This is a genomic window from Gordonia sp. GONU (assembly GCF_024733855.1).
GTDB classification, from domain to species: domain Bacteria; phylum Actinomycetota; class Actinomycetes; order Mycobacteriales; family Mycobacteriaceae; genus Gordonia; species Gordonia amicalis.
This window is the reverse complement of sequence record NZ_JANRHB010000006.1, coordinates 57,672-230,337: the sequence shown is the minus strand read 5'-3', so window position 1 is coordinate 230,337 and position 172,666 is coordinate 57,672. Positions and strand designations below refer to the sequence as shown.

The window sequence follows — 172,666 nt, the reverse complement described above, 5'->3', positions numbered from 1 at the left end:
CGTCGCTGCGGCGCCGGTCCTCTCCGGCGTCGCAGCGACCCCAAACCTCTCACGCATCTCCAGGAGGATCGATGAGCGAAACCGTCATCGACCAGGTGGCCCTCGAGTTCCGCGAGGTGATGGCCCGGGTCTGCACGCCCGTAGCGGTCATCACCGCGTTCGACGACCAGCGACCGCACGGCACCACGATCAGCGCATTCACGTCGTTGTCGATGGGACCGCCGATGGTCCTGGTGTCCCTCGATCGCGGCTCCGACCTCCTCGCGATCATCCGTCGCACCGGTCGATTCGGCGTCAACGTGCTGGCCCACGATCAGGCCGACGTCGCGATGCGGTTCGCCCGCAAGGGCGCCGACAAGTTCGACGGGATCGTCTGGTCGGAGTCGTCTGCACTCCCCCGCCTCGACGGCACCTCCGGCTGGCTGGCCTGCACGACCGAATCCCTGGTGGACGGCGGCGATCATGTTGTCGCACTGGGCAACATCGCCGCGACCGGGGTCGCCCCCGTAGCACCTCTCACCTACCACGACCGGGTGTTCGGCACCCACCGAGCATTCGAGGTCGCCTCGTGAACATGATCCCCAGCACCCCGACCCCCATCGCGACCGAGGCGTCCACCCAGGCGGTCGCCCGTGCCGTAGCCGCGGTCGCCGCCGGCGGTTTCGTGGTCGTGGTCGACGACGACGACCGGGAGAACGAAGGTGACCTGATCTGTTCGGCGGCTTCCGTCACCGACGAACAGATGGCGTTCCTGATCCGGCACACCACCGGCATCATCTGTGCGCCCATGACCGCGGACCGCGCCCGCCGGCTCGAGCTGCCGCAGATGGTCGAGGACAACCGGGACGCGCACGGCACCGCCTTCACCGTCACCGTCGACCACCGGGATGCCGGCACCGGGGTCTCGGCACACGACCGCGCGCTCACGGTCCGGGCGCTCGCCTCCGACGACACCCCGGCCGGCGATCTGCGCCGCCCCGGGCACGTCTTCCCGCTGCAGGCGCGCGACGGCGGGGTCCTCACCCGCGCCGGACACACCGAGGCCGCGGTCGACCTGGTGACCATGGCCGGCGCCGGCGAGGTCGGGGTCATCGGCGAGATCATCGCCGACGACGGGACGATGCGACGCGGCGACGACCTGCTCGAGTTCGCCGAACGTCACGGACTGCCCGTGCTGCGCATCGCCGACCTCGTGGCCCACCGGACCGCCGCCGGGTCCTTCGTCCACCAGATGGCCACCGCGGCGATGCCGACCCTCTTCGGCGACTTCCGTGCGGTCGCCTACCGCTCGGACATCGACGGCACCGAACATCTCGCTCTCGTCATGGGCGACGTGGCCGCGGCCGGCGCCACCGCCGAGGGCGCGCTGGTCCGCGTGCACAGCGAATGCCTGACCGGCGACATCGTCGGCTCGTTGCGCTGCGACTGCGGTGCACAACTCGAACAGGCTCTGTCGGCCATCGCGGAAGAGGGCTGCGGAGCAGTCGTCTACCTGCGCGGACACGAGGGCCGCGGCATCGGGTTGGGCCACAAGATCCGCGCTTATGCACTCCAGGAACAGGGGCTCGACACCGTCGACGCCAACACCGCTCTCGGACTCCCGGTGGACTCGCGCACCTACGGCACCGGTGCCGCGATCCTGAAGGACCTGGGCATCCGCCGCGTCCGCCTGATCACCAACAACCCGGCCAAGTACGGCGGACTCGGTGGCCACGACCTCGAGATCATCGGCCGCGTCGGTCTCCCGACCGTCTCGACCCCGCACAACGTCCGCTATCTGCGCACCAAGAAGGAGCGGATGGGCCACGTCCTGCACGCCGACGCGGCGACCGGGGAGGCCCTGACCGGGACCGCCGGCGCGTGACCCTCCTCACGCGACATTGCTACCGTGGGGTTCATCATGCGCAATCGGTGAGGAGGTCGTGCGAATGACGGCCATCGTGGACGGCGGCGAGGCCGGGACGGCACGTGCCACCGGACGCGAACGCGACGTCATCGCCGCCTTCGCCGAGATCACCACCGAAGCGATCACCGACACGAAGCTGGAAGATCTCCTCAGCCTGGTCGGCCAGAAGCTCGGCGCACTTCTCGGCGTCACCCGGTGCTCGGTGTACCTGCGGCACGCCAACGGCAGCTACCGCGGCGCCGCGGGCTTCTGCCAGGAGGCCGGCGACATCACCGAGGCCGTGAAGAGGCAGGTCTCCGGTTTCGACGGCGACCTCTTCAGCCAGGAGGTCATCAACACGCGCGCACCCGTCGTCATCGCCGACGCGCTCAACGACCCGCGTCCCCACCGCCGAACGATGACGCACTGGGACGTCCGCGCGATGCTCGGCGTCCCGCTCACCTTCGATGATGCGGTGATCGGCCTGATCTTCGTCGACAGCCGCGGACGCGAACACGAGTTCACGCCCGCGGACATCGAGGTGGCCGAACTGTTCGCCCGCCTGTCTGCCCTGTTCATCAGCCAGGCGATGCTCAACACCCGCCTGCGCGGTCAGGCCGCCGAGATCGCCCGGAACAACGCCACGCTGGCCTACCTCGCCGACGTCCATCACGGGCTGACCAGCGCGGTGCTCGAGGGTGCCAACATCCACCGTGTCGTCGAGCTCCTGTCGGAGCTGTCAGCCAAGCCTGTGGTCCTCTACAACAACTCGTTCGACGTGCTCGCCTGGGCCGCGCCGGACGCGCTGAAGCTCACCGCTCCACCCGTGATGAGCGAGAAGGTGCGGACCACCGCCTCGGTGCGTCAGGCGCTCGCCGAACTGTCGGTGAGCACGCCGTCGGCCATCGTGCCCGCGCAGCTGGCCGTCGGCCTCGGTCGTCGGCATCTCATGTGCCGCATGGTGATCGAGGGCAAGCAGACCGGCTTCCTCGGCATCGTCGAGGTGGGCCGCAGCCTGGAGGCCCTCGACGCCAACATCGCCGAACGCGGCGCCACCGTCCTGGCGCTCCAGATGCTCTCCGAGCGTCGGCAGGTCGAGACCGAGGGTCAGGCGCGCGACGATTACCTCTCCGATCTACTGCGCAACAGCCGCGACAAGGAGCACCTGGTCCGACGAGGCCCGCAGTTCGGCATCGACCTGACCAATCCCCATGTCCTCGTTCGCTTCACCGTCGACGACGCGACCGACAGGCTGACGGCGTCGGCGATTCAGTCCCTGGTCACGCGCACCTTCGCCTCGGTCATGTCCATCTCCCCGCCACCGGCCGTCCGGCTGCCCGGGGCGGTCATCGTGATGGTCCGCCTGGAATCCGACGACCCCGACGAAGTCGGGCACGTCCGCGACCACGTATCGACGATCCGCGATCGACTCTCCGGTGACCTCTCGCTCGGGGCGACCCTGATCTCCGGGATCTGTCGCACCCCGGTCGACTATCCGCACGCCCATCGCGACCTGCGCGAGATGGGCTCGGTGGCAAAGTCTTTCGGTTGGGACGAGCGGGTGATGACGCTCGACGAGCTCGGCTTGTTCCGGGTGATCGTGTCCAGCGGCCACGTCAAGGAGGCCCTACACTTCGCGCACTCCTTCGTCGCGCCGGTACGACAGCACGACGACGGCACCCTCCTCGCCACCTGGCGGGCCTTCGTGGCCGCCGACGGCAAGGTGCAGGCGACCGCGTCGGCGCTGGACGTCCACGAGAACACCATCCGGTACCGCCTCGGGCGAATCAAGGAGATCGCACGGCGCGATCCGACCTCGCTGGACTGCCTACTGTCGGCGAAGATGGCCTTCCAGGTCCTCGATCTCGCAGGTCAGTGACCTACGACGACACCTGTTGGAGTTTCCTCCAACAGATCGGCACGACGACGGTTCTCCGCGAGGCGGACACGCCATAGGTTCGTTTCATGGCCCGCAGCAAGATCCCCGACCACCCCGCCCCCGCCGATTCGATTCCGGTGGACACCGCTGCGCTCGCGGTGTGGATGGACGAGCAGGGCCTGCCCGGCGGGGACACCATCAACCTCCGACCGCTGCACGGCGGTACCCAGAACATCATGGTGATCGTCAGCCGCGGCGGACGTGAGTACGTCCTGCGGCGCGGGCCCCGGCACCTGCGCCCGCAGTCGAACGCCGCGATCGCCCGCGAGATGACCCTGCTGTCGGCCCTGAGCTCGACGGAGGTCGCGCACCCGCGCTTCGTCGCCGGCACCACCGATCCCGACGTCCTCGGCGCGACCTTCTTCCTGATGGAACCGGTGCACGGGTTCAACGCCGCCGATGCGCTGTCGGCCCCGTACGCCGCGACAGCCGAAGGACGCGAGGCCATGGGTTACGCCCTCGTCGACGCACTCGCCGGACTGGCGGCGGTCGACCACTCCGTCGTCGGCCTCGACGACTTCGGCAAACCGGACGGCTTCCTCGAACGACAGGTACCGCGATGGCTGGCCGAGCACGAACGGTACGCCGGCACACCGGGATACCCCGGCGGAACATTCCCCGATCTGGATCGCATCGCCGGTTGGCTCGAGGACAACCGTCCCGGCCACTTCCGGCCCGGACTGTTGCACGGCGACTACCACGTGGCGAACGTCCTCTACGATCACCGCGCTCCCCGGGTCGCGGCCATCGTCGACTGGGAGATGGCAACCGTCGGCGATCCGCTGCTCGATCTCGGTGTGCTGCTGGCGATCTGGCCCGACGACCCGCGGCAGTCCGATCTCTACGAGAGCGCACTCGGACGCGCCGGCAACCTGCCGAGCCGGTCCGCTATCGTCGCCCGCTACGCGGAGCGTTCCGACCGGGATCTCGACGCACTGGACTGGTACACGGTTCTCGCGAGCTTCAAACTCGGCATCATCCTCGAAGGCACCTACGCCCGGTCATGTGACGGCAAGGCGCCCCGCGACGTCGGTGAACGACTGCACCGCTACGCCGACGGCCTGTTCGTCCGCGCACGCGGGATCATCGCCGGCGCCTGACCGCCGCGCCTCGCCGGTGCTTCCCCATCCACCCGTACTCGTCAAGGATCCCCCACAGAAACGGAGCACACCACCATGGCCTGGGATTTCTCCACGGAACCCGAATTCCAGAAGAAGCTCGACTGGATGAAGGACTTCGTCCGCACCGAGGTGTTCCCGCTCGAGACCCTCGATCTCGACTGGGATCAACTGCGCAAGGCGATCGCCCCGCTACAGGAAGAGGTCAAGGCGAACGACCTGTGGGCCGCACACCTCGACCCGGAACTCGGCGGACAGGGATACGGCCAGGTGAAGCTGGGCCTGATGCAGGAGATCCTGGGTTCCACACCTTTCGGACCGCTCGTGTTCGGCTGCCAGGCACCGGATTCCGGCAATTGCGAGATTCTCGCCGCAGTCGGCACCGAGGAGCAGAAGAAGCGGTGGCTCGAGCCGCTGCTCGCCGGCGAGTACTATTCCTCGTTCGCGCTGACCGAACCCGACAACGCCGGCGCCGATCCGACCAACCTCACCACCACCGCGGTCCGCGACGGGGACGAGTGGGTTCTCAACGGCCACAAGTGGTTCATCAGCAATGCAGCCACCGCCGACTTCATGATCGTCGTCGCCGTCACCGATCCCGACGCCGAACGCCACCGTCGCACATCGCAGTTCATCATCCCGATCGACGCACCGGGTCTCGACGTGGTCCGCGACATCGGTTCGGTCGAGAATCCCCGGCCGCGCCCGCACACCTACGGTTCGCACTGCGAGGTGGTGCTGCGTGACGTCCGGGTCGACGACACGGCACTCCTCGGCAATCGGGGCGACGGCTTCCTCATCGCCCAGAAACGACTGGGCCCCGGCCGGATTCACCATTGCATGCGCTGGATCGGTCAGGCGAGTCGCGCATTCGACATGATGTGCGAACGCGCCACCTACCGGTATGCCCACGGATCGGTCCTCGCCGACAAGCAGACGGTCCGCAACTTCATCGCCGACTCCGCGGCCGAGATCCAGGCCCTCCGTCTGATGACGCTGCATGCCGCATGGCGCATCGACGAGGAGGGCACGGCCGCCGCCCGCAAGGACATCGCGCTCATCAAGTTCTTCGGCGCCAAGATCTTGCACGACGTCATCGACCGCGCGCTCCAGGTCCACGGCTCACTCGGCTACAGCGCGGACCTGCCGCTGGAGTCCATGTACCGCGCGGCACGCGCCGCCCGGCTCTACGACGGTCCCGACGAGGTGCACCGCGACAGCGTCGCCCGCCAGTACCTCAAGGGATATACCCGACCGGCCGACGACCGGCCGACCGAGCACATCCCCACCCGGCGTGAGGCCGCCCGGCACCGCTTCGCCGAGTTGCTCGCCGAACAACCCTGACCCGATCCACGTCACCTCACACCCCAACCAGAAAGCGAACACATATGTCTCTCAACGGAAAAACAGCAATCGTCACCGGCGCGGCACAGGGCATCGGTCAGGCCACCGCCATCCGGCTCGCCGCGGACGGCGCCCATGTGGTCGCCGCCGACATCCAGGACTGCGAGGTCACCCTCAAGGAGATCGCCGAGACCGGCGGCTCCGCGGAGGCGATTCGCCTCGATGTCCGCGTCGCCGACGACTGGTCGGCGGCGGTGGAGCAGGTGACCGCCTCCCGCGGCTCGATCGACTGCCTGGCCAATGTGGCCGGTGTGGTCAACATGATCAGCGAGGACACCGTCGTCGGTCTCACCGAGGAAGCATGGGACCTCGTCGTCGGCACCGACCTCAAGGGTGTGTGGCTGGGTATGCGGGCGGTCATCCCGGGCATGATCGAGAACGGTGGTGGCCGCATCGTCAACATCTCGTCGATGGCCGCGCTTCGGGGTCTGCCCAACCTGGCGTCGTACTCGGCGGCCAAGGGCGGCGTCGTGGGTCTGACCAAGCAGGCGGCCTACGAGTACGGACCGCAGAACATCCTCGTCAACGCCATCGCACCGGGCACCATCGACACCCCGATCCTGGCCGACATCACCGAGGAGATGCGGCAGGCGAATGCCAACGCCCACATCGTCCGCAGGCTCGGCCGTCCCTCGGAGATCGCCTCGATGGTCGCCTACCTCATGCGTGAGGGCGACTTCCTGACTGGCGAGATCTACCCGGTCGACGGCGGCTGGGCCGCCAAGGGCAACTTCTGAGAGGAGATCTCAGCCGCGCAGCTCGATGCCATGAGCGGTCACGGCGTCGAGCAGCGCCGTCGGGCGATCGGCCGGCGGCACATCGTGCACGAGCGCGAAGGAACACCCCAGCGCACGGGCACCGCCGTCGGCCTTCTCGCTGTCCCCGACCATGAGCACGTCGCCGGCCGGCACGCCGATCGGGTCGAGGGCGGCGCGGAAGAGGCGCGGTTCGGGTTTGATCGCGCCGACCTCATAGGAGAGCGCGTAGGCGTCCACGAGGTGGTCGATGCCGTGCAGGGCAAGGACTTTGCGCAGGTCGAAGGCGATGTTGCTGACGATGCCGATCGGCACCCCGGTGTCCGCGAGACGCGTCAGCACCTCGACGGTGTCGGCGAACGGCACCCACGATTCCGGGTCGAGGACCCGGTCGTAGAGCGAGTTGGCGTGACCGGCGTTGCTCATCCCGACCGTGCGCAGCAGGGCGAGGTATCCGACCCGGTGCAGCTCCGGATCGAGATCCCTTCGCTCCCAAGCGGTCCGATCATCACCCTCGATACCCTCGGGCAGTCCGACCGGCGCGACCATGCGGCGGATGATGTCCGCCTGCCGCTCCGGGACGAACGCCTCGCCCGAATCGTCGAGGAGATCGACGAACCAGTCGTCGCGCGCCTCGAAGCGGAACAGGGTGCCGGAGAAGTCGAACAGGACCGCCCGCGGAGTGCTGGCCCTGTCCACGAGATCGGGGGTCATGCGCCGGCGGCGGCGACGACATCGGCGAGGCCACGGGCGACCGCGCCCGCCTGCTCCGCGGTGCCGGCTTCCACCATCACCCGGACGAGCTGTTCGGTTCCGGAGGGACGCAACAGAACTCGTCCCGATTCGCCCAGTTCGGCCTCGGCGTCGACGACGGCCTGCTTGACCGACTGCGACTCGGCGACTGCGTGTTTGTCGGCGACGCGGACGTTGATGAGCTCCTGCGGCAGCACCGTCACGATGCCGGCCAGGTCTGCCAGCCGCGACGAGGTGGCCGCCATGCGGGCCATGATCATCAGGCCGGTGAGGATGCCGTCACCGGTGGTTCCCGATCCCGGGACCACGATGTGGCCGGACTGCTCACCGCCGAGGGAGTACCCGCCGCGACGCAGCTCCTCCACCACGTAGCGGTCGCCGACGGCCGTGGTACGAACCGTGATTCCCGCCTCGCGCATCGCGATGTGCAGACCGAGGTTGCTCATGACGGTGGCGACGAGGACGTTCTCGTGCAGACGGTTCTTGTCGGCGAGCGATGTCGCCAGGATCGCCATGATGGCGTCGCCGTCGACGATCTGACCGGTGGAATCCACTGCGAGGCAACGATCGGCGTCGCCGTCGTGGGCGAGACCGAGATCGGCGCCGTGCTCGAGGACGGCGGCCTGCAGCTTGTCCATGTGGGTGGAACCGCAGTCGGCGTTGATGTTCAGGCCGTCGGGATCGGCGTGGATCGTGATGACCTTGGCACCGGCGTCGGCATAGGCCAGCGGCGCGAGTTGCGACGCGGCGCCGTGTGCGCAGTCGACCACGACCGTCAGACCGTCCAGACGCTCGTCGACGGCCTGGGCCAGGTGCCGCCGGTAGCGGTCTCCCGCGTCCGGTGCGTCGAGAACACGACCGACCGCCGCACCGATGGGCCGGACGAAGTCGTCGTCCATCGCCGCTTCGATCCGGTCCTCGACCTCGTCGTCGAGCTTGTGCCCGCCGGCGGAGAAGAACTTGATCCCGTTGTCGGGCATGGGGTTGTGCGACGCGGAGATCATCACGCCGAAGTCGGCGTGGTAGTCCGCGGTCAGGAACGCGACCGCCGGGGTGGGCACGATGCCGACGCGGATGGCGTCGACGCCGGTCGCGGCGAGTCCCGCGCACACGGCGGCTTCCAGCATCTCGCCGGAGGCTCGTGGGTCGCGACCGACCACCGCACGCGGGCGGCGCGAGTGATCGTCGGACAGGTCTTCGAAAACGACCGCGGCGGCCGAGGCCAGGCGCAACGCGAGCTCGGGAGTGAGCTCGGCGTTGGCCAGGCCTCGGACGCCGTCGGTACCGAAAAGGCGTGCCAAGATCAGCGCTTGGAGTACTGCGACGCCTTGCGGGCCTTCTTGAGGCCGTACTTCTTGCGCTCGACCGCACGCGGGTCACGGGTGAGGAAGCCGGCCTTCTTCAGGGCGGGGCGATCATCCGGGGTGACCTCGATGAGGGCACGAGCGATGGCGAGACGCAGCGCACCGGCCTGGCCCGAGGGGCCGCCACCGACGAGCTTGGCGTAGATGTCGAACGACTCGGTGCGCTCGACGGTGACCAGCGGAGCCTTGATGAGCTGCTGGTGCACCTTGTTGGGGAAGTACTCCTCCAGCGAACGGCCGTTGAGCTTGAACTCACCGGTGCCCGGCAGCAGGCGAACGCGGACGATGGCTTCCTTGCGGCGGCCGACGGTCTGGATCGGACGGTCGATCACGACCGGCTCGCGAACCTCTTCGACAGCGGCAGCGGTGTCGTAATCGTCGGCAGCGGCCTCGACGGCCTCCACGGCCTCAACGACCTCGACAGCTTCTTCGACGGCCTCGACGGCCTCGTTGATGTTCTCGTTGGTCACTGGGCCACCTGCTTGATCTCGAAGGGGACGGGGCGCTGAGCCGCGTGCGGATGGTTCGGGCCTGCGTAGACCTTCAGCTTCGAGGCCATCGCCCGGCCGAGCTTGTTCGAGGGCAGCATGCCCTTGATGGCCTTCTCGATGACGCGCTCGGGGAAGGTCTCGAGCAGCTCGGCGGTGGTGCGGGACTTCAGGCCACCGGGATGCCCCGAGTGGGTGTAGTTCAGCTTGCGGTCGGCCTTGTTGCTGGTCAGCGCGACCTTCTCCGCGTTGATGATGACGACGAAGTCGCCACCGTCCATGTGCGGGGCGTAGGTCGGCTTGTGCTTGCCGCGGAGCAGGTTCGCGCTCTGCACGGCCAGCCGGCCGAGCACCACGTCGGTGGCGTCGATGACGTGCCACGTACGCGTGATGTCACCGGCCTTCGGGGTGTAGGTAGGCACAGTTGGTCCTCAACTCTTGTCTTGTGGGTGCTGGTCGGATGTACGGCGGAGGTTGTTCCCGGCGACCAGTGGGGACCCGGGCCTCTTCTGCCTGTGCACACGCGTGTGCGACAGGCGCCGAGCACCAGCGATCCAGGTTACGCGACCGTGCAGGTCAGGGTCAAAACGCCGAGCCGACCCGTCACGCTCGTCACCTACTGTCCCACCCGTACCGATCTGACGGCCTGCGCGCATTCGCGGTCCACAGATTCGGCGGCCGTCCCGGCCTGACACCCGATCGACACCTGCAGACCGTCGTCGACGATGACATACCAGCGGATGGTGCTGCCCGACGCCGGAGCCTCCCGGTAGCTGATGACGTCGCGTCCGGCGTAGCGGGTGTCCGCGGAGAACTCGGTGACGACGTCGTCGCCCCGCTGGTCGATGCGATTACGCAGACTCGTGGCGACGGACTGCCGGGTCGACCCGTCGCGCAGCTCGGTCAGGACCGCGATGATCCGCCGGCCGTCGTCGGAGGAGACGAACACGGCGCGGGTCGTTGTCGGGTCGTCGGTGGTGTCGCTCGGGGTGTCCTGCCCGGACTCCCGCCAGTTCCCGGGAACCGACAGCGTGGCGCGCCCTACCGCGACCTCGGCAGCAGCGGGCGCGGGGTCGTCCCGCTGCCACCACCCGACCCCGACGGCAACGGCGACGACCACCACCGCCGCGGCCGCAGCACCGGCCAGCACACGACGGCTGCGTCGCCTCGACGCGTCCGGCGCCGGCATCGCGGGCCCGTCGGCCACCGGCACGGCGTCGTCGGCGACGCCACCGGTCCGGCGGCCCAGACGGACGAGAAGGTCGCGGTCCACCGGCACGACACGGCCCGCGATCGCGTGCGCGGCGACCAACTCTGTCGCCGCCGCCACCTCCCGCGGATCGTCACCGTCGACGAAGACGGCTTCGACCGCGTCGTCGATGATCGCGAGCCCCTCGGCCTCCTGGTCCCCCGGCTCGATCACGCCACTGCGCTCGATGTCCCAGCCCTCGGGGTGTCGCCGCACGATCTGCACATCCCAGGCAGCCGGGCGTGGACGGGCGGGATCGTGGGGCGGTTCCGGGATGTGCGTGGTCTCCACGACGGCACAGCGCCGCACGGTGATGTCGGCGTGGCTGCGCGCGATGAGGACCGCACGCGGGAGAAGCGTCAGTGGCGCCTGGCCCGCCCTCCGCCCTCCGGCATCGGCCAGCGACGACGCGCGCCGGTGTCCCCAGGTACTCGGATGCCCGACGATCAGCGGACGGTCCGGATCCGAGGCGTGGACACCCATCTCGTCGAACACCTGCTGCCACGCCTGCCGCAGGTGCCGGCGCCGGCCGTCGAGCACGACCGTCATCTCGTCGACGGCGAGGAGCAGCGGGCGCAGATCGCGGTCAGGGCACCTGTGCCCGGTGACCGGATCCCAGATCCGTGGTTGCCCGAACGCGAGGTCGACGACCGTCGGATGGCGTCGGCTCACCCCGCTCCTGCCCGTACCCGTCTCGTCCAAGGCAGATCCGTCGCTAGTCGTCGGCCGGTAGGTGGGCGACCTGGATCATCTCCTGTGGACGCACGCGCGAGACGAGCTCACCGCGTCCGGGCACCAGCCGCTGCATGCGGCTGCGTCCGGTGATGAAACCTTCGTCGCGGTCGCCGCTCATCAGCAGGATGTCGGACGACAGGTCCTTCAGCCGCGCGATCACGGGATCGAACATCGCCCGGCCGAGGCCGCCGGATCGACGCGCCAGCACGATGTGGAAACCGATGTCCCGGGCGTGCGATGCGTACTCGATGACCGGCAGCAACGGATTACCCGACGACGTTGCCACCATGTCGTAGTCGTCCACCACGAGGTACACCTCCGGCTTGCCGACCAACCACGAACGCTCCCGCAGCTGCTGAACGGTGACGTCGTTCGGGGGCATGCAGTCCTTGAGATACGCCGCCAGCTGGTTCATCAGTGTCATGGCATTGTCGTGCGAACTGGCGTATCCGGCGAGGTGATCGCCGTCGACCACGCCGAGCATCGTGCGGCGGTAGTCGATGAACGCGATCTTCACCTGCTCCGGGGTGCCGCCGGCGACGAGGCCGCGAACGATCGCGCGCAGCACGTTCGTCTTTCCGTGCTCGACGTCGGCGAACACCATGAAGTGGGGCTGCGCGTCGAAGTCGAGCACCACCGGGGCCAGCTCCAGTTCGCCGACGCCGATCGCGACCTGGTTCAGCGACAACGTGACCCCGGCCGCGGCCAGCCCGTTCTGAACGGCCGACATCGCGATCTCGGTGCTCAGCTTGCGGACCGGCAGCGCCGAACGGCCCGGGTACGCGGCGGCGAGTTTCTCCGCCGAGGCCGCCACACCGGCGGGCAGCGACTCGGCGCTGCTGACCGGGTCGAGGCGCGGCAGGGCGATGAGCATGTGGAGCTCCTCCGCGGTGAGACCACGACCGGGACGGTTCTGCGGGACGCCCGCAGCGGCGCGGCGACTCATCTCGGAGTCCGACGGGTCGCCGAGGCGCAGTTCGATGCGCGTACCCAGGAGGTCTCGGACCGCCGGGCGGATCTCGGCCCACCGCGAGGCGCTGACGATCACGTGCACGCCGAAGGACAGCCCCTGAGAAACGATCGTGGTGATCTGCTCCTCGAGCGACTCGAGTTCGGAACGCAGCACGCTGATGCCGTCGAGCACGAGGAAGACGTCGCCGAACAGGTCGGCGGCCAACGGATCGTCGGGCGCGAGGGTCCCGGAGGCGAACCAGGCCGCACGGCGGGCCCGGTAATCACGCATCGACTCGACGCCGAGACGGCCGAACAACAGCTCCCGTGCCCGGACGACCGCCCCGACCTCGGCGACGGTGCGGCGGACGGCATCCATGTCGCCGCGGGACGCCACCGAACCCACATGTGGGAGACCGGCGAGGCCGGCGAGACTGCCGCCGCCGAAGTCCAGGCAGTAGAACTGCACCTGTTCCGGCGTGTGCGTGGCCGCCGCGGCCATGATGATCGTGCGCAGCGTCGTCGACTTACCCGACTGCGGGCCACCGACCACGGCCACGTTGCCGGCCGCGCCCGCCAGGTCGATGACGAGCGGGTCGCGTCGCTGGTCGTAGGGGCGGTCGACCAGACCGATGGGCAACACGAGGTTGCCGGGGACCGTCGGCTCGGTCCAGTCGCGTGCTCCGACCAGGTGTTCCACGGTCGGCGAATCGTCGAGCGGGTCCAGCCAGACCCGGTGAGCCGGCGGGCCGGAGCCCTCCATGCGACCGATGATGGTCTGCATCAGCGTCGGCACCGACACCGAGGTCGGCTCGAAGTCGGCGGGCGCGGCGTCGAGGGCCGGCGGCTCCTCGTCGAGCAGGCTCGCCGCCTGATCGAGCAGTGACCGCGGGGAACCCTCGTCCAGCGGGACCGGCAGCGCGGTGAAGACCTTGAGGTTCCCGAGTCGCGGTATCCCCGACGTCATGGTGTCCGAGGTGTCTGAGGCCACGGCCGGCGAATAGTAGGGACCCGAGACGTACGAGGTGTTGAACCGGACCGGGTCGTCCGAGTCGCATTTCAGGTAGGCCGAACCGGGCACGCTCGGTAGGTGATAGGCGTCGGGAACACCGAGTACCGACCGGGATTCGTTGGCGGAGAATGTTTTCAGGCCAATTCGATACGACAGGTGGGAGTCGAGCCCACGGAGCTTGCCCTCCTCGAGACGTTGCGAGGCCAGCAGCAGGTGGATGTGCAACGAGCGGCCCAGACGACCGATCGCGACGAAGAGTTCGGCGAAATCCGGTTTCTGCGAGAGCAGTTCGGAGAACTCGTCGACGACGATGAAGAGGGCAGGCAGCGGTTCGAGGCGCACACCCGAGGCGCGGGCACGTTCGTAATCGGCGACGTTGGCGTAGTTGCCCGCCGCACGCAGGACCTCCTGGCGGCGATTCATCTCGCCCGACAACGCGTCCTTCATGCGGTCGACCATCGACAGTTCCTGCTCGAGGTTGGTGATGATCGCCGCGACATGCGGTGCGGACTCCAGCCCGAGGAAGGTCGCGCCGCCTTTGAAGTCGACGAGGACCAAGTTCAACTCGGTCGGCGAATGCGTGGCCAGCATGGCGAGGACGAGGGTCCGCAGGAACTCCGACTTGCCGGAACCCGTCGCACCGATACAGAGGCCATGGGGTCCCATGCCACCGTGGGCGCTCTCCTTGATGTCGAGTTCGACCGGCGCGCCGCTCGGGGTGTATCCGATCGGCACCCGCAGACGTTCACGACCGGTGCGTCCGCGCCAGGCCGTGGCCGGGTCGAAACGGGCGGCGTCGTCGATGCCGAGGAGGGCGGGCAGGCCCGGATCGGTCGAGGTGGCCTCGGATTCCAGGTTCGCCAGGGTGGCCGCCGTCGCCAGCCGGTACCGGGCCATGCGGCGTGCGATCGCCTCCGCCTCGGCGATCGTCAGCGAGTCCATGTCCGCGAATTCCTCGACACCCGCGACGCTACGGGCCGAGACCTTCCCCCCGCGCACCACGAGCTGCAGGCCGCGCCGGGCCGCGAGACCGTCCGGCGGTGCCGTCAGGTCGAGGACGGTGACGCCCTCCATGCCCGCGGAGCTGAGGATGCGCTCGTCGCCGGCGACGTAACCGTCGTCGATGACGACCACCAGATGGGCGCGGTTCCCGTTCGGCGGCGCCGACCGGCTGAACCGACCACGCTCCAGCAGGTCGGCGGCCAGCGCGTTCTCGAGATCGGCGAGCGTCGGATAGATCATCCGCATCGGCCCGATACCGTCGCGCAGCGTCGGATGTCCTACGTGCGGAAGCCATTTCGCCCAGTCCCAGGCTTCACCGGCGGGGTCGCCGGTGACTATGCCGATGTGGAGGTGGTCGGGGCCGTGGAAGGCGCAGAGTTCGACGATCATCGAGCGGACCAGTTCCCGGGTCTCCTGGCGGGCACCCTCGATGTTGATCGCCGGGAAGCCACGGAGCGAGATCGACCGGGGCAGGCTGTACACCGCGGAATGGGTCCGCACGAAGCGACGCAGGGCCACCATCGACACCGGCTCGATGTCCTCGAGCGGGCCGGTCTCCGGCGGCATCAGCCGGGTCGCGAGGCGTTGGACGCCGACTCCCACACGCACATGGGCGAAGTCGTTGTCGGCGGGGCGTCGCTCCCACATCCGCCGGCTGCCGACGACGTCGAGCAGCGCGTGCGGATCGGGATGACTCCAGGCACGGGCGGCGCGCTGGTTCTCCACGGTGTCGAAGACCTGGGCGCGCAACTGGCCGAGGTAGCGGAAGTAGTCCTTGCGCTCCTCGTTGAGTTCCGCGGCGCGCTTGCCGCCGCCGCGCCCACCGGCGGCGAACATGCCGAACATCGACATGAGCATCATCAGCGGGAACATCATGAACAGCGGATTGGTCAGGATGTTGCGGCCACCGGTGACCATCATCAGCGCGATCATGCCGACGACGGCGACGATCATCACCACCGGTAGCAGCTTCATGAGCAGGTTGCCGGGCACCACGCGCGGGACGTCCGGCGGCGCCTGGATGTTGACCTCGCCGCCCGGCATTCGAGGCGGCGTGATGCGTGGCCGACGCACGAATCCCTCAGTGGTCGTGACCACTCGATCCCCCCTGACACCTCGAGCTGTGTATCCCCGGGCGGGCGAACCCGCTGAAGTTGGCTATGTTAGCTGCTGAAACCTGGGGGAGGATTGACCTGTATGTCACCTGTGGACGGATTCGCGCCGGGACACCCGACGACCGCCGCGGACGGCAGTGGCGGTGACCGTCGACGCGCGGACACCGCAATCGAGCCGCAGCTCGTACGTGTTTCGGTGCTGGGCGGCAACACCCAGCTCGACGTCGGGCTGCCCGCGGGCATCCCGATCGCCGGACTCATCGGTGACCTCGTCGCACAGATCGAGTCGCGCAACCCCAACCGCCACGACCCGGACGACCCCGACTCGGATTCCCGCGGCCGCGGCCGCCCGCACGACCGGCAGAACCGCTGGACCCTGGCCCTGGTCGGCCAGGAACCGCTGGCCCTGCACCGCTCGCTGTCGGAGTCGGGAATCCGCGACGGCGACCTGCTCCTGCTGACCTCCACCCGGACCGGTGAGTCGCCGATCCTGTTCGACGACGTGGTCGATGCCGTTGCGCGACTGAACGAATCCCAGTTCATGAGTTGGACCGCGACCTCGGCGAGGTGTGTGGGTCATGCACTGGCCGTGGTCGCGGCGGTCGCCGCCGCGGCGGGGCTCGCCGCGAGTCGACTCGACAGCGGCGCACTGTGGCTCGCGGGAGGATCCGGGCTGGCGGTGATCGGACTGATCACCGCGGCCACGATCGTCGCGCGCTACTACCGGGATCAGCTCAGCTCGACGATCCTCTCGGTCTGCGCGGCGCCGATGGCATTCGTGACGGGCATGATCCTCACCCCCGGTTCCTTCGGCGCCGCACATCTGACACTCGGATTCGCGCTGACCCTGGTCACGGCGGTCATCACCTACCGGATGACCGCGGTCGGTGCGACCGCCCACAGTGCGCTGACCAGCGCCGCACTCGTCGGCGCCCTGGGATGTGGTGCCCGAATGCTCATCGACGCAGACGTCGCGGAGGTCGCGGCCGTCGTCGCGGCGGTGGGTCTGCTGCTGATCGGGCTCTCCCCACGACTGACGATCCTGCTCGCCAAACTGCCGTTGCCGCCGGTCCCCACCGCGGGCGCGGCCATCGACGTCAAGGACATCGAACCGCAGCCGTCGATCGAGGGCATCGGCGCGATCGGGGCCACGGCACTGCCGAAGGCCGATGCGCTGGAACGTCGCTCGTACATCGCCAACGCGTACCTGACCGGCATCATCGGCGGCCTCACCGGCATCGTCGCGATCTCGGCGGTGCTCACCGCCGCTCCCCTCGCCGGCTTCGACTGGAAGAACGCGGCCTACGCCGCGATCATCGGCGTGGTCCTGTGCCTGCGCGGACGCTCCCACAGCGACCTCTTCCAGGCGGCGATCCTCATCATCGGCGGCTCGCTCGTCGTGCTCACCCTGCTGGTCGGTCTGGCGTTCGGGGACGGCCGGTGGCCGATCGTGTCCTTCGCATTGGGCAGCGTCGTCCTGATCGCCGCACTCGTCTTCGGAGTCGTTGCGCCTCATCAGGATTTCTCCCCGGTGATGCGCCGGTGGGCGGAGATCGGCGAGTACATCCTCGTCGCGCTCATCGTCCCGCTGCTGCTGTGGCTGCTCGACCTGTACCGGATCGTCCGGGAGATCTGATGTCCCGGGCACGCACCCGGATCGCGGCGCCTCTCGCACTGGCGCTGACCGCGACCCTGCTCGGGTTGACCTCCTCCCCCGCCGCCGCAGTCACCCCGCCGCGTGTCGACGCATCGGCACTGATCCGTTCGGCACCCGTCGCACCGCCGGAACCGACCGAGCAGAGCCATCTGTGCAATACTGCGACCCTCACCCGCAACACCGCGAATCCGACTGCCGCCCAATCGATGATGAATCTCGAGGAGGCCTGGCGTTTCAGCCGTGGCGCCGGACAGCGGGTGGCGGTCATCGACACCGGCGTGACACCGCACCCGCGACTCGGGCGCGTCACCGCGGGCGGCGACTACGTCTCGAACGGCACCGGACTCGAGGACTGCGACGCCCACGGCACCCTGGTCGCGGGCATCATCGCCGCCCGGCCGAGCACCTCAGACGCCTTCGCCGGGGTCGCGCCCGCAGCTTCGATCATCGGCATCCGCCAGTCCAGCAGCGCCTTCAAGGCCAAGAACGATCGCCGCGACGACGACCCCGCACCGGCGGTCGGGTCGGGCTACGGTTCGGTCCGGACACTCGCCCACGCCATCGTCCGCGCCGTCGATCTGCGCGCCACCGTCATCAACATCTCCGAGGTCGCGTGCGCGTCGGCGGCCGACAAGGTCGACGACCGCGCACTCGGGGCGGCGATCCGGTACGCCTACGACCGCGATGTCGTGGTCGTGGCGGCGGCCGGCAACATCACCCGGGACGGCGCCTGCCAGAGCCAGAATCCGACGCCTCCCGCCGGCGACCCGGAGGACTGGAGTGCGGTGACGACGATCGCGAGTCCCGCGTGGTACTCGCCGTACGTCCTCACCGTCGGCTCGATCGACGCCGCGACCGGCACACCGAGCGATTTCAGCCTCCACGGCCCGTGGGTGGGTGTGGCGGCACCGGGCACCGACATCGTGAGTCTCGACAGCGCGAAGGGTTCGGACCGCCTGGTGTCGGCGCAACGCAGCGAGAACGGGCCGCTGCCGCTGATCGGGACGAGCTTCGCCGCACCCTACGTCGCCGGTACCGCAGCTTTGGTCCGGGCACGGTTCCCCGACCTGAGCGCACGGGAAGTCATGGATCGGATCGTGGCGACCGCCCACGCCCCGGGAACCGGACACGACCAGCGGATCGGTCACGGGGTCGTCGACCCGGTCTCCGCCCTGACCGCGGAACTACCCGTCGATCAGCGGGCCGGGCCGCAGTCGGCCCCGATCGCCGCACCGGTGCCCCCGACGCCGCCGGACCACACCGCACGCAACGTCGCCATCGCGGGGGCGGGTGTCAGCGCCGCGCTCATCGCTACCGTGCTCACGATCGCGCTGCCCCACCGTCGGGTGCGCAAGCTCGACCCCGACGAGTGCTGATCAGAGCGATCCTGATCAGCTGGTGGTACGCGCGGGCCGCAACTCGCGCGGCAGCGCGAAGGTCAGTGTCTCGTTGGCGGTGTTGACGGTGTCCACCGTGTCGTAGCCGCGTTCGGCGAGAAAGTCGAGCACGCCGCGGACGAGGACCTCGGGCACCGACGCACCGGAGGTGACGCCCACCGTGCTCACACCTTCGAGCCAGACGTCGTCGATCTCGCGCGCGTAGTCGACCAGGTGGCCGGCCCTGGCGCCGGCCTGCAGGGCCACCTCGACCAGGCGAACCGAGTTCGACGAGTTCTTGGAACCGACGACGATGACGAGATCGCAGTCGGGGGCCATCGCCTTGACGGCGACCTGCCGGTTCTGGGTGGCGTAACAGATGTCGTCGCTGGGCGGATCGTTGAGCAGCGGGAACTTCTCGCGCAGGCGCCTCACCGTCTCCATGGTCTCGTCGACCGACAGCGTGGTCTGCGACAGCCAGACCAGCTTCGACTCGTCGCGCACGGTCACCGAGTCCACACTGTCCGGGCCGTCCACCAGCTGGATGTGCTCGGGCGCCTCACCGGCCGTCCCCTCGACCTCCTCGTGGCCCTCGTGGCCGATCAGGAGGATGTCGTAGTCGTCGCGGGCGAACCGCTTGGCCTCCTGGTGCACCTTCGTCACCAGCGGACAGGTCGCGTCGATGGTCTTCAGGTTGCGTTCCGCGGCGGTCGCATGGACCTGCGGTGAGACACCGTGTGCGGAGAACACGACGATCGCCCCCTCCGGCACCTCGTCGGTCTCGCCCACGAAGATCGCCCCGCGATCCGCCAGGGTCTCGACCACGTGGCGGTTGTGCACGATCTCCTTGCGCACATAGACGGGAGCGCCGTGCTTGTCGAGAGCACGCTCGACCGTCTCCACCGCGCGGTCGACACCCGCGCAGTAGCCGCGAGGTTCGGCGAGCAGGACACGCTTCGTGACAGACATGCTTCCAGGGTACGGGTTACAGACGGGTGCCCGTGATGGCAGAGTGTTGGCATGCATCGCGCACCCTACCCGGCCCGTATCGCCGCAGGTCTGATCGTCACCGCCCTCGAGGAGACGCGCAAGCTTCCCGCGCTGTTTGTCACCCTCCCGATGACAGCGGTCAGCCAGACCCTGCAGGCAGGTATGCGGGCCCAGCAGAACATCGCCGAACTCGCCATCAAGGGCGACGTCGTCCTGGAGATGATCTTCGACAAGCCCAGCGAGCAGCCCGAGTGGGCCCGCTTCGACGAGGACGACGTCGAGACCCCGGCCCCCGACGCCGACGCCGACGCCCACGCCGGCGACGTACCGATCGAGACGCCCGCGAAGCCCGCCAGGCCTTCCACGAAGGCCACCACCATCGACGACGAGATCGAGGCCGCCGCCGACGGCAACGACCCGGGCGACCAGCCCGCCGATGCCACGGATGCCACCGCCACACCGCCGCGTGCCGATGCCGGCCGTTTCGCGCTGTACAGCTCCGCGCCCGAAGACGTCCTGGACGCCGCGGAGACGCCGGCGACCCCTGCCCCGGCGTCGAAGAACGGCTCGACACCCGAGATCGTCGAACTCATCGACTACGACACCCTGACCCTGGCACAGTTGCGGGCACGTCTACGGGCGGTCGGCACCGACGACCTCACCAGCCTCGTCGACTACGAGAAGTCGAACCGCGGTCGCGCACCGTTCGTGACGATGCTCGAGAACCGGATCGCCTCGCAGAACAAGCGCTCCACCGAGGCGTGAGCGGGACCTCGCCGAATTCGGCCGAGAATCCGTGGCCGGTACGGACGGTCAACACGAAGATCGCCGACTGGATACACCGATTGGGCCAGATCTGGGTGGAGGGTCAGGTCACCCAGATCAGCCGGCGCCCCGGTACCCGCACGGCCTTCCTCACCCTGCGGGACCCGGCCGCCGACATCTCCATCTCGGTGACGTGCAGCCCGGATCTGTTGATGCGCACCGAGGTTCCGCTGACGGACGGCAGCCACGTGGTCGTCCTCGGCCGCCCGAGTTATTACACGGGCCGCGGCACGGTGTCGTTGCGGATCAGCGACATCCGTCCGGTCGGGGTCGGCGAACTGCTGCTTCGGATCGAACGCCTCCGTCAGCTGCTGGCCGCCGAGGGGTTGTTCGACAACCGGCTCAAACGTCCGCTGCCGTTCCTGCCCCGCGCCATCGGGCTGATCAGCGGGCGGGCCAGTGCCGCCCAGCACGACGTGGTCAGCGTCGCCACCAGCCGGTGGTCGGCCGTGCGCCTGGACATCCGTGAGGCACCCGTGCAGGGCCCGACGGCGGTGGCACGGATCCTGACCCACCTCGCCGACCTCGACGCCCACCCCGACGTCGAGGTGATCATCATCGCCCGCGGCGGCGGCAGCGTCGAGGATCTGCTGCCGTTCTCCGACGAGGCGCTGTTGCGGGCGGTCTCGCGGTGTCGGACGCCGGTGGTCAGCGCGATCGGGCACGAGCCCGACAATCCGCTGCTCGACCTCGTCGCCGACCTGCGTGCGGCCACCCCGACCGACGCCGCCAAGCGAGTGGTGCCCGACGTCGAGGCCGAACTCGCCGGGATCGACGACCTGCGCCGGCGTAGCGCTCAGGCGTTGCGCAACTGGGTGCGCCGCGAGACCGGGGTGATCGACGGACTGCGGCGACGTCCGGTCCTCGCCCGGCCGGGCGTGATCGTCGACCAGGAGTCCGCGAACGTGGCCGAGCTGGTGCGTGCCCTGCGGCGCGACGTCCTACGCCACGTCGACACCGAGGACCGGCGCCACGAGCACCTCGCGGCCCGGCTCTCGACCCTGGGCCCGGCCCAGACCCTCGCGCGTGGCTACGCGGTCGTGCAACGAACCGACACCGATGTGACCCACGTCGTCAGCACTCTCGACGATCTGCCGGCGGGCGCCGAACTACGCATCCGCGTCGCCGACGGCGCGGCGAGGGCCACCGTCACCGCCACCGAGGCACCCACATCCACGTCCACGGACGACGAAGGAGATTCGTGAGCACCGACGAGGAGTACACACCGGTCACCGAACTCGGATACGAGGAGGCGCGCGACGAACTCGCCGACATCGTCAGCACACTCGAGCACGGTGGCCTCGATCTCGACACCTCACTGGCCCTGTGGGAACGGGGCGAGGCGCTCGCGACTCGCTGCGAAGAACATCTCCGCGGCGCGCGTGAACGCATCGAAACCGTGATCGCACACAAGAATTCGGCCGACGAGGACGACGAGTAACGTCAGTCGAAGTCGACGAGAACCCGCTGGTCGACCGCGGACACCCGCGACCGCTCGGCGGCTCGAACCGGACCATCGGTGAGCACCAGCGGTTCCCGGCGGCCTGCCGGCGGGTCGACTCGCACGCACGGCACGCTGATGACCTGACCGCCGGTCGCAGCAACGGCCGCGCCGGCCCCGTACACGGGAACCACGATCACCAGCAGGGCGACGAGCACCGCGACGAGGACAAGTCGTCCCCACATGATGTTCAGCCAGGCGTCGGCCTGTGCGGACAACGACGTCGCCGGTGTCCACCTGTACCTGTGCCAGAATTCCCCGGACATGAGCGCCTCCTGGAGCAGACGCTATGAACGGAGGCACTCGTCATCGCGAGTAGTCGGCTACTCGAATCGTCTCCACTCAGGCATCGAGCGGTTGCTGCGTCGCCACCGACGACGCGATCGTCTCGATGTCGGAGTCCGGTCCCCGAGAGAGCACGCCGATCCGGACATCGCCGAAGTTGGCGATCCAGAACTTCTTGCCTTCGGAGGTCTCGTAGGTCACCCACTGCCGGCCACCTGCTTCGCGGGTACCGGTGCCGGTGGTGTCCGCGTACTCGCCACCGCTCCCGCCGAGGTACGGCACCAGCAGGTCCTCCGAGGCGTCGGTCTGACTCAGCTGCACATAGGCCTTGCTCGCACTGAGCCAGCCGACGGTGCTGACCCGATGTCCCTCGATCGCATCCGACGAGCCGGAGTTGGGCTTCCATCCTTCGGGTGTGGGCGGCCGGCGGATCGGGAACGGCATCTGCCGGGCGTCGGCGTCCAGTGCGGTGACCACATCGAACGCGGGCACCTTGCTGTCTGCGGGGTCCTGATTCAAGCCCACCGAGCAATTCCCCGACGCGATCGCCACCAATGCACACAGCGCGATCAGCGGCACCAACGACCAGAACATGTCCTTGCCGTTGATGAGAATGCGCGGTTTGTCTGCCATGTCGCCGAGTATCCCACCACCAGGGTCAGTCACCGAACGGCCGGTGTGACATGCAAGGATGGTCCCTGAGATCACCGCCACACCCACGGATCCCAGGGGCTGCGACCCACTGAGATCGGGGCCACACATGAGGAGCCGAAGCCCATGACAGCCAGCAACCACCAGGCACCCGATCGCAACCTCGCGATGGAATTGGTCCGTGTGACGGAGTCGGCTGCACTCGCGGCCGGCCGCTGGGTGGGTCGCGGTGACAAGAACGGCGGCGACGGCGCGGCGGTGGACGCGATGCGCCAGCTCCTCTCGACGGTCTCCATGCGCGGCGTCGTCGTGATCGGCGAGGGCGAGAAGGACGAGGCGCCGATGCTGTACAACGGCGAAGAGGTCGGCAACGGCGAGGGCCCCGACTGCGATGTCGCGGTCGATCCCATCGACGGCACCACCCTGATGGCCGAGGGCCGCCCCAACTCGATCTCGGTGATCGCGGTCAGCGAACGCGGCACCATGTACGACCCGTCGGCCGTGTTCTACATGGACAAGATCGCCGTGGGTCCGGACGCCAAGGGCGCAATCAACATCAACGAGTCGGTCGAGTGGAACATCAACTCGGTCGCCAAGGCCAAGGGCATCGACGTCGCCGACCTCACCGTCATCGTCCTCGACCGGCCCCGCCACGCCGATCTCATCGGCGAGATCCGCCAGGCCGGCGCCAAGATCCGCCTCATCTCCGACGGTGACGTCGCCGGCGCCGTAGCGGCCGCCGACGACTACTCGACCGTCGACATGCTGATGGGCGTCGGTGGCACCCCCGAGGGCATCATCACGGCCGTCGCGATGAAGTGCATGGGCGGCGAGATCCAGGGCAAGCTGTGGCCCCGCAACGACGAGGAGCGCCAGAAGGCCATCGACGCGGGTCACGACCTCGACCGGGTCCTCACCAACGACACCCTGGTGAGCGGCGAGAACAGCTTCTTCTGCGCGACCGGTGTCACCAACGGCGACATGCTGCGCGGCGTCACCTACCGTCCCAACGGCGCGACCACTCGTTCGCTGGTCATGCGATCGAAGTCGGGTACCGTCCGTCGCATCGAGGCCGTCCACAAGCCGGCCAAGCTGCGCGAGTACGCCCGCATCAGTCTCTGACGCTCGGCGTCGACCTCTGACACACCGAGCAAACGGCCCCGCGTCGGGGAGTTGCGACCGTGATCCACCTCACGAGTCCGGTCACCTCTGACGTGGGGCCGCTCTGCTGGGGCGATACGATCCGGTGCGTGAGTAAACCAGCCTCAGCCCCCGAGTTTCTCTACTCTGATCTGCTCCCCATCGGCGCCGACGAGACCCCCTACCGACTCATCACCACCGAGGGTGTCTCGACGTTCGAAGCCGGCGGACAGACGTTCCTCAAGGTGGAGCCGGAGGCGATCCGCAAGCTCACCGCCGAGGCCATGCACGACATCAGCCACTACCTGCGCCCGGCCCACCTCGCGCAGCTCCGCAAGATCATCGACGACCCCGAGGCATCGGGCAACGACCGCTTCGTGGCCCTCGACCTGCTGAAGAACGTCAACATCTCCGCCGGTGGCGTCCTGCCGATGTGCCAGGACACCGGCACCGCGATCGTGATGGGCAAGAAGAGCGAGGGCGTGCTGACCGGCACCGACGACGCCGAGGCGATCTCGAAGGGCGTCTACGACGCCTACACCCAACTCAATTTGCGCTACTCGCAGCTCGCACCGCTGACCACGTACGACGAGAAGAACACCGGGACCAACCTCCCGGCCCAGGTGGAGATCTACGCCACCGAGCAGGGCCCCAAGGGCCCGGAGTACAAGTTCCTGTTCATGGCCAAGGGTGGCGGGTCGGCCAACAAGTCCTTCCTGTTCCAGGAGACCAAGGCCATCCTCAACCCGAAGTCCATCCTCAAGTTCCTCGACGAGAAGATCCGCTCGCTCGGCACCGCGGCCTGCCCGCCGTACCACCTCGCCGTCGTGATCGGTGGCACCTCAGCCGAATTCGCACTCAAGACCGCGAAATACGCCTCGGCACACTACCTCGACAACCTGCCGACGCAGGGTTCGATGTCGGCGCACGGTTTCCGCGACCTCGAGCTCGAGGACGAGGTCTTCAAGCTGACCCAGTCCTTCGGCATCGGCGCCCAGTTCGGCGGCAAGTACTTCTGCCACGACGTCCGCGTCGTGCGTCTACCCCGCCACGGCGCGTCGTGCCCGGTGGCCATCGCGGTGTCGTGTTCGGCCGACCGTCAGGCGCTCGGCAAGATCACCGCCGACGGCGTCTTCCTCGAGCAGCTCGAGACCGACCCGGCCAAGTACATGCCGGCAGCCGGTGTGGCCGAGGACATCTCGGGTGGCGAGGTGGTCGAGGTCGATCTCAACCGCCCGATGTCGGAGATCCTGGCCCAGCTCTCGCAGTATCCGGTGAAGACGCGCCTGTCCCTCACCGGACCGCTGGTCGTGGCCCGCGACATCGCCCACGCGAAGATCAAGGAACGCCTCGACGCCGGTGAGCCGATGCCCGAGTACCTGCGCGATCACCCGGTCTACTACGCCGGCCCGGCCAAGACCCCGGAGGGCATGGCGTCCGGTTCGTTCGGCCCCACGACCGCGGGCCGCATGGACTCCTACGTCGAGCAGTTCCAGGCCGCGGGCGGCTCGATGGTCATGCTCGCCAAGGGCAACCGATCCAAGCAGGTCACCGAGGCGTGCAACTCGCACGGCGGCTTCTACCTGGGCTCGATCGGCGGCCCGGCGGCCCGTCTGGCGCTCGACTGCATCAAGAGCCAGGAGATTATCGAGTACCCCGAACTGGGTATGGAAGCGGTGTGGAAGATCGAGGTCGAGAATTTCCCGGCCTTCATCGTTGTTGACGACAAGGGCAACGACTTTTTCACCGACCCGAGTGGGGCCGTCAACGTCCCGCTGAGCGGCATAAGGATTCGATCGAAGGAGTAGAACACCTATGACCGAGGCACAGGGCAAGAACGAGGCACCGGGCAAGCAGGAATACCGCACCGAGCACGACACGATGGGCGAGGTGCAGGTGCCCGTCGATGCTCTGTGGCGCGCCCAGACCCAGCGCGCGGTGGAGAACTTCCCCATCAGCCATCGCCCGCTGGAACGGACGCAGATCCGCGCCATGGGCCTGCTGAAGGCGGCCTGCGCCACGGTCAACAAGGATCTGGGACTCCTCGATGCGGAGCGGGCCGACGCGATCATCGCGGCGGCCACCGAGATCGCCGACGGCAACCACGACGACCAGTTCCCGATCGACGTCTTCCAGACCGGGTCGGGCACGAGTTCGAACATGAACACCAACGAGGTCATCGCATCGATCGCGAAGGCCAACGGGGTGGACGTGCATCCCAACGACCACGTCAACATGTCGCAGTCGTCGAATGACACGTTCCCCACCGCCACGCATGTCGCGGCGACCGAGGCCGTCGTCACCGACCTCGTCCCGGCCCTCGAGCATCTCCGGAAGGCCCTGTCCGACAAGGCAACCGAGTGGCGTGACGTGGTCAAGAGCGGCCGCACACACCTGATGGACGCAGTGCCGGTGACCCTCGGCCAGGAGTTCGCCGGGTATGCACGGCAGGTGGAGGCCGGCATCGAGCGCGTCACCGCGACCCTGCCGCGTGTCGGCGAGCTGCCCATCGGCGGCACCGCGGTGGGCACCGGACTCAACGCGCCGGCCGGCTTCGGCACCAAGGTGGTCGCCGAACTCGTCCGCCGCACCGGTGTCGAGGAACTCTCGTTGGCCAAGGACAACTTCGAGGCGCAGGCCGCCCGGGACGGGCTCGTCGAACTGTCCGGCCAGCTGAAGACGATCGCGGTGTCGCTCACAAAGATCGCCAACGACGTCCGGTGGATGGGTTCGGGACCGCTGACCGGCCTGGGCGAGATCCTGCTCCCAGACCTCCAGCCGGGCAGTTCGATCATGCCGGGCAAGGTCAATCCCGTTCTGCCCGAGGCGGTCACGCAGGTGGCGGCACAGGTCGTCGGCAACGACGCGGCGGTCACCTGGGGCGGCGGCAACGGCGCCTTCGAACTCAACGTCTACATCCCGATGATGGCCCGCAACGTCCTCGAATCACTCAAGCTGCTGGCCAACGTGTCCCGACTGTTCGCCGACCGCTGCATCTCGGGATTGCGGGCCAACGTCGACCGTCTCCGCACCCTGGCCGAGAGCTCCCCGTCGATCGTCACACCGCTCAACAGCGCGATCGGCTACGAGGAGGCCGCCGCGGTCGCCAAACAGGCTCTCAAGGAGGGCAAGACGATTCGCCAGACCGTGATCGATCGGGGTCTCGTGGGCGACAAGCTCAGCGAGGAGGAACTCGACGCGCGCCTCGACGTTCTCAAGATGGCCAACCTCGACCGGGAACGCTGAGTACGGCCGTGCCATGATGAACCTGAAGCCCTTCCCCACGGACTGGCAGATCGCACTCGTCCTCGTCGCCCACCCCGACGACCCGGAGTACGGGATGGCGGCAGCGGTCGCGCGATGGACCGGTGAGGGCAGGCGGGTGGTCTACGCGCTCGCCTCCAGCGGCGAACGCGGCATCGAGGGAATGTCACCGGCCGAGTGCGGACCGTTGCGCGAAGCCGAACAGCGCGCCTCCGCGTCGATCGTCGGCGTCGACGAGGTGGAGTTCTGGGGCTTCCCCGACAGTGACATCCGTAACACCCCTGAACTCCGGGCGAAGATCACCGAGACCATCGAACGTATTGCGCCGCAGGTGATCCTGTCAGTGTACGGAGGTCCCGAATGGGCCCCCGGCCAGCCGAATCAACGCGATCACATGGAGTTCGCCTCGGCGGTGCTCGACTCCTACGACGCCCTGGTCGCGGCTGGATACAACGAGGTGCCCGCGTGGTTGTTCGAGAACGGTCCGGCGGCGACGCATGCGGTCGACGTCGACGAGCAGTTCGAGGTCGCCGTCCGGTCGCTCGCCGCGCACGACCGCTACCTGTCGGTCCTCGACCCGGACACCTCGGTCCTCGATCAGGCGCGCGCCCAGATCGACCGGGCGACGGCACCGCAGGACGGTGCCGACGGTGTGCGCACGGCGGGCTTCGAGCTCAAACGACCCATCAACATGTGACCTTCGGCCTCTCGCGAAACGTTCGCCGCCAGGAGAAAGTGTGAGGGTCAGTCTCTCGAACCCCCGAGAGTCTCCTCCAAGTACGTAGGAGGTGACCGGTCATCACTCTCACCGGTGTTCTCGTCGCATTCCTCGCAGCGTTCGCCGTCTGCGCTCTCGTCGGGCTCTCCATCTGGCTCGTCGTTCTCTTCGGCCTCCTGTCGGGAGTGCAGGCCGTGGCATGGGTGACCGAGCGGACGTCGGCCTGGCGATTGCCGGCCGACCACGACACCGGTCAGTGGGCCGGCCCCACCACCTGACCCGACGCGACGTGAACCTACGCGACGACGCGAACTAGAGCGGAACGGTCCACCGCACGGACAACCCGTGGCCCGCCTCGGGGGTCGTCAGGGAGAAGGTCCCGCCCAGTTCCTCGGCCCGGCGCCGCATGTTGGTCAGCCCACTCGCGGTGACGTCCCCGTCCAGTCCGACGCCGTCATCGGTGACCTCCACGACCAGATCGTCGGCGACCGAGATCGCGACCGTCAGCGTCGTGGCGTGTGCGTACCGGACCGCATTGCTCAACGCCTCGCGGACCACCGCGATCACCTGGTCGGCGAGTCGCGGCTCGACGATCGACAGCGGTCCCGCCATCCGCACATGGGTCTGTATCGGCAGATCGTCGACCTGCTGATCGATCGTCTCCTGCACTCGTTGCCGGAGACGTGTGGTCTCGGACTCTTCCGCCTGCAGATCGAAGATCGTCGAGCGTACGTCCTGCACGATGTCCTGCAGGTTGTTGATGGATCGCGTCAGCCGGGCCCGGATCTCGGGTGACTGGGTGCGCTGCAGCGTCGCCTGTAGCGTCAGCCCCTCGGCAAAGATCCGCTGGATCACGTGATCGTGCAGGTCGCGCGCAATTCGTTCGCGATCCTCCAGCACCCGCATCTGCTGGGTCTGGTTCGCCGCGCTGGCCAGCTGGAGTGCCAGGGCCGCCTGATCGGCGAAGTCCGCGCTCAGGCTCAGCAGGTCCTCTGCGAACGCGTCGCGTCCCTTGGACCGCAGGGCGATCAGCACTCCACGGGTCGACTCCACCGTGCGCAGCGGGGCGACCATGACCGGACCGTGCCGTATCGAGGAGTGCCCGGAGATGTCGTACTCGAGTTGGTCACGCAGAACCGGCTGGCGTCGCCGGAAAGCGTCGCCGGAGGTCGAGCCCCTGGTGGGCACGATCCGCCCGCGGAAGACCTCGGCGTCGATCCCCTCGGCGACCGTGACGACGAGTTCTTCCACCGATTCGGGCGGCATCTCGTGGTCGTGGGGTTCGGCGATGCAGACCAGGTCGGCGTCGGCCAGTGTGAGCACCTTGCGGGCAATCGCCTCGAGGACCTCCTGGTTGTCGGCACCCGTCAGCAGCTCTGCGATGATGTCCCGATTCGCCTCGATCCAGGCGAGCTGTGTCTGCGCCTGCTCGTAGAGCCGGGCGTTCTCGATCGCGATGCCCGCCGCCGCCGCCAGTGCCTGGATGACGAGTTCGTCGTCCTCGGTGAACAGTGCACCGTTCTTCTTCTCGGTCAGGAACAGGTTGCCGAAGATCTCGTCACGTACCCGGATCGGGGCGCCCAGGAAGGTGGTCATCTGCGGGTGATTCGGCGGGAAACCGACCGACGAGGGATGCTCGGAGAGGTCGTCGAGCCGCAACACCCGCGGGTCGTCGATGAGCAGGCCCAACACGCCGCGTCCCGTCGGCACGTCTCCGATCTCGGTGCGGACCTCCTCGCTGATGCCCTGGGCGAGGAAGGCCGAGAGGTCGTATCCGCTGCCGAGAACGCCGAGCGCGCCGTACTCGGCGTCGACCAAGCGGATTCCGGCGGCGACGATCGACTCGAGAGTGGTCTCCAGATCGAGTTCGGAACTCACCGACAGCATGGCTTCGAGCAGACCGTCGATGCGGTCTCGGACATCGGCGATCTGCGTGATCCGGTCGCTGACCTCACCGAGGAGCTCACGCAATCGCTTCTGCGACAGCGCATTCTGTAGTTCGATAGACCTCGCGCCACGTTCCGGGAATTCGCGGACCATATTCTGGATGATATACCCTGCGGTCCGTCGAGTATTCGGTTGAACAATTCTCGACAAATGACTTCGAACCCCTCGATCAGTAAGTCCCGCACCACAATTGGATATTCCGTGAACCGTTGCATCAGTGGTGAAACGGACATTCCGGATATGCGCGAATCTGCCGGTCCGGGCAATCCGGGTGAAACACGTCTTGGGTCGTCCTACAATCCGTCTCAGCGGCACCCGCGCAGGAGGGAGGTGTGGCCGATGATCTCGGTTTTCCTCGTCGATGACCACGAGATCGTCCGACGGGGTCTCGTCGAACTCCTGGACCACGATGACGGTGTCCGGGTGGTCGGCGAGGCGGCGACCTGCGCGCAGGCACTGGCCCGCGTCCCCACCGTCAAACCCGATGTGGCCGTCCTCGACGTCCGCCTGCCGGACGGCAACGGGATCGAACTGTGTCGCGAGCTGCTCAGCCGCGTCGACGGCCTGCGCTGCCTCATCCTGACCTCGATGACCGACGACGAGGCCATGATGGACGCGATCCTCGCCGGCGCCAGCGGGTACGTCATCAAGGACATCACCGGCATGGAGCTGGCACGTGCCATCACCGATGTCGGCGCCGGCCGTTCGCTGCTCGACAACCGCGCCGCCGCGGCCCTCATGGACCGGTTGCGCACCCAGCGCGAGAAAGAGAAGAAGCCCGGCGACGCATTGAGCGAGCAGGAGAGCACTCTGCTCGCCCTCCTCGGCGAGGGGCTGACCAATCGGCAGATCGCCGCGCGGATGCACCTTGCGGAGAAGACCGTGAAGAACTACGTTTCCCGGCTGCTCGGCAAACTCGGCATGGAACGCCGTACGCAGGCAGCGGTGTACGCGGCGAAAGTGGCGCAGCGCGGCAACGGCCGCTGAGCTCCACGCTCTCTACCCCGCCGCCTCGAGCGCAAACGTGTCATTGGTCCCCATTCTGGGGACTCTTTACCCGATGACTCGCCCCTCGCCGAGGTCTGTACTGAGGAACGGAAGCCAATGCCGGGACACCCCGGCGCTCGGTGCGTGACCTCCAGAGGGGACAGCCGTGTGACCGCGTCCAGATTCACCGACGGGCCCGTTGTCGTCGGCATCGACGGTTCCGCCACCGCACGCGCGGCGGCACGCTGGGCCGCACGCGACGCCGCTCTCCACCGGTCCGAGATCGGGATGATCGCCTCGGCGAACCTCTCGGCCGACGAGCCGCACGTCCTCGATCCGCTTCGGGACCGGTGCGAACATGCGCTGGCGGAGGCCCGCCGGGTCGTCGAGGATTCGACCGACACCCCCGACCCGTTGAAGATCACGACCCAGGTGGTCGACTCCCCGCCGATCGCCGCCCTGCTCGACGCCTCGGATCGGGCGCGGTTGGTCGTCGTGGGCAACCGCGGGCACATGGCCGGACATCGGGTGGTTCTCGGGTCGGTGACCACCGCCCTCGCCGAGTACTGCAGATGCCCGTTGACGGTCGTCCGCGACACCCCAGCGCATTGGTCTCAGGCGAACGTCGTGGTCGGCACCGACGGTTCCCCGGGCGGACGCCGCGCGGTCAGCGCCGCATTCGCCGCAGCTGCCCTGCGCAGCGTGCCGGTCACAGTCGTCCACGCCTGGTGCGACGCCGACGTCGCCGACATGTCCGTGCCGTGCACGGTGTCCGACTGGCCGACCCATCGGAGCCGAGCCGACGCCTGGCTCGATGATGAACTGGCCGAGGAACGCCGACGATATCCCCAGGTCACCATCCGCTGCGCGGTAACCCGGGACCGTCCCGCACGCGCACTTCTCGACCACGCCCAAGCAGCCCAACTGCTCGTCGTGGGCGCCTGCGGCCGCGGCGGATTCGCCGGCATGAGACTCGGCTCGACGAGCCTGTCGGTCCTGCGATCCGCGCGGTGCCCGGTGATGGTCGTACCCCACGACCGCTGAGCCGCGGAACGGGGATGGCGGATCAGGCAACCATGTGCCATTCGGCCCTATGAGACCCACATCACCTCCGGTGACACTGAAGTGGTCGTTCGTCCAAGTCGCGAGTCCGCCGACGACGCGACGACAGGGCCCGAATCGAACCCAGCCACAGAGGTCCCGTCATGACAGTCATCTCCCCGTTGGCCGCCGAAACCGAGGGTTCGGCCGACCGGTACTGCGACAGCTGCGGACGCAGCTTCGTCACACGATCGCCGTTATCCCAGACCGACCGGGACGACTGGGCCAGGGTCAACGGCTGGCACATCGGGGCCGACGAGACCTTCTGCCCTGCCTGCCGGCAGGCACGCCTCGAGATCAGCGATCCGTGAGATCCGGCGGCGGTGTCTTCAGCCGCCGAGCCCTGCGCCGAGACCCAAGAGGGACGGCACCGCGCCGACCAGTTGCGACAGCAGGCCGGTCAGCTCATCGGAGGCAGGAAGGTCGGGAGTCGACGGCGTGGCACCCGGAGTTGTTTGAGGGGTTGCTCCGGGCGCCTCGCCGGTCGGCGCGCCCTGGTTCACGCCGATCGTGATCTTCGGGTTCTTCGCCGGGTCGAGCCAGACGAGGACCTTCTTCATCAGCTCGCGTTCGATGGCGACGCAGCCCATCGTCGGTTCGTTGTTGGTCACGTGCAAGAACATCGCCGACGCCTTGCCGGGCGTGCGCTGCGGGTTGTGCGCGATGTTGACGGCGTAGTCGTAGACCGGACCCGAGTTGTACAGGTTCTCGCTGTCACCACCGGGGCTCTGCGCCTGACGCACGTGGGTGTTGTAGGTCGGTGACTTGGGATCGGAATCCCACCAGTCCTGCTGATCGACCTTGATGTAGGGCATTTTGGTACCCGGGTTCTGCTGACGACCGAACGCCTGGTCGAGCGGGAACGTGCCCTGCGGCGTGCGGTGCACGTTGTCCTGCGGTTCGCCCATGCCCAGGGAACCGAGGAAGGCCTTGCCCGGCCCGAGAACCGGCTTCCAGCTGCCGTCGGCGCCCTTTTCGAAGGCCGTGAGGGTGGCAGTCGTGTCCGACGCCTTGGGCGCGGTCACCACGATCATCTGGCCGGTCGCCCCGCCGGCACGCTCGACGCCGCCGGGCGCATCTGCGGAACCGCTGTCGCCGGACAGCTGGTCGAGCACGTCGTCGAGCACCGGAATGCCCAGTCCCGTCGCCGCTCCCGGTCCCGTCGGACTCCCCGGAGTGGTCGGGGCGGTCGGCTCCGGCTCGGCGAAGGCCTGACCCGCGCCACCGGCACACGCGGCGAGCACCGCTATCACCAATAGTCCCAGAAGTCTCATTCGCCTCATCAGTAACTTCAGCACCACACCAGTGTGACAGTGCGCAAGATCTCGTGAGTCACGTGATGGTCACGGTGCAATGAGGATCAGATCAAGCATCCCGACCTCCGACCTCATTCCGGCCGCCGAGACGACCGTCGATTCTCGATGGAAAATCAACGATGATCCATTGCTCGCCGCGCAGGACAATGCGTCGGAAGACCAATTGTTCAACCACGTCCCGGGTAATTCACCGCGCTTTCCTTTGCAGGAACGAAACAAAATCGTTAGCGTCGGAAATGACGAAAGTCGATCAGCGACATCGTCGATCGGAACACCACCGACAAAGGAGAAACAATGGGTTCCCTCGAGAACATCGAAGTTGTGACAGCCCTCATCGATCTGCTCAAGGCGCTCAGCGGCGTCGACGGCGGCGCAGCCTGATCGCGCCCGAGAGACCGGTCCGTCACTGAGCTTCGCAGCGTGACAACGCCGCGAACACAGCGGTGGACCAGACGGAAGGCCGCGCCGATTCCCTCCCCTCAGCGAATCGTCGCGGCCTTCCTTCTTTTCACGCTCCCGGCGCGGACACACCCCGCCCGCTCGCTACGCTCCCGGCGCGGACACACCCCGCCCGCTCGCTACGCTCCCGGCGCGGACGGCCCGAACTCCTCCAGCATCTCCGTCACCAGCGCTGCGATCGGCGACCGTTCGCTACGAGTGAGGGTGATGTGCGCGAAGAGCGGATGCCCTTTCAGCTTCTCGATGACCGCGGCCACGCCGTCATGCCGGCCCACTCGAAGATTGTCGCGTTGCGCGACGTCGTGGGTGAGCACCACGCGCGATCCCGATCCCAGTCGCGACAGCACCGTCAGCAGGACGTTGCGTTCCAGCGACTGTGCCTCGTCGACGATGACGAACGAATCGTGCAGTGACCGACCACGGATATGCGTCAGCGGCAGCACCTCCAGCATCCCGCGGCTCAGCACCTCCTCGATGACCTCCGGTGAGGCGAGCCCCTCGAGGGTGTCGAACACCGCCTGTGCCCACGGACCCATCTTCTCGGCCTCACCACCCGGGAGGTAGCCGAGTTGCTGGCCGCCGACCGCGTACAGCGGCCGAAACACGACCACCTTGCGCTGGGTCCGGCGTTCCAGGACCGCCTCGAGACCGGCGCACAGTGCGAGCGCCGACTTGCCGGTCCCCGCCTTTCCGCCGAGCGAGACGATGCCGACGCTGTCGTCGAGGAGCAGGTCGAGGGCGACGCGCTGTTCCGCGGAACGCCCGTGCAGGCCGAACGCCTCCCGGTCTCCCCGCACCAGCTGCACGCGCTTGTCCGGATTGACGCGACCGAGGGCACTCGACGACGGACTGAGAAGGCGGATGCCGGTGTGGCAGGGCAGCTCCCTGGCCTCGTCGAGGTCGATGACGCCGTCGGCGAACAGCGCGTCGATCGTCGAGGTCTCGACGTCGAGTTCGGTCATCCCCGACCACCCGGAGACCACCACGTCCTGTGCGTGGTACTCGTCCGCGGCCAGACCGACCGCGCCGGCCTTCACCCGCAGCGGGATGTCCTTGGACACGAGGGTCACATCCTTGCCCTCGGCACGTAGGTTCAGCGCACAGGCCAGAATCCGGGAATCATTGCTGTCGGTGCGGAAACCGGCCGGCAGGACGGCCGGATCGGTGTGGTTGAGCTCCACCTGGAGGGTGCCGCCCTCGTCGCCGATCTCGATCGGCAGATCGAGCCGGCCGTGTGCCAGCCGCAGGTCGTCGAGCATGCGCAACGCCTCACGTGCGAACCAGCCGAGCTCGTGGTGGTGACGTTTGCCCTCGAGTTCGCTGATGACCACCAGTGGCAACACCACTGAGTGCTCCGCGAAGCGCATGACCGCCCAGGGGTCGGACAGCAGCACGGAAGTGTCGAGGACGTAGGTGCGTGTGGTCACGTGGGGCTCCTACGTTCATGCGGCGCCCGCACAAACCAGTTCTCGCAGTTGACCGGCCGGTCGAAGTCCGTTGCCCTCGGCGTCAGCCGAGGTGGACGAGGACCGGGGCCGGCCCCCTCGCGTTGCTGCTGCAATCCACGAATCGAACCTCCCGGACGAACCGCTTCCCCGCGGTCCGTACTCGACAACGTACGCGTTGGATTCATGAGCGGCGCGCCCGAATCAGGTGTGTCGGCGTGAATTTCGCGTTAACCGCAGTATCGTCTTCTCCAGGGACGCAAACGGCGCCACCAGGACATTCGTCGTCCTGATGGCGCCGTGCGCGCGTTCTGGGAGCGTTGGGCCGCGTCTAGCCGCGAGCGCGCGAGAGGATGCGCTGGCGCGCCGCCTCGGCCTCTTCGCCCAGCCCCTCCACGGAGTCGAGCTTGACCGCGTCGGCGAGGGTGGCGGCGATGTCCCGCCAGGTGTCGGAGTTCTCGTAGTCGGCGATCAGTGCGCGCTCGGCCTCGAAATCATCGATGTCGTGACCGATGGCCTCGGCCCGGCCCAGCGCCAGCGCGGAGTCGATCGCGATGACGGTGGCGTCCTGATCGGCGACGATGCCGGCGTTGAGGAACGCACCGAAGGTGTTGGCCTGCTGCTGGTCGTCGGCCGAGATCTTGGCGAGGATCTGCACCAGGACGTCGTCGGCGGCGACCGCCGACATCCGCTTGATGAAGCTGACGCACTGGTTCTCGTGCACGGCCATCAATGCGAGCACATCCAGCGGGCCGAGCGGGTCGACCTGCTCCGGGGTCTGCCGGTAGCCCTTGGTGACGTGGACGAGTCGCCGGTCCTCGGCGTCCACCGGGTCGATCGCGCGGCGCACGACGAGGTAGTCGCGCAGCACGATGGAGTGCCTGTTGTCCTCCGCGGTCCACACGCCGATCAGCTGACGCCACTCGGAGAAGGCCGGGAAGTGCTTCGCCAGCACGCGGTGGTACGACGGCAGGTTGTCCTTGGTGAGGAGGAGCGCCAGCAGCCCGGCACGTGCCTCGTCGGACAGCGTGGCCTGCGACGGGTCGAAGTCGTCTCCACCGAGAAACGCGAAGTTGCGTCCGTCGTCCCACGGCACCCAGTCGTGCGGGTTCCACGGGCTGGCGGCCGACTGGTGGTCTTCCGCGATCTCGGGAAGAGCCTTCTCGAGCGCGATGATCAGGTCGTCTTCAGTGAGTGCGTTCATCGCTGCAAGGATACGGAGCCCGCTCGACGGTGGGCAATCCAGGTCAGATCCGAGCCGAGTCAGATCCGACTCATCAGCCCCCACTCCTCGAGTCCCTCGTAGAGCGGGAAGTCGAGGGCGAGCTTCGAGACACGGCCGCGCAGCGTCGAGACGTCGGCCGACGAACCGGCGGCGAGCGCCGTGGCGATGATGTCGGCGACCTCGACGAACTGCTCGTCGCCGAAGCCACGGGTGGCCAGCGCGGGCGTTCCGATGCGAAGACCCGAGGTGACCATCGGCGGGCGCGGGTCGAACGGCACCGCATTGCGGTTGACGGTGATGCCGACCTGGTGGAGCAGATCCTCGGCCTGCTGTCCGTCGAGGTCGCTGTTGCGCAGGTCGACGAGCACGAGATGGACATCGGTACCGCCGGTCAGGACCGACACGCCTGCCTTGGCGACGTCTTCACCGGTGAGGCGGTCGGCGAGGAGCTTCGCACCGGAGAGGGTGCGACGCTGGCGGTCGGCGAATTCCTCGGTGCCGGCGATCTTCAGTGCGACGGCCTTGCCGGCGATCGCATGCATGAGCGGTCCACCCTGCTGGCCGGGGAACACCGCCGAGTTGAGCTTCTTGGCCCATTCCTGCTTGGCCAGGATGATGCCGGAGCGGGGGCCGCCGAGTGTCTTGTGCACGGTCGAGCTGACGACGTCGGCGTGCGGGACCGGCGACGGGTGCAGACCGGCGGCGACGAGTCCGGCGAAGTGCGCCATGTCGACCCAGAGGTGGGCGCCGACCTCGTCGGCGATCGAGCGGAACGCCTCGAAGTCGAGGATGCGCGGGTAGGCGGACCAGCCGGCAACGATGACCTTCGGCTTGACGTCGAGGGCGATCTTGCGCACCTCGTCCATGTCGATGCGGAAGTCCTCCTTGCTCACGCCGTAGAAGGCGTTCTCGTAGAGCTTGCCGGAGAAGTTGAGTCGCATACCGTGCGTGAGGTGACCGCCGTGGGCGAGGTCGAGACCGAGCATGGTCTCCCCCGGCTCCATCAGGGCCTGCAGCACGGCCGCGTTGGCCTGCGCACCCGAGTGGGGCTGGACGTTGGCGAAGTCGGCGCCGAACAGTTCCTTGGCGCGGTTGCGGGCGATGTCCTCGACCACGTCGACGTACTCACAGCCGCCGTAGTAGCGGCGTCCCGGGTAACCCTCGGCGTACTTGTTGGTGAGCACGCTGCCCTGCGCCTGCAGCACCGCGCGCGGCACGAAGTTCTCCGAGGCGATCATCTCGAGAGTGTCCCGCTGACGGCTGAGTTCGCCGTTCATCGCGGCGGCGACGTCGGGGTCGAGCTCCGCCAGGGACATCGAGTTCACGGATGACGAGTTCGCGGTCATGTCGTCAAGTCTAGGGAGCCCCCCTACTCATCCCCTAACCCGGCACCAGCTCACGCCGCAGGCTCGCCGGGATGAGAGGTTCGTCGAGCAACCGCCCGAAGGCCGCGGCGCGGTCGTCGGCGGCGTCGAGCCAGCTGTCGAGCAGCTGGTAACCCTCGACGTAGGTGCTGATGTATGTACGCCACAGCGGTGAGGTGAGGAACCGCAGCATCTGGCGGGCCCGCTCGGGCGGCGCGAGCAGCCACGTCTGCAGGAAGTCGGCCACCGAGTCGGCGCCGGCGTGCTGGTCGTGGAGCATCAGGGCCGCATCCTGTCGGACGGTCAGCAGCCCGGAGGTGGCGCGTCCGATGCGCATCGCCCGGTCGGCGTCGAAGCGCAGACCGAGGTCGGCGTAGATCTCCTGTGCCCAGGCCCCCCAGTCCTTGCCCATGATGGCCGTCAGGGCGTGGTCGGCGAGCCCCTCGGCCATGAGGCACTGCGGGGTGTTGACGAGGAAGATCGACTGCTCGTGCTGGCCGGCGCCGACGAGCAACTGTTCCTTGCGACAGTGCTCGGTGTGGTGGCCGGGGTAGGCCTCGTGAGCGATCAGGTGCGGAAGCGACGACATGTGCTGCGTGAGGTCGACGTTGATCGCGACCCGGGACCGGTAGTCGCCGAGGTAGTAGTTGAACCCCGACCACGGTTTGTCGGTGACGACCTCGAAGTCGACGATCTCGTTGTCCGGCAACGGGTATTGCGCGCGTACACGTTCCCGGAGGGCACCACTGAACGCCCGGACGCATTCGTCGACCTTCTCGGCGGGGATCTCGTCGGCACGACGATGCGCGGCGTAGGCGTCGCGCAGCTCGGTACCGGTGGCGTCACCGATGCCGAGCGCCTCGGCCAGTTCCGTGTGGGCCTGCCGGTAACGGTCGGCGTCGGCGAGGGCGATGTCGACGTCGAAATAGGCGCTGACCTCATCGACGAACGAGACGTCGTCGCCGGCGAACTTACGTGCCGAACATTCGAGCGCGCGCAGGTGGGCACCGATGAATTCCGCCCGGTCCGCGGGGAGATCACCGGGGAGGTCGGCGCGCAGGGCTCGCGCCTGTGCGGCCAGCTGCGCCGGGTCGGGTGCGGGTCCGTTGGCGATCTCGGCGCGCACCGCCGGGTCGCCGGTGAACGCGTCGACGAAGCCTTCTTCGAGCCGATCGAACGCCAGCCCCAGCCGCAGGTAGTCGGTGACGAGGTCGGGGTTCGCGTGGTCGGCCGGCATACCGGCACGTTACCGCGAGCAGACTCACCGCGTGGACCCACCGCGTCGCAGCCAGGGGTGGGCCCTAAGCTGTTACGCATGACGACCCGGGCAGCCGCGCGTACCACGACCCCGGAGCAGCGCTGATGGCCCGCAATGCCAGTGATCGGGACCCCAGCCTGTACCTGGAACTCGACCGCCGGCAGTGGCGCGAACTGCGTGAGTCGATGCCCCTCGTACTGAACGAGTCCGAGCTCGCCGAGCTCGTGGGTCTCGGTGAGCAGATAGACCTCGACGAGGTCGCCGACGTCTACCTTCCCCTGTCACGTCTGATCCACCTGCAAGTCGCTGCGCGCCAACGACTGTTCGCGGCCACCTCGACCTTTCTCGGCGAACGCCAGGTCAACCGACAGGTCCCGTTCGTCATCGGCATCGCGGGCAGTGTCGCCGTCGGCAAGTCGACGACCGCGCGCGTGCTCGCGGCCCTGCTCGCCCGGTGGGAGTCACATCCGAAGGTCGACCTCATCACCACCGACGGCTTCCTGCTCCCGACGGCGGAGATGCAGCGTCGGGGCATCTTGCACCGCAAGGGTTTTCCCGAATCTTACGACCGGCGCGCGCTGCTCAGGTTCGTGACCGAGGTGAAGTCGGGTGCTCGCGAGGTCGCCGCGCCGGTGTACTCCCACCTCGCCTACGACATCGTGCCGAACGTCTATCACTATGTGCGGCAGCCCGACATCCTCATCCTCGAGGGGCTCAACGTCCTGCAGACCGGCCCGACCCTGATGGTGTCGGATCTCTTCGACTTCTCCATCTACGTCGACGCCAGGATCGAGGACATCGAGGAGTGGTACATCTCCCGGTTCCTGCAGATGCGGACCACCTCCTTCGCCAACCCGGACTCCCACTTCCACGCCTACGCCTCGCTCACCGACAAGCAGGCGACGGCCGCGGCCCGGGACCTGTGGACCTCCATCAACCGGCCGAACCTGATCGAGAACATCCTGCCCACCCGGCCACGGGCCTCGCTGGTCCTCCGCAAGGACGTCGACCACTCCATCAACCGAGTGCGCCTGCGGAAGCTGTGAGCATCAGGTCCACCAGCTCGGCGCTGTTGCGGCCGGTGGACGCCCGGTCCGCTTCGCTGTTGGACAGGTGCAGGGCACCGATACCCATCGCGAAGATCCAGGTGGCCCGGATCGATGCGGTCTTCCGGTCCAGGCCTCCCATACTTTTTCGTATGTTACGTTTCGGCCCGTGGACTCCCCGACAGCCGGAACGGTCACGATCACCGACGAATTCATCGCCGCACTGGCCGAGCGCGCCGGTCGCGCAGAGGACCTACGGCAACTGCCCGCCGAGACGATCCGGGACGCGACCGACTCCGGCCTGTTGGATCTGTTGATCCCCAACCGGTTCGGCGGACTCGAAGCACCCTTCCCCGAGATCCTCGACCACGTCCGACGCCTGGCACACGGATGCACGTCGAGTGCCTGGACGCTGGGTTTCTACACGCTGCACGGCTGGATCACCGCACTGTTCGGCGAGGAGGCACAGAAGGAGGCGTTCGCCGATCGCCCGTACCTCGCACCGGCACCGCTGGCGCCGACCGGCACCGCGGAGCCCCGGGGTGCCGGTTTCTCGGTATCCGGACGCTGGTCGTGGGCCACCGGGATCATGGCGGCCAACTGGGTGATGGTGGGCGCCATCGTCACCGGCGACCGACCGGACGCGATCCTCGCGCTGTTGCCGATCAGCGACGCACGAGTCGACGACGTCTGGCACACCGACGGCATGCGGGCGACCGGTTCGAACGACGTGGTGATCGAGAACGCCTTCGTACCCGCCCATCGCACCGTCCGGGTCCGGGATCTGTACGCAGGCAAGACACCTGGCGCATCGCTGCACGACAACTACTCGTATCGCTGGCCGATGGTGCCTGCCCTCGCGCTGCTGGCCGCGATGCCCGCGCTGGGTACGGCCGAACGGGTCGCCGACCTGTACGCGGCACGACTCTCCGAACGGGTCCTCGCATACCAGATGGTCAAGCAGAAGGACAAGCCTGCGTCCCGAATTCGGCTGGGAGACGCGCGAATCCGACTACACGCCCTCCGTGGTCTGCTCGCGGAGACCACCACGACCATCGACGGAATGCTGGCTGCCGGAGAGACCATCGACATCCGCACGCGTGCGCAGGCACGCCTCGCCGCAGCCCGGATCGTGCACGAGTCGAGAGCGGTGATCGGCACCCTGCTCGAGGCTTCGGGTGCCAGTGTGCACTTTCTCGACCACCCGATGCAGCGTGCACGCCGAGACGTCGACGTCCTGGCCGGTCACGTCGTCTTCGATTACGACGAGATCCGGGAGATCGCGGCATCTCTCGAGATCGGCATGGAGATCTCCCCGTTCGCCATGGTTTAGCGTCAGCCGACGGTCACCGACGCACGCCGCTCGTCGAGCCCGGCCGGGTAGCCGCCGGCGATCGCGATCCGGTTCCAGGTGTTGATCATCGCGATCGCGGCCACGAGCTGACCGGTCTCGACGGCTCCGAAATGCACTCGCACGTCGTCGAATACGTCGTCGGTGACCGCACGGTCGCCGAGCAGTGTCAGCTGTTCGGCGAGCGCGAGGACCGCGCGTTCGCGTGCGTCGAAGACCGGCCCGGCCTCACGCCATGCCGGAAGCATCAGCAACTTGTGCGGGTCGATCTGCGCGGCCAGCGCGTCCCCCGCGTGCATGTGCAAGCAGTAGGCGCAGCCGTTCAGCTGCGACACCCGCATCGAGATCAGCTCGCCGATCTCGGCGTCGACACCCGCCGACGACGCGCGCTGCAGGGCGACCAGCGCCTTGTAGACGGCGGGATTGTCCCGCGGAATCCACATGCGTGTCGACGGGCGCGTGCGAACACTCATCGCGCACTGCCCGCGGAAGCGTCGGCGCGGCGGGCCAGCCATTGCTCGAGTGTGGTCGGGGTGACCACGTCGGGGTTCGCCGGCACCAGTCCCCCGCCGCGGATCGCCGGCCCACCGACGGGCGCCCCGAGAACCCAGCGTGGCGATCCCCGCCTTGCCGCAACGGCTTTCGCCACCTCGACGAGACTCATCTCGGCGGGCCCGGCCACCTCGATCTTGCGGACCCCGCCCCCATTCGCGGGGACAGGCGCCGCGGTTGCCGTGTCCACGACCACCTTCGCCACATCCCCCGCGGCCGCGGGACGGCACCACATCTTCGGTACGACCGCGACGGGGCCGAAAGCCATTCTCCCCATCATCTGTTCGGCGAGTTCGAACCACTGCACCGAGGCCAGGATGGTCAGCGACGCCGGGTCGACGACATCGCGGTAGGCGGCCTCCTGGGCCGCTTTGCCTTGGTAGTAACCGAATTTCGCGTTCACCGCCGGATCGTCGGCGTTGACGATGGAGACGACGACAACGTGCCCGACCGCGGCTGCGGTGGCGGCCCTGCCGATGTTGTGCGCCGTCGTCCGGAAGAAGTCGACGGCCTTCTTCGCACTCAGCGTCTCGAGGCTGAGGCAATCGACCACCGTGTCGGCCCCGGACAGCGCCTGAGCCAGGCCATCACCGGTGTAGGCATCGACCCCGGTCCCCCGGTTCGCCCGTATCACCTCGTTGCCGCGCTCGGCGAGGATGTCCGCAACCCGGCTACCCAGTTCTCCGCTCGCTCCGACCACCACGATCTTCATCTCGCCCTCCTCGCCGACATCGTCGGCCTCTGTGTGTCTGTTCACCTGTTCACCTGTTCAGGACTTACGCTAGTTCGGGATTAGCACAAGAAAGTGGTCCAATCCGATGGAAGAAACCGGAGTCAATCCGAGCGTCGCCCCTCCCGATCCCTGGGCGGAGGTCGCCGCGCGGCTCGGCGCCGACCTGTTTCTCGACCTGCAGCCGGACCCCGAGGCGAGTGCCCGCGGCCGGGGTGCGACGCTGCGTCGAACACTCACGGAGGCGTTGCGCTCGGCCATTCTCGACGGACGCCTGCCCGCCGGCACCGCACTGCCGCCCTATCGTTCACTTGCTGCCGACCTCGGACTGGCCCGCGGTACGGTGTCGACCGTGTACCAGGAGTTGATCGCCGAGGGCTGGTTGACCGCTCGCCAGGGCTCGTCCACGCGGGTGGCCGACGGCGCGGCACACCCCGACACCGCCATGAACCCCACCGACACCCAGATCGTCGGCGAGGAACCCGCGACGCCCACCACTTTCCGATTGCCGCACGATTTCTCGCTCGGTCAACCGTGCGCGAGCATGTTCCCGCGGACCGACTGGATCCGCGCCACCCGTCGGGTACTCACCGATGTCGGCGACGAGGCCTTCGCTCCGTCACACCCGCAGGGCCGACCGGAACTCCGCCGCGCCCTGAGCGGATACCTGAGCCGCACCCGCGGTGTTCGTACGAGCGCCGACCGGATCGTGCTCGGCACCGCGGTACAGTCCGCACTGGAGTTGCTGTCGCGCAACGTGTTCGGAGACGAACTCGCGGTCGAGAGCCACGGCCTGCCCTTCCACTGGCAGGCGGTCGAGCGCGGCGGCACCCGGGTGATCCCGATCCCCGTCGACGACGAGGGCATGGTGATCGACGAACTCGAGCGCAGCGACGCCTCGGCGGTCCTGCTGTCCCCGAGCCATCAGTTCCCGACCGGGGTCGCCCTGTCCCCGGCACGACGCATGCAGGTCATCGAGTGGGCGCGTCGCACCGGTGCGATCATCGTCGAGGACGACTACGACGGCGAATTCCGTTATGACCGTGACCCCGTCGGCGCACTGCAGGCGCTCGGTCCGGATGTCGTCATCCATGCGGGGTCGATGAGCAAGAGCCTCTCCCCTGCCGTCCGCGCCGGCTGGCTCGCCCTGCCACCGAGGCTGGTGGACATCGTGCTGGGCGCCAAAGGACTACGTGAACCGGATGCGAGCATCGTCGATCAGCTGATCCTCGCGGACCTGATCGACTCCGGCGCCTACGACCGACACATCCGCCGGAGCCGGCAGTTCTATCGACAGCGCCGCGACGCACTCGTCGACGCGGTCAGCGCGAGCGGATTCGATGTACCCGGGATCGCGGCCGGACTGCACGCGGTCGTCCCCGTCGGCCACGCGGACGAGCACACCCTGGTCCACCAGGCATTCGAACGCGGGATCGGGGTCGTCGGGCTGTCGTTGTTCCGCCATCCCGACGCCGACCCGCTGCCCAACGGCGGCCTGGTCGTCGGATTCGGAACTCCCGCGGCGTCGACCTTCACGACCGACCTTCAGGCGCTGCGCGACCTACTTGCCGTATCGCCTGCTGCGCGCCGAGTAGTCCCGTAGCGCACGGAGGAAATCGACGCGGCGGAACTCGGGCCAGTATGCGTCGGTGAACCAGATCTCCGAATATGCGCTCTGCCACAACAGGAATCCCGACAGTCGCTGTTCTCCGGAGGTCCGGATCACCAGGTCGGGATCGGGCTGTCCCTTGGTGTAGAGGTTCGCGTCGATCGCCTCGACGGTGACCGCCTCGATCATCTCCTCCGGCGTCGCCCCGGCGGCACGCTGTTCGTCGAGCAGCGCTCGCACCGCGTCGACGATCTCCTGCCGGCCGCCGTACCCGACGGCGACGTTCACGTTCATGCCGTTCCGTTCGGAGGTGCGCTCGGCTGCGGCCCGCAGCCGCCGGCCGACGGCGTCCGGCAGGGCGTCGAGCGTGCCGACGATGCGGATGCACCAGTCCCCGTCCGGCGAGGAGATCTCGTCGACGATGTCGGGCACGATCTCCAGCAGTGCGTCGAGTTCGTCCGACGACCGGTTCAGGTTCTCGGTGGAGAGCAGATAGATGGTGACGGCCTCGATGCCCAGACCCGCACACCAGCCGAGCATGTCGGCGATCCGCTGGGCACCCACCCGATGTCCGTGGCTGACGTCCTCGAATCCGGCCTCGCGCGCCCAGCGCCGGTTGCCGTCGCAGATGATCGCGACATGCCGCGGTAGGCGTTGGGTGTCGAGGAGTTGGATGAGTCGACGTTCGTAGATGGTGAGAACTGGTCGGCGCACCCGATCCGGCAGCAGCTTCATCCTTCGCGGCCTCGTGTCACGTGGGACACCTTACGCGTCGGGGTGCGAGCAGGATGACCCCGCCGACGTCCGCAGCCATCCCTACAGACGAGTAACTTACGGTACCGTAGGTTTTGTGAACACACTGCCGAGCCCGCCCCTGGACGTGAACGATCGCCCCCGTCTTCGCGGCGTGATCCACCACTACTCCGCGTATGTGGCAGCGGTCGCCGGCCTCGCGCTGGTCATCGGGGCCGCGATCCTCGACGGTGCCGTCGCCGCGCTGACCTGCGCGGTGTACGCCGTCACCGTGGTCGGGCTGTTCACCGTCAGTGCCACCTACCACCGAATCCCGTGGAAGACGGCGCGGGCGCGCATCCGGATGAAGCGCGCCGATCACGCGATGATCTTTCTGTTCATCGCCGGCACTTACACACCGTTCTGCGCCCTCGGGCTACCGTCCCCGGCCAGCTGGTGGGTGCTCGGCATCGTGTGGGCGGGCGCGCTCGGCGGATCACTGCTGAAGATCCTGTGGCCGGGCGCTCCCCGCTGGCTGGGCGTCACGCTCTACATCCTGCTCGGCTGGGTCATCGTCGTGGTCGCTCCCGCACTCGTCGCCCAGACCGGCTACCTCGTCATGATCCTGCTGGCGCTCGGCGGAGTGCTCTACAGTCTCGGCGGCGTGCTGTATGCCGCCCGCTGGCCCGACCCGTGGCCGCGCACGTTCGGCCACCACGAGGTGTTCCATCTGTGCACCGCGATCGCGGCACTGCTGCACTACACCGCCGCCTGGCTGGTCGTCACGTCCTAGCATTCCCGGCCGGCTCAGCAGGTCACATGTGCATGTTCATCGGCGGCATCATCCCCATGCCGTGCATCCACATCATCAGGTGGTGACACATATGCATCATCTGATCGACCATCCTCCTCACCTCCCCCCGGGTTTCCACGACGACCGGACGGCCGGTTCAGGAAGAGGGCCGCACGGTCGGTGCGCAGATGGCTTCGACAAACGACCCGACCGCGTTCTCCGGTAGGTGACGTGCGATATCGGCTTCGCTGATCATGCCCACCAGACGATGTTCCTCGAGTACGGGGACACGTCGGATCTGGTGTTCCTCCATCATGTGCATCACCTGCTCGACCTCCGCGCCGGCATCGACATGGTAGGTAGTGCCCTGTGCCAGATCGCTCGCCGTCATCGGCGTTACACCGTCAGTTGCCCTCGCCACCCTCGGCGGGGCTCCTCTTGATCTCGATCCGCTTCTCGGGAGACGGCGCTTCGCTCACCGGCATCGTCACGGTGAGGATGCCGTCGGTATAGGTCGCGTCGATGTCGTCCTCCTTCGCACCTTCGGGCAGCGGCACGGAGCGATAGAAACTCCCGTAGTGGAACTCCGTCCGGGTGCCTTCTTCGCTGCGCTCCTCGCGTTCTGCCTTGATCGTCAACCGCCCGTCACGGACGCTGATGTCGAAGTTCTTGTCCGGGTCCATACCGGGCAGTTCGGCACGCAGGGTGTACTTGCCCTCATCGAGGTGTTCCTCGACGCGGATCAGACGTCCTGCCCCGGAGCCCCATGGAGGCATGGACTCGAATCGGGACATCAGATCGGACCAATCCGGCAGCGCCGGCCACGAGGGGTTGGGACGGCGGGCTGATCGAATACTCATGACTACCTCCGGAAACAGGGCAATTCGAGATGACTGACCTCTTGATTGCATGCCGAATCAGTACGTTGCGGTAGGGCCAACCGTCATCCATCGAAGGACTGCTGACTCAGTCCCACCCTCGCCTTCTTCACCTCGCCTTCTCTTCACGCGAACATCACGTTGCCGCCGCCTCTCGGTGGCGTCCACGTCAGGTGATCCTGGTCGGCTGAGGCCATGCCGGGAACCCCGGCCGGTACACCGCCGGCCACACTCCACTGCGACCCCGACCTCACCCTTCGGGCAGGCACCCCCCGACGCCGGTTCCTCTCCTGGGCCGGACTCGTGACGGGACTGGCCTTCACCCCGGGACTGCTGGGCGGAGCTCCTCCTGCTGCGACCTCCCCGGCGCATTCAGCCGGCGTGTTCTCCCTCGGAGTCGCCTCCGGCGATCCCCTGCCGGACGGCGTCGTGCTGTGGACGAGGCTGGTGCGCAATCCGTTCGCCCGACTGGGCGGGATGGGTTCACGTCCGGTGCGCGTCGAGTGGGAGATCGCCGCGGACGAGTCGATGACACGAGTCGTCCGACGCGGGGCCGCCCACGCCACCGCGGAGTGGAGTCACAGCATCCACATCGACGTGCGTGGCCTCGCCCCCGCGGCCGATTACTTCTACCGTTTTCGTGCCCTCGGCGAGATCTCCCCGGTCGGGCGGACCCGCACCGCCCCGGCTCCCCACGCCCGCGTCAGCGCCTTGTCCATCGCGGTGGCGTCCTGCCAGAACTGGGCGGACGGTTACTACCATGCCTTCGCCGACATGGCCGCGCACGCACCGGATCTGGTGCTGCACCTGGGTGACTACATCTACGAGAAGCCGATCCCGGGTGACGCCCGCCGCGGTGCGGCGCGACCGGTGTCGGCGGCACGCGAGGCCGTCGGTCTCGACGACTATCGGGAACGGTACGCCCTCTACAAGACCGACCCCGACCTGCAGCAGGCTCATGCGGCGTCGCCGTTCGTGATCTCCTTCGACGATCATGAGGTCGACAACAACTGGGCCGCAACGATTCCCGAGGACAAGACAGCCCTCTCGGAATTCGCCGTCCGCCGCGCCGGAGCGCTGCGGGCGTGGTGGGAGAACACCCCGGTGCGGACCACCGCACGACCTGACGGCACCTTCATCCGCGCGCACCGGCGCCTCACCTTCGGCGACCTCGCGGAGATCAACCTCCTCGACACCCGCAGCCACCGCAGCGATCAGGTGAACGGGGACAACGACTGCCCGCAGAACGCCCGAACCGCGGACCCGACGCGGACGATCCTCGGTCCGCGGCAGGAACGCTGGCTCCTCGACGGCCTGGCGTCGAGTCGCGTTCGATGGGATGTCCTCGCCCAGCAGGTCCCGATGGCCGACCTGGCCCGCGGCGAATCCCGGGCGGTCAGCATGGACGGGTGGAGCGGCTACGAGTCATCGCGACGTCGCATCCTCGACGGGGCGGCACACCGCGGCGTACGAAACCTGGTGTCCCTTGCCGGCGACATCCACCGGAGCGTCGTCGCCGACCTACGGACCGACTATGCCGACGCCTCCCCCACCCGCGGAGTCGAACTCGCCACGACGTCGATCACGTCCGGCGGCGACGGCGAGGACAGCGACGGCAGCGACCGCCAGTTGAAGGCCGCCTCGCCGCATGTGCGGTTCGGCAACTCCCAGCGCGGCTACCTGCTCAACCGCATACAGCACGACCGTTGGGAGGCCGAGTTCCGCGTGGCACCGTCGGTGCGATCACCACGCGGCCCGCTGCGGCGCCGCGCCGTCGTCACCATTCCCGACGCGACCGCCGAGGTCGACGTCGTCTGACCGTCAGGCGCGCGCGAGTACGTCGAGAACCGTGGCGCTGGCCTCCCAACCCATGCACTTGTCGGTGACCGACTTGCCGTACACCAGCGGGGTCGCGTCCGTCGACTGGGCGCCGGGCTCGAGGAAGCTCTCCAGCATCACGCCGCTGATGTTCGACGCCTCACCGGCCTCCCGGGCCGCACGCAGGGTCGCCGCGATCTCGGTGGCGACCTCCGCCTGGCGGATGTGGTCCTTACCGGAGTTGGCGTGCGAGCAGTCGATCATCACCCGTGCCGGGAGGCCCGCCTTCTCGAGGGCCTCCGCGGCCGACGCGATCGACTCGGCGTCGAAATTGGGTCCGCGGGTACCGCCCCGAAGGATGATGTGGCAGTCCTCGTTGCCGGCGGTCTCGACGACCGCGCCGTTGCCGAAGTCGTCGACTCCGAAGAAGACATGTTCGGCCGCAGCGGCGTTCACCCCGTCGATGGCGACCTGGACGTTGCCGTCGGTGCCGTTCTTGAAGCCGATCGGCATCGACAGGCCCGAGGCGAGCTGGCGGTGCACCTGGGATTCGGTGGTGCGTGCGCCGATCGCACCCCAGGCGACGGCGTCGGCGATGTACTGCGGGCTCGTCGGCTCGAGGAACTCACAGCCGACGGGCAGTCCGAGGTCGATGATGTCGAGCAGCAGTGATCGAGCGGTCCGCAAGCCACGTTCCACGTCGAAGGTGTTGTCCATGCCGGGGTCGTTGATGAGACCCTTCCAGCCGACCGTGGTGCGCGGCTTCTCGAAGTAGACCCGCATGACGATCTTCAGACGATCGGAGTAGGCCTCGGCCAGCGGTGCCAGACGACGGGCGTAGTCGATCGCGGCGATCGGATCATGGACCGAGCACGGTCCGACGATGACGAGCAGGCGCTCGTCGCGGCCGGCGAGGATGTCGGCGATCTCGTCGCGGTCCCGCGCAACCGCGAGCGCACGCCGTGCGGTCAGCGGCAGCTCGCTGCGGACGGTGTCCGGCGACGGGATCGGACGGAAGGACTTGATCCGACGATCGGAGGTCGATTCGGTTTGCTCGGCCGTACGCGTCGAGAGATCCGGGAGTGTGGTCACGATGTGTGCCTTTCGAGGTCATGCCCTGTCGGTGGTCAATCCGGGGCACGCCTTCTCAGTGGTGGAGCCCCGCTCAAAACGACAAGAGCAGCGACCGTATGGTCGCTGCTCGGGCTCCGGGTGTTACGTGCGCGCGCTTGGTCAGCGCTTCATCGTGGCCCCACCCGGAGCCTCGATAAAGCGCCAATAGGCGCGCACGGTGCTGATCACGGCGACAACACTAGCACAGGGCCCTCCTACGGATGGCCATGGGTGTCAGGGGTGGCCACGGTCGATCAGTTCACTGAGCACGATGATCGATTCAGACCTGTCCACCGGACCGGCAGCCCGGATGCGCTCGAGCGCCTGCTCGAGGTGGCGCACATCGCGGGCGCGAACCCGAAGGATGGCGTCGGCCTGACCCGAGATGGTCGCCGCGCTGACGACCTCGGGGATCGGTTCCCACGACGCCTTGAGCTCCTCGGGTGAGATGTTGCCGCGGCAATACACCTGCACATAGGCCTCCGTGGTCCATCGCATGGCGTGTGGATCGACGATCGCGGTGAACCCCCGGATCACCCCGTCGTCGAGGAGACGGTCGACGCGCCGCTTGACCGCGGGCGCCGAGAGTCCGACCTCGTCGCCGATCTGGGCATAGGTCGCCCGCGCGTCGCGGGTGAGGCAGGCAAGCACCTTCTCATCGAGATCGTCGAGGTGTCGCAACAGAGGTCCCCTTTCCGGGAATTCGCGGCGATTTGTTGCGCCCATACGCAATTCACGGCGATTGTTTGCACCGGAGTCCGACGATACCCTCGATTCATGACGCTGATGCCCCACGACGTGAAACCTCCCGACCACGATGTGGAACCGCATGTGGCACACAACTACTCGCCGATCCCGGTGACCGCGGCCACCGCCGAAGGCGCCTGGATCACCGATGTCCACGGCAAGCGTCACCTCGACTGCCTCGGCGCCTATTCGGCGGTCAACTTCGGACACCGGCATCCGCGGATCGTCGCGGCAGCACTCGAGCAGATCGACCGGGTCACCCTCACCAGCCGCGCGTTCCGCTCGGACCGGCTCGAACCGTTCTGCGCCGCACTTGCCGAGTTGTGCGGCAAGGAGATGGTGCTGCCCATGAACACCGGCGCCGAAGCCGTCGAATCGGCGATCAAGGTCGCCCGCAAATGGGGATACGACGTCAAGGGCGTGCCCGACGGCCGCGCCACGATCATCGTCGCCGGCGGCAACTTCCACGGCCGCACCACGACGATCATCTCCTTCAGCGACGACCCCGACGCGCGCAACGGATTCGGTCCGTACACACCGGGTTTCGTACGCGTCCCCTACGGCGACGTGGAGTCACTCGCCGCTGCGATCGACGAGACGACCGTCGGTGTCCTGGTCGAGCCCATCCAGGGTGAGGCCGGGATCATCGTGCCGCCCGACGACTATCTGCCGCGAGTACGCGCACTCTGCACCGCCGCCGACGTGCTGTTGATCGCCGACGAGATCCAGTCGGGCCTCGGCCGCACGGGGCGGACCTTCGCCCTCGAACACTGGGGCGTCGAACCCGACGTCTATCTGCTGGGCAAGGCGCTGGGCGGCGGGATCGTGCCGGTGAGCGCGGTCGTCGCGAACACCGACATCCTCGGGGTCCTGCACCCCGGACAGCACGGCTCGACGTTCGGCGGGAACCCACTCGCCGCGGCGATCGGTCACACCGTCGTCGACATGCTCGCCGAAGGCACCTGGCAGCGACGCGCCACCGACCTCGGCAACCACATGCACACGCGCCTCGGTGAATTCATCGGCCACGGTGTCGTCGCGACCCGCGGTCTCGGACTCTGGGCGGGAATCGATCTCGATCCAGCACTCGGCACCGGCAAGGACTTCTGCCTACGCCTCGCCGAGGGCGGCGTCCTGGCCAAGGACACCCACGGTTCGACGCTGCGCCTCGCCCCTCCGCTCGTCATCACGGTGCCGGAGATCGATTGGGCGGTCGACCGATTCGCGGAAGTGCTGCACGGCTGAAGTGCTGAACGGATGCCGTGCTGACCGGATGAGGGCGGACGGGTCAGCGTGACGCGAGCCTGCGGTCGCGGTTGAGCCACCACGTCGACGTGGACAGCACCGTGGCGAACGCACACCAGGCCGGGTAGGCAGCGAGGGCAGCCCCGGCCGGCGCATTCACGGCACCGGTGCGTCGGGCGAGGTAAGCGCTGCTGACCGTGAGGACTGCTGCGGCCACCGACGCAGTGCCCAGCGCCCCCTTACCGAAGTAGATCCAGCTCCACGCCCCATTGAGCGCGAGGTTGGCGCCGAGCGCGGCGAGGCACGCCTGTTTCGTGTCGTTCTTCGCGTCGCCCGTCGTTGCGCCTGCGGCGGATTCGTCCAAGCCGTCGATCGCGACCGCCGAGGTGACCGCGATGTCGGTGTAGAGGGCGGTCCAGGCCACCGGGAACACCCAGGCGGGCGGGACGAAGGAAGGTTTCTTCAGCCGCGGATACCAGGTCTCGACCGCCGGCCTGGTCACGATGCTGCCGATGGCACCGGCCGCGGCGGTGGCGAGTGAGGTCCCGGTCAGGGTGGAGATGCGCATGGCCACGAGTACCCGTCACGCGGTATCCGACACCTGCTTCACCTGAACTGCGCGGCGAGTGATTCCTCGTCCGTGACCGGAAGCCCGCACACCGTTCCCCGGCACACGTAGGCTGCGTCGCGTCCGCCGACCGGTCCGCGGGCGACCAGCAGCGGATGTGAATCCACTTCACCGGCGACGACGACCGCGCCGCCGGGGACATGCGCCCAGGACGCTCTGGTCAGCGACTGATCCGACGTCGGACCCTGCGCGACGGCGATCTGCAGCGGGCCGGCGACCCGCGCCGACATCACCGACATCCAGTGCCCGGCCGATCGCGGAAGCTTGGCGACGATCACCGAGGCACGGGACAGACTGTGTTCCAACAGTTCTGCATAGCCGACCGCCCTCTCCGGGTCGGCGAGCATCGACGCGGTCAGCAGCGCCTCGGCCATCAGCGACGCACCCGACGGAGTGGCGCCGTCGATCGGATCGCGAGGACGGGCGATGAGCCCTTCGCCCGTGGCGTCGAACCAGGCGCCGGGCGCCTCCGGGTCGGCGAAGAGTTCGATCGCGGTGTCGAGCAACCCCAATCCTGCTCCGAGCCAACGGGTCTCGCCGGTGACCTGGAACAGTGTCAGGAGAGCCGTACTCAAGGCCGCATGGTCGTCGAGTCCGCCGTCGGCCCCCACGGCACCGCCGAGCGACGAACGCTGAAGCCGACCACCGACCAGATGGCCGCGCAGCAACTCATCGGCGCAGCGGACCGCGTCGTCGACGAAGCCGGTCTCGCCCAGCCCGGCGCCCGCCTCGGCGAGCGCGGTGATCGTCATCGCGTTCCACGCGGTGACGACCTTGTCGTCGCGGGTGGGCTGGACACGTCTCGCCCGGGCGTCGAACAGCGCGGCGCGCACGGCGTCGAGGCGGTCGCGGTCCTCCGGATCCGCCGGGAGCTGCAGCGTCGAACGCCCGTGTTCGAAAGTGCCCTGATCGGTCACGACGAACAGCTCGGCGGCCCAACGTCCCGCCTCCGGCCCGAGCACCTCGACGAATTCGTCCGGAGTCCACACATACGTGGAGCCCTCCACCCCGCCGGCATCGGCGTCGAGCGACGAGGCGAACCCGCCCGGCACCCGGAGATCCCGTCGGAGGAACGTCACCGTTTCCTCGACGACGCGGTGCGCGAGCGGATCTCCGGTCCGCCGCGCGAGATGCGCGTAGGCACGTAAGAGCTGTGCGTTGTCGTAGAGCATCTTCTCGAAATGGGGCACGACCCAGCCGGCGTCGACCGAGTAGCGGGCGAAGCCCCCGCCGAGTTGGTCGTAGATGCCGCCGCGACCCATCGCGTGCATGGTCCGGGCGGCGGCATCGAGCGCGGCGGCGTCGCCGGTGCGTTCGGTGTGCCGGATCAGCGCTTCGAGAAGAGCCGAGGGCGGGAACTTGGGTGCGCCGCCGAAACCGCCGCGCTCACGGTCTTCCTCGTCCAGCACCGTGCGGACACCGTGTGCCAGCAGCCGGTCGTCGACCGGAACGGTTCCCGCGGGTAGCGGTGAGGTGTTCACCACAATGTGTTCGCGCACCTTCGCGGCGGTGTCGTCGAGGTCGGCGCGTCGCTGGGTCCACGCCTCGGTGACCGCGGTCAACACCTGCCGGAACGACGGCATCTGCCCGCGCGGACGGGGTGGGTAGTAGGTGCCGGTGTAGAACGGGTCGCCATCGGGGGTCAGGAAGCAGGTCATGGGCCAGCCCCCCTGCCCGGTCATCGCGACGGTGGCAGCCATGTAGATGGCGTCGATGTCGGGACGTTCCTCCCGGTCGACCTTGATGCAGACGAAGTCACGGTTCATCTGGGCCGCGGTGGTCTCGTCCTCGAAGGACTCGTGTGCCATCACATGACACCAGTGGCAGGCCGCGTAGCCGACCGACAACAGGACCGGCACATCGCGGTCGCGTGCCCGGCTCAGCGCGGCGTCGGACCACTCCTGCCAGTGCACGGGATTGTCGGCGTGCTGCCGGAGATATGGGCTCGTCGCCGAGCCCAGCATGTTCGACGACCCGTCAGGTGTCCGCCGGTCGTCGCTCATCGGTCCCGGCCGTGCTCGTCGCGTCCTGGTCGCCGGGTGCGGCGTCGTCGGGTGCTGCGCCATCGGTTACGGCGCCATCGGTTACGGCGCCGTCGGGTGCAGCGTCGACGTGCGCCGAGGCAGCGGCGATCGGACCGGAGGGATCGGTGCCCTCGTCGAACGCCTGATCCGCTTCGGGGTGCTCGGTGTCGAAGGACTCGGGCAGCTTCTTGAGCTGACGGCCCATCGACCAGATCAGGAACGCGGTGCCGACCAGCAACACCAGGATGACCAGCAGTCCCAGAGGGGACGACTTGCCGAATTCCGGTCCCTGCGGCTCCTCCGCCGCGACGACCATCACGGTGTTCACGAAGTCCACGTTGTTCACGATGTCGATGTTCATCACGCCTCGATTCCGGCGAACAGATCGGTTTCGGGCAGGGCCGTCTTCACGCGCGTCTTGGCCAGCTCGAACTCTTCGGTCGGCCACAGTCGCTGCTGCCACTCCAGCGGTACGGCGAAGAACATGCCGTTGGGGTCGATCTGCGTCGCATGGGCCCGCAGCGCGTCGTCACGCTGGGGGAAGTACTTGGCGCATTCCACCTGGGTGGTCACCCGGCCCATCAGGTCACCGCGGCTGGGATCCCACTTGCTGAGCCACTCGGCGAACGGACTCTCCTGGCCGTGACGCGCGAACTCGTCGGAGAAAAGGACCATGCGATCGCGGATGAACCCGTGGGTGTAGTAGATCTTCGACACCGTCCACGGTTCACCGGTTCCGGGGAACGCGTCGGGTTCCCCGGCCTGGTCGTAGGCCGCCAGCGACACCTCGTGGCAGCGGATGTGATCGGGGTGCGGATATCCACCGTGCTCGTCGTAGGTGATCATCACGTGCGGACGGAACTCCCGGACCACGCGGACGAGTGCCTCCGTGGCCTCCTCCAGCGGGACGGTCGCGAACGAGCCCTCCGGCAGCGGCGGCAGCGGGTCACCCTCGGGCAGCCCCGAGTCGACGAAACCCAGCCAGGTCTGCTTCACACCGAGCGCCTCGGCGGCCTTGGCCATCTCCTCGCGGCGGACCTCGGACATCCGCTCTTTGATGCCGGGACGGTCCATCGCCGGATTCAGGATGTCGCCCCGCTCGCCACCGGTCAGGGTGACGACGAGCACCTCATTGCCCTCGGCCGCATATTTGGCGGACGTGGCCGCACCCTTGCTCGACTCATCGTCGGGGTGCGCGTGGACCGCCATCAGACGGAACACACCCGGCTGCGGGTCGTCGGCGTGGGTTTCGGTCACAGTTCCTCACCTTCGGATCGCTACTCGTCCCATGGTAGGTATTGACGCGTGAACAGTTCGGATGGGGGCGCCGCAGAGCGCCCTCGCAGCGGCCCGCGCGCGACCTACCCGGAGCATTCCGCGACCGCTCAGACCCGTCGGCGCTGGTTCGTCGCGCTGTCGATACTCGTCGTGGTGGCCGGCGTCACGCTGGCGGCGATCGGGTACAGCAAGTTCGGCACCGCCGACGTGTCCGGCGAGGCCACCGGCTACGAGATCCTCGACAGCAACACCGTCGCCGTGCAGTTCACCGTCGACCGCTCCGACCCGAGCAAGCCCGCCGCCTGTGTGGTGCGTGGACGATCGAAGGACGGCAGCGAGACCGGGCGCCGCGAGATCCTGATCCCGGCCGACCCCGCCGAGCGGATCGGTGTCCGCACCGAGGTCACCACCTCCAAACCCCCGGTGATCGGTGAGGTCTTCGGTTGCACCGTCAACGTGCCCGCCTACCTGCATCCCGAGTCGTGAGCACCCGGCAGACCAGACCAGGCGAGACACCCGCACCCCGCGCGGCGTTCGCCGCCATCGGTAGCCGCTACTTCCCGCTGCTCGTCGGGCTGTTCGTCGGCGTGATGCTGATCAGCAACGTCACCGGCACGAAGGGTGTCGTGCTGTTCGACGACTGGCTCGACGTCGACCTCGGCCCCATCCACATGCAGGGCCTCGTCACCGACGGCGCGTTCTTCCTGTTCCCGCTCGCCTACGTCCTGGGCGACGTGATCAGTGAGGTGTACGGGTTCCGCGCGATGCGCCGCACGATCCTGGCCGGTTTTGCCGTCCTCATTCTCGCGTCGTTGTGTTTCTGGCTGACGATTCAGCTGCCCGCCGCCGATTTCTACGAAGGCCAGGAGGCTTTCGAAACCGTCGCCGGCGTCGTTCCACAATTCCTACTTGCCGGACTTGCCGGATATGTGGTGGGCGAGTTCCTGAATTCATTCGTGTTGGTCAAAATGAAAGAGCGCGCCGGTGAGCGACATTTGTGGGCGCGCCTTTTGGGATCGACCGTCGTCGGCGAATTCGCGGACACCCTCGTCTTCTGCTCGATCGCCGCATCTGCACTGGGTATCTCCACGTGGGGGGACTTCGTCAACTACACCGTTGTCGGGTTTGTCTGGAAGACAATGGTCGAGATCGTCATCATGCCGGTGACGTATTTCGTTGTCGGATGGCTGAAACGAGCCGAGCCCACCTATCAGGAAGCACTCGACGCAGCAACCGCCCGCACAACGGATGTGCCATAGGTCTCGTCGGCTGGTAAGATGGTCGGATACACGGCTCCGCGAGGGGTCGTGTTGCTGCATTTTTAGCGTCCAAATGTCGCGCGGTGAAAAAAGTCGCAACGCGGCGCGGGCAACACGAAGGAGTGACCGATGACCGACACCCAGGTGACCTGGTTGACCCAAGAGTCGCACGATCGCCTCAAGAGCGAGCTCGACTCATTGATCGCCAATCGTCCGGTCATTGCTGCCGAGATCAATGAGCGACGCGAAGAGGGCGACCTCAAGGAGAACGGTGGCTACCACGCTGCCCGCGAGGAGCAGGGCCAGCAGGAGGCGCGTATCCGCCAGCTCCAGGAGCTGCTGAACAACGCCAAGGTCGGCGAGGCACCGACCCAGTCCGGCGTCGCCCTGCCCGGCTCCGTCGTGACCGTCTACTACGACGGCGACGAGAAGGACTCCGAGACCTTCCTGATCGCGACCCGCGAAGAGGCCGCGTCGGGCGGCAAGCTCGAAACCTACTCCCCCAGCTCGCCCCTGGGCTCCGCACTGATCGACGCCAAGGTCGGCGAGACGCGTGAGTACTCCGTGCCCAGCGGCGCGACCATCAAGGTGACCCTCGTCAGCGCGGAGCCGTACCACAGCTGATCCCAGCCGTCTGACCACGAGCCGAGCCCGGGACGACATCGTCCCGGGCTCGCTTCGTCTGATCAACCTCGTTTCGACATGCAGACTTCGGTCGACGTCTGCCGGTCGGGACTGAGGTTCGCCTGTCCGCAGGTGCGGTCAGCCGAGGTTAACCTTCACACCGCCGGAGAACACCGAATCGTGGAGCTCGATGCTGGCCGGTTTGGCGTCAACGGGCATGTCGTAGACGACCTTGACCTCGACTGTGTTACCCGGATTGATGTTGTCCCAGACGGGAATGTCGCTGCCGCCGAGGTAGATCTGCGCGGTGGTATCGGGCTCGAAGCTGCGGCCCTCGGTGTCGAAGAGCTTCTGATTGGTGGGCGAGAAGTCCTTCGGCTCCTTGCTGGTGTTGTGCACCGTCATGGTGACGACCACGAACTGTCCCTGCGCCTCCGCCGTGAGGAACTCATTTTCGCCGACCGACGACAGGCCCGACTCGACGTTGGTGACGACGAACTCGAACTTGCCGTCGCGCACCGGCGTGTTCAGGCCGGCGGCCTGATCGTCGGCCTTCTTGTTGCCCTTGTCGTTTCCAGCATCGCCGTTACCCGAACCCGCCTGCTCGGCCGAGTTCGAGTTGTCCGACGAAGCGGTGTTGTCGGTCCCCTCGTCCCCACCGCCGGATACGGCGGCGATGATGACAATGAGCACGACCAGGATGCCGACGATCCACGGCCACTTCTTCTTCTTCGGCGGCTGGATCGGCGCCTGGTACGCCGGCGGTGCACCGTACGGACCGGGAGCTCCGTACTGGGGCTGCCCATAGGGCTGTCCCGGATAGGGGGCCTGTCCGGGCTGGGACTGTCCCGGATAGGCCTGTCCGGCCTGGGGATTCTGGGGGTCGGTCATTTCGTTCCTCTTTCACATGCGGACCGGGAAGCGGCCCGCTCAAATGTCATTCTGCACAACAGGTCTGACAGTTCCGCGGCGTCGTATGCTCGGAGGAATCGTGGGCGAATGCGCGACGATCACACTCAATTCCGAGACATATCGGTAACACCGTCAGAGACAGAACAGATGTGTTCCGCTAGCTGTGGTCAGCTCCGTAAACCGCCTGCTGATTGGTGAATCCCTCGAATTCCAACTGTTCGATCAGTCCCTGCCTGGAGAACGGGGAATACTCGCGGTACTGACGGGCAGACTTTGCTGCCTGTACATACCAATTCACCTCACCGTCGACCTCGCGCTGATCGACGGCGGCGGACGAGTCCGAGTATGAGAAGCCCTCGAACTCGAGCTGGCCGATCAGCCCAGACTTCGAAAAACTGCTGTACGCAAGGTACTCCCTCGCCATGGCGACCGCGTCTGACTTCTCCGACACGAGCTTGATCACGGGAGCCTGCACGCTCGGCGATGCCTGCGGGGAGACGCTCGTGCCGAAGCCGGCCATGACCCCGATCATCATCACGAACGCCGCCAGGACGCCTGCCGCCCACGGCCATCTCTTCTTCTGGGGGTTGCTCATCGTTTTTCCTTCTCTGCTCACGGTTCTGGGAAGCGGAACCGTGTCTGATAGCAAGGTGTCACGGGGGTACGACAAAAACGTTGGCGCACAGTGTCATCCGATCAGATGGTTCCAGTCTGACCGGCAATCACGTCGACTTCGGTCCGACGTGCAGACTTCGACCGACGTCTGCACGTCGAACTGAGGTCCACCGGTCACGCAGCCGCGAGCGCATCCAGCCACGGGCGGAGCAGACCGACCAACTCGCCGCGCTCGAGCGTCGCCCACGTCCAGCGGACCACCATGATCCCCTGCGCGCGGAGGGCGTCCTCGCGGCGCTTCTCTCGGATCAGCGCATCACGTGGCGTGTCCCCCGGACGCAGCAACCGGCCGTACTTATGCAGGCCGTCGAACTCACCGACGAGCTTTGCCTCCCAATCGAAGTCGGCACGCGCAGGCCCTTCGCTCGTCTGGAACGTGTGCTGCAGGCGCGGCATCGGCAGCCCGGCCACGATCATCTGAGCCCGACTCCATGATTCGCCGACGCTCTCCGACGCGGCGTCGGCAAGCGACAGGGCGCGCCGTGCCGTGCCCACTCCACGCCATCGTCCACGAGATTCGAGGATCGTCGTCATCGTGGCGAGGTCGGCTTTCCGAGCGAGGGCACCGTCGAAAACGACCAGAGCTTGTGCGAAGTCCCCATTCATGGCGACATCGACCGCGGTGCGCTCGAGGGTTGTCACCTGAACACCGTCGACGGAGGCGACGTGGTCCGGGGACAGCGGACCGGCATGGACGATGCGATGGCCGCGCACGAAACCACCGCGCTCGCGTGTCTTGGTTAGATGAACGACCTCACGCTCGGGATGCAGCAGCGACAGTCCATGGACGGCCGCCGCCGAGTCATGACTCAGCGTCGATGTGTCCCGATCACGAGCAGAGGTGGCAACGGCGATCGACTTGAGTCGGTAGAGATCGGCCTCATTCGTGTTGGATTCGGGATCGGAGTCCGCCATGGCGCAGACACCCGGAGCAAGCCTGACGAGTTCGCCCCGGCGCACCGCCGCCGCGACGACGTCGTCGGAGATGCCCAGCCGGAGGGTCGCCTCGCGTCGGATGAGTCCGTAGGGGTCGGTCGGGAAGACAGTCATATCTCTTGGACGCAGCGCGCCGGCGATTGGTTCACTTTCGTGGCCGGATCTCTCCGGCACTCTGACCGGCGAACCTCAACTCGACTGGCAGACTTCGATCGAAGTCTGGGAATCGGGTTGAGGTTCGCCTGTCCCATCGCGGAAGCGCCTGTGGGACCGAGACGTCGATGCTTCAATGGGCGCATGGCACCCCATTCGCTGGAGACCTTCGACCTCGACTTCTTCGACGACGCACCCGTGCGCCACGTGATCGACGTCCGACTGCCCGTCACGCCGCAGCGCGCATGGGCTGAGTTCACTCGCCAGAACACCCTCGACTGGTGTCGGGCGATCAAGTCGATCGAATTCACCTCTCCGCCGCCCTACGGCGCAGGCGCCACCCGCAAGGCCGTCCTGGGTCCGGGGTACGTGACGCTCCAGGAAGACTTCTTCCACTGGACCGAGGACGCCGAAGCAGGCCGGTACCACAACGCATTTCGGGTCAAGAGCGCCAACGTCCCGGGCATCCGCCGCTTCGGTGAGGCCACTCAGATCGACCCCGCCGACGTCGGTTGTCGCCTGCGGTGGACCTTCGCACTCGAGTTGCCGACCAAGTCCAAGGCCGTCACCGCGTTCTCCGGGCCGGCGTCGTCGACCGTGTACAAGACGATCGAAGCGGACACGCTGAAGTACTTCGCGCATCTCCCGTCGGCGGCGTAGTCGCGGATTCACGCAGCGAAAACGGTCCGGGTCTGCTCGTTCAGCACTTCCAGGTGCAGGGCTACCGACTCGTCGATCCCGACCTCGTCGATGAGTGCTGCCACCAAGCGGACAGGAACCGAATCCACCTGTAGCTCCACGCCTAGCGGCGCCAAGAGCAGGAGATTGGCCTCTGCCTCGACCACCAAGGGACGACGCTGCGTCGCGGCATGGTCGCGGCGCAGTCCCCGGTCCCTGGTCAGTAAGTGGATGACCATCCCATCGAACCTCTCGTCTGGTAGCTCTTCGAAGACCACGTTCGCGGAATGCCAATAGAGCCCGTCGATCGACATGTCGTGCGCCCGTCCGGCAATGGTTTCGTCGATGCGATGGCGTCCGGCCGACTCCTCGAAGAGCACAAAGCCGGCGTCGTCGCGCTCGACCAAGTCGAGAATGTCCCAGAGGTCGGCGGCATCATAGGAATCGCCGGCTCCCGTCAGCACCGGCATCGCCGACCTCTCCACCCACGTCAGGGGCACGTACGGCAATGTCCGCGTGGCATACTCCGCCGCATCCCTCGTCATCTTCAGTCGCGGCATCCCGTTTACCAACAGCGACCGACGCGCATGGTGCTCTTGGCAGACAGGCCCGTCGAGGGACTCGAGTTCTTCGAGCAGCGTCTCGCACGTACGCCTGAGCCACCGCCAGCTCTCATACAGATCCGCCCGAATCCGCTCCGCGTGCTCAGGTCCCCATGCCGACTCGGATGAGTGTGAACGTCTTCCCATGCACGGCAAGGTAAGTGCGCACGAAGCCCGACGACGAGGAGCTTGCACAGGCATACGGCCCATCCACAACCTCGCCGAGCTATCCCCGCAGGAAACCGGCCTCGCTCAACGCGCGTCGGACGTCGTGCTGGTGATCAGGCCCACGCGTTTCGACGCTGACGGTCACCTGCACCTCGCCGAGGTAGAGGTCGTCGGCGACGCGTGAGTGCACGATGTCGATGACGCTCGCACCCTGGTCGCGGAGCAGTTCGAGCAGCGCGAGAAGTCCGCCCGGGCGGTCGGAGACGGTGGCGGTGAAGGTGAGAAATCGCCCGGCGGCGGTGAGGCCGTGAGTGGTCACGTGGCGCAGCAGCAACGGGTCGATGTTGCCGCCGGACAACACGACACACACTTTTCCCGACAGGTCGAGCGTGCCGCCCACCGCGGCGGCCACACCTGCCGCGCCCGCGGGTTCGACGACCATCTTCGCCCGTTCGAGCATCAGCAGGAGCGCCGTACTGAGTTCTTCCTCGCTGACGGTCACGACCTCGTCGACGTACTCTGTGACGTGCTCGAACGGGACGTCGCCCGGCCGGGCCACGGCGATGCCGTCGGCCATGGTGTTCATCGACGCCGCGGGCACCGGACGCGTCGCCGCGAGCGACGTCGGCCATGCCGCGGCCTGGGCCGCCTGCACGCCGATGACTCGGACGTCTGGCCTCGACGCCCGTACCGCGGCCGCGACTCCGGCGAGCAGACCGCCGCCGCCGAGGGGGACGACGATGGTCGTGACATCGGGCATCTGCTCGAGGATCTCGGTCCCGACCGTGGCCTGACCGGCGACGATGTCGAGGTGATCGAACGGATGGATCAGCACCGCACCGGTCCGGTCCGCGTACCGCTGGGCCTCGACGAGTGCGTCGTCCACCGTCTCACCGGCCAGAACCACCTCGGCGCCATAGGCTTTCGTCGCCGCGATCTTCGGCAACGACGCGCCGGTCGGCATGTACACCCGTGCGGTGGTGCCCAGCTCGGTTGCCGACCAGGCGACCCCTTGCGCATGGTTGCCCGCACTCGCTGCGACGACGCCGCGTGCCCGCTCGTCGGCGGACAACCGGGAGATCCGCAGATAGGCACCCCGCGGCTTGAACGAGCCTGTTCGCTGCAGGTTCTCGCACTTCAGCCAGACGTCGGCCCCGCTTCGCTCGGACAGCACGCGGGACGCGATCACCGGCGTCCGCCGGATCACGCCGGACAACTCGGCGGTCGCCTTCTCGATGTCTGCAGATGTGAGCAGCATTGGGCCGGTATCAACCGCTGGCTGTCAGCGCAGCGCGTTCTCCAGGTCGCCCAGGATGTCGTCGATGTCCTCGATGCCCACCGACAGACGAACCAGGTTGGCCGGGACCTCCAGCAACGAGCCGGCGGTCGACGCATGGGTCATCGCGCCGGGGTGTTCGATCAGCGACTCGATGCCGCCCAGCGACTCGGCGAGGGTGAAGACCTCGGTGCGGGCGCACAACTGCTTGGCCTCTTCGATGCCGCCCTTGACCAGCACCGACACCATGCCGCCGTAGCGCTTCATCTGCTTGGCGGCGACCGCATGTCCCGGGTGGTTCTCGAGTCCCGGGTACAGGACGGCGTCGATCTTGTCGTGCGAGCTCAGGAACTCGACGACCTTCTCGGCGTTGTCGCAGTGGCGATCCATGCGGACGGCGAGCGTCTTGGTGCCGCGCATCGTGAGGTAGCCGTCGAACGGTCCGGGAACCGCACCGGCCCCGTTCTGCAGGAAGGCGAACGCCTCGTCGAGCTCTTCGCTGTCGGTGACCAGCGCACCACCGACGACATCGGAATGACCACCGAGGTACTTGGTGGTCGAGTGCAGGACGACATCGGCGCCGAGGGTCAGCGGCTGCTGCAGGTACGGGGAGGCGAAGGTGTTGTCCACCACGAGCTTCGCGCCGGCCTCGTGCGCGATGGCGGCGAGGGTTTCGATGTCGCCGACGTTGAGCAACGGGTTGGTGGGTGTCTCGGTCCAGACGAGCTTGGTCTCGGGACGGATCGCGTCGCGCACCGCGGCGACGTCGGACACCGGTGCCACCGAATAGGTGATGCCCCACTGGGTGAACACCTTGTCGATGAGTCGGAAGGTGCCGCCGTAGGCGTCGTTCGGGATCACCAGGTGGTCGCCGGGACGCAGCGTCGAACGCAGCAGGCAGTCGGTGGCGGCCATACCGGACGCGAAAGCGCGACCGTAGGTTCCGTGTTCGAGTGCGGCGAGATTGGCTTCCAGCGCCCGTCGCGTCGGGTTGCCGGTGCGGGCGTACTCGAATCCGTCGCGCAGTCCGCCGACGCCGTCCTGGGCGAAGGTCGAGCTGGCGTAGATCGGCACGTTCACCGCGCCGGTCTGGGGATCCGGATCGTATCCGGCGTGAATGGCGCGGGTCGAGAAACCTTGCCAGCGAACCGAATCCGCGGCGCTGCGTCGTTCACTCACAGTGGTGTGCTCCTATCCGACGATCGGGTGGCTCGAGACGAACGCGAGCAGGTCGTGGCGTGTGATGACGCCGATGGGCTTGCCGTCCTCGACGACCATCAGCGCATCGCTGTCGCCGAGTGCCTTGGTGGCAGCGCTGATCGGCTCACCGGAACCGATGAGCGGGAACGGATCTCCCATGTGCGCCGAGACCGGGTCGGCCAGGCTGGCGCGTCCCTCGAAGACGGCGCTGAGCAGGTCTCGCTCGGTGACCGCACCCGCGACCTCGCCGGCCATGACCGGCGGTTCGGCGCCGACGACCGGCATCTGGGACACCCCGTACTCGCGGAGGATCTCGATGGCGTCGCGCAACGTCTCCTGCGGGTGGGTGTGGACCAGGTCGGGCAGGGCGCCGGTCTTGCCGCGCAGCACGTCGCCGACCAGCGACTCCTTGGCGTTGGCGTCCAGCGGGGTGCGGAGGAAGCCGTAGCTGCTCATCCATTCGTCGTTGAAGATCTTGGCCATGTAGCCGCGTCCGCCGTCCGGCAGGAGTACGACGACGAGGGCGTCGGGCCCCTCGCGCTCGGCGACCTGCAGGGCGGCGACGACGGCCATACCGCAGGAACCGCCGACGAGGAGCCCTTCCTCGCGGGCGAGGCGGCGGGTCATGTCGAAGGAATCCGCGTCGGAGACCGCGATGATCTCGTCGGGGATCTCCGGGTCGTAGGCGGCCGGCCAGAAGTCCTCACCGACGCCTTCGACGAGGTACGGGCGTCCGGTCCCGCCGGAGTACACCGACCCTTCGGGGTCGACGCCGATGACCTTCACCGCACCGTTGGAGACCTCCTTGAGGTAGCGCCCGGTGCCGGTGATGGTGCCGCCGGTGCCGACGCCCGCCACGAAGTGCGTGACCTTCCCGTCGGTGTCGGCCCAGATCTCCGGGCCGGTGGTCTCGTAGTGACTCTGCGGGCCGGCCGGGTTGGCGTACTGGTTCGGCTTCCACCCGCCCTCGATCTCGCGGACCAGACGATCGGACACGCTGTAGTAGCTGTCGGGGTGCTCCGGCGGCACGGCGGTCGGGCACACGACGACCTCGGCACCGTAGGCACGCAGCACGTTGCGCTTGTCCTCGCCGACCTTGTCCGGGCAGACGAACACACACTTGTATCCGCGCTGCTGCGCGACGAGTGCGAGACCGACTCCGGTGTTGCCGGATGTCGGCTCGATGATGGTGCCGCCGGGCTTGAGTTCACCGGAGGCCTCGGCGGCGTCGATCATCCGGACCGCGATGCGGTCCTTGCTGCTCCCGCCGGGATTGAGGTACTCCACCTTGGCCGCGACCAGCCCGGATCCGGGCGAGGTCACGGAATTCAGCTTGACCAGAGGGGTGTTGCCCACCAGGTCCACAACGTGATTGGCGATGCGCATGAGTCCATGGTCCCAGAACCGTCGTGGTCCCCGACACTCGGCCACCGACACCCGGCCGTCGACCTCTAGACTGGCGGCCGTGTCCGGTTGGAGTCGCAAGGTCGGTGCCGACAGTTGGGCCTGGGGCCGGGTCTGCCGTGACGTGGGCGCCACGGCGGCAGCCACTGCGGCTGGAGCAAGTGCCGGATGGGCGGTCTGGAACTACCTCAACGGCCAGGCCGCGACGGCCCGCACCGTGATCCCGCACCGCACCGACAACGCCCCCGACGGCGACGGCGTCTATCACCCGGACGGCCGGGTGACGCGGTACACCCGCGACACCGAAGTCGACCTGTTCCTGACCGTCTTCGGCGACTCCACCGCGGCCGGACTCGGTGTCGACACGGCCGACGAGACGCCCGGTGTGCAGGTGGCACGACGAGTCGCGGCCGAGACCGGCAAGACCGTCCGCTACGCCAACAAGGCCATCGTCGGCGCGACGTCGAAGGGGTTGGCCGCCCAGATCGACGCGATGTTCATCGCCCACGAACGGCCGGATGTCGCGATCATCCTGATCGGCGCGAACGACGTGACGTCCCGCAACGGCATCCGCGCGTCGGCCCGCCGACTCGGCGACGCCGTGCGACTGCTCGTCGGCGGCGGCGCGAAGGTCGTCGTCGGCACCTGCCCCGACTTCGGCGTCATCACCGCCATCCCGCAGCCGCTGCGAACAGTGTTGCGGCAGTGGGGCCTTCGTTTGGCTGCGGCCCAACGCGCGGCGGTCCGTGCCGCGGGTGGGCGGTCGGTTCCGCTCGCCGACCTGATGGCCAAGGAGTTCCGGGCCCAGCTCGATTTCATGCTGTCCCCGGATCAGTACCACCCGTCGGCGGCGGGATACGCGCTGGCCGCCGACATCCTGATGCCACCGGTCCTCGACGCCATCGGCGAGTGGGGTTCGGCACCGTTACCCGAACCTCCCGAGGAATCCCCGGCGGTGGAGGAGTCGCGCGTGGCCACCGGACTCCGACGCCTGCTCAAGCAGGTGTGATCTACCACCCCATCAAACCAAGCATCTGCTTGGTTGGGGTAGCGTGGGCGCATGGCTGAAGCAGTGATCGTTTCCACCGCCCGCTCCCCGATCGGCCGCGCCGCCAAGGGATCCCTCAAAGACGTCCGTCCCGACGACCTGTCCCGCCAGATGGTGGAGGCGGCCCTCGCGAAGGTGCCCGAACTCGACCCGGCCGACATCGAGGACATCCACTGGGGCATCGGCCAGCCGGGCGGTCAGGGCGGCAACAACATCGCCCGCGTGATCGCCGTCGAACTCGGTTACGACCACATCCCCGGCGTCACGGTCAACCGCTACTGCTCGTCGTCGCTGCAGACCACACGTATGGCACTGCACGCCATCAAGGCCGGCGAGGCCGACGTCATCATCTCCGGCGGCGTCGAGAGCGTGTCGAGCTTTGGGATCTCCGGCGGTGCCGACGGCGCCCCGAACTCCAAGAACCCGATCTTCGACGACGCGATGGCGCGCACCGAACTCGCCGCCGCGGGCGACGCCGGGATCTGGCACGACCCCCGCCAGGACGGACTCATCCCCGACGTCTACATCGCGATGGGCCAGACCGCCGAGAACGTCGCGAGCTTCACCGGCATCTCGCGTGAGGACCAGGACCGCTGGGGCGTCCTCAGTCAGAACCGCGCGGAAGCGGCCATCAAGTCCGGCTTCTTCGCCCGCGAGATCGAACCGGTCACCCTGGCCGACGGCACCCAGGTCACCACCGACGACGGCCCGCGCGCGGGTACGACGTACGAGAAGATCTCGCAGCTCAAGCCGGTCTTCCGGCCCGACGGCACCATCACCGCCGGCAACGCCTGCCCGCTCAACGACGGTGCCGCCGCGCTGGTCATCATGAGCGACACCAAGGCGAAGGAACTCGGCCTGACGCCGCTGGCGCGCGTCGTCGCCACTGCCGCCACCGGACTGTCGCCCGAGATCATGGGCCTCGGTCCGATCGAGGCGATCCGCAAGGTGCTCAAGATCTCCGGGATGTCGCTGTCCGACATCGACCTCGTGGAGATCAACGAGGCCTTCGCCGTACAGGTGCTCGGCTCGGCGAACGAACTCGGCATCGACCACGACAAGCTGAACGTCTCGGGCGGCGCGATCGCTCTCGGCCACCCGTTCGGTATGACCGGTGCGCGGATCACGACCACCCTGCTCAACAACCTCCGCACCCATGACAAGACCTTCGGTATCGAGTCGATGTGCGTGGGTGGCGGTCAGGGTATGGCCATGGTTCTCGAGCGCCTCAGCTGACCCGCGCGTAGCGCCTCAACTGACCCGCGCGTAGCGCCTCAACTGACCCGCGCGTAGCGCCTCAACTGACCGAGGTCTCCTCTCGCTCTTCGACGCCCCTCGCCGCGTTCGGTCCCAGAACCGCGACGCTGCGAGGGGTTGTTCGTCGGTAGACGGCCCACGCGATCACGGCCCCACCGACGATGTAGATCTCGGCGGGGATGGCCCACACGTTGTTCGTCGCCGTGTTGTCGTGGATGTAGTACTGGGAGATGTGCCCGGCGAGGTCGCCGCCGTAGCTGATCGCCAGCGCCCACACCGCGGCGTCGAGCCATCCGCCGCGGTTGCGGATCCGGAACGTCAGCAGGCAGATCAACCCCACGGCGATGTCGTTCCACCCGAGCTCCCACTGGAACATCGACGGGATGAAGTCCGGTCCGATGTCCTTGGCGATCTCCGGGGCATTCGGTCCGACGTGCCCGAAGCCGCCGAAGACGCCGAACACTCCGCCGGGTACGAGAATCCAGAGCAGCACGAGTTCTGCACTGCGGCCGATGGTGCGTCGACGCGCCGACCTGTCCGCCAGGATGTGCACTATCGCGCCGACGATCATCAACGCGAGCTGAATCAGGAAAAACACCATCCTCGATGGTCGACACAGCTCTTGTCCGCGGATGCCCACTTGACACCTATTTCCTCCGCACAGACGACAACGAACCCCACACCGGCGCGGGTGTGGGGTTCGTTGTGAATCGGATGCGGGACCGCCGCGTCGGAACTAGTCCGAGTTGAAGTAGCTCAGCAGGCGCAGGATCTCGACGTACAGCCAGACCAGGGTGACGGTCAGGCCGAGGGCGACGCCCCATGCTGCGCGGTCGGGTGCGCCGGCGCGGATGAGACGGTCCGCCGAGTCGAAGTCGAGCAGGAAGCTGAACGCCGCCAGCGCGATGCAGCCCAGCGAGAAGATGATCGCGATCGGGCCGCCGTCGCGCAGGACACCGGCCTCGCCGGTGAACAGGCCGATCACCAGGTTGCCGACCATCAGCACGAGCACACCGATCATGCCGGCGAACAGCATGCGGGTGAAGCGCGGGGTGACGCGGATGGCGCCGATCTTGTACACGAACAGCATGCCGAAGAACACGCCGAACGTACCGAGAACCGCCTGTCCGATCAGGGCTCCGGCGGAGATGTCGCCGCCGACGACCAGGTTCGCGAAGGCGAAGGAGATCGAACCGACGAACAGTCCCTCGAATGCCGCGTAGGCGAGCACGATGGCCGGGTTGTCCTGCTTACGGCCGAAGCTCGCGATCAGGACGAGGACGAGACCGCCGATCGCACCGACCATCATCAGCGGCAGCGCGAGGCTGACCTGAGCGGACTCGGTGGCCCGGCTGCTGATGCCGAAGTAGGTCGCGATTGCGACGACGGTCAGGACGCCCAGGGTGATCGCGGTCTTGGTGACCACGTCGTCGATGGTGAGCTGCCGGGTGGCGGGCGGCGCCTGGGTGTAAGGGTCAGCTGCCTGACCGTATTTGTTCATCGCGACGCCGGTGCCGGCCGTGCCGGCCCCGAACCCCGCGTATCCGGATTGATTGTCGCGGACCACGCCGCGCATCACCGGATTGCTGCTCTCTCGCACGAAGCGCTCCTTAATCGGTACGGATCTATACCGTCTCAACGTCAAGCCATTCCTGTGAGTTCCCTGACGGGACGACAAGAGTGACCGTGTCGAATCCGACTTTACCGGCCCTTGACCATCTTGTCGTTCATCACTGTCTCTCGTGCTGCCGAGTCCGGAGGGTCGCCAGCCATGTCCGCGCGGTCTCGGGGTCCCCACAGTCGGTGTGAGCGGACATCACCGCACGTCCGAGGCACACTGCCTTGAGCGTGGCCTCGGCGCGCCGGAAGTCGTCCCCCCAGCCCAGTCCGGGTTTGGACAGCATCAGCGATGCGATGCCGTGCGCGGCGGCCCACAGTTCGAGGACCACGTCGTTCACGTCGTCGCGGCCGAACAACCCCTCGTCGGCGAGTTCGGTGACCGTGTCCACGAACCGGGTGTAGGCGCTGGCGACCAGCACCTGGTCGACCTTGGACGGATGCGCGGCGTCGGCTGGTTTCCCGAAGGCCACGCGGTAGAGCACCGGGGTCGCGACGGCGAACCGCACGTAGGCGAGGCCGAGCTGCAAGGCCCGCTCCAGCGGATCGTCTATGCCGTCGGCCGCGGAGGCCAGCTGATCGTCGAGGCGCTCGAAGTAGCGGGCGCACACGGCGTCGAGCAGGGCGTCTTTGTCGGCGAAGTGCAGGTAGATCGACGGTGGCGTGACGCCGACGCGAGTGGCGACCGCCCGGATCGACATGGCGGTGTCGTCACCATGCTCGACCAGCAGCTCGCCCGCGGCCTCGATGATCTCCTCGGCGAGGATCTCACCTGCTCCGCGAGGTGATCTCGCCCGTCTGCGTGTCGTCACTGTTCTCCTGCGCTCGGTTCTTCTCCTGTATCCGGTGTGGTTGTGGCGGGTCGTCCTCGGACACTTCCTCGGACAGACCGAAGCGGTCGTGGAGCTTCCTCAGCGGCGCCGGCGCCCACCAGTTGGCGCGTCCGGCGAGGCGCATGAACGCGGGCACCAGGAACATCCTGACCAGGGTCGCATCCATCAGCACCGCCAAGGCCAGCCCCACCCCAAACATACGCATGAATGACACTTCCGAGGCCGCGATCGCGGCGAACACGATGCTCATCAGCAGGGCCGCCGCGGTGATCACCCGACCGGTGCGCGCAAGGCCCAGTGCCACGGCATGATCGCTGGCCCCGCGGGTGCGATCGGACTTCAGCCATTCCTCGCGCACGCGTCCGAGCAGGAAGACCTCGTAATCCATCGAGAGACCGAACGCCACACAGAACAGCAGCACCGGCATGGTCGCGTTCAGCGTCCCGGTGGCCGTGGTGCCGAGGCCGCCGAGGTGCCCCTCCTGGAAGAACCACACCATCGCGCCGAAGGTCGCCGACAGCGACAGGATGTTCAGGACCAGCGCTTTCAGCGGGAGGACAACGCTGCCGGTGAAGAGGAACAGCAGGACGAACGTGGCGATCGCGATGAGCGCGAGCACCCAGGGCAGGTGGGCGTAGATCGAGCCGACGGTGTCATCGGTGGTCGCCGCAAGCCCGGTGACGAGGATCTCGGTACCGTTCGGCGCGGGGACCGCGCGCAGGTCGTCGAGTTGCCCGATGCCGGCATCGCTGGTCGGGTCCCGGTCGGTCGACACGTTGAGGATGTGGACGTCGCCGCGACTGTCGTCGGGACTGCCGGGCGCGACCGCCTGACCCTCGACGAAGGTCCCGGCCGACGAGCCCGCCGAATTGACGTCGTCGACCTGCGACAGCGCCGATGTGTACGCGGCGAGTGACTGCTGCCCCACCGGCCCCTGTACGACGATGGTGACCGCCGAGGAGAGGTCGACCTCGTAGTCGTCGCGGATCTCCTGCTGGATGGCGTGCGAACTCGCGGACTCCGGCAGCACGCGGTCGTCGGGGAAGCCCATCTTGAGTGACAGGAACGGTGCGCCGAGGACCAACAGGAAGATGGTGACGACGGCTGCGACGGGGAGCGCATGGCGTAGGACCCACTGGACGAGGCGGTACCACCAGGTGTCCTCCGGTTCGCGAGGCTGCGACGGCTGCAGACGCAGCAGACGGCGCGCGGGTTTGCGGGCGTCGAGCGCATCGATCCGGTCGCCGAGGAGCATCAGCACGGCCGGGGTCACGATGAGCGCGGAGAGGGCCGCGACGGCCACGACGCCCAGCCCGGCGAAGGCGAACGAGCGCAGGAAGTATTGCGGGAACAGCACCAACGCACTCAGGGAGAGCGCAACCGTCACCGCCGAGAACGCCACGATGCGGCCCGCGGTGGCCAGGGTCCGGACGATCGCGTCGGGGCGGTCGCGTCCCCGCTCGACCTCCTCGCGGTAGCGCGTGAGCAGCAGCAACGTGTAATCGATCGCGAGCGCCAGACCCATTGCGGTGGTGAGGTTCAGCGCGAACACCGAGACGTCGGTGATCGAACCGATCACCCGCAGCAGCGCGAAGGTCAAGATGATCGAGACGATGCCGATGCCGACGGGAATCGCCGCGGCGATGAGCCCACCGAAGACGAAGATCAGCACGATGAAGGTGATGGGAATGGCGATCGCCTCGGCCATCAACAGGTCCGACGCGGTCTGTTCGTTGACCTGGGAGTACACGAGCGCCTGGCCGCCGACGCGGATCGAGATCCCGTCGCGCTCGCCGGTGAACGCCTCCTCGATCTCCGCCGCCCGGGCGGGAGCCAGATCCTCGCCGCCCTCGAGCGAGACGATGATCAGCGCCGACGTCCGGTCGCGGCTGACCAGCGCCGAGTCGAGCGCCGGGTCGGCCCAGACGGACAGGATCTGGTCCTGCACGTTCTCGTTCGCGTCGAGTTCACGGATGACGTTGTCCGCCACGCTTTTCGCGGTCGGATCACGCGAGATGTCGACACCGGCCGGACCGTCGAGCTTGAGGACGACCTGGATGCCCCCGCGATTGAACGTCTCGTCGAGTACCTTGTCGGCCTTTGCGGAGCCCGCGTTCGGATCGCTGTAACCGCCGGCCAGCAGATGCTCGGCGGCGGTCGCGCCGTACGCACCACACACCACGATGAGGATGAAGGCGCCGAGCAGCACCCTCTTCGGCATCGAGATGATCAGCCGTGTCAATCGAACCACCGTGCGCCCCCTCGCCTCGGTCGACTTTACGGCGTTAAGTTATCAGCAGTAACTTACCGGGTCAATGGATCAACCTGCGTGGATCACCGAGTGCGGGTCGTGAGCAGCCGCACGATTCATACCGACTCCACGACGCACCGTTCGGAGCTCCCGTTCGATGACCACCGATTCCGAACCGAGCAGTCCCGTGGCACGGATGATCTCCCGCAACCGGATCGCCGGACGCGCGACGTCCACCAGATGGTGAAGCGGTGAACGTCGCAAACCCATGCGGCGGGCCACCGGACGCTCCACCCACCGGGTGGAAATCGCGGAGAAAGACGACCGGAGAATGGGACCCGTGACCACGTCGAGCGCGGACACCAGCACCGCGGGCACCGGGATCGGCGCCGCGCCCTGCACGACGCCGGGGAGGTCATAGCCCTCGTGGAGCAACGCCTTGATGAGCACCTTCGACGAATCGTCCGGTTCGAGTTCGAACTCGGCGGCAACCCGGAACAGATCGGCCGCCTCGGCGTGACTGACCGGGAGCAGGTCGTCGTCGACGCCGACGACCCAGCCGATCCACCGCCACAGGTGTGATCGCCTCGCGTTCGGCGCTGCTGTAGTGGATGCCGAAGTCACGCGCGACCACCAGCGGCAGAGCCAGGAACCCGCACGAGATCGTCATCATCGAGTAGGTCTGGTTGATCGGCACTCCCCACGCATCTTCATCCCAGCCCGCGGCGTCCTCCCCGTCGACGCGATGGGGGTGGCGAAGGGTGTCCCGGATGTACGCGTGGAGGAGCCGAATGCGCAGTGTCGCAACCCAACCGGGATTTCCCGGCAACATCGCTCCGGGCGTGGTGGCCTCCGCGACCCAGCGCGCCGTGGACTGCACCCGATCGCGCGTCCCCAGCCCCGGGCGGCCCGTGGCGACCAAGGGCCGCACGAAACCCTGCGCCTTGTACCCGTAGATCAGCGACTGATAGAGCGTCGACGATTGCAGGGTGCCGAATCGCCACCACGCACGCGCCCCCGACGCCGCGATTGCCGCGTCGAACCACGTGGGCGGGGTGCTCGTCGCCCTGAGCAGTCGGCGCATCGACGCCGGCATCTCGATCCGGTCGGGATCATCAGGCGCGGCCGGATCCGCGTGGGACTCCAGGAGATCGACCAATGTCGAGAACGACATCCCGCGTTCGCGGGCCTCGACGACCACCGCGTCGGCGAGCGGGTCACCCTGGGAGAGGCCGACTTCCAGCCGTTCGACGAGTTCGGGATGCCGCGTCCGGACAGCCTCCCAGTTCCGAGCGCCGGTCACCGCTGTCGCGTCCATGTCTCCGATGATCACCCGCTGCGGTGGGCGGGTCAAGGAAGAGGCAGGTCAAGGAACCTGACTATGCTCACCGGGAAGCCCCCATAGCCCAATTGGCAGAGGCAGCCGACTTAAAATCGGCACAGTGTCGGTTCGAGTCCGACTGGGGGCACTCGTTTCACAGGCGTCGACGACGATTCGGCGGACTCAGCGTGAGGTGCGCAGGTTCTCCGGCAGCGCCCTGGCGATCAGGCGGGCCATGGCCTGATTTCCTTTGAGGTGCTGGTGAAATCCGAGGTAGACACTGGTCGGCACGAAGCCCTCGAACCACTTGTCACGCGAGCACGCATCATGTCCCACGACCTGGTTCTGGATGTCGACGAAGATGGCGCCGTGACGCTCGGACACCTTCTCCAGGATCGTGTTGTACCTGCCGATGAAACTGTTCCGGATGAACGATATGTCGGCGTCGCTCGCCGGGTTGGCCGGATAGCACCCGCGGTCGCCGAAGTACCCACCCTGACCGACCACTGCGATGGCAGCGTCGGGTGCCCGCCCACGGACAGCCTCGAGCGACGAGTTGATCGCGGCCTCGAGCGCCCGCAGCCCGTGGTTGACCCCGTTCACATAGAAGGGATTGGTGCGGCAGCGCGAGTCCATACCCTCGATCGGCGCGATGCACCAGCGCGAGAGGTTGCCCCAGTCGGCATCGTTGGCACCGATCGAGATCGTGATCAGGTCCGCGTCGGGACGCACCGCCTGGATCTGCGGCGGATGGACTCCATCCAAGCGCAGCTGCGGCACCGAGGTGATGTTCTCCCCTTTTGCGCCCGCACAGGCAACTGTGCGAAATGACGTCGCACCGATGGTCTTCGCGAGCAGGTTCGGGTAGGCAGTCTCCGAACGCGAGCACCCCTGGACCTGGGTGAGCGTGGTCGGGCTGGCCGCTCGCGAATCACCCAGGGCGATGTAGGTGAGTGTCTTGCGCGCCGCGTTCGGCGGCGCGGCAAGCGCCGGAGCGGCACCGAGCCCCACGACGACGGACACGGCAATCACAGCAGTCACGACACGGGTCACGAAGGTGCGTGCGGAGGACGGCCCGCGAGAGGATCGCATGGACCGCATTCAACCAGGAGGTCCCGCTCCCGGCTCGATGTCATCCGTTCCGACGACTCGACGACCGATACACGAATCGACCCACTTGCGCATACGCCATCCGCTCGCTCAACCGCGAACTCAGCCTGCGCGCACCGTTGAACACATGCGCATCCTTCCCGACCACCGCGCGGACCCGACCGTCGAGCGCCGCGTCGATGATCCGACGCGCGGCCTTCTCCGGAGCCATCGCGAAACCCTTCGCGACGGCCTCGGGGGTGCCGAGGGCCTGAGAGGTCTTGCGCACGAGATCGGTCCAGATGGTGCCCGGGATGACAGTGGTCACGGTGACCTTCGACTTCTTCCCCCGAAGATCCTGCGCGAGGCCGTACGCGAAGAGCGCGACCGCGGCCTTGCTGGCCCCGTAGAACGCGGCGCCCGGGAACGGCGCGAGCCCGGACAGACTCGACGTGATGAGGATCAGTCCACCTTCGGGGCGCTGTTCGAGGTCGGGCAGGAAGGCCCGGGTGAGCCACACGGTGCCGAAGTAGTTGACGCGCATGAGCAGATCGACGCGGTCGTCGCCGACTTCCGCGATCGGCTGTGTGTCCTGAGCGATCCCCGCGATGTTGAACAACCCGTCGACCTGACCGACTTCGGCGCGCACGATCCCCGGAAACCGTTGCACCGCTTCGCGATCGCCGATATCGAGCACATGGGAACGGAAGCGGGACAAGTCCACCGCGAGCCGCCCGGTCTCAGCGAGACCGACCTCGTTGATGTCCGCGCCGACCACCGTCGCACCTCGAGAGACGAGATCGAGTGCGACACAACGCCCGATACCGTTGCCCGCGCCTGTCACCACGAAGATCTTGCCGCCGACGTCCACGCACCCTCCTCGACCGAACCGCTGCGGGCACCCTAGCAAGCGCTAGGTCGGCCCGCCCCGTTCGGGACTCTTCGGCCGAATTGGTTCGTGTCGGCACCGTGGTGATGTACTCGTGGCATGTCCACCCAGGTCCTGGCCGCCGATTCCTCTGTCGCGCTCCTCACCCTCGGCATCTCGCTGTATTCGATCGCGATCCTGGTGTGCCTCGGCATCGCGATCAACGCGGCCCGTTTCGGGCGCCGACGCCTGGCGATCACCATGGGGTGGGTGGTCGGCGTACTGACGGTCGCCGGCGTGATCGTGGCGATCCTCAGCAGCGTGCACGGAGGTTAGCGCGCCGTGTGAGCCCCGCCACTCCGGACCCACCACTGAGACAACTCTTGCATTATGCACCCGCCTGCAAGTTTGTAGGTTCTTGCAACTACCGTAGAGGAGTGCACCCCTCCGGACTCCGCGAGGCCAAGAAGGCCGCCACGCGCAAGGCGCTCGCGCGCGCCGTGCTCCGCCTGTCGATCCGCGACGGCATCGAACACGTGACCATCGACGCGGTGGCCGCCGAGGCGAACGTCTCGGTCCGCACCTTCCACAACTACTTCGGCGGCAAAGAAGACGCGCTTCTCCACTTCGTCGACTCCCTGCTGGATTCGGTCATCGAACGGATCGAGGCCCGACCGGCCGGCGAGAGCTTCTGGTGTTCGGTCCGGACCGCGCTCATCGAGACCGCCACCTCACTCGACGTCGGCGAGCCGGCCGAGATCGTCGCGCTGCTGCGACTTCTCGACACTGACCCGGCACTCACCGCCCGAACGCGCGACATCGACCTCGATCAGACGTTCGAGGCCCGACTTGCCCAGCTCTACGATCGCCGCGGCCAGCGGGCCGACGCGATGTACCCACACCTGGTCGTCCACACGGCGATCACCACCGCGCGGGTGGCCCTCGAGTACTTCGTGGCACGCAGCGAGCGCGCCGCACATGCGTCCGGCGGATCCATGCCACCCGTCCTGTCCACCGTGCTCGAGTCCGCCTTCGACCAGATGTCGGCCGGTCTGGGGCGTCCCGTCCCGCTTCTGAACGACCTGGCCGACGCATCCCACAAGGAGCCCTGACGTGGCAACACATATGTACCGACTCGGACGCTGGACGTACGAGAACCGTCTCAAGACGATCGCGATCTGGGTTCTCGTCCTCATCGGACTCGGTGTCGGCGCATCGCTGCTGGCCAAACCCGCGTCGGAATCGTTCTCCATCCCGGGCATCCCCTCGGAGAAGGCGCAGGACCTCATGGTCGAGCGCTTCCCCGGCGAGCCGTCTTTCGGCACCGACGTCAGCGTCACCTACGTGGTTCGGGCGCCCCAGGGTTCGACGCTGACCGAACCGCGGTACCAGCGGGCCATCGACGACATGGTCGTCGACCTCAAGAAGGTCGAGGCGGTCGAGAGCCCCGACTCGATCGTCAATCCGTTCGTCTCGTACGGCACCGAACAGTCCCCGGGCCGACTCAGAGAACTGTCCCAGACCTTCCAGGAGCGGACCTTCGGCAAGAGTGCCGCCGACGCGGCGGCCGATGCGCAGGCGACCTCGCCCATCAACTCCTCGTCCACCGTCGCGCAATTCGGTACGTCCTTCGCCGTGGAGGCGTCGTCGGACATCACCGAGACGACCCGCGCGCAGATGGACGCCGTCGCCGAGGACGGACGAGCCGCGGGACTGACCGTCGAGATGAAGGGCACGGCCACCCAGCAGTTCGAGCTCGGCATCACCTCGGAGCTGATCGGCATCGGCTTCGGCGCGCTGATCCTGATCCTCACGTTCGCCTCCCTGGTCGCCTGGGGTATGCCGATCATCACCGCGATCGTCGGCGTCGCGATCGGCATGCTCGGCATCCAGCTGGGCACCCATTTCTTCGACCTCAGCAAGGAGACCCCGATCCTCGCGACGATGATCGGGCTGGCCGTCGGTATCGACTACGCGCTGTTCATCGTGTCCCGATACCGGCACGAGATCCATCGGTCGGCGAACCGCGCCGATGCGGCCGGCCGGGCTGTCGGCACCGCCGGATCGGCGGTCGTGTTCGCGGGCAGCACTGTCGTGATCGCATTGGCGGCGCTGGGGATCGTCAACATCCCGTTCCTCACCGCGATGGGTGTCGCAGCCGCGGCCACGGTGATCGTCGCGGTTCTGGTCGCCCTGACCTTGCTACCGGCCATTCTCGGCCTGTTCGGCGGCAGGACCTTCGGTGGGCGCCTCCCCCGGCTCAACGCACCCGACGTGGAACCGCACGAGACCGAACGCGTGCACAACGGTCAGCGCTGGGTCCAGCGGATCGTCGCCCATCCGCGTGCCGTCACCGCCGTGATCGTCGGCGTCCTCGTCGTACTCGCGGTCCCGATGACAGGTCTCAAGCTGGCACTGCCCAACGACGGGACGTCCGAGCCGTCGACGACGCAGCGGCAGGCGTACGACATGGTCGCCGAAGGCTACGGTCCGGGATTCAACGGGCCGCTCGTCGTCGTCGCCGACGGGCGCGGTATCGAGGACACCGGAGATCGCCTCCGCACCTTCGACACCCTCGTCGACGACTTCGCCCAGATCGAGGGTGTGGCAATCGCGCAGATCGGCGCGGGCGGGCTCAACGAGGCCCGCGACACCGCGAAGATCACCATCATTCCGTCGACCGCTCCGTCCGACGAGGCCACCCCGAAACTGGTCCAGACGCTGCGGGACATGGAACCGCGGGTCGCCGCGACCACCGGCATCTCCTATGGGGTGACCGGACAGACCGCGATCGAACTCGACATCTCCGAGCGGTTGTCCGACTCGCTGATCCCCTACCTGCTGGTGGTGGTCGGGCTGGCGTTCATCCTGCTGATCATCGTGTTCCGGTCGATCCTGGTGCCGCTCACCGCCGCGCTGGGCTTCCTGCTCAGTGTCGCGGCGACCTTCGGTGTCACCGTCGCACTGTTCACCGACGGCGCCCTGGGGATCGTCGGCAATCCGCAACCGGTGGTGTCGTTCCTGCCGATCATGTTGGTGGGCATCGTTTTCGGTCTCGCCATGGACTACCAGGTGTTCCTCGTGACGCGAATGCGGGAGGCCTACGTGCACGGCGCCGACGCCACGACCGCCGTCGTCGAGGGCTACCGGCACTCCGCACGTGTCGTGGCGGCGGCTGCGGCGATCATGATCTCGGTGTTCGCGGCGTTCATGTTGCAGGACATGGCCTTCATCAAGGTGATGGGCTTCGCGCTGGCCGCGGCCGTCTTCTTCGACGCCTTCGTCGTCCGCATGACGCTGATGCCTGCGGTGCTGACGGTGCTCGGCGACAAGGCGTGGTGGCTGCCGCGCTGGCTCGACCGCATCTTGCCCAACGTCGACATCGAGGGCGAGAACCTCAGGCTCGACGACTCCGGCCCCGCGACCCGCACCTCCCCCGAGGCCGAGGTCCGCGCCGGCCGGTGACCGCGACGGTCTCGTTCAGTCGACCTCGAACTCGCCCAGTTTCGACCACTCGTCGCCGCCGACGGTGGTGTTGATGATGTCCGGGGTCCGCTGCAGGTACTTGGGCAGCTCCTGCTGGGCCTGCTTGAAATGCGGAGAGGTCACGTGCGCCTCGGCCGCGTCGTCGTCGAATGCCTCGACCAGCACGTAGGTGTTCGGGTCGTCGAGCGAACGCGACCAGTCGAACCATTTGTTGCCCGGTTCGGCACGGGTCGCCTCGGTGAACTCACGTGACAGCTCGGGCCATTCGTCCGCGTACTCGGGCTTGATCGGCCATTTCACGACGATGAGGATCATGCCTCGACCCTAGTCCCCCGGCGGCGGCACGAGCGTCGCAAAATGCGACTGGGACCACTGTCCCAAAATGTCTCGGCGAGCGACCGCTTGCGGCTGGTGAGATTCACGAGACCTCGACCGCGTCAGGGCATAGAGTGTGAAACCACAACAAATGTCTTCACATCTTTGCTGCAACGGAGGCGACATGCCGGACATCACCAAGTTCTACATCGACGGCCAGTGGGTGGACCCCGTCGAACTCAACCTCATCGACGTGATCAACCCGGCCACCGAGAAGGCGGCGGGTCAGGTGGCCATCGGGACTGCCGCCGACGTCGACGCCGCGGTGGACGCCGCGCGCCGCGCCTTCGAGACCTGGGGCCAGACCACCGTCGAGGAGCGCCTCGAGGTCATCAACCGGATCATCGCCGAATACCAGAACCGCATGGGCGATCTGGCTGCCGCGGTCACCGAGGAGATGGGTTCGCCGGTCGGCCTCACCAACGCCGCCCAGGTGCCGATCGGCCTCGGCCACCTGATGACCGCCGCCGCGCAGCTGCCCGGTTTCTCGTTCAGCGAGGACCGCGGCGGGCACCGCATCGTCAAGGAGCCGATCGGCGTCTGCGGCTTCATCACGCCGTGGAACTGGCCGCTCAACCAGGTCATGTGCAAGGTCGCCCCGGCTCTGGCCACCGGCTGCACCATGGTTCTCAAGCCCTCCGAGGTGGCACCGTTCAGCGCCGCCATCGTGGCCGAGATCTTCGACGCCGCAGGCGTTCCCGCCGGCGTGTTCAACCTCGTCAACGGTGACGGACCCGGCGTCGGCGCGGCATTGGCCGCCCACCCCGACATCGACATGATCTCGTTCACCGGCTCCACCCGCGCCGGCATCGAGGTCGCCAAGACCGCCGCGCCGTCGGTCAAGCGCGTCGCCCAGGAACTCGGCGGCAAGAGCCCGAACATCATCCTCGACGACGAGGACTTCGCGAAGAACGTCGCAGGCGGCATCGCGGCGATGATGATGAACTCCGGCCAGTCGTGCAACGCGCCCAGCCGCATGCTCGTGCCGTCCTCGCGTCTCGACGAGGTCGCCGAGATCGCGAAGTCGGTCGAGCCGAACATCACCGTCGGCGATCCGACGACCGAGGTCCAGCTCGGCCCGGTGGTCTCCGAGGCGCAGTTCGAGAAGATCCAGGGCCTCATCGAACGCGCGATCGCCGACGGCGCCACCCCGGTCATCGGTGGTGCGGGTCGTCCGGAAGGTCTCGAGACCGGCTACTACGTCAAGCCGACGGTGTTCACCAACGTCACCAATGACATGGAGATCGCCCGCACCGAGGTGTTCGGTCCGGTGCTCGTCGTCATCGGCTACGACTCGATCGACGAGGCGATCAAGATCGGCAACGACACCGAGTACGGCCTCGCCGGTTATGTGTCCGGCAAGGACCTCGACGAGGTCCGCCGCATCGGTTCGCGCATCCGCGCGGGTTCGATCGGACTCAACGGTGCCACCGTCGACCCGGTCGCGCCGTTCGGTGGTTACAAGAAGAGCGGCAACGGTCGCGAATGGGGCGACTACGCCTTCGACGAGTTCCTCGAGGTCAAGTCGCTGCTCGGCTATGGCTCCTGACGCCGCACCGGGTCTGACACCCCTCTGACCGGCGGGCGCGTCCACTGCGGATGCGCCCGCCGGTTTCTCGCGCGTTCACCCCGGCCCCCTCCGCCGGCTGAGCCGGTACCGAGCGAAGCGAGGCACCGCGTCGAAGCCCCCACCTCAGGCAGACGACACCCGCTCGATCGGGTCGGTGGCACGGAAGTCGTCGCGCTCGACGACCCACGACACCGCGGTTCCGGCGACGAGCCCCCAGAACGCCGACCCGATGTTCAGGACGGTCAGATCCGACACCGTGACCAGGAAGGTCACCAGCGCTCCCGTCGTGAATCGGGAGCTGAACGCTCCGCGGAACGCTCCCTGGAGGGCCCCGAGCAACGCCAGCCCGCCCACCGTCGCGATGAACGCCGAGGGCATCGCCTGCATGAGCATGACGAACACGGGCGCGAACACCCCGATCACGATCGCGAGAAGTCCGAAGGTCAGTGCGGCGATGTACTGCCGGTCCCGGCGGCCGCCCGACACCAGCAGCGCGTTGGTGGGGCCGGTCAGGCAGGACGAGATGGCGCCGACCGATGCCGCGAGTGCCGACCACACGCCACTGGCGAGGGCGATCACGTTGACCGGCGGATGGTGTCCGGCCTCGCGCAGCACCGCGACACCCTGGCCGTTCTGGACGACGATCACGGTGATGGCCAGCGGCACAACCAGTTCCATCGCGGCACGAACGGTGAATTCCGGGGTGGTGAACACGGGCACGGCCACGATCGTCGACGCCGCGGCGTCGACGTGGAAGGACCCGGTCGCGACGACCGCGATCGCACCCACCACGAACGCCCCGATGATCGGTGGCACCCGCCGGCTCACCGTCCGGTGGCAGTGCAGTGCGAAGAAGGCGACGACGATCGGTACCGCGACCCGCGGGTCGGCGCCGACCGCCCCGACGATGTCCAGACCGAATTGCAGGAACACACCCGCGACCATGCCCATCACGATGGGCATCGGTATCAACGACATCGCTTGTCGCACAAGACCTGTCATACCGACGAGGATGATGAGCAGACCGGTCAGGAGAAATGCACCGACCACCTCGGCCCAGGTCAGGTGTTGTACCGCCGCGCCGACCAGCACGGTGCCGGGGATCGTCCATGCGAATCCGAGCGGCATCCGGTAGATCCAGCTCGCGACCACCGTCAGGATTCCGTTGAGCACGAAGACACCGAAGATCCACGATGTCAGCTGCGCGGTCGTGAGGTCGCCTGCCGCGCCCGCTGCCAGGATCACCGCCACCGGACCGGACGCGGCGAAGATCAGCCCGATCAGTCCGTTCGCGAGGTAGGCCCCGCCCGCGTCGCGCAGTATCGACGACGGACCCGGCCGGGTACCGGGCGGCCGCTCGAAGCTGGGTGCGTACATGTGGGCGAGGGTAGTTGCGCATTCGGCAAGAACAAGGACACAGTTTCCGGGGATTGATCGCAGGTGTTTATCGACGATCACCCTGCGGCGTAGGCGTCCTGGGTACGATTCACGTTCATGCTGATCCCCACCCATCCCGACTCCACGACCGTCCTCGATGTCGAGGTGACCGGGTCCGGCGAACCGCTCCTGCTCATCGCGGGAATGTCAGCGCATCGGGAGATGTGGACCGATGAACTCCTCGACGCACTCACCCGGCACTTCGAGGTCGCCGTCTACGACCACCGCGGCATCGGCGAGAGCAGTCGGGCCGAGGGCGCGTTCACCATCGCCGATCTCGCCGCCGACGCGCGTGGCGTCCTCGACGGACTCGGCTGGGACACCGCGCACGTCCTGGGCACGTCGATGGGCGGCATGATCGCCCAGGAGCTGGTCCTCGCCCATCCCGATCGCGTACGCAGCCTCGTCCTCGGCTGCACCACCGCGGGCGGACCGGGGGCCATCGGCACGTCCGGTGCCCTGCGTCTCGTCGAGGCCATCGCTTCCCGGGATGCCGCGCGGGTCGCCCGAACCGCCTTCGAGGTCAACCTCTCCCCGGAGTTCTGCTCCGGGGACGGCGCATTCGATCGCTTCACCCGGTCCTCGACGCTACGCAAGGTGCCATCGGCGGTGGTCGCCTATCAGGCCACGGCCTGTGGCGGCCACGACACCCGCGACCGATTGGACACCATCAGCGTGCCGACCACCGTCATCCACGGTGACGTCGACGAGGTCATCGGGGTCGCCGAGGGCGAACGGCTCGCCGCCGGGATCCCCGGCGCCACCCTGGAACGCTGGCCCGGCGTCGGGCACATGTTCTGGTGGGAACGTCCGGAGCAGACCGCCGAGATCACGATCCGCACCGCGAAGTCGGCGCGCGCGTAACGCCCGTCGGGTCGTCGAACGACATTCTTGACATCGGCACCGACCGCGATCTTCGGGTGGCCGCGTACGTCAGGAGTTCTATGTCGCATTCATCCAAGATCCGTCGTCTCTCGTCTGGGCAACGCATCCTGACCGGCATCTCGGTCGTCGCGATCCTCACCCTCGGCCTGTTCGGGGCGAGCACGTTGCTCAACTCGTCGAACACGGCCAGCGCCCTGCGCGGCCATCCGGAGGTGTTGCGCCCGGGCTGCACCTGGGACAAGTCCGGATACTTCGTGCAGAACTGCAAGGTCTGGTCGGAATCCCAGCAGCGCGACGTGATCGTGCAGATCCGCGCGTCGAGCGGCAGCGACAGCGGCGTCTACCTGCTCGACGGCATGCGGGCCAGCGAGACTCGCTCTGCCTGGACCACCGACGTCCAGGCGGCCCGCGTCTACGACGCCAAGGCCGACACCACGCTGGTCATGCCGGTGGGCGGCGCGTCGTCGTTCTACACCGACTGGGACGGCGGTGCGGGCGACAAGAACACCGTCATCAAGCAGGAGACCTTCCTGACGTCCGAACTGCCTGCGTACCTCGAGAAGGAGTTCGGGGTGGCGCGCAACAACAACGCGATCGTCGGTCTCTCGATGTCGGGCGGTCCCGCGGTCACGCTCGCCGAACGGCACCCGGAGCAGTTCAAGGTGGTCCAGGCGATGTCGGGTTACTACCAGACCGACAATCCGATCGGCGCCCTCGGCGTCTTCGCGACGCAGAGCCTGGTGTCGAACTACGTCAGCGGCGTGGTCAACATGTGGGGCGCGCCGGGCGGAGACCGCTGGACCGACAACGACCCGTCGAAGAACGTCGGCAAGCTCGCCGAGAACGGCCAGGTCCTGATCATCTCGTCGGGCAACGGGTTCCTCACCCCGTCCGAGATGGCGAAGCTCGCGCCCCAGGATCAGATCTCGGCGATCGCACTCGAGATCCTGTCCGCGGTGTCAACCGTCCTGATGCAGCTGCAGGCCAAGCAGTCCGGTGCATCGGTGATCTCGCTGCCCAACTACGGCGGTCACACCTGGGAGAACTGGGGCCGCGCCCTCGGCGACGGCAAGGGGCACGTACTCGAGGCACTGCGCAACAATCCGCCGGTCACGGAGAAGACGACGGTCGTCTCGGCGTCGGGCAGCCCCGACCCCGAGGGCCCCGCGAAGGTCACCATGGCGGCGAAGAATGCCGCCACGGCCTCCCCCGCACTCGACGCCTCGGTCCTGGCCGCGCTGCAGTCGACGGACGCGTCCAGCGCATCCTCGGGGACTCCGGCGGCGTCCGAATCAGCGGCCTCGTCCGAGGCCTCGGGATCGGCTGCCCCGTCGACCGGTGACGTGTCGGCGTCGGTGCCCGCAGCACCCGAGTCGGCAGCGGCCGAATCTGCCGCGCCCGCAGAGGAATCGGCCCCAGAGGAATCGGCCGCGGCAAGCACGACGAAGCCCACGATCCCGCAGCTCGCGCCGACGGGACCGGCCCGGTCGGACGGGTCTGTCCCCTCGACGACCACGACCACCACGCCAGGGCGGTGACCCGACTTCGCTCGCAGCCGTTAGCGTTACGGCGTGAACTCTGACTTGGCCGACCTGGTCGGCACCGACACGATCGCCGTGGTGGTCGCCTCTGGGGCGATCCTGGTCTGGGGCCTGGCGCTCGGAGTGTAGAAGTACCACGGGATCCGCACGTCGCCCGAGCACAGCGCGCATGTGTACGTCGACATCGCTCACCGTGCGGCACTGATGTACTCGTTCGCGACCCTCGTCCTCGCCGCGCTGGTCGAGCTGAGTGCGTTCGCGCCGGTCGTCAACGTGCTGGCCGCGGCGGTCCCGATCGTGTTCTTCGTCGCCGCGATCGCGTCGTACTGCATCCACGGCGCACTCCGCGACACCACCAATCAGTTCGAGAAGCCGATGCCGGGGACGTACCTGTTCATGGTCGCGCTGATCGTCGGCGAGATCGGCGGAGTGCTGGTCCTGCTCGCCGGGGTCGTCGTGCGGCTGGCCTGATCGGCCGGCACGCCGTCACCAGTCGGCGGGTGTGTGCACCCGCAGCCAGGTCACGACCTCGTCGAGGACCACGTCCTGCTCGGGCTCGTTGAAGATCTCGTGGAACAGGTCGTCGTAGATGACGAGTGTCTTGTCCTCCGAACCGGCGAGCCGCTCGACGAGCTCGCTGCCCTTCGGGTCGGTGAGGGCGTCGGCGCCGCCGTGCATCACGAGCAGCGGCAGCTGCAGCAACGGCAGACGCTGCGGGAACGACTGCATGGTGGAGATCATCGCCCCACCGAGACCGGCCGGGATCTTGCCACGCGTCACGAGCGGATCGGCGTCGTAGGCCGCCACCACGGACGGATCGCGGGAGATGCTCGTCGAACTCAACGCGGTGGTCGGCAGCCCGGGCGCGATCTTTCCGATCACCGGCGCGATCTTGACGACCAGCGGAGACAGGTCGTCCCCGGGGAGCACGGCAGCCCCCGACAGGATCAGGCCGTCGAGCTTCTCCTGATGGTCGAGCGCGTAGTCGAGGGCGATGCAACCACCCATGCTGTGTCCGATCAGGAAGGTCGGGAAGGCCTCGTCGGCGACGTGGGCGATGACGGTGTCGAGATCGCCGGTGAATTCGCTGAACCGACGCAGCCGCATCCGCTTGCCGCCAGAGCGTCCGTGTCCGACATGGTCGGGGATCGCCACGAGAAATCCCGCGTCGACGAGGCGCTGCGCCAGATGTCCGTACCGTCGGCCGTGTTCGGCGAGTCCGTGCGCGATGACCACGACACCGCGCTTATCACCTTCGGGGCGGTGGACATCGTAGACGATGTCCTGGCCGTGTGGACCGCGAAAACTGTGTTCTTCCGGTGTCATTGCCTGTTCTCTCGTCCGTGGAGCCGTTGGAGCCGTTGTCTCGTCAGTGCAGGCCCAGCCGTGCCACGACCGACCTTCCTGCCGATTCGAGCATGCCGAGCGGACGTAGTGCGGCCTCCCCGATCCCGACCATCGCCTCGACGCGTGCGACGACCCGTTCGAGCCGGGCGACGACGTCGGACATCCGGTCGACAGTCGCGTCCACCTGATCGAGTGTTCCCGACATCCGCGCGAGCGTCGCGTCGAGTTTCTCGATCGTCGCGTCCAGATTGCTCATCGTCGGGCCGAGTCCCTCCAGGGTCTCACCCATGTCGGCGAGGATTCCCTCGAGCTGCTCCACCGTCATATCGGCATTGAGCGCTGCCTGCGCCAGCTTCTTGATGCGCTGCCGCTCGGGTGGCTTCGAAGACGCGGTGTCGACCATGGGCTGGATTATCACCCACCACGCGCACGGCGGGAGACCGAACGAGCGAGGAATAGCCCGCCACCCCGCGCGGTTGACCCACACAGAGTCACTCAAATTTGAGTGACTTGTCGACCGAAGGAGCACACCATGCCTGCCGTCTCCGCCGACACCTTGTCGTTGACGCGCCTGTCCTCGCCCGGGTTCGACGCCATCGAGCGTCCCGTCCGATCCGTCACCCGCGGACCGCGCGGCTACGAAGGAGAAGGGTTTCCGGTGGTGCGCGCCTTCGCGGGCGTCTCCCCCGCCGAACTCGATCCGTTCATCCACATGGACCAGATGGGTGAGGTCGACTACGAGCCCGGCGAACCGCGCGGCACCTCCTGGCATCCGCACCGCGGCTTCGAGACGGTCACCTACATCATCGACGGCCGCTTCGCGCACCAGGACTCCGCGGGCGGTGGCGGCCTCATCGAGGACGGTGCGACGCAGTGGATGACGGCGGGCTCCGGCATCCTGCACATCGAGACGCCGCCGGCCGAGTTGGTGGAGTCCGGCGGACTGTTCCACGGCATCCAGCTGTGGGTCAACCTCCCGGCCGAGAACAAGTTCCTCCCGCCGAACTACCAGAACCTCGAGGGCGGCCAGGTGGGCCTGGTGACCTCGCCCGACGCCGGGTCGCTGATCCGGATCATCGCCGGTGATATCGAGGGACACCGCGGACCGGGCTCCACACACACCCCGATCACGATGGCCCACGCCACGGTGCAACCCGGTGCGGCGGTGTCGATCCCGTGGAATCCCGAGTTCAACGCGCTGGTGTACGTGTTGTCCGGCCGCGGACGCGTCGGCGCGGAGGGACGTCCGATCGAGCAGGGCTCCCTCGCGGTTCTCGGCAAGGGTGATCGCATCACCGTGGCCGCCGACGGTGCGCAGGACAGCAACCGCCCTGCCCTGGAGGTTCTTCTTCTCGGGGGCCGACCTATCCGCGAACCCGTCGCGCAGTACGGTCCGTTCGTGATGAACACCCGTCAGCAGCTCATCGAGGCCATGGAGGACTATCAGGCCGGTCGGCTCGGCGTCGTCCCGCCGGATGCACTGATGCCGCACACCGTTCGCTGATCCATGGCCACCGATTCCGATGACCTGCAGGGCGCGTGGCGCGTCTTCATCGAGACCGCCGCGCGCCTGCAGACCATGCTCGACGACGATCTGCGAGCCGGCACCGGGATGAGCCTCGCCGACTACAGCGTGCTGCTCATCCTCCACGAGAGCGAGGGCGGCAGATTGCGTATGCGAGATCTGGCACACCGCATGGTGTTCTCCACGTCGCGACTCTCGTATCAGGTCGATGCGATGGTGAAACGTGGCTGGCTGCAGCGGGAACGCGCCACCGAGGACAGGCGCGGCAGCTACGCGGTACTCACCGAGGAGGGACGCTCCGCGTTCCGGAGTGCCGCCCGCGACCACCACCAATGCGTCGATGCACTGTTCTTCTCGGCGCTCCGGCCGTCGGACGGACGCGAGCTGCGAGCGGTGATGGAACGACTCGCCGCCCACCTCGACACCATTCATCCGAGAACCCAGGAGACCTGATGTCATTCACCATCATCCGGGCCGACGAACGTCATCACTAGCGCAACGAATGGCTCGAGTCCTGGCAGTCGTTTCCGGCGACGGGCAACTTCGATCTGGCGGCGAACGCCCACGGAGTCCTGCTGGTGCACAACGACGATCGGGTCGACGCGGGCGAAGGACTCGACCGGCATCAGCACCGTGACGCCGAGATCGTCACCTGGGTCCTCGACGGCGCACTACGCCACCGTGATTCCGCCGGAAACGACGGCATCCTGAAACCCGGGATCGTGCAACGCATGACTGCGGCCGCGGGATCTCCCACAGCGAGAGCAACGCCACCGGCCGTCTGGACGGCACCGATCTGCGCGTGGTCCAGATGTGGGTTGCTCCGGAGGAGACCGGCCTCGAGCCCGGCTACGCCGAGGCCGACGTCACCGCCGCGTTGGCGACCGGCGACCTCGTGGTCGTCGTCTCCGGGCTGTCCCGCCACGCGACCACGACACCGGTGACCATCAACAACTCCACCGCCGCCCTGCATGTGGCGCAGATGCCCGCCGGCCGGACCGTGACTCTTCCCGCCTCCCCCTACGGCCACCTCTACGTGGCGCGAGGGGAGGTGGAACTGGCCGTCGACGACCGACTCCTCGAAGGCGATGCGGTGCGCACGAGAAAGCCGGCGAGATCTTCCTGCACAGCTCCGGCGGAGCCGAGATCCTGTTCTGGGAGATGCACGCCGGCGTCGCCTGAGGCTCAGCCGAGTTGCGGGATCACCTTCGACGCAACGAGTTCGAGGTGATCGAGATCGTCGAGGTCCAGGGTCTGGAGATACATCCGGGTGATCCCGAGCTCGCGATAGCTCTCGATCTTCGCGACGACCTCGTCGGGCGTCCCCGCGGCGCCGTTCTCGCGCAGTTCCTCCGGCTCCCGGCCGATCGCCTCGGCACGGCGCCGGAATTCGGCTTCGTCACTGCCACAACACAAGACGAGCGCACCCGAATAGGTCATGGTCTCGGGACGACGCCCCGCCGCGGCGCAGGCCGCGCGCACGTTGCCGATCAGCTCACGTGCGACGTCCACGGGCTGGAACACCACGTTGAACTCGTCGGCGAATCGTGCCGCCAGTGCCGGCGTGCGCTTCTTTCCGCTGCCGCCGACGATGATCGGCGGACGGGGGCGCTGCACCGGCTTCGGCAGCGCCGGTGAGTTGCTGAGCTGGAAATGCTCACCGCGGTAGTCGAATCGGCTTCCCTCGGGCGTACCCCACAGACCGGTGATGATCTCGAAGCTCTCCTCGAGCCGGTCGAACCGTTCCTTCAGCGACGGGAACGGGATGCCGTACGCCTCGTGCTCGGGCTCATACCAGCCCGCACCGAGACCCAGTTCGATTCGACCGCCGCTCATCTGGTCGACGTTGGCCACCGCTATCGCGAACGGGCCCGGCAGGCGGAAGGTGGCCGACGAGACCAGTGTGCCCAGTCGAATCCGCGACGTCTCCCGCGCCAGCCCGGCCAGCGTGATCCACGCATCCGAGGGTCCGGGCAGTCCGTCGCCGCCCATGCCGCTGAAATGGTCGGAGCGGAAGAAGGCGTCGAATCCGAGTTCCTCGGTCGCCTTCGCGACTGCGAGCAGCTGATCGTAGGTCGCGCCTTTGCTGGGGTTCGGTGAAGATTCGCAATTGCACGGTTTCAACTTACGCGCAGTGGGCATTCACCAGGTGCGGCGCAAGTTCCCCGCGGCCCATCCGGCACCGCGGTGAATCCGAATCGCTTGAGCTCGACACCCAACCCAGTACTCGGCCGAGTACTCGACAAAGGAGTCCTAAATGAAGACAGTTGCGCGTACAGCCCTCGGTTTCGTCGTCGCTGCCGCCGGGGCGACCGCGGTATCGCTCGCCGCCTCGCCGTCGGCCGGTGCAGCCCCCGCGGTGTGTCCCGCTCTGCCTGGTCAGACCTCCTCCATGGCCTCGTGCAGCGCCGAGTCCGGCCCCACCGGTCTGGCACTGGCCATCACCGACAACGGCGGCAAGGCCACCTCCGAGGCGAACAACTTCGCCGGCCCCGCGGCGATCGCGCTCGGGCCCGGTGCCACTGTCACCATGACCGGCGACCGCGCCGGACTGGCCATCGGTATCGCAGGACCCGGCGCCGAGGTGGTCGTCGACGGCAAGAACGGCCCCACCTGCAAGGGCGGCCCTGCATTCGCCGGTGACTTCCAGACCTTCAAGGGCTGCAGGTCCTAACTCTCGGACAGCCGAGAGAACGGTTTCGTGCCTTCGGGTGCGGAGGGCGACCGGCCTGGAGTCCCAGGGTCGGCCTGCCTCCACCGTCTCCCCGGGCATGACGCCGCCGGTCAGACGAACAACCCGCGGAGATAAGCCGCCTGCCCGATGTGCTGGGCATCGTCGTCGACCACGCTGACCAGGCGGACACCGAGCGTCACCGGCGGGTCCCAGTTGGTGTCGACGATCCGATCCAGATCCGAATCCGTCAGCGACGCAATGTAGTCGACGCTGACCGCGTGCGTGGCGTCGTAGTAACCGCGGAGCAATTCCGCATCGTCGACGACAACCCGCGCCACGTCCTCGGCCGAATGGCCGTACCCGCTGTCGGCCGGCGAGAACGGCAGGTCGAATCGATCGACCCAACCGCCGCTCACCCATACCTCGTCGGTGTCGGCGACGTCGGCGATGTGCGAATCCTGAACGCGCGTCAGGTGCCACACCAGCCAGGCGATCGTGTTCGCTCCCGACGCCGGTGCCCGATTAAGGATGTCCGGCTCGATATCGCTGAGCAGCGCATGAACATTCCCGGCGACCCGTCCGAGACCGTCGATTAACACATCTGTGGCGCGCATGCGGCAAGTTTAGTTCGCCGTGCGCGCAAGGATGGCGAGTCCGCCGATCCGTCAGCATCATTCCTCCGGTGTCTGAACAGAACCAGCCTGCCGTGACCCCCGCCGACGGCTCGCGCTCCACCCGTAAGATCCGCTTCAACGCCTTCGACATGAATTGCGTTGCGCACCAGTCCCCCGGCCTGTGGCGCCATCCGAGCGACCGGTCGTGGAACTACAACACCATCGACTACTGGGTCGACCTCGCCCGGCTCCTGGAGACCGGCGGCTTCGACGGCCTGTTCATCGCCGATGTCCTCGGTACCTACGACGTCCTGTCCGGCACCGACGAGGCGGCGATCCGCCAGGGCGCCCAGATCCCGGTCAACGACCCGCTGCTGCTGGTTTCCGCGATGGCACACGCAACCCAGCACCTCGGGTTCGGCGTCACCACCGGCACCGGTTTCGAACACCCTTATCCGTTCGCACGTCGTCTGTCGACGCTCGACCACCTCACCCGCGGTCGTACCTGACCGTGCTCTACAAGCTGTGGGAGGGCTCCTGGGAACGGGACGCGGTACGCCGCGACCGCGAGGCGCGGCATCTTCGCCGATCCGGCCAAGGTCCACCACATCGGACACCACGGTGAGCACTACACCGTTCCCGGCATCCACCTCTCCGAGCCGTCGCCACAGGGTTCGCCGGTCATCTACCAGGCGGGCGCCTCACCACGCGGTCGCCGTTTCGCCGCGGAGAACGCCGAAGCCGTCTTCGTCGCCGCACCCACCAAGGCGATCCTGGGCGACGTCGTGAGCAAGATCCGCGAGGAACTCGTCCTGGCCGGACGAGATCCCTACGACGCCAGAATCTACACGCTCACGCCGCCGACGCGGTAGGTCGAACCGCGATGGCTCTCGGGCAAGATCTTCGGGGTCGGTTCGCCGAACCCCACCACCGTGCTCGACGCCGCATCGGCACGGTCTTCCAGCCGGCCAGTCTGCTCTCGCGGCGGACCGCAGCGCAGAACGTCGCCCTTCCGCTCGAGTACCTGGGCGCGACAAAGGCTTCCACCACGTCGCGGGTCGCCGACCTGCTCGACCTGGTCGGCCTGTCCGACAAGGCGAATCTGTACCCCCATCAGCTCTCCGGCGGGCAGCCGTCGGTGCTGCTGTCGGACGAGGCCACCTCCGGACTCGACCCGGCCACCGACACCTTCCCGGAACTCCTGACCGAGGTCCGGAACGAACTCGGTCTGGCAGTCGTGTTCATCACCCACGAGATGGACACCATCGTGCGCGTCGCCGACACCGTCGGCCGACTCGACCACGGACGCATCGTCGAGCACGGACGCCTCGAGAAGTTGGTACTCGATCCCGATTCGGTTCTCGGACGCGCACTTCGACCCCGCGGCATGAGCACGATCAACCTGGCCGGCATCACCGTTCCGCTCGACGAGATCCCCGATCTGCTGCTCCCGGCGTTCGTCGACACCGTCCTGATGGTCAGCATCGTGATGGTCGTCGTCCTCGTCGTCGGCGTCCCGCTCGGCGCACTGGTCCACAACCTCGCTCCCGGTGGCCTTTTCGAGAACCGGGCGCTGCACACACCGTTGTCCTGGATCATCAGCATCGGGCGGTCGTTGCCGTTCCTGGTGTTGATGACGGCGATCATCCCGTTCACCCGCCTCGTCACCGGCACCAACATCGGCATCGCCGCGGCGGTGGTCCCGATGTCCATCGCCGGTATCGCCTTCTTCACCCGCATCGTGGAGAACTCGCTGCGGTCGGTCCCGGCGTCGACGATCGACGTGGCCCGCGCATCGGGCGGCTCCAACGCCCAGATCATCTGGAAGGCACAGGTTCCCGAGGCCCTGCCGAGCATCGTGGGTGGTCTGACCATCAACACCATCGCGATGATCGAATACTCGACCATTGCCGGCACGATCGGCGCCGGCGGCCTCGGCTACGTGGCGGTGACCTACGGCTACCAGCGCTTCGACCAGGGCGTCATGGTCGCCACGATCATCGTGCTGGTGATCACCGTGGCGTTGATCCAGCTGGCCGGCGACGCACTCGCGCGCAGCCTCAACCCGGTGACCTCCAAGCGCGTCAACCACTGACCGACGCGCCTTCACGCCAGAGCCCCTCGTCTCACTTTCACCACTCTTGAAAGGTTCACGCATGTCCCAGGACACCGGTTCCGCCACTGACGTGTCGGACAAGTCGCCCGAAACTCCGCCGCCCGCAGGCAATTCCGACATCGAGATCTCCACGCGTCGCCGCTGGCCGCTGATCGCCGGCGTCCTCGTCGTCGTCGCTGTTCTGGCCGGCGTCCTCGGCTGGCGGTTCCTCGGCTCGGATTCGACCTCCCCCAACGAGACCCCGGGTGCGACGCTCACCGTCGTCACCGCCGAGGGCAACGCCGCCGAGCAGGCGCTCGTCGAGTACATCGGCAACGAGGTCGCGCCCCGATACGGGATCAAGGTCGCCTTCAAGGGGCTCGCCGACTCGACCACGCTCAACCGCGCAGTCAGCGACGGTGCCTGTGGCTGCTGGAGCGCGCCGGCCTGATCACCCTCAAACCGGGCATCGACAAGTGGACGGCGACCCAGAAGGACATCACCACCAACCCGCGCAACCTGCAGTTCGTGCTGCTCGACTTCGCCGCTCAGTCCCGGTCGCTGGCCGATCTCGACGCGACCGTCGGCTACACCGAGTACTACCCGGCCGCGAACATCCCGATCGAGAAGCAGATCTACGCTCCCCCGGCCCCCGACGAGTTCGCCGGACAGCTCACCATCGGCACCGAGTGGGAGAACACCGACAACATCAAGAACCTCGTAGCCGCGTTCAAGGATCCCGCGGTGCAGGAATTCCTGCGCACCGATCCGCAGGTGAAGAACATTCTCCTGCCCTTGTAGGCCACCATTCCGTGACGCGTGTTCACACCGGGCGCCCGGGTCGCACACCACGACCCGGGCGCTTACGCATAGGCTCACCGGCGTGGAGCGCACACATCACGGTCATTCACATTCGCTGACCGACATCTCCCACATGCTGTCCCCGTTCGCGCGGTGGCTGGTCATCGGGACCCTGGCGGTCACCGCGGTGGCTGTGACGATCGGAATGATCGTTCTCTGGCCGTCGGATTCCGAGCATCCGGTGCCCACGCAGTTCCGGGCGGCCGACGGCGGCTCGATCCAGACGGTCGACGGCGAGGTCGTCGACCAGTTCCGCGCGAACTGTCTCAACCCGGCGGCGGGGTCGGTGCTCGAGACCGCCGACATCCCCGTCAACCCGGTCGCCGGCGGGCCCTGCATCCTGAACGCGGTCCGCATCGACTCGGGTGAGGCCGCCGGCCGGTACACGGTGTTGGAGATCCCCACGAAGGGTGCACAGTCGGGGACCGAACCGGGACCCGAGGGCACGCCGACCCCGGGCGCGAGCGACGAGCCGCAGGCCGGTCAGCCGACGCTCCACGTCGGCGATGCGATCCGGCTCTCGACGGTGCCCGGACCGGAAGGCAATCGGTACACCTTCTTCGACTTCCAGCGCGGCACGGCCACGATCGTCTGGGCGATCCTCTTCATCGCGGCAATCGTGCTGGTCGCGGCGTGGCGCGGATTCCGCTCGATCCTCGGCCTCGCCTTCGCCTTCGTCGTCCTCGGCGGGTTCACCCTGCCGGCCATCCTCGATGGATCATCCCCGGTCGCGGTGGCGGTGGTGTCGTCGGCGGCGATCCTGTTCGTGGTGCTCTACCTCGCACACGGCGTCAGCCTCCGTACGAGTTCGGCCCTGCTCGGCACGTTGACCTCACTGCTGATGGCCGGCCTGTTGAGCTGGCTGGCGATCGAGACGATGAACCTGACCGGTTTGTCCGGCGACCAGACCACCAATCTGCAGGTCTATCAGGGCAACATCTCGGTCAGCGGTCTACTGCTGGCCGGATTCATCATCGGCACGCTCGGCGTCCTCAACGACGTGACGATCACCCAGGCGTCCGCGGCCTTCGAACTGGCCGCCGCGGGCGAACCGACCCGGCTCGCGACCTTCAAGGCCGCGATGCGCGTGGGACGCGACCACATCGCGAGCACCGTCTACACCCTGGTCTTCGCCTACGCCGGCAGCGCCCTGCCGCTGATGCTGCTCTTCTCGGTCGCCCAGCAACCCCTCGGAGGTCTGCTCACCACTGACGTGGTGGCCGTCGAACTCGCGCGGTCCTTCGTCGGCGGTATCGCGATCGCCTTGTCGGTTCCGCTGACCACCGCGATCGCCGCGGCCCTCTGCCGACCGGCGGGCATGCCGTCACCCGCGGCGAGCTGAGGGGAGTTCAGCACCGTCCCTTGGGCAGTTCGACCAGGTTCTTGCCGAGCCAGTTGCCCAGTCGCGTGAGCATCTTGGTGCCGTCGGTGAACGACCCGCTGCGTGGGATCGCCGCCATCGAGACCGCGACCTGGCCGTCGACTGTGCTGATGATGCCGAGCTGACGCACGAGATGACCACCGGTTCTGGACGTGGCCGGACCCCAGCCGCCCTTGACGGCGGTCACCGCCCCCTTGTTCCGGCCGACCCTGGCGATGCCCCACTGCTGGTTCGGGGCGACGTCGCTCATCAGCCGGATGATGTGTTCGCTGCCGGGCAGGCAGGGCAGATGCGCGCCGAACAGGGCCTGGTCGCGCAGAGCCCAGGAGGTGTATCCCGGATACGACGCCGGGGTGTCGATCTCCGAGGAGACGTGCGTCCGGGTGTCGTGTCCTTCGCGCAGCACGGCGGTCACCGCGTCGACGGAGGCGCGCCCGCCGCCGAGTGCTCCCCACAGTTCGCCCGCGGCGTCGTTGTCGGAGAAGGTGATCGCCTTGTCCTCCATCCTTGCGACGGCGGGACCGCGCTCGCGTTGGGCGGCCAGCGAAACCGGAACCTTCATCGTCGACCACGCCCGGCCCGCCTTGAGCGATCCCAGCGAGATGACCTGGTCGCTGCCGACCGGCACGATGGCGACACCCAGCTGGCCGGGCAGTGACTTCTTCATCGACTTCTGGAGTGCGGCATAGCTCTTCGCCAGCTTCTTGTCGACCGGTTCCGGTGGCGTGAACCAGGACGCGAACGGCTCGGGCAGCGGCGGCAGCGCCGGGAGCGGAACCGCGTTCGCGCTTCCGGCACCGACGACGAGGGACATCATCACAGCACCGACGACCAGCGCACACCGAGTCACAACTTTCACAGTATTCTCCTGAGTCACTTTAGACACACGAGAGTAGTGCCGCGGCCGGCCGGGTGACCAGCTCGTATACCCAATCGGGACCTTGCTGCGACCGGCATCACGCCGACGGCGACGGCGGAATTCGGTCTCAGGCGGCACACCGGCCGCGTGGCAGCCGGGTCATGTTGGTGTCGAGCCAGGCGGCCACCGCGTTCAGCGCCGCGATCCCGCCGGTCATCGACCCGCCGACCGCACTCATCGCCACCGCGGTGCGCTGACCGTCACGAAAGGTGAACAGGCCGATCTGACGCACGAGATACCCCGCTGACATGCCGGGACCCCAGCCGCCTTTCACGGCCGTCGCGCGAGGCGCGGACATCACCTCGACGCCCCACTGCTGATTCCCGGCGACCTCACCCATCAGCGAGAGCACCGACCGCGCCCCCTCGAGACACGGGAGATGGGCGGTGAATGTCGCAGCGTCGGGCAATGCCCAGATCGTCTGACCGAAGATCGTGTACCCCGGCCGACGCTGTGTGGCCGGGACGACGGTGGTGGTGTCACCTCCGTCGCGCAGCACCGCGGTGACCGCGTCGGCGGCGCTCTGTCCGCCGCCCAGCGACGACCACAATGCCTCGGCGGAACCGTTGTCGGAGTTGATGATCGCCGCACCAGCGGCCGGGCTGGGTCCGTTCTGGCGTTCGGCGGCGACCGCGAGCGGCACCTTGATCGTCGACCATGCGACCTGCGGTGTGGTGTCCCCCAGGGTCAGTGCGGGGACCGCATCGCCGCCGACCGGCGCGATCGCGATGCCGACGGTCAGCCCGGTCGACGACGCGACCTTGCGGAAGCTCGCGGCCAGCGCGCCGTACGAGGCGGGGACCGGTGGCGCCGGGCTCCCCGCCCCGTGCTGGCCCGGTGTGGGCTGGACCGGGGTCGAGGGTGTCGACGTCACAGTCACGGTGACCGGTGTGATCGGGGCGGGGTCGGCGGACGTCGTACAACCGGCGGTGACCGCCACGACGAATCCGAGCGCGACCGCCACGGACCTGATCGTCTGCGTGGTCCTCATCAGTAGATGTGCACCACCGCGTCGTTCCCGCCGCGGCATGCCACGATCGCCCCCTCCGGGACGCAGCTCATCGCATACGACTGCCCCGTGACGGGACTCGCCGCGGTCACCACGCGTGGGGAACGGTCTTGTCCCACACTGAAGTACGCGTCTCGAACCGCGAAGGCGAACGGGCAGCTCGTCACCGATGTCCCCACGCCGACGGTCGCGTCGCACGGCGCGGACCCCGGCGGTGGCGCCGCGGGAGCGCGCGGCCCCTGGGGTGCGTTCTCGACGGTCGGCGGCGGCGCGACGGTCTCGGTGATCGTCGGGGTGGTCGGGTCGGCGACCTGTTCCGAACTGTCGCCCCCTGAACCCGCGAGGAGGACGCCCACGACGACGGCGATGCCCACGAGGACAACCGCGATCAGCCCGAGGAGGATCGGGATCGCCGCCGAGCGCCGTTGCCGGGGCTGTCCATAGGCCGGCGGATAACCGGGTGGCGGTCCGTATGCGCTCGGGTACTGCTGAGCTGACGAGAACTGCTGCGGCTCAACATGATACGCGGGTGCGGACATCTGCTGTGACGCGCCGAAGGTCTGTGGCCCGGAGAGCTGTCGGGTGCCGGATCCGCCCCACTCAGGGTGTGACTCGGGATACGACTGGGGTGCCGATACCTGCTGCGGACCGGACATCTGTGGTCCCGCAGCGGTCTCGGGGCCGGTCGTCTGGCGGATCTGGGTCGGCTCGTACGCCGGTTCGACCGGGGCGATGACGGTGTGGGGCGCCTTGATGATGCTTGTCGCCGAGTCTGCTGCGGGTCCGGCGTCCGGGTCGCCGGACAACGCCGCGCGGGCAGCGCGAGCCAGCTCCCGCGCCGATTCGTAGCGTTCGGACGGTTCGGCGGCGAGACCTGTCCGGAGGACAGCATCCATCGCCTCCGGGACGTCGGCGTTGACCGAGCTCGGCGCCGGCGGGGGCGACAGGACCGCTGCCTTGATAGCGGCGCTCACGGTCTTCGCGGGATGTGGCACCTGGCCGGTGAGGCACTCGAACAGCACGCACGCGAGGCTGTAGATGTCGCTCGCCGGACCCGGCGACGCCGCGTCGAACAGCTCGGGCGCCATGTACGCGATCGAACCGACGGCGGTACCCGTCTGCGTGAGGTGCGTGTCGTCGGCGCCGTGGGCGATACCGAAATCGACGAGGTAGGCGAAGTCGTTGGCATCGACGAGGACGTTCTCCGGCTTGATGTCCCGGTGCATCAACCCCTCGGTGTGGGCGGCATCGAGTGCCGCGGCCACCTGCTCGACGATCGAGACCGCCCGTGCCGGCTCGAGCCGCGTCTCGCGGCTGAGCAGGGCCCGCAGGTCTTCGCCGGCGACGAGGCGCATGTCGATGAAGAGCACGCCCTCGATCTCGCCCCAGTCGTGGATCGGGATGACGTGTGGCTCACCCAGTCGCGCCGCGGCGTGCGACTCCCGGCGGAATCGCTCCTGGTACATGGTGTCGTCCGCGAGACCTGGGTTGAGCAGTTTCAGCGCGACGGTACGGTCCTTGGCGGTGTCGTATGCCCGGTAGACCTCTCCCATGCCGCCCCGCCCCAACAGTGCGTCGAGACGATAGGGCCCGAACTGCGTGCCGACCCGGCTTCCTGACATACCGAGCAGCATAAGCCGACCGACTGACACTTCTCTGTCGCCCGGACGATCGCATTCGGACGCCGACGGCGACCGATGACTACCCTGTGCACCATGCCCTCGCTGACCAAAGGCCAGAACGGCCCGCTGTCGACCTCCCAGATCGTCGTCTCCGTCGAACTCGCGACCGCCGCCGACGTGTCGGCACTGCTGGTGACCGACCGCGGCGTCGTGCGCAGCGACAACGACTTCGTCTTCTACAACCAGCCCACCGGTCCGGGTGTTTCGCTGCAGCAGGCGCCCAACGGTCCGGCGCGACTGCACATCTCGACCAACGAGATCCCCGCGGACATCGACGCCGTCCGTGCCGTCATCACCCTCGACGACACGAGCTCCACGTTCGGCCGGTTCGCGCCGCCGATCGCGCGGGTGACCGACGGCGGCGGACGCGAACTCTACGACTTCACCGTCACCGGCCTCACGACGGAATCCGTCGTCATCGCCCTCGAGGTCTACCGGCGCAACCTCGACTGGAAGGTGCGCGCCGTCGGGCAGGGATATGCCGGCGGGTTCGCCGATCTCGTCCGTGACCACGGTGTCAGCGTCGACGAGGAGCCGACTCCCGCACCCGTGCAGACCACGCCGACCTATTCGCCGCCCGCCGCTCCCCCACCTGCTTCGACTCCCCCGCCTGCTCCCACGCCGCCACCCGCTCCACCTCGGGCACCGGAGATCAGCCTGAGCAAGGATCGTCCGGTCAGCCTCACCAAGGGCCAGAAGGTCACGCTGCGCAAGGAGGGTGGCGTCAAGCTCACCAACATCCGCATGGGCCTCGGCTGGGACCCGGTACGCGGAGGATTCGGCCGCGGCGGGTCGATCGACCTCGACGCGTCGGTGCTGATGTTCTCCGGCGGCCAGTGCGTCGAGACCGTGTACTACGGCCACCTCAACAGCAAGGACCGTTCGGTCCTGCACTCGGGCGACAACCTGACCGGCGAGGGCGAGGGCGACGACGAGGTCATCCGCGTTGCGCTGCAGTCGGTTCCGGCCCGCATCGACGCACTGATGTTCATCGTCACGTCCTACCGCGGCCACACCTTCGAGAAGATCGAGAACGCCTACTGCCGTCTCGTCGACGAGACGACGTCAGCCGAACTCGCCCGCTACACCCTCAAGGGCGGCATGCCGTTCACCGCCGTCGCGATGGCGGTCATCGGCCGCGACGGCGATGAATGGAAGCTACGGGCGATCGGCGAGGGATTCGACGCCAAGACCCCGAAGAAGGCGCTCTCACACGTGGGCAAATACCTGTAGAAGAGCAGAATCGCGTTGCGCTTGATCCCGGGAGCCGGGATCAAACGCAACGCGATTCTGCTACAGGCGAATTCAGATCACGCCGTGCAGCGGCGGATCCTCCCCACGGAGCAGCCAGCGCCCGATGTGCTGGTACTTCCACCGGACCGGGTCGTGCAGAGTGTGCGTCCGGGCGTCACGCCAGTAGCGATCGAGCCCGGTCCCGGCCGCGGCACTGCGGGTTCCGCTCACCTCGAAGAGCGCCGACGCGACCGGCGCCGCGACCCGGTCGGCCACGGCCTTGGCACGCGCCACCGCGATCGACGCCTCGGCGACGAGTTCACGCGGCGCGCCTGCCGAGCCGTCGACGGCCTCGTCGACCCTGCGACCCGCGGCGACGAGCATCGCCTCGGCAGTTGCGACGTCGACCTCGAGTTCACCGAAACGCTGGACCACCAGCGGATCGTCGACCGCCCGGTCGACACCCGCCTCGAACCACGGACGGGCCTTGGTCCGCACGAACTCGACCGCCGCGGTCAGCGCACCCCGAGCGATGCCCACATCGATCGCGACGTGGAGCAACTGCGCGTACGCGCCGTACGCGGTGGGTGCCGACGTCGCCGACGCGCGCGCCACGAGGTCGGCCGCGGTCACTCCGACACCCGAGAATCGGACGGTTCCCGAACCGGTGGTCCGCTGCCCCACGGCATCCCAGTCGTCGATGATCTCCACACCGGGCGCATTCGCGGGGATGAAGGCCACATATTCACCTGGTGCGAGGTCGCCGGCCGCCACATCGAGCTTCGCCAGGACGGCGAGCGTGTGCGCGAACAGCGAACCCGTGCAGTAGAACTTCTCACCCTCGAGGACGAACCGCCCACCGTCGCCGTCGATCGGGGTCAGACGGGTCGAGATGTCCGCGATGGTCTTGCCGCCGCGCTCCGACTGCGCGTTGGCCACCCGGCCACCGGCCAGGACATCGGTGAAGATGCGCTCGGCCAACGCATCTCCCGCGGAGAGGCGCACCAGGTTGAGGTAGACGAAATGACTGTGCGGGATCTGCGCAATGCTGGGATCGGCGGCGGCAAGTATCGAGACGACCTCGGCCAGCACACTCGGCGACACGTCGAGCCCACCGAACCGTGCGGGCACCGTCAACGCGAGAAGACCCGACGCCGACAGGCGATCGATCTCGGCGAACGGCAGGCGGCGGTCGCGATCGCGCTCGCCTGCACCGGCCGCGAACGTCGCAGCGAGTTCCCTTGCGACGGAGAGAGCTTTGGCCGTCGATTGGATCCGGCTCGCCGATTCGGGTCGGGCCTGACTTACAGCCGTCACAGAACTGCTGCGGGGGTCAGCGATGCCTCGAGTTCGCGCAGGAGCGGGAGCACCTTCTCGCCGAAGTACTCGATCTCCTCCTGGAAATGCAGGAAGCCGCCGAGAATGAGGTCGACGCCGAGACGCTTGTAGGCGACGATGCGCTCGGCGATCTGCTCCGGGGTACCGATCAGCTGCGTCTTGAAGCCGTCGTTGTACTGGACGAGGTCCTCGAACTTCGAGTCCGCCCACATGCCCTTCTTGTCACCGGTCGAGTTGCCGGCCTGCTGTACGGCATCCCGGAAACCTTCCACCGCAGGACGATTCGCCTTCTCGACGATCTCGCGCAGGGTGTCGCGGGCTTCCTTCTCGGTGTCGCGGGCGATGATGAAGCCGTTGAGGCCGAACTTCACCGAACGGTTGTGGGCCTGCGCGACGGCGCGCAGGTCGTCGAGCTGCTCGGTGACGCCGTCGAAGTCCTTGCCGTTGGAGAAGTACCAGTCCGCGAAGCGGCCGCCGTTGCTGCGGGCCGCGGTGGAGTTGCCGCCCTGGAAGAGCTCCGGGTTCGGACGCTCGGGGGTGTTGAGCGGCTTCGGCTTCAGCGTGAAGTCGTGGATTCGGTAGAAGTCGCCGCGGTAGTCGACGTTGTCCTCGGTCCAGATCTTGCGGATGACCTCGAGGAACTCGCCGCTGCGGCGATAGCGCTCGTCGTGTTCGAGCCACGGCTCACCGAGGTGGGTGAACTCGTCCTTGAACCAGCCGCTGACCACGTTGATCGCGAAACGGCCCTTGGACAGGTGGTCGGCGGTGGCGCCGAGCTTGGCGAGGACCGCCGGATGCCACAGGCCCGGATGCACGGCGGCGATCACCTTCAGCCGCTGCGTCGCGAGCAGCAGGGCGAGGCTGAAACTGGTCGACTCGTGCTGGTATTCGGCGCCGTAGCTCGCCTCGTAACGGACCTGCGAGAGGGCGTACTCGAAGCCGTTGTTCTCCGCGGTCCGGGCGAGCTTGATGTTGTAGTCGTAGTCCCAGCTCGTGCGCTGTTCGATGGTGCTGGTGACCAGACCGCCACTGACGTTCGGCACCCAATAGGCGAACTTGATCTGGTCCGCGATGGATTCGGTGGACATGGTGTTACCTCCGCAGGTGGATTCTCAGGTGGAACGTGGATCGATCAGGACGATGCGGCCTGCAGGCGCGGCAGGAACGCGGTACGGACCTCTTCGCTCGGACGGGCGTCGGCCGCGTCGAGCAGACCGCGTCGAGCCAGCGCGGGTCGGACGCCTTCACCGAAGTGGTAGGCCTCCTCGAGGTGCGGGTATCCGGACAGGATGAAGTGGTCGAGTCCGAGGGACGCGTACTCGCCGATCAGCTCCGCGACCTCGTCGTAGGAACCGACGAGCGCGGTGCCGGCACCGCCGCGCACCAGGCCGACGCCGGACCAGACGCCCGGGTGGATCTCCAGCGAACGCGGGTCGGTCGAACCCTCGAAAGCTGCTCCGCGACCATGCAGTTCGGACATACGACGCTGACCTTCCGACTCCGACTGCGCGAGGTTCCGCTGAGCGGCGGCGACCTGAGCGGGATCGAGATTGTCGAGAAGGCGTTCCGCCTCGGCCCAGGCCTGCTCGGAGGTCTCCCGGGCGATGACGTGGAAGCGGATGCCGTGATCGAGCGTCCGGCCCTGCGCAGCGGCGAGTCCGTTGATCCAAGCGATCTTCTCGGAGACGGCTTCCGGCCGCTCGCCCCAGGTCAGGTAGGTGTCGGCATATCTGGCTGCCACGTCACCCGCGGCCGGCGACGAGCCGCCGAAGAAGACCGGCGGGGTCGGGGTCGGGCGACGGCCGAGCAGCGCGTTCTCGACACGCAGGTGCTTGCCGACGAAGTCGACGGGCTCCTCGTCGGTCCACAGGCGGCGGATGATCTCCAGGTACTCCGCGCAGCGCTCATAGCGCGCGTTCTTGGCCAGGAAATCGCCGAAGGCGCGCTGCTCACTGGACTCGCCACCGGTGACGACGTTGATCAGGAGACGGCCTTCGGAATGCCACTGGAAGGTCGCCGACATCTGGGCGGCGAGCAGCGGGGAGATGAGTCCGGGACGGAAGGCGATCAGGAACTTCAGGCTCTCCGTCGCGTCGATGAGTGCCGCAGTGGTCAGCCACGCGTCCTCACACCACAGTCCCGCCGGGGTCAGTACCGCTTCGAAGCCGTTGATTTCGGCCGCGGCCGCGAGCTGCTTGAGGTATCGAAGGTCGGCCGGCCGGTCCCCGTTCATCTGGCTGCCGTGCCCGCCCGCGATCAGGTTGCGGGAGTCACCGTAGGTGGGCAGGAACCAGTGGAAATGCAGAGACACCGCGGAGGCACCTTTCGTCGTGGAGCAGAAGGGGTGGAGCGGCAGGTGCGATCGGCAGCGCGGACCGAGGGACCCGCACCGCGAAACACATGTCGGCGACAAGTGTCGAACACCGGCGAGACACCAGGCCACAGTTGAAATCTCTGTGACGCCAAGTGGACAACGGTCCGCAGTGTTCGGTAACGACTGCGTTCACGCAGGTCACGGGCAGGACGACGGTCGCATGCGCGTCACCGGGCCGGTCACGCCCTACTCAGAGGGACGCCCTACTCAGACGGACGCCACTGCCCCATGCCGAGAAACACCATCACCAACTGGCGTTCGGTGCGCTCGACGATCTCCTTCTCGACGCCGCGACCGCGGTACTCGCCGTCGAGCAGGTCGGCGACCGCGGTCAGCATGATCGTGACGATGAGTTCGGCGGCGATCTCGAGGTCTTCGGGTTGCCAGGGCGCGAGGTCCGGAATCCGGGCGAGGTCGATGGTCAGCTCTTTGGAGAAGAGCCGGAGCTCGGTGTCGATGGCGCGGCGGATCTCCGCGATACCGCCGTGCTGCTCGCGAATGAGGAATCGGAACTGCGACTCGTTCTCGCGAACGTGACGCAACAGGATGTCGAGGGAGTTCTTCGCGGTCGGCATCGCCTCGCGAGCCGCGAGATCGCGCCGACCCTCTCGGAGTGCGCGACGCAGAACCCGCATCGAATCCTCGACGACGGTGACCCCGAGGTCCTCCATCGAGGCGAAGTGCCGGTAGAAGGCCGTGGGCACGATCCCCGCACCGCGGGCGACCTCGCGCAGGCTGATGCTGCCGAAGCTGCGCTCACCGACCAGGGACCTCGTCGTGTCGAGGAGCGCCTGGCGCGTCTGGTTCTTCTTGTCCGCACGCGTCTGCGCATCGCGCTGGCTCGAACTCCGCGTGCGTGTCACAGAGTCGAGTGTATTCGCCGGCGCGCGCCGCCCGGACCGCGACCTCCCATCGACAGTGACGGCCGTCACAGGGATTTCCGCTTGACGCTCCCGGGCGGCCACGTGTCACACTCGTTTGTGTACACATGTACACCGAATCATGCGAACGGAGCCCTTTCATGAGCATTCGCACACCCCATACCCCGACCCGGGGCACCGCCGCCGGCAGCCCCGGCCGCTGGAACCGCCTGGTCGGATCGATCGTCGAGGCGGCACTGTCCCCGCATCCGGTCGACCGCTATCTCGAACTGCTCGACCCCATGCTCACCTGGCGCGACCTGCGCGGCGAGATCGTGCGGGCCGAGCACCCGACGCCCCGCACGGTGCGTCTCACCATCCGTCCGACCCGCCAATGGCAAGGACACCGTGCCGGACAGTTCGTGCAGCTCAGCGTCGTCATCGACGGCGTTCGGCACACCAGGTGCTTCTCTCCGGCGAATGCCGCCACCGGTCCCGACGGCGACATCGAACTCACCATCACCGCCAACGACGACGGCCTCGTCTCCAAGCATCTGGGCGCACACGCCCGGCCGGGTGACGTCGTCGGACTGTCCCAGGCCGACGGCGACTTCGTACTACCGGAGACCGACCCCACCTCGGCCGTCTTCATCAGCGGCGGCAGCGGCGTTACACCTGTGCTCTCAATGTTGAGGACGCTGGTGGCCCGAGGGTACGCCGGACCGATCACTTTCGTGCATTACGCTCGCACCGCCTCGGAGGTCGCGTACCGCGACGAACTCGTCGCGCTGGCGTCCGCACATCCCAACATCGACCTACGGGTACACCACACCCGTGACGATCGCGACGGTCACTTCACCGCCGCTCACCTCGACGACGTCCCCGGTCTGGCCGACGCCGACGTCTTCGTCTGCGGACCGCGGGCCCTGATGGATGCCGTCGCCGAGGTACATGCCGCGCTCGGCATCTCGCAGCCACTGCACAGCGAGGCGTTCACTCTGACCCCGACGACAGTCGTCGACCCGGATTCGGTCGAGGGCGAACTCACGTTCTCCCGGTCGGGCACCACGGCGACCAACGACGGTCGCCCGATCCTCGACCAGGCCGAGGCCGCCGGGCTCACCCCGGAGTCCGGTTGCCGCATGGGGATCTGCTTCTCGTGCACCGCCGTCAAGAAATCGGGGTGCACCCGCAACGTGCTGACCGGCGAGACCGACACCGAGTCCGACACACAGATCCAACTGTGCATCAACGCCCCGGTCGGCTCCGTCGACATCGAACTCTGACGGTCGACGATCACCCTATCCCGCTGACCACCACCCATTCCCTCTCCTACCCAGCAGGAGGCACACCATGACCATCGACATCGAAAAGGCCGCCCGCAAGGCGCCCACCGAGAACCTGCCGGCCCTGCGCGCCGCCGAGAAGACCTCGGACAACAACACACCCGCAGACCCCAACACCGTCGTCCTGTCCTACGAGCAGGTCGAGGCCCTGGGACGCGACCTCGACGAACTGCGCTCCCGCATCGTCGCCGATCTCGGCCAGAAGGACCGCGACTACCTGTACTCCGTCATCCGCGCCCAGCGAGGATTCGAGATCGGTGGTCGCGCACTGATGTACCTCGGGTTCTTCCCTCCGGCGTGGGTCGCCGCCGTCGGCGCACTCTCGGTGTCGAAGATCCTCGACAACATGGAGATCGGCCACAACGTGATGCACGGCCAGTACGACTGGATGCGTGAGGACACCTACAACTCCCGCGAATTCGAGTGGGACACCGTGTGTCCGGCCGACCAGTGGAAGCACAGCCACAACTACCTGCACCACACGTTCACCAACATCATCGGCGAGGACCGCGACATCGGTTACGGCATCCTGCGGATGGCGCGTGACCAGAAGTGGAATCCCTACTACCTGGGCAACCTCGGCTATGCGACCGCCCTCATGCTCCTCTTCGAGTGGGGCGTCATGCTCCATGACCTGGAGGCGGAGAACGTGATCCAGGGCAAGCGCAAGTGGAGTGACATCAAGGGCCTGGTGAAAGGCATGTGGCGCAAGGCAGGCCGGCAGGTCCTCAAGGACTACGTCGTCTTCCCGGCGCTGACCGGCCCGCTGTTCGTTCCGACGCTCGTCGGCAACGCCGCCGCCAACCTGGTGCGCAACGTCTGGACGTACTCGATCATCTTCTGCGGCCACTTCCCCACCGGGGCACAGACTTTCACCTCGGAGGAATGCCAGAACGAGACCCGCGGACAGTGGTACCTGCGGCAGATGCTCGGCTCGGCCAACATCACCGGCAGCCCCCTGTTCCACATCATGAGCGGCAACCTGTCCCACCAGATCGAACACCACCTGTTCCCGGACATCCCCGCGAGCCGCTACCCGTCGATGTCCGCCGAGGTCCAAGAGATCTGCGAGCGCTACGGATTGCCGTACAACACCGGCTCGCTCAGTCACCAGCTGGCGTCGACCTGGAAGAAGATCGCAAAGCTGTCGCTGCCCAACTGGATGACCCGCGACGACGACGATCTGACCGTCATCGTCGAGCGCGAGAAGCCCGTTTCTGCTGCCTGACCAGCGCATTTTAGGAATCGTTTGATCAGCTGGTCCCGAGGGTACCCTCGGGACCAGCCGCACGTACGGCCGTGCGCGGACACTCACACGCGGGGACACACACCCTTCAGCACCCAGGGGGTTAGAGATGGTCGACAGCATCGAACGCAACAAGGACCTGTTCCAGGAACTGATCGAGTCGACGGCCACGCACGTCGGCCGGATCGCGACGATCATCACCGGCGCCGTAGCCGGTGTCACCCGCGAGATCGGGGAGATCGTCACCGACGGGTTCGAGATGCGTGAGGCCGCACGTAAGGCAAAGGCCGACGAGCGGGCCCGAGGCGGCGATTGGGAGATCATCGACGCCGAGTTCGCCTACGCCGAGGCGATCAAAGACGCCGACATGTCGGCGCCCTTCTCCGAATCCGAGCAGGCACGCAAAGTGACAGGAGTGGACATGGACGAGGTTCCCGACCGCATCGACGTCGGCGAGCAGACCGGAATCGACCAGGAGGGCGAGATCTCCCGTGAGGCCGAACTCGCCAACGACGGTGGTGTCACAGATCAGGACGAACCCGACGTAGCCGACCCGCGGGAGATCGCGGCCGAGGAACCCCGCATCGCACCTGACACCGATCATTTGTGAGACAGAACTCACCTCTGTTGCGATCTGGGTGAATACAACCTTTGCCAAAGCGCGGGCTCACCCGTAACTTGGTCCTGGTTTTCCTAGTTCATGGAGGTTTCTGTCGATGTCGGTGCGTGAGGTTCTCACCTTTCCCAACCCCGTGAACGACTATGCGGCCCGGACCACCGCCGGCCTGGTTGTCGTCCTCGCGATCATCGCGGTCGCGGTCAACGAACCGATCGTCTACGGCCTTCTGGCCCTCGGCTTCGCGCTGCGCGTGGCGTCGGGTCCGACGCTCTCCCCTTTCGGTCAGCTCTCGGTGAAGTTCATCGTCCCGAAGATCGTCCGCAAGGAGAAGCTCGTCCCGGGTCCGCCGAAGCGTTTCGCCCAGGCCATCGGCCTGGTGGTCAGCGGTGTCGCGTTCGTGCTCAGCCTGTTCGGTTTCGGCCTGGCCGCACAGCTCGCCACCGGCATCCTGATCGCCGCCGCGACACTCGAATCGGTCTTCGGATTCTGCCTCGGTTGCACCATCTTCGGTTTCCTGCAGCGTGAAGGCATCATCCCCGAGTCGGTCTGCGAGGCGTGCAACAACATCTCGCTGCGGAACCCCGCAGCCGTCTGACACGCAAACCCCCCTCTTTTCGGCAGAATCACCACCCCGCGAGGTGGTGATTCTGCCGAAAAGGGGTGGGTTTACATCCGCTCCCTGAGGAGCCCGGAGCTTGCGGAGGGCGTCTCGAAGGGTTAGTCCTTCACCGCGCGGTCGGGCACGGTCATCGCCATCATCATGATCTCGGTCTCGCTGTAGTCCCGGCCGGGATGTTCGGCCGCCAGATGGGCCTGGACCTTGGGGACGAAGTCGTCCTCGAGTGCGGTGATGGACTCGCCACAGGGGCAGTGCAGGTTGTATGCCATGCGTCACATCTTATCGGGCCGGCCGCTCAGTCCAGAATGCCCAGCGCGATCCCGTCGAGGATGTCGTGTTCGCTGACGACGAGTTCGGCGATACCCGCGCGTTCGGACAGCACCCGGGCCAGTTCCAGCGTGACCAGCGATCCCCCACCGATGACGTCGACGCGACCGGGATGCATCGGCCCCAGCGCGGCACGATCGGCGCGCGTCATGCCGATGAGGTCCCAGCACACGCGGTCCAGGTCGGGCAGCGAGATACGGGAGAGGTGGATCTTCTCGGAGTCGTATTCGGTGAGTCCGGCGCCGAGCACGGCGAGCGTCGTCATCGTCCCGGCAACGCCGACCCACGTGCGGGCCGACTCCACCGGCACCCGCGTGAAGGCCTCGGCCAACCGCTCTGCGGCGAACGCCTGGGCCGCGGCGATCTCGTCGGCGGTCGGCGGGTCCGACGGCAGAGTCCGTTCGGTCAGGCGCACGCACCCGATGTCCGCGGAGTATGCGGCGTGGACACCGTCGGCGTCGCCGAGCACCACCTCGGTCGAACCTCCGCCGAGATCGGTGACCACGAAAGGTCCACTGGCCGGGTCCAATTCGCCGACGGCACCGCGGAACGACAGCCGTGCCTCCTCGTCACCCGAGATGACCTCGGCGATCGCGCCGTCGGACACACATCCCAGCAGATCGGCGGTCATCGCGAAGAACTCGTCGCGGTTCGACGCGTCGCGGGTCGCCGACGTCGCGACCATCCGGACCTTCTCGACGCCCAGCGATTCCATCGTCGTGACGTAGTCGGCGAGCGCGATCCGGGTACGTTCGATCGATTCCGGCGCGAACTGTCCCGTGGCGTCCACGCCGTAACCGAGTCGCACAATCCGCATTTCGCGATGCAGGTCGACGAGGCGCCCGTCCTCCCCCGGCCGTGCGATGAGCAGACGGATCGAGTTGGTACCGCAGTCGACGGCACCGACGATCGTCACGCGTCGTCTCCGGAGGTCTCCGTCGGCGGCAAGGTCTCAGTCGGCAAGGTCTCCGGCCAGTCGGCGGGAATCGCGCTGCCGCGCAACCCATTGGCGGCCGCGAGGGCGACCGCTTCGTCGCCGAGCGGGTTGAGTCCCGGCCCCTTGGCGAGCGAGTGGGCGATCAGCACGTGCAGGCACTTCACCCGATCCGGCATCCCGCCGCCGGTGAAGTCGGTGCCGAGCGATTCGATGGCGTCGCGTTCGGCGAGGTAGTCCTCGTGCGCGCGACGGTATGCGGCGGCGAGTTCCGGGTCCGACGACAACCGGGCCGTCATCCCCTTCATGACCCCGGCCGATTCCTGCCGGCTCGCCTCGGCGGTCAGCCGCGGATCGGTCAGGTAGTACAGCGTCGGGAACGGGGTGCCGTCGGGCAGCCGCGGCGCGGTCTTGACCACCGCCGGCTGACCGTCGGGAGTGCGATAGCTGATCTCGATGACCCCGCGCGGTTCACGCCCCAGCTGGGCTGCGACGGTGGCGAGGTCGTCTTCGGACACGCTCACGGTCTCTGACCTCACTGCGCGGCGGGCGGAGTCGACAGGGTGTCCCAGAGGTTGCCGTACCAGGGCGCACGCGCGCGCTCCTCGGCTCGTTCGGCGGCCTCGCGGCGGGCCTCGTCGGCGGGGAACAACATCACGAGCGGAATCTCTCCTGGTTTGACGAATTGCAGACGCGTCCGCGCCTGGGCCTCGATGTAGGCGGGGTCGTTCTGCTCGTTGACCTTCTGCTGATAGTCGGCGACCTCGCGCCGCAGCTGTTCGTTCGACGCGGTGAGCTGCCGGAACTCCGAACGCTGACTGAAGTAGGTGCGCAGCGGCATGGCCAGCGTGAGGGCCACGACGCAGACCACGACGACGGTGATGACGAGCGTTGCGACCGTCGCCGGGGTCATCTCGAGCCGGCGGAGCCGAGCACCCAGTCCGGATCGCATCCGGCCGCGGGATGCGCTCGGGCGGGGTCGTGTGGTGACTCGCTCCCCGGACGGGGCCGGGCTGTCGGCGGCGCTGTCCTGGCCTTCGGCCGCCGCGTCGTCGCTGATCAGCTCCTGCTCACCGGTCTCGACGACCGAGACCGGTGATACAGGTCGGGCCGGCCGGCCGGACCGATCGTGTCGTCGCGTGCGACGGGCGTCGCGTACGCGCGGGTCGACCCTCCGGTCCCGCGCACGCTGACGCCCGTCACCGCGGTGACGTCGATCAGAAGCCATGAAGACAGCTAATCACGAACCAAACGAGAAACGCGGGAAGGCGAGGTCGCCCGCGTAGCGTGCCGCATCGCCGAGACCCTCTTCGATGCGCAGCAGCTGGTTGTACTTGGCGACGCGCTCGGAACGAGCGGGCGCGCCGGTCTTGATCTGGCCGCAGCTGCAGGCGACGGCCAGGTCGGCGATGGTGGTGTCCTCGGTCTCGCCCGACCGGTGGCTCATCATCGACTTGTAGCCGTTGTTGTGCGCGAGAGCGACGGCGTCGAGGGTCTCGGTCAGCGTGCCGATCTGGTTGACCTTGACCAGCAACGCGTTGGCGATGCCCTTCGAGATGCCCTCTTCGAGGCGCTCGGGGTTGGTCACGAACAGGTCGTCACCGACCAGCTGCACCTTGTCGCCGATCGACTCGGTCAGCTTGGCCCAGCCGGCCCAGTCGTCCTCGGACAGACCGTCCTCGATCGACACGATCGGGTAGTCGCTGATGAGCTTCTCGTAGAACGAGACCATGTCGTCGGCGCCGAACTCCTTGCCCTCGAGCTTGTAGGCGCCGTTCGAGTAGAACTCGGTCGACGCCGCGTCGAGCGCGATGACGACGTCGCGACCGAAGTTGTAGCCGGCCTTGCCGACGGCCTCACCGATCACGGCGATCGCGGCCTCGGTGTTCGGCAGGTCGGGGGCGAAGCCGCCCTCGTCACCGAGCGCGGTGTTCAGGCCCTGCTTGTTCAGCACCGACTTGAGCGCGTGGTAGACCTCGGCGCCGCAGCGGAGGGCCTCCTTGAAGGTGGGAGCGCCGACCGGCGCGATCATGAACTCCTGGAAGTCGATGCCGTTGTCGGCATGCTCACCGCCGTTGATGATGTTCATCATCGGGACCGGCAGGATGTGGGCGTTGGGGCCGCCGATGTAGCGGAACAGGGGCAGACCGGCCGACTCGGCGGCGCCCTTGGCGACCGCGAGCGACACGCCGAGCAGCGCGTTGGCACCGATGCGGCTCTTGTCCGGGGTTCCGTCGCAATCCAGCAGTGCCTGGTCGACGAGACGCTGTTCCTCGGCCTCGATGCCGATCACCGCGGGGGCCAGCTCGCCGAGGACGCCCTCGACGGCCTTGGTGACACCCTTGCCCAGGTACCGCTCGCCACCGTCACGGAGCTCGACGGCCTCGTGTTCCCCGGTGGATGCGCCCGAGGGAACGGCGGCGCGGGTGAAGGTGCCGTCGTCCAGGACGACCTCGACCTCGACCGTCGGGTTTCCCCGCGAATCGAGAATCTCGCGCGCACCTACCTGCTCGATGATTGCCACGACTGAACTCCGATCTCGGTGGACGTGCCGGCTGTGATGCCGGTCGGTAGGTCAAAGAGTAGTGGCTGCCCCCACGGTGCACGAGACAAGGTCTCGGGCCACGGCAGCAACCGTCCGGATCCCGGTTACCAGCCGGGCGTCGACGGAGTCAGAATCGAACACCGACGGGGTCAGAACCGAACATTGATGGAGTAGGCGTTGGCGTGATCGCGTACGTCGAGGACGTATGCCATCGAGTTGTTGTATCGGCGGATGGCCTTCTCCCACCCTTCGGCGACCGTCATGTCGTTGCCCGACGAGACGCACAGGTAGCGGGCCGCGGAGAGGGCCGCGTCGTCGATGTTGTCCGGGTCCGGCACACCGTCCCCGCTGGCGTCCACGCCGTAGCGCTTCCACGTCTCGGGGATGAACTGGAACGGCCCCATGGCGCGATCGTGGGTGGAGTCGCCGTCGAGACCGCCGCCGTCGGAGTCACGGATCTCCATATTGCCCTTGGTGCCGTCGAGCTTGACCCCGCGGATCGGCGGGCTGACGTCGCCGTTGGCGGCGACATCGGAACCACGGTAGTGCCCGTGTTTGCTCTCGACACCTGCGATTCCGGCGAGGGTCGTCCACGCGAGGCCGCATTCGGGGTGCTGCTGGCGCTGGATCTCGGCGGCGTTGCCGTAGGCCTGCAGGGACACGACCGGGATGCCGGTCGACTTCGAGATGGGCTCGGCCCACTCGCGCATCTTGTCGGCGGTCCGGCCGGGTGCGTTGATGTCGATGTAGGGCTGCGGCACCCCGGCGCCGGGCGGGATGCCCTCGGGGATGTCCGGCCTGTTCAGCGACGGGAGGTCGATGCACGCGGAGAGCAGCACCGACGATGCGATCGCCACGACACCCGCCACGAGCCCACTCCTCCACGAGCGACGATTCCGCCCCCGGCCCACCACACGCATTCCCCGTTCCACTCCTGTCTCAGGTCTGGAGCGAGCCGATGCCCGCCCGAGCGACCACGATCGCACATGTGACGGCGTGGTCCCGCACACAACACACAACCGCGTGGCTCACAAAAGACAACTGCCGGCGGTTGCGTTCGGTTCCCCGGGTCGGTCCGGACCGGGGCGCGCGTCGCCCCACGGATAGCGGGCACCACGCAGTCCACCGCGCGCGGTCTACTCCCGCTGAGCCTCGGTCGGCAGCGTCCGGCCCGAAACCCTTGACACGTAACGACTGTAGTGAGTGTCCAGACGGGGTGGCTCTCGGCTCAGCGGCGCGACCCCCGGGGACGACGCGACGGCAACGCGTCTTCCTGCGACTCCACCCGCGGCGCCTTCGCATTCAAAGCGCCCATGAAGCGTTGGGCGATGGCCGTGCCGGTGGCCTCGTCCGGCAGGTCGTCACCGGTCTCGGCGCGCCACGCGGAGAGGGTCGCGGCGAGTGCCGCACGCACCTCGGCATACGCCGGGTCCTCGGCGACATTGTTGCGCTCATGGGGATCGGAACGCAGGTCGTACAACTCGACCCGCGGCCGGTCCTGTTGTATCGCTTCGATATCCAGCGATCGTGCGGACAGGCTGTCGGCGATGTCGAGCGGCAACAACAGCGCCGGGCGGGTCGCGAAGTTCTCGATGTAGCTGTGCTCCTTGGTGCGCACGGCGCGGATCGGGTCGAAGGCGTCGTGATAGGTCTTCTCGGTGAACACCTCGGTGCGGACGGCCGCGGCCGGCTCGCCGAGCGGCCCGACGAGAGCCGACGCGTGAGAGTCACCGTCCACCTCGTCGGGGATCTCGACACCGAGCAGCTCCAGCAGGGTCGGCGTCAGGTCGACTCCGGAGAACAGGTCGTCGTAGACCTGCGGTTCGATCCCGCGCTGCGTCGGTGGCCGCATGATGAGCGCGACGCCGGTCCCCGCCGCGTAGAGCGTCGACTTCGCGCGCGGGAACGCCAGGCCGTGGTCGGTGATGAACACGATCCACGTCGACGAATCCAGACCCAGCTCGGCAACGGTGTCGAGCAGGCGCCCGACCGCGGCGTCGGCCTTGGTGATGGAGCCATGGAGACCCGCGAGATCCTCGCGGACGTCATCGGTGTCGGGCAGGAATCCCGGGACGGCGATGCCACTGGTGTCGGACGGCTCGTACTCGTCCGCCGGGTACGGCCGATGGGTCTCGAAGAAGCCGGCGGTCAGGAAGAAGGGCCGATCCTCGTCGGCGTGGCGCCGGAGCCAGTCCTGGGACTGCTCGACCACGTGGTCGCACCGGGAGTCGGAGACGTCGACCGAGTCGAAGCCGAGGCGCTGCGGGTCCGCGCTCTCGTGTTGCATCCCGAACAGCACCGACCGGTACCCCGCGTCGGCGAGCAGCGACGGCAGTGTCCGCACATCCGCGTGGTACTCGAACCCGTGGTGGGCGAGCCCGACGAGCCCGTTGCGGTGGGGGTATCGCCCGGTGAACAGCGATCCGCGAGCCGGGGAGCACAGCGGCGCGGTGGAATGGGCGTCGGCGAAACGGATGCCGTGCGCGGCCAGCTGATCGAGGGCCGGTGACGAGACGCCGTCCGCGCCGTAGCACGTCAGATGGCGTCCGAGGTCGTGCCAGTGGATCAGGATGACGTTCTCGCGGGCCATTCCCCATGATGACGCAGATGGACGGCGGTGCCGGGGTCGCACCGACGCCGAATACCGACATACCGCCCACCGCAGCGGCCCCGCAGTTGAATTCATCGTGCGCCGAACTCCGCGGCGACGGGCGACGCACGCCCGGGTAGGGCGATGTGCCCTATGCGCCCTCCGACCCTGGGTCTACTCTCGCTATGGCTAGCCTTACAGAACAAACGGTGCCGCGGGGCGCCAAGGAGATGGACCACCGAGTGGATTACATATCGGCACTTGCCTCCAGCGGCACGTCTTTCCTCGCTGCCGGCGGGGGCCCGTCGATCTACACCCAGATGTTCGGCAGCGCCCTCATCGGTCTCCGCGAGGGTCTCGAGACCGGCATCGTGGTCATGGTCCTGGTCGCGTTCGTCGTCAAGACCGACCGCCGGGACGCCCTGAAGTGGATCTGGGCGGGCGTGGGTGCGGCAATCGCCATGACCCTCGTGGTGTTCCTCGTCATCCACTTCGGTACGTCGACGATGACGCCGCTCGCGGCCGAGACCATCGCCGGCGTCGCATCGCTGGTGGCGGTCGGAATCGTGACGTTCATGGTGCTGTGGATGAGCGAGGCCTCGTCCCACATCTCCGCCGACCTCAAGAGCGGGATGTCGAAGGCGCTCCTCGCCGGCGGTGCGTCGGTGCTGGGTCTGGCGTTCCTGGCCGTCGGACGTGAGGGCTTCGAGACCGCGCTGCTGATGGTCGGCTATGCCGAGAGTGTGTCCGGCGGGTTGTGGCCACTGCTTGGACTCGTGGTCGGGATCCTCGCCGCCATCGTGCTGACGGTGCTGATCTACCGCGGCGCCATCCGGATGAACCTCTCGGTGTTCTTCACCTACACGGGTCTGTTCCTGATCGTCGTCGCCGCCGGAATCCTCACCTACGGAATCCGCGCGCTGCAGACGGTGGGCTGGCTACCCGGTCTCGGCAACATCGCGTTCGACGTCTCCGGCACGTACGACGCCTCCTCGTGGTACGGAACCGTCCTGGGCGGCATCTTCAACGTGCGGCCGGATCCGACGGTGCTGCAGGTGCTCGTCTGGATCGTCTACGTGGTCGTGGTGACCGCGATCTTCTTCCGCCGCCAGCGAGCCGGCCGGCGGGCCGTCGCCCAGAGGACCCGAACCCCCGACGAGAGCCCCGCACCTGCGGAGCCCACCCCCGAAAGGAATCCTCAGTGAACCGTAGAACCGTGGTGGCCGCATCTGCGGCCGCGGTGGTGCTCACCCCCATCTTGCTGACCGGCTGTACCGAGAAGAGCAGCGCCGAGGGCGCGATCGCCGTGACCTCCACCGCCGACGCCTGCGAGCTGGCTTCGAACGAGGCCACGACCGGGAACATCGACTTCACGGTCACCAACTCGGGCAACAAGGTCACCGAGTTCTACGTCTACGGAAACAACAACCGCGTGCTCGGCGAGGTCGAGAACATCGGCCCCGGACTCTCGGGGAACCTGACCGTCGAGATCGTCGAACCCGGCACCTACACCGTCGCGTGCAAGCCCGGCATGGTCGGTACCGGCATCCGTACCGAGCTCGAGGTCGGCGGTGAGCGCAAGGAGAAATCCGGCGTCCCGGCCGACGTGACGGCCGCCAAGGCGCAGTACCTCGAATACGTCCGCAATCAGCTGAACACACTGCACGCCCAGACGACGACGTTCGTCGACAACATCAAGAAGGGCGATCTCGACGCTGCGCGAGCGCAATTCGGCCTCGTCCGCACGCCGTACGAACGGATCGAGCCGGTCGCCGAGTCCTTCCCCGACCTCGACCCCGCCGTCGACATGCGGTGGGACGACACCGAGGACGGCTCCCAGCCGTTCACCGGATTCCATCGCATCGAACGTTTCCTGTGGCCGCCGCAGCCCGCCGAGATCGGCGATGCGCCCGGGCAGATCACCCCGTCGGATGCCGCGAACGCCAAGGAGACCGACAACCCGCAGGCCATCGCCGGGATCGCCGACGGTCTGCTCGCCAACGTCACCAAGCTTCGCGACGAGGTCAGCAAACCCGACTTCGAGTTCGAGACACTCTCGTTCGTGAAGGGCCCGCAGGCGCTGATCGACGAGGTCGCCGCCACCAAGGTCGACGGCGAGGAGGACCGCTACTCCCACACCGATCTCTGGGACTTCGCGGGCAACCTCGACGGTTCGGAAACCGCGATCGCGACGCTGCAGCCGATCATCTCCGCCAAGAACCCGGCGCTGATGGACAAGATCACCGCCCAGTTCGCGACGGTTCGCACCTCGGTCAACTCCTACCGTGAAGGTGACGGCTACGTGTCGTACACCGAGGTCACCCCGGAGCAGCGCAAAGAACTGTCGAATCAGATCGACGCACTGTCGGCCACCCTGTCCCAGGTACCAGGAATCGTGTTGCAGCAATGAATGATCCGGCTCCCCGCCCCGACGACGCACAGACCACCGAACCCGTGAGGCGCACGACACGACGCGGTCTGTCGCGTCGTGCGATCCTCGGCGGGACCGGCGCCGGGTTGCTCGTCGCCGCGGGCGGGGTGGCCGTCGGGCGCGCCACCACCCCGGCACCGTCAGCCGATCACGTGGTCGAGTTCCGGGGTCCGCGCCAGGCGGGCATCATCACCGCCGCCCAGGATCGTCTGCATTTCGCGAGTTTCGACGTGGTCACCGACAACCGGGACGAACTCGTGTCCGTGCTGCGCCGCTGGACCGAGGCCGCCGAACGCATGACCCGTGGTGAGGAGACCGTCGCCGACGGCGCCACCGGACTCGGCGAGTACACGCCACCGGAGGACACCGGAGAAGCGTTGGGACTGAGCGCCGCTCACCTGACCCTCACGATCGGCTTCGGACCCGGACTCTTCGGTCCCAGCGCGTCGGCTCCCGACCGTCCCGATCGGTTCGGGCTCGCCGACCGTCGACCGCCGGCGCTCGTCGACCTGCCGATGTTCGCGGCCGAGAAGATCGAACCCGCACGGTCGTACGGCGACATCTGCGTGCAGGCCTGCGCCGACGATCCGCAGGTCGCGGTCCACGCGATCCGCAACCTGGCGCGGATGGCGGTGGGCGTCATGTCGGTCCGCTGGTCGCAGCTCGGGTTCGGCCGGACGTCGTCGACGACGCAGTCCCAGGACACACCCCGAAACCTGTTCGGATTCAAGGACGGAACGGCGAACCTGCGCGCCGAGGACACCGACCTCCTCGACCGCTGGGTGTGGGTCGGTCCCGAGGACAATCCACCGGCGGCGCAGTGGATGACCGGCGGCACCTACCTCGTCGCCCGCCGCATCCGCATGGACATCGAACCGTGGGACCGCGCCAACCTCTTCGAGCAGGAGCAGATCGTCGGCCGCACCAAACGGTCCGGTGCACCGTTGGGCAAGTCCGGCGAGTTCGACGACCCCGACTTCGCGATCACCTCCGGGGGCACACCGGTCATCGCGCGGAACTCCCATGTGCGGCTGGCGCATCCGGACAATCTCGGTGGCGTGCGGATTCTTCGCCGCGGCTACAACTTCACCGACGGCTCCGACGGGTTCGGCCACCTCGACGCCGGCCTGTTCTTCATCGCCTTCAACCGCGACACCGGCAAACAGTTCGTCCCCATGCAGCAGATCCTGTCCCGCCAGGACGCGATGACCGAGTACCTGATCCCCAACGGCTCGTCGACCTTCGCGATCCCACCGGGCCTCGAGCCCGGCGAGTGGTGGGGGCAGCGACTTTTCGAGTGAGGTCCTGCTCAGCCCGCGAGCACGCTCAGCCACGCCTCGCGTGAATCGAGTACGACGCCCTGCTCCCTGGCCCGTGCCTCGGCGGCGTACACCGACGCCATCAGTGCCAGAGCCTTGTCCCGGGCCTGCGCCTCGACGCTGTCGTCGCCTGCGGTGACGGTGACCGTCCAGGTCTCGGCCGGGATCGTCTCCACCGGATACGACGCGGCGGTGAGACGTTCGAGGATCTTCTGCAGCAGAGCGAGCGACGGTTGTGTGGTGGCGACCCCGTCGAGGACGGAACCGCGCTGCTTCTCGGCGGCCTTGCGTTCCTCCCATTCCCGGATCTGGGTCTCGAGGTCGGCGTGGGCGCCCGACAGCACACCGGGGGTGCGTCCCATCACCTTGGCGGTGAAACTGCGTGCGACGTCGTCGATGTCGAACGGCGACTCCGGATCGTCGGCGGCGATGCGCGCATGGAAGAGCACCTGCAGCAACAGGTCACCGAGTTCTTCCTTCAGCTCGATCTGGTCGCCGGTCTCGATGGCGTCGAGCAGTTCGTAGACCTCCTCGAGCAGGTAGCGCCGCAGTGAGTGATGCGTCTGGGTGCTCTCCCACGGTCCGTTGCGGCGCAACGTGTCCATCAGGGCGACCGAGTCGAGCAGCGCCATCCCCGACACCTTCGCCGCGGCGATGACCTGCTCACCGCGGGCGGCGCGGGCGCGGACGAGCGGGTGATCGGCGTCGGTGCTCACCAGCACGGAGTCGACGGGGGTCTCACCGAGCACCTCGTCGAAAACCGGTTCGACGTGGTCGAATTCCCAGAGGAGGACGGCGGGCACGTCCTCGGTGACCTTGACCGGTCCCGTGAGCCAGGCGCGCGCCCGGATGGGGATCAGGTCGGGCCGTGCCGGGTCCAGCAGCACCACCGTCATTCGTCGTACGTCCTTTCTCGACCCCCGACTTGCTTCTCGACCGTCCCCCGAAAACCACCCCTGGAAACCGCCCCCGAAAACCACCCTGAGCAGGCACTTCGACGACATAGTGTCACTCACACCGCCCTGACGGGTGCTTTCCAGGGGTGGTTTTCAGTGGTCAGCCGCTCGGCTCCGGCTTCAGCTGCGTCAGGAACGTGGTGAGGTACTCGATCAGCTCGTCGTCGCGCAGACGTGCCGAGCCGACTCCCCCGGTCCGCGGGATCGGGAGCGTGACCACCGAGGTCGTCGCCCGGTATGTCGCCGACGAGTACAACCGCCGCAGGCGCACCTGTTCGCTGTCGAGCAGAGGCAGCGGCGAGATCTTGACCCCCTGTCCGGCCAGACCGATCTCGGCGATCCCGCGTTCGCGGCAGCGCAGACGCAGACGTGCGATCGACGCGAGTCGGGTGGTCTCGACCGGTGGCGGACCATAGCGGTCGTTGAGTTCGACGAGAACCGCGTCGACCGCGGCGTCATCGCCGGCCGACGCGAGTTTGCGATACGCCTCCAGGCGCAGACGGTCGGAGTCGACGTACTCGACCGGGATGTGCGCATCCACCGGCAGATCGATGCGCACCTCGCCCGCCTCCTGCGTCTCCACGGGTTGGCCGTCGGCGGCCGCGCGATACGCCTCGACGGCCTCACCGACGAGGCGCACGTACAGATCGAAGCCCACACCCGCGACGTGACCCGATTGCTCTGCGCCGAGCACGTTTCCGGCGCCGCGCAGCTCGAGATCCTTGAGCGCCACCGCCATTCCGGCACCCAGTTCGTTGTTCTGGGCGATCGTCGCCAGCCGGTCGTAGGCCGTCTCGGTCAGCGGACGATCGGGACTGTAGAGCAGATAGGCGTAACCGCGCTCACGACTGCGGCCGACGCGTCCGCGCAACTGATGAAGCTGCGAGAGGCCGAGGTTCTCGGCACGGTCGACGATGAGCGTGTTGGCGTTGGAGATGTCGAGACCGGTCTCGATGATGGTCGTACAGACCAGCACGTCGTATTCGCGGTTCCAGAACCCCGACACCGTGCGCTCGAGCTGGTCCTCCCCCATCTGGCCATGTGCGACGACAACTCTCGCCTCCGGGACCATGTTGGAGATGTCCTTGGCCATCTTGTCGATGGTCGAGACACGATTGTGGACGTAGAACACCTGACCGTCGCGCAGCAGCTCACGACGGATCGCGGCGGCGACCTGCTTCGGCGCGTAGGCGCCGACGTAGGTGAGCACCGGATGGCGTTCCTCCGGCGGGGTGAGGATCGTCGACATCTCGCGGATGCCGGCCATCGACATCTCCAGCGTTCGCGGAATCGGCGTCGCGGACATGGTCAGCACGTCGACGTGGGTGCGCAGCGACTTGATGTGTTCCTTGTGTTCGACGCCGAATCGCTGTTCCTCGTCGACGATCACGAGTCCGAGGTCTTTCCAGGTGATGCCGGTCTGCAGGAGACGATGCGTACCGATGACGATGTCGACCTCGCCCTTGGCCATCGCCTCGGTGATCTCGCGGGATTCCTTGGCGTCGGTGAAACGCGACAGCCCGCGCACCCGCACGGGGAATCCGCTCATCCGCTCGGTGAACGTCTGCAGATGCTGTTGCGCGAGAATGGTCGTCGGCACCAGAACGGCCACCTGCTTCCCGTCCTGGACGGCCTTGAACGCGGCACGCACGGCGATCTCGGTCTTGCCGTAGCCGACGTCGCCGACGACGACGCGGTCCATCGGGACCGGACGTTCCATGTCGGACTTGACCTCGGCGATGACGGTCAGCTGATCCATCGTCTCGGTGAAGTCGAAGGCGTCTTCCATCTCCTGCTGCCACGGGGTGTCGGGCCCGAAGGCGTGACCCGGGGCAGCATGACGTGCGGCGTAGAGCTGTACCAGCTCGCCGGCGATCTCGCGAACGGCCTTGCGCGCCTTGCGCTTCGTGTTCTGCCAGTCCGACCCGCCGAGCTTGGACAGCGAGGGCTGCTCGCCACCGACGTACCGGGACAGCTGATCGAGGGCGTCCATCGGCACGTACAACCGGTCGGCGGGCTGGCCGCGTTTGCTCGATGCATATTCCAGGACCAGGTATTCGCGACGCGCACCCGAGACGGTGCGTTCGATCATCTCGACGAACTTGCCGATGCCGTGCTGGTCGTGCACGACGAGGTCACCGGCGGTCAAGGCCAGCGGGTCGACCTGATTGCGACGCTTGGCCGGGAGTTTGCGCCCGTCGCGGACATTCGCGACGCGAGTGCCGGTGAGGTCCGCTTCGGTGACGACGACGAGACCGGCGTCGGCGCAGACGATGCCGTTGCGCAGCGTCGCACCGAAGACCGCGACCTCGCCCGGCTCGGGACGATGTCCCGGCTCGGCGATCACGTACGGCACCTCGGCCTCGGACAGTCGCTCGCCGACGCGCTGGGCGGTGCCCTTGCCGGCGACGACGATCGCGGCGGTCTTGCCGTCGGACACATGGGCTCGCAGCTGGGCGAACGTGGCTGCGATCTCGCGTTCGTCGCCACGTGGCGCGGGACCGGGGACCAGGTCCAGCTCGAGTTCGTCCCCACTCCCCGTCGACAACGGCGACAGGGTCCACCAGGGGCGGCCCGCCTCGAGCGTCGCGGCGCGCACGTCGTCGAGTGGACGGTAGGCGCTCGCCTCCAGGTCGATGCCGACACCCGAGCGGCCGTCGATGGGTGCATTCGCACCCATCGCCGCGGCCGTCCACGACGCCTCGAGGAACTCCGCACCGGTCTTGGACAGATCGGCGGCGCGGGTCCGGACCTTCTCCGGATCGAGGACGAGCACACGCGTCCCGGCCGGGACCACCTCGGTCAGCAGTTGCATCTCGCCGTCGACGAGCGCCGGGATCAGCGCCTCCATCCCCTCCACCGGAATGCCCTCGGCCAGTTTGCCGAGCATCTCGGAGAGCGTGGTGTCGTCCGGGTTCTCCGCGGCGAGATCGCTTGCGCGCGTACGGACCTTCTCGGTGAGGAGCAGTTCGCGGCCCGGGTGGATGCGCACCTCGGTCGCTTCGACCTCCGGCTGGCTGCGCTGGTCGGCGACCGAGAACGCCCGCATCTCGGTGATCTCGTCGCCCCAGAACTCGACGCGGACCGGGTGGTCGGCGGTCGTCGGGAAGACGTCGAGGATGCCGCCGCGGACCGCGAACTCGCCACGGCGTCCGACCATGTCCACACGCTCGTAGGCCATCTCGACGAGTTGGGCGAGCAAGCCGTCGAAGTCGACCTCGATGCCCTCGCGCAGGGTGACCGTGGCGACGTCACCGAGGCCCGGCGCCATCGGCTGCACGAGTGAGCGGACCGTGGTGACCACGACCCGCAGCGGCTTGTCGCCGGGATTGGCGAGACGGTGCAGCACCGCGAGTCGCTGACCCACGGTGTCCGCGCTGGGCGACAGCCGCTCGTGCGGGAGGGTCTCCCACGACGGGAACTGGGCCACCGCGTCGGCGTCGTCGAGCATCTCCGCGAGCTCGGCGGTCAGATCGTCGGCCTCCCGACCGTTGGCGGAGACGACGAGAAGCGGGGCGTCGGCGTCGGTGGCCAGGCAGGAGACGAGGAATGGCCGCGCCGCATCGGGTGCGGTGATGTCGAGGCGCTGTTCGCCACGGCGTTCGCGGACCTCGCGGAAGGACTTGTCCGCACACGCGAGCGCGGCCAGACCGGACAGGGCACGGAGCGTCGACACTCCGCCGATTGTATGGGGCCGCGCTCCGCGCCCGGTCATCCGGTGGATCAGCGGAGCAGGCCCGCCCCCAACACCTCCCCTCGACGTGCCCCGGGAAGGATGGCGTAGACCGCCGATCCGATGGGCGTCGTCCACCGGTTCAGTGCGTCGTGCTCGGCCAACCTCGCCTGCACCGGCGCATATTGGACGTCGACGTCGCGCTGGAAGGCGGCGAAGAGCAGCCCGCTGTTCGAGGTCGGGACGTTGCCCGTCGCATCGGGTTCCGGCGGGTCGTCGTAGTTGTATCCGCGCCGGAGGAACCGCTCCACCTCGCTGCGGCGTCGTGCCCGCGCGATATGCGACGACGCCGGGATGGCGGGGAGTCCGTCGACGACCGCCTCGAAGTCCGGGTCGTCGTGTTCGGTCCCGCCGCTCAGGGGCGCCCCGTCGGCGATCCTCCGGCCGACCGAGAGTTCCTGGTCCCGCGGATCGAGCTCCTGCCACGTGTCGAGGTTCATCGCGATCCGCCGGAGCACCATCGACGTGCCGCCGGCGAACCAGGGCTGCTCGGCACCGTCGTCCCAGACGAGGCTGTCGTGATCGGCAGGTCCCAGGTTGACCGTCCCGTCGACCTGACCCATCAGATTCCTCATCGTCACGGATTCGTCCTGCGTCCCCCGGGCGTTGCGGAAGCCCCGCTGCACCCATCTCAGGCGCACACGGCCCGCGACATTCGCGGTGAGCATGCGGGTCGCGTGGGCGATCGTGATCGGGTCGTCGGCGCAGATCTGGAGCAGCACGTCGGTCTGCCCCCAGCGTCGCTGGTCGAGCCGGTCGATGACGTATCGCGGCAACGGATGCAGCCAGCGCGGCCGGCGATTCTCCAGTCCCGTGCCGGTGAACGCACCGGGCCCCAGGCCCACGGTCACGGTGAGCCGGGCGGGTAGCCGGGCGAGGTCCGGTTCGCTGTCGGCGAGAGCCGGATCACCCGCGGTGAGGCGGGCTGCGTCCTCGGTCCACACCTGCAGCACGCCGGCGAGAGCCGCGCGCATGTCGCGTTCGCCGCCCGATGACACGAGGTCGAGGCCCACATAGTTCACGTGCGCGGGTGGCGGCGTCGTCACACCGGCCTGGTGGTCCCCGTAGAACTCGACCACGTCACGTCCATGGGTCGGTTCCTCGTCGGAGGCGTGGGCGCTGACCGCCTTCACACCCACGCCGAGCCCGGCGAGTCCGGCCGCACCCACGAACAGGGTGCGGCGCCTCAGCGTGGGGCCGCCGCCCCCGGACTCAGCCATCGGTGCCGGCGGCGGGCGCGCCGTGGCCCGGTGCGTAGTCCTCTCGTGCCCCGTTGAAATCACGGGCACGTGCCACGAACTCGCGCGTCGAGCCGTCGCCGAATCGCAGTGTCAGCGTGACGGTGTCGCCGGCCTTGATCGGTTGCCGCAGGTCCATCAGCATGATGTGGTTGCCGCCCGGCCTGAGCTCGACCGTCTGTTCGGGGCCGATGTCGAGACCGCCCTCGATGGGTCGCATCACCATGCCGCCGCCATCGGACGGCGCCATCTCGTGCACCTCGACGCGCCCGGCCACAGCGGTGGTACCGCCGGTGAGGGTGACCTCGGTTCCGGACGTGTTGGCGACGGTGCCGAAGGCCGCGGTCATCCCGGTGTCGGCCGACTTCACCCATTGATCGCTGATGGTCACCGATTGGGCCTGCGTGGCCGGGTCGTCGTCCGACGAACATGCGGCGAGCAGGGTGATCGGGAGTGTCGACATGGCCAGGACCGCCAGCGGTCGACGAACGGACGAGGGAACGAAAGTTGTTGAGAACATGAGTTTTTCACCTTTTGTGGTGCGCGGATCACCGCCGTCGGTCCACTGGCCGCGGCGGGAAGGGAGAAGTATGGGTCAGCGCACCGCGATGGGTGGTCCGCGTGTCGGATTCCCCGACAGTCGAGTCGGTGTGAGCGGTAGGGCGTCGGCCGCCGCGACGACGAGGACGGCCCGGGGAGAGATCGACCGCTTCCCCGAGATCGCGGCGATGATCCGGGAACCGACCCGTCGCGAGCACTCCTCGGCGCCGACCAGCAACACCGCTGCGGCGGCGAGCGCCGCGAGGTGGCAGAGGAGCATGGTCGGGCCGGGTGTCACCGCGTCCACCGACGCGTGGCGATCGCCGGATCTCATGGCGAGGTGCCCGAAGAGTTGCGCGGTGGCGAGTGCCGATCCGACCGAGAGCGCGGCAGATGCGCGACCGCGGACGCGGTCGGCGAGCCCGGCGTTCAGGACCCAGCCCAGCCCGGCACTGATCGCGAGAAGCAGAACCGCGTGCGACGGCGTCGGAGTGCCCCCGCCCGCCAGTCCGTGGGCGCCGACGCCCAGCGCCGCCGACACGATTGCGGCAGCGACCGACCACCAGGGATGCACTCCCTGGTGGTCGGAATCGGAAGCCGCGCGCACGCTAGCCAATCTACGCCGCTACTACCACTAGTAGTAGGTGCGCCGTCACACCCGGGACAGTGCTCGCCGATATCGTCTTCGGAATGCACGGTTCCCACTCAGACGAGGTGCGGCAGATCGTCGTCGACGACGCGACGGTCGACGACCTCGACGCGGTCGCCGAGATCTATGCGCACTACGTACAGCACACCGTCGCGACCTTCGACTACGTCGTCCCCACGCTCGAGCAGTGGCACGCCAAGCACGCCGCGATCACCGCGGCCGGCCGGCCGTTCGTGGTGGCCCGCGCGGTCGACGAGTCCGGTACGGAACAGACCGTCGGCTACGCCTACCTGGGCACGTTCCGCGGGATGCCGGCGTACGACCGGTCCACCGAGGACTCCATCTACGTCCGGCCCGGCTTCGGCGGCCGCGGCGTCGGGTCGGCGCTGATGGCCGGGATGCTCGATCGTGCGAACCCCGAGAACGTCCGCCAGATCGTCGCGGTCATCGCAGCCACCGGCGGGGACGGGTCGATCGCTCTGCATTCGCGGTTCGGGTTCACCGAGGCCGGACGCCTGCGTTCCATCGGCCACAAGGCCGACCAGTGGATCGATTGCGTCTACATGCAAAAGGACATCTGGGAGTCACGCGACCGGTAGCGGCGTCACCGGTCGAGGCCGGCGGCCTCGGCAGCGGCGTCGGCCAGACCCACGCCGGTCCCCTCGTAGATGTGGAAGGCCACGTCGGCACCCCGACTGAGCAGTTCGTCGCGTTCGTCGTCGTACTGGGCGACGACTGCGATGGTGCCGGCGAACTCTCTCTCCTCCACCCGATCGAGGGCCACCAGATTGGAGCCGTGGAACGGCATGGCGAAGACGAGTATGTCGAGGTCGGACACCCCTTCGCACCGTTCCCAGAACCCCGTCTCGGTCGCGTCGGCCTCGATCACCCGCAGTCCGCGATCGCGGAGGTCGACCACCTTCAGGGGGTCGTTCTCCACTCCGACGACGCTCAGGCCGTACTCGTCGACGAGTCGGTCGTAGACCGAACTGCCCACCCGTCCGAGTCCGAAGACGACCGCCCGGGCGGGTGCGAGGTCGATCGTCGCGTCCTCGGGATGGGCACGCGCGGCGGCCGGCGTCGGGACGTACGCCGAGAGCCGGCTCACCCATCGGGACCCGCGGCGGTTGACGAGTGTGGAGAACACGAAACTCGCAGCGACCGCGACCGAGGTGACCACGAGCCAGTCGTCGTCGACGAGGTCCGCGTCGACGCCGGTGGAGATGACGATGAGCCCGAACTCGGAAAAGTTGGCCAGGGCGAGTCCGGCCAGGATCGAGGTGCGCCGACGCAGGCCGAACATGGCCAGCATGAAGGTGAACAGTGCTGCCTCGAGGGGCAGGAGGACCACGAGGAGCAGCCCGAGGACGACGGTGTCGAGAGTCGGCGTGACGTGCAGGCCGATCGAGACGAAGAAGCCCACCAGCAGCAGTTCACGAAGCCCGAACAGCGTGCGTGACAGCTCCGACGCCCGCGGATGCGAGGCCAGGAGCACGCCGATGACCATCGCACCGAAATCGCCCTTGATGCCGACGGATTCGAACAGCCAGTACCCCGGCACGAGTGCCATGGTCACACCGAAGAGTGTCTGCAATTCGCCGTGCCCCAGCCGGTTCCACAGTCGCCGGACGACCCATGCACCGGGAATCAGCAGCACCAGTGCGAACGCCCACGGACTGGGCGGCTCACCGCTCATCGCCGTGAGATAGGCGACGGCGACGACGTCCTGCAGGACGAGGATGCCGATCGCGATGCGGCCGTAGAGGGAGCGCGACTCCGAGCGCTCGTCGAGCACCTGGACCACGAACACCGTGCTCGAGAACGACAACGCGAAGCCGAGGAGAGCGAGCGTCTGCCAGCTCTCGCCCATCAGCATCCGGACACCGATCGTCGAGAGCAGTCCGAGGAAGCCGGTGGTGAGACCCAGGATGACCGCGAGATTGAGAGCGGTGGTGAGCAAGACCTCGCGCCGGAACAGCATCCGGAGGTCCAGCTTGAGACCGATGGTGAACAGCAGGATCGTCACGCCCAGTTCGGCGAGGGTGTCGATGATCGGCAACTGTTCGATCCCCGGCGCGTGCAGGATGAACCCGGCCGCCAGGTACCCGACGAGAGTGGGCAGGCGAATCAACCGCGCGAGAAATCCACATCCGAAGATGACCACGAGGTAGATGCCGACTGTCTCCACGCGCCGGGAGTTCCTTTCCCTCTGGGCCGCCGCGCGGCCGGAGATGTCTGGAACGTTATCGCCCGCCCGCGACGGGAGGCGCGCTGGCCACGCCGGGCGCCCACCCGGCGGCACGGAAACGGACCGCCGCGCGGCCGCGGAACAAAACGGACCACAGTCCGGTTAGTAGGCGCATGACCGGCTCGACCTCCCCCACACGTCAACCCGCGCTGTTCCTGTCCCACGGCGCCCCGCCCCTCGTCGACAGCCCCACCTGGGTCCGACAGCTGAAGACACTCGCCCGCGGACTCGGCCGGCCGACGGCGATCCTCATCGTCTCCGCGCACTGGGAGGCCGCACCCTCACCATCGGCTCCACCGATTCACGGACACCGCTGACCTACGACTTCGGCGGGTTCCCCGAGAAGTACTACCGCGTCCAGTACCGGTCGCCAGGTGCCCCTGACCTGGCCCGCCGGGTCGCCGCGATGATGCCCGACGGCGAACCGATCGCCCACGACCCCACCCGCCGCCTCGACCACGGCGCGTACGTGCCGATGACGGTCATGTATCCCGAGGCAGACATCCCGGTACTCCAGATCTCACTGCCGACCCTCGACCCCGAGCGGCTGCTCGAACTCGGCCGTCGACTCAAGCCGCTGCGCGACGAGGGTGTGCTCGTCATCGGGTCCGGATTCACCACCCACGGCCTGCCGTTCCTGCGCGACTGGCGCCCGGAGGCCACCCCGCCGAGCTGGTCCGCCGAGTTCGACGCGTGGGCCGCCGAGCGGTTCACCGCCGGAGATGTGGAGTCGCTCATCAGGTTCCGTCAGACCGCGCCCGGCATGCCGTACGCCCACCCCCCGGTCGAACACTTCGCGCCGCTGTTCGTCGCACTCGGCGCCAGCGACGATGCCGAACAGCGGCCGGATCAGGTGATCGACGGGTTCTGGATGGGACTCTCGAAGCGGAGTCTGGTGCTGGCCTGACCGTCGTTCAGACGTCGGCCCGGGCGCCGGGGCTCAACTGTCCTCGGCGGTGGTGCGCTCGAGCGGTTCGACGTAGTCGGGACCGACGAGCGCCGGCGACGGGTCGAGGCGCGTGAGTCCGTTCCAGCACAGATTCACCAGGTGGGCGGCCACGACCTCCTTCGACGGCTCGCGGACGTCGAGCCACCACTGGGCGGTCGACGACACCATGCCCACCAGGGCCTGCGCGTAGAGCGGGGCGAGTGCGGGGTCGAAGCCGCGGCGCTCGAAGTCACCGGCCAGGATGTGCTCGACCTGACTCACCGCGTCATTGAGAAGACTCGAGTAGGTGGCCGTCTCGCCGGTCGACGCGGTGCTGTCGCCGCGCACCAGGATGCGGAAACCGTCCGTGCGTTCCTCCATGTAGGTGAGCAACGCGAGGGCGACCTGCTGGATGCGGTACAGCGACCGGTTCTTCGACAGCGAGGCCGTCACCATCTCCAGCAGGGTTTCCATCTCACGGTCGACGACGACCGCGTAAAGGCCTTCCTTGCCGCCGAAGTGCTCGTAGACGATCGGCTTGGAAACGCCGGCGCGCTGCGCGATCTCCTCGATCGACGTGCCCTCGTATCCGCGTTCCGCGAACAGTCCGCGCGCCACCTCGATCAGTTGCAGCCGCCGCTGTGCGCCGGTCATCCGCGCCCGCGGTGCCCGCTGCACCTCGGCCGAACCCTCCGCCGGACGTCCGATCGCCATGCGCCAAGCCTAGGACGAGACGCCGTCGAATCACGAATGTTGCATGAACTCCCGCTCCCGCCCTCGCTCCCGACTCGCTCCCTGATGGTCAGTACAAGCTCGACCAGTACGACCAGAACCGCACCGCGATGAGCACGACGACCAGCGTCACGGCGAGCACCAGGATCAGGGCATGACTGCGCGCCACCGCGAGCGCGACACCCGACCGCGAGGTCAGTCCGCTCGCGTGGGCGTTGCGCACGCTGACGAAGACGAAGATCGGCAGCGTCACCGCCCACACCACCATGCAGTACGGGCACAGCGCGCCGATCGAGTACAGGCTCGAGTAGATCAACCAGCAGATGAAGGTCATCGCCGCGGTCACGCCCACCTGCAGACCCGCCCAGTACCAGCCCGCCAGGCGTGCGCCCGCGAAGATCGCCACACCGGTGGTGATCACCACCGCGAACCCGGTGATACCGAGCAGCGGGTTCGGGAATCCGAACAGCGCGGCCTGCGGCTTGGCCATCACCGAGCCGCAGCTCAGCACCGGATTGAAGTTGCAGGACGGGACGTAGTCGGGGTTTTTGAACAGTTCGATCCGTTCGACGGTGAGCGTGAACGAGGCCACGAAACCGATCGCTCCGCCGATGGTCAGCACCCAGGCGACGATCCGCGTCCACGATCGAACGGCCTCCGCCAGGAGTGCCTGGTCGTCGTCGGGATCGATCCCGGTGCTGGTGGTTGTCATATCGACTGGGGCGCTCTCACTCACCCATCCAGGATGACACCGTCCGGGTGGTCATCGGTTCCCGATGTGCGCGGAATCGTGCCGACTCCGCGTACGGCGCGAACAGTGGAGGACGATTCGCCCGCCGTGAGTGTGGTGACGCGCGCGATCCGCCAAATGTAGCCACCGTCACTCGACGATGCGTAATGTCGGATTCACCACCGGGGATGGGAACACAACCGTGCAATTGTGGGATTACATCGGCGACAATGCTCGCTCCCTCACGTTCTTGACCTACCAACACGCCTCGCTGTCGTTCCAGACCGTGCTGGTCGGCACGCTCGTCGCCATCGCGGTCGCCGCGCTGGTCTACCGGCTTCCGCTGGCGTCCGCACTCACGCTGACGTCTAGTCGTGTGGCACTGACGATTCCGTCGCTGGCCCTGCTGGCTCTGTTGATCGTCCCGTTCGGACTCGGTGTGACGCCGTCCTTCCTGATGCTCGCGTTCTTCGCGATGCTGCCGGTGATCGGCAACGCGGTGGTCGGCTTACGCTCGGTTCCGTCCTCGGTCGTCGAATCCGCCCGCGGCATCGGCCTTTCGCGCTGGCGCATCCTGCTGACGGTCGAGTTGCCGATCGCATGGCCGGTGATCCTGACCGGAATCCGGGTGTCCACGCAGATGATCGTCGGCGTCGCGGCGATCGTCGCCTACGTCCTCGGCCCGGGTCTCGGATCGCTCATCTTCAACGGCCTCGCCCGACTCGGCGGCGCCAACGCCCTCGAATCTGCGCTGGCCGGAACCATTCTCATCGTCATCATCGCGCTCGTCTTCGACGCTCTCCTGGTACTGCTCGGCCGACTCACCATCTCCAAGGGACTCTCATGACCGACTCCACCACCGCCCCGTCGTCGAAATCCCCGGCCCGCCAACCGTCGTCCGGCGCGACGGACCGCGTCGTCACCGGCGAATCGATCCGGCTCGAAGGCGTAGTCAAGCGTTATCGGGGCCAGACCAAGCCCGCGGTCGCCCGACTCGACCTGGAGATCGAAGCCGGTGACATCGTCGCCTTCGTCGGCCCGTCGGGCTGCGGCAAGACCACGACCCTCAAGATGATCAACCGGCTCATCGAGCCCACCGAGGGACGTATCTACATCGGCGGCCGAGATGTGACCGCGGAGAACCCGGATCGGTTGCGTCAGTCCATCGGTTACGTGATCCAGTCCGGCGGACTCTTCCCGCACTGGTCGGTGAGCAAGAACATCGGCACCATCCCGCGAATCCTCAAGTGGGACAAGAAGCGCATCGCCGAGCGGACCGAATACCTGATGGACCTGGTCGGACTCGACCCCGCGACGTTCGCCGACCGTCTACCCAAGGACATGTCCGGTGGCCAGCAGCAGCGTGTCGGCGTGGCGCGGGCCCTCGCCGCCGACCCGCCCGTCCTGCTGATGGACGAGCCGTTCGGCGCCGTCGACCCCATCACGCGAGCACGCCTGCAGGACAAGCTGATCGCCATCCAGCACGAACTCGGCAAGACGATCGTCATCGTCACCCACGACTTCGAAGAGGCCACCAAACTCGGCGACAAGGTCCTGATCCTCTCCGAGGGCGGGCACATCGAGCAGTTCGCCCCGCCGGAAGAGATTCTCGCCAACCCCGCCAGCCCGTTCGTCGAGGAATTCGTCGGATCGGGTGCGACACTGGCCCACCTGACCCTCACCCGCGTGCGCGACGTCGAGATCAAACAGGTGGTCACCGCTCGTGTCGGCGAACCGTCGGGCAGCGTCGTCAACCGTGCCAGAGCGGCCGGTGAGGATTGGCTGGTCGTCGTCGACGAACACGGGCGTCCACGGGCCTGGCCCTCCGTCGACGAGGTCGCCGCCAAACCCGAGGTGTCCGATTACCTCGACCCGCGGCTGCCGGTCGTCGCACAGTCCTCGACGCTCAACGACGCACTCGACTCGATGCTCGCGACCAGCCAGGGCGGCGTCCTCGTCACCGACGGCCGGGGCGCGGTGATCGGCGCACTGAACATCGCGTCGGTGATGGAGGCGATCCGCGGGCAACTCGCGGATGTCCGCGACGACGACCACCTCGGCTACCTCGACCACACCGAGGGGTCCGCACCCGTCGAGACCCCGATCGTCGCAGCCGACGACGGGTCGTCGCCCGCCGGCACCGAGACGGTCGTGGCACCCGAGGCGAGCGCCGAACGATGACCACCGTCGCCGACGAATCCGCGCGGGTCGCCGCCGCCGAAGAGCCTGTTCAGCCACCCCGGGGCGGTTTCCGACGACGGTTCGCGAAGGTACCCGTCGACGTCTGGTTCGAACCGCTGGTCATCATCGTCATCGGCGTCGGATTCGTGATCTGGTATCAGCGCACGACATTCACCGAGACCGAGAGTGCATCGATGTCGTGGCCGGCATTGCGGTCGACGATCCTCGATCACATTCAGCTCACGCTCGTGGCGACCGTGATCGTCGTGTGTATCGCCATCCCGCTCGGGATCGCCCTGACCCGCCCATCTCTGAAGTGGCTCAACCCGATTGCGATCAACATCGCCAACATCGGGCAGGCGGCCCCGGCGATCGGCCTGCTCGTGCTGTTCACGTTCTGGCTCGGCACCGGATTCAACACGGCGGTCGTCGGTCTCGTCGTCTACGCGGTGCTGCCGATCCTGCAGAACACGATCGTCGGTCTGCGACAGGTCGATCAGCGGACGGTCGAGGCGGCACGCGGAATCGGATTGTCCGGAGCGCGCACACTCTTCCAGGTCGAGTTACCACTCGCGGTCCCCGTCATCTTGAACGGTGTGCGCACCGCGCTGGTCATCCTGGTCGGCACCGCGACGCTGAGTACGTTCATCGGCGCGACGAGCCTCGGCACGCTCATCACGACCGGCATCACCCTGTTCCTACCGAAACTGCTCGTCGCCGGCGCCGTCCTCGTCGCGCTGCTGGCGATGGCGATCGACTGGCTCGGGCGACTCGTCGAATTGGCCGCGACACCGCGGGGGGTCTCATGAGAAAGACTGCCCTGGCCTCCGTCACGGCGATGCTCATGATCGTGGTCGCCGGTTGTGGGCTGGTCAGCTCGTCGGGCACCTTCCGCGAGGCGTTCCTGGCCGACGGGTCGACGCCCCTGGCGGGCTCCGAGATCCGGGTGACGTCGAAGAACTTCAGCGAGTCCGTTCTGCTGGGCAAGATCACCGCGACCTACCTCGGCGCGGCGGGGGCGGCCGTCAAGGATCTGACGAACGCACCGGGTTCCATGTCCTCGCGCCAGGCACTCCTCAACGGCGACGCCGACATCCTCTGGGAGTACACGGGAACCGCCTGGCAGACCTACCTCGGCGAGACCGAGACCATCTCCGACCCGAACGTGCTGTGGCAACGCGTCCGCGACGCCGATCGCGCCAACGGGGCCGAATGGCTTCCGCCGGCCGCCTTCAACAACACCTACGCATTCGCGGCGTCGGCGCCGACGGCGAAACGTCTCGACGTGGCGACGATGTCGGACATCGCGAAACTGCCGGTGTCGGAGCGGACGTTCTGCGTCAACGACGAGTTCCTGAGTCGTGCCGACGGTTTGATCCCGATGCTGAAGGCATATGACATCCCGCTGGGGCAGCCCGACGGTGTGCCGAAGGACAACGTCACGATCATGGACTCCGGTGTCGTCTACACCTCGACGGCACGCAGTACACCCTGCAACTTCGGCATGGTGTACTCCACCGACGGCCGGATCAAGAACCTCGATCTCACGGTGCTCACCGACGACCGGAAGTTCTTCCTGCCGTACAGCGGTTGTGTGGTCCTGAGCACGAGACTCAACAAGGAAGCACCCCAGATCGCCGAACTGATGGCGCCGGTGTCGGCGAAGCTCACCGACGCGGTGATGCAGGAACTCAACGGCCGCATCGACATCGACGGCGAGGACCCCGCCGACGTCGCCTACGACTGGCTGAAGGCGGAGGGCTTCATCGCCTGACCGTGCCGCTCGGGCGGCGACCGTTCACGGTGCATCGGCGGTCAGGGTCGCTCGCGACGAGGGCGGAGGTCGCAGTAAACCCTGATCGTCCTCGGCCTGGCGACCCGGCTGGCGGCGGTGCCGCTGCTGATCGACATCAGCGGGGCGATCGTGCTGACCAAACTGCGCGAGCTGAGCCCCGGCGGATTCGGTGGCGTGCAAGGCTTTTGGGGTATGGCCCACGATGCGCGCACCGATTTCGCGATGCTGCTCGGGTTGATCTTCCTGCTCTGGGTCGGGCCGGGCCGCTGGTCACTGGACGCGGTGATCGCCCGGCGTGCTCAGCGCACGCGTAGCAAGGCCATGAACCCGTAGTCCATATGCAGTTGCTGGTGGCAGTGCAGCAGCGACGCTCCCATCTGGTCGGCGACGACATCGATGGCCATCTCCTGGTAGCCACCGAGCATCACCACATCCTTGCGCAGCCCCGCGGTCGGTGTCCCAGCGATGTGGGTGACCTCGAAGGTGTTGCGGTGCAGGTGGATCGGGTGGATGTCGTCGGTGGCGTTGCGCCACCGCAGCCGGTACCGGCGACCCTGCGCCAGGTCGAACACCGGTGTGCCGGTGTCCATGTCGAACGCGGCACCGTTGAGGGTCCACACGTTGTAGCCGTCGCGGTCGGCGTTGCGTTTGTCGATCAGCAGCTCGAGCTGCTGATCCGGTGCCGCCGCGCTGGCGCCGGGCCGGGTGAACGACCGGTAGTCCCACGTGAACGGCGGCGGGGCGCTCCATTGTGGTTCGCCGGTGCGGCCGGCGTATTCCACGACGATGCCCATGCCGTTGCCGCGGTCGTCATCGGACAGATCACCGAGCACCCACACGCCGGGATTGGTCATCTCCACCACCGCCGAAATCCGTTCGGCGGTACCGAGCCACAGCACCGGCACCCGCGCCGGGTTCGGCACCGGGTTGCCGTCTAGTGCAAGCACGGTGAAGGTGTGACCGGGCAGGGCGAGGCTGCGGTTCTCGGTCGCGCTGCCGTTGACCACGTGCAGCAGCACCCGTTCGCCTTCTTTCACCCGGATCGGGTCGCCCTGGCCGAGCATGCGGCCGTTGATGGTGAAGGTGTCGTAGCCGACCTCGTATCCGTGCGGCTTACCTGCGGCCAGCGAGGCCGCCATGGCTGCCTCCCCTCGATCGTGCAGCTCCGCGACCGGTTGCCCGGCCAGGAAATCGGCGGCCATGTCCCCGCCCTGGCTCAGCGAGGGCCCGAACTCCTTGAGGGTCAGGAACACCTCCCGGTCGTAGGCACCGGGATCGTGCTTCGGTTCGATGTAGACAGGCCCGACCTGCCCGTTGTATTGGCCCAGTTCCAGGTTCGCGCCGGTGACCAGGTGCGTGTGATAAAACCGCAGCCCCGACGGGCCCGGTGTGAACGCCAGCCGCCGCGACCCGTGGGCGGGGATGTACGGGGTGCCTTCCTCGGCAGACCCGTCCACCTCCACGGGCACCACCTGTCCGTGCCAGTGCAGCTGTTCGGGGGTGCCGGTGTCGTTGTGGACCTCGACCACCACCGGCTTCCCTTCGGTGAACCGCAGCAACGGGCCCGGGAACTGCCCGTTGTACAGCGTGGTCGACACCACCCGCCCCGGCGCCACCTCCACGTGCCCCTGCCCGATGCGCAGCGTGTGATCGGGTTTGCCCGGTCCCGATGACCGGCTGCATCCCGCCGCCACCGTGGCCGTGCAACCGGCCGCCACGACCGCGCCGGCCATGCCGAGGAACTCGCGCCGGGATACCCGCCTCACCGTGTCCGTCACCTTCTCCGAGATATCGGAAACCGATGTCGCACCACGATATCTCGCGCAGCCGGGCACCGCTGCAGCGCTCGTCAGATCGTCGCCTTCGAAACCCCAACGCCGCCGGCGATTGGTTGTTTACTGTTGCTCCCCCACCAGGACTCGAACCTGGAATGCCTGAACCAAAATCAGAAGTGTTGCCGATTACACCATGGGGGAATACTGCGCTGACGATTGTGCCACAGCGCTCCGGCGACGACGTGACGCCACCGGTCGACTTCGTCTCGACTCCCGGACTTCGATCGAAGTCCAGGAGTCGAGACGAGGTCTGTCAGTCGAGTCAGTCCTTCGGGCCGCCGGCGACGTAGACGACCTGACCGGACACGAAACCGGCACCCTCGCTGATGAAGAACGACGCGGTGTGGGCGATGTCCTCGGGGACGCCGACGCGGTTCACCGGGATCTGGCTGGCGGCGGCCTTCTTGAAGTCCTCGAAGGGCACGCCGACGCGCTCGGCGGTGGCGGCGGTCATCTCGGTCTCGATGAAACCGGGGGCGATGGCGTTGGCGGTGACGCCGAACTTGCCGAGTTCGATGGCCAGGGTCTTGGTGAAGCCCTGCATGCCGGCCTTGGCGGCGGAGTAGTTGACCTGGCCGCGGTTGCCGAGAGCCGAGGTGCTCGACAGGTTGACGACGCGGCCCCAACCGGCGTCGACCATGTACTTCTGGGCGGCCTTGGTGACGTTGAAAGCACCGCGCAGGTGGACGGCCATGACCGCGTCCCAGTCGTCGACGGTCATCTTGAACAGCAGGTTGTCGCGGGTGATGCCGGCGTTGTTGACGACGACGGTCGGCGCACCGAGCTCATTGGCGACCTTCTCGACGGCGGCCTGCACCGACGCCTCGTCGGCGACGTTCGCGCCTACGGCCAGCGCCTTGCCCCCCTTGTCGGTGATGGCCTTGACGGTGTCGGCGCAGGCATCGGCGTCGAGGTCCAGGACGGCCACGGCCAGGCCGTCATCGGCCAGTCGCTTGGCCACGGCAGCACCGATGCCCCGTGCCGCGCCGGTGACGATCGCGGTCTTCTGCGTGCTCATTCATACCTCCGTTGGTCGGTGTGCGCACCGGGACGCCCGGCGCACGTATGTCGTCCGCTCCCCGCCTGCGCATCGACACCGAGCGCCGTGGGCGCCGATCGATCGCTCGGGTGAGACGGTCCCTTGTGTTCTATCAGGTGCGGTCGGAGGACGTGTGGTGCATCACGTCGGAGCCCGTATCCACCGAAAATCGGTGCGGCGCGTTATTGCACGGTTCTACCGGTGCGTAGGATCGCACCCGACGTGAACACCGATGAAGGAAGAGGGTGGGCATTCGATGTCGGGAACGTCGTCATCTGTGGCCGTGATCGTGCTGGCCGCGGGTGCCGGTACCCGCATGAAGTCCAAGACCCCCAAAATCCTCCACACGATCGGCGGCCGATCCCTCCTCGGCCACGCCCTGCACGGCGCATCGGACCTCGACCCCGATCATCTCGTCGTGGTGGTCAGCCATGAACGGGAACGGGTCTCCGCCGCCGTCGCCGACCTCGCCGGCCAACTGGGTCGTGAGATCGCGATCGCCGAGCAGGACCTGCCGCGCGGCACCGGCGACGCCGCCCGCGTCGGTTTGACCGGTCTTCCCGCCGACTTCGACGGCACGGTCGTCGTCACCGCCGCCGACGTCCCGCTCCTCGACGCCGAGACCCTGCGCGGTCTCATCGCCACCCACACCGCCGACGGCGGTGCCGCGGTCACACTGACCAGCTTCATCGCCGACGACCCGACCGGTTACGGACGCATCATCCGCGCCGACGACGACTCGGTCCGCGCGATCGTCGAGCACAAGGACGCGACCGCCGAGCAGCGCGCGATCACCGAGGTCAACGCGGGTGTCTACGCGGTCGATGCCGCCGCGCTGCGGGACGCGCTCTCGAAGCTGTCCACCGACAACGTCCAGGGCGAGTTCTACCTCACCGACATCGTGGAGATCGCCCGCGAAGCCGGCCAGGCAGTCCGCGGTTTCACCGTCGCCGATCCCGTCCTCGTCGCCGGCTGCAACGACCGCGCCCAGCTCGCCGACCTCGGGGCCGAGCTCAACCGCCGCATCGTCCGCCGCCACCAGATCGACGGTGTCACCGTCGTCGACCCGGCGACCACCTGGATCGACGTCGACGTGACGATCGAGGCGGATGCGCGGATCGAACCCGGCACACAGCTGTACGGCCGCACCCACATCGCCGCCGACGCGGTCGTCGGGCCCGACACCACGCTGACCGACGTGACGGTCGGCGAAGGCGCTCACGTCATCCGCACCCACGGCAGCGACGCCGTCATCGGCGGCGACGCCTCCGTCGGTCCGTTCGCCTACCTGCGACCGGGCACCGTGCTCGGCGTCGCGGGCAAGATCGGCACCTTCGTCGAGACGAAGAACGCCACGATCGGCGACGGCTCGAAGGTCCCGCACCTCACCTATGTCGGCGACGCAACCATCGGCGAACACTCCAACATCGGGGCGTCGAGCGTCTTCGTCAACTACGACGGCGTGAACAAGCACCGCACCGTGATCGGCGACCATTGCCGCACCGGTTCGGACAACATGTTCGTCGCCCCGGTGACCGTCGGCGACGGGGCATACACCGGCGCCGGAACCGTCGTGCGGCAAAATGTACCGCCGGGAGCCCTCGCGGTCTCGGCGGGAGCACAGCGTGTCATCGAGGACTGGGTCGTCACCAAGCGGCCCGACACCGCGGCGGCGCGCGCGGCCATCGAGGCGCACAACAAGGACCTCGGGTCCGCCTGAGGCGGTCCCGACAACGGTCTGCCGTTCGCGGCAGGCAGCCCAGAAGATCGACATCGAAACCGACAGAAGAGTTTTCATGACCTGGACCACCGACAACCAGAAGAACCTGATGCTGTTCTCTGGTCGTGCCCATCCCGAACTGGCTGAAGCAGTCGCCACCGAACTGGGCATCAAGGTGACCCCACAGACTGCACGCGACTTCGCCAACGGCGAGCTGTTCGTCCGTTTCGAGGAGTCCGTGCGCGGCTCGGACGCCTTCGTGCTGCAGAGCTGCCCCTACCCCCTGAACCAGTGGGTCATGGAAGCGCTGATCATGATCGACGCGCTCAAGCGCGGTTCGGCCAAGCGCATCAGCGTGATCCTGCCGTTCTACCCCTACGCCCGCCAGGACAAGAAGCACCGCGGACGCGAGCCCATCTCGGCCCGCCTGATCGCCGACCTCCTCAAGACCGCGGGTGCCGACCGCATCATCACCGTCGACCTGCACACCGACCAGATCCAGGGATTCTTCGACGGCCCGGTCGACCACATGCACGCCCTCGGCCAGCTCGCCGGCTACGTCTGCGACAACTACGGGACCGACAACATCACCGTCGTGTCGCCGGACTCCGGTCGTGTGCGCGTCGCCGAGAAGTGGGCCGACGCCCTCAACGGCGCTCCCCTGGCGTTCATCCACAAGACCCGCGACCCGTTGGTCCCCAACCAGGTCAAGTCCAACCGCGTGGTCGGTGAGGTCGAGGGACGCACCTGCGTCCTGATCGACGACATGATCGACACCGGCGGCACCATCGCCGGGGCGGTCCGCGTCCTCAAGGACGCCGGTGCAGGCGACGTCATCATCGCCACCACCCACGGCGTCTTCTCCGATCCCGCTGCCGAGCGCCTGGCCGGCTGCGGCGCCAAGGAGGTCATCGCGACCGACACGCTGCCCATCCCGGACGACAAGCGCTTCGAAAACCTCACCGTCCTGTCGATCGCCCCGCTGCTCGCCCAGACGATCCGCGAGGTCTTCGAAAACGGTTCGGTCACAAGCCTCTTCGACGGCATCGCCTAGTCTTTTCAGTCCCTCTCACCGCCGCGCCCGGATGTTCTCACGAACATCCGGGCGCGGTGTTTATCCCGCCCTCCGCCGGGTCTCCGACGGCGCGACCCCGTACTTGCGCCGGTAGGCGGCGGCGAACCGGCCGGTGTGCATGACGCCCCAACGGGTCGCGATGTCGGTGACGGTCGAGGTTCCGCCGCAGGCCATCAGGTCGTTGTGGATGCACTCGAGCCGGACGTCGAGCACGTACTCCATGGGACTCATCCCGACGCATTCGCGGAAGCTCTGCTGCAGGCGCCGCGCGCTGACCGTCCCGATCTCCGCCAGCTCACCCACGGTCCAGGGCCGGGCCGGGTCGGCGTGGATGGCGTCGATGACGCGCTTGACCATACGAGGACGCGTACCGGCCATCGGTTCGTCGGTGTCGGGTAGCGCTGCCAGCACCAGGGCGGTGGTGAGCATGCCGCCCAGCTGTTCGGCCATCCGCGGGTTGCGCAACAGGATGCCCTCGCACTGCGCGACCTGCTGACGCGCCGACCTCAGCAGCCCGAGCCATTCCGCGCCGGCGCCGGTGCGCAGATCGAGCTGGCGGGTCAGTGACCTGCCGGGGCGGCCGGCGATCCGATCGATCTCACGCTGCAGGTAGTCGCGCTCGACCTTGAAGCCGATGATCTCGCAGCTCTTGCTCCAGTTGGTGATGACCGTCGGGGTGTCTGGCGGGTTCAGTGTCGCCTGACCTGGTTCGGAGACGATCTCCCGACCATCGGTGACCGACGCGATGCTGCCGGACAGCGGAATGTTGATGGCCCAGGCCCCCGGATGGTCGGTGTCGATCGACACATCCGCGCCGAAACCGATCCGCGCGAGCACCGTCGCAGCGATCGGCGTCGACTCCAGGCGATAGCGGGAGGCGTCGTCGTGGGACAGCGGCCGCAACTCATGGGGGAAATAGGCATCCGCGACGACCTCGTGGACCTCGTCCCAGTCCGCGATACCCGAACCCACGACGCGACGCGGTGTAGGCGCATCCGGCGACGCCGGCACGCCCGCGCGGTGTGCCCCCGAAAGGGGCGGCTCTGCCCTCACACGGTCCAGCGTAACTGTGACTGCCATCACTTCCAGCGATAGGAAGCGATCCAGATCGCATGGTTGCGCACATCGGATCGACCCTTCGCAATGCGGATCGACGGGATGTGATCGCGGTCATACGTTGGGTCGCACCGCCACACCAGACACTGCTCGAGCACGAAGGAGCTGATCCCCATGGACCAACGCACGATGCGCAACATCTTCGGCCAGTTCGCCACCGGCGTCACCGTCATCACCTGCGCGAACGACGAGGGCACCCCGCACGGCGCGACGGTCACCGCGTTCACCCCGATCTCGATCGAACCCCGCCTGTGCCAGGTGACTCTCACCCGCAAGTCCAAGGCGTGCGGCTTCCTCGACGACGCCCCGTTCGCGGTGAACATCCTGAAGTCGGATCAGCTCGACACCGCCATGCACTTCGCCGGCAAGCCGCAGGAACTTGGTCCCGAATGGAACAACCAGTGGCTGGTTCCCGCCCTCGCCGGCACGGCCGCCACCTTGATCTGCTCGCCCTGGGCGTCCTACGACGGCGGCGACCACATCATCTACATCGGCGAGATCGTCGACGCCCGCGTGGACACCGAGGCCGAACCGCTTCTCTTCTACCGCAGCAAGTTCCACGAGCTCGGCGACACCTCCGGGGCGGCCGCCTACTGCGGCAGTCTCGACGACCCGCACAGCCGGTGGTTCGACGCGACCGCCCGCTTCCACCCGACCTGCGTTCCGGTCGGCGCACCCGCCTGATCCCCACCCATTCCAGCCATCAACGACATCGACCGTCACACAACACAAGTGAGGACCATCATGACCGCAACCGACATCGCCCCCGACACCGAGACGAACAACAACGTGGACCGGTCGAAGGTGAACGTCGCCGCCGACTCCGAGGCCAACCGCACCGAGAACTTCGCCACGAGGCCCATGACCGGCGACGAGTACATCGATTCACTGCGTGACGACCGCGAGATCTGGCTCAACGGCGAGCGGGTGAAGGACGTGACGACCCACGAGGCCTTCCGCAACCCCATCCGGATGACCGCGCGCCTCTACGACGCCATGCACGACCCGGCGACCAAGGACAAGGTCACCGCACCCACCGACACCGGCAACGGCGGCGTGACCATGCCGTTCTTCCGCGCACCGAAATCGGCCGACGACCTGCGCGCCGACCGCGACGCCATCGCCACCTGGGCGCGGATGACCTACGGCTGGATGGGCCGCAGCCCCGACTACAAGGCCAGCTTCCTCGGCACCCTGCACGCCAACTCCGAGCTGTACGCACCGTTCCAGGCCAACGCCGAGCGCTGGTACAAGGAGTCGCAGGAGAAGGTCCTGTACTGGAACCACGCCATCATCAACCCGCCGGTCGACCGCCAGCTCCCGCCGGACGAGGTCGGTGACGTCTTCATGAAGGTGGAGAAGGAGACCGACGCCGGCCTCATCGTCTCCGGCGCCAAGGTCGTCGCGACCGGTTCGGCCATCACCAACTACAACTTCATCTCCCATTACGGTCTGCCGATCAAGAAGAAGCAGTTCGCCCTGATCTGCACCGTCCCGATGGACGCCCCGGGGGTGAAGCTGATCTGCCGCTCCTCCTATACCCAGCAGGCCGCGGTCATGGGCACCCCGTTCGACTACCCGCTGTCGAGCCGCATGGACGAGAACGACACCATCTTCGTCTTCGACAAGGTGCTCGTCCCGTGGGAGAACGTCTTCATGTATGGCGACGTCGACAAGATCAACGCCTTCTTCCCGCAGTCCGGTTTCCTGCCTCGCTTCACCCTCCAGGGCTGCACCCGCCTCGCGGTCAAGCTCGACTTCATCGCCGGCCTGCTCCTCAAGGCCCTCGACTGCACCGGCGCCGGCGGGTTCCGCGGCGTGCAGACCCGCGTCGGCGAGGTCATCGGATGGCGAAACCTGTTCTGGTCGTTGAGCGATGCCATGGTCAACAACCCCGAGCCGTGGATTGGTGACACCGTCATCCCGAAGCTCGAGTACGGCCTGACCTACCGCATGTTCGCCCAGCAGGGCTATCCCCGCGTGAAGGAGATCATCGAGCAGGACGTCGCCTCCGGTCTGATCTACCTGCCGTCGAGCTCGGCGGACTTCAAGAGCCCCGACGTCCGCCCGTACCTCGACAAGTACGTCCGCGGCTCCGACGGCATCCTCGCCGTCGATCGCGTGAAGGTCATGAAGGCGCTGTGGGATTCGATCGGCAGTGAGTTCGGCGGCCGCCACGAGCTCTACGAGCGCAACTACGCCGGGAACCACGAGGGCGTCAAGGCCGAACTCCTCATGTTCGCCGACGCACGCGGCACCGTCGGGGAGATGAAGGGTCTCGCCGAGCAGTGCCTGTCCGAGTACGACCTCGACGGCTGGACCGTGCCGGACCTCATCGGCAACGACGACGTCAGCTACTTCGGCAACCGCTGAACCTCCCTCTCGCACAGCCCATCCAAACCAGGAGACATCATGACCACCATCGAACGGCCGACTGCCGCCGACAACCCGGCCGCCGTCGAATCACCGACCGCAGCGGGCTCCGGAAGCGCCGCGACCGCGGCCTTCGCGGGCCATCGGTTCACCGCCGACACCTCACCGGAACGTCTGTCGGCCATCGCATCCGAGGCCTTCGCCGGCTTCAGCGCACTGATCGACAAATACGAGATCACCTACGACGAGTACCGCGTCCTCAAGCAGTGGCTCATCGACGTCGGTGAGGGTGGTGAGTGGCCGCTTCTGCTCGACGTGTTCGTCGAACACGACATCGAAGAGGTCAACTCGCGGAAGTTCAAGGGCACCAAGGGAAGTATCGAAGGCCCCTACTACCTCCCCGATTCCCCGCTGTTGCCCGCCCGTTGCACCCTTCCGATGCGCAGCAGCGACGCCCGCGAGACACCGTTCGTGATGCACGGCCAGGTCACCGACCTCGACGGCAACCCGATGGCGGGTGCCACGATCGAGATCTGGCACGCCGACGCCGAGGGCTACTACTCGGGATTCGCACCGCATATCCCGGACTGGAACCTGCGCGGCACGGTCGTGACGGATGGTCACGGTCGCTACGAGATCACCACGATCCAGCCCGCGCCGTATCAGATCCCGACCGACGGACCGACCGGCAAGTTCATCGAGGCCGCCGGATGGCACCCGTGGCGTCCGGCTCATCTGCATCTGCGGGTGTCGGCCAAGGGGCGGCATCCGATCGTCACCCAGCTGTACTTCGCGGGTGGTGACTGGCTCGACAGCGACGTCGCCTCGGCGACCAAGCCGGAGCTGCTCCTCGACCCGAAGCCCGACGCGGACGGACGGAACGTCGTGCAGTACGACTTCGCACTCGATCCCGAGTAGCGATCTCACCCGCAGAACGGGTTCGCGAGCGGTCCGGGTTCTCCCCCTCTGGAGCCCGGGCCGCTTTCGGCTGGGTATGGTGTATTTCGTGGACGCGACGATCTATCACAACCCGAAGTGCTCGACCTCGCGCAAAGCGCTGCAGGCCCTCCGCGACGCCGGCATCGAGCCGGCGGTCGTCAAGTACCTCGACGAGCCCTACACGCGCGAACAGCTCGTAGCGCTGTTCGCCGACGCCGGGGTCACCCCCGCGCAGGCCGTACGCAAACGCGAGGCTCTCTACAAAGAGCTCGACCTCGCGTCGGCCACCGATGATCAGATCCTCGACGCGATGGTCGAACACCCCATCCTCGTCGAGCGGCCGATCGTCGTGACCGACAAGGGAACCCGCATCCCGCGGCCGATCGAGAAGCTCGACGAGATTCTCTGAAGGGGCGTCGGTCCCGAACGCGTCGGGACTTTCGTCAGCGATTCGTACATCTTTGTGCCAGAACGCGATTCAGCTGTTCCAGACACCCTCGATCGCGAGTAGCGTAGCTCACGACGCCGGCCGTCGACCATTGATCCCTCTCCCTCTGGAGGTGCCGTGAGCGACCACGAAGCAAAGATGATCATCCTGTCCACCGAGAACCTGGACGAGTCGATCACCTTCTACACCGAGACCCTGGGCATGTCGCTGAAGTTCCGCGACGGCGCCCACTTCGCCGCACTCGACGCCGGCGCGGTCACGCTCGCCCTCGCCACCTCCGTCGACCACCCCATCCCGGGCAAGGTCGTCGTGGGAATCAAGACCGCCGACGTCGACGCCGCCGCGAAGGCGATCGAGGCAGGCGGCGGCGCCATCGTGAAGGGCCCCTACGACGACGCGCACGAACGCCGTGCCGTGGTGTACGACAACCAGGGCAACGGCCTGGTCTTCTACAGCCCGCTGGCCAGGTAATCCCGGTTCGGCGCCGGTAACGGCTTCTGCACCGCGGGCAGGGCGAGCGCGGTAACGCCTCGCACCAACCCCTTCGTCATGTCGAAGTAGTCGAAGTAGTCGCGCCACACCGCGATCCGGCCTTCGCGGATCTCGAAGCGGCCGCACACCCAGAACTGCAGATGAAGCCGCCCGAAACGCAGCTCGTCGACACGCTCGGTCAGCACGACGCCCGCATCGTCGGAGCTCACGTTGACCATGCGGTAGTTGAAGCCGATCCATGATTTCTTCGCGACGCCGCCCAGCACTCCGGCGACCTTCCGCTTGCCGTGGATGGTCGGCAGCGACACGTTGGTGTAGGCGATGTCGTCGTCGACGCACGCCAGAGCACCTGCGGTGTCGTTGCGGACGAACGCGTCGAGGAATGCCGTCACGATCTCGATCGGGGTCTGTGAGGTCATGGCAGCCAAGTATGCCCTGCCACCGGCCGCCGAGGTACCGTGATGTGACATCCCGGCAGGTCATCGACTATCCTGACCGACGTTGTCTCGGCGAGGGTGATTTAGTCACCGTGATCGGCGCGACCATCGCAGTCTCCTCGGGTGCCCGCATGCGGCCCGGTGGGTGTCCGCGGTCGGAATCCGTGCCCGTTGCTCGTCGCGACGGACGAACGACCGCAACCACTGATCAGAGGAGATCATCATGGCAACTCAGGCCTCCAAGCTGTCCGTCAGCACCCGCACCGAGAAGGGCAAGGGCGCCGCTCGTCGCGCTCGTCGTGAGGGCAACGTTCCCGCCGTGCTCTACGGCCACGGCACCGACCCGCAGCACCTGCACCTCCCGGCTCGCGAGTTCGCCGCGATCCTGCGTAACAACGGCCTCAACGCCATCATCGATCTCGACATCGAGGGCTCCAGCCAGCTCGCGCTCACCAAGCAGGTCGATGTCCACCCGATCCGCAACTACATCGAGCACGCCGACCTCCTCATCGTCCGCCGCGGCGAGAAGGTGACCGTCGAGGTCGCCATCGTCGTCGAGGGTGACGCCGCTCCGGGCACCCTGGTCGTCTCCGACGCCAGCGTCGTCGAGGTCGAGGCCGACGCCCTGTCGATCCCCGAGCAGATCGTCGTCAACGTCGAGGGCGCCGAGGCCGGCACCTCGATCCACGCCTCCGATCTGGACCTGCCGGAGGGCGTCACCCTGACCGCCGATCCGGAGACCCTGATCGTCGCCGTGAACGAGGCCCAGGCCGCCGCCACCGAGTCCGAGGCCACCGAAGGTGCCGAGGAAGAGGCTGCCGCCGAGGCTCCCGCGGAGTCGGAGTAATCCGACCCCGAGACTGCTCGACTCGAGTGGTGAAACTGCCCCAGTGGTGAAATTGATTGTCGGACTCGGTAATCCCGGGTCCAAGTACGAGAAGACGAGGCACAACGTCGGCGCGATGGTCGCCGACGGCCTCGTCGACTCGGCAGGCGAGCGCTGGAAGGTTCACAAGAAATCCGGTGCTGAGGTCGCCGAGGTCCGCCTCGGCGGCCAGTCTGTTCTCGTGGCCAAGTCACGCGTCTACATGAACGAGTCCGGCCGGCAGATCGGTCCGCTGGCCAAGTTCTATTCGGTCACGCCGGCCGACCTCATCGTCGTGCATGACGAACTCGACATCGATTTCGGCGCGGTGCGTCTCAAACGCGGCGGTGGCGAAGGCGGCCACAACGGGCTGCGGTCGATCAGCCAGGTGATGGGCACCCGCGACTACCTGCGCGTACGCATGGGCATCGGCCGTCCGCCCGGCCGGCAGGACCCCGCCGACTTCGTGCTGAAGCCGTTCCCGTCCGCGGACCGGGCCGAGGTCGAGCTGATGATCCGCAACGGCTGCGACGCCGTCGAACTGCTCGTCTCCCAGGATCTGGAGAGCGCACAGAACACCGTGCACGCCTGGTAGGCGTGCACGGTGTTCCCCTGCTCCCTGAGGAGGCCCGGAGCCTGCGAAGGGCCGTCTCGAAGGGTCACGCGTTCTCCTTGCGGAACACCGAAGTGCCCCACCAGGTTCCGAGGCTCGCCAGGACGAGTGCGGCCAACACTCCCCACAGCACCTGAGCGCTTGCGAGGTCGCCGCCGAACGTGTCGCGCACGGCGTCGACGATCCAGCGGAACGGCATGAAATCGCTCAGTCCCTGCAACCATTCCGGTCCGAGCGTCATCGGCAGCAGGATTCCCGACAGCAACAGCACCGGCATCATCACCATGTTGATGAGCGGGGCCATCACGTCCTCGCTCTTGGTGGTCAGTGCCAGGGCATTCGACGCCGCGGCGCACGCACCACCGATGAGCAGTGTGATGAGGATGCCGAGGATCACGCCGATCATCGATCCGCGCATGCCCATGGCGAATCCGAGAGTGACCAGGATCAGAGCCTGCACCAGCAACTGCAGCATGTCGCGCATCAGGCGACCGGTGAGCAGTGCGGTCCGGCTCGCCGGAGTCACCCGCTCTGCCTCGATGACACCCTCGCGCCATTCCCCGATCAGGCTGAAGCCGGCGAACAGCGCCCCGAACAGTCCCAGCTGCACGAGCAGACCCGGCACCAGGAAGGTGTACGGATTGTCGGCGCCACCGGGGAACTGGGCGACCAGCGGTTTGAGCAACGGTCCGAACAGCAGCAGATACAGGATCGGCTGCATGACACCGATCAGGACCCAGGCGGGATTGCGCAGGTTCATCCGGATCTGACGCCGGAACACGATGGTGCTGTCACGGAAGAAACTGTTCATCGGGCGACCTCCTGCTCGGTGCGGCGGGTTGCATCGTCGGAAACGGTTGCGGCAGAGACGGCATCGGGTTCGACCCCGGGCACGTCACCGACCGGATCGCCGGCGGTCTCCGCGTCGCGCAGGGACCTGCCGGTGAGGGTGAGGAAGACGTCGTCGAGGGTCGGGCGGATGACCTCGATGGAATCCAGCGAGATCCCCGACGCGTCGAGGTCACGGAGCAGTCCGGGCACGGCCCGGCCCGCGCGCGGCACCCGGCCGCGAACGTGGCGGCCGTCCACCTCGATCCTTCCGTCGCCGTCACCCCCCGTGACCGACGCGAGTTTCTCGGCGGCCGTGGTGACCGCCGCCGCGTCGGCGACCTCGAGCGACACCAGATCGCCGGAGACCTGGGCCTTGAGGTTGTCGGGGGTGTCGGCGGCGACGATCCGTCCGTTGTCGATGATGAGGATCCGGTCCGAGAGTTCGTCCGCCTCGTCGAGATAGTGCGTCGTGAGGAACACGGTCGCGCCGCGCTCACTGCGCAGCCTGCGGATGTGCTCCCACAGATTGGCCCGGGCCTGCGGGTCGAGGCCCGTCGTCGGCTCGTCGAGGAAGACCAGCGACGGTTCGTGGACGAGGCCCATCACGATGTCGAGGCGCCGCTTCTGCCCCCGGACATGTTCTTGGGCATCCGTTCCCACAGGCCGTCGAGCTGCAGTTCCGAGAACAACGCCTGGCCTCGCCGGGTCGCCTCCGCTCTCGTCAACCCGTACAGCATCCCGTGGTCGACGATCTCGTCGCCCGCCTGCGCCTGGCTGAACGTGCCACCGGCCTGGGACACGTACCCGATGCTGCGACGCACCGAAACCGGATCTTCGACGACGTCGTAGCCGTTGACCGTCGCGGTGCCCGCGGTGGGCCGCAGCAGTGTCGTCAGCATCCTCAGTGTGGTCGTCTTGCCCGCTCCGTTGGGCCCGAGGAAGCCGACCACCTCCCCCTCGGCGACGTCGAGGTCGACGCCGTCGACGGCTCGCACCTCGCGCTTCTTCTTTCCTTTCCCGGTGTGGAACACCTGGACCAAACCACGCGCATGAATCATGCGGACTCTCCTTCTCCCACTGGCTGTCTGTCGTGCCGGACGCGCACCCCGTCGTGCGCTGATCGTCGTATCGAGCGGCCGATTTCCGACGCTGACGTGAGGTATCGACCGATCTGCGCCCCAGTTTTCATCGCAATGAGGACACATTCGGTCCTCTTCGGGGGTGGAGATCGGAATCGGCCGGTAACGATGTGCGAAGGGGAGGCGGTACTTCCCAGTAAGTGACCCGGTGAGTACCGTCGTATGGCGGGTCACATATTCGGAAGGAAGACCATGGCAGTCATCGCGGACACCTCAGGGATCAACAACATCGGCATGCTCGGTATCGGCGCCTATCGCCCCGAGCGTGTGGTCACCAACGACGAGATCTGCGAGCACATCGACTCCTCCGACGAGTGGATCTACACCCGTACCGGCATCAAGACCCGCCGGTTCGCCCGCCGCGACGAGAGCGTCATGGAGATGTCCGTCAACGCCGGACGCAAGGCGATCGCGAACGCCCTCCTGCACGGCTCCGACATCGACGCCGTCATCCTCGCCACCAACACGCATCTGCTCCTGACCCCGGCCGGTGCAACCAAGGTCGCCACCGAACTCGGCTGCAACGGCGTCCCCGCCTTCGACGTCACCGTCGGCTGTGCCGGCTTCGGCTACGGCATGGCCCTCGCGTCGGACATGATCCGCGGCGGCAGCGCCACCAACGTGCTGGTCATCGGCGCCGAGCAGCTGTCGGTCGCCCTGGACATGACCGACCGCACCAACTGCTTCATCTTCGGCGACGGCGCCGGCGCCGTGGTCGTCGGCCCCACCGAGGAACAGGAACTCGGCCCGGTCGTCTGGGGTTCGGACGGCTCGCAGTTCAACGCCATCCGCCAGGACTTCGACTGGGTGACCTTCCTCGACGGTGACCGCGTCCAGCGCCCCTACCTCCGCATGGAGGGCACCGCGGTGTTCCGCTGGGCCGCCTTCGAGATGGGCAAGGTTGCCGTCCGCGCCCTCGAGGCCGCGAAGATCGGCTCCGAGGACCTCGACGTCTTCGTCCCGCACCAGGCCAACGCACGCATCAACGAGCTGCTCGCCAAGAACCTCAAGCTGCGCGAGGGCGCCGTCGTCGCCAACGACATCGAGTACACCGGCAACACCTCCGCCGCCTCGATCCCGCTCGCCATGGAGGACCTCCTCTCCACCGGCAAGGCGCAGCCGGGCCAGACCGCCCTCCTCCTCGGCTTCGGTGCCGGACTCTCGTACGCCTCGCAGGTCGTCAAGCTTCCGCCGGTGCCGTTCGAGTAGGTCGCCCCTCTTCCAGATGCGGCAGTTGGTCCCGGATTCCGGAACCAACTGCCGCATCTGTTCTCAGGCAGCGAGCGCCTGACGTACGCGCTCGACGACGTACCCCGGACGTTCCGTGAGATCCGCCCAGGTGTAGTTGAGGACCGTCCAGCCCAGCGCGATGAGGTCGTTGCGACGACGCCGGTCGCGCTGGAAGGTCTCGGCATCGCGATGGAAGGCCATGCCGTCGATCTCGACGGCGAGCATCCTGTCCGGGAACGCCACATCGACGAAGTAGCCGCCGACCGGGTGATTGCAGACCCAGCCCTCCACCCCGCCGTCGCGGAGAAGATCGACGGCCAGTCGTTCGGCCGCGGACCGGGCTCCTGTCTCGACCCCCGCCATCAACATCGCGATCTCGGCAGAGTCCGCCTTCCCCCGACGTCGCGCCGCTGCGGTCCGCAGCTGTTCCATCGACACGCGGCGGAGCAACAGCGCGGCGTCGAGGACACTGCTGTCGCTCTCGACGGAAGCCTCCAGCACAGACAGCGGCAACGAAGTGACGAGTAGATGGTCGCGGGTGACCGTCTCGGCGTCTACGAGCGGCCGGTACCGCACCCGCACCCCGTCGACCGGCGATCCGTGCCGGGATCGTGGCGCGGTCACCGTGAACTTCTTCGGCGGGTCGTCGACGATTCCGTGCCACCACGCAGCCCCGAGCCCGGACAGAGCGGCGTCGACGCCGCCTGCAGCGACTGCGAGCCGGGCGCGGGTCCGCGGCGTCACCGGATGATCGGCCAGGGTGTACACCCCTCGCGATTGCGGCGTCCACAGACCGGACCCGACTCGCCTATGGACCCCCGACTTGGTCAGCCCGAACTCCACGGCATCGGCGAATGTCACGACCCCGTCCCGAGCGAGCGCATGTTGACGAAGGCGGGATGGTGTCTGCACGCCTCTTGGACGCATCCAACCCGTCGCCGGGTTCCCAGCATATGAGATTGCGGCAACCAGTCCCGGATAGCGGCACCAACTGCCGCATCGTCATCGGAGGCGCGAGTTTGGAGGCCCCCGACCAGCCGAGTAGCCTCGAATCTCGTGAGTTCTGACGTCGCAACCGAGGTCAAGCGTCGACGTACCTTCGCGATCATCTCCCATCCGGACGCCGGCAAGTCGACGATGACCGAGGCGTTGGCCTTGCATGCGCGCATGATCAGCGAGGCGGGTGCGATCCACGGCAAGGCGGGACGCAAGTCCACCGTCTCCGACTGGATGGAGATGGAGAAGGCCCGCGGCATCTCGGTCAGCTCCACCGCGCTGCAGTTCAACTATGCCGCCGAGCACAGCGACGCGGACATTCCGAGCGTGATCAACCTGGTGGACACCCCCGGTCACGCCGACTTCTCCGAGGACACCTACCGCGTGCTGACGGCGGTCGATGCGGCGGTGATGCTCATCGACGCCGCCAAGGGCCTCGAACCGCAGACCCTGAAGCTCTTCCAGGTGTGTCGCCACCGCGGTATCCCGGTGATCACCGTCATCAACAAGTGGGACCGTCCCGGCCAGACCCCGCTGGAGCTGATCGACGAGATCACCGAGCGCATCGGCCTCACCCCGACCCCGCTGTTCTTCCCGGTCGGCATCGCCGGTGACTTCCGCGGTCTGCTCGACCGTCGCACCGGCGAGTATGTGCACTTCACGCGCACGGCCGGCGGGGCGAAGATCGCCCCCGAGGAGATCATGAGCGCCGACGACGCCGCGGCGCGCGAAGGCGACGAATGGACCGCCGCCGTCGAGGAGAGCGAACTGCTCTCCGAGATGGGTCAGGACCACGACCAGGAGCTGTTCCTCGCCGGCCAGACCTCGCCGATGATCTTCGCCTCGGCGATGCTGAACTTCGGGGTGCGGCAACTGCTCGAGGTGCTCGTCGAGCTCGCTCCGCCGCCGGCCGGTCGCCTCGACATCGAGGGCAACGAACGCCCGGTGACCGACCCCTTCAGCGCCGTCGTCTTCAAGGTGCAGGCCGGGATGGACTCGAGCCACCGAGATCGGTTGGCGTACATGCGGATCGTGTCCGGCGAGTTCGAACGCGGCATGGTCGTCACGCACGCGCAGACCGGAAAACCGTTCGCCACCAAGTACGCCCAGGCCGTGTTCGGCCGGGATCGCTCCACGGTCGACACCGCATATCCGGGCGACGTCGTCGGACTGGTGAACGCGACCGCACTGGCCCCGGGTGACACCCTCTTCGACGGCCCCAGGGTCCAGTTCCCGCCGATCCCCTCGTTCGCACCCGAACACTTCTCGACGCTGCGCGCGACCACGGCCGACAAATACAAGCAGTTCCGCAAGGCGATGGACCAGCTCGACAGCGAGGGCGTCGTGCAGGTACTGCGCAACGACACCCGTGGCGACATGTCGCCGGTGCTCGCCGCGGTGGGCCCCATGCAGTTCGAGGTCGTGACCGCGCGGATGAAGGCCGAGTTCAACGTCGACACGATCATCGAGCCGCTCGGGTACACGCTGGCCCGACGCACCGACGCCGAGAGTGCACCCGAGCTCGACCGCCAGCGCGGCGTCGAGGTGTTCACGCGCACCGACGGCGCGATCCTGGCGCTCTTCAGCGACAAGTGGCGCCTGCAGTACATCGAGAAGGAACATCCCGACCTGACGCTGCAACCCCTTGTCGCCGCGGCGGATTGACCCGATGAGGCGTCACCTCGTACGCACCCGTGGTGTCGGCGCGCTGGTCGCGGTGTTCGCGGCGGCGCTCCTGATCTCGGGCTGCGCCAGCGGTCAGCCGCCGGCCGCGACGTCGACGAGCGTCGCACCCACGCCGACCGCACGGCCGATCGATCCGGCGAAATGCGCCGAGAAACCGCTACAGGGCAATGTCGACCGCGGCGGCCACGGCCTCGACTTCCGTTCCGGCGACATCCGAATCGCGATCACCGAACCGGTAGCCACGCCGACCGGTCTCCCGGCAGCCGGCGGCCGCGAGACCTCCGAGGAAGCGGCCACCTGCTACGAGTTCGCGCGGTGGGGTCCGGCGCGGCCCGACGTCCCGCCGGATTCACTGTTGTTCGTGTTCAAGGGAACCGGGACCGACGGCGCCCAGATCGAGTTCCCCGTCAGCGAATTGACCGGTGGCACCGTCCCGCCCGCCGGTGGCGGACCACGCCCCACCGCGGGACCCCTGACCACACCGATCAATGCCCAGATCGGGGTCTCGGTCGACGGTGTCTACCACCAGTCCTCGGCATGCCGGCTCAGCATCAGCGGGATGTCGGGCAAACTCGCCGCCGGTTCGTTCACGTGCCCGGAAGCCTCCCGCGTCGACGCCAATCCGTTCGCGCCCGACGACGACGTCGCCTACGACACCGACGAGTCGTCGACGAGCCGGAGACCCGACGCCGGCACCCCGTCGACGGTCGTCCTGTCCGGACGGTTCCAGGTCACTCCGTAGGGGTTTCGGCTCACGCACCCACGATCCGCGCGACCACCGCCGGGTCGACGTCGTCGATGGCGGCGGGGTCGAAGGACGGGTTGCGGTCCTTGTCCACCAGCACCGCGCGCACTCCCTCGAGGAAGTCGTTGGTCGCCGTGATCTGTTGCGCCGCATGCAGTTCCCGGTCGAAGCACTCGTCGATCCCCGACTGCGCGCCGGCGTTGATCATCGCGGCCGTCACCCACAAGCTGGTGGGTGAGGCCTTCTCCAGCAGGCCGATCATCTCCGCGGCCCAGTCGTCGCCGATCGCACCGCGCAGGCCGCCGACGATCGCGTTGACGTTGTCGTCGGCGAAGTACTCCCCGATCTTGCGCAGCGGGACGTCGCTGGTCTCGGTCGTTCCCGACGACGCCAGCGCATCGGCAAGGGGATCGCCGGAACGGATCGATTCGGCGACTCCGGCCAGATCGGCAGACGCGACGAAATGCGTTGCCAGGCCGACGGCCACCGCGTCGATCCCGCGGATACGGGCCCCGGTGAGGCCCAGCCACATGCCGACGCCCTCGGGCAGCCGCGGGAGGAAGTAGGTGGAGCCGATGTCGGGGAAGAATCCGATCGCGGTCTCGGGCATCGCGATCATCGCCTTCTCGGTCACCACCCGGATCTCGCCGTGGACGCTGATGCCGAGGCCGCCGCCCATGGCCGCGCCGTCGATCAGGCTGACGTAGGGCTTGGGGTAGTCGGCGACCATCTGGTCGAGGCGGTACTCGCTGTTGAAGTAACGCGTGATCGCCGTGGTGTCCCCGTCGAGCGAATAATCGCGTATCGCACGGATGTCACCGCCCGCGCAGAACGCGCGGTCGCCGGCCGAGGTGACGAGTACCGTCTCGATCGAGTCGTCGTCACCCCACTCGCCGAGCGTGGCGTACATGTCGTCGATCATGGTCTGGTCCAGCGCGTTCAGAGCTTTCGGCCGGTCGAGGACGATCTCACCGACGCCGTTGGACACCGAGGTGCGAATGAAGGACATGCCCTCAACCGTAGCGGTGCCGGAGGTCCGGGTTCATCGCACCGGAATGAGACCGGGAGAAAACGCGTTGGCAGACCCGAGCACATCTACTACGGTGAACTCCGCAGTTGCCGACGACACGAGGAGTGATCCCACCCGATGAAGAACTGAAGTGGCCCCCGCCGACGCGCGATGTCGATGAGACACCCGTCGGTGAATCCGAACCACTTCAGGAGTTCTCGTGTCCACTGCCCTGCCCTCTTCTGCCCAGTCCCCGTCTTCTCCGGGATCGTCGATCGTGTTGTCCGACGTCTCGTTCAGCTGGCCCGACGGCACCGTCGTCTTCGATCACCTCAACCTCACGCTGGGTGCGTCGACGTATTCGTTGATCGGCGCCAACGGTGCGGGCAAATCGACGTTGCTCGGCTTGATCGCGCAGCGTCTGCGCCCGGCGTCGGGCAGTGTCGCCATCGCCGGCACCGGGCCCGCGCCGGAGGTCGGGATCGTTCCGCAGGACCCGCAGTCGGACCCGGGATCGACCGTGTCCGCAGCGCTCGGTATCGACGGTATCCGCGACGCGATCCGTCGCATCGAGGGCGGGTCTGTCGACCCCGCCGACTTCGATGCCGTCGGCGACGACTGGGATGTCGACGAACGGGCGATCGGACTCCTCGAACAGATGAGTCTGCCCGCCGATCTCGATCGGCGGGTCGGCGCCCTGTCCGGTGGCGAGGCGACGCTGTTGTCGATCGTCGCCGCGCTCATGCGCCGACCGTCGGTACTGCTCCTCGACGAACCGACGAACAACCTCGACACCGGCTCGCGAACAAGGCTTTTCGATGCCATCGACACCTTCGCCGGCACGGTGGTCGTGGTGAGTCACGATCTCGAACTGCTCGAGCGCGTCGATGCGACACTCGAGTTGTACCGGGGTCGGGTCCGCGTGTTCGGCGGTCCGTATTCACACCACCGCGACATCGTGGATGCCGAGCAGGAGGCCGCCGAGGCCGCGGTCGCCAATGCGGCCGGCGATCTGCGAAGGCAGCGCCGTGAGCTGGTCGACGCCCGGATCAAGCTCGATCGCCGCGCCCGCACCGCGGCGACCGCCGAACGGGAGAAGCGCGTGCCGAAGATCATCGCGCACAAGCGCCGAAGCGAGGCCCAGGTGTCGGCCGGGAAGCTGCGCAACGCCCATCGTGACGACGTCGCGGCGGCCGCTTCCCGTCTGGACGGGGCACGAGAGGAGATCCGGAACGAGCGCACCGCCGGGATCGTGGTGCCGGAGGTCGAACTGGCGCCACGCACCCAGGTCGTCACCGATGATCGGTTGCGGATCGATGGTCCGGAACGGATCGCGCTCGTGGGCCCCAACGGATGCGGGAAGTCGACGCTGATCGCGGACCTCATCGCACGCGAGGCCATTGCGGTGCCGTATGCGTATGTGCCGCAGCAGATCGTCTTCGACGACCCGTCGCTGTCGGTCGCCGGCCTGGTGTCCGCACATCACCCGGACATCGGCACTCAGGAGGTGCGTTCGCATCTGGCACGGTTCCTGTTCCGCGGCGCCCGCGCCGACCGTGCGCTCGAGGAGCTCTCCGGCGGTGAGCGGTTGCGCGTCGGCCTCGCCGACGCACTGCTCGGGGATCCGATCCCGAGGCTGCTGATCCTCGACGAACCGACCAACAACCTGGACCTCGACACGGTCACCCAGCTGGTCGCCGCACTCGAGAGGTGGAATGGCGCGCTGCTCGTCGTCTCGCACGATGCCGGGTTCCTGGAGCGGGTCGGGATCGATCGTCGCGTCGGGGTGGGCGGGTCATCGTCAGCGCAAACCTTCGATCCATAGGTAGTCCCTCACGGCGCCTGAGCCGCCCCCACTTTGAGCATCACCGGCCTCTCGTGATCGGATGGCTGTTACGCACCGCAACAGCCATCGGGTGCGCCGCGACGATGACAGCCCAGGAGGTCGGATGACCACGATCGAGGTGACCGGTCGGCTCCAGCAGCAGGCCTGGGCCGACAAGGTGCTCCCGCCGGTCGAAGAGGTGCGGCCGGGACTGTGGTCGATCCCGGTGCCGATGGGTCCCAACCCGTTGCGCTACGTCCTGGTCTACGCCCTCGCGCTGCCCGACGGCGGTCTCGCGCTCATCGACGTGGGCTGGCCGTCGGACGAGTCGTGGCAGGCGCTCGTCGACGGCATCCGGGGCACCGGCCACGACGTCACCGACGTGCGCTCGGCGGCCATCACGCACTTCCATCCCGACCACTTCGGCCTCGTCCCGAGGCTGCTCGAGCACACCGACGCCGAGCTGCTGATGCACCGCGACGATGCCTGTCACCTTCGCTATCACTCCGACGCCGAGGTCGAACGTCAGCTCGACGTGGCGCGGTGGGAGCTACAGCTGCTGGGTGCCCCGGCCGACGTCGCCGACCTCGGACTCGTCGACTTCGTCCGGTTGCCCGACGGCCGGACCGTCGACCGAGAGCTGACCGCGGACGCCCCGCTCGACATCCCCGGCTGGAACCTGCGCGCCATCTGGACGCCCGGTCATACCCCGGGCCACCTCTGTTTCGCCGATGACGACGCGGGAGTCATCTTCACCGGCGACCACCTGCTGCCGCGGATCAGCCCCAACGTCTCGACCAGCCCGATGCAGACCCAGAGCCCGCTCGCGGACTACCTCGTCTCCCTGGCGAACACCGAGCGGATGCGAGACCACGAGGCCCTGCCCTCGCACGAATACCGGTTCCGCGGTCTGGGCGCCCGAGTCACCGGGTTGCTGTCCCATCATGAGGAACGGCTCACCGAGATCACCGAGGCGGTCGCCGCGCGTCCCGAGTCCACCGCGTGGGAGATCACCCAGGCCGTCCGCTGGTCCCGGCCGTTCAGCGACCTCAACCTCACGATGAAACGCCTCGCGCTGCGCGAGACCGACGCTCACCTGCTGGTCCTGAGTGAGCGTGGAATCCTGTCATCGACGCCCGCCCCGACCGAGGCCGACCTCGCCGACGACGCGATCGAGCCCGTCCGGTGGTCGCTGGCGACGGTGTCCGAACACCGCACGAGCAGTTCGCCTTCCGCAGTTCACTACACAGAGGAGAATCCCCTATGAGCGCCGTGCTCACCGAGTTCGCCGACGGCGTCGCCGTCATCACGATCAACCGTCCCGAGGCGAAGAACGCCGTCAACCTCGAGGTGTCCGAGGGCATCGCCGCGGCCATCGACGAACTCGAGTCGCGCGACGACCTCACCATCGGCATCCTCACCGGCGCCGGCGGTACGTTCTGTGCGGGTATGGACCTCAAGGCGTTCTCCCGCGGCGAGCAGGTCTCGTTGAAGGGCCGCGGTTTCGGTGGCCTCACCGAGGCCCCGCCGAGCAAGCCGCTGATCGCCGCGGTCGAGGGCTGGGCCCTCGCCGGTGGTTGCGAGCTCGCGCTGTCCGCCGATCTCGTCGTCGCCGCCGAGAACTCCAAGTTCGGCATCCCGGAGGTCAAGCGCGGTCTCGCCGCAGCCGCCGGCGGCCTCCTGCGCCTGCCCAAGATCCTCCCGTACCAGGTCGCGATGGAGCTCGCCCTGACCGGTGACCCGCTCACCGCCGAGCGTGCCCACCAGTTCGGACTGGTCAACAAGATCACCAAGCCCGGCGAGGCCCTCGACGGTGCGCGCGAACTAGCCGCGAAGATCGCGGCCAACGGACCGCTTGCGGTGCGTGCAACCAAGCAGGTCACCTCGATGGCCATCAAGTACACCGACACCGACCTGATCAAGAAGCAGTGGGAGTACCTCACCCCGGTCTTCACGTCCGAGGACGCACAGGAGGGTGCCAAGGCGTTCGCCGAGAAGCGCGCACCCCAGTGGAAGGGCCGCTGATCGCGGGAAAGGCCAATCACTAGAGTGGCTGAGGTGGACCTGCACCTCGTGACCTACTTCGTCGCAGTCGTCGACCACGGTGGGATCACGAAGGCCGCCCAGTCGCTCTACATCTCGCAGCCCTCGTTGTCGCAGGCCATCCGGACGCTCGAGAAGCGTCTGGGTGTGACCCTGTTCGACCGGACCGGACGGCGCCTCGAACTCACCGAGGCCGGACGCAAGCTCGACGACGCGGCGAGGCGCATCCTCGCCGACGTCGATCGTGCGAAGCAGAAGGTCGACGCGGTGCGCGAACTGCAGGCCGGGCGTGTCGACGTGGTGACGTATGCGGCATTCAGCATCGATCCCCTCGTCGACGTCGTCCGCCTGTTCCGGGAGCGCTTCCCGAGTCTCGCGGTGCGAGTCCTCGCCGCCGACGGTCCGGCGGGTGTGCTCTCCGCGTTGCGATCCGGCGCTGCCGAGATCGGCGTCATCGACTCATCCGCCGAACATGCGACGTTCTCCGCCATCCCGATGACGGAGCAGGAACTGGTGGTGGCCGCACCCGACGCGCTGGCCGCAGGACTCCCGGACACCGTGTCGCGCAGTGCCATCCGCTCGGTGCCGCTGGTCATCGACCACAGCGACCAGCACACCGCGACCCTGTTCGCCGACCTCATCGACGACGCCGCGCGCAACGTCGTCGTCGACTGTCCACTGCCGGCGGCGATCTGGAATCTCGTCGAACGCGGCACGGCCGCAACGGTTGTGCCGCGCATCGTCGCCGACAAACAACTCGCCGGTGTCCGGCAGCTCGCGCTCGATCCGCCGCTGACGCGGCCGTGGGGACTCGTCCTGCGCTCGGGACTCCCCTCGCCGGCGGCCCTCGCCTTCATCTCCGCGGCCCGGGCCCACTCCGGCCTGAGCCCGGAGCCGACCGAGACCCGGGACTGGTAGGCCACCATGGAATTACGCCAGGTCGAATACTTCCTCGCCGTGGTCGAGAACCAGGGCATCGGCGGTGCCGCCACCGCGCTGGGCGTCGCGCAGCCGACGGTCTCGCAGGCATTGCGCGCCCTCGAACGCGAACTCGGCGTGCAGCTGTTCCACCGCATCGGTCGTGGCATGGTCCTGTCGGCGGCCGGCCGCACGATGGTCGGTCCGGCGCGCCAGATCATCCGCGACGTCGACGCCGTGGGCGATCTCCTCGCGGCCGAGGAGGATGAACTCACCGGTCATCTCGACCTGCTCGCCTCGCCGGCGACGGCGGTCGGTCCGGTCGTCGACCTCATCGCCCGCTTCCGCGCCGCCTATCCGCGAGTGTCGGTGCGGCTCGGCGAATTACGCGATGAGACGCGGGCGGCGTCGTCCATCGAGGACGGTCACTGCGAATTCGCCGTCGCCCACCTGCCCATCGCCGGCGACGCGCTCGAGGTCATCGTTCTCGGTGAGCAGGAATACGTCCTCGTCTATCCGGAGGGCACGGAGGTCCCCGACGGACGGATCCCGCTGGGTAATCTGCCCACCGTACCGATGGTGTTCGTCCCGCGCGGCCAGTCGGTGGCCGACGAACTGGAGGAGGCCATCCGGGTCGGCGGGGTCCGCCCGCCGCTCGCGGTGCTCTCCGAACACCGGGAGGAGCGACTCCCCATGGTGCTGGCCGGAATCGGCGGCACGTTGCTGGAACGTTCGATGGCCGAGACCGCCGCGGACCGCGTCATCATCCGGGAAACCGAACCCCGGTTCGTGCGGCCGTTTGCGATCGCCTTCGACCCTGCGTCGCTGTCACCGGTCGGCCAGGCGTTCGTGGAACTCATTCGCGCGCAGGTCGATACGTCGACCGAGTAGCGCCGGCCGGGCGTGGCGAGGACGCCGCGTATCGAGAGTGGATCACCAGACCCCACCGGCTCGAGTCCGGTGGGGCCTGGTGAGTCTGTGGGTCAGGCCACGCGTTCGAAGATCGCGGCCAGTCCCTGACCGCCGCCGATGCACATCGTCTCGAGACCGTAGCGGGCCTCCCGGCGCTGCAGTTCACGGGCCAGCGAGGCCAGCATGCGGCCACCGGTCGCGCCGACCGGGTGGCCCAGCGAGATGCCCGAACCGTGCACGTTGGTGCGGTCGAAGTCGCCTCCGGAACCGAAACGGCCGAAGCCCCATTCACGGGTCACGGCGAGCGCCTGGGCGGCGAAGGCCTCGTTGAGTTCGATGAGGTCGATGTCGGCCAGGGTCAGACCGGCCTTGGCCAGTGCCTTCTCGGTGGCCGGCACCGGTCCGATGCCCATGGTGCGCGGCGGGACACCCGCGAGACCCCATGAGACGAGCTTGACGAGGGGACGCAGGCCGAGCTTCTCGGCGACCTCGGTGGTCGTCACGATCGCCATCGACGCGGCGTCGTTCTGGCCGCTGGCGTTGCCCGCGGTCACAGTGGCCTCGGAGTCGGACTTGCCCATGATCGGCTTCAGCTTGGCCAGGGACTCGACGGAGACGTCGGGGCGCGGATGCTCGTCGGTGTCGATGATCTGATCGCCGGCACGGCCCGGGACGGTGACCGGGATGATCTCCTCGGCCAGCACACCGTCCTTCTGTGCACGCACTGCGCGCGTGTGGGATTCGACCGCGAGCTCGTCCTGTTCCGCGCGCGAGATCTCGTACTCCTTGCGGAGATTCTCGGCGGTCTCGATCATCCCGCCGGGCACCGGGTAGTGCTTACCACCGGCGGTCGAGCGAGCGCGGACGAGGCTGTCGTGCATGGCGATTCCGGTACGCGCACCACCCCAGCGCATGTCGACGGAGTAGAACGAGGCGTTGCTCATCGACTCGGTGCCACCGGCGACGACGAGGTCGTTGTCGCCCGAGGACACCTGGTAGGCGGCCTGGATGACGGCCTGCAGACCCGAGCCACATCGGCGATCGATGTGCATGCCGCCCACCGTGATCGGGAGCCCGGCGTCGAGGGCGACGACGCGGCCGATGGCCGGGGCCTCGCTGTTGCCGTTGCAGTGTCCGAGGATCACGTCCTCGACCTTCTCCGGGTCCAGTCCGGTGCGCTCCAGCAGGCCCTTGAGCGCGGTCACGCCCAGGTCGACCGCGGTGAGGCTCTTGAACATCCCGCCGTACCGGCCGATCGGGGTACGTACCGGCTCACAGATGACGACGTCTCGCATGGTTGACCTTTCGCAGAATCTCGAGTGGAAGAGTGTGGGTGAGAACAGCTCTCACATGAAGCGGCCGCCGGTCACCTCGAGCACGGTGCCGGTCATGTACGACGACATGTCCGAGGCGAGGAACAGGGCGACGCTCGCGACCTCGCCGACCTCACCGGCACGGTGCATGGGGATCTCCGACATCTTCTGATCCCAGGCCTTCTGCGGCATCGCCTCGGTCATCGCCGAGCGGATCAGGCCGGGCTGGATCGCGTTGACCCGCACGCCGTGATGCGCCATCTCCTTGGCGGCGGCCTTCGTCATGCCGACGATGCCGGCCTTCGCGGCGGAGTAGTTGGTCTGGCCGACCATGCCGACCTTGCCCGACAGCGAGGAGATGTTCACGATCGCACCGCGCTTGGCCTCGCGCATGATCGCGGCTGCCTTGCGGGTGCCGTTCCAGGTGCCCTTGAGGTGCACCGAGATCACCAGGTCGAAGTCCTCTTCGGTCATCGTGCGCATCGTGGCGTCGCGGGTGATGCCGGCGTTGTTGACCAGGACGTCGAGCGAACCGAAGCCGTCGACCGCCTCGGCGAGCAGAGCGTCGACCTCGTCGCCGTTCACCACGTTGCACTTCACCGCACGGGCGACGTCGCGACCACCGAGCTTGTCGGCGGCCGCCTGGGCGGCGTCGAGGTTGAGGTCACCCAGGACCACCTTGGCGCCCGCGTCCACGAAGGACCGGGCGATCTCGAAGCCGATGCCCTGGGCACCGCCGGTCACGACGGCGGTGCGCCCCTCGAGCAGCGGCTGGGCGGTGGTGGATGACATCTTCGGTCCTTCCCATGGGGTTCTGGTGCAAACGCCGACGGCGTGAGGCGCCGGGTGATGCGAGTAATCTAACCCGCATTTCCGGCGTCGAACGCCTCCGTTTCATACGCAACGGCTATCGGAGCGATCCCGCTTTCGTATTGGACCCCTCACCGTGGACGCGCAAGAGTGGCAGCATGACCGGAGTGATGCAACCAGCAACCGCGACCTCCCAGGTGAGCGCGGAAGACTTCGCCGACATCCTGGCGGCGACCCGAGAGTTCGTTCGGGAGGTCGTCGTACCGCGCGAGCAGGAGATCCTGGACACCGACGCGATTCCCGAGGACATCCGCCAAACCGCCAAGGACATGGGTCTTTTCGGATACGCGATCCCCCAGGAGTGGGGCGGACTCGGACTCGACCTGACCCAAGACGTCGAACTGGCGATGGAACTCGGTTACACCTCCCTCGCGCTCCGGTCGATGTTCGGTACCAACAACGGCATCGCCGGTCAGGTGCTGGTGAACTTCGGCACCGACGAGCAGAAGGCTGCCTGGCTGGAGAAGATCGCCTCCGGCGAGGTCGTCGCGTCGTTCGCGCTGACCGAACCGGGCGCCGGGTCGGATCCCGCCGGCCTGCGCACCAAGGCCGTCCGCGACGGCGACGACTGGGTCATCAGCGGCGAAAAGCGTTTCATCACCAATGCTCCGCTGGCCGACCTGTTCGTGGTGTTCGCGCGCACCCGCCCGGCCGACGAGAACGGCACCGGCATCGCGGTGTTCCTCGTCCCGGCCGACTCCGCCGGTCTGACCGTCGGCGCGAAGGACCGCAAGATGGGTCAGGAGGGCGCCTGGACCGCCGACGTGCACTTCGACGGCGTCCGCGTCCCGAACTCTGCCCTCGTCGGCGGCAGCGAGGACGTCGGTTACAAGGCCGCGATGATGTCCCTCGCCCGCGGTCGCGTGCACATCGCCGCACTGTCCGTCGGTACCGCTCAGCGCGCACTCGACGAGTCGATCGCCTGGGCGGCCACGTCCACCCAGGGTGGGAAACCGATCGGTGAGTTCCAATTGGTGCAGGCCATGCTCGCCGATCAGCAGACGGGCGTGATGGCCGGGCGGGCCCTGGTCCGCGACGCCGCCCGCGCCTGGGTCGACAACACCGACCGTCGTCTCGCGCCCTCGGCTGCGAAGCTCTACTGCACCGAGATGGTGGGCAAGGTCGCCGACCTCGCCGTCCAGATCCACGGTGGCAGCGGCTACATGCGCGACGTCCCGGTGGAACGCATCTACCGCGAGGTCCGTCTGCTCCGACTGTACGAGGGCACCAGCGAGATCCAGCGCCTCATCATCGGCCGCAACCTCTACAAGCAGGGCGCCAAGAACGCCCAGCGCTGAGCTACGACGAGAAAGGGACCGTCCCAACTTCGGTGGGGACGGCCCTTTTTCGTCGTAGCTCAGCCCCGAACGACATAGCCCGAAACCGCGGTGAGCGCGGTTTCGGGCTATGGGGTTTCGACGGGGCTCAACCGGCGGAGACGGGGCTCAACCGGCGGAGACGGGGCTCAACCACCGAAGAGGGGTCAGGCGTGTGTCAGACGCTCCCGCAGGGCGACCTTCTGGATCTTGCCGGCCGCCGAGGTCGGTAGCTCGTCGACGACGAAGACGTCGCGGATCTTCTTGTAGGGCAACACCTGTTCGGCGACGAACGCGGCCACCGCGTCCTCGTCGATGTCGTGTCCGTCCTTGGCGACGAGGAACGCCACCGGCTCCTGGCCGACGGGCCCGGCCTCACGACCGACCACCGCGGCGGCCGCGACATCGGTGTGGGTCACCAGGATCTCCTCGAGCTCCCGCGGATACACGTTGTAGCCCTTGTAGATCAGCATGTCCTTGGCACGGTCGCAGATGTAGATGTAGCCGTCGGCGTCGCGGTACGCGATGTCGCCGGTGTCGAGCCACCCGTCGACGAACTGTTCCGCGGTCTGTTCGGGATGACCGAGATAACCGTCGGTGACCTGCGGCCCGCGAACCCAGAGCTGTCCCCTCTCCCCCGCCGGCAGGACGACGGCCGGGTCGTGGGCGGCGCGGATCTCGACCTCGGTGTCGAAGGTCGGCAGTCCGACGCTGCCGAGCCGGTACTGACCCTCGGCGGTGAGCGGTGCCGAGGACACCAGGCAGGTCGCCTCGGTGAGTCCGTAGCCTTCGACGATCGCCGCTGCGGGGAAAGCCTTCTCGAGTTCTCCGAGCGTCACGAGGTCGATCGGAGCAGCGCCCGACGAGACCACCCGCACCGACGTCAGATCACGCGACTCGACGTCGGGGTGGACTGCCAGCGCATGCCACATCGCCGGGCTGCCGGTCACATACGACGCCCGGTACCGCTCGATCAGGGCGAGCATACGGCCGGGTTCGAACCGTCCGGCGAACACATGGGTTGCGCCACAGAGCAACAGGAACGACATGTTGATCAGCGCGTGCGCGTGGAACAGCGGCGACACGACGACGGTCGCGGCATCGCCCGGGACCACTCCACGGTCGGAACCCTCGCGCGGCGTCAACCGCAGCAGACCGTCGTCGCCGACCTCGATCGCGTGCCCCGCACGCCAACCGATCATCTGCGTGACGTTGCCGAGGACGTTGCGGTGCAGCACCCGAACGCCCTTCGAAACGCCCGTCGTCCCACCGGTGAACGCCAGATGGGCGACGTCGTCGGACGACACGGTGACCGCCGGAGCCTCACTGTGTCCGGCGGTGAACTCCTCGAGCGAGGTGATCCGCACGCCGTCGACCGCCGCCGCGCCACCGTCGACGACCACCACGGTGGTCAGTGGTGAATCGACCGCGGCCGACAGCAGCCGCTCGGATTGTTCGGCCTGCGTGAAGCCCGCGACCGCACCGGTTTCGACGATCTGGCGATGCAGACCGGGCACCGGCTGCAACGGATTGACGAGCGTGACGGTGGCACCGGCTCGCAGCGAACCGTAGTAGGCGACAACGAATTCGATGCTGTTGGTGAGATAGATCAGCACCACGTCACGTTCGGCGACGCCCGCCGACCGAAGGGCCGACGCCACCGCCGCCGAACGCGCGTCGAGTTCGGCGTAGGTCAGCGTCGTGTCTCCGTCGACGACCGCTGCGCGGTCGCCGTACAGCGCTGCCATGCTTGCCGGCAGCACCGCCATGCTCGTGTCCGGATAGGTGAGCGTCGTCGGCGACACGCCGCTCATCGCGGTGCCATGCGGATAGCACCGTCGAGGCGGATGGTCTCGCCGTTGAGGTAGGCGTTCTCCAGGATGTTCGCGGCAAGCTGCCCGAACTCTTCGGGACGACCGAGGCGCGACGGGTTGGGGATGCTGGCCGCGAGCGAGGCCCGCACGTCATCGCGCAGGCGAGCGAGCAGCGGGGTGTCCATGGTGCCGGGCGCGATGGTGTTGACGCGGATCAGCTTGCTGGCCAGGTCGCGTGCGGCCACGAGGGTCATGCCGACGATGCCCGCCTTGGAGGCCGAGTAGTTGATCTGGCCGATCTGCCCCTCGAAGGCCGCGACGGAAGCCGTCATGATGATGGCGCCACGCTCGCCGTCGATGGGTTCGAGGCGCGCGATGCGCTCGGCACCCAGCGACAGTGCGTGGAACGACCCGACGAGGTTCAGCTTGATGACGAACTCGAAGTCCTCCGCCGACCCGGCCTTGCCGTCCTTGTCGAGGATCCGCATGCGCCGGCCCGCGCCGGCGCAGTGCACGAGTCCGCGCAGGCCGCCGCGCTCGTCGGCGACATCGAGGGCGGCCGCGAACTGTTCGGCATCGGTGATGTCGGCGGCGGCGAAGTTCGCCGCCGAACCCAGGCCGTCGGCGACGGCCTGTCCGTCGGACGTGGGCAGATCGATCAGGGTGACCAGGCCGCCGGCGTCGATGACGCGCTTGGCGGTGGCGAGCCCCAGGCCGGAGGCGCCACCGGTGATCGCGACGGAGAGTCCCTTGAGTTCCATTGTGCTGATGTGTCTTTCAGTGTTGTCTGGCGTCGGATGGGGGCGGGATCAGAGGAGTTCCAGGATGGTGGTGTTGGCCATGCCGCCGGCCTCACACATCGACTGCAGGCCGTAGCGGATCCCGTTGTCGCGCATGTGGTGCACGAGGCGGGTCATCAGGATCGCGCCCGAGCCGCCGAGCGGGTGGCCCACGGCGATCGCGCCGCCGAGCGGGTTGAGCCGTTCGATGTCGGCGCCGGTCTCGGCCTGCCAGGCCAACGGTACGGGCGCGAACGCCTCGTTGATCTCGAAAGCGCCGATGTCGTCGATCGACAGACCGGAACGCTTGAGCGCCTTGGCGGTCGACGGGATCGGGCCGGTCAGCATGACGACCGGGTCGTCGGCCGCGACCACCGCGGTGTGGATGCGCGCGATCGGGGTCAGGCCATGCGATTTCGCCGTCTCCGACGACATGATCAGGAGTGCACCCGAGCCGTCGGAGATCTGCGAGGAGTTGCCGGCGTGGATGACGCCGTCCTCGGCGAACGCGGGCTTGAGCTTGCCGAGCGACTCCAGGGTGCCACCGCGGCGGATTCCCTCGTCACCTTCGAGCACACCGGAGATGGGGGCCAGCTGACCGTCGAACGCACCGCGGTCGACGGCGGCGGCCGCGAGTTCGTGTGAGCGCAGGGAATATTCGTCGACGCGGGTGCGGTCGAATCCCCACTTCGCGGCGATCGTCTCCGCGCCGAGACCCTGGCTGAACTTGTCGATGCCGTAGCGGTCGAGGACGGTGGCGGGCTGGTGTTCGCCGTTGGGGGCCGAGCTGCCCATCGCGACCCGGCTCATCGACTCCACGCCACCGGCGATGACGACATCCTGCTGGCCCGAGATGACCGCGGCGGCAGCCATGCTGACGGCCTGCTGGCTCGACCCGCAGGCGCGGGTGACCGTGGTGCCGGGTACGGACTCCGGCCATCCGGCCGCGAGGATCGCGGTGCGGGCGATGTTGCCGGCCTGCTCCGACGACTGGCTGACGCAACCCCACACGACGTCGTCGACGATCGCGGGATCGACGCCGGTCCGCTCGACGAGAGCCTCGAGGACGTGGGCGGACAGGTCGGCCGGATGGATTCCGGACAGGGCTCCGCGGCGGCGTCCGATCGGGGCGCGGACGGCGTCGACGATCACTGCATCGCGCATGAGGTCTCCTAAAGATGTCGGGCAGTGGATGAGGGAGTTTCAGTTGTGGAACCGAGGACGTCCGTGAGCGGAAATCACCCGTCCTGTCGAGCCGACCACGAAGGGGTCTGGCGGACAAGTCGATTCCCGCTCACGGACGATGAGGTGCTGCCTATGAGAGAAGCGTCGCCTCAGGCGGTGAGCACCGCATGCGGACGCAGGCGTGTGCGGTCGCGCGCCGGGTTGGCGAAGATCAGCGCCAGCACGGCGCAGACCGATGCGACCAGTCCGAGGACCTGGAACGCGGTGGCGTAACCCTCGGCGGGCGTCGCCGCGGCGTCGACGATGACGCCGGTGGCGTACGGCGCGACGAGGCCGCCGATGGCCATGATCGCCAGGAAGACACCGAGGGTGCCGGCGGTCTGACGCGGCGGGCAGATCTCTGCGATCGCGGCGTTGAGCAGCGGGAACACCATGGCGGCGAAGCCATAGCCGACCGACAGGATCAGGACACACACCATCGGGGTACTGATCGACGGCAGCAGGAACAGCAGGACACCGGAGATCAGGACGCCCACCGACGGGACGACGACGCGGAGCACCCGCGGCGACGCACCCTTGGTGATCATCCGGTCGCTGGTGATCGAGCTGAGCAGCATCAGTACGAGACCGACGATCGACGGGAAGGCGAACATCGAACCGGACTGCAGCTGGCTGTAGCCCAGGCCGTCCTCGAAGTACGACGGCAGCCAGGTGAGCACCACCGAGACCAGGGCGTAGACGCTCATGACCAGCAATGCACCGGTGATGAAGGTCGGCGCGAGGAAGATCTTCACCCACGGGGTGGCCGGCTCGGCGTCGGCCGGCGAGGTCTCGCCCGTCGCCGTCTCGTCGACCTTCTTGGTCTTGCCGCTGGCGATGTAGGGGCCCGGGCGCCAGGTCGACAGCCACACCACGGCCCAGACAGCGCCGGCGGCGGCGAGCGCGAACAGCGCCCAGCGCCAGCCGAAGCTGACGGTGATGACCGTCAGGAGCGGGGCGATAGCGATCTTGGCGATCGACGCGGCACCGGCGAGCAGAGCGCCGGGCAGCGCACGACGCGCCGGCGGATGCCATGCGTACGCGGCGGTGTGCAACAGCGCCGACGTGGGTCCTTCGGACAGGCCCAGCAGGAGCCGGCTGATGAGCAGGACCGCGAAACCGGCCACCGCGATCATCGGCAACATCGCCGCCGCCCAGCACAGGCCGAGGAGGACCAGCGACCAGCGCAACGTCATCCAGCGGTTGAGCAGGCCGGCGAAGAAGCCGCCGATGGTGAAGGTGAGGAAGAACAGGCTTCCGACGAGTCCGATCTGGGACGCGCTGAGACCCAGTTCTTCGCGCAGCGGCTTGGCGATGATGCCCAGTACGGCCTTGTCGGCGTAGTTGATCACATACAGGCTGACCAGCAGCGACGTGAGACCCCATGCGGTGAGCCGGGATTCGCCGAGCGGGCCGAGGCCGCCGAAACGTCCGGGCGTCACCTCGAATTCGGTGGTGTCGGGCGCGGTGGGGGCTGCCGCGGGGTCTTTGCCGGAGCCTGATCCGGAGGCGGTCGTGACCGTCATGGGGGAACCTCTTTCAGGCGAATGGTCTGAGAATAGATGGACCGGGAATTCAGTGGGGCGGATCACATCTGCGTTCGATTGAAACTGCCGTCAATGTGAGGCACAACGTTCGCTCGGCGAACGGTCCGACTGCAGCTGCCTATGTGTCGAGGACCACAGCGCTGCGAACAGGCACCATTGGCTGGCCCTATCCGAGAGTTAGGCACGGAACAATCCGCCGCGGCTGTTCCATGACGACCATTGGCTCGCGCTATCGCACCCTTAGCGCATCGCGTCTACTTCCAAGTGTCGTGGGACGGCATGCTTGGGTACGTTGCGTCTCACATCCGCCAGCCGGTGCGACCTGCACCGCTTACTCATGGGAGAGAACCCACCACCATGACCCGCCTCGCGCAGACCCTGGGCCTCACCGAGATCCAGACGGAGATCGTCGCCAACGTGCGCTCCTTCGTCGACAAACAGATCATCCCCAATGCGCAGGAGCTCGAGCATGCGGACGAATACCCGCAGGCCATCGTCGACGGCATGGGCGAGATGGGACTGTTCGGCCTGATGATCCCCGAGGAGTACGGCGGCCTCGGTGAATCGCTGCTGACGTACGCCCTCTGCGTCGAGGAGCTGGCACGTGGCTGGATGAGCGTCTCGGGCGTCATCAACACCCACTTCATCGTCGCCTACATGCTGCGTCAGCACGGCACCGACGAGCAGAAGCAGCGGTTCCTCCCGCGAATGGCCACCGGCGAGGTCCGGGGTGCGTTCTCCATGTCCGAACCCGAACTCGGCTCCGACGTCGCGGCGATCAAGACGACCGCCAAGCGCGACGGTGACGACAGCTACGTCATCAACGGACAGAAGATGTGGCTGACCAACGGCGGATCGTCGACTCTGGTTGCGGCACTTGTCCGTACCGAGGAGGGCGAGGAGAAGCCGCACAAGAACCTGACCACCTTCCTGGTCGAGAAGCCGGCCGGCTTCGGTGAGGTGGTCCCGGGCGTGACCATCCCCCGCAAGCTGGACAAGATGGGCTACAAGGGAATCGACACCACCGAGCTCGTCTTCGACGGCTACCGCGCACCGGCCACCGACATCCTGGGCGGGGTGCCGGGCAAGGGCTTCGCGCACATGATGGACGGCGTCGAGGTCGGTCGCGTCAACGTGTCCGCGCGTGCGTGCGGAATCGCCCAGCGCGCCTTCGAACTCGGCGTCAAGTACGCCCAGCAGCGTTCCACGTTCGGCAAGCCCATCGCCGAACATCAGGCCATCGCCTTCTCGCTGGCCGAGATGGCGACCAAGGTCGAGGCCGCGCACCTGATGATGGTCAACGCCGCCCGGCTGAAGGACTCCGGGGAACGCAACGACGTCGCCGCGGGTATGGCCAAATACCTGTGCAGCGAGTACTGCGCCGAGGTCACCCAGGCGTCCTTCCGCATCCACGGTGGCTACGGCTACTCCAAGGAGTTCGAGATCGAACGCCTGATGCGTGATGCGCCCTTCCTGCTCATCGGCGAGGGCACCAGCGAGATCCAGAAGCAGATCATCTCCAGGGGACTCCTGCGCGAGTACCGCGAGCAGTAACCAATCCTTCACTTCCCCAACACTTTAGGAATCACCATGCAGCGTCGCATCTTCACCGAGGACCACGAGGCCTTCCGCAAGACGATCCGGGACTTCATCGCCAAGGAAGTCGTACCCGTCTACCACGACTGGGAGAAGCAGGGCCATCCGCCGCGCGAGTTCTACAACCGGCTCGGCGATCTCGGCGTCCTGGGCATCGAGGCCCCCGAGGAGTTCGGCGGCGGTGGCGTCACCGACTTCACCTACTCCCTGGTGATCGCCGAGGAGACCTCCGCGGCGGGCGTCACCTTCGGCAGCTACTCGGTGCACTCGAACCTGATCCTCCCCTACCTGATGGAGTACGGGACGCAGGAGCAGAAGGAGCGTTGGATCCCCGGATTCTGTTCCGGCGAGATCATGTTCGCGATCGCGATGACCGAACCCGGCACCGGCTCGGACCTCGCGAACATCGCGACCACCGCGAAGCTGTCCGAGGACGGCTCGCATTACGTGCTCGACGGCGCCAAGACCTTCATCACCGGTGGCGCGCTCGCCGACCGCATCCTCGTCGTCGCCCGCACCACCCCCTTCGATCCCGAGAATCGTCGTGCGGGACTGTCGATCCTGGTGGTCGACACCAAGTCCGAGGGGTTCTCGGTCGGCCGCAAGATCGAGAAGATCGGACTGAAGGCCTCCGACACCGCCGAACTGTCCTTCGACTCGGTGAAGGTGCCGGTCGAGGACCTCCTCGGCGAAGAGGGCGCGGGCTTCAAGTACCTGAGCCACAACCTCGCCCAGGAACGCCTCACCATCGCGATCGGGGCGTCGGCCACCGCCGCCGCGGCCGTGCAGCACGCGATCGCCTACACGAAGGAACGCGACGTCTTCGGCAAACCGGTCGCGGCCTTCCAGAACACCAAGTTCGTGCTCGCCGAGTGCTCGGCCGAGGTCGAGGCGATCCGCGCGATCGTCGACCGCGCTCTCGAGCTGCACAACGCGGGCGAGCTGACCGTCCCCGACGCCGCCCGCGCCAAGCTGTTCGCCACCGAGACCGCCGGCAAGGTCATCGACAAGTGCC

At 67.5% G+C, this 172,666-nt stretch carries 153 protein-coding genes, 2 tRNA genes and 11 pseudogenes (1 of these 166 running past the window's edge); 82 read left to right on the top strand and 84 right to left on the bottom strand.

Annotated elements, in window-relative coordinates; all coding sequences use genetic code 11:
- Nucleotides 1-71 precede the first annotated feature (71 nt).
- The 6 genes from NWF34_RS08810 (at nucleotide 72) to NWF34_RS08785 (ending at nucleotide 7,083) form a co-directional block, all read left to right on the top strand.
- On the top strand, nucleotides 72-572 hold the full coding sequence (locus NWF34_RS08810; RefSeq protein ID WP_258324720.1) for a flavin reductase family protein: 501 nt from the start codon (nucleotides 72-74) through the stop codon (nucleotides 570-572).
- Nucleotides 573-574: 2 nt separating this feature from the next.
- The gene (locus tag NWF34_RS08805; RefSeq protein ID WP_258324718.1) at nucleotides 575-1,864 is read left to right on the top strand and encodes a bifunctional 3,4-dihydroxy-2-butanone-4-phosphate synthase/GTP cyclohydrolase II; all 1,290 of its coding nucleotides are present in this window, start codon (nucleotides 575-577) and stop codon (nucleotides 1,862-1,864) included.
- Between the two features lie 64 nt (nucleotides 1,865-1,928).
- Entirely contained in the window at nucleotides 1,929-3,764 is a 1,836-nt protein-coding gene (locus NWF34_RS08800; RefSeq protein ID WP_258324717.1) for a GAF domain-containing protein, read from the top strand.
- Nucleotides 3,765-3,850: 86 nt separating this feature from the next.
- Nucleotides 3,851-4,924, top strand: a complete 1,074-nt coding sequence (locus NWF34_RS08795) for a phosphotransferase family protein (protein ID WP_258324715.1) — start codon at nucleotides 3,851-3,853, stop codon at nucleotides 4,922-4,924.
- A 75-nt stretch (nucleotides 4,925-4,999) separates the two neighbouring features.
- Entirely contained in the window at nucleotides 5,000-6,286 is a 1,287-nt protein-coding gene (locus NWF34_RS08790) for an acyl-CoA dehydrogenase family protein (protein WP_258324714.1), read from the top strand.
- Between the two features lie 44 nt (nucleotides 6,287-6,330).
- A complete protein-coding gene (locus tag NWF34_RS08785; protein ID WP_258324713.1) occupies nucleotides 6,331-7,083 on the top strand; it encodes an SDR family NAD(P)-dependent oxidoreductase in 753 nt (250 codons plus the stop codon).
- Between the two features lie 9 nt (nucleotides 7,084-7,092).
- Here NWF34_RS08785 and NWF34_RS08780 read toward each other — a convergent pair whose 3' ends face one another.
- The 6 genes from NWF34_RS08780 to eccCa form a co-directional block, all read right to left on the bottom strand.
- A complete protein-coding gene (locus NWF34_RS08780; protein ID WP_258324712.1) occupies nucleotides 7,093-7,815 on the bottom strand; it encodes an HAD family hydrolase in 723 nt (240 codons plus the stop codon).
- Nucleotides 7,812-9,155 carry a phosphoglucosamine mutase gene (glmM, locus tag NWF34_RS08775; RefSeq protein WP_258324711.1) on the bottom strand — a complete coding sequence of 448 codons (1,344 nt, stop codon included), beginning with the start codon at nucleotides 9,153-9,155 and terminating at the stop codon, nucleotides 7,812-7,814. Before glmM ends, NWF34_RS08780 begins: the two co-directional genes overlap by 4 nt.
- Nucleotides 9,156-9,157: 2 nt before the next feature.
- Nucleotides 9,158-9,688 (bottom strand): 30S ribosomal protein S9, encoded by a 531-nt coding sequence (rpsI, locus tag NWF34_RS08770; protein WP_258324710.1) that lies wholly within the window; start codon nucleotides 9,686-9,688, stop codon nucleotides 9,158-9,160.
- A complete protein-coding gene (gene rplM, locus NWF34_RS08765) occupies nucleotides 9,685-10,128 on the bottom strand; it encodes a 50S ribosomal protein L13 (protein ID WP_258324709.1) in 444 nt (147 codons plus the stop codon). The genes rpsI and rplM overlap by 4 nt, the downstream gene beginning before the upstream one ends.
- A gap of 194 nt (nucleotides 10,129-10,322) precedes the next feature.
- Nucleotides 10,323-11,627, bottom strand: a complete 1,305-nt coding sequence (locus NWF34_RS08760) for a type VII secretion-associated protein (protein WP_258324707.1) — start codon at nucleotides 11,625-11,627, stop codon at nucleotides 10,323-10,325.
- A gap of 43 nt (nucleotides 11,628-11,670) precedes the next feature.
- Complete coding sequence (gene eccCa, locus NWF34_RS08755; protein ID WP_258324706.1) at nucleotides 11,671-15,753, bottom strand: type VII secretion protein EccCa; 4,083 nt, start codon at nucleotides 15,751-15,753, stop codon at nucleotides 11,671-11,673.
- A 99-nt stretch (nucleotides 15,754-15,852) separates the two neighbouring features.
- Between eccCa and eccD the strand changes: the two genes are divergently transcribed.
- Both eccD and mycP read left to right on the top strand, forming a co-directional pair.
- Nucleotides 15,853-17,406, top strand: coding sequence for a type VII secretion integral membrane protein EccD (gene eccD, locus NWF34_RS08750; RefSeq protein ID WP_258324705.1), 1,554 nt, complete (start codon nucleotides 15,853-15,855; stop codon nucleotides 17,404-17,406).
- Entirely contained in the window at nucleotides 17,406-18,803 is a 1,398-nt protein-coding gene (mycP, locus tag NWF34_RS08745; RefSeq protein WP_258324704.1) for a type VII secretion-associated serine protease mycosin, read from the top strand. The genes eccD and mycP overlap by 1 nt, the downstream gene beginning before the upstream one ends.
- 15 nt (nucleotides 18,804-18,818) lie before the next feature.
- Here the strand turns inward: mycP and NWF34_RS08740 are convergent, their stop codons facing one another.
- On the bottom strand, nucleotides 18,819-19,772 hold the full coding sequence (locus tag NWF34_RS08740) for a 4-hydroxy-3-methylbut-2-enyl diphosphate reductase (RefSeq protein WP_006434430.1): 954 nt from the start codon (nucleotides 19,770-19,772) through the stop codon (nucleotides 18,819-18,821).
- Nucleotides 19,773-19,823: 51 nt separating this feature from the next.
- On the opposite strand from NWF34_RS08740, the gene NWF34_RS08735 reads away from it, so the two are divergent.
- From NWF34_RS08735 to NWF34_RS08725, 3 genes are read left to right on the top strand one after another with little or no spacing between them, the layout of a single operon-like run.
- Complete coding sequence (locus NWF34_RS08735) at nucleotides 19,824-20,558, top strand: lipid droplet-associated protein (RefSeq protein ID WP_258324703.1); 735 nt, start codon at nucleotides 19,824-19,826, stop codon at nucleotides 20,556-20,558.
- Complete coding sequence (gene xseA / locus NWF34_RS08730) at nucleotides 20,555-21,823, top strand: exodeoxyribonuclease VII large subunit (protein ID WP_258324702.1); 1,269 nt, start codon at nucleotides 20,555-20,557, stop codon at nucleotides 21,821-21,823. The genes NWF34_RS08735 and xseA overlap by 4 nt, the downstream gene beginning before the upstream one ends.
- Nucleotides 21,820-22,059: an exodeoxyribonuclease VII small subunit gene (locus tag NWF34_RS08725; RefSeq protein WP_258324701.1), complete on the top strand. Its 240-nt coding sequence runs from the start codon at nucleotides 21,820-21,822 to the stop codon at nucleotides 22,057-22,059. Before xseA ends, NWF34_RS08725 begins: the two co-directional genes overlap by 4 nt.
- 2 nt (nucleotides 22,060-22,061) lie before the next feature.
- Here the strand turns inward: NWF34_RS08725 and NWF34_RS08720 are convergent, their stop codons facing one another.
- Both NWF34_RS08720 and NWF34_RS08715 read right to left on the bottom strand, forming a co-directional pair.
- A complete protein-coding gene (locus tag NWF34_RS08720) occupies nucleotides 22,062-22,385 on the bottom strand; it encodes a hypothetical protein (RefSeq protein ID WP_006434426.1) in 324 nt (107 codons plus the stop codon).
- A gap of 76 nt (nucleotides 22,386-22,461) precedes the next feature.
- Nucleotides 22,462-23,037 (bottom strand): DUF4245 domain-containing protein, encoded by a 576-nt coding sequence (locus NWF34_RS08715; RefSeq protein ID WP_258324700.1) that lies wholly within the window; start codon nucleotides 23,035-23,037, stop codon nucleotides 22,462-22,464.
- A 144-nt stretch (nucleotides 23,038-23,181) separates the two neighbouring features.
- Between NWF34_RS08715 and glpX the strand changes: the two genes are divergently transcribed.
- From glpX to NWF34_RS08695, 4 genes are all read left to right on the top strand, one after another.
- Nucleotides 23,182-24,177 (top strand): class II fructose-bisphosphatase, encoded by a 996-nt coding sequence (glpX, locus tag NWF34_RS08710; RefSeq protein ID WP_258324699.1) that lies wholly within the window; start codon nucleotides 23,182-23,184, stop codon nucleotides 24,175-24,177.
- A 128-nt stretch (nucleotides 24,178-24,305) separates the two neighbouring features.
- Nucleotides 24,306-26,003 carry a fumarate hydratase gene (locus NWF34_RS08705; protein WP_258324698.1) on the top strand — a complete coding sequence of 566 codons (1,698 nt, stop codon included), beginning with the start codon at nucleotides 24,306-24,308 and terminating at the stop codon, nucleotides 26,001-26,003.
- Between the two features lie 7 nt (nucleotides 26,004-26,010).
- Nucleotides 26,011-27,441 (top strand): class II fumarate hydratase, encoded by a 1,431-nt coding sequence (locus tag NWF34_RS08700; RefSeq protein WP_258324697.1) that lies wholly within the window; start codon nucleotides 26,011-26,013, stop codon nucleotides 27,439-27,441.
- A 13-nt stretch (nucleotides 27,442-27,454) separates the two neighbouring features.
- A complete protein-coding gene (locus NWF34_RS08695; protein ID WP_258324696.1) occupies nucleotides 27,455-28,156 on the top strand; it encodes a PIG-L deacetylase family protein in 702 nt (233 codons plus the stop codon).
- A gap of 333 nt (nucleotides 28,157-28,489) precedes the next feature.
- Here the strand turns inward: NWF34_RS08695 and NWF34_RS08690 are convergent, their stop codons facing one another.
- On the bottom strand, nucleotides 28,490-30,217 hold the full coding sequence (locus NWF34_RS08690) for a GAF domain-containing sensor histidine kinase (protein WP_258324695.1): 1,728 nt from the start codon (nucleotides 30,215-30,217) through the stop codon (nucleotides 28,490-28,492).
- A gap of 246 nt (nucleotides 30,218-30,463) precedes the next feature.
- On the opposite strand from NWF34_RS08690, the gene NWF34_RS08685 reads away from it, so the two are divergent.
- The 3 genes from NWF34_RS08685 to NWF34_RS08675 all read left to right on the top strand — a co-directional run bounded on the left by NWF34_RS08685 (nucleotide 30,464) and on the right by NWF34_RS08675 (nucleotide 32,523).
- Nucleotides 30,464-31,111, top strand: a complete 648-nt coding sequence (locus NWF34_RS08685; protein WP_159406100.1) for a response regulator transcription factor — start codon at nucleotides 30,464-30,466, stop codon at nucleotides 31,109-31,111.
- Nucleotides 31,112-31,279: 168 nt separating this feature from the next.
- Complete coding sequence (locus NWF34_RS08680) at nucleotides 31,280-32,155, top strand: universal stress protein (protein WP_258324694.1); 876 nt, start codon at nucleotides 31,280-31,282, stop codon at nucleotides 32,153-32,155.
- 161 nt (nucleotides 32,156-32,316) lie between these two features.
- Entirely contained in the window at nucleotides 32,317-32,523 is a 207-nt protein-coding gene (locus NWF34_RS08675) for a hypothetical protein (protein WP_159406102.1), read from the top strand.
- 18 nt (nucleotides 32,524-32,541) lie between these two features.
- Here the strand turns inward: NWF34_RS08675 and NWF34_RS08670 are convergent, their stop codons facing one another.
- The 5 genes from NWF34_RS08670 to NWF34_RS08650 form a co-directional block, all read right to left on the bottom strand.
- Nucleotides 32,542-33,486 carry a L,D-transpeptidase gene (locus tag NWF34_RS08670; RefSeq protein WP_258324693.1) on the bottom strand — a complete coding sequence of 315 codons (945 nt, stop codon included), beginning with the start codon at nucleotides 33,484-33,486 and terminating at the stop codon, nucleotides 32,542-32,544.
- A 620-nt stretch (nucleotides 33,487-34,106) separates the two neighbouring features.
- The gene (locus tag NWF34_RS08665) at nucleotides 34,107-35,414 is read right to left on the bottom strand and encodes a PhoH family protein (RefSeq protein WP_258324692.1); all 1,308 of its coding nucleotides are present in this window, start codon (nucleotides 35,412-35,414) and stop codon (nucleotides 34,107-34,109) included.
- A 349-nt stretch (nucleotides 35,415-35,763) separates the two neighbouring features.
- Nucleotides 35,764-36,636, bottom strand: coding sequence for an acyl-ACP desaturase (locus tag NWF34_RS08660; RefSeq protein ID WP_258324691.1), 873 nt, complete (start codon nucleotides 36,634-36,636; stop codon nucleotides 35,764-35,766).
- Between the two features lie 59 nt (nucleotides 36,637-36,695).
- Nucleotides 36,696-38,003, bottom strand: coding sequence for a serine hydroxymethyltransferase (gene glyA / locus NWF34_RS08655; RefSeq protein ID WP_309148630.1), 1,308 nt, complete (start codon nucleotides 38,001-38,003; stop codon nucleotides 36,696-36,698).
- Between the two features lie 34 nt (nucleotides 38,004-38,037).
- A complete protein-coding gene (locus NWF34_RS08650; RefSeq protein WP_258324689.1) occupies nucleotides 38,038-39,258 on the bottom strand; it encodes a DUF2268 domain-containing protein in 1,221 nt (406 codons plus the stop codon).
- A 125-nt stretch (nucleotides 39,259-39,383) separates the two neighbouring features.
- Between NWF34_RS08650 and coaA the strand changes: the two genes are divergently transcribed.
- A complete protein-coding gene (gene coaA / locus NWF34_RS08645; protein WP_006434411.1) occupies nucleotides 39,384-40,325 on the top strand; it encodes a type I pantothenate kinase in 942 nt (313 codons plus the stop codon).
- Here the strand turns inward: coaA and NWF34_RS08640 are convergent.
- Nucleotides 40,297-40,467, bottom strand: coding sequence for a hypothetical protein (locus tag NWF34_RS08640; protein ID WP_191835046.1), 171 nt, complete (start codon nucleotides 40,465-40,467; stop codon nucleotides 40,297-40,299). The genes coaA and NWF34_RS08640 overlap by 29 nt on opposite strands.
- Nucleotides 40,468-40,494: 27 nt before the next feature.
- Between NWF34_RS08640 and NWF34_RS08635 the strand changes: the two genes are divergently transcribed.
- On the top strand, nucleotides 40,495-41,658 hold the full coding sequence (locus NWF34_RS08635; protein WP_191834869.1) for an acyl-CoA dehydrogenase family protein: 1,164 nt from the start codon (nucleotides 40,495-40,497) through the stop codon (nucleotides 41,656-41,658).
- Between the two features lie 2 nt (nucleotides 41,659-41,660).
- Here NWF34_RS08635 and NWF34_RS08630 read toward each other — a convergent pair whose 3' ends face one another.
- Nucleotides 41,661-42,149 (bottom strand): carboxymuconolactone decarboxylase family protein, encoded by a 489-nt coding sequence (locus tag NWF34_RS08630; RefSeq protein ID WP_191834868.1) that lies wholly within the window; start codon nucleotides 42,147-42,149, stop codon nucleotides 41,661-41,663.
- The gene (locus tag NWF34_RS08625) at nucleotides 42,146-42,940 is read right to left on the bottom strand and encodes an SDR family oxidoreductase (protein ID WP_159406119.1); all 795 of its coding nucleotides are present in this window, start codon (nucleotides 42,938-42,940) and stop codon (nucleotides 42,146-42,148) included. The genes NWF34_RS08630 and NWF34_RS08625 overlap by 4 nt, the downstream gene beginning before the upstream one ends.
- A 106-nt stretch (nucleotides 42,941-43,046) precedes the next feature.
- On the opposite strand from NWF34_RS08625, the gene NWF34_RS08620 reads away from it, so the two are divergent.
- Nucleotides 43,047-44,561, top strand: coding sequence for a PLP-dependent aminotransferase family protein (locus NWF34_RS08620; RefSeq protein WP_159406106.1), 1,515 nt, complete (start codon nucleotides 43,047-43,049; stop codon nucleotides 44,559-44,561).
- Here NWF34_RS08620 and NWF34_RS08615 read toward each other — a convergent pair.
- Nucleotides 44,520-45,302: an isoprenyl transferase gene (locus tag NWF34_RS08615; RefSeq protein ID WP_024497562.1), complete on the bottom strand. Its 783-nt coding sequence runs from the start codon at nucleotides 45,300-45,302 to the stop codon at nucleotides 44,520-44,522. The genes NWF34_RS08620 and NWF34_RS08615 overlap by 42 nt on opposite strands.
- A gap of 115 nt (nucleotides 45,303-45,417) precedes the next feature.
- Here NWF34_RS08615 and NWF34_RS08610 point away from each other — a divergent pair, with 115 nt between their 5' ends.
- On the top strand, nucleotides 45,418-46,092 hold the full coding sequence (locus tag NWF34_RS08610) for a hemolysin III family protein (protein WP_159406107.1): 675 nt from the start codon (nucleotides 45,418-45,420) through the stop codon (nucleotides 46,090-46,092).
- A gap of 157 nt (nucleotides 46,093-46,249) precedes the next feature.
- Here the strand turns inward: NWF34_RS08610 and NWF34_RS08605 are convergent.
- Both NWF34_RS08605 and NWF34_RS08600 read right to left on the bottom strand, forming a co-directional pair.
- A pseudogene (locus NWF34_RS08605) lies at nucleotides 46,250-46,489 on the bottom strand (CBS domain-containing protein); the annotation flags it as partial.
- A gap of 7 nt (nucleotides 46,490-46,496) precedes the next feature.
- On the bottom strand, nucleotides 46,497-46,952 hold the full coding sequence (locus NWF34_RS08600; protein ID WP_159406108.1) for an Hsp20/alpha crystallin family protein: 456 nt from the start codon (nucleotides 46,950-46,952) through the stop codon (nucleotides 46,497-46,499).
- A 213-nt stretch (nucleotides 46,953-47,165) separates the two neighbouring features.
- Here NWF34_RS08600 and NWF34_RS08595 point away from each other — a divergent pair, with 213 nt between their 5' ends.
- The gene (locus NWF34_RS08595; protein WP_258324688.1) at nucleotides 47,166-48,788 is read left to right on the top strand and encodes an alkaline phosphatase; all 1,623 of its coding nucleotides are present in this window, start codon (nucleotides 47,166-47,168) and stop codon (nucleotides 48,786-48,788) included.
- A gap of 3 nt (nucleotides 48,789-48,791) precedes the next feature.
- Here the strand turns inward: NWF34_RS08595 and NWF34_RS08590 are convergent, their stop codons facing one another.
- Both NWF34_RS08590 and NWF34_RS08585 read right to left on the bottom strand, forming a co-directional pair.
- Nucleotides 48,792-49,880, bottom strand: coding sequence for a 3-deoxy-7-phosphoheptulonate synthase (locus tag NWF34_RS08590; RefSeq protein WP_258324687.1), 1,089 nt, complete (start codon nucleotides 49,878-49,880; stop codon nucleotides 48,792-48,794).
- Between the two features lie 255 nt (nucleotides 49,881-50,135).
- On the bottom strand, nucleotides 50,136-50,582 hold the full coding sequence (locus NWF34_RS08585; RefSeq protein ID WP_258324686.1) for an Lrp/AsnC family transcriptional regulator: 447 nt from the start codon (nucleotides 50,580-50,582) through the stop codon (nucleotides 50,136-50,138).
- Nucleotides 50,583-50,678: 96 nt separating this feature from the next.
- Here NWF34_RS08585 and rocD point away from each other — a divergent pair, with 96 nt between their 5' ends.
- The gene (rocD, locus tag NWF34_RS08580; RefSeq protein WP_258324685.1) at nucleotides 50,679-51,893 is read left to right on the top strand and encodes an ornithine--oxo-acid transaminase; all 1,215 of its coding nucleotides are present in this window, start codon (nucleotides 50,679-50,681) and stop codon (nucleotides 51,891-51,893) included.
- A gap of 43 nt (nucleotides 51,894-51,936) precedes the next feature.
- On the opposite strand, the gene NWF34_RS08575 is transcribed toward rocD, so the two are convergent.
- The 4 genes from NWF34_RS08575 to mca are packed head-to-tail and all read right to left on the bottom strand — an operon-like array spanning nucleotide 51,937 to nucleotide 55,802.
- Nucleotides 51,937-52,461 (bottom strand): TspO/MBR family protein, encoded by a 525-nt coding sequence (locus tag NWF34_RS08575; protein ID WP_159406113.1) that lies wholly within the window; start codon nucleotides 52,459-52,461, stop codon nucleotides 51,937-51,939.
- 38 nt (nucleotides 52,462-52,499) lie between these two features.
- Nucleotides 52,500-54,485, bottom strand: coding sequence for a thioredoxin domain-containing protein (locus NWF34_RS08570; protein WP_191834988.1), 1,986 nt, complete (start codon nucleotides 54,483-54,485; stop codon nucleotides 52,500-52,502).
- 13 nt (nucleotides 54,486-54,498) lie between these two features.
- Nucleotides 54,499-54,906, bottom strand: a complete 408-nt coding sequence (locus tag NWF34_RS08565; RefSeq protein WP_159406114.1) for a hypothetical protein — start codon at nucleotides 54,904-54,906, stop codon at nucleotides 54,499-54,501.
- A complete protein-coding gene (gene mca, locus NWF34_RS08560; RefSeq protein WP_006434390.1) occupies nucleotides 54,906-55,802 on the bottom strand; it encodes a mycothiol conjugate amidase Mca in 897 nt (298 codons plus the stop codon). The genes NWF34_RS08565 and mca overlap by 1 nt, the downstream gene beginning before the upstream one ends.
- A 48-nt stretch (nucleotides 55,803-55,850) precedes the next feature.
- Between mca and NWF34_RS08555 the strand changes: the two genes are divergently transcribed.
- The 3 genes from NWF34_RS08555 (at nucleotide 55,851) to greA (ending at nucleotide 57,706) form a co-directional block, all read left to right on the top strand.
- Nucleotides 55,851-56,309: a DUF4307 domain-containing protein gene (locus NWF34_RS08555; RefSeq protein WP_096273705.1), complete on the top strand. Its 459-nt coding sequence runs from the start codon at nucleotides 55,851-55,853 to the stop codon at nucleotides 56,307-56,309.
- A complete protein-coding gene (locus NWF34_RS08550) occupies nucleotides 56,306-57,082 on the top strand; it encodes a queuosine precursor transporter (RefSeq protein ID WP_096273703.1) in 777 nt (258 codons plus the stop codon). Before NWF34_RS08555 ends, NWF34_RS08550 begins: the two co-directional genes overlap by 4 nt.
- A gap of 129 nt (nucleotides 57,083-57,211) precedes the next feature.
- Nucleotides 57,212-57,706: a transcription elongation factor GreA gene (gene greA / locus NWF34_RS08545; RefSeq protein WP_096273701.1), complete on the top strand. Its 495-nt coding sequence runs from the start codon at nucleotides 57,212-57,214 to the stop codon at nucleotides 57,704-57,706.
- 138 nt (nucleotides 57,707-57,844) lie between these two features.
- On the opposite strand, the gene NWF34_RS08540 is transcribed toward greA, so the two are convergent.
- From NWF34_RS08540 to NWF34_RS08530, 3 genes are all read right to left on the bottom strand, one after another.
- Nucleotides 57,845-58,597 (bottom strand): DUF4352 domain-containing protein, encoded by a 753-nt coding sequence (locus NWF34_RS08540; protein WP_191834867.1) that lies wholly within the window; start codon nucleotides 58,595-58,597, stop codon nucleotides 57,845-57,847.
- Between the two features lie 178 nt (nucleotides 58,598-58,775).
- Entirely contained in the window at nucleotides 58,776-59,213 is a 438-nt protein-coding gene (locus NWF34_RS08535; RefSeq protein ID WP_096273697.1) for an Ltp family lipoprotein, read from the bottom strand.
- Nucleotides 59,214-59,407: 194 nt separating this feature from the next.
- Complete coding sequence (locus tag NWF34_RS08530) at nucleotides 59,408-60,343, bottom strand: type IV toxin-antitoxin system AbiEi family antitoxin domain-containing protein (protein ID WP_096273694.1); 936 nt, start codon at nucleotides 60,341-60,343, stop codon at nucleotides 59,408-59,410.
- 183 nt (nucleotides 60,344-60,526) lie between these two features.
- Between NWF34_RS08530 and NWF34_RS08525 the strand changes: the two genes are divergently transcribed.
- Nucleotides 60,527-61,042, top strand: a complete 516-nt coding sequence (locus tag NWF34_RS08525; protein WP_096273692.1) for an SRPBCC family protein — start codon at nucleotides 60,527-60,529, stop codon at nucleotides 61,040-61,042.
- Between the two features lie 8 nt (nucleotides 61,043-61,050).
- On the opposite strand, the gene NWF34_RS08520 is transcribed toward NWF34_RS08525, so the two are convergent.
- From NWF34_RS08520 to NWF34_RS08505, 4 genes are all read right to left on the bottom strand, one after another.
- Nucleotides 61,051-61,530 (bottom strand): hypothetical protein, encoded by a 480-nt coding sequence (locus NWF34_RS08520; RefSeq protein WP_157753377.1) that lies wholly within the window; start codon nucleotides 61,528-61,530, stop codon nucleotides 61,051-61,053.
- 358 nt (nucleotides 61,531-61,888) lie between these two features.
- Entirely contained in the window at nucleotides 61,889-63,088 is a 1,200-nt protein-coding gene (ilvA, locus tag NWF34_RS08515; RefSeq protein ID WP_096273688.1) for a threonine ammonia-lyase, read from the bottom strand.
- Between the two features lie 24 nt (nucleotides 63,089-63,112).
- On the bottom strand, nucleotides 63,113-64,285 hold the full coding sequence (locus NWF34_RS08510; protein ID WP_096273686.1) for a cystathionine gamma-synthase: 1,173 nt from the start codon (nucleotides 64,283-64,285) through the stop codon (nucleotides 63,113-63,115).
- 12 nt (nucleotides 64,286-64,297) lie between these two features.
- A complete protein-coding gene (locus NWF34_RS08505; RefSeq protein WP_006434378.1) occupies nucleotides 64,298-65,692 on the bottom strand; it encodes a cystathionine beta-synthase in 1,395 nt (464 codons plus the stop codon).
- A gap of 79 nt (nucleotides 65,693-65,771) precedes the next feature.
- On the opposite strand from NWF34_RS08505, the gene NWF34_RS08500 reads away from it, so the two are divergent.
- Both NWF34_RS08500 and NWF34_RS08495 read left to right on the top strand, forming a co-directional pair.
- Nucleotides 65,772-66,719, top strand: coding sequence for an SGNH/GDSL hydrolase family protein (locus tag NWF34_RS08500; RefSeq protein ID WP_198362503.1), 948 nt, complete (start codon nucleotides 65,772-65,774; stop codon nucleotides 66,717-66,719).
- A gap of 51 nt (nucleotides 66,720-66,770) precedes the next feature.
- Nucleotides 66,771-67,994 carry an acetyl-CoA C-acetyltransferase gene (locus NWF34_RS08495; protein ID WP_096273684.1) on the top strand — a complete coding sequence of 408 codons (1,224 nt, stop codon included), beginning with the start codon at nucleotides 66,771-66,773 and terminating at the stop codon, nucleotides 67,992-67,994.
- 61 nt (nucleotides 67,995-68,055) lie between these two features.
- Here the strand turns inward: NWF34_RS08495 and NWF34_RS08490 are convergent, their stop codons facing one another.
- The 5 genes and pseudogenes from NWF34_RS08490 to NWF34_RS08470 all read right to left on the bottom strand — a co-directional run bounded on the left by NWF34_RS08490 (nucleotide 68,056) and on the right by NWF34_RS08470 (nucleotide 74,034).
- Nucleotides 68,056-68,616, bottom strand: coding sequence for a DUF6790 family protein (locus tag NWF34_RS08490; protein WP_096273682.1), 561 nt, complete (start codon nucleotides 68,614-68,616; stop codon nucleotides 68,056-68,058).
- Nucleotides 68,617-68,751: 135 nt separating this feature from the next.
- Complete coding sequence (locus NWF34_RS08485) at nucleotides 68,752-69,615, bottom strand: Bax inhibitor-1/YccA family protein (RefSeq protein WP_096273680.1); 864 nt, start codon at nucleotides 69,613-69,615, stop codon at nucleotides 68,752-68,754.
- A gap of 130 nt (nucleotides 69,616-69,745) precedes the next feature.
- Nucleotides 69,746-70,444, bottom strand: a complete 699-nt coding sequence (locus tag NWF34_RS08480) for a TetR/AcrR family transcriptional regulator (protein ID WP_096273678.1) — start codon at nucleotides 70,442-70,444, stop codon at nucleotides 69,746-69,748.
- Nucleotides 70,401-72,686 carry an MMPL family transporter gene (locus NWF34_RS08475; RefSeq protein ID WP_258324721.1) on the bottom strand — a complete coding sequence of 762 codons (2,286 nt, stop codon included), beginning with the start codon at nucleotides 72,684-72,686 and terminating at the stop codon, nucleotides 70,401-70,403. The genes NWF34_RS08480 and NWF34_RS08475 overlap by 44 nt, the downstream gene beginning before the upstream one ends.
- Nucleotides 72,687-72,785: 99 nt before the next feature.
- Nucleotides 72,786-74,034 (bottom strand): annotated as a pseudogene (locus tag NWF34_RS08470) (oxygenase MpaB family protein).
- Nucleotides 74,035-74,111: 77 nt separating this feature from the next.
- Here NWF34_RS08470 and NWF34_RS08465 point away from each other — a divergent pair.
- Nucleotides 74,112-74,185: transfer RNA gene (locus NWF34_RS08465), tRNA-Leu, on the top strand.
- Nucleotides 74,186-74,220: 35 nt separating this feature from the next.
- Here the strand turns inward: NWF34_RS08465 and NWF34_RS08460 are convergent.
- Both NWF34_RS08460 and NWF34_RS08455 read right to left on the bottom strand, forming a co-directional pair.
- On the bottom strand, nucleotides 74,221-75,078 hold the full coding sequence (locus tag NWF34_RS08460; protein ID WP_248664721.1) for an SGNH/GDSL hydrolase family protein: 858 nt from the start codon (nucleotides 75,076-75,078) through the stop codon (nucleotides 74,221-74,223).
- A gap of 91 nt (nucleotides 75,079-75,169) precedes the next feature.
- The gene (locus tag NWF34_RS08455; protein WP_006434368.1) at nucleotides 75,170-75,997 is read right to left on the bottom strand and encodes an SDR family oxidoreductase; all 828 of its coding nucleotides are present in this window, start codon (nucleotides 75,995-75,997) and stop codon (nucleotides 75,170-75,172) included.
- Nucleotides 75,998-76,114: 117 nt separating this feature from the next.
- Between NWF34_RS08455 and NWF34_RS08450 the strand changes: the two genes are divergently transcribed.
- From NWF34_RS08450 to NWF34_RS08440, 3 genes are all read left to right on the top strand, one after another.
- Nucleotides 76,115-76,330, top strand: a complete 216-nt coding sequence (locus tag NWF34_RS08450) for a hypothetical protein (protein WP_006434367.1) — start codon at nucleotides 76,115-76,117, stop codon at nucleotides 76,328-76,330.
- Between the two features lie 101 nt (nucleotides 76,331-76,431).
- The gene (locus tag NWF34_RS08445; RefSeq protein ID WP_024497786.1) at nucleotides 76,432-77,106 is read left to right on the top strand and encodes a TetR/AcrR family transcriptional regulator; all 675 of its coding nucleotides are present in this window, start codon (nucleotides 76,432-76,434) and stop codon (nucleotides 77,104-77,106) included.
- A 1-nt stretch (nucleotide 77,107) separates the two neighbouring features.
- On the top strand, nucleotides 77,108-79,459 hold the full coding sequence (locus NWF34_RS08440; protein ID WP_006434365.1) for an MMPL family transporter: 2,352 nt from the start codon (nucleotides 77,108-77,110) through the stop codon (nucleotides 79,457-79,459).
- Between the two features lie 15 nt (nucleotides 79,460-79,474).
- On the opposite strand, the gene NWF34_RS08435 is transcribed toward NWF34_RS08440, so the two are convergent.
- Complete coding sequence (locus NWF34_RS08435; protein WP_006434364.1) at nucleotides 79,475-79,795, bottom strand: putative quinol monooxygenase; 321 nt, start codon at nucleotides 79,793-79,795, stop codon at nucleotides 79,475-79,477.
- 184 nt (nucleotides 79,796-79,979) lie between these two features.
- On the opposite strand from NWF34_RS08435, the gene NWF34_RS08430 reads away from it, so the two are divergent.
- Nucleotides 79,980-81,404 carry an aldehyde dehydrogenase family protein gene (locus tag NWF34_RS08430; protein WP_191834862.1) on the top strand — a complete coding sequence of 475 codons (1,425 nt, stop codon included), beginning with the start codon at nucleotides 79,980-79,982 and terminating at the stop codon, nucleotides 81,402-81,404.
- A gap of 144 nt (nucleotides 81,405-81,548) precedes the next feature.
- Here the strand turns inward: NWF34_RS08430 and NWF34_RS08425 are convergent, their stop codons facing one another.
- Nucleotides 81,549-82,802, bottom strand: a complete 1,254-nt coding sequence (locus tag NWF34_RS08425; RefSeq protein WP_258324684.1) for a benzoate/H(+) symporter BenE family transporter — start codon at nucleotides 82,800-82,802, stop codon at nucleotides 81,549-81,551.
- A 117-nt stretch (nucleotides 82,803-82,919) separates the two neighbouring features.
- Between NWF34_RS08425 and NWF34_RS08420 the strand changes: the two genes are divergently transcribed.
- The 3 genes and pseudogenes from NWF34_RS08420 to NWF34_RS08410 all read left to right on the top strand — a co-directional run bounded on the left by NWF34_RS08420 (nucleotide 82,920) and on the right by NWF34_RS08410 (nucleotide 85,759).
- The gene (locus NWF34_RS08420) at nucleotides 82,920-83,726 is read left to right on the top strand and encodes an alpha/beta fold hydrolase (RefSeq protein ID WP_258324683.1); all 807 of its coding nucleotides are present in this window, start codon (nucleotides 82,920-82,922) and stop codon (nucleotides 83,724-83,726) included.
- 80 nt (nucleotides 83,727-83,806) lie between these two features.
- Entirely contained in the window at nucleotides 83,807-85,285 is a 1,479-nt protein-coding gene (locus NWF34_RS08415) for an alpha/beta hydrolase family protein (protein WP_096273664.1), read from the top strand.
- Between the two features lie 33 nt (nucleotides 85,286-85,318).
- Nucleotides 85,319-85,759: pseudogene (locus NWF34_RS08410) on the top strand (hypothetical protein).
- A gap of 15 nt (nucleotides 85,760-85,774) precedes the next feature.
- Here the strand turns inward: NWF34_RS08410 and NWF34_RS08405 are convergent.
- Entirely contained in the window at nucleotides 85,775-86,614 is an 840-nt protein-coding gene (locus tag NWF34_RS08405) for an alpha/beta hydrolase (protein WP_096273662.1), read from the bottom strand.
- A 43-nt stretch (nucleotides 86,615-86,657) separates the two neighbouring features.
- Nucleotides 86,658-87,038, bottom strand: coding sequence for a hypothetical protein (locus tag NWF34_RS08400; protein WP_096273659.1), 381 nt, complete (start codon nucleotides 87,036-87,038; stop codon nucleotides 86,658-86,660).
- A 129-nt stretch (nucleotides 87,039-87,167) separates the two neighbouring features.
- Between NWF34_RS08400 and NWF34_RS08395 the strand changes: the two genes are divergently transcribed.
- From NWF34_RS08395 to NWF34_RS08385, 3 genes and pseudogenes are all read left to right on the top strand, one after another.
- Nucleotides 87,168-88,139, top strand: coding sequence for a pirin family protein (locus tag NWF34_RS08395; RefSeq protein ID WP_006434356.1), 972 nt, complete (start codon nucleotides 87,168-87,170; stop codon nucleotides 88,137-88,139).
- Between the two features lie 3 nt (nucleotides 88,140-88,142).
- A complete protein-coding gene (locus NWF34_RS08390; RefSeq protein WP_096273657.1) occupies nucleotides 88,143-88,613 on the top strand; it encodes a MarR family winged helix-turn-helix transcriptional regulator in 471 nt (156 codons plus the stop codon).
- Nucleotides 88,613-89,342: pseudogene (locus NWF34_RS08385) on the top strand (pirin family protein). Before NWF34_RS08390 ends, NWF34_RS08385 begins: the two are co-directional and overlap by 1 nt.
- Before the next feature lie 3 nt (nucleotides 89,343-89,345).
- Here NWF34_RS08385 and NWF34_RS08380 read toward each other — a convergent pair.
- A pseudogene (locus NWF34_RS08380) lies at nucleotides 89,346-90,276 on the bottom strand (LLM class F420-dependent oxidoreductase).
- 141 nt (nucleotides 90,277-90,417) lie between these two features.
- On the opposite strand from NWF34_RS08380, the gene NWF34_RS08375 reads away from it, so the two are divergent.
- Nucleotides 90,418-90,834: a DUF6764 family protein gene (locus NWF34_RS08375; protein ID WP_006434352.1), complete on the top strand. Its 417-nt coding sequence runs from the start codon at nucleotides 90,418-90,420 to the stop codon at nucleotides 90,832-90,834.
- Nucleotides 90,835-90,944: 110 nt separating this feature from the next.
- On the opposite strand, the gene NWF34_RS08370 is transcribed toward NWF34_RS08375, so the two are convergent.
- Complete coding sequence (locus tag NWF34_RS08370) at nucleotides 90,945-91,448, bottom strand: DinB family protein (RefSeq protein ID WP_006434351.1); 504 nt, start codon at nucleotides 91,446-91,448, stop codon at nucleotides 90,945-90,947.
- A gap of 149 nt (nucleotides 91,449-91,597) precedes the next feature.
- On the opposite strand from NWF34_RS08370, the pseudogene NWF34_RS08365 reads away from it, so the two are divergent.
- The 5 genes and pseudogenes from NWF34_RS08365 (at nucleotide 91,598) to NWF34_RS08345 (ending at nucleotide 95,746) form a co-directional block, all read left to right on the top strand.
- Nucleotides 91,598-92,320: pseudogene (locus NWF34_RS08365) on the top strand (LLM class flavin-dependent oxidoreductase).
- Between the two features lie 59 nt (nucleotides 92,321-92,379).
- Nucleotides 92,380-92,841, top strand: a pseudogene (locus tag NWF34_RS08360) (methionine ABC transporter ATP-binding protein); the annotation flags it as partial.
- Nucleotides 92,836-93,543 (top strand): methionine ABC transporter permease, encoded by a 708-nt coding sequence (locus tag NWF34_RS08355; protein WP_096274933.1) that lies wholly within the window; start codon nucleotides 92,836-92,838, stop codon nucleotides 93,541-93,543. The pseudogene NWF34_RS08360 and the gene NWF34_RS08355, both read left to right, overlap by 6 nt.
- Nucleotides 93,544-93,604: 61 nt before the next feature.
- Nucleotides 93,605-94,344: pseudogene (locus NWF34_RS08350) on the top strand (MetQ/NlpA family ABC transporter substrate-binding protein).
- A gap of 82 nt (nucleotides 94,345-94,426) precedes the next feature.
- Nucleotides 94,427-95,746 carry a YibE/F family protein gene (locus tag NWF34_RS08345; protein ID WP_006434346.1) on the top strand — a complete coding sequence of 440 codons (1,320 nt, stop codon included), beginning with the start codon at nucleotides 94,427-94,429 and terminating at the stop codon, nucleotides 95,744-95,746.
- Between the two features lie 7 nt (nucleotides 95,747-95,753).
- Here NWF34_RS08345 and NWF34_RS08340 read toward each other — a convergent pair whose 3' ends face one another.
- From NWF34_RS08340 to NWF34_RS08330, 3 genes are all read right to left on the bottom strand, one after another.
- A complete protein-coding gene (locus NWF34_RS08340) occupies nucleotides 95,754-96,599 on the bottom strand; it encodes a hypothetical protein (protein ID WP_096274932.1) in 846 nt (281 codons plus the stop codon).
- 172 nt (nucleotides 96,600-96,771) lie between these two features.
- Nucleotides 96,772-97,695 (bottom strand): hypothetical protein, encoded by a 924-nt coding sequence (locus tag NWF34_RS08335; RefSeq protein ID WP_096273655.1) that lies wholly within the window; start codon nucleotides 97,693-97,695, stop codon nucleotides 96,772-96,774.
- The gene (locus NWF34_RS08330; RefSeq protein WP_096274931.1) at nucleotides 97,695-99,335 is read right to left on the bottom strand and encodes a serine/threonine-protein kinase; all 1,641 of its coding nucleotides are present in this window, start codon (nucleotides 99,333-99,335) and stop codon (nucleotides 97,695-97,697) included. The genes NWF34_RS08335 and NWF34_RS08330 overlap by 1 nt, the downstream gene beginning before the upstream one ends.
- A 93-nt stretch (nucleotides 99,336-99,428) precedes the next feature.
- Between NWF34_RS08330 and NWF34_RS08325 the strand changes: the two genes are divergently transcribed.
- A complete protein-coding gene (locus NWF34_RS08325) occupies nucleotides 99,429-100,628 on the top strand; it encodes a TerD family protein (RefSeq protein ID WP_096273653.1) in 1,200 nt (399 codons plus the stop codon).
- A 72-nt stretch (nucleotides 100,629-100,700) separates the two neighbouring features.
- Here the strand turns inward: NWF34_RS08325 and NWF34_RS08320 are convergent, their stop codons facing one another.
- The 4 genes from NWF34_RS08320 to NWF34_RS08305 form a co-directional block, all read right to left on the bottom strand.
- On the bottom strand, nucleotides 100,701-101,945 hold the full coding sequence (locus tag NWF34_RS08320; RefSeq protein ID WP_096273650.1) for an SfnB family sulfur acquisition oxidoreductase: 1,245 nt from the start codon (nucleotides 101,943-101,945) through the stop codon (nucleotides 100,701-100,703).
- The gene (gene sfnG / locus NWF34_RS08315) at nucleotides 101,942-103,054 is read right to left on the bottom strand and encodes a dimethylsulfone monooxygenase SfnG (protein WP_258324682.1); all 1,113 of its coding nucleotides are present in this window, start codon (nucleotides 103,052-103,054) and stop codon (nucleotides 101,942-101,944) included. The genes NWF34_RS08320 and sfnG overlap by 4 nt, the downstream gene beginning before the upstream one ends.
- A 44-nt stretch (nucleotides 103,055-103,098) precedes the next feature.
- Nucleotides 103,099-104,277: an LLM class flavin-dependent oxidoreductase gene (locus tag NWF34_RS08310; protein WP_096273646.1), complete on the bottom strand. Its 1,179-nt coding sequence runs from the start codon at nucleotides 104,275-104,277 to the stop codon at nucleotides 103,099-103,101.
- A gap of 266 nt (nucleotides 104,278-104,543) precedes the next feature.
- Nucleotides 104,544-105,203, bottom strand: a complete 660-nt coding sequence (locus NWF34_RS08305) for a TetR family transcriptional regulator (protein ID WP_096273644.1) — start codon at nucleotides 105,201-105,203, stop codon at nucleotides 104,544-104,546.
- A gap of 158 nt (nucleotides 105,204-105,361) precedes the next feature.
- Here NWF34_RS08305 and NWF34_RS08300 point away from each other — a divergent pair, with 158 nt between their 5' ends.
- The 4 genes from NWF34_RS08300 to NWF34_RS08285 all read left to right on the top strand — a co-directional run bounded on the left by NWF34_RS08300 (nucleotide 105,362) and on the right by NWF34_RS08285 (nucleotide 109,006).
- Nucleotides 105,362-106,486, top strand: coding sequence for a ferredoxin reductase (locus tag NWF34_RS08300; RefSeq protein ID WP_006434339.1), 1,125 nt, complete (start codon nucleotides 105,362-105,364; stop codon nucleotides 106,484-106,486).
- A 67-nt stretch (nucleotides 106,487-106,553) separates the two neighbouring features.
- The gene (locus tag NWF34_RS08295; RefSeq protein ID WP_006434338.1) at nucleotides 106,554-107,774 is read left to right on the top strand and encodes an acyl-CoA desaturase; all 1,221 of its coding nucleotides are present in this window, start codon (nucleotides 106,554-106,556) and stop codon (nucleotides 107,772-107,774) included.
- A gap of 127 nt (nucleotides 107,775-107,901) precedes the next feature.
- Nucleotides 107,902-108,402, top strand: coding sequence for a hypothetical protein (locus NWF34_RS08290; protein ID WP_096273642.1), 501 nt, complete (start codon nucleotides 107,902-107,904; stop codon nucleotides 108,400-108,402).
- A gap of 106 nt (nucleotides 108,403-108,508) precedes the next feature.
- On the top strand, nucleotides 108,509-109,006 hold the full coding sequence (locus NWF34_RS08285; RefSeq protein ID WP_096273640.1) for a DUF4395 domain-containing protein: 498 nt from the start codon (nucleotides 108,509-108,511) through the stop codon (nucleotides 109,004-109,006).
- Nucleotides 109,007-109,128: 122 nt separating this feature from the next.
- On the opposite strand, the gene NWF34_RS08280 is transcribed toward NWF34_RS08285, so the two are convergent.
- From NWF34_RS08280 to NWF34_RS08245, 7 genes are all read right to left on the bottom strand, one after another.
- Complete coding sequence (locus tag NWF34_RS08280; RefSeq protein ID WP_182156268.1) at nucleotides 109,129-109,299, bottom strand: hypothetical protein; 171 nt, start codon at nucleotides 109,297-109,299, stop codon at nucleotides 109,129-109,131.
- Nucleotides 109,300-109,325: 26 nt separating this feature from the next.
- On the bottom strand, nucleotides 109,326-110,273 hold the full coding sequence (locus NWF34_RS08275) for a Ppx/GppA phosphatase family protein (RefSeq protein WP_096273638.1): 948 nt from the start codon (nucleotides 110,271-110,273) through the stop codon (nucleotides 109,326-109,328).
- Entirely contained in the window at nucleotides 110,270-110,815 is a 546-nt protein-coding gene (locus tag NWF34_RS08270) for a DUF501 domain-containing protein (RefSeq protein WP_006434332.1), read from the bottom strand. Before NWF34_RS08270 ends, NWF34_RS08275 begins: the two co-directional genes overlap by 4 nt.
- A gap of 11 nt (nucleotides 110,816-110,826) precedes the next feature.
- The gene (locus tag NWF34_RS08265; RefSeq protein ID WP_006434330.1) at nucleotides 110,827-111,519 is read right to left on the bottom strand and encodes a septum formation initiator family protein; all 693 of its coding nucleotides are present in this window, start codon (nucleotides 111,517-111,519) and stop codon (nucleotides 110,827-110,829) included.
- Nucleotides 111,520-111,531: 12 nt separating this feature from the next.
- The gene (eno, locus tag NWF34_RS08260; RefSeq protein WP_006434329.1) at nucleotides 111,532-112,815 is read right to left on the bottom strand and encodes a phosphopyruvate hydratase; all 1,284 of its coding nucleotides are present in this window, start codon (nucleotides 112,813-112,815) and stop codon (nucleotides 111,532-111,534) included.
- 170 nt (nucleotides 112,816-112,985) lie between these two features.
- Nucleotides 112,986-113,756, bottom strand: coding sequence for a lytic transglycosylase domain-containing protein (locus NWF34_RS08255; protein ID WP_024497805.1), 771 nt, complete (start codon nucleotides 113,754-113,756; stop codon nucleotides 112,986-112,988).
- A gap of 308 nt (nucleotides 113,757-114,064) precedes the next feature.
- On the bottom strand, nucleotides 114,065-115,426 hold the full coding sequence (locus tag NWF34_RS08245) for a sulfatase (RefSeq protein WP_096273634.1): 1,362 nt from the start codon (nucleotides 115,424-115,426) through the stop codon (nucleotides 114,065-114,067).
- Between the two features lie 242 nt (nucleotides 115,427-115,668).
- Between NWF34_RS08245 and efeU the strand changes: the two genes are divergently transcribed.
- The 3 genes from efeU to efeB are packed head-to-tail and all read left to right on the top strand — an operon-like array spanning nucleotide 115,669 to nucleotide 119,158.
- The gene (gene efeU, locus NWF34_RS08240; protein WP_024497807.1) at nucleotides 115,669-116,631 is read left to right on the top strand and encodes an iron uptake transporter permease EfeU; all 963 of its coding nucleotides are present in this window, start codon (nucleotides 115,669-115,671) and stop codon (nucleotides 116,629-116,631) included.
- Nucleotides 116,628-117,836: an iron uptake system protein EfeO gene (gene efeO, locus NWF34_RS08235; protein WP_006434325.1), complete on the top strand. Its 1,209-nt coding sequence runs from the start codon at nucleotides 116,628-116,630 to the stop codon at nucleotides 117,834-117,836. The genes efeU and efeO overlap by 4 nt, the downstream gene beginning before the upstream one ends.
- Nucleotides 117,833-119,158, top strand: coding sequence for an iron uptake transporter deferrochelatase/peroxidase subunit (gene efeB / locus NWF34_RS08230; protein WP_006434324.1), 1,326 nt, complete (start codon nucleotides 117,833-117,835; stop codon nucleotides 119,156-119,158). The genes efeO and efeB overlap by 4 nt, the downstream gene beginning before the upstream one ends.
- An 8-nt stretch (nucleotides 119,159-119,166) precedes the next feature.
- On the opposite strand, the gene NWF34_RS08225 is transcribed toward efeB, so the two are convergent.
- The 5 genes from NWF34_RS08225 to NWF34_RS08205 all read right to left on the bottom strand — a co-directional run bounded on the left by NWF34_RS08225 (nucleotide 119,167) and on the right by NWF34_RS08205 (nucleotide 126,250).
- Nucleotides 119,167-120,072 carry a MazG family protein gene (locus tag NWF34_RS08225; RefSeq protein ID WP_006434323.1) on the bottom strand — a complete coding sequence of 302 codons (906 nt, stop codon included), beginning with the start codon at nucleotides 120,070-120,072 and terminating at the stop codon, nucleotides 119,167-119,169.
- Between the two features lie 160 nt (nucleotides 120,073-120,232).
- The gene (gene mfd / locus NWF34_RS08220; protein ID WP_258324681.1) at nucleotides 120,233-123,808 is read right to left on the bottom strand and encodes a transcription-repair coupling factor; all 3,576 of its coding nucleotides are present in this window, start codon (nucleotides 123,806-123,808) and stop codon (nucleotides 120,233-120,235) included.
- Nucleotides 123,809-123,855: 47 nt separating this feature from the next.
- Nucleotides 123,856-125,085 carry a Dyp-type peroxidase gene (locus tag NWF34_RS08215; protein ID WP_258324680.1) on the bottom strand — a complete coding sequence of 410 codons (1,230 nt, stop codon included), beginning with the start codon at nucleotides 125,083-125,085 and terminating at the stop codon, nucleotides 123,856-123,858.
- Nucleotides 125,078-125,566 (bottom strand): copper chaperone PCu(A)C, encoded by a 489-nt coding sequence (locus tag NWF34_RS08210; RefSeq protein ID WP_243828750.1) that lies wholly within the window; start codon nucleotides 125,564-125,566, stop codon nucleotides 125,078-125,080. The genes NWF34_RS08215 and NWF34_RS08210 overlap by 8 nt, the downstream gene beginning before the upstream one ends.
- A 132-nt stretch (nucleotides 125,567-125,698) precedes the next feature.
- Nucleotides 125,699-126,250, bottom strand: a complete 552-nt coding sequence (locus tag NWF34_RS08205) for a hypothetical protein (RefSeq protein WP_243828749.1) — start codon at nucleotides 126,248-126,250, stop codon at nucleotides 125,699-125,701.
- A gap of 83 nt (nucleotides 126,251-126,333) precedes the next feature.
- Between NWF34_RS08205 and NWF34_RS08200 the strand changes: the two genes are divergently transcribed.
- A complete protein-coding gene (locus tag NWF34_RS08200; RefSeq protein ID WP_243828748.1) occupies nucleotides 126,334-126,891 on the top strand; it encodes a GNAT family N-acetyltransferase in 558 nt (185 codons plus the stop codon).
- A gap of 5 nt (nucleotides 126,892-126,896) precedes the next feature.
- On the opposite strand, the gene NWF34_RS08195 is transcribed toward NWF34_RS08200, so the two are convergent.
- Complete coding sequence (locus NWF34_RS08195; protein ID WP_243828747.1) at nucleotides 126,897-128,480, bottom strand: cation:proton antiporter family protein; 1,584 nt, start codon at nucleotides 128,478-128,480, stop codon at nucleotides 126,897-126,899.
- Between the two features lie 173 nt (nucleotides 128,481-128,653).
- Here NWF34_RS08195 and NWF34_RS08190 point away from each other — a divergent pair.
- Nucleotides 128,654-129,447 (top strand): annotated as a pseudogene (locus tag NWF34_RS08190) (dioxygenase).
- 33 nt (nucleotides 129,448-129,480) lie between these two features.
- Here the strand turns inward: NWF34_RS08190 and NWF34_RS08185 are convergent.
- Nucleotides 129,481-130,182: a TetR/AcrR family transcriptional regulator gene (locus NWF34_RS08185; RefSeq protein WP_006434314.1), complete on the bottom strand. Its 702-nt coding sequence runs from the start codon at nucleotides 130,180-130,182 to the stop codon at nucleotides 129,481-129,483.
- Nucleotides 130,183-130,270: 88 nt separating this feature from the next.
- A complete protein-coding gene (locus NWF34_RS08180; protein ID WP_258324679.1) occupies nucleotides 130,271-130,936 on the bottom strand; it encodes a vitamin K epoxide reductase family protein in 666 nt (221 codons plus the stop codon).
- 196 nt (nucleotides 130,937-131,132) lie between these two features.
- On the opposite strand from NWF34_RS08180, the gene NWF34_RS08175 reads away from it, so the two are divergent.
- The 5 genes and pseudogenes from NWF34_RS08175 to NWF34_RS08155 form a co-directional block, all read left to right on the top strand.
- Complete coding sequence (locus NWF34_RS08175; RefSeq protein WP_024497817.1) at nucleotides 131,133-131,777, top strand: ABC transporter permease; 645 nt, start codon at nucleotides 131,133-131,135, stop codon at nucleotides 131,775-131,777.
- The gene (locus NWF34_RS08170) at nucleotides 131,774-133,111 is read left to right on the top strand and encodes an ABC transporter ATP-binding protein (RefSeq protein WP_258324678.1); all 1,338 of its coding nucleotides are present in this window, start codon (nucleotides 131,774-131,776) and stop codon (nucleotides 133,109-133,111) included. Before NWF34_RS08175 ends, NWF34_RS08170 begins: the two co-directional genes overlap by 4 nt.
- Nucleotides 133,108-133,920 (top strand): ABC transporter permease, encoded by an 813-nt coding sequence (locus tag NWF34_RS08165; RefSeq protein ID WP_258324677.1) that lies wholly within the window; start codon nucleotides 133,108-133,110, stop codon nucleotides 133,918-133,920. Before NWF34_RS08170 ends, NWF34_RS08165 begins: the two co-directional genes overlap by 4 nt.
- Nucleotides 133,917-134,885 carry a glycine betaine ABC transporter substrate-binding protein gene (locus NWF34_RS08160; RefSeq protein ID WP_258324676.1) on the top strand — a complete coding sequence of 323 codons (969 nt, stop codon included), beginning with the start codon at nucleotides 133,917-133,919 and terminating at the stop codon, nucleotides 134,883-134,885. The genes NWF34_RS08165 and NWF34_RS08160 overlap by 4 nt, the downstream gene beginning before the upstream one ends.
- A 78-nt stretch (nucleotides 134,886-134,963) precedes the next feature.
- A pseudogene (locus tag NWF34_RS08155) lies at nucleotides 134,964-135,239 on the top strand (DoxX family protein); the annotation flags it as partial.
- On the opposite strand, the gene NWF34_RS08150 reads toward NWF34_RS08155, so the two are convergent.
- From NWF34_RS08150 to fabG (NWF34_RS08140), 3 genes are all read right to left on the bottom strand, one after another.
- Nucleotides 135,206-136,639: a multicopper oxidase family protein gene (locus NWF34_RS08150; RefSeq protein WP_375295638.1), complete on the bottom strand. Its 1,434-nt coding sequence runs from the start codon at nucleotides 136,637-136,639 to the stop codon at nucleotides 135,206-135,208. The pseudogene NWF34_RS08155 and the gene NWF34_RS08150 overlap by 34 nt on opposite strands.
- Nucleotides 136,640-136,810: 171 nt before the next feature.
- Nucleotides 136,811-136,882, bottom strand: a tRNA-Gln gene (locus tag NWF34_RS08145).
- A 121-nt stretch (nucleotides 136,883-137,003) separates the two neighbouring features.
- On the bottom strand, nucleotides 137,004-137,759 hold the full coding sequence (gene fabG / locus NWF34_RS08140; protein WP_024497828.1) for a 3-oxoacyl-ACP reductase FabG: 756 nt from the start codon (nucleotides 137,757-137,759) through the stop codon (nucleotides 137,004-137,006).
- Nucleotides 137,760-138,036: 277 nt separating this feature from the next.
- Between fabG (NWF34_RS08140) and glmU the strand changes: the two genes are divergently transcribed.
- Nucleotides 138,037-139,500: a bifunctional UDP-N-acetylglucosamine diphosphorylase/glucosamine-1-phosphate N-acetyltransferase GlmU gene (gene glmU / locus NWF34_RS08135; RefSeq protein WP_258324674.1), complete on the top strand. Its 1,464-nt coding sequence runs from the start codon at nucleotides 138,037-138,039 to the stop codon at nucleotides 139,498-139,500.
- A gap of 76 nt (nucleotides 139,501-139,576) precedes the next feature.
- Nucleotides 139,577-140,554 carry a ribose-phosphate diphosphokinase gene (locus NWF34_RS08130; protein ID WP_006437029.1) on the top strand — a complete coding sequence of 326 codons (978 nt, stop codon included), beginning with the start codon at nucleotides 139,577-139,579 and terminating at the stop codon, nucleotides 140,552-140,554.
- 60 nt (nucleotides 140,555-140,614) lie between these two features.
- Here the strand turns inward: NWF34_RS08130 and NWF34_RS08125 are convergent, their stop codons facing one another.
- Nucleotides 140,615-141,655: an AraC family transcriptional regulator gene (locus tag NWF34_RS08125; protein ID WP_258324673.1), complete on the bottom strand. Its 1,041-nt coding sequence runs from the start codon at nucleotides 141,653-141,655 to the stop codon at nucleotides 140,615-140,617.
- A gap of 150 nt (nucleotides 141,656-141,805) precedes the next feature.
- On the opposite strand from NWF34_RS08125, the gene NWF34_RS08120 reads away from it, so the two are divergent.
- The 5 genes from NWF34_RS08120 (at nucleotide 141,806) to NWF34_RS08100 (ending at nucleotide 145,922) form a co-directional block, all read left to right on the top strand.
- Nucleotides 141,806-142,375 carry a flavin reductase family protein gene (locus NWF34_RS08120; protein WP_182156310.1) on the top strand — a complete coding sequence of 190 codons (570 nt, stop codon included), beginning with the start codon at nucleotides 141,806-141,808 and terminating at the stop codon, nucleotides 142,373-142,375.
- A gap of 60 nt (nucleotides 142,376-142,435) precedes the next feature.
- The gene (locus NWF34_RS08115) at nucleotides 142,436-144,064 is read left to right on the top strand and encodes a 4-hydroxyphenylacetate 3-hydroxylase family protein (protein ID WP_258324672.1); all 1,629 of its coding nucleotides are present in this window, start codon (nucleotides 142,436-142,438) and stop codon (nucleotides 144,062-144,064) included.
- A 39-nt stretch (nucleotides 144,065-144,103) separates the two neighbouring features.
- Nucleotides 144,104-144,982 (top strand): catechol 1,2-dioxygenase, encoded by an 879-nt coding sequence (gene catA, locus NWF34_RS08110; protein WP_258324671.1) that lies wholly within the window; start codon nucleotides 144,104-144,106, stop codon nucleotides 144,980-144,982.
- A gap of 88 nt (nucleotides 144,983-145,070) precedes the next feature.
- Nucleotides 145,071-145,412, top strand: coding sequence for an arsenate reductase (glutaredoxin) (arsC, locus tag NWF34_RS08105; RefSeq protein WP_024497834.1), 342 nt, complete (start codon nucleotides 145,071-145,073; stop codon nucleotides 145,410-145,412).
- 156 nt (nucleotides 145,413-145,568) lie between these two features.
- Nucleotides 145,569-145,922 (top strand): VOC family protein, encoded by a 354-nt coding sequence (locus tag NWF34_RS08100; protein WP_006437038.1) that lies wholly within the window; start codon nucleotides 145,569-145,571, stop codon nucleotides 145,920-145,922.
- On the opposite strand, the gene NWF34_RS08095 is transcribed toward NWF34_RS08100, so the two are convergent.
- Nucleotides 145,901-146,362: a limonene-1,2-epoxide hydrolase family protein gene (locus NWF34_RS08095; protein WP_258324670.1), complete on the bottom strand. Its 462-nt coding sequence runs from the start codon at nucleotides 146,360-146,362 to the stop codon at nucleotides 145,901-145,903. The genes NWF34_RS08100 and NWF34_RS08095 overlap by 22 nt on opposite strands.
- A gap of 241 nt (nucleotides 146,363-146,603) precedes the next feature.
- Here NWF34_RS08095 and NWF34_RS08090 point away from each other — a divergent pair, with 241 nt between their 5' ends.
- Together NWF34_RS08090 and pth are read left to right on the top strand one after the other, a co-directional pair.
- On the top strand, nucleotides 146,604-147,227 hold the full coding sequence (locus NWF34_RS08090; protein ID WP_258324669.1) for a 50S ribosomal protein L25/general stress protein Ctc: 624 nt from the start codon (nucleotides 146,604-146,606) through the stop codon (nucleotides 147,225-147,227).
- Between the two features lie 46 nt (nucleotides 147,228-147,273).
- Nucleotides 147,274-147,840 carry an aminoacyl-tRNA hydrolase gene (pth, locus tag NWF34_RS08085; RefSeq protein WP_024497837.1) on the top strand — a complete coding sequence of 189 codons (567 nt, stop codon included), beginning with the start codon at nucleotides 147,274-147,276 and terminating at the stop codon, nucleotides 147,838-147,840.
- A gap of 64 nt (nucleotides 147,841-147,904) precedes the next feature.
- On the opposite strand, the gene NWF34_RS08080 is transcribed toward pth, so the two are convergent.
- Both NWF34_RS08080 and NWF34_RS08075 read right to left on the bottom strand, forming a co-directional pair.
- Entirely contained in the window at nucleotides 147,905-148,669 is a 765-nt protein-coding gene (locus NWF34_RS08080; protein ID WP_258324668.1) for an ABC transporter permease, read from the bottom strand.
- Nucleotides 148,666-149,747, bottom strand: a pseudogene (locus NWF34_RS08075) (ATP-binding cassette domain-containing protein). The gene NWF34_RS08080 and the pseudogene NWF34_RS08075 overlap by 4 nt, the downstream one beginning before the upstream one ends.
- A 273-nt stretch (nucleotides 149,748-150,020) precedes the next feature.
- On the opposite strand from NWF34_RS08075, the gene NWF34_RS08070 reads away from it, so the two are divergent.
- Nucleotides 150,021-151,037 carry a beta-ketoacyl-ACP synthase III gene (locus tag NWF34_RS08070; RefSeq protein ID WP_024497840.1) on the top strand — a complete coding sequence of 339 codons (1,017 nt, stop codon included), beginning with the start codon at nucleotides 150,021-150,023 and terminating at the stop codon, nucleotides 151,035-151,037.
- A 63-nt stretch (nucleotides 151,038-151,100) separates the two neighbouring features.
- On the opposite strand, the gene NWF34_RS08065 is transcribed toward NWF34_RS08070, so the two are convergent.
- Nucleotides 151,101-151,970, bottom strand: coding sequence for a type IV toxin-antitoxin system AbiEi family antitoxin domain-containing protein (locus tag NWF34_RS08065; protein WP_258324667.1), 870 nt, complete (start codon nucleotides 151,968-151,970; stop codon nucleotides 151,101-151,103).
- Nucleotides 151,971-152,114: 144 nt separating this feature from the next.
- Here NWF34_RS08065 and NWF34_RS08060 point away from each other — a divergent pair, with 144 nt between their 5' ends.
- Nucleotides 152,115-153,719, top strand: a complete 1,605-nt coding sequence (locus NWF34_RS08060) for a peptide chain release factor 3 (protein WP_258324666.1) — start codon at nucleotides 152,115-152,117, stop codon at nucleotides 153,717-153,719.
- A gap of 4 nt (nucleotides 153,720-153,723) precedes the next feature.
- The gene (locus NWF34_RS08055; protein WP_258324665.1) at nucleotides 153,724-154,482 is read left to right on the top strand and encodes a hypothetical protein; all 759 of its coding nucleotides are present in this window, start codon (nucleotides 153,724-153,726) and stop codon (nucleotides 154,480-154,482) included.
- Nucleotides 154,483-154,492: 10 nt separating this feature from the next.
- On the opposite strand, the gene NWF34_RS08050 is transcribed toward NWF34_RS08055, so the two are convergent.
- On the bottom strand, nucleotides 154,493-155,494 hold the full coding sequence (locus NWF34_RS08050; RefSeq protein WP_006437048.1) for an enoyl-CoA hydratase/isomerase family protein: 1,002 nt from the start codon (nucleotides 155,492-155,494) through the stop codon (nucleotides 154,493-154,495).
- Between the two features lie 220 nt (nucleotides 155,495-155,714).
- On the opposite strand from NWF34_RS08050, the gene NWF34_RS08045 reads away from it, so the two are divergent.
- The 5 genes from NWF34_RS08045 (at nucleotide 155,715) to NWF34_RS08025 (ending at nucleotide 161,171) form a co-directional block, all read left to right on the top strand.
- Nucleotides 155,715-157,319 (top strand): ATP-binding cassette domain-containing protein, encoded by a 1,605-nt coding sequence (locus NWF34_RS08045; RefSeq protein WP_258324664.1) that lies wholly within the window; start codon nucleotides 155,715-155,717, stop codon nucleotides 157,317-157,319.
- A 124-nt stretch (nucleotides 157,320-157,443) separates the two neighbouring features.
- Nucleotides 157,444-158,586, top strand: coding sequence for an MBL fold metallo-hydrolase (locus NWF34_RS08040; protein ID WP_258324663.1), 1,143 nt, complete (start codon nucleotides 157,444-157,446; stop codon nucleotides 158,584-158,586).
- On the top strand, nucleotides 158,583-159,344 hold the full coding sequence (locus tag NWF34_RS08035) for a crotonase/enoyl-CoA hydratase family protein (RefSeq protein ID WP_258324661.1): 762 nt from the start codon (nucleotides 158,583-158,585) through the stop codon (nucleotides 159,342-159,344). The genes NWF34_RS08040 and NWF34_RS08035 overlap by 4 nt, the downstream gene beginning before the upstream one ends.
- A gap of 33 nt (nucleotides 159,345-159,377) precedes the next feature.
- Nucleotides 159,378-160,280, top strand: a complete 903-nt coding sequence (locus NWF34_RS08030) for a LysR family transcriptional regulator (RefSeq protein ID WP_258324659.1) — start codon at nucleotides 159,378-159,380, stop codon at nucleotides 160,278-160,280.
- 6 nt (nucleotides 160,281-160,286) lie between these two features.
- Nucleotides 160,287-161,171, top strand: a complete 885-nt coding sequence (locus NWF34_RS08025; RefSeq protein WP_258324657.1) for a LysR family transcriptional regulator — start codon at nucleotides 160,287-160,289, stop codon at nucleotides 161,169-161,171.
- Nucleotides 161,172-161,263: 92 nt separating this feature from the next.
- On the opposite strand, the gene NWF34_RS08020 is transcribed toward NWF34_RS08025, so the two are convergent.
- Nucleotides 161,264-162,487: an acetyl-CoA C-acetyltransferase gene (locus tag NWF34_RS08020; RefSeq protein ID WP_258324655.1), complete on the bottom strand. Its 1,224-nt coding sequence runs from the start codon at nucleotides 162,485-162,487 to the stop codon at nucleotides 161,264-161,266.
- 51 nt (nucleotides 162,488-162,538) lie between these two features.
- Nucleotides 162,539-163,297, bottom strand: a complete 759-nt coding sequence (gene fabG, locus NWF34_RS08015) for a 3-oxoacyl-ACP reductase FabG (protein ID WP_006357880.1) — start codon at nucleotides 163,295-163,297, stop codon at nucleotides 162,539-162,541.
- Nucleotides 163,298-163,473: 176 nt separating this feature from the next.
- Between fabG (NWF34_RS08015) and NWF34_RS08010 the strand changes: the two genes are divergently transcribed.
- Nucleotides 163,474-164,673, top strand: coding sequence for an acyl-CoA dehydrogenase family protein (locus NWF34_RS08010; protein ID WP_024497852.1), 1,200 nt, complete (start codon nucleotides 163,474-163,476; stop codon nucleotides 164,671-164,673).
- A gap of 185 nt (nucleotides 164,674-164,858) precedes the next feature.
- Here NWF34_RS08010 and NWF34_RS08005 read toward each other — a convergent pair whose 3' ends face one another.
- From NWF34_RS08005 to NWF34_RS07990, 4 genes are all read right to left on the bottom strand, one after another.
- Nucleotides 164,859-166,505 carry a class I adenylate-forming enzyme family protein gene (locus tag NWF34_RS08005; RefSeq protein ID WP_024497853.1) on the bottom strand — a complete coding sequence of 549 codons (1,647 nt, stop codon included), beginning with the start codon at nucleotides 166,503-166,505 and terminating at the stop codon, nucleotides 164,859-164,861.
- Nucleotides 166,502-167,266, bottom strand: coding sequence for an SDR family NAD(P)-dependent oxidoreductase (locus tag NWF34_RS08000; RefSeq protein ID WP_024497854.1), 765 nt, complete (start codon nucleotides 167,264-167,266; stop codon nucleotides 166,502-166,504). Before NWF34_RS08000 ends, NWF34_RS08005 begins: the two co-directional genes overlap by 4 nt.
- 48 nt (nucleotides 167,267-167,314) lie before the next feature.
- Nucleotides 167,315-168,448: a thiolase family protein gene (locus tag NWF34_RS07995; protein ID WP_024497855.1), complete on the bottom strand. Its 1,134-nt coding sequence runs from the start codon at nucleotides 168,446-168,448 to the stop codon at nucleotides 167,315-167,317.
- A gap of 170 nt (nucleotides 168,449-168,618) precedes the next feature.
- Nucleotides 168,619-170,034: an MFS transporter gene (locus NWF34_RS07990; protein ID WP_024497856.1), complete on the bottom strand. Its 1,416-nt coding sequence runs from the start codon at nucleotides 170,032-170,034 to the stop codon at nucleotides 168,619-168,621.
- A gap of 378 nt (nucleotides 170,035-170,412) precedes the next feature.
- On the opposite strand from NWF34_RS07990, the gene NWF34_RS07985 reads away from it, so the two are divergent.
- Nucleotides 170,413-171,609: an acyl-CoA dehydrogenase family protein gene (locus tag NWF34_RS07985; protein ID WP_258324654.1), complete on the top strand. Its 1,197-nt coding sequence runs from the start codon at nucleotides 170,413-170,415 to the stop codon at nucleotides 171,607-171,609.
- 36 nt (nucleotides 171,610-171,645) lie between these two features.
- Nucleotides 171,646-172,666 carry the 5' portion of an acyl-CoA dehydrogenase family protein gene (locus NWF34_RS07980; protein ID WP_258324653.1) on the top strand. The gene runs 137 nt beyond the window's last position, so 1,021 of the gene's 1,158 nt are visible here — the first part of the coding sequence; the start codon lies at nucleotides 171,646-171,648; its stop codon lies off the right edge, out of view.

Excerpts from the sequence above, each read along its gene's own strand:
- NWF34_RS08810 (WP_258324720.1), top strand. The coding sequence starts at position 72 with ATGAGCGAAACCGTCATCGACCAGGTGGCCCTCGAGTTCCGCGAGGTG.
- NWF34_RS08805 (WP_258324718.1), top strand. The coding sequence starts at position 575 with ATGATCCCCAGCACCCCGACCCCCATCGCGACCGAGGCGTCCACCCAG.
- NWF34_RS08800 (WP_258324717.1), top strand. The coding sequence starts at position 1,929 with ATGACGGCCATCGTGGACGGCGGCGAGGCCGGGACGGCACGTGCCACC.
- NWF34_RS08795 (WP_258324715.1), top strand. The coding sequence starts at position 3,851 with ATGGCCCGCAGCAAGATCCCCGACCACCCCGCCCCCGCCGATTCGATT.
- NWF34_RS08790 (WP_258324714.1), top strand. The coding sequence starts at position 5,000 with ATGGCCTGGGATTTCTCCACGGAACCCGAATTCCAGAAGAAGCTCGAC.
- NWF34_RS08785 (WP_258324713.1), top strand. The coding sequence starts at position 6,331 with ATGTCTCTCAACGGAAAAACAGCAATCGTCACCGGCGCGGCACAGGGC.
- NWF34_RS08780 (WP_258324712.1), bottom strand. The coding sequence starts at position 7,815 with ATGACCCCCGATCTCGTGGACAGGGCCAGCACTCCGCGGGCGGTCCTG.
- eccD (WP_258324705.1), top strand. The coding sequence starts at position 15,853 with ATGTCACCTGTGGACGGATTCGCGCCGGGACACCCGACGACCGCCGCG.
- mycP (WP_258324704.1), top strand. The coding sequence starts at position 17,406 with ATGTCCCGGGCACGCACCCGGATCGCGGCGCCTCTCGCACTGGCGCTG.
- NWF34_RS08740 (WP_006434430.1), bottom strand. The coding sequence starts at position 19,772 with ATGTCTGTCACGAAGCGTGTCCTGCTCGCCGAACCTCGCGGCTACTGC.
- NWF34_RS08735 (WP_258324703.1), top strand. The coding sequence starts at position 19,824 with ATGCATCGCGCACCCTACCCGGCCCGTATCGCCGCAGGTCTGATCGTC.
- NWF34_RS08720 (WP_006434426.1), bottom strand. The coding sequence starts at position 22,385 with ATGTCCGGGGAATTCTGGCACAGGTACAGGTGGACACCGGCGACGTCG.
- NWF34_RS08715 (WP_258324700.1), bottom strand. The coding sequence starts at position 23,037 with ATGGCAGACAAACCGCGCATTCTCATCAACGGCAAGGACATGTTCTGG.
- glpX (WP_258324699.1), top strand. The coding sequence starts at position 23,182 with ATGACAGCCAGCAACCACCAGGCACCCGATCGCAACCTCGCGATGGAA.
- NWF34_RS08700 (WP_258324697.1), top strand. The coding sequence starts at position 26,011 with ATGACCGAGGCACAGGGCAAGAACGAGGCACCGGGCAAGCAGGAATAC.
- NWF34_RS08695 (WP_258324696.1), top strand. The coding sequence starts at position 27,455 with ATGATGAACCTGAAGCCCTTCCCCACGGACTGGCAGATCGCACTCGTC.
- NWF34_RS08690 (WP_258324695.1), bottom strand. The coding sequence starts at position 30,217 with ATGGTCCGCGAATTCCCGGAACGTGGCGCGAGGTCTATCGAACTACAG.
- NWF34_RS08685 (WP_159406100.1), top strand. The coding sequence starts at position 30,464 with ATGATCTCGGTTTTCCTCGTCGATGACCACGAGATCGTCCGACGGGGT.
- NWF34_RS08675 (WP_159406102.1), top strand. The coding sequence starts at position 32,317 with ATGACAGTCATCTCCCCGTTGGCCGCCGAAACCGAGGGTTCGGCCGAC.
- NWF34_RS08670 (WP_258324693.1), bottom strand. The coding sequence starts at position 33,486 with ATGAGACTTCTGGGACTATTGGTGATAGCGGTGCTCGCCGCGTGTGCC.
- NWF34_RS08660 (WP_258324691.1), bottom strand. The coding sequence starts at position 36,636 with ATGAACGCACTCACTGAAGACGACCTGATCATCGCGCTCGAGAAGGCT.
- glyA (WP_309148630.1), bottom strand. The coding sequence starts at position 38,003 with ATGACCGCGAACTCGTCATCCGTGAACTCGATGTCCCTGGCGGAGCTC.
- NWF34_RS08650 (WP_258324689.1), bottom strand. The coding sequence starts at position 39,258 with ATGCCGGCCGACCACGCGAACCCCGACCTCGTCACCGACTACCTGCGG.
- coaA (WP_006434411.1), top strand. The coding sequence starts at position 39,384 with ATGGCCCGCAATGCCAGTGATCGGGACCCCAGCCTGTACCTGGAACTC.
- NWF34_RS08640 (WP_191835046.1), bottom strand. The coding sequence starts at position 40,467 with ATGGGAGGCCTGGACCGGAAGACCGCATCGATCCGGGCCACCTGGATC.
- NWF34_RS08630 (WP_191834868.1), bottom strand. The coding sequence starts at position 42,149 with ATGAGTGTTCGCACGCGCCCGTCGACACGCATGTGGATTCCGCGGGAC.
- NWF34_RS08625 (WP_159406119.1), bottom strand. The coding sequence starts at position 42,940 with ATGAAGATCGTGGTGGTCGGAGCGAGCGGAGAACTGGGTAGCCGGGTT.
- NWF34_RS08620 (WP_159406106.1), top strand. The coding sequence starts at position 43,047 with ATGGAAGAAACCGGAGTCAATCCGAGCGTCGCCCCTCCCGATCCCTGG.
- NWF34_RS08615 (WP_024497562.1), bottom strand. The coding sequence starts at position 45,302 with ATGAAGCTGCTGCCGGATCGGGTGCGCCGACCAGTTCTCACCATCTAC.
- NWF34_RS08600 (WP_159406108.1), bottom strand. The coding sequence starts at position 46,952 with ATGAGTATTCGATCAGCCCGCCGTCCCAACCCCTCGTGGCCGGCGCTG.
- NWF34_RS08595 (WP_258324688.1), top strand. The coding sequence starts at position 47,166 with ATGCCGGGAACCCCGGCCGGTACACCGCCGGCCACACTCCACTGCGAC.
- rocD (WP_258324685.1), top strand. The coding sequence starts at position 50,679 with ATGACGCTGATGCCCCACGACGTGAAACCTCCCGACCACGATGTGGAA.
- NWF34_RS08575 (WP_159406113.1), bottom strand. The coding sequence starts at position 52,461 with ATGCGCATCTCCACCCTGACCGGGACCTCACTCGCCACCGCCGCGGCC.
- NWF34_RS08570 (WP_191834988.1), bottom strand. The coding sequence starts at position 54,485 with ATGCTGGGCTCGGCGACGAGCCCATATCTCCGGCAGCACGCCGACAAT.
- NWF34_RS08565 (WP_159406114.1), bottom strand. The coding sequence starts at position 54,906 with ATGAACATCGACATCGTGAACAACGTGGACTTCGTGAACACCGTGATG.
- greA (WP_096273701.1), top strand. The coding sequence starts at position 57,212 with ATGACCGACACCCAGGTGACCTGGTTGACCCAAGAGTCGCACGATCGC.
- NWF34_RS08540 (WP_191834867.1), bottom strand. The coding sequence starts at position 58,597 with ATGACCGACCCCCAGAATCCCCAGGCCGGACAGGCCTATCCGGGACAG.
- NWF34_RS08535 (WP_096273697.1), bottom strand. The coding sequence starts at position 59,213 with ATGAGCAACCCCCAGAAGAAGAGATGGCCGTGGGCGGCAGGCGTCCTG.
- NWF34_RS08530 (WP_096273694.1), bottom strand. The coding sequence starts at position 60,343 with ATGACTGTCTTCCCGACCGACCCCTACGGACTCATCCGACGCGAGGCG.
- NWF34_RS08525 (WP_096273692.1), top strand. The coding sequence starts at position 60,527 with ATGGCACCCCATTCGCTGGAGACCTTCGACCTCGACTTCTTCGACGAC.
- NWF34_RS08520 (WP_157753377.1), bottom strand. The coding sequence starts at position 61,530 with ATGCCGGTGCTGACGGGAGCCGGCGATTCCTATGATGCCGCCGACCTC.
- ilvA (WP_096273688.1), bottom strand. The coding sequence starts at position 63,088 with ATGCTGCTCACATCTGCAGACATCGAGAAGGCGACCGCCGAGTTGTCC.
- NWF34_RS08505 (WP_006434378.1), bottom strand. The coding sequence starts at position 65,692 with ATGCGCATCGCCAATCACGTTGTGGACCTGGTGGGCAACACCCCTCTG.
- NWF34_RS08495 (WP_096273684.1), top strand. The coding sequence starts at position 66,771 with ATGGCTGAAGCAGTGATCGTTTCCACCGCCCGCTCCCCGATCGGCCGC.
- NWF34_RS08490 (WP_096273682.1), bottom strand. The coding sequence starts at position 68,616 with ATGGTGTTTTTCCTGATTCAGCTCGCGTTGATGATCGTCGGCGCGATA.
- NWF34_RS08475 (WP_258324721.1), bottom strand. The coding sequence starts at position 72,686 with ATGCCGAAGAGGGTGCTGCTCGGCGCCTTCATCCTCATCGTGGTGTGT.
- NWF34_RS08450 (WP_006434367.1), top strand. The coding sequence starts at position 76,115 with ATGTCCACCCAGGTCCTGGCCGCCGATTCCTCTGTCGCGCTCCTCACC.
- NWF34_RS08435 (WP_006434364.1), bottom strand. The coding sequence starts at position 79,795 with ATGATCCTCATCGTCGTGAAATGGCCGATCAAGCCCGAGTACGCGGAC.
- NWF34_RS08430 (WP_191834862.1), top strand. The coding sequence starts at position 79,980 with ATGCCGGACATCACCAAGTTCTACATCGACGGCCAGTGGGTGGACCCC.
- NWF34_RS08425 (WP_258324684.1), bottom strand. The coding sequence starts at position 82,802 with ATGTACGCACCCAGCTTCGAGCGGCCGCCCGGTACCCGGCCGGGTCCG.
- NWF34_RS08420 (WP_258324683.1), top strand. The coding sequence starts at position 82,920 with ATGCTGATCCCCACCCATCCCGACTCCACGACCGTCCTCGATGTCGAG.
- NWF34_RS08415 (WP_096273664.1), top strand. The coding sequence starts at position 83,807 with ATGTCGCATTCATCCAAGATCCGTCGTCTCTCGTCTGGGCAACGCATC.
- NWF34_RS08405 (WP_096273662.1), bottom strand. The coding sequence starts at position 86,614 with ATGACACCGGAAGAACACAGTTTTCGCGGTCCACACGGCCAGGACATC.
- NWF34_RS08400 (WP_096273659.1), bottom strand. The coding sequence starts at position 87,038 with ATGGTCGACACCGCGTCTTCGAAGCCACCCGAGCGGCAGCGCATCAAG.
- NWF34_RS08395 (WP_006434356.1), top strand. The coding sequence starts at position 87,168 with ATGCCTGCCGTCTCCGCCGACACCTTGTCGTTGACGCGCCTGTCCTCG.
- NWF34_RS08390 (WP_096273657.1), top strand. The coding sequence starts at position 88,143 with ATGGCCACCGATTCCGATGACCTGCAGGGCGCGTGGCGCGTCTTCATC.
- NWF34_RS08375 (WP_006434352.1), top strand. The coding sequence starts at position 90,418 with ATGAAGACAGTTGCGCGTACAGCCCTCGGTTTCGTCGTCGCTGCCGCC.
- NWF34_RS08370 (WP_006434351.1), bottom strand. The coding sequence starts at position 91,448 with ATGCGCGCCACAGATGTGTTAATCGACGGTCTCGGACGGGTCGCCGGG.
- NWF34_RS08355 (WP_096274933.1), top strand. The coding sequence starts at position 92,836 with ATGAGCACGATCAACCTGGCCGGCATCACCGTTCCGCTCGACGAGATC.
- NWF34_RS08340 (WP_096274932.1), bottom strand. The coding sequence starts at position 96,599 with ATGTCCCTCGTCGTCGGTGCCGGAAGCGCGAACGCGGTTCCGCTCCCG.
- NWF34_RS08335 (WP_096273655.1), bottom strand. The coding sequence starts at position 97,695 with ATGAGGACCACGCAGACGATCAGGTCCGTGGCGGTCGCGCTCGGATTC.
- NWF34_RS08330 (WP_096274931.1), bottom strand. The coding sequence starts at position 99,335 with ATGTCAGGAAGCCGGGTCGGCACGCAGTTCGGGCCCTATCGTCTCGAC.
- NWF34_RS08325 (WP_096273653.1), top strand. The coding sequence starts at position 99,429 with ATGCCCTCGCTGACCAAAGGCCAGAACGGCCCGCTGTCGACCTCCCAG.
- sfnG (WP_258324682.1), bottom strand. The coding sequence starts at position 103,054 with ATGTCCACCGAATCCATCGCGGACCAGATCAAGTTCGCCTATTGGGTG.
- NWF34_RS08300 (WP_006434339.1), top strand. The coding sequence starts at position 105,362 with ATGAGCATTCGCACACCCCATACCCCGACCCGGGGCACCGCCGCCGGC.
- NWF34_RS08295 (WP_006434338.1), top strand. The coding sequence starts at position 106,554 with ATGACCATCGACATCGAAAAGGCCGCCCGCAAGGCGCCCACCGAGAAC.
- NWF34_RS08290 (WP_096273642.1), top strand. The coding sequence starts at position 107,902 with ATGGTCGACAGCATCGAACGCAACAAGGACCTGTTCCAGGAACTGATC.
- NWF34_RS08285 (WP_096273640.1), top strand. The coding sequence starts at position 108,509 with ATGTCGGTGCGTGAGGTTCTCACCTTTCCCAACCCCGTGAACGACTAT.
- NWF34_RS08280 (WP_182156268.1), bottom strand. The coding sequence starts at position 109,299 with ATGGCATACAACCTGCACTGCCCCTGTGGCGAGTCCATCACCGCACTC.
- NWF34_RS08265 (WP_006434330.1), bottom strand. The coding sequence starts at position 111,519 with ATGGCTTCTGATCGACGTCACCGCGGTGACGGGCGTCAGCGTGCGCGG.
- NWF34_RS08255 (WP_024497805.1), bottom strand. The coding sequence starts at position 113,756 with ATGCGTGTGGTGGGCCGGGGGCGGAATCGTCGCTCGTGGAGGAGTGGG.
- NWF34_RS08245 (WP_096273634.1), bottom strand. The coding sequence starts at position 115,426 with ATGGCCCGCGAGAACGTCATCCTGATCCACTGGCACGACCTCGGACGC.
- efeB (WP_006434324.1), top strand. The coding sequence starts at position 117,833 with ATGAATGATCCGGCTCCCCGCCCCGACGACGCACAGACCACCGAACCC.
- NWF34_RS08225 (WP_006434323.1), bottom strand. The coding sequence starts at position 120,072 with ATGACGGTGGTGCTGCTGGACCCGGCACGGCCCGACCTGATCCCCATC.
- NWF34_RS08215 (WP_258324680.1), bottom strand. The coding sequence starts at position 125,085 with ATGGCTGAGTCCGGGGGCGGCGGCCCCACGCTGAGGCGCCGCACCCTG.
- NWF34_RS08210 (WP_243828750.1), bottom strand. The coding sequence starts at position 125,566 with ATGTCGACACTCCCGATCACCCTGCTCGCCGCATGTTCGTCGGACGAC.
- NWF34_RS08200 (WP_243828748.1), top strand. The coding sequence starts at position 126,334 with ATGCACGGTTCCCACTCAGACGAGGTGCGGCAGATCGTCGTCGACGAC.
- NWF34_RS08185 (WP_006434314.1), bottom strand. The coding sequence starts at position 130,182 with ATGGCGATCGGACGTCCGGCGGAGGGTTCGGCCGAGGTGCAGCGGGCA.
- NWF34_RS08170 (WP_258324678.1), top strand. The coding sequence starts at position 131,774 with ATGACCGACTCCACCACCGCCCCGTCGTCGAAATCCCCGGCCCGCCAA.
- NWF34_RS08165 (WP_258324677.1), top strand. The coding sequence starts at position 133,108 with ATGACCACCGTCGCCGACGAATCCGCGCGGGTCGCCGCCGCCGAAGAG.
- NWF34_RS08160 (WP_258324676.1), top strand. The coding sequence starts at position 133,917 with ATGAGAAAGACTGCCCTGGCCTCCGTCACGGCGATGCTCATGATCGTG.
- NWF34_RS08150 (WP_375295638.1), bottom strand. The coding sequence starts at position 136,639 with ATGGCCGGCGCGGTCGTGGCGGCCGGTTGCACGGCCACGGTGGCGGCG.
- fabG (WP_024497828.1), bottom strand. The coding sequence starts at position 137,759 with ATGAGCACGCAGAAGACCGCGATCGTCACCGGCGCGGCACGGGGCATC.
- glmU (WP_258324674.1), top strand. The coding sequence starts at position 138,037 with ATGTCGGGAACGTCGTCATCTGTGGCCGTGATCGTGCTGGCCGCGGGT.
- NWF34_RS08130 (WP_006437029.1), top strand. The coding sequence starts at position 139,577 with ATGACCTGGACCACCGACAACCAGAAGAACCTGATGCTGTTCTCTGGT.
- NWF34_RS08125 (WP_258324673.1), bottom strand. The coding sequence starts at position 141,655 with ATGGCAGTCACAGTTACGCTGGACCGTGTGAGGGCAGAGCCGCCCCTT.
- NWF34_RS08120 (WP_182156310.1), top strand. The coding sequence starts at position 141,806 with ATGGACCAACGCACGATGCGCAACATCTTCGGCCAGTTCGCCACCGGC.
- NWF34_RS08115 (WP_258324672.1), top strand. The coding sequence starts at position 142,436 with ATGACCGCAACCGACATCGCCCCCGACACCGAGACGAACAACAACGTG.
- catA (WP_258324671.1), top strand. The coding sequence starts at position 144,104 with ATGACCACCATCGAACGGCCGACTGCCGCCGACAACCCGGCCGCCGTC.
- NWF34_RS08095 (WP_258324670.1), bottom strand. The coding sequence starts at position 146,362 with ATGACCTCACAGACCCCGATCGAGATCGTGACGGCATTCCTCGACGCG.
- NWF34_RS08090 (WP_258324669.1), top strand. The coding sequence starts at position 146,604 with ATGGCAACTCAGGCCTCCAAGCTGTCCGTCAGCACCCGCACCGAGAAG.
- NWF34_RS08080 (WP_258324668.1), bottom strand. The coding sequence starts at position 148,669 with ATGAACAGTTTCTTCCGTGACAGCACCATCGTGTTCCGGCGTCAGATC.
- NWF34_RS08070 (WP_024497840.1), top strand. The coding sequence starts at position 150,021 with ATGGCAGTCATCGCGGACACCTCAGGGATCAACAACATCGGCATGCTC.
- NWF34_RS08055 (WP_258324665.1), top strand. The coding sequence starts at position 153,724 with ATGAGGCGTCACCTCGTACGCACCCGTGGTGTCGGCGCGCTGGTCGCG.
- NWF34_RS08050 (WP_006437048.1), bottom strand. The coding sequence starts at position 155,494 with ATGTCCTTCATTCGCACCTCGGTGTCCAACGGCGTCGGTGAGATCGTC.
- NWF34_RS08040 (WP_258324663.1), top strand. The coding sequence starts at position 157,444 with ATGACCACGATCGAGGTGACCGGTCGGCTCCAGCAGCAGGCCTGGGCC.
- NWF34_RS08035 (WP_258324661.1), top strand. The coding sequence starts at position 158,583 with ATGAGCGCCGTGCTCACCGAGTTCGCCGACGGCGTCGCCGTCATCACG.
- NWF34_RS08025 (WP_258324657.1), top strand. The coding sequence starts at position 160,287 with ATGGAATTACGCCAGGTCGAATACTTCCTCGCCGTGGTCGAGAACCAG.
- NWF34_RS08020 (WP_258324655.1), bottom strand. The coding sequence starts at position 162,487 with ATGCGAGACGTCGTCATCTGTGAGCCGGTACGTACCCCGATCGGCCGG.
- fabG (WP_006357880.1), bottom strand. The coding sequence starts at position 163,297 with ATGTCATCCACCACCGCCCAGCCGCTGCTCGAGGGGCGCACCGCCGTC.
- NWF34_RS08010 (WP_024497852.1), top strand. The coding sequence starts at position 163,474 with ATGACCGGAGTGATGCAACCAGCAACCGCGACCTCCCAGGTGAGCGCG.
- NWF34_RS08005 (WP_024497853.1), bottom strand. The coding sequence starts at position 166,505 with ATGAGCGGCGTGTCGCCGACGACGCTCACCTATCCGGACACGAGCATG.
- NWF34_RS08000 (WP_024497854.1), bottom strand. The coding sequence starts at position 167,266 with ATGGAACTCAAGGGACTCTCCGTCGCGATCACCGGTGGCGCCTCCGGC.
- NWF34_RS07995 (WP_024497855.1), bottom strand. The coding sequence starts at position 168,448 with ATGCGCGATGCAGTGATCGTCGACGCCGTCCGCGCCCCGATCGGACGC.
- NWF34_RS07990 (WP_024497856.1), bottom strand. The coding sequence starts at position 170,034 with ATGACGGTCACGACCGCCTCCGGATCAGGCTCCGGCAAAGACCCCGCG.
- NWF34_RS07985 (WP_258324654.1), top strand. The coding sequence starts at position 170,413 with ATGACCCGCCTCGCGCAGACCCTGGGCCTCACCGAGATCCAGACGGAG.